Genomic DNA, 229671 nt, shown 5'->3' with positions numbered 1-229671 from the left:
GAAGGGCTGAAGGCCGAGGTCGAGGGCTTGCTGGAGCAACGCGCCGCCGCCCGCACGGCCAAGAACTGGGCCGAGGCCGACCGCATCCGCGACCGGCTGAACGAGCTGAACGTCGTCGTCATGGACGGCCCGCAAGGCGCGACCTGGCGCATGAAGGGCTGAGGCCACCTTCTCCCCTTGTGGGAGAAGGTGGCAGGCGTAGCCTGACGGATGAGGGGTTGCGGGACGTTAGCCTTGCCGCCCTTCATTCGATTTCGGAGAGACCCCTCATCCGGCCCTGACGGGCCACCTTCTCCCACAAGGGGAGAAGGAAGCGGTCAACGCGCCCGCCTGATCAGCTCATCCGCCAGCACGTCTGTCAGATAACCGTCGGCCGTGCGCCCGTTCGCCTGTTGCCAGCGGCGAAGGGCGGCGCGGGTGTTGGCGCCGATGACGCCGTCGACGCCTTGCGTGTCGAAGCCCATGCGGGTCAGGGCCTGCTGGGCGCCGACGCGCTGATCCCGCGTCAGGGGGCCGTCGTTGGGCCAGGAGGCCTTCAGCGCCGGCTTGCCCGCCACGCCGTCGGCGATCATGCCGATGGCGAGCGCATAGCTGACCGAGTTGTTGTAGCGGCGGATGACGTAGTGGTTGGGCAGGGCCAGGAAGGCCGGCCCCTTGGCGCCCTGCGGCAGCAGGATGGCCGCGCCCTCGGCCGCCTCGGCGCTGTTGGGCGAGGAGCCGTCGGCCAGGCGCACGCCGCGCGCGACCCAATAGGCCCAGGGGTGCTTCGGCCCCTCCGCTTCGGCGTAGTCGAAGTTGGAGGGCAGGACGACCTCATAGGCCCAGCCCTGACCGCGCTTCCAGCCCGCCTGGGCCAGCAGATTCGCGGCCGAAGCGAGGGCGTCGGCGTCCGAGCCCCAGATGTCGACCTTGCCGTCGCCGTTCTGATCGACGCCCAGCTTCAGATAGTTGTCCGGCATGAACTGGGTCTGGCCCATGGCTCCGGCCCAGCTGCCCTTAAGCCCTGCGCGGTCGCGCTTGCCCGTGACCACGATGTCGAGGGCGTGCTTCAACTGCTCCTCGGCCCAGGCGCGGCGGCGGCCGTCATAGGCCAGGGTCGCCAGGGAGCGGATGACGTCGAAATCGCCCTGAACCTGGCCGAAGGCGCTTTCCTGGGCCCAGACGCCCAACAGGATCTCGGTCGGAACGCCGTATTTCTGGGTCACGTCCCACGGCACGCGGTCGACGCGCTGGCGGGCCATGGCGATCTGCGCCGGGGTGGTGGCGTTCTGGATGTAGACCCCGGCGGGGCGGGAGAATTCGGGCTGGTTGCGGTCCAGGCGCACGACGCTGGGGTTGGGCGTCACGCTCTCCAGTTCGCGGGCGTAGTCCCATTTGCGGGCGCCGCCGTGGCGCTCCAGGAAGCTCTGCTTCCAGGCGTCGAAGCTGGCGTGGTCATAGGCGTCGCTGAGATCCGTCTGGGCGGGCGGAGGCGCGGGGACGGGCGTGGCGGGCGCTGGCTCGACCACGGGCGGCGGCGCAGGCTGGGGCTGCGGCGGCGTGGGAACCATGGGTGTGCAGGCGGCGACCGACCCCAGCAACAGAAGGCGATAAGCGATACGCATAAACATAGGCTAACGCCCCCGAATTCCACGACCAATCACAAGCGCGCGAAGGCTCGATCAGTTTCCGTGATAAGGATGAAGGCGCCGTTAACCCTTTTCGGCAGTAGGCGGTTAAGGGGCGACAATTTACATTGCGCCGTTCCCTGAGCACGGCCTGGTGGCGGAGGGGCGACGCGTCGGACGTGCATGTCCGAAGACCCTCCGTTCGACTCGGAGGCCAGGCCTCCAGCGGATTCCCCGCGCGGAATGTTGACGAAAGGCCATGGCCTCTCTATACGACCGCCTCCGCCGCAGGTTCGCCCGCGGCTCTTTTGTTTTACCCGCCCTCACGGGCCTCCAAATCCGGGACGTCCGACCATGAAGGTCCGTAGCTCGCTGAAGTCGCTGAAGGGTCGCCACCGCGACTGCAAGATCGTTCGCCGCAAGGGCGTTCTGTACGTCATCAACAAGACCGACCCGCGCTTCAAGGCCAAGCAAGGCTGATCAGGCGCGCCCGGCGCGCCCTGCCTCTTGCAGGCGAGGCGCGCGCCGACCGTCGGTGGATGGGATGACTATCCACAGGGCCGCGGGCGTTGTCCGCGGCTTTTTCGCGTCCGGCGTTGAGCGCAGGCTCGCGCCTGACTAGTGATTCTTTTTTAGTCGCCCTAACGGCCTTCGGCCTGCTTGAGGGCGTGGTTCTTTCCTGCCCTGACGGCCGTCCGGCCTGATTGAGGGCGCAGCCTGATTTGAGTTCTGGAGTTCAGTCATGGACGACGCTTCCTTCGACGCCAGCCCCGACGTCCTGACCGCCACGGCCCAGGGCCGCCTGCGCTCCATCATCGAACGCCTGGAGCGCCTCGAAGAGGACAAGCAGGCGGTGATGGCCGACATGAAGGAGGTCTTCGCCGAGGCCAAGGGCGAAGGCTATGACGTCAAGGTGCTGCGCAAGGTCATCCGCATTCGCAAGCAGGACAAGGCCAAGCGCCAGGAGGAGGAGGCGATTCTCGACCTCTATCTCTCGGCCCTCGGCGAGGTCTGAGGCGGCCGGCTTGAAGCGCACGCCCTTCAAGCCTCCCAGCGACGGCCCTTCAGGCTCCAGCAGCGTGAAGGGCGGCGGCGCGAAGCTGCGCTCCAGCGGTTTCAAGCCGAAGGGCGATAGCGCCGCTAAAAACAAGCTGTTGAGCCCCTGGGAGCAACAGCGCGAGGCGGCCAGGCGCTCTGCGCTCAACGCCCTGAAACGCGCCCGCCGCTCGGCAGAGAAGGCGGGCGTTTCCCTGTCCGACTGGGAGGGCGAGTTCCTCGATTCGGTCGGGGAGCGGGTTCGTGAACACGGACGCGCCTTCGCCGATCCGGAAAAGGGCGCGCCGGGCCAAGCCCTGTCGGCCATGCAGGGCCGCAAGCTGAAAGAGATCACGGCCAAGGCCAAGGGCGAGCCGCGTCGATTCGGCCGACGGCCGGGGAGGGCGCCGGAGCGCGAGGGGGACGAATGAGGCAACCGCCTTGCTGGGCCGGACGTTGCGCCTGCGGATTTCCGCCCCTTGAGAGGGAAGACCGATGAAACGCTTCGTTCCCGCCGCCCTGACCGGCGGCCTTATGAGTCTGAGCCTGGCGCTGGCGGCCTGCGGGGAACGGCCGGGCGCCGCGCCCGAGGCCGCATCCGAGGCGACGCCGGATCTCAGCGGCGGCCCGGCGACCGCGCCCCAGGCGGTCGCTCCGGCGTCCGGGACGACCCAGGCCCTGCCCGCCGTCGACGAGGCGGCGGCGCGCGCCTTCGTCCGCGAGGAAGGCTCCACGCTGGAGACGCTGACCTTCGAGCGGGTCGGGTCGGTGACGAAGGAAGGGATGGTGAAGGGCTATGCGGCGCCGGTCTACGCCGTGCCCGTCGCGTCCGGCCAGACGTTGAAGGTCGCCTTCAAGCCGTCGAACGCCAACCTGTATTTCAACATCAGCGATGCGGCGGATCAGAGCGGCGCCGCCGTGTTCCGGGGCGAGGTCGATGGGGAAACCGCCGAGTTGAAAGCCTCGAAGGACACGACCTACGTCATCACCCCCTATCAGCCTCGCGCCATGGCGCGGCGTGATGAGACGGGCTCCTATACCCTGACGGTCAGCCGAAGCTGATGAGGAGGGGCGGCGAGCGAGATCGCCGCCCTTTCCTTCCTTATGGCAGGGCGTTCAGGCGCATGGCCGACAGGTAGGGCTGATAGGCCGTGCGGGCGGCGGCGGCGCCGGACAACTCATCCTGTTCGATGTGGATGGTCAGGCCGTAGCGGCCCTTGAGCGCGCTCATCAGCGAGCCGACGCGGCCGCCTGAATCCTTGGGTTCGACGCCGATGACGACGGTCTCGCCGGTCGGGCTGTCCATGACCACGGCCAGGTAGTCCTCGCCGCCGATCGAGGCCAGGGCGGGGGGAGACGACAAGGCCATCTCACGCACGCCCTTGGTAATTTCCACGCCTGCGACGACGCTCTTGAACGCGGTCTCCTGCGCTCCGGCGAGCAGGCGGGACAGGGGGCCGCTTTCCTCCGGAACGGGCGCCTTGGAATCGATCAGCAGGATTTCGGCGCTGGTTCCCGGCTCTCCATAGGTCATGGAGACGGAAAAGGCCTGGCACTCGATTTCCGTCAGGGGTTTGCCGGCAATGGTCCGGGCCGCGGGCATGGCGGCCAGCAGGGGATGATTCTCGCATTCGGGCGGCAGGGCGACCCTGGACGCGGCGGAGGCGGCGGCCTCGGCCTTCGCCGGCGCTTCCGCATTGGAGCAGGCGGCGGTCAGGACGGCGACGGACGCCAGGCTCAAGGCGATGGCGGCAGGACGAAACAAGATGGCACGCTCCCCTACGTGAACAGGACGACGAGGTGTGGCCTGTAAAGCTCGCCGTTAAAACCCCGGAAGGGGATCGGTCAGTCCAATTCCTGAACGCCGCCGCCGGAAACGGTCAGTATCTGGCCGCTGATCCATGACGCGGCGGGGGGAACACAGGAACAGCGCCGCGCGGGCGATGTCGTCGGGTTGGCCCAGACGGCCCAGAGGCGTGTGTTTCAGCATGGCCTCTTCGATCCCGGGCGTCAGGACGCTGGCCAGGGCGTCGGTCTTGATGGCGCCCGGCGCGACGGCGTTGACGCGAATGCCCCTGGGGCCCAGGTCGAACGCGACGTTGCGGGTCAGATGACTGACCGCCGCCTTGGACGATCCGTAGGACGCCATGCGGGCGTTCTTGTTGTCGCCGGCCATCGAGGTGATGTTGAGGATCGCCCCGCCGCCCGCGTCCTGCATGTGCGGCGCGGCCAACTGCATGAAGCGGAAGGGCGCGAAGACGTTGAGCTGATAGGCGCGCTCGAAATCGCTCATCGGCATGTCGAACGGCTTGGGCCCGCCGCCGCCCGCATTGTTCACCAGCAGGGTCAGCTTGCCGAAGGCCGCGACGACGGCCTCGACGGCGGCGATGCGCTGGGCTTCATCGGTGACGTCGCAGGCCAGGCCGACGGCGTGTCCGCCCGCGCGGACCACGCCGTCCGACACGGCCAGGGCCCTGGCTGCGTCCAGATCGGTGACGGCCACCGCGGCGCCCGCCGCGGCGAAGGTCTCAGCGATGGCGCGGCCGATGCCCGCCCCTGAGCCCGTCACCAGGGCGACCTGTCCGTCCAGTCGAAAATGCGCGTCCATCGTCTGCGTCGCCTGTTGCTGTTCGTTGCGTTCAGCCAGCAAGCGTGGATCGGCTGCGCACGGTTCCATTCTCAGGGGAATGGCATGACCTTCGCCCCTGGCTGACGTACCCCTGTGCGTCGAGTTGATTCTGGCAAAGAAGGGGGCGCGCGTGTCGACGATACTGGACGGCTTCAGGCGATTGACGGATTTCAGCGGGCGCGACCGGCGCGGGCGTTTCTGGCCCTATGCCCTGGTGGTCCTGGCGTTGGCCTATGTCGGAATGGCGGCGGTGATGATTCCGCTGATGGCCGGCGTCTTCGCCGAGGCGACAGCCTATGCCGCTGCAAACCCTGACCAGGCCACGGTGGTGAGCGGGCCGGGCTATTACTCGGTGCAGATTCACGACCCCGAGGCGATCGCCATGCCGGATTTCGGCCTGGTCTTCACGGCGGTCGGCATCGCTGCGGCGCTGACGGTGATCCTGCTGGCGGCGGCGGTGACGCGGCGGCTGCATGACACCAGCCGGGCTGGATGGTGGGGGCTGCCGCCGGTGGTCTTTCTGACGACGGGACTGCTGCTGTTCCCGCGCATGATGGATCAGATGATGCAGTCGGAAGCGGAGGCCCCGTCGATGGACCTCTTCTTCCTGCTGTTCGCCAACAATCTGATCTACATCATCTGCCTGCTGGGGCTGATCATCCTGTTGGTGCTGGACGGGACGAAGGGGCCGAACCGCTATGGCCCTCCGTCCGACTGACCCGTCTGACCGAGGACGACGTCCTCAGCCCGCTTCCTTGACCTGCTCTTCCAGCCCCTGTTCGCGGACCTTGCGGTAGAGGGTGGAGCGACCGATGCCCAGGCGGCGGGCGATCTCGGACATGTGGCCGGAATAGACCTCGATCGCGTGCTGGATCAGGTCGCGTTCGATCTGCTCTAGGGTGCGGACGTGGCCGCGATCATCGGTGATGCGGACCGGGCTGTCGTGCAGGCCGTCATCGTCGGCGGAGGCGGAATGCGACGCCGCGGCCGAGGCGCTGTCGCCGGCCGGCGCTGCGGCCATGTCGTCCAGCGGCACGGCGACGCCCGAGATGGCCGGGAAGTCGTGCGGCTGAAGCAGGGGCGAGTCGGCCAGGACCAGGGCGCGATAGACGGCGTTCTCCAACTGGCGGACGTTGCCGGGCCAGTCGTGGCCCTGCAGCAGGGCCAGGGTCTCGGGCGAGCAGCCCGCGACGCGCTTGCCTTCCTCGACGTTGAAGCGGGCGATGAAATGCTCGACCAGGGCCGGGATGTCCTCGCGCCGTTCGCGCAGGGCCGGGGCCTCGATCGGGAAGACGTTCAGGCGATAGAAGAGGTCCTCGCGGAAGGCGCCTTCCTTCACCTGCTGGGCGGGGTCGCGGTTGGTGGCCGAGACGATGCGGACGTCGACCTTGACCGGACGCTTGCCGCCGACCGGATCGACCTCGCCCTCCTGAAGGGCGCGCAGCAGCTTGACCTGCATGTCCAGCGGCAGTTCGCCGATCTCGTCCAGGAACAGGGTGCCGCCGTTCGCCTCGACAAACTTGCCGGCATGTTTCTCATGTGCGCCGGTGAAGGCGCCTTTCTCGTGGCCGAACAGGATGGATTCGACCAGATTGGCGGGCAGGGCGCCGCAGTTGACCGCGACGAAGGGCTTGCCCGCCCGGTCCGAGGCGCCGTGCAGGGCGCGGGCGATGACTTCCTTGCCGACGCCGCTTTCGCCGGTGATCAGCACGGGGATGGAGGACTTGGCCGCGCGCTGGCCCAGCGCCTTGACCATGCGCATGGGCTCGCTGTCGCCGACCATGTCGTCGAACGAGGAGCGGCCCGTGGCCCGCTTCTTCAGACGGCCGATCTCGGCGGTCAGCTGGGTCATCTGCAGGGCGTTGCGCACGCCGACCAGCAGGCGTTCGGGGCCGACCGGCTTGACGAAGAAGTCCTGGGCCCCGGCCTGCATGGCCCGGACCACCGTCTCGATGCCGCCGTTGGCCGTCAGCACGATGACCGGCGTCGCGACGCCCGCCGTGCGCATCTCGGCCAGGGCCTCCATGCCCGACAGGCCCGGCATGACCAGGTCCAGCAGAACCACGTCGGCGCCGCCGCCCTTGGTCAGGCGGTCGATGGCCTCGCCCCCGCTTTCGGCGTGGACGACCGCATAGCCTTCGCGGTCCAGCACCGCCTGGATCAGGCGGCGCTGCGTGGGATCATCGTCGACGACCAGAACGGTCTTGGCCATAGGAACACACCCTTCAACATCACCATCGAACGGCCGTCCTCGTTAGGTCGGGACTGGCTCGTTTCGACACAAACCTAGAACGGAGGGAATGAAGATGGAGTTTCGGAGACCTGAGTCAGGGGTTAACGGCGACAGGCTTTGGACAGACGGTTTCCGGCTGCAGCCGCCCGGTCACGGCGCCCATGTTCAGATCGGGCCAGGGTGAGGCGGCGGCCTTGAGGTCGGGATGCTTGAGCGCCTCGCGCAGGTCGCGACGGCCGGGGCCGGGGCAGTGGGGAACCTGATAGTCGCCCTGATGGACCCAGCGGCCTTCGGCGTCCTGTGCGAACAGGGCGATGTTGTAGGCGGTGGCCAGCAGGATCTCGTCGCGACCGTCGCCGTTCAGGTCGCGCTGCGCGGCGAGGCAGTTGTCTTCGCTGTTGCAGACGTAGCGCGGATCAGGGGGCACCGTCGGGGCCAGGAAGGCGGCGGGCAGGGGCTTGTCCGCCGGCCAGGGGGCGATGTTCGGCGCGCGCGGGGGCAGGGCGGCTTCCTCGACGTCATAGCGCGAGGTCGAGGCCTGGGCCGCCTTGGCGCGGCGGGCGATCTCTGCGTCGGAGGATTTCGCCAGATCGGCCAGGGCGGCGCGCCCCGCCTTGCCTGCGCCGAAGCGCAGGAAGGCGTAGTCGAACTGGACCGCGCTGACGGCGCCGCGCTTCAGCCGGGCCATCTGGTCGTTGACGGATAGGCGGGCTGGGTCGGCCAGGGGGCTGAACAGGGCCAGGATGACCAACACCGTCAGCACGGCGGCCAGGACGTTGGTGCGCTCCAGCGGCTTCATCCAGGCGCTCTTGCGCCACAGGGGCGACAGGGCGGCCCATCCGTATCCGGCGGCGTAGAGGACGCCGACCAGGGCGCAGGCCGAAGCGATGATGCGGTCGGGCGTCAGGCCGTGCTGGCCGATGCGCAAGGACAGACCCCAGAGCGCGATCAGGATCAGCGGCGTCAGCAGCACCGCTGCGATCCGCACCGCCACGCGCAGGGCGGCGGGCGGCAGATTGTCCTCGCGTCCGTCCTGGTAGGCCGTGTTGATCAGCACGATCAGGGCGGCGGCGGCCGACAGCACCAGGGCCGTGGCGCTGCCCGTCTTCCACAGCCCGTCCAGGCCGGTGAAGGGCAGGGCGGACAGGAAGCCCGCCACCAGAACGATGATGACCAGCAGCAGCCAGGACAGCAACATCAGAGCTACCGTCCGCACGCCCCGGATCAGGCCGCCGCGCACGTCGGTCAACTGCACCGCCACGGCGAACACCAGGCAGGTGACGGGGATGGAGAACCACGCCTCGCCCATCAGATCGGACAGGAAGCTGAGACCGATGACGCGGAACAGGGCCGCGCCCAGGAACAGCAACAGCCAGAAGGCGCCGGTAAAGCCCAGCGACAGGACCAATTGCACCCCGGCTTTCCACGCCGTGTCGAAATAGTCGTCGTAGTCGGCGATCCAGCGCCGCCCCTCGATCGCCGGAACGATCAGGTGATGGGCGATGAACAGGGCCGCCGCCGCGAAGGCGACGACCGGGAAGCGCAGATAGGGCGGGCGGAAATAGTCGCTCGCCTGCTGGGCCGCGTCGTGCCAGCCCAATAGCGCCAGCACCGCCGCCGCGATCGCGCCCCACAGCGCCAGCGTCTTCCATCCCATCCGCCCGACGCCCGCCAGCAGCATGATCGGAGCGAATGTCGCCGCCAGCACCAGGGCGGCGAACAGCGAAGGCTGGGTGGCAGGCCAGGCCAGGGCCGCGTTGTTCGACGCCGAGCGATACAGGAGATAAAGGATCAGCCCCTGGATCAGGCCGATCCCGATACGGACGGCTGCGAGCCCGCGCGCGCCCTCGAGCGAGGCGCGGCCGGTGGGGGCGAAATGATCGGGGCCGTTCAAGGTCATGCGCCTTCCTGAGCTTCGCCGGCATCTGACGACGGATCGGCCCCGATGGAAAGCCTGCCGTTACAGCGCCTGGAAACGGAAGTTGCGGAACCGCGCTTCGCCCTGGCCCGCGGCGTAGAGGCCGGGCCGAAGCATCATGAAGCCGCCGCGCACATTGTGATGGTAGCCCGAGACCTCCATCTGGCGGTCGAACTTCGTCCATGTCCGACCGTCGGGGCTGTGGTGGAAGGTGATGATATGCCGGTCGTTGGTGAGGCGCAGGTGCATCCGTCGTCCGTGGGGATTGGCGGGGCGACCGCGCTCCAGTCCATACTGGTGGGTGACGAAGCGGTCGGGATCGAAGCCCAGACCGGCGTAGAGGGCGTGGTCATAGAAGACGACCAGGCCGGCCGTGCAGCCCGGATCGATCTCGATCTCGCATTCGATGCGATAGGCCTGTTCGCCCTGGGAGAAGGTCAGGGGCGAGCAATCGCGGGGAGATCGGCCCTTGGCGCGCAGGTGCAGAACCCCGTCGCGGCGCTGGAAGCGGTCGGCCTCGTTCGGTTCGGCGGCGTAGAAGCTCCACTGAAGACCGAAGCGGTCCTGTGAGAAGTCGTCCGACAACGCCATGCCGTGCGGCGGGCGCGCGACGCCGGGCGCGCGGGGGGCGGGCAGGGGCAGGGGCGCGGACAGGTCGCCGCCCCTGGCGTGGAACCAGCCGTCCTCGCTCCATTCGACCGGATCCAGCAGGGTCTGGCGGCCCAGGGTCCAGAAGGCGTTCTCATAGCCGTGGTAGACCATCCACCAGCCGCCTTGCGGGCCTTCGACCAGGGTGGCGTGGCCGCGCGACCACCATTTTTCAGCCGCTGAGGCGGTGCGGACCAGCGGATTGCCGGGGTGATCCTCCCATGGGCCGTGAACAGAGCGCGACCGCGCCGCGATGACCATATGGCCGGTGGGCGGCCCCGCCGTGCCGCCCACGGCGGTGATCATGTAGAACCAGTCGCCGCGCCGGATCAGCTTGGGCCCTTCGGGCGAGAAGCTTTCGGCCGTCCAGTCGTCGGGATAGCGCCAGGGGTCATAGACGTGTCGGACTGGTCCCGCTGTCGACAGGCCGTCGGGGGCCAGGGGGACCATGTCGCCGTTGTTCAGGAACAGATAGCGCCCGTCGTCCTCGCCGACGATGTGGCCGGGGTCGATGTGGTCCGGCAGATGAAGGTCGATCGGTTCGCTCCACGGACCGGCGATATCATCGGCCCACAGCACATAGTTGGAGCGATATTCCTCGGTGCGCGCCGGGACATAGAGATAGTAGCGGCCCTCGTGGCGGCACAGTTCGGGCGCCCAGACCGAGCCGATGTAGCGTTGCAGCGCCGCTGTGACCGGGGTCCAGTTCACCAGATCTGTCGAGCACCAGATCACCAGGCCGGGAACGGATTCGAACGAGGAGAACGTCATGTAGTAGACGTCGCCGTCCTTCAGGATCGTCGGGTCGGGCCGGTCGCCCGCCATGATGGGGTTGAGGAAGCGGCCGTCGTCCAGGTCCGCGCGACGCTGGCCTTCAAGACCGCGGCTCCAGTTCTGGCCCGACCATTCCTGGCCGAAGGGCGCCAGTTGATCACGGGCCTGGCCGGCGGCCAGGGTCGATGCGGGCAGGCTGGCCGCAGCCGCGCCGGCGGCCAGTCCTCCGAACAGCCCCCGCCTATTGATCGCATCCGCCATTTCGCGCGCCTCCCCGTGACGATGAATGAATGACACCGGTGACAATCCCCAGTCCCGCGCCTGCCGTCCAGAAGAAAAACCGGCCTGCGAAGATGTGGAGGGCGGCGAGACGTTGCATCGCGCCGCCCGCCTCCCCACAACCAAGGGCATGAACGCCCCTGTCAAACCGACCGAATTCGCCGACGCCCCGCTGTGGGATCTGTCCGACCTCTACGCCTCGCGCGAGGATGCGCGTATCGCCGCCGACCTGGAGCGGGCCAGGGGGCTGGTGGAGCGGATGAACGGGTTTCAGGGGCGGTTGGCTGCCCTGTCGGGCGCCGAGCTGGGCCGAGCGCTGGATGAGGCTATCGGGCTTTATGAGCAGGCGGCGGATGTGATGGGGGCCTTGGGCGCCTACGCCTTCCTGGCCGCCTCGACCAAGCGCGAGGATGCGGCGGCGCAGGGGTTCGAGGCCGATGTGCGCGAGAAGCTGACGGTCATCGCCACCCCGACCGTCTGGCTGACGCTGGAGATCAATGCGCTGGACGAGACGGCGGTGGAGGCGGCGCTGACGGCCCATGCGCCCGCCGCGCGCTGGGCGCCGTGGCTGCGCCGGGTGCGGGCGATGAAGCCGCATGAGCTGTCGGCCGAGCTTGAGACCTTCATCGCCGAGCGCGGGCCGATTCAGGCGCAGTGGCCGCGTCTGTTCGACGAGACCTTGGCCGTGTTGCGCGCATCCGTAGGGGATGAGGAACTGACCCTGGCCGAAGGCCTGAACCGTCTCAGCGACGCGGACGGCGCCAAGCGTCAGGCGGCGGGCGAGGGGCTGTCTACGGCGTTTTCCGGCATCGCCCGGACCATGGCCATGGTGCTGAACACCGTCGCCGCCGAAAAGGCGCTGGAGGACCGCAAGCGCGGCTTCAAACGCCCCGCCGACAGCCGCCATCTGGGCAATGAAGTCGACGGCGAAAGCGTGGACGCCATGGCCGATGCGGTGGCCGAAGCCTATCCGCGTCTGGCGCATCGCTACTATGCGCTGAAGGCCCGGGCGATGGGCAAGGAACGGCTGGCTCATTGGGACCGCAATGCGCCGATCGAGGCGGCGGCGTCGCGCGCCTATGACTGGGCGGGCGGGCGCGAGGTGGTGTTGTCCAGCTTCGCCGATCTGGGCGGCGACTTCGCCGAGCGGGCGGGCTGGTTCTTCGACCGGCCGTGGATCGATGCGCGGGCGCGGGCAGGCAAGCAGTCCGGCGCCTATGCTCACCCGGTGACGGCGGATCGGCACCCCTATGTCTTCCTGAACTGGATGGGCGAGCGGCGCGACGTGCTGACGCTGGCGCATGAACTGGGCCACGGCGTGCATCAGACGCTGGCGGCGGGGCAAGGGTCGCTGCTGGCCGATACGCCGCTGACGCTGGCCGAGACGGCGTCGATCTTCGCCGAGGGGCTGACCTTCGACCGCCTGCTGGCCGAGGCGACGCCGGACGAACAGCGCGCCCTGTTGGCGGGGCGGATCGAGGACGGGCTGAATACGGTGGTGCGTCAGATCGCCTTCCACCGCTTCGAGACGCGCTTCCACGACGAGCGGGCGGCAGGCGAGGTTCCGGTCGAGCGCATCCGTGAAATCTGGATGGAGGAACTGGGCGCCAGCCTCGGCCCGTCTGTCGACCTGACCGGCTATGAAGACTGGTGGGCCTATGTCAGCCACTTCGTCCACGCGCCCTTCTATGTCTACGCCTATGCGTTCGGCGACCTGCTGGTCGCGGCGCTGATGGAGACGCGGGCCAAGGATCCGGCGGCATTTACGCCGCTGTATCGCGAGCTGCTGTCCGGCGGCGGGGCGCGGACCTATGTCGAGGCGCTGAAGCCGTTCGGCCTGAACCCGCGCGATCCGGCCTTCTGGACCATTGGGACCAAGCGGCTGGAAGGTCTGATCGATCGGTTCGAGGCGCTGGGCTGACGACTATGCGTTGACAGGGGCGCGTGCGGCGTTGAAGCGTGGCCGCATGAAAATCGCGTCCCGTGTTCTTGTTCTCGCCGCCGTTCTCGCCCTGCCGACGACGGTTCTCGCCCAGACCGAGGCCTCGGCCAACCACCGCGCCCTGGCGGCGGGCTACAAGGCGCTGACGGTGTGCAGCGCCCTGCATACGGCGCGCGCGGCGGGGGCCGAGCGGACGGTCGCCAGCGTCGAGGCGAACGAACTGGTCGGCATCTACCCCGAACTTCAGTCGCTGGTCGGCGCCATGAAGGTCGAGATGGCGGGCGACCTCGTCACCGTCGCCTGGGATCAGGCAGCCGCGCCTCGCGTCGCGACCTGGACCGATGGGCGCGGCTGCGTCATCGAGCCGATGGGCTATGTGCCGGGCGCTGCGCCTGAACGGGCGCCGCTGGCGCGCCGGGCCTCGGCGCCGGATCTGCCGACGGCGCGGCCCAAGGGGAACGCCCGCGCGCTGGAGGCCGCCGTCGCGCGCGCCTTCGATCAGGGATTCGGCGAAGGAACCAACACCACCGGCGTGGTGGTGATGCAGGGCGGCAAGCGGGTGGCGGAACGCTATGCCCCCGACTTCGGGCCGAACACGCCCCAGCGCACATGGTCTGTGGCCAAGAGCCTGGCCGGAACCGTCATCGGCGCGGCGGTCGAGCGCGGCGAACTGGACGTGAAGGCGCCAGCCGCCATCGCCAACTGGCGCACGCCCGGCGATCCGCGCGCAGCCATCACGGTCGACGCCCTGATGCGGATGTCTTCGGGCCTGACCAGCGACACGGCGGGCAATCGCACCGACGCCCTCTATTTCGGCGGCACGGCGGCGGACGAGCAGGCGCCGGGCTGGCCGCTGCTGGCGCCGGTCGGGACGGTCTATCGCTACGCCAACAACGACACCCTGCTGGCGGTCATGGCGGCGGCGTCGACGTTCGAGGCCCATCCGCCCGCCGAACTGTTCGACACGCTGGGCATGACGCACACCTGGGCCGAGACCGACTGGCGCGGCAACTACATCCTGTCGAGCCAGGTCTGGACGACGGCGCGCGATCTGGCCCGCTTCGGCCAACTGTATCTGCAGGACGGGGTGTGGGAGGGCGAGCGCCTCCTGCCGCAGGGCTGGCGCGACTACGTCACGGCTCCTGCCGGGCCTCAGCCGCCGACGGGCGACTTCGGCTATGGCGCGACCTTCTGGCTGCTGAACCGATCCGAGGGCGTGCCGGCGGATACCTTCGCCGCCTTCGGCAATCGCGGGCAGTATGTGGTGATCGTGCCCAGCCGCCAGGTGGTCATCGTGCGGCGCGGCGAAGACCCTGCGGGCAAGCCGTTCGACGTCGCCGCCTTCGCTCGCTCGGTTCTGGAAAGCCTGGACTGAGGCGCTTGTGGCCGCGACGGGCTTGAGCCGCGCGCAGGCCTCGCTATAAGAGCCGTCGAAATCCCGACTCTTTTTGGAAGACCCCATGGCCGACCAGCACGCTGAAGCGACCGCCCCCCACGTCCACGGGGAAATGAACATCTCGGAACAGGCCTGGACCTGGAGCCTGTTCATGGGCCTGACCAAGTGGCTGTCGCTGGCCATGGCCGTGCTGATCCTGTTCCTGACGGTGTGGTTCGGCGTGGGCGCGGGCTTCGTTCCGGCCTTCATCAGCTCCGCCGTGATGGCGGTGGTCGGCTTCTTTGTTCTGAAGAACAAGGTTTCGGCCTAGGGAGCGCTTTTCTCCCAGATCGGTTTGCACGAGGCCCGTCGGCAGGTTCGACGGGCCTTTGCTTGCGCGGATTGCGGCGAAGTGAGCAAGAACCTTGCGACGGCGGGCGGTGAAGCGGCGAAGGTCGCGAAAAAATCGCCTTATCGAGATGACTTGGCTTTGACGCCTGCTCCGGCTTCGGCCTAACGTCGGTCCGACCCTGGGGAGTGGGAGGGATTCGCTTGGCTGTCGCCATCGCCGTCACCCGTGAACGCCGTGAAGGCGAGACGCGTTGCGCTGTAACGCCCGAAACGGTGAAGAAGCTGGTCGCCCTCGGGGCGACGGTGAGCGTCGAGGCCGGGACGGGCCTAGGCTCCTCCCTGCCGGACGCCGACTACGCCGACGCGGGGGCCAGCGTGAAGCCCGACCTGTCGGCGGCGCTGGCTGGTGCGGACGTCCTTCTGAAGGTGCGCGGCCCGACGGCGTCGGAAATCAGCGCCCTGAAGCCCGGCGCGGTCGTCGTCGGCCTGCTGGACGCCTGGCGCGACAAGGCCACGGTCGAGGCGTTGAGGGGCGCGAACGCCACCGCCTTCGCCATGGAGTTCGTGCCGCGCATCACCCGCGCCCAGGTGATGGACGCCCTGTCGTCCCAGGCCAATCTGGCCGGATATCGGGCGGTGATCGAGGCGGCCTACGCCTATGGCAAGGGCTTCCCCATGATGATGACGGCCGCCGGGACGGTGGCCGCCGCCAAGGTCTTTGTCATGGGCGCGGGCGTCGCGGGGCTTCAGGCCATCGCCACCGCGCGGCGTCTGGGCGCGGTCGTCACCGCCACCGACGTGCGCCCCGCCGCCAAGGAGCAGGTCGAGAGCCTGGGCGCCAAATTCGTCGCCGTCGAGGACGAGGAGTTCAAGGCGGCAGAGACGGCGGGGGGCTACGCCAAGGCCATGTCGGCCGAGTATCAGGCCAAGCAGGCCGAACTGACCGCCGCCCACATCATCAAGCAGGACGTGGTCATCACCACGGCCCTGATCCCCGGCCGTCCGGCGCCCAAGCTGGTGACGGCGGCGCACGTCGCCTCGATGAAGCCCGGCTCGGTCATTGTCGATCTGGCGGTCGAGGCAGGCGGCAATGTCGAGGGCTCCAAGCCGAACGAGGTCGTGACCACGGCCAATGGGGTGAAGATCGTCGGCTGGAGCAACATGCCCGGCCGCATCGCCGCGGACGCCAGCGCCCTTTACGCCCGCAACCTGGTCGCCTTCCTGGGGTTGATGATCAAGGACGACGCCCTGTCGGTCGACCTGGAGGAGGAGATCCTCAAGGCCGCCGTCGTCACCCACGGCGGCGCCGTGGTGCATGAAGGAGTGAGAGGCTGATGGAACACGTCGATCCCACCGTCTTTCGCTTGGCGATCTTCGTCCTGTCGATCTTCGTCGGCTACTATGTCGTCTGGAGCGTGACGCCGGCGCTGCACACGCCGCTGATGGCCGTCACCAACGCCATTTCCAGCGTCATCATCGTCGGCGGCCTGATCGCAGCGGCGGCGATGAGCGCCCAGGCGGGCGGGCCGAACGCCTGGATCGCCAAGGGGGCGGGCGTGGCCGCCGTCACCCTGGCCAGCGTCAACATCTTCGGCGGCTTCATGGTCACGCGACGGATGCTGGCCATGTACAAGAAGAAGGAAAGGCCCAAGGCCTCGTGATCCTGTCTCCCGTATCGCTGGCCTTCTACCTGTCCTGGGGCGTCACCGTTCTGGGCGTGGCGCTGTGGGTGTGGAGTTGGGTGCGGGTTCGCGACCCGATCGACCGGCTGCGCTTCCAGGATTGCGGTATCGTGCTGGTTTTCGCCGCGATCCTGACCCGGGTCATCATTCAGGATCGCGAGATGACGGTCTTCGACTGGGCGATGATCCTGCTCGGGCCGTTGTTCATCGCGGCGGCGCTGTGGCGTCTGTCGCGCACCCAATCCGTCAAACGCTAACCCTGAAGAGTATCGCGTGATGAAAGCTTCCCTGATTTCCGTCCTGGCCCTGTCGGCCGCCGCCGTCGTCGCGGGCGCCGCCTCGGCGCAGTCCGCCCGCGAGGTGGGCCAGGACCCCTATAGCGGCCTGCACTGGTCGGTGGTCGCGCCGCAGGGCGCCAGCTGGGCGCTGGAATGCGGGTTCCGGCCGGTGACCATTCGCGGCGTGCACATGAACCGCATCAGCCACACGGGCGCCGGTCGGATGGCGGGCCGCCTGCCGGGCGACAACGCGCGTTGCAAGGTGACCAAGACCGGGGGCGACGGCGCGGTCGGGCTGGCCGTGGTCAAGAACGGCGTGGCCACGGCATCCGGCGCCAACGGCGAGGCGCCCGCCGTCGTGAACGTATTCTGATCTGAGACTGAAAAGAGGGGGAGGGGATGAACGCATCGATCGCGGCGCTGGCCTATCTGGCGGCGGGGGTTCTGTTCATCCTCTCGCTCAGGGGACTGTCCAGTCCCGAGACCAGCCGCAGGGGCAATACGCTGGGCATGGTCGGCATGGCCCTGGCCGTCGGCGTCACCCTGCTGACGCTGGGGACCAGCGGGGCGCTGGATCCTCTGACCCTGGCCCTGATCGCGGGCGGGGTCGTGGTCGGCGGCGGCGCGGGCGCGGTGATCGCCAACCGCGTGCCGATGACCGCCATGCCGCAGCTGGTCGCGGCGTTCCACTCCCTGGTCGGGCTGGCCGCCTGTCTGGTGGCGGTGGGGGCGGTCTATGCGCCCGACGCCTTCGGCATCATGACGGCGACGGGCGGGATAAAGACCCTGTCCATCGTCGAACTGAGCCTGGGCGTCGCCATCGGGGCCATCACCTTCACAGGTTCGGTCATCGCCTTCGCCAAGCTGGACGGGCGGATGAGCGGGGCGCCGATCCTTTTGCCCGCGCGGCACCTGATCAACATCGCCCTGGCCCTGGCCCTGGTCTTCCTGATCGGCGTCCTGATCGGGACGGGCGGGACGGCGGTCTGGGCCTTCTGGGGCGTGTTCGCGATCGCCCTGATCCTGGGCGCGACCCTGATCATCCCCATCGGCGGGGCGGACATGCCGGTGGTGGTGTCCATGCTGAACTCCTATTCCGGCTGGGCGGCGGCGGCCTTGGGCTTCACCCTGGAGAACATCGCCCTGATCATCACCGGCGCCCTGGTCGGATCGTCGGGCGCGATCCTCAGCTACATCATGTGCAAGGGGATGAACCGCAGCTTCATCAGCGTCATCCTGGGCGGCTTCGGCGCCGAGGCGGGCGCGGCGGCGGGCGGCGGGGCGGTCGAGACGCGGCCGGTCAAGCAGGGCTCGGCCGAGGACGCCGCCTTCATCATGAAGAACGCCTCCAAGGTCATCATCGTGCCCGGCTACGGCATGGCGGTGGCCCAGGCGCAGCACGCCCTTCGCGAAATGGCCGACACGCTGAAGGAGGAGGGCGTCGAGGTGAAATACGCCATCCACCCCGTCGCGGGCCGGATGCCGGGCCACATGAACGTCCTGCTGGCCGAGGCCAACGTCCCCTATGACGAGGTGTTCGAGCTGGAGGACATCAACAGCGAATTCGCCTCGGCCGACGTGGCCTTCGTCATCGGCGCCAACGACGTGACCAATCCGGCCGCCAAGACCGATCCGCAGTCGCCCATCTACGGCATGCCGGTTCTGGACGTGGAGAAGGCCGGCACCGTCCTGTTCATCAAGCGGTCGATGGGCAGCGGCTACGCCGGGGTCGAGAACGAGCTCTTCTTCCGCGACAACACCATGATGCTGTTCGCCGACGCCAAGAAGATGGTCGAGGGGATCGTGAAGGCCCTTTGAGTTCGCGCACGAGAACCCATCGCGCCGTGGTGCGTTGGTTGCGACGCTCAACCTGAGCCGTGGAGAGATGATGACTGCATTCCAGGGACTGAAAACGGTCGTCCTGCTGGGCGCCCTTGCGGGACTGTCGGCCTGCGGCCGGGCGGACAAGGCGGCTGAAAAGGCCGATGCCGCCCCGGCTGAGGCGACCCAGGCGGCGGCGCCCGAGGCCGCGCCTGTGGCGGGCGGCGCGCCGACGATCGACCAGATGATGGGGGTGCAGGTCGCCTATCTGGAATCCAAGCTGGGCCCGGCCCGCACGGTTCAGGACAAGGAACGCACCTATGAGATCGGCGACTGCACGGTCCGCGTCAGCGCTGACGGCGGCGAGGTCGTCGGCTACGCCGTGCCGATGACGCCGGCCTGTTCGACCCAGGCCCTGGCGGCGCTGAAGGACTATGACCTGCCGCAGAAGATCGACCTGACCATGGGCGAGTTCGCGGCGGCGCGCGGCAACGTCGACTTCAAGGCCGACTGCCTGACCCTGTGCGGCAATGCGGCCGATCCCTGGGTCCATCTGGAGAGCCCCGGCCCACGCGCCTTTCCAGGCATTCGCGCCTCGGCCGTGATGGTCAGCGACGCCACCATCGACGCCTCCTTCCGCATCCGAGACGCCATCAAGGCGGCCAAGGGCGAGGACTACGTCATCGACACGACCTTCAACTGCAGCGCCGACTTCGACCAACTGGCGATCCGCGAACTGAAGACCGTCCGCATCGACGAGATCGAGGTCGGCTACGTCCCCTACGGCGGGTGCTGAGGTCGAGCCAGTGAAGCACGGCGCGGTTCTGCGCGTCGGGGCGGCGCTGGCGGCGGCCGCCGCCGCCCTGGCCGCCTGTTCGGCGATGATCCCGGTGAACATCAGCGGCGACCTGGAGCAGCCGATCGCGACCTTCGGCGTCGATCCCGCAAGGCCCGAGAAGGCCTGTCTGGGCGGCCTGGCCGTGCATGAGCGGTCGGACGCCATGATGCGTCCGGTCTGGTTGATCGAGGCGCGCGGTCGCAACTGCCGGGGTCTGAGACAGGTCGTCTACGGCCAGGCGCCCGAGGGGTTCGAGACGACGGTGGAGGCTGCGCCGCTGAAGCCCGGCGTGCGCTACGCCGTGGTCGGCTACGGCTTGACCGGCGGGCCGCTGAGCCGCGTGCCCTGGCGTGGAGGAGACGAAGTGATGTTCGAGGGCGGACGCTGGCGCCTCGTCCCGCCGCAGCAGCGCGGCCCGCACATGGACGCCGAGGGCGAAGCAGCCCACTAGCGGCCGGATGGAAAGCGCGGATTTCACGCTCGAAGAGGTTGTCGAGAGCCTGGGGTTGCGGCCGCTGGGCGACGGCGGCTGGGGCCGCCTCATGGGCGCCGGGTCGAGCGAGCCGGGCGAGACGGTCGGGGCCTATCGCCTGCTGACCCCCGATGCGCCGTCCGACTGGCGCGCGATCGAGGTCGAGGAATTGTGGACCGCCTATATGGGCGCGCCGCTGGAGGTCGAACTGGCCACCGAGACGGGCGTGCGGCGCGAAACCCTGGCGGCCGGATCGGGTCTGTGGATCACCATTCCGCCGGGCGGCTGGCTGCGAACGCGGTCGGTCGGCGGGTGGTGTCTGGCGGGACGGATCGGGACGGAGCAGAGCCGCCGCGGATGAGGCTTTCCCGTCGGCGGGACATGAAACGCCGCTATTCCTGATAGGCTTGCTGACGGCGGCGAAGAGACTATAGCGGATTCATGCGCACCTTCCTGATCGCCGCCTCCGCCCTGCTGTCCGCCTGCGCCCTGGCGCAGCTGGCCGCCGCCCAGACGCCCGTCCAGCCGGTCGACCTGCTGCTGACCTCGGCCACGGTGGTCGACGTCGAGAAGGGGACGACGACGCCGGATCAACTGGTCGCCGTGCGCGGCGGCGACATCGTGGCCGTAGGCCCCGAGGGCGAGGCGAGCCTCTATCAGGCCGCGCGCACCCAGGATCTGGGAGACCGCTACGTCATGCCGGGCCTGTGGGACATGCACGTCCACTTCGGCGGCGGCGAGGCCCTGATCGAGGAGAACGCCGAGCTGATGCCGCTGTTCATCATCAACGGCGTGGTCGCGGTGCGCGACGCGGCGGGCGATCTGGCGCAGCAGGTGCTGGACTGGCGCGCGTCGCCGCCGACCGCCGATGCGCCGCGCATCTTCACCTCCGGCCCCAAGATCGAGGGCATCGCCCCCGTCTGGAAGGGCGTGATCGAGACCGGCAGCGAGGCGGACGTGGACGCCGCCCTGGACCGGCTGCAGGCCCTGCGCGTCGACTTCGTCAAGATCACCGACAACACGCTGAAGCCCGAGCTTTTCCTCTACGCCGTGCGTGAGGCGAAGAAGCGGGGCATGAAGACCTCGGCCCACATCCCGGCCAGCATCACGGTGCTGGAGGCCGCCGAGGCGGGCCTGTCGTCGATCGAACACCTCGACTACGCCATGAAGGCCGGGTCGCGCGACGAGGCCGCCATCGCCGCCGACTATCTGGCGGGCAAATACACCTACGCCCAGACCATGCGCCGCTATGCCGACACCTTCGACGTGGAGACGGCGCGCCGGGTCTATGCGCGTCTGGCGGAACTGGGCACGGCGGTGTCGCCGACGCTCTACGGTTCGACCACTCTGGCCAATCTGGATCTGGACGACCATTCGCATGACGAGGGCCTGGCCTATGTCGGTCCGGGCATCCGGGCGACCTATGATTGGCGCATCCAGCGCGCCGCCCAGGCCACGCCGCAGCAGGTCGAGGACCGTCATTTCGTCAAGGACGTCACCGCGCGCACCCTGCCCATGCTGCGCGATGCGGGGGTGACCATCCTGACCGGGACGGACGCGGGCTTCCTGAACTCGTTCAACTATCCGGGCTTCTCGCTGCACGATGAGTTGGAGCTCTATGTGAAGCTGGGCCTGACGCCGCGTGAAGCGCTGATGGGGTCGGTCGTGGACGGGCCGCGCTTCCTGAACCAGGGCGAACGTTACGGCGCCGTGGCGGCGGGCAAGTCGGCTGACCTGCTGGTGCTGGAGGCCGACCCCCTGACGGACGTCAGCGCCACGCGCGACGCCGAGGCGGTGGTGCTGCGCGGCCGCCTGATCGATGCGGCGGAACTGGAGCGGATGCGCGCCGAAATCCGCGCTCGGGTCGCGGCGCGCAATGCGGTTTTTAAGCCTTCGCCAGCGTCCTGACCTTGAAGGCGACCCAGATCAGCAGCAGGCCGAACAGCACGGCCCACGCCGCGATCAGCCACAGCAGGCCCAGGGCGCCCGCCCCCGGCATGAAGACCAGGATCAGGCCGAAGATCACGGACAGGGCGCCGGCGGCGCCCAGGCTCCACTCATTGGCGATCTCGTTGCGCAGGCGAATGGCGCCGACGATTTCGAGCACGCCGCGCAGGATCGACCAGAAGCCGATCAGATAGACCAGGACCAGGGCCGTCAGTCCCGGCCAGGCGAAGGCGACTCCGGCGGCCAGGATGCTGATCACGCCGCCCAGCGCCAACCACCAGCGCGGGGCGAAGCCGCCGCCCCGGATCGCCGCGATCAGGGCCAGAACCCCGTCGACCAGGGCGTAGATCCCATAGACCAGGATCAGGGACACAAGGCTGATCTGCGGCCAGATGAAGGTCAGGACGCCGAAGGCCACGGCGGCGATCCCGCGCAACAGCAGCAGCCACCAGGATCGATGCAGGGCGGATTTCACGAGGCCTTCCAGCGAAGGCGCGGCGGTGTTGGACGAGGACATGTTTGCAGCTCCCCTTTGGCGTGGCGGCGTACGGCCACGCTGGGCCAACGCGGCCGCGCGGGGGAGGGTTCCCTGATCCGCCCTCCTGCCCAGCCCTGGTCTCAGGCCGCCGCGCGCCAGTCGGAACGGGCGTTGAACGGCGGGGTGTGGAACTCGTCCCACAGGGCGTCTTCGTTGGTGTAGCGGCTGGTCGAGGCGCTGATCACGTCCACCACCTGCTCCTCCTGACGGTCCCAGATGACGGCCAGGTCGCTCTCGGTTTCGCACGGCACGATCATGTAGCGATCGGCGAAGGTCTTGCGGGCGGGCTTCTGGACGGTGGGGGTGCGGACGAAGGCCATGGTGAAAACTCCTGGTGCGAAAGGCGTCGCCTCTTGCTGACAGGATGAATATGAGACAGCATTACGCCAATTTCGGACGCATCTCTGTGGAGAAGACATCTTGCGGCACGACAAGGCGGCCATGGTCATCGATCTGGCGCGGGGCATGGCGGCCAGCGCCGAGGGGCTGACGCTGAATGAGATGGCTGCTCAGCTGAACGTCGGCCGCCGCACGGCCGAGCGGATGCGCGACGCCGTGCTGATGCTGTTTCCGCAGGTGGAGGAGGTGTCCGACCCGCCGACCAAGCGCTGGCGTATCCGGGGCGGGCTGTCGGCCTTTGAACAGGCGCCGACGGCGACCGAGATGCTGGAACTGACCAAGGCGGCGGCGGCCCTGCGCGCTGCGGGCGAACCGGCGCGGGCGGCGGCGCTGGAAAGCCTTGAGCGCAAGGTGAAGGCGGCGATGCGCTCGACCACACTGAACCGTATGGCGCCGGATCTGGAGGCTCTGGTTCGGGCCGAGACCATCGCCGTCCAGGCCGGGCCGCGCCCCAGCGCCGACGAGACAGTGCTGGCTGAAATTCGCGGGGCGGTGCTGGCGGAGCGGCCGCTGAACTTCATCTACGCCCGGCCCGGCGCCGAGGCTCGGACCCGCACCATGACGCCGTGCGGCCTGATGTTCGGCCGGGCCAACTATCTGGTGGCGGCGGATCGCGAGAGCGGGCGCATCCAGACCTTCCGCCTGGACCGGATGAGCGCGGTCGAGGCGGGCGAAGGCACGGCGCGCCCGCCCGAAGACTTCGACCTCGCCGCCTTCGCCAGCCAGTCCTTCGGCATCTATCAGGACGAGATCGAAGAGGTCGCCCTGCGCATTGCGCCCGAAGGCGCGGACGAGGCGCGCGGCTGGCGTTGGCACCCGACCCAGACGATCGAGGATCAGGCCGACGGCTCGGTCGTGGTGCGGTTCCGCGCCTCGGGGATGCGCGAACTGGCCTGGCACCTGTTCACCTGGGGCGAGCAGGCGACCATCCTGGGACCGGACCGGCTGAAGGCCGTGATGGCCGAGGCGCTCGCGGCGGCGGGCCGCGCCCTCGAATGGGCGTAAAGCTGAGCAAACCGTAAGGTGACGGGCCGGGTTCGGCCCCCTTAAGCTGCGCCGTTCACTGTGGGAGACTGCTCTTCGTGCGTCTGAAAGTCCTGTCCACGGCGGCCGTTGCAGCCGCCATCCTGCTGACCGCCTGCGCCGCGACGCCGGCGCCCGGCCCCTGGAACGTCGAGGCGGCGCCGCAGGTGACGGTGACGCGTGAGGACGGGCGGCTGACGGTCGACTATGTCTTCAACCGCGACGCCGTGGTCTGGGCCTTCATGGATTCGGCGCTGATCTCCGACGTGCGCGAGCCGTGGCGGCCGCGTCAGTGGACGGTCGAGACGCCCGGCGTGGTGATGGAGCGACGCGGCCACTACGACATCATCCGCAGCACGGACGGCGGTCCCGTGCCGCGCCATGTCCGCTTCAGCGTGACGCCCCAGGCGGTCGAGCTGGAGGCGGAATACAAGACCCTGGTCTTCTCGGACGGGGCGGTAGCCCTGCCGACGCGGCAGATGGACGTCTTCGCCCTGGGCTCGCCCGAGGCGGCGGAGGCGATGCCGGCGGACCTGAACGGGGTCGATCTGGACGGCGGGGCCTCGCGCGTGACCTGGCGCGACCTAGACGGTCCGGTGCTGTTCAACGGCGAGCGCCACGCCGAACTGACGACGACGGGCGAGCGGTCCTATGTCCTTCTGGGACAGGCGCGGGTGACGCCCGGCGAGGGGCTGACCACCGTCATGGACCCCAATCTGCCGCCGTGGATCGGCGAGAAGATCCGCGATTTCGCCCCGCGCGTGGGGGAGTTCTACCTGCAACGCCTGGGACGCCCCGGCTCGGGCGGCGACAATCCGGTCGTCATGGTGTCGTGGAACGGCCCGACCGAGCGGATGACCAGCATGGGCGGCAGCGTCCTGCCCGGCCTGATCGTCATGTCGTTCGAGGGGACCGGCGTGACCCGGCCGACGGCGGAGATGGAGCGGGTGTCGCGGTGGTTCATCGGCCATGAGAGCGCGCACTTCTGGCTGGGCCAGACGGTGCGTTACGAGTTCGCGCGCGACGCCTGGATCACCGAGGGCGGGGCCGACCTGATGGCGGTGCGCGCGCTGAAGGCGTTGGACCCGACCTATGACGACCGCAAGGCCCTGCAGGAAGAGGTCGACGACTGCGTGATCCTGAGCCAGGGGCGCCGCGTGGCCGAGGCGGGCGGACGCGGCGAGCACCGCGCCTATTACGCCTGCGGCGCCGTCTTCGCCATGACGGCCGAGGGCGCGCAGAAGCGGCGCGACGGCGGCGACTGGTTCGGCTTCCTGCGGCCCCTGCTGGACGCCAACCGCAGGGACGGGGTGCTGACCCGCGCCGAATGGCTGAACGCCCTGACGCGCGTGTCGGGCGATCCGACGCTGGCGGCCGACATCGGGCGGATGCTGGATCAGGGAGCGGCCGATCCCGCCGCCGAGATCGCCAGTCTGTTCCGGCGGACGGGCGTGCCGCATCGAGTCGAAGGCGGAAGCGTCATCCTGATGAATTGATCCGGCTCAAGGCGCCGAACGGCGGTTTGTGCGTTGATGGCGCATAGTCTCAAGCAGGAGGCGCGCCATGCCCTGGACCAGTCTGATCGTCTATGTCGATGACGAAGTCGACAACCCCGCCCGCCTGACCGAGGCTTGCGCCCTGGCGAAGGCGCACGGGGCGCGGCTGATCGGAGTGTCGGGCTGCGCGCCCGAGACGCCGATGGCCGACGCCTATGGGGCGGGCATACTGCTGGGCGAGGTGATCGCGGCCCAGCAGGCGCGCAACGAAGCCATGCTGAAGACCGCCAGGCAACGGTTCGCCGCCGCCGTCGATACGGCGCAGGTGGCGGGCGAGTGGCGCGGGGACATCGGCGATCCGACGGGGCTGACCTTGCGGCATATGAGGGCGGCGGACGCGGCCCTGGTCGGGCGTGACGCAGGCGGGGCCAGCGCCTGGCGGGCGCCGCACCCGGCGGATCTGGCCATGCGCTCGGGGCGGCCGGTGGTGTTGCTGCCGCCCGATCCGATCCGTTCGATGGTTGATGCGCCGGCGCTGCTGGCCTGGACCGATACGCGTGAGAGCCGCCTGGCGGCGCAGGCGGCCCTGCCTCTGCTGAAGCGCGCCTCTGGCGTCCGCGTGGTCGAGATGTGCCATCCTGAAGACACGGACGGGGCCGGGCTGCGGACGCAGGACGTCGTGCGCTGGCTGGCGGGGCACGGCGTGGCGGCCGAACCGGACGTGCGCGCCCATGATGACCGTATGCATGGCCTGCGCCTCATCGACTGCGCCGAGGAGATGCAGGCGGGGCTGATCGTGGCCGGCGCCTGGGGCCACGCGCGGATGCGACAGTGGATTTTCGGCGGCGTGACGCAGACCCTGCTGACCGAGACGCCCGTGGCCGTGATGCTGGCTCATTAATTCTCTTCTCCCCTTGCGGGAGAAGGTGGCCGAGCGAAGCGAGGTCGGATGAGGGGCTCTCAGCCGACAGCGCAACCCCTCATCCGTCGGCCTGCGGCCGCCACCTTCTCCCATAAGGGGAGAAGGAAGAGCTACGCGAACGGATAGGGGCTGACGGACTTGGACCAGTCGTCGACCGTCAGCGCTCGCCCGACCGGCGGAGCGGCGCGTTCGGCGCAGGGGTGGCGCTCGCACAATCGGCAGGCCGGGCCGATCGGCGTGACCTCCGGCTTCTGAAGGTCCAGGCCGCGCGCGTAGATCAGGCGGTGGGCGTGGCGCAGTTCGCAGCCCAGGCCGATGGCCAGGTCGTGCCCCTCGGTGAAGGCGTCCTGACCCTGGCGATCGACGGTGCGGGCCAGGGTGAACCAGCGGCCGCCATCGGGAGTCTCGATGATCTGGGTGACGATACGGCCCGGCGTGCGGAAGGCCGAGTGCAGCCGCCAGCGCGGACAGGCGCCGCCGAAGCGCGAGAAGGGGAAGGCGCCCGAGGCGTATCGCTTGGATACATTGCCCGCCTGGTCCACCCGCATCAGGAAGAAGGACACGCCCCGCGCCGTCGGCCGCGACAGGGTGGTCAGCCGGTGCGCGACCTGTTCGAAGCCGACGCCGAAGCGAGCCTGAAGCCGGGCCAGGTCATAGCCGGTCTCCTCCGCCGTGCGCTGGAAGGCGGCGTAGGGCATCAGCACGGCGGCGGCCAGGGTGTTGGTCAGGGACGCCTTCAGCAGATTGCGCGTGGGGGCGTCGGGCGCGTTCGCCGCCTCGGTCAGGGCCTGAAGCTCCGACCCATGCTCCATCAGAACCAGCTGGTTGGCGACGGCGAAGGCGCGCGACGACGGCCCCAGCGCATCGGACAATAGCAGTCGCCCCCGGTGCGGGTCGAAGCGACGGGTCCACTCGACCATGACCTCGGCGGGCAGGGTGCGGACCGTCAGGCCGTGGCGGGCGAACAGGCGCGCGCGGGCCAGGGCCTCGAAGCCTTCGTCGGGGGCGGGGGCTTCGGCGCGCAGGGCGTCATGCAGGGCCTCGGCGAGCGCATCGAGGTCGGGGAAGTGGTTGTGGCGCGCCTGGACGTATTCGCGCACCCACTCCGACGGGCTGTCGGTCGGGGCCGCGCCGCCGCCCGCCTCGACCTCGGCGCGGTCACGCACGCGGCGGTCGGTGAAGGCGCGATAGAGGCGCAGCACGGCGTCGGCGGCGGCGGGCTGATCCTCGGTCAGTTGCATGATTTCATGGCGCGGCACAGTCAGGCCCTGGAACAGGGGATCGGCGAAGACCTCGGACAGTTCGGCCTCTGACGCCGGGCCGCCGGACTGGCCGAGGTTGCGAAGGTCGACGTCATAGGTCTCGGCCAGGCGCAACAGGAGCTGGGCCGAGACGGGGCGCTGGTTGCGCTCGATATGGTTCAGATAGGAGGGCGAGACGCCCAGGTCCGCCGCCATCGCCGTCTGCGACAGGTCGAGGTCGCGCCGCAGCCGCTTGAGGCGGCCGCCCAGGAACAGCTTGCGATCAGCGGCGGCGTTCATGGCGCGATCATGTCACATCATGACTTCATGGCAAGTGTCATGATGTGACTGTTTGACTTAAATGATATGGCTATGGATGTGTCAATCGTGACGATGGCGTGTTCAGGTTTTCGGGACAGCGGCTGCGGCCGCGCCTTATCGAGACCGAGACGAACATGACGACCTTCGCCGATCTGGTTCCTTCGCCCGCAGGCCGTTTCGACGGCATCGAGCGCCCTTACTCGCCTGAAGACGTCCTGCGTCTGCGCGGGTCGGTGCCGGTTACACACACGCTGGCCGAGCGCGGCGCCAACCGCCTGTGGGAACTGCTGCATTCAGAGCCCTACATCAACGCCCTGGGCGCCGTGACCGGCAATCAGGCGATGCAGATGGTCCGCGCGGGTCTGAAAGCCATCTATCTGTCGGGCTGGCAGGTCGCGGCCGACGCCAATACGGCCGGGGCCATGTACCCGGACCAGTCGCTGTATCCGGCCAACGCCGCGCCGGAACTGTGCCGCCGCATAAACCGCACTCTGCAGCGCGCCGACCAGATCGAGCACGCCGAGGGCGGCGCCAAGCGCGACTGGTTCGCTCCCATCGTCGCCGATGCCGAGGCCGGTTTCGGCGGGCCGCTGAACAGCTTCGAGATCATGAAGGCTTTCATCGAGGCGGGCGCCGCGGGCGTCCACTTCGAGGACCAGCTGGCTTCGGAGAAGAAATGCGGCCACCTGGGCGGCAAGGTGCTGATTCCGACCCAGGCGCATGAGCGCAACCTGATTGCGGCGCGTCTGGCCGCCGACGTTTGCGGCACGCCGACCCTGACCGTGGCGCGCACCGATGCGGAATCGGCCCAGCTGATCACCTCGGACATCGACGAGCGGGACCACCCCTTCATCGACCGCGAGAACCGCACGCCGGAGGGCTTCTATCGCCTGAAGGCGGGCACGGGTCTGGACCACTGCATCGCGCGGGGCCTGTCCTACGCCAAATACGCCGACCTGCTGTGGTGGGAGACGTCGCACCCCGATCTGGACGATGCCAAGAAGTTCGCCGAGGCCGTTCAGAAAGAGCACCCGGGCAAGCTGATGGCCTACAACTGCTCGCCCTCGTTCAACTGGGAAGCCAAGCTGGACAAGGACACCATCGCCAAGTTCCAGCGCGAGCTGGGGGCCATGGGCTACAAGTTCCAGTTCGTGACCCTGGCGGGCTTCCACAGCCTGAACAACGGCATGTTCGAGCTGGCCTCGGGCTATCGCGATCGCGGCATGGCGGCCTATTCGGAGCTGCAACAGCGCGAGTTCGCCAATGAGGCGGCCGGCTACACCGCCACGCGCCACCAGCGCGAAGTCGGCACTGGCTATTTCGACGATGTCGCCACGGTCATCTCTTCGGGCCAGTCCTCGACCACGGCCCTGAAGGACTCGACCGAAACCGCCCAGTTCAACGCAGCCTGATCACAGGAGATGAACTCATGGAGCCTTTGACCCGACCGCAGGCCATCATCGACTTCTGTCTGGCCCCGCTGGGGCTCGACGGATCGGGCGAGGCCGAACGCGAGACCCGCCGTCGTCTGGAGCATGTCATCAAGACCTTCCAGACTAAGGCCGCCCGGCCGGTGAGCGTGGACTTCTCGTCCATGCCCAGCCAGGTCATCAATGAAGCGGCGCACGGCTACGAATAGGCGGCGCGCCTTCACAAGGACGAAATCTCAGGCCGCGGCTTCCGCGGCCTGAGGCGTTTGCGCAGTCAGGTCGGCGACCATGGCCAGAAGATCCTCGACGCTGAAGGGCTTGGCCATGTGGCGGTCGGCGCCGGCGGCCAGAGCCTCGTCCAGATGCTGGGTCAGGGCGTTGGCGGTCAGCATGACGATGGGAACGCGCGGCAGGCCCAGGACCGCTTCGTGCAGACGGATTTCACGCACGGCGGTCAGGCCGTCCATGACCGGCATCTGCATATCCATCAACACCAGGTCGAAGGTCTGGGCGCGGTAGGTCTCGACCGCCTGGGCGCCGTTCTCGACCGACATGAGATCGAAGGCGGCCCCGTCCAGGATCAGCTCGACCACGCGGCGGTTGGTCGGGTGATCGTCGGCGGCCAGGATACGCAGACGGCGCGGCGCAGCCTCGGCATCGGCCTCGACCGGAGCGGCCACGGCCGGGCGGGTGGGGCGAAGGGGGTGGCCGGCGCCTGGGCCGGTCTGAGCGGCAGGCTGAGGATGAAGGCGGCGCCCGCGCCGGGCTCGCTTTCGCAACCCAGGTCGCCGCCCATCATGGCCGCCAGTTCGCGGCAGATCGCCAGGCCCAGGCCCGAGCCGCCGTAGTGGCGCGTGATATCGCCGTCGGCCTGTTCGAAGCGGTTGAACAGCCGGGCCTGCGTCTGGGCGTCGAAGCCGATGCCGGTGTCCTGGACGACGAAGCGCAGGGTCTGGGGCGCTTCGGCCGGGACCGCGTCGACGGTCAGGCTGACGAAGCCCGAGGCGGTGAACTTCACCGCATTGGAGACCAGGTTGGTCAGCACCTGTTTCAGGCGGACGACGTCGCCCTGAATCCAGACCTGAGCCTCGGGAGCGACCTCGACCAGGAACTGCAGCCCCTTGTCCCGCGCGGCGGCGGCGTAGAGCAGGGCGGCTTCTTCCACCGTGCGCGCCAGGTCCAGAGGCTCGTCGTTCAGCTCCAGCCGCCCGGACTCGACGCGCGCCAGATCCAGGATGTCGCTGAGCAGGGTCTGGAGGGTGCGGCTGGAGGAGTGGATCAACTCCAGCATGTCCTGCTGCTGCGGAGACAGTTCGGTGCGGGCCAGGGCCTGGGCCACCCCGATGACGCCGTTGAGCGGAGTGCGGATCTCGTGGCTCATATTGGCCAGGAAGCGGCTCTTGGCGCGGTTGGCGGCGTTGGCGGCGTCGCGCGCCTCGGCCAAGGCGTCGGCATTGCGTTTCAGGTCGCTGATGTCCGAACAGACGGTGACGGCGCCGCCGCCGACGGTGGGGCGGTCCTGGACGCGCAGCCAGCGGCCGGCCACCTGTAGTTCTCGCGGTTCTATGGGCGTGCGATGGCTGGCCAGTCGCTGCGTGATCCACGCTTCTTCGCGACCGACGGCGTCCTGATAGACGCCAGCCTTCAGGCCGACCTGCAGGATTTCGCGGAAGGTGACGCCAGGGCGCAGCACCGGGGCGAGGTGGGGGTGAATTTCGCCGTACTGCCTGTTCCACAGGATCAGGCGGTCATCGGCGTCATAGACGCCGACGCCGTCGGGCATGGCCTGGACCGCTTCCAGCAACTGACCCAGGACGCTGCGACGCGACCACCAGATCATGCCGGTGAAGAAGGCGCCCACGCTCAGGGTCAGGGCCACGCCCAGGGCGACCCACAGCGTGACGGCGGCGACGCCGGCGCCCTGGGCTAGGAGCACGCCCGGCGCGGGAGTCAGGCTGACGGCGGTCATGGCGATGAAGTGAAGCCAGGCGACGGCGCCGGCCGACAGGGCCGTGGCGACGACCAGGCTCAGCCGCTTGTTCATCTCCGGCAGCAGGGCGACCGCACCGAACAGGACGAAGGCGCCCGTCACGGCCATGGCGACGCGTGGCGCGTTCCAGGTCAGGAACGCCCCGGACAGGCGCATGGCGTCCATGCCGACGAAGTGCATGGCCGCGACACCGGCCGTCACCACGGCGGCGGCGGCCAATCCCGAGCGGCGGCGCCAGCGGCCTTCGGTCGCCCCGGCCAGGTGCAACTGCATGGCGACCCAGAAGGCGGCCGTGACGATCACCAGCGACAGGAAGGTCTGCAGCGGGTCGTAGCGGATATCCGTTCCGGCGTCGTAGGCCAGCATGGCGATGAAGTGGGTGATCCAGACGCCCAGTCCGCCCACCAGCGGCGCCGACAGGGTGTAGGTCCGGCGCGCTCGCGGCGACAGGTGGCGCGCGCGTTCGGACAGAAGCAGGGCGATGCCGATGCTGAAGACGCAGGCCAGCAGGGCGAAGGAGGCGATCCGCCAATCGTGGCGTTCGACCAGGCAGCTCAGGACGCCCCCCATCATGATGCTCCGCCCGCCTCCTGAATTGTTCCGCCGTAAATCCGTGAAGAAACCAAGCTACACATCCCCTGGCGTCGAACCGGCCGACTCAGCGGGCTGTCGACGGACCAGACTAGGTCGCGCTGCTGAACAATGAGATAACGCCGGTCGAAATGCCTTACGATCACTCTCCGTCTCCCGTCGCTCCCACCGCTTCGTCCCGGCTGTGGACGGCCGGCGCCAGCGGCGGCGTGGCCATCCTGGTGATGGCCGTCCTGGCGGTGATGAAGCCGGAGCTGGCCGGGTGGCTGGCGGCCGGGGCGGTTGCGGTCGCGCTGGCGACCTGGCTGGTGAACCGAAATCCGCCCGCGGCCGCCGATGAGACGGAGTTCGATCAGGGGGCGGTCGATCTGGGGCCTGACGCCGCCCTGCTGGGCGATGTGTTCGAGGCGCTGGACGATCCGCTGCTGATCGTCAGCGGCGGGGAGGCGGACGACATCGCCGGGCGCCGCATCGCCCTGGCCAATGCGGCGGCGCGCGATCTGTTCAAGCTGAACGGGGCGGGCGGGGGGCTGCTGGTCTCGGTGCTGCGTGAGCCGCGCGTGCTGGAGGCGGTGGACGAAGCCCTGTTCGGCGCCGTCGGGACCGAGGTCGACTATGTCGGGGGCGGCGTTCAGGAGCGGCATTGGCGGGCCTTCGTCCGGCCCTTGCCCGCGCGGGAGAATTCGAACTGGGGCGGCGGGGCGCTGGCCCTGCTGGCCCTGCGCGACGAGACGGACGTGCGTCGCATGGAGAAGATGCGGGTCGACTTCCTGGCCAACGCCAGCCACGAGCTGCGCACGCCGCTGGCCTCCCTGTCGGGCTTCATCGAGACGCTGAAGGGGCACGCCAAGGACGATCCCAAGGCGCGCGACAAATTCCTCGACATCATGGCGGTTCAGGCGGATCGAATGCGGCGTCTGGTGGCCGATCTGCTGTCGCTGAGCCGGATCGAGCTGAATGAACACATCGCGCCCCTGGGTCGGGTCAATCTGGCGCGGGCGACGGCGGATGTGGTCGATGCGGTCAGCGTCATCTCGCGCGAGCGGCAGGTGACGATCCATGCTGAGCTGCCGCACGGCGGCGCGGCTGTGACGGGCGACCGGGACGAGATCGCCCAGGTGGTGCAGAACCTGATCGACAACGCGCTGAAATACTCCAGCGCGGGCGGGACCATCGAGGTCGGCATCGAGATCGACCGCACGCTGGACGAGGCCATGGCGGCGCGGATGGCCGAGGGCAACCGTCTGTCCCTGGCCACGCCGGATCGCGAGACGGGCCAGCGCTACGCCGTCGTCACCGTGCGCGACCACGGACCAGGTATGGCGCGCGAGCACCTGCCGCGCCTGACCGAGCGCTTCTATCGCGTCGAGGGCCAGAAGAGCGGCGAGCGTCAGGGCACGGGCCTGGGGCTCGCCATCGTCCGTCACATCATCATCCGTCACCGGGGCGGCCTGTCGGTGGACAGCGCGCCGGGTTGCGGGGCGATCTTCGCGGCCTGCTTTCCCCTGGCCCCGGCGTCGGACGCCTGAACTCCGGGTTCTGAACGATCGTCATGGGGCTGCGACATTGCGGACGGGCGTCGTAACAGAACTGTCATCCAGCCGTCTTAATCCGCTGACGTATCGCAGGCAGTTTCCCGGCCGGAACGCACCGAGCCTGGCGCGTTGCTGATTCCTGCGCTGATCGGACCGGATGATCTGGATTTTCCTGCTGCTGCTGATCGCCTTCGCCGTCCTGGCCTATGTGGCCGGGCGGGCCTTGGCCGTTCGTCGGAGCCGAGGCGCGAAGTCGCATTCGCGTCCCGGCCAACACGGGCTCTACGCCCTCATCTGGGTCGGAGCGCCGGCCCTGGCCATGCTGATCGCCGCCTCGGTCTTCTCGACTTCGATCGAGCAGCAGATGATGCGGGCGGGGGCGCCTGACAGCGTCGCCCAGCTGGAGCCGTTCCGCCGCGAGGCCTTCTTCGCCGACGCCCGCCTGGTCGGGGCGGGGCAGGAGGCGCGTCAGATCTGGCCCGCCCCCTACGCCGAGGAACTGCCGGCCGAGGGCCGCCGCGCTCACCGCATCGCCTCGACCCTGAACTGGGGCGGGGGCGTCGCCGCCCTGATCGCCGCCGTGCTGGGCGGCCTGTTCGTCTTCACCCGCATCCGTCCCGACCTGCGCGCGCGCAACAAGGTCGAGGGTTGGATCACCGGCGTGCTGTTCGCCTGTTCAGCGGTGGCGGTGCTGACCACGCTCGGCATCATCTTCTCCCTGGTGATCGACTCCTTGCGCTTCTTCAGCATGGTGCCGATCACCGAGTTCCTGTTCGGCACCAAGTGGAGCCCGCAGATCGCCATCCGCGCCGACCAGGTCGGGTCGTCGGGCGCCTTCGGGGCCGTGCCCCTGTTCGCGGGCACCTTCCTGATCATGGCCATCGCCATGGCGGTGGCGGCGCCCATCGGCCTGTTCTCGGCCGTCTATCTGTCGGAGTATTCGGGCAAGAAGACCCGCGCCATGGTCAAGCCGGCGCTGGAGGTCCTGGCCGGGGTGCCGACCGTGGTCTACGGCTTCTTCGCCGCCCTGACGGTGGGGCCGGCGCTGCGCGTCTTCTTCAACGGCATCGGCGACATGCTGATCGGCGGGCCGCTGAACGGCCTGGGGATTTACCTGTCCCTGGTGCAGAATCAGATGGCCCTGGTGGCGGGCGCGGTCATGGGGATCATGCTGATCCCCTTCGTCAGCTCCCTGTCGGACGACATTCTGAACGCCGTGCCGCAATCGCTGCGCGACGGCTCCTACGCCATGGGCGCCACCAAGTCCGAGACGATCAAGAAGGTGCTGCTGCCGGCCGCTCTGCCGGGCGTCGCCGGGGCGCTGCTGCTGGCCGTGTCGCGCGCCATCGGGGAGACCATGATCGTGACCATGGCGGCCGGCCTGGCCGCCAAGCTGACCCTGAACCCGCTGGAGACGGTCACGACCGTCACCGTCCAGATCGTCACTCTGCTGACCGGCGACCAGGAGTTCAACAGCCCCAAGACCCTGGCCGCCTTCGGCCTGGGCCTGACGTTGTTCGTCGTCACCCTGCTGCTCAACATCGTCGCCATGCGCATCGTGCAAGCCTATCGGGAACAGTATGACTGACGCCGCCTCTCCCTCGACCGGCGTCAGCCCGCGCACCCAGCGTCTGAAGGCCCGCCTGCGCGCCCGCTATGCGCGCGAGACCCGCTTCCGCTGGTACGGCCGCGCGGCCATCGGCGTGGCCCTGGCCTTCCTGGTGATCCTGCTCGGCAGCATCATCACCCAGGGCTACACCGCCTTCTACGCCCATACCGTGACCCTGCCGGTCTATATGGACCCGGCGCGGATCGACCGTTCCTATCCGCAGGGCGCCAATTTCGAGCAGATCGTCGCCGAACAGCAAATCCGCCGCCTGGGCGTCCAGGATGATGAGCAGGGGAGCAAGGCCTCGGCCATGAAGGCCCTGCTGTCCTCGGAGCTGAAGTTCCAGGCCGCCAAGATGATCGCGCGCCAGCCCAGCCTGCTGGGCCAGACCGTGCCGGTCGCCGCGCCGCTGTCGGATGACGCCGAGATGTATCTGAAGGGCAAGATCACCCGCGATCAACCCGAGGACCAGCGCCGCGTCTCCGATGCGCAGATGGACTGGCTGGACCGGATGAAGGCCTCGGGCGCGGTGCGGGCCCACTTCAACTCGGCCCTGTTCACCAAGGGCGACTCGACCCAGCCGGAACTGGCGGGCCTGCTGGGCGCCGTGGTCGGTTCGGCCCTGATGCTGATGGTGACGGCCCTGATCGCCATTCCGGTCGGCGTCGGCGCCGCCGTGTGGCTGGAGGAATACTCCCCGCGCAACCGCATCACGGCGATCATCGAGGTCAACATCAACAACCTGGCCGCCGTGCCGTCCATCGTCTACGGCCTTCTGGGCTTGGCGCTGTTCATCAACTTCATGCACCTGCCGCGCGCCAGTCCGCTGGTCGGGGGCCTGGTGCTGGCGCTGATGGCCCTGCCGACCATCATCATCGCCACCCGTTCGTCGTTGAAGGCGGTGCCGCCGTCAATCCGCGAGGCGGCCCTGGCCATGGGCGCCAGCCGCACCCAGACGGTGTTCGGCCACGTCCTGCCGCTGGCCATGCCCGGCGTGATGACCGGCGCCATCATCTCCATGGCTCACGCGCTTGGCGAGACGGCCCCGCTGCTGCTGATCGGCATGATCAGCTTCGTGCCGGGCGTCCCGCACGCGATCGACGAACCCGTCGGCGCCCTGCCGTCGCTGATCTATATCTGGGAGAACGCGTCCGAGCGCGCCTTCCACGAGCGGACGGCGGCCGCCATTCTTGTCCTTCTCGCCTTCATGATCGTCATGAACGCCGCCGCAGTCCTGCTGCGCCGTCGCTTCGAACGCCGGTGGTAAATCTTATGAAGTCCCGCATCTTCCGCGCTCCCGAAGGCTCGTCGACCGGCGGCGCCTCCGAGGCCGCCACCCTGTCGACCGCCCCGGCCGTCGGCGCCCACGCCTCGGCGCCGCTGGGTCCGATCAAGATCGCCGCGCGCGACGTCAGCGTCTTCTACGGCGAGAAGCAGGCCCTGTTCGACGTCTCGCTGGAGATTCCGGACAAGACGGTGACGGCGCTGATCGGCCCGTCGGGCTGCGGCAAGTCGACCTTCCTGCGGACGATGAACCGCATGAACGACACCATCCCCGGCACCCGCGTGACGGGCCGGATCGAGATGGACGGCGAGGACATCAACGATCGCAAGATCGACCCGGTGCTGCTGCGCGCCCAGGTCGGCATGGTGTTCCAGAAGCCGAACCCCTTCCCCAAGTCCATCTATGAGAACGTGGCCTATGGGCCCAAGATCCACGGCCTGGCCTCGACCAAGGGCGAGATGGACGAGATCGTCCAGAAGTCGCTGAAGCGCGCCGGTCTGTGGGACGAGGTCGCCGACCGCCTGCACTCGCCGGGCACCGGCCTGTCGGGCGGCCAGCAACAGCGTCTGGTCATCGCCCGCGCCATCGCGGTCGAGCCGGAAGTCATCCTGATGGACGAGCCCTGCTCGGCGCTGGACCCGATCGCCACGGCCAAGATCGAAGAACTGATCGACGAACTGCGCGAGCGCTACTGCATCGTCATCGTCACCCACTCGATGGCCCAGGCGGCCCGCGTGTCGCAGCGCACGGCCTTCTTCCACATGGGCAAGCTGGTCGAGACCGGCGACACCGAAGAGATCTTCACCAATCCGCGCGAACGGCGCACCCTCGACTACATCACCGGCCGCTTCGGCTGAGGACGCGACGATGAACCAGCATACGGTCAAGGCTTACGGCGACGAACTGAACCAGTTGACGGCCGAGGTGGTCCGCATGGGCGGCCTGGCCGAGGCCCAGGTGGCGGACGCCATCGAATCCGTCGCCCGCCGCGATGTGGCTCTGGCCAAGGCGGTGGTCGAGCGCGACAACCGCCTGGACGCCCTGCATCGCGACATCGAGAAAAAGGCGATCCGCCTGATCGCCCTGCGCCAGCCGGTCGCCAGCGACCTGCGCCGGACGCTGGGGGCCATGAAGCTGGCCTCGGACCTGGAACGGACCGGCGACCTGGCCAAGAACATCGCCAAGCGGGCGCTGATCCTGGCTGAGGCCGAGCCGATGCAGCCGCTGACCCGCTCGATCGAGCGGATGGGGCGGCTGGTGTCGAACCGCCTGCGCGACGTGCTGGACGCCTATACGGCCTCGGAGATCGAGCGCGCCCTGTCGGTCTGGCAGACCGACGACGAGGTGGACGAGCACTACAACGCCCTGTTCCGCGAACTGCTCACCTATATGATGGGCGACCCGCGCACGATCACGGCCTGCACCCACCTGCTGTTCATGGCCAAGAACCTGGAGCGGATCGGCGACCACGCGACCAATATCGCCGAGACGGTCCATTATGAGATCACCGGCGAGGAAATGCTGGGCGAGCGGCCGAAGGCCGTGCCCGGTCCCGGCGAAGAGCCGACGCCGACCCCCCATCTGTCTGCGTCGCCCGACGCGGCGGACGACTGACACCCCTTACATCGCTGACGACTTCGACGGACCGGAGAGGCTGACGTGCAACCCTATATCCTGGTGATGGAAGACGAGGACGCCCTGGCCACCCTGCTTCAGTATAATCTGGAGAAGGAAGGCTATGACGTGGCCGTCGCCTCTGACGGCGAGGAAGGGATGCTGCAGGTCGACGAGCGCACGCCCGACCTGATCCTGCTGGACTGGATGCTGCCCAAGCTGTCGGGCATCGAGGTCTGCCGCCGCATCCGCGGTCGGGCCGAGACGCGCAATCTGCCGATCATCATGCTGACCGCGCGCGGCGAGGAGACGGACCGCGTGCGCGGCCTGGACACCGGCGCCGACGACTACATGACCAAGCCCTTCTCGATGACGGAGCTGACCGCGCGCATCCGCGCCGTGCTGCGCCGCATCCGCCCGGGTCTAGCCGACGACCGGGTCAACCACGCCGACATCATCATGGACCGCGTCGCCCACCGCGTCAGCCGCGCGGGCAAGGAGGTGCACCTGGGCCCGACCGAGTTCCGCCTGCTGGACCACTTCCTGAAGCATCCAGGCCGGGTGTTCAGCCGTGAGCAGCTTCTGGACGCGGTCTGGGGCTCGGACGTCTATGTCGAGGCCCGCACCGTGGACGTCCACGTCGGCCGCCTGCGCAAGGCGTTGAACGTCGAAGGCACGGTCAACCCGATCCGCACCGTGCGCTCGGCAGGTTATTCGCTGGACCTGAATAACTGAGCCGATGACCCCTGCGGCGTGGGCTACGGCGCTCTACGACGCTCCACGGCGTCCCACTCCCCGCCGTCATCCTCGGGCTTGACCCGAGGACCCAGCCGTCCGCCTGCACGGCGTTGAACGGGTTAGCGCGCCCTCGCCCTGGATCCTCGAGTCAAGCCCGAGGATGACGGCCTGTATGGGGGCGGTGAGCAGGGAAGCTTAACTTTTCTTCATCTGCATCCGCAAACCCCTCCGGCCGCCTCTGAACGACGACGTCGCATCGGGGGAGGGAAGTCATGCCGGACGCCATTATCGCCATGTCGGGCTGGGTCGGGGCGGTCGCGCTGGCGGGCGGGGCGGCCGCCGTCCTGTCGCGCGGCAAGGTGCGCTGGGGCTGGCTGGCGGCGGCTCTGCTGCTGATGGCCGTCTATGACGCCGTGCTGACCCGCGGCTATGGCCACATCCCGCTGGATTTCGGGCCCTCGCGCTGGAACTGGGAGGGCAAGACGCTGGCCGTGCTGCTGTCCCTTGCCGTCGCCAGCCTGCCCATCGTCGGATGGCGGCGCAGCGGGCTGACCCTGCATCAGGACCGGCAGGGGCTGAAGGGGGCGCTGATCCTGTCGGGTCTTCTGGTCCTGCTGTTCCTCGGCCTGGCGATCTGGGCGCCGGGCGAAGGGTTCGACGCCGACAGCCTGACCTTCCAACTGACCATGCCGGGGCTGGACGAGGAGATCTTCTATCGTGGCGTGCTGCTGCTGATGTTGAACGAGGCGTTCGGGCGGCCGGTCCGCGTGCTGGGCGCGCCGATGGGCTGGGGCGCGGTGCTGACCGCGCTGGCGTTCGGCCTGGCCCACGCCCTGGGCTATCAGGACGGCGGCTTCACCTTCGACTGGACGCCGATGGCGACGACGGGGCTGGCGGGCCTGTTGCTGGCGTGGTTGCGCGAAAAGACCGGCAGCGTGCTGCTGCCGGTCCTGTTGCACAACTACGGCAACGCCGTCTTCATGCTGATCTGAGGGATCAGGCCTCGGTCGTCTCCAGCTCGGCCGGGTCGATCTCATAGGCGGTCGAACAGTATTCGCACGTCACGCGGATCTTGCCGTCGTCCTCGACCATCTCGGCGCGCTCCTCGGCCGGGAAGGACTGCAGCACGGTGGCGATGCGGTCCTTCGAGCAGCGGCAGACGGCGGCCAGGGCCTTGGCGCCTTCCAGCCGCACGCCGTCCTCGTGGAACAGGCGATACAGCAGGGTCTCGGCGCTGATGGTCGGGTCGATCAGCTCGTCGTCGCCCAGGGTGGCGAACAGGGCGCGGGTGCGCTCCCACACCTCCTCGGTCGAGCCGCGCGACTCGTCGCCGGCGATGACCTGGATCATCGCCCCGCCCGCGCGCCAGGCGCGGCCCGCGTCGGTTTCGACCTCGCCGACGGCCAGGCGCACCTTGGTCGGCACCTGTTCGGACTGGGAGAAGTAGTGTTCGGCGCACAGCGACAGGCTCTCGCCCTCGATGGGGGTCACGCCCTGGGTGCGCTCGAAGTCGGCGCCGCGATCCACCGTCATGATGAAGACGCCGCCGCCCAGCAGGGTCTTGGCGCCCGGACGGGCGAAGCCTTCCGACGCCTTGGCCACTTCTTCCGGGTCGAAGCGGCAGAAGCCGCGCAGATGGCCGTCCGTGCCGTAGTCGGCGACGACATAGCGCACCGGGCCGTCGCCCTGGGCCTGGACGATCAGGCGGCCGTCGAACTTCAGCGCCGAACCGACGATGGCGGCCAGGACGCAGGCCTCGCCCAGCAGGGCGGCGACCGGCTCGGGATAGGCGTGGGCCGACAGGATCTTGTCGACCGCCTCGCCCAGGCGGACCAGGCGGCCGCGCACCGGCCAGCCTTCGATCTGGAAGGCGGCGGCGAAGTCGTCCGTCGGGGCGTCGATGGGGGCGTCGGGCGCGTGATCGGTCACGGCGTGAAATCCTGAAAACTGTCGGAAGCGGCGCAACATAGGGAGGCGAAGGCCGCTTGGTAAGGGGAGGGCGTGTCGCCCGCGCCACGAGCGAGCGCGGTTCGACAGGCTTGACCGGGACAAGGGAACTCTTTGTGCTGAATCTCGCTCCCTTAGCTGAAAATCCGCTTCCTTCCCTATCCGCTTACAAGAGGTCTGACATGATGGATCGTGAGTTCAGCGTCGTGGACGAGGTCCGCAAGCACCCCGGAATCACGGCGGGCGTCGTGGCCGTCCTGGCGGGCGTGGGTCTGGCGACGATCCTGCTGAACCAGCGCAGCGGCCCGACCCGCTATGAGCGGATCAAGACGCGCATCGACCCGCGCGGCTGGTTCGACGCCGAGGCCTTGCGTCACCGCTTTGACGACATTGCGCGCGGCGTGCGTCATGGGGCGGACGACCTGACCCATCGCGCGGCCGACCTTGGCGACTACGCTCATGAACGGGCCGGACGTTTCGGCGCCGACGCCCGCGATCGGGCCGACCAATGGTATCGCCGGGCCAGGAAGAAATCGCGCCGTCCGATGCGCCGCTACACCAAGCAGGCGCGCCGCTGCGCCGAGGACGCCGGAGACTTCGCTCGCGATCACGCCAAGGAAGGGGGCGCCCTTCTGGCCGTGGCCACCATCGCCGCCGCCATCGGGGCCGCGGCTCTGGAAAGCCGTCGTCGCGCTGGAAACAGCGGCCGCTGAGCCTGTTTCCGGGCTTAACTGGAAAAATCGTGCGGAAAGGGGCGCTGCAGCGCCCCTTTTTATTGCTGCGGATGCGAAGAGGGGCTAGAGGCCGCGCATGATCTCGCCCGTCTTCATCTTCGACTTCGATTCCACCCTGGTTCGCATCGAGACGCTGGAGGCTCTGGCCGACCTCGCGCTCAAGGATGCGCCTGACGCCGCCGAGCGCAAGGCCCGGATCGCGGCCCTGACCGACGACGCCATGAACGGCCGCATCGGCTTCGGCGAGGCGCTGAAGCAGCGCCTGGAGTTGCTGGCCCTGCGCCGCGAACACGTCGAGGCCCTGACCGACCGGATTCTGGACGAGGCGACCGTCTCCATCCGCCGCAACGTCGATTTCTTCCAGCGCCACGCCGAGCGCATCTACATCCTGTCCGGCGGCTTCCGCGAAGTGATCGCGCCCCTGGCCGAGCGGCTGGGCGTGCCGGTGGATCATGTGCTGGCCAACGACCTGATCTATGACGACGAAGGCCGGGTGACGGGCGCCGACGTGGCCAACCCCCTGTCGCGCGAAAACGGCAAGCCGGAAGTCATTCGCGCTCTGAATCTTGAAGGCCCCGTGGTCATGGTCGGCGACGGCTGGACCGACGCCGAGGTCAAGCTCCAGGGCGCGGCCGATCGCTTCTACGCCTTCACCGAGATCGTCCGTCGCGACAAGGTGGTCGACGCCGCCGACGCCGTCGCCTCTTCTCTGGATGAGGTGCTGTATGCCGAGGGCGTGGCCGGTCGCTGGTCCTATCCGCGCAACCGCATCCGTATGCTGCTGCTGGAGAACGTCCACCCCGCCGCCGTCGAGCGGCTGGAGGAGGCGGGCTATTCCGTCGAGACGATGAAGGGCGCGCTGGACGAGGACGACCTGATCGAGGCGATCAAGGGCGTGCACGTTCTGGGCATTCGCTCCAAGACCAACGTCAGCCGCAGGGTGCTGGACGCGGCGGACCGGCTGATGGCCGTGGCGGCCTTCTGCATCGGCACTAACCAGATTGATCTGGACGCGGCGGCGGACAAGGGCGTGGCCGTGTTCAACGCCCCCTATTCCAACACCCGCTCGGTGGTCGAACTGGCCATCGGCATGATGATCGTCCTGATGCGCGACGTGGCCGACAAGTCGCGCGAGATGCACAAGGGCAAGTGGAACAAGTCGGCGACCGGATCGCGCGAAGTGCGCGGCAAGACGCTGGGCATCGTCGGCTACGGCGCCATCGGCAGCCAGCTGTCGGTGCTGGCCGAGAACCTGGGCATGAGGGTGCTGTTCTACGACCTGTCGGAACGCTTGGCGCTGGGCAATGCGCGGCGGGTGCGCTCGCTGGACGCCCTGCTGGCCGAGGCCGACGTGGTGACGATGCACGTCGACGGCCGCAAGGAGAACACCGCCATCATCGGCGCCGACCAGTTCGCCAGGATGAAGCCGGGCGCCCTGTTCCTGAACCTGTCGCGCGGCCATGTGGTCGACGTGGAGGCCATGGCCGAGGCGCTGAAGTCGGGCCGTCTGGGCGGGGCGGCGGTCGATGTCTTCCCCGAGGAGCCGCGCACCAACGCCGACCCGTTCGACAGCCCTCTGGTCGGCCTGGACAAGACCATCCTGACCCCGCACATCGGCGGCTCGACCGAAGAGGCGCAGGAAGCCATCGCCGAGTTCGCGGCCGAGCGCCTGCTGGGCTATCTGAACCGGGGCGACACCACCTTCTGCGTCAACCTGCCGAACGTGCAACTGGCCGAGGTGACGCGCGCGCACCGTCTGCTGCACATCCACCGCAACCAGCCGGGCGTGCTGGCCGAGCTGAACCGCGCCCTGTCGGACGCGGGCCTGAACATCCTGGGCCAGCACCTGAAGACGGACGAGCGGACGGGCTATGTCATCACCGACGTGGATCGCGATTATGACCGCGAGGCGCTGACTGCGCTGAAGCAGCTTCCGGGTACGATCCGCTTCCGGCGGTTGCACTGATCGTCGATCACCTTCCCTGACGTCATCTTTGCGTCCTGACAAAAGCGGCGCAGAGTGGCGGATAACGACCGCATACGGACGGTCGATGGGAGGGAAATCGATGTCTCATCTTCTTCGCAGTGCGGCGCTGGCCGCCCTGACGTTCGCCGCCGCGTCTGTCGCCGGGGCCGCCTCGGCCCAGACCTATGATCGGCTGGTGGTGTTCGGCGACAGCCTGTCGGACAACGGCAACCTTTATCTGGCGACGGGCGGGTCGACGCCGCCCTCGCCGCCCTTTGGCGCGGGTCGATTCTCCAACGGGCCGGTGTTCACCGAGCGGCTGGGCTTCGACGCCGCCAACTTCATGGGGCCGGTGACAGGCAGCATCAACTACGCCTTCGGCGGGGCGCGTACGGACAGTCAGGCCTCGCCCCCGGGAATGCGCGTGCAACTGGGGCAGTATCTGCAACGCGGCGGGACCTTCGGATCGAATGATCTGGTCAGCGTGCTGGGCGGGGCGAACAACATCTTCCAGGGGCTGCCTGTGGCGGGGGCGTCGGCCAATCCGACGGCCGCCATCGCGCCGGTGGCGCAGAGCGCGGCGGCGGACATCAACTTCATCGTCAACGGCATCGCCCAGGCCGGGGCGGGAACGGTGCTGGTCACCAACCTGCCCAAGCTGAGCATCACGCCCCAGTTTCGAGGTACGCCGGCCGCGCCGCTGGCCGATTACGCCGTCACCACCTTCAACGGCGCCCTTCTGACCGGACTGACCGCGACGGCGGCCGCCCAGCAGGGGGCCAACATCATCCTGATGGATCTGTTCAAGGTAGGGGACGTGGTGGCCGCCAATCCCAGCGCCTTCGGGGTGTCGAACGTGACCCAGGCCTGCTTCGACGGCGCCAGCCTGTGCTCGAACCCGGACGACTACTTCTACTTCGACGGGGTGCATCCGACGGCCAAGGGTCATGCGGTGATCGCGCAACTGGCCAATGACTACCTCTACTACGGCGATCTGGGCAGCCAGACGGCGGTGCTGGGCGAGACCGCCTGGCGTCACCGCGAGGACGCGCTGGACGGCTCGACCGCGGCCCTGTCAGGGCGCGAGGCGTGGACCGGTGGAACTTCGATCTCGGTCGAGGGTCTGGCCGACAAGACCGAGACGGACGCGCGCGGCGCCATCGGCAAGGCGACCTCCGACGGCTACGGCGTGCGCATCGCCCTGGAGTCGGGAACGGAGAGCCTGCGCTTCGGCCTAGCCGGATCCTATCGCAACGCCGACGTGGATGCGGGCGCCCTGCGCGCCGACGTCGACAGCTTCGGGCTGGACATCTACGGCGGCTGGCGCTCGGGCGACGTCTTCGTCAATGCGGCGGCGGGCGTGGCGCAGGACGACTTCAACGACGTCAACCGCCTGACCAGCCTGGCGCCGATCGTCCACAGCGGCTCGACGCGCGGCGTCTCCACGGGCGCGCGGCTGCAAGGCGGGATGTGGTTCGACCTGGGCGGCTTCGCCCTGTCGCCTCGCGCGGCGGTGGCCTGGATCAACGCCGACGTGGACGGCTTCCATGAGCAGGGGCCGGCGGCGCAATACGCCTATGCCGACCGCTCGGTGCAGGCGACGACGGCCGAGATCGCCCTGCGCGCCGAGGGCGGGACCGAGCGGGTGCGTTTCTATGCCGAGGGCGGTTATCGCGACAGCCTGAGCGACGACAGCGACGCGGTGCGCACCGGCATCCTGGGCAATCCGGCCCAGGTCCTGGCCCGCGACGTCGACCTGCCGTTCGGCGGGCAGGTGCTGGCCGCCGCCGGGATCGAGGGCGTGGTCATGGAGCGTCTGAAGGTGTCGATCGGCTACAAGGGCCGCTTCGGCGACCATGCCGACAGCCATATGGCGGCGGTGAAGCTCAGCCTGCCGCTGTAGGCCGAGAAACGAAGGTTCCCGAGGTGCGACGCCGTGTCGCCCTCGGGGCGCCCCATTCATGTCCCGGTGAAATTGCAAAAGACGGTCAAGTCCGGCCGTCGGCGAACCCTGTTTTCGCCATCTGCGAGCGTATGCGCGCCTTCCTGACGGCTCTCCCGCGCTGACGAAGCGCTCAGAATGAGTCGTTAGAGTATGCGTTTAGTTCCCCCGGCCGTGCGGCCGCATGTGATCCGCTTCGGCCAGACGGGCGCCTTGGCCGGCCTGGCGGTCCTGGCCATGGCGGCTGCGCCCGTCGGCATGATCTCCGCCGCGCCCGAAAAGGTCGCAGAGGTCTCGGTCCCCATCGCCCCGCCGGTGAAGGCGGTGGCCGAGCCCGCCGGTCCCGTCACCCGCAAGATCGTCTTCGAGGCGCCGCTGAAGGGCTATCGCATCAACTCGCCCTTCGGCCTGCGCAAGCTGGCGATTGAGGCCAAGGCGCGGGCGCACAAGGGCGTGGACATCGCCGCCCCCACCGGCACCAGCGTCTTCGCCACGACCGAGGGCAAGGTGTTGCGCGCGGGCTATCAGGCGGGCGGCTACGGCAACTTCATCGAGGTGCAGCACCCCAACGGCATGACCAGCCTGTACGGCCATCTCAGCCGCATCGACGTCCACTCGGGCAAGGCGGTGGCGGCGGGCGAGCGCATCGGTCTGGTCGGTTCGACCGGCTATTCGACCGGCCCGCACCTGCATTTCGAGGTGCGCCGCAACGGCGGCCAGGTCGACCCCGCCAAGATCGTCGGCCAGAGCTTCGACATCCGGGTGAAGGCCCCGGCCTGACCGCATCAGGCGATGCGAGATCATGACCAAACCGTAATGTAAAATACCCTTTCCACAAGGCGCGCCCTGCCGTTAGATTCGATCCTTGGATTATCGCAGGGGGACCGAATGGTCGCGGCGCTGACGCTGGACGGAATCAGCAAGAGATACGGAAGCTTCCAGGCGGTCTCCGACCTGAGCTTTCAGGTCGAGAAGGGCTCGATCTGCGGCTTTCTGGGGCCGAACGGGGCGGGCAAGACCTCGACCCTGCGGATGATCCTGGGCCTGCAGCCGGCCACCAGCGGCCGCATCGACATCCTGGGCGCGGACGACGGGCGCAAGGTGCGCGACCGGATCGGCTTCCTGCCCGAGGAGCGGGGTCTCTACAAGAAGATGACGCCGGTGGACGCCATCGCCTTCTTCGGCGCCCTGAAGGGCCTGCCGCTGCCCGAAGGCCGCCGTCGCGGCCGCGAGATGCTGGAGCAGATGGGTCTGGGCGAGGCCAGCCGAAAGAAGATGAAGGACCTGTCCAAGGGGATGGCGCAGAAGGTCCAGTTGATCGCCTCGGTGGTGCATCAGCCGGAGTTCGTCATTCTGGACGAGCCGTTCTCGGGGCTGGACCCGATGAACCAGCAGGGGCTGGAGGCCATGATCCGCGCCCTGGCCGAGAGCGGGGCGACGGTGCTGTTCTCGACCCATGTGATGCAGCACGCCGAGCGCCTGTGCGACAAGGTGGTGCTGCTGGCGCGTGGGCGTAAGGCGTTCGAGGGCACGGTGGACGAGGCGCGTGCCACCTCGCCGCGCTTTCTGGAGCTTGAGGGGGCGCTGGACCGCAACGCGGTCGCGGCCCTGCCGGGCGTGAGCGGCATCGAGACCCTGGCTGAGGACGGAGCCGTCAGCACCCTGCGCGTCGGCCTGACGCCGGGGGCGGAGGCGCAATCCGCCCTGCGCGCCGCCTTCCTGGGCGGGCTGGACGTGCGGCGCTTCCAGATGAAGGAGCCGACCCTGCATGACGCCTTCATCGCCCTGACCGGCGACCACCCGGATGAGGACCAGTCCGTCGACAAGGCTGACACGATGGAGGCCGCCCGATGAGCAGGATTCTTCTGATCGCGCGACGCGAGTTCCTAGCCTACGCCAAGACGGTCGGCTTCTGGCTGTCGCTGCTGGCCTTTCCGCTGTTCGCCGTCCTGGGCGGCGCCATTCCGGTCCTGATGAAGCACGCCGAGCCGGTGCGTGAGGCGGTCATAATCGATGAAACCCCGGCCGGGTCCGGTCTGGCGGCCGCCGTGCGCCAGGCGCTGGAGACCGAGCGCGGGCGCGCCGATATCGCCGCCCTGCGCATGGCCGCCGTGCCCGAGGCCGGGACGGCGGGCGGCGACCGCGTGCGCGAGGCCGCCGAGAAGGGCGGTTTCGACGCCGGACTGGAGGCGCTGAAGAAGGAGGCGCCGCGCGCCGGGGCAAGCTTCAAGACGCCCAAGCGCGCGTTCGAACTGGTCGAGGCGCCCGCCGCCCTAACGGCTGCCGCGCCGGGCGAGGCGCGCGACGCCTTGGCCCGCCGCTACGTCGACAAGGACGCGCCCGAGGGCGAGAAGCTGAACGCCGTGGTCTTCCTGACCGAGGCTGAAGGCAAGCCCGGCGCCCGCGTCTGGACCGGCCGCGCCACCGACGACGTGGTCGAGGACGCTATCCGCGACGCACTGAAATCCGCCAACCGCAGCCGCGTCTTCGTCGCCAGCGGCATCGACCCGGCGGTGGTGTCCGAGACTGAGACGTTCCGGCCGGAGGTCTCGGTCTTCTCGCCGCGCGCGGCGTCGGGGGGCGAGGTGTCGTTCCGTGACAAGCTGCCGGTCATCGTCGGCCTGGCCGTCGGCTTCATCCTGTGGTCGCTGATCATCACCGGCGCCTCCATCCTGCTGAACAGCGTGATGGAGGAGAAATCGAACAAGATCCTGGAGGTGCTGCTGTCCTCGGCCTCGGCGACCGAGATTCTGGCGGGCAAGGTGCTGGGCGTGGCCTTGCTGACGCTGGCCGTTCTGGGCGCCTGGGGCGGCATCGGCGCCGTCGGCCTGATCGCGACGATGCCCGACGTGGCGCGGGATATCGGCTCGGTGCTGCTGACGGACGGCCTGTTCGTCTACTTCCTGCTGTTCCTGGTCGGCGGCTATCTGATGTATGCGGTGCTGTTCGCCGCCATCGGCGCCTTCTGCGACACGCCGCGTGACGCCCAGACCCTGATGGGGCCGATCATGATGGTGCTGGTCGTGCCGATCCTGGTCATGCAGATGGCCATCCGCACCCCGGACGCCATGGTGGTGAAGGTCATCAGCCTGATCCCGCCCTTCACCCCCTTCGTCATGGCCGCGCGCGCGCCCAGCGGGCCGCCCCTGATCGAGATCATCGGCGGCCTGGTCGGGATGTTCCTGTTCGCGGCCCTGATGATTTGGGCGGCGGGCCGCGCCTTCCGCGCGGGCGCCCTGTCGGACGTGAAGCTGAGCTGGAAGAGCTTCATGGGCGCCGTGACCGGACGGTGAGGTTCGGGGGAGGGAGGTCTTGCCCCTCTCCCGCTCATCCCGGCGGTTGCGGGGAGCGTAGAGACAACAGACAAAGAAAAAGGCCGCCCCGGCGATCCGGGGCGGCCTTTGATCTTTCAGGCGTCAGCGGGTCTTAGCGACCGCGACCCTTCGGAGCCGGCAGCAGGCCTTCGCGCTGGGCGCGCTTGCGGGCCAGCTTGCGGGCGCGACGGACGGCTTCAGCCTTCTGGCGAGCGCGCTTTTCCGACGGCTTTTCAAAGTGCACGTGACGCTTCATTTCGCGGAAGCTGCCTTCGCGCTGCATCTTCTTCTTCAGGGCTTTCAGCGCCTGATCGACATTGTTGTCGCGGACAAAAATCTGAACCAGGGGTCTCTCTCCTTTGGCCGCCCGCCGCGTCCTTTCCAAGGGAGACGGGCAGACAAAACAAAACCACGCTCGAGAGGAGGGCCTCTCAAGTGAAGGCGCGCTGATACATGATCGGGGGGGCATGTCCAGATCGTCGCGCCCAATCGTGATGGCTCGAAACGCCCGCCGGATGGGCGTATCGTGCCGCCCATGACCGAGACAGCCGAGACCGCTCCCAAAGGCGATTGGGCCCACCGCACAGAACAGGCCGTTCTGGATGCGGCCATTGAACGCGCGCCCGCGCTGGGCTGGAACGCGCGCCTGACGCGCGCCGCGTGCGAGGCCTGCGGCCTGTCGCTGGGCGACCAGGAACTGCTGCTGCCCAACGGCCCGCGCGATCTGGCGGTCCTGCTGTCGCGTCGTCACGACGCCCGCGCCCTGAAGGCGCTGGAGGCGACGCCCGCCGCCACGATGAAGATTCGCGAACGAATCGCCGCCGCCGTCTCGGCGCGGATGGAGGCGGGGGCGCAGGACATCGAGGCGGCCAAGCGCTGCGCGGGCTTCCTCAGCCTGCCGACCAACGTCGACCTGGGCTTCAAGCTGGCGTGGGAGACGGCGGACCATCTGTGGCGCTGGGCGGGCGACACGGCGACGGACCAGAATCACTACTCCAAGCGGGCGATTCTCGGCGGCGTCCTGATTCCCGCCCTGACCATGCGCTGGTTCGACGGGCGCGAGGCGGCGGAAGCCTTCGTCGCCCGCCGCATCGAAAACGTCATGGCCTTCGAGAAGTGGAAGGCGGGCAAGGATTTCGACGCGCCGATCAATGCGATCACCGATGTGCTGGGTCGGCTGAGATACGGCGCCAAGGCCTAACACCCTCTGCCGATGGGAGAGGGCTTGAGCGCGCGGCGGCGCAGCCGTCGCTCTTGCGCGAAAGGGTGAGGGTTCCCGGCTTGCCGTTATCCCTCGCCGATCGCACCATCTTCATATGACAACTCTGCGAACCGACCGTGCGCGTGCGTTGCGCCAGTCTTCCGGACGCGCGGAGGAGCGTGTCTGGGCGGTTCTTCGTGGTGGAAAGGTCGACGGACATAAGTTCCGCCGTCAGCATCCTGTGGGGCCGTATTTTGCGGACTTCGCCTGCGACCGGTTGCGTTTGATTATCGAGATCGACGGCGGGGTGCATCGTCTGGATGATGTGGCGGTGCGCGATCTCGAACGGCAACAGGCGCTGGAGGCGTTGGGCTGGACCGTGATCCGTGTGACCAATGATCAGGTCTACGAAGCGCCGGAGTTACTGATCGAAGCGGTGAGGTTGCATGCGCGGCGTCTGAACGGCTGACCGCCGACCCTCACCCTTTCGCCTTAGCCAATCGCCTCTGGCTCTTGGAGGCTCAAGCCCTCTCCCATCGGGAGAGGGTTTAGAGGATGCGGTTGATGTGCGCCATCTTCCGCCCCGGCCGGGCGTCGTGCTTGCCATAGAGGTGCAGGCGGGCGTGGGGCTCGGCGGCCAGCGTCCGCCACTGTTCAACCTCATCGCCCAGCAGATTGGTCATCTCGATGCGGGCGTGGGCGTTGCTCGGGCCCAGAGGCCAGCCGACGACGGCGCGGACGTGCTGCTCGAACTGGTCGCAGACGCAGCCGTCCTGGGTCCAGTGGCCGGTGTTGTGGACGCGCGGGGCGACCTCGTTCACCAGCAGTTCGCCCTCTCCCATGTCGAACAGTTCGATGCCCATGACGCCGATGTAGTCGAGGCCGTCCAGAACGGCGGCGGCGATCGCTTCGGCGCGTTCCTGCGTGGCCGGGTCGACGGCGGCGGGGGCGGTCGTGGTCTTCAGCACGCCGTTCTGGTGGACGTTCTCGCCCAGGGGGTAGACGGCGACGGCGCCGTCGCGGCCGCGCGCGGCGATGACCGACAGCTCGCGCTGGAAGACGGCGGCGGCCTCCAGCACGGCGGGGCGGCGGCCGATGGCGTCGAAGGCGGCAGCCGCATCGGCGGCGTCGCGGATCCAGACCTGGCCTTTGCCGTCATAGCCCTCGCGCCGGGTCTTCAGCAGGGCGGGCAGGCCTAAGCGCTCGATGGCGGCGGTCAGGTCGTCCAGCGTGGTCACGGCGGCGAAGGCCACGGTCGGGGCGCCGACGGCGTTGAGATAGGTCTTCTCGTCCACCCGGTCCTGGGCCACGGCCAGAGCCGTCGGTCCCGGCGCGACCAGGGCGCCCGCTTCGGCCAGGGTCTCGACCGAGGCGGCGGGGACGTTCTCGAACTCGAAGGTGACGACGTCGCACAGACGGCCCAGAGCCTGAAGCGCGTCGGGGTCGTCATAGGGGGCGGTGATCTGGGCGCGCGAGACGCGGGCGGCCGGGCTGTCGGGCTGGGGATCGAGGATCACCACGTCGAAGCCCAGGCGCGAGGCGGCCTGACTCAACATCCGTCCCAACTGGCCCCCGCCGAGAATGCCGAGGGTCGAACCGGGAGGCAGGGGAAGATCGGGCATCAGTCCTCGACGCTTTCGGCGACGGATTCGGTCTGGGCGGCGCGGAAGGCCGACAGGCGCTCGGCCAGGGCGGGATCGGACAGGGCCAGGATCTGCGCCGCCAGAATCCCGGCGTTGGCGGCGCCCGCCTCGCCGATGGCCAGGGTGGCGACCGGCACGCCGCCGGGCATCTGGACGATCGACAGCAGGGAATCGAGGCCCTTCAGCGCCTTGGACTGGACCGGCACGCCCAGCACCGGCAGATCGGTCATCGATGCGGCCATGCCGGGCAGGTGGGCCGCGCCGCCTGCGCCCGCGATGACGACCTTGAAGCCGTTCGCCTTAGCCGTCGCAGCGAAGTCATAGAGGCGCTGGGGCGTGCGGTGGGCGCTGACGACCTTGGCCTCCCAGGCGACGCCCAGCTGATCCAGACGGTCGGCGGCCAGCTTCATCGTGGGCCAGTCGGAGCGGCTGCCCATGATGATGGCGACAGGTGGCGTCGTGGCCGGCGGCGTGGAGGCGGTCATGCGCAAAGGCTCCCCAAGCGGAAAGCGGCCCGTTACAGCACCCGCGTTGCGCCCGCAACCGAGGACGCTAGACTCAGCTGCGTCGCGGGGGCTTGAGTCGGCCGGAAATGCGACGCCGGAGCCCGCCTTGAACCACCTGGCCGAACAGACGACCGCTGCGGGCGCCGATGCGGAATCGCAGGCCGAGATCGCGCGCCTGCGCGCCGAGGTGGCGGCCCTGACCGAACGGGCGGAGCGGGCCGAGGCCTTGGCGGACCACGATGTGCTGACGCCGGCGCTGAACCGGCGGGGCTTCATGGCGGTTCTGGCGCGCAACCTGGCCTATTGCCGACGCCACGGAGTCGAGGCGGCGTTGCTGTATCTCGACCTGGACGGGTTCAAGGGGGTTAACGACGACTTGGGCCATGCGGCGGGGGACGCCGCCCTGATCGCCGTGGCCGAGCTGCTGCTGGCGAACGTGCGCGAATCCGACGCCGTGGGCCGAATGGGCGGCGACGAGTTCACCGTGGTGCTGATGAACGCAGGGGCCGAGGAAGGTCGGGAGAAGGCGCGGCGGTTGAGCGAGGCCCTGAACAGCGACGGCTTTGTCTGGGAAGGCGAGCGTCTGCCCCTGGGCGGCTCGTTCGGCGTGCGCGCATTCGCCGGACAGGCGGACGCCGAGGTCTGGCTGTCCGAGGCGGACGCGGCCATGTGGCTGAGGAAGAAGGCGCGGCCGGAAGCGACCCGATGACGAATTGAAAAGGGCGCCGAGGTCAGCCTCGGCGCCCTTTTTCCTTATCCGTTCAGCAGGCTGTTGCGACGGCTGTAGAGCAGATAGACGACCACCCCGATCACATTCCAGATGACGAAGTTGATCTGGGTCGAAGCGGGCAGGCTGAAGAACAGATAGACGCAACCGGCGATGGCCACCGGCCCGACCAGCCACCAGACCGGCGCGCGGAAGACGCGCGGACGACCAGGTTCGCGACGGCGCAGCACGATCAGGCACAGACCCACCGACGCGAAGGCGACCAGGGTCCCCGCATTGGCCAGGGCGGCCAGATCGCCCAGGGGGATGAAGCCGGCGATGATCGCCATCAGCACGGCGGTGCCGGCGGTGACGCGGACCGGCCCGCCCGAGCGCTTGGAGACATGGGCCAGGCTGCGGGGCAGCAGCCCGTCGCGGGCCATGACGAAGAAGATGCGGCTCTGGCCGAACATGAAGGCCAGGATGACGGTGGGCAGGGCGACGACCGCCGCGCCCGCGATCAGGGTGGCCCACAGGTCCGAGCCGACCGTGCGCGCGATGTGCGACAGGGGTTCGGGCGACTTCATGAACTCGGTGAAGGGCATGGCGCCCAGGGCGGCGATGGCCACGGCCATGTAGATGGCGACGCAGGCCACCATCGAACCGATGATGCCGATGGTCAGGTCGCGGGCGGGATTGCGGGTTTCTTCCGCCGCCGTGGCCACGGCGTCGAAGCCGTAGAAGGCGAAGAAGATGATGGCCGCCGCCGCCATGACGCCCATCTGGCCCCCGACCCCGTGCGAGAAGCCGTAGGGCATGAAGGGCTTGAGGTTGTCCGGGTTGAAGTGGGGCAGGGCGATCGCCACGAAGGCGATCAGGGCCGCGATCTTGACCACCACCAGCACGGCGTTGATCGAGGCGCTCTCACGCGTGCCGGCGACCAGCAGGCCCGCCACGGCGGCGACGATGATCACGGCGGGCAGGTTGACGATGCCGCCCTGCGACGGCGCCGAGGTCAGCACGGCGGGCAGGCCCATGCCGATCCCCTCCATCATGCCGGAGAAGTAGCCCGCCCAGCCCACGGCCACTGCGGAGCAGACCACGGTGTATTCCAGGATCAGGCTCCACCCGACCATCCAGGCCGCCCCCTCGCCCAGGGTGGTGTAGGAATAGGTGTAGGCCGAACCCGATTCCGGGATCATGGTCGCCAGTTCGGCGTAGGCTAGGGCGGCGCAGACGCAGACGATCCCCGCAATGACGAAGGCCAGCATGACCGCCGGCCCCGCCCGTTCGGCCCCGACGCCGATCAGGGTGTAGATGCCGGTCCCCACGATGGCGCCGACGCCCAAGGCCACCAGGTGGGGCCAGGACAGGGTCGGCTTGAGCCCGTGGGCTTTGGGCGCTGCGCCCCCCAGCGCAGGCAGAGCCTTGCGGCGTGTCATGAAACTCATGCGTCTCCCCCGGACGATCCTTGGCGGCGATTGTAAAAATATTCGGAATAACGGCGTTTTTCCGTAGCATTATTGGCGATAACCTGGGGGCGCCAAGCTATGCCGCAACAGAAAAAACGACCCTGAAAGGCCGCTTTATATCCTGATCATTGGATCATAAATTCAGATTTACCGCAGAAACAACGCCTCTATCCCGCATTGCGCCTGAAATTGCGCATTTCGAAGATGGCTCAGTTTTTCGAAGCTCTTGTGAATTTTATTTCGTCATAACTGCAATATCCGAAGCTCATGCTTCCCTCGGAATGGTAGCGATTCAAGGAGCCGGCCAAGCGCCGGACAGACGCTTGCAGGGGCTGCGGCCCCCGATCTTGGGAGGGATTGCGGCTTGCGGACCACGACAGGGGCGAAGGCTGTCTTCAAGAGGGCGGGGGCTGTCTGCGCGGCTGCGCTGCTGCTGGCGGGTGCGCCGGGCGCGGTGCTGGCCCAGACCCAAATCCAGGCGGCGCCGGCGCGCGCTACGCTCAATCCGGCCCCGCCGCGGCGCGCCGACGAGGGCTTCGGTCCCTATCCGCTGATGGTGGTGCGCGGCGCCATGTTGATCGACGGCACGGGCGCGCCGCCGATGGGGCCGGTCGATATCGTCATCGAGAACGACAAGATCACCGACATCATCCAGGCGGGCTGGCCGGGCCTGCCGGAGCGCGAGGGGCGACCGCCGCTGAACGCGGCGCACGAGATCGACGCGCGCGGCATGTATGTCATGCCGGGCTTCGTCGACGCCCACGCCCATGGCGGCAGCCCGCAGAAGGCGCCGGACCTGGAGTATGTCTACAAGCTGTGGCTGGCCCACGGGGTGACGACGGTGCGCGGCGTCAGCCTGGCGCCGCAGGACATCGCCGTATCGGAAAAGACCCGCTCGGCGCGCGGCGAGATCGTCGCGCCGCGCATCTTCAACTATCAGACCCTGGGTTCGGGCTGGTCGCGCGGCCGCATCCGCAATGAGCAGATGGCGCGCGAATGGGTGCGCTGGGGCGCGGCCAACGGCATCGACGGGATCAAATTCTTCCTGCGCGGCGATGAAACGCCCGAGGTGGTCCTGGCCGCCATCGACGAGGCCAAGAAGAACGGCATGGGCACGGTGGCCCACATCGCCCAGCCGGGCGTGGCCCAGTTGAACGCGCGCGATCTGGCCGAGGCGGGCCTCGGCACGGTGACCCACTTCTACGGCCACTTCGAAGCCTTGCTGGGCGGCCGCAGCATCCAGAACTATCCGACCGACTACAACTTCTACGATGAGCAGATGCGCTTCGGCGAGGCGGCGGAAATCTGGAAGGAGGTCGAGCCCGGCACGCCGCAGTGGTTCGAATACCTGGAGGAGCAGAAGGCGACCGGCGTCGTCTTCGACCCGACGATGACCATCTATGCGGCGTCGCGCGACCTGATGCGGGCGCGCAATGCGCCGTGGCATCAGATCTACACCCTGCCGACGCTGGCGGACTATTTCCAGTCCACGCGCGATAACCACGGCAGCTACTTCTTCGACTGGACGACCTCGAACGAGGTGGCGTGGCGCCGCTTCTATGAGCGGTTCATGCGTCTGGTGAACGACTACAAGAAGATCGGCGGCCGGGTGACGGTGGGGTCGGATTCCGGCTTCATCTGGAAGCTCTACGGCTTCGGCTACATTGAAGAGTTGGAGCTGCTGCAGGAGGCGGGCTTCAACCCGCTGGAGATCGTGCGCGCCGCGACGATGGACGGGGCGACGACCCTGACCGAGCCGACGGGCAAGGCGCCGACCTTCGGCGTCGTGCGGCCCGGCATGAGCGCGGATCTGGTCATCACGACCGAGAATCCGCTGGCCAACTTCAAGACCCTTTACGGCACCGGACATGAGCGCCTGAGCCCCGAAAACCGCATCGAGACGGTGGGCGGGGTGCGTTGGACGGTGGCGCGCGGGGTCGCCTACGACGCTCCGGCCCTGCTGGCCGACGTCCGGGCCATGGTCGATCGGCAAAAAGCCGAACGGGGAGAGGCGTCCGCCGGGCGCTGATCCAAAAAGAGCGACGCAGGCGACGCCGAAATGGGGACGGCGCGCCTGGGTTCAGATCAAAAAACGAGGGGTGATCCAATGAGACTGTCTGCGTATCTGAAGACCGGGACGATAATCGCCGGTCTGGCCGTCACGGCCGCCGCCGCCGCCCAGCCTGCCTGGGCTCAATCCGAAGCGCCGGCCGCCGAGCCGGAAGCCAGCGCCGTCGCCGATATCGTGGTGACCGGCTCGCGTATCCGGCGTCCGAACGTCGAGGCCGCGACCCCGGTCAACGTCGTCGACGCCCAGGAAATCGAGAACACCGGCGTCACCAACCTGATCGACGCCATGACGCGCCAGCCGCAGGTCGGCCTGGGCTCCTCGGCCTCCAGCACGACCAACTCGGTGTCGGGCCAGGGCCTGGCCACCCTGAACCTGCGTAACCTGGGGTCGAGCCGCACCCTGGTGCTGGTCAACGGCCGCCGCCACGTCGCCGGTTCGGCGGGCACCAGCGCGGTGGACGTCAACTCCATCTCGAAGACCACGATCGCACGCATCGACACGGTGACGGGCGGCTCCTCGGCCGTCTACGGCGCCGACGCCGTGGCCGGGGTGGTCAACTTCATCACCAAGCAGGACTTCGACGGCGTCGCCTTCCAGTCGCAGTATGGTTCGGCCGACGGCCCGAACACCTACTACGGCTCGGTCGCGGTGGGGCGGAACTTCAACGACGACCGGACCAACATCATGGGCGCCCTGACCTATGACAAGTCCGAGGGCCTGTTCCGCCACGAGCGCGACTACGCCATGAGCGCCCTGGCCGAAATCCCGAACCCGAACAAGAAGAGCCCGGACGACGGCCTGCCGTCCTTCATCCAGGCGCGGGACGTCTACACCAACACCCAGAACAACTTCTTCACCCCGGTCATCGTCGATGCGATCGGCTCCAACAAGGCCTTCGCCCTGACCTTCACGCCGGACGGCAAGCTGGTTCCGTTCGACCGCGGCCAGATCCTGTATGACGGCGCCGGGCGCGAGCAGAAGCAATCGATCGGCGGCGACGGGTTCCAGCTGCGCGACGACATGCTGCGCACGCCGGTCGAGCGTTTCGGCGGCGAACTGCAACTGCGTCACCAGTTCCAGCCTTCGGTCGACTTCATCAGCGAACTGAACCTGTTCGCCGAAGCCAAGTATTTCCACATGGAGGCCAGCAGCCAGGCGCGGAACGGCACCTTCGCCGACAGCTCGCCGGGCATGTCCACGGGCAACGCCTATCGCATCCAGGCGGACAACGCCTTCCTGCCCGATGAACTGAAGACCATGCTGGCGCAGGCCAATATGAAGTTCTTCGACATCACCCGCATCGATACCGACTTCGGCATCCGCACCTCGCGCAGCGTGTACGACACCACGCGCTTCGTGACCGGCGTGGACGGCGCCTTCAGCAACGGCTGGCGGTTCGAGGCCTACGTCAACTACGGCCAGACCGAGTCGGAGTTCACCAACTTCGACCGCCTGCAGAAGGAGTTCTATGAGTCGATCGACGCCATCACGGAGAACGGGCAGATCGTCTGCCGCAGCGTGGATGCGCGGGCGCGGGGCTGTCAGCCGCTGAACCTGTTCGGGGCCTATCAGGGCTCACCGGAGGCGATCGACTACTCCTACATCTACACCGTCCGCAACGACCGCATCCGCCAGTGGAACGCGGTGGCCAGCGTCAACGGCGAGCTGTTCTCCTATCCCTCGCTGTTCAGCGGAACCAGCCTGCCGGTCGCCTTCGCGGCGGGCGTGGAGTGGCGCAAGGAAGCCAGCAGCGCGATCCCGGACATCCGCTCGCAGCAGGGGCTGATCTTCCAGAACAAACAGGCCCGGACCGAGGGCGCCTATGAGTCCAAGGAAGTCTTCGGCGAGGTCAATCTGCCCCTGCTGGCCGATGTGCCGTTCATCCAATACCTGGATCTGACGGCGGCCTATCGCTACCAGGACTACACCACCACGGGCGGCGACAGCAGCTACGGCCTGGGCATGGAGTGGACGGTCGACCGCAACATCCGGTTCCGCGCCAACTACGCCAAGGCTGTGCGGGCGCCGAACATCAGCGAATTGTTCGACGGCGGCGGCGAAGGCTATAACCTGTTCGATGACCCTTGCGACGCGACGCGCCTGAACATCGGGAACTTCCCTGACAACCGCAAGGCGAACTGCGCGGCCCTGGGCCTCGATCCGGGCTTCACCCAATCGATCGCGACCAAGCCCGCCATCAGCAAGGGCAACCCCGACCTGCGTCCGGAAGAGGGGGAAACCCTGACCCTGGGCGTCGTCCTGACGCCGTCCTTCCTGCCGGGCCTGGCGGTCACCGTCGATCACTACGACATCAAGATCAGCGACGTGATCGCCTCGCTGGGCGCGCGCACCATCATCAACAACTGCGTCGACAGCCCGACCCTGGACAACCCGTTCTGTCCCAACGTCACGCGTGGCCCTGACGGCAATATCGCCAGCGTGGTCAACCAGGTCATGAACGTCGCCGAGTACACCAACTCGGGCTGGGACGTGACCGCGTCCTACCGCACGGATCTGGCGAAGCTGGGTCTGCCGGACTACGGTTCGCTGTCGCTCAGCGCGGCCGCCGGCTTCCTGGACGAGCTGACCTATGACCCGGTTCCGGGCGACGCCAGCGTGCGCGACGAGCAAGCGGGCGAGGCGCCCAATCCCAAGCGCCGGATCAACTTCCGCGTGTCCTGGGACTATGATCGCCTGTCGCTCTCCTACGCCAATCAGTATCTGAGCAGCGTGCTGCGGAGCAACCAGGACAAGGTGGGCGCGTATGAAGTGTGGAAGGCCCCGTCGTGGCTGACGCACGACATCCGGGCTGAATACCGCTTCGACCGCTACTCGGTCTTCGCCGGTGTGAACAACTTCACCAATGAAGCGCCGCCGCAGACCGCATTCACCTGGACCGGGACGGGTCTGTACAATGGCTTCAACGCCAGCATTTACAACAACCTGGGTCGTTACGTTTACGTTGGCGTGAACGCCCGATTCTGATCCAGAGTAGTGAAGCCGCCCGGTGACGGGCGGCTTCTTGCCTTATTGGACGCCGCCCGGCGTCCCTGTGTTTTTCGGGGGGAAAGACGATGAAGTCTCTCACTGCTTTCGGGGCCCTGGCGGTCGCTGTCGGGATTCTGGCCGTAGGGGGCGTAGCCGCTCCGCAACAGGCCCGGGCCGCTTCGGCTTCGGCCGCCGCCGCCGCGCCCTCGGCCCTGGACGCCCAGTTCGAGGCCATCGCCGCCGAGGAGTGGGCCTGGCGTCAGAAAGAGATTCCGTCGCGGGCGTCCAAACCCAGCACCCTGCCGGACGTCAGCGCCGCCACCCAGCAGCGTCGTCTGGAATACTGGACGGCCGTGCAGCGCCGTCTCGAGGCCATCTCGCCCGAGCAGCTGTCGCCGAACCAGCGCACCAACTACGCCGTCTACAAGCATCAGATCGACAACTTCGTCGATGACGGCCGCCACCGGCTGTATGAGATGCCTTTCAACTCGGACAGCTCGTTCTGGTCGTCGCTGACGGGGATGGGCAATGCGACCTTCACCTCGGTCGAGGACTATGAGCGCTATCTGTCCCAGATGCGGGACACGCCGCGCTATTTCGATCAGCAGATCACCAATATGCGCGCCGGACTGGCGCGCGGCTTCACACAGCCGAAGGCCTCCCTGGTGGGCCGCGACGTGTCGATCCTGGCGGTCACGGAACCGACGGACGTCACGCAGAATCCTTTCTACAAGCCCTTCCTGACCATGCCCGCGACCATGGCCGAGGCGGACAAGGCGCGTCTGCGCGCCGCTGCTGTCCAGGTGATCCAGCAGCAGGTCGTGCCGGCGCACCGCACCCTGCTGAGCTTCATTCGAGACGAATATGTGCCGGGCGCGCGCGACACCCTGGGCGCCAACCGTCTGCCGGATGGGGATGACTTCTATCAGACGCAGATTCGCCAATACACCAGCGTCAACCTGACGCCGGATCAGATCCATCAGATCGGCCTTGCCGAGGTCGCTCGCATCCGGGCCGAGATGGAGACGGTGATGCGCAGCACCGGCTGGACCGGCAACTTCGCCGACTTCATCACCTTCCTGAAGACCGACCCGCAGTTCCACTATGACAAGCCGGAGCACCTGCTGTGGCACGGCGCCTGGGTCATCAAGAAGGTTGACGGCAAGATCGGCCAGTATTTCAACCTGAAGCCGCGCGACACCTTCAGCCTGATCCCCGTGCCGGACGCCATCGCGCCCTATTACACGGCCGGTCGGGGCGGCAACGGCGTCTGCCTGCTGAACACCTATGACCTGCCGTCGCGGCCGCGCTACAACATCCCGGCGCTGACGGTGCACGAGTGCAACCCCGGCCACGCCTGGCAGGGCAATCTGCGCCGCGAGCATGAGCCCATGCCCGACTACCGCGCCCAGACCTACATCTCGGCGTTCGGCGAGGGCTGGGCCCTCTATACCGAGAAGCTGGCGGTGGAGATGGGAATCTATGAAGACGCCTATGAGGACTTCGGCCGCTTGACCTATGAGATGTGGCGCGCGGCGCGTCTGGTCATCGATACCGGCGTCCACTCCAAGGGCTGGACCCGCGAACAGGCGGTGGCCTTCCTGAGCGAGAACACCGCCCTGTCCGACCATGAGGTCGGCACCGAGATCGACCGCTACATCACCTGGCCGGGTCAGGCTCTGTCCTACAAGCTGGGCGAGATCGAGATCGTGCGCTTGCGCCGTCTGGCCGAGGCGGAACTGGGGGCCGACTTCGACATCCGCGCCTTCCACGACCATCTGCTGGCCATCGGCGTCGCCACCATCCCGGCCATGACCGCCGAGATGGAGGCCTTCATCGCCCAGAGCAAGCAGGCTGCGGCGGCGACCCGTTCTGGACAATAATCGAGACCGGGCCGACGTCGACAGACGTCGACCTTCCGACACTGACAGACGCGTTGCGGATCACGCGCGGCTTTGTCAGTGTCGGGATTCTGTAAAGCGTAGAGGGGGAGAGCGCATGAGCGCTGGGGAATACAAGCTGGACGACGCCGACCGCCGCATCCTGCGGGTGCTGCAGCAGGATGGACGGATCACCAATCAGGATCTGGCCGCCGCCTGCAACATGTCGGCGTCATCCTGTTTCGAGCGGGTGCGCCGCCTGCGCGAGCGCGGCGTCATCACCGGCTATACGGCCCTGATCGACCCGAAGTTCGCCGAGCGCGAACTGCTGATCTTCATCGAGGTGCTGCTGGATCGCACGACCTCGGACATCTTCGACCAGTTCGCCGAGCGCATCCGCCGCTCGCCTGAGGTGCTGGAATGCCACATGGTGGCGGGGGGCTTCGACTATCTGGTCAAGGTTCGGATGAGGGACATGGCCGCCTACCGCGTCTTCCTGGCCGACACCCTCATCGTCATGCCGGGCGTGCGCGAGACCCGCACCTATGCGGTGATGGAAGAGGTCAAGGACACCTCGGTCCTGCCGCTCTAGGGCAAGGGCGCGCCTCAGAGCGTCGCGCGAATTCTCTGCGCCAGTTCCAGGGCGGCGGTCTGGACCTCGGCGGATCGGTTGCTCCAGTCGACCGACCGCGCGCCAAGGTATTCCTCACGAGCCAGGGCGAGCGCGTCAGAGGCGGTGCGCGACAACTGAAGCCGAGCCCACTCTGCCGCCCTTGCCTTGGAGACGAAGGCCCCGTCTTTCGCGGTCCGCCACATGCGCGCGAGCGTCAGCAGCACGTTGCGTTCATCCTCAGCCAGGGCGGCGAGCAAGATCGGCAGGCTGTCGTGGATGGCGCGCCTTATGTCCTGTCGAGTTATAGCAGGCAGCAGGTCGGCGGCCGGCGGTCCGAAAAGCGGGCGGGCCTCCAGACGGGCCTGGGCCAGCATGAGGGTGAACTCAGGATCCGCCCCGCCTTCGGGCAAACGGCCGGCCTCGAAGGCTTCGCGGAGCCATTCTCCGAAGACGAGCTCGGCGCGGGCGGGGTAGGCGGGGAGATCCAGCTCTCGAAGCAGGAATGCGATGACTTCCAGAGGTCGAAGTCGGGAATCGCCGGGCGGCGCCGAGACGGCGCTCAGATCTTGCAGCAGCTCGCGCCGGGTCTCGTTTGCAATGGGCGCGTTGACGACGACAAGCAGATCGATGTCGCTATGGGCGTGCAGGCCCTGGCTCACCGCCGAGCCATGCAGATAGACAGCCTTGAGAGAGACGCCGAGGCGTTCGCGCAGGAGGGTCAGGGCTTGATGGGCCTGTTCCGGGGCGTCGACGACAATCACGCGATGATGTCGGGCAGGATCTGATCCTGAAGTTTCACGATGTCGTCGCGCAGGGCGAGCTTCTTGCGCTTCAGACGGGCGATCATCAGTTGATCCGGGGCGGGCATGTGGCCGAGCGCCTCGATGGAGGCGTCCAGGTCGGCGTGCTCTTGGAGCAGGCGGGCCAGTTCGGCGCGCAGCGCCTCGTCTTCTTCGGACAGGTAAGGTTCGTCGTCGTTCATCGTCAGGCCCCGGACCGGGGGATTATAGCTGAGCTGGCGTCAGGTCGGAAGCAGGTCGGACAGGGTTCTGAGCGCCGGACGCGGCACGACGCGATCCCACAGGCGCGCCGTTTCGGCCATGGCGTCGACGGGCGGGCGAGGCGCGCCGGTCGGAGCGGGCGACAGGGCTTCGAGCCCGTTCAGCAGATGGCGCTCGGCGGCCAGTTCGATGGCCTTCACCTGTTCGCGCACGGCCAGGCGAGCGTCGGTCTCCAGGTCCGGCACGGGCGTCTTCAGCGTGCGGCGCACGGCGCGCAGGGGGGCGATGGTCGTGGTCTGCCAGGCGCGGGCGGCGTCGCAGGCGGCCTCGATGGTCTCCTCGTCGGGGCGACGCCCTGTGACGGCGGTCCAGGCGGCCCACAGCAGCAGGGGCACGTTCTGCTCGTGATAATCCTGAAGCGACAGGCAGGCCTCGGCCGCGCCCGGCGCGGCGTAGGCGGCGCAGGCCCAGGTCCACAGATCGTCGCTCATGCCTCGCTCCCGCCTTTCAGGCCTTCCCAGCGGCGCACGGCCGACCAGTCCAGGCCGAAGACGTCCAGCGCTCGCCCGACCGACTGGTCGACCATCTGCTCCAGACTGTCGGGACGGGCGTAGAAGGCGGGCAGGGGCGGGGCGATGACGGCGCCCATCTCGGCCAGGGCCGTCATGGTGCGCAGATGACCCAGGTGCAGCGGCGTCTCGCGCACCATCAGCACCAGGGGGCGGCGCTCCTTCAGCGTCACATCGGCGGCGCGGGTCAAAAGGGTCGAGGTCACGCCGGTGGCGATCTCGCTCATGGTCCGCACCGAACAGGGCGCGACGATCATGCCCAGGGTGCGGAAGGAGCCGGAGGAGATGGTCGCCCCCACGTCGTTCAGTCGATGAACCACGTCCGCCTTGGCCGTCAGCTCGTCGGGGGTGAGATCCGTCTCCTGCGACAAGGTGAGCAGGGCGGCGCGGGTGACGACCAGATGGCTCTCGACGCCCAGTTCGCGCAGGGCGTCCAGCACGCGCGCGCCATAGACGACGCCTGAAGCGCCAGAGATTCCAACGACTAGCCGAGAGGGCGCCGGCGCCCGAACGGTCGTGTTCACAACATCGGCCAATTTCGTCTCCAACCTGTCCGTGTTCGGAGCGGCGAGGGTCACTGCAATGTGATTCCACACCTCGTCGAACCGGGCGCTCAGTGTAGTGGTCCCTTAGACATGGAGGCGCAAGCCATGACCATCGAGGCTCGTATTCGCGAATTGGGTAATCGCCATCGGTCGCTGGATGAGACCATCCAGCAGGAGATGCGCCGGCCCACCGCGGACCCGACACACCTCAGGGAGCTGAAGCAGCGAAAACTGCGACTTAAGGAAGAGATCAACAGCCTGGAATCCCGAACCCACTAGCGGGCTTCCCACCTGAAATGACGACGGCCCCGGAAGATCGCTCTTCCGGGGCCGTTTTGTATCCGTCGATCGACAGGAGATCAGTCGCGCGAACCGAACACCGACTCGGCCGTGGGCTCGGCGCCCGAGCCATAGTCCGGCTCGGCCTCTTCCTCAGCGACGACTTCCGGCTCGACCTCGGGCTCGACGGGCTGGAGGACGCCGTTCTTGGCGTCGTCCTTGGCCTTCTTGTCGGCGGCCTTGCGGACCACTTCGTCCAGCTGCAGCTGACCGGTCAGGCCCAGGGTCACAGGATCGACCGGCTTGATGTTGGCGGAGTTCCAGTGGGTGCGGTTGCGCACGCTTTCGATCGTGGCCTTGGTGGTGCCCAGCAGCTTGGCGATCTGGGCGTCGGTCACTTCCGGGTGGTTGCGGACGAACCACATGATGGCGTCCGGACGGTCCTGACGGCGCGAGACCGGCGTGTATTTCGGACCGGACTTGGCGGGCTTCAGCAGTTCGGCGTGGCGGCTGACCACGGCCTTCATGCGGTAGTTCTCGTCGTTCTGGGCCTTGTCCAGCTCTTCGCGGGTCAGCTGGCCGTTGACGATGGGGTCGGCGCCGCGGATGTCGCGCGCCACGTCGCCGTCGGCGATGCCGCGCACCTCGAGCGGGTGCAGGCCGCAGAAGTCGGCGATCTGCTCGAACGAGAGCGAGGTGTTGTCCACCAGCCAGACCGCGGTGGCCTTGGGCATCAGGATGTCGGTCATGGGCATGGATCCCGGCGGTTGCGGCCCAAAAAACGGGCGTTTGAATCGACGGCGCCCGACCTTTTCGGCCGGGCGCGAGAAGACCTTTATAGGTGATTTCAGTTGAAATGAAAACGTCGTCTGTCGCCCTCATACAGCGAAGGTTCATCTGGCATGATGAACATTCAGGGCCAGGGCGCGTTGTGCGCCGGGAGAGATCTCGAAGGAGACCGTGTCATGAAGAAGTTCGTGGTTGCAGCGGCAGGTTTGGTCATGGCGGCGGGCGGTTTCTCCGTCGTGAACGTGAGTTCGGCGGAAGCCCAGGTTCAGGCGCGCGGCGCGCCGCGCGGCTCCTACGCCCAGAGCTGCTCGGGGGCCTATGTGAATCGCGGCCGCCTCTATGCGGATTGCCGCGACATGCGGGGCAATATGCGCGAAACCTCGATCGAACTGGCGCGCTGCTCCAGCGAAGAGATCGTCAACCGCGACGGGCGTCTGGCCTGCGGCCGCTTTCAGGGCGACTTCGAGAACGGCGGCCGTCCGGGGCGTCCGGGCGGCGGGTGGAACGACGGCCGGCCTGGCAACGGCGGTTGGGGCCAGTCCTCGATCACCGTCTATCGCGACGCCGACTATCGCGGCCAGTCGATGAGCTTCCGCAACGAGGTCCCGAACCTGCGCAACCTGGGCATGAACGATGCGATCAGCTCGATCCGCCTGTCGCGGGGAAGCTGGGAGGTCTGCGAGGACGCCAACTATCGCGGTCGCTGCGAGATCGTGCGCGGCGATATGCGCGACCTGCGCAATACGGGGATGAACGACAAGATCTCGTCCCTGCGCCCGGCCCGCAGCGGCGGCCGCTGGTAGGCTGTAGAGACGGTTGACGGATAGGGCGGGAGGCTTCGGCTTCCCGCCTTTTTCCTTTTTAGGGCAGCAGCACGACCTTGCCGACGTGGGCGCCGGCTTCCAGATGGGCGTGGGCGGCGGCGGCCTCGGCCAGGGGGAAGGTCGCCTCGACCTGGGCCCGCACGGCGCCGGACGCGATCCAGGGCCAGACCGTCGCCTCGACGGCGGCGGCCAGGCGGGCCTTTTCGTCGGCCGGGCGGCTGCGCAGGGTCGAGCCGGTCAGGACGATCCGCTTCAACATGATCCGCATCAGGTCGACCTCGGCCCGCGCGCCCGTCAGGGTCGCGATCACCACCCAGCGTCCGCCGGGCTTCAGGGCGTTGAGGTTCAGTTCGGCGTAGGCGGCCCCAACCATGTCCAGCACCACGTCGGCGCCGCCTGCCTCCTGGATGGTGGCGGCCAGGTCGTCCTGGGTGGCGTCCAGGCTGACGTCGGCGCCCAGGGCGCGGGCGGCTTCGGCCTTGGCGCCGCCGCGTGAGGTGGCGATGACGCGGGCGCCCGCCGCCTTGGCCATCTGGATGGCCATGACGCCGATGCCGCTGGTGGCGCCGTGGATCAGCAGGGTCTCGCCCGCCTTCAGCCCGCCGCCCTCGAAGACGTTGGCGAAGACGGTGAAGGCGGTCTCGGGCAGGGCCGCTGCCTGGATGAAGTCCAGACCCTCGGGGATCGGCAGGGCGTGGCGGGCGTCGACCACGGCGTATTCGGCGTATCCGCCGCCGCCCAGCAGAGCGCAGACGCGGTCGCCGACAGCACAGCGCGTCACGCCTGCGCCTACGGCGTCGACCTCGCCCGCGACTTCAAGCCCCAGGATGTCCGAAGCGCCCGGCGGCGGCGGATAGCGCCCCTCGCGCTGGACGATGTCCGGGCGGTTCACCCCGCTGCGCGCACGCGGATGCGGATTTCGCCAGGGCCCGGAACGGGCAGGGGACGCGTCGTCAGGCGCAGGGCGTCGGCGGGGCCGCGTCCGTTTTCGATCTCTATGGCCTGCATGGTGCAGCCTCCCTTGCTTGCATTCCGGTTCAATGCGGCGTTCACATAGGAGGTCGTGCCCGTAATGGCCAAGGAGGCGAGGATGAGTTTCGAAGATCTGGAGCCCCGGCCGCAGCGCGGCGAGGCCATCGCCGCCCTGGGGCGCGAAGACCTGGACCTCTACGCCGTGGATGAACTTCAGGAGCGGATCGCGGCCCTTGAGGCCGAGATCGCCCGCGCGCGCGCCGCCATTCAGGGCAAGTCTTCACAGCGCAGCGCCGCCGATGCGCTGTTCAACTTCCGCTGAGGCGCGCGGGTTGGGGACGGTTTCGGCCGCCCCCTCCCGTCGGATCAGCTTCCGTGGCATGACGATTGCAGCGAGCGAATGCATGAGATTCGTGGATAGACGCCTGTGACCGCCATCGAAGCTGAACCGAGCCCGGCGCGCCTTGTCGGCGCCGAAGTGCTGGACTTCGCGCGCTCCGAGCTGTTCGAGCGCACCTTCCGCGAAGGCATGGAACTGGTCGAGGAGACCGCCGCCTATCTGGATGGCGACGGACGCCAGGATCTCGCGCCTGCTGTCGCGGGCGGCGGCCCTGTCCTATGCGGGCGAGAGCATGAAGCTGACCACGCGGCTGATGCAGATCGCCTCGTGGCTGCTGGTCCAGCGCGCCGTGCGGGAACAGGATATGAGCGCCGAGGCGGCGGGCGACCCCCGCTACCGCCTGGCCGATCGCCGCATGGAGACGGAGCCGCGTCGCGGCGACCTGCCGATCGCCCTGATCGAATACGCCGTGCGGGCCGAGAAGCTCTACGACCGCGTGCTGCACCTGGACCGGCAGATGTATGTGGAGCCGGCGACGGCGCCCGCCAATCCGGTGCAGAGTCAGATGGATCGTCTGCGCGCCGCCTTCGGCTGAGCGCCTCGCTTACGGCGTCACTTCGTCCGGATCGATCGGGGCGTCGGCCACCACCTGCGGCAGGTTGACGGCGATGCCCAGGGCGTCGGCCAGCTTGGCGTCGCGCTTGTAGACGTCCTCGCGGAAGGCGACGCGGCCCTGACCGTCGACGAAGGCGGTCCAGTAGAGCAGGCGCACGCCGATGTTGCGGCCGGTGGTCACGCGCTTGGTCTCGCCGCTGGCCTGGGCCGCGTCGAACACGGCCAGGCGTTCGGGGTCGGGCGACAGCAGCAGGCGGGCGAAGCCGATGGCGTCCTGCACCCGCACGCAGCCGTGGCTGCGCTGGCGCACCGACAGGTTGAAGGCCCCCCCGCCGGGGTGTCGTGCAGGAAGATGGCGTAGCTGTCCTGGAGCTCGAACTTCACATTGCCCAGGGACGATTTCGGCCCGGCGCGCTGCACCACCCAGCCGTCGGCATTGACGTACATGTCGTTGGCGGCGAGGTAGCCGGGGCCCTTGGGCAGGATCTCGCGCCGGGCGATGCCCATCGGCACCGTCCACGGCGGATTGGCCACGACCGAGGCGAAGGGCTTCTCAAGGCTGGGGGTCTGGTTGGCGGCGGTGCCGACGATGACGCGGTTGGAGTGAACCGGCTTGCCGTCCTTCCAGTAGACCATGATGGCGGCGGCGGTGTTGACCTCGATCCGCTCGGGGTTGAGTTCGCGCTTCAGCCAGCGGCGACGCTCCAGGTTCAGGGCGATCTGGCGGGCGCGGTCCTCGGCCGTGGCGGTCAGGGAACGCTGAGTCGCAGGGCCGACGCGGCCGTCGGAGCCCAGGCCGTGACGCGTCTGGAAGCTGCGAACCGCCTGCTGAAGCTCGGAACCATAGGCCAGGTTGCCCTTCAGCCGCTCGGCGGCGGCGGCGCTCAGGTCGCCCTCGGCGGCGAGGCGCGCGGTCAGGGCGGGGATGCGCGGGTCGCTGCTCCCCGGCTCGATCGTGCCGCTGCTCAGGCGGAAGGCGGGCCAGCCGCCCTGACGGGCGATGCGGCGATAGCGGGCGTAGCCGGCCGACAGATTGGTGTAGCCCAGGTCCGTGGGGGGCAGGGCGTCGAACCACTGGCTCAGCGTGTTGGCGGCCACGGCGTCGACCAGGCCGCGCGGCAGGTCGACGCTGTTCTTCTGCATCTCCCACAGCTCTTCGACCGTCTCGGGCCGGATGCGGCCCTCGGCCAGGACACGGGCGTAGGCCAAGGCGGCGGCGGTGGTGCGGATCTCGGCCGTCTCGCGGTCGGCGGCCAGGCCGACGAAGTCGAAGAAGTCTCCCGCCGGCAGGCCGTGGCGCTCGGCGCCGGCGGCGACTTCCTGCAGCACGCGCAGGCGATCGGCCGTCCAGATCGGCTTGCCCTGGGTCAGTTGGTAGACGGCGCGGACCTCGGCCTGCTGGGCGGCGGGCAGGCGCCCGGCCTGGGCGTCGAAGCCGGCGATGAAGATCTGCGGATCGGTGGTGCGCGTCTGGGCCAGCGCTCCGCTCGCCGCCGCCAGCGTCAGGCTCGTCGTGGCGACGCCAAGGCCCAGTTCCCGTCGGTTCATCGTCTGCAACTCATGTGGTCCGATCAGGCCCGGACCCAGCGTCCACGCCCCAAATGATCGAACGCGTTCATATTATCGGCGTTCCGGGCAACAAAAAAGCGCCGGCCCTCGGACCGGCGCTTTTGTGGCGAACTTGTCGCACCAAGCGTGGCTTACTTCTTGATGAAGCCGCCGAACTTGTTGTTGAAGCGCGACACGCGGCCGCCGCGGTCCATCAGGTGCTGGTTGCCGCCGGTCCAGGCCGGGTGAGACGTCGGGTCGATGTCCAGGTTCAGCGTGGCGCCTTCCTTCCCGTAGGTCGAACGGGTCTGGTAGGTGGTGCCGTCGGTCATCACAACAGTGATGAAGTGGTAGTCGGGGTGCGTGTCCGCTTTCATCGATCTTGTCCGTCTCTGCGCGACGACGATGCCGACCGTCACTGCGCGTAAATAGAGAACCCGCCGCAGGGCGCGACGGGAGCGAGGGGCGGCGTTTACACCGGGGGGCGTTCCGGGGCAAGAGCGCGGCCATGACCCACGCAGAACCCCAACGCCACGCTCAACCGACAGGCCGCCCCGGCGCCGGGGCCGTTCTGGCCGAGCAGATGGAAGAGGCGGGCGGCAAGCGCGCCAAGAGCCGCAACATTCGTCCCCTCGGGCGGCTGCTGCCCTTCCTGGGGCGGCACAGGATGGATGCAGGCATTTCGGCGATCTGGCTGATCGGTTCGACCGTCGCCTCCCTGGCTCTGACGGCGACGGCGCGCGGGGCCATCGACCAGGGGTTCGAGAGCGGCGGCGCCCATATCGACAAGTGGTTCCTGATCCTGGGCCTCAACGCCGTGATCCTGGGGCTGGCGACGGCGCTGCGCTATTTCTACGTCACCAAGACGGGCGAGCGGATCATCGCCGATCTGCGTCAGGCGCTGTTCCAGCGCATCCTGACCCTGGACCCCGTCTTCTTCGCCCATATGCGCACGGGCGAGGTGCTGTCGCGCCTGACCACGGACATCCAGCTGGTCGACACCCTGCTGACCACCTCGATCAGCTATGCGCTGCGTAACCTGCTGACCCTGATCGGCGGGGTGATCCTGCTGTTCTTCGTCAGTCCGAAGCTGACGGCCTTCGTCCTGCTGATCGTGCCGCTTCTGATCGTGCCGCTGTTCCTGTTCGGTCGGGTCGTGCGACGTCTGACGGTGAAGTCGCAGGACACCTTCGCCGGGGCCGTGGGCTTCGCCGGGGAAAGCGTGGACGCCATCGAGACGGTTCAGGCCTTCGGTCGTGAAAGGAGCGCCATCGGCCGCTTCGGCGCGGCGGTGGAGGAGGCGTTCGGCGTCTCGCTGAAGCGGATGCGGGCGCGGGCGGTGATGACGGCCATGATCATCGTCGTCATGTTCGGCGGCGTGACCCTGGTGCTGTGGCTGGGCGCGCAGGATGTGATCGCCGGGACCATGACGCCGGGCGCCCTGCTGCAATTCGTGCTGCTGTCGGTGTTCGCGGCGGGCGCCGTGGGGGCCTTGGGCGAAAGCTGGGGCGACGTGCAGAAGGCCGCCGGCGCGATGGAGCGCATCGACGAGCTGATGCGGGCGACGCCCGCCATCGCCCCGCCGGCCAGCCCCGTCGCCCTGCCGCAGCCGGCGCGCGGCGAGGTGTCGATGTCGGCGGTGGACTTCGCCTATCCGGGCCGCCCCGACCTGCCGGCGCTGAAGGGCTTCAGCCTGACCGTGCGGCCGGGCGAGACCGTGGCTCTGGTCGGGCCGTCGGGGGCGGGCAAGTCGACGGTCTTCCGCCTGTTGCTGCGTTTCTATGATCCGCAGTCGGGCCTGGTGTCGGTGGACGGCGTGGACGTGCGCGCGGCCGATCCGGTCGATGTGCGCAACCGCTTCGCCTGGGTGTCGCAGGAGGCGCCGCTGTTCTCGGGCTCGGCGCTGGAGAACATCCGCTTCGGCCGCGAAGCGGCCACGCTGGAGGAAGCCCGCGCCGTCGCCGCCGAGGCTCAGGCGCTCGGCTTCATCGACGCCCTGCCGGAAGGCTTCGACACGCCGCTGGGCGAGCGCGGCAAGAGCCTGTCGGGCGGCCAGCGCCAGCGTCTGGCCATTGCGCGCGCCCTTGTGCGCGAGGCGCCGATCCTGCTGCTGGACGAGGCGACCAGCGCGCTCGACGCCGAGAACGAGCGCCTGGTGCAGGCCGCGCTGGATCAGGCGATGTCCGAACGCACCACCCTGGTCATAGCCCACCGTCTGGCGACCGTGCTGCGCGCCGACCGCATCGTGGTGATGGACGGCGGTCAGGTGGTCGAAGAGGGCACGCACGCTGAGCTGACAGCTAAGGGCGGGCTGTATGCCCGGTTGGCGAAGCTGCAGTTTCAGGGAACCTGATCGTAAACCCTCTCCCGGCGGGAGAGGGCTTGAGCGCACGAGAGCGTAGCGATCGTTCTTGCGCGAAAGGGTGAGGGGCTTGTCCTGTCAGTCGGCGGCAGCCGTCGCGCCACGCCCTTCGGCCGACTTCACCCGCGAACCCTCACCCTTTCGCCTTCGCCAATCGCCTTCGGCTCTTGGAGGCTCAAGCCCTCTTCCATCGGGAGAGGGACGTCAGCGTGCGTCTACAGCCGCAGCGGGAAAATCGCTGAACACGGCGTCGACGCCCAGCGCGTAGATCGCCTTCAGCCAGCGCGCCATATCGCCGTGGTCGGCCGGCGCTTCGCCGATGCGGTATTGGGCGGGCAGGAACAGGTTCTCCGCCCGGAAGGTCCAGACCACGACCTTCAGTCCCGCCGCATGGGCGTCAGCCGTGAGGGACGAGGCGTCCAGCGCCCGGCCCGCGTCGTCACGCGGCACGACCATCAGATCCTGCACTCCGATCGCGGCGGCATAGCGGGCGATCTCTGCCAGACCCTCTGACGTCGCCATCTCGGCGTAGGTCACGCCGGGCCGGTCGGCGGGAACGCCGCCCGCCTGCATCAGTTGCAGCAGGGGGGCGTCGATGCGCGCGGCCAGCCGCTCCAGAGTCCCGACCTCGAAGCATTGGATCAGGATGGGGGCGTCGGCGCCAGTCAGGTTGTGGCGCTCCAGCGCGGCGACGAAGGCGTCCTCCATCGGCAGGCCCAGAGCGGCGAAGTGGGACGGGTGCTTCAGTTCGGGCGCAACGCCGATGACGCGGCCGGTGCGGGCGCTGGCGTCACGGGCGATCTCGACCACTTCGTCGAAGGTCAAAATCGGCTCCTGGCCGTCGAAGGCGGCCGAGGCGGGGCGCAGGGCGGGCAGGCGCTCGCGGGCGCGAAGGGTCTTCAGTTCAGCCAGGGTGAAGTCTTCGGTGAACCAGCCGGTGATGGGAACGCCGTCCACGTCGCGGGTGGTGCGGCGCGCAGCGAACTCCGGACGGTCGGCGACGTCGGTGGTCTCGCTGATCTCGTTCTCGTGGCGGACGACCAGACGGCCGTCGCGGGTCATGACCAGATCCGGTTCGATGAAGTCCGCGCCCTGTTCGATGGCCAGATCATAGGCGGCGCGGGTGTGCTCAGGGCGCTCGCCCGAGGCGCCGCGATGGGCGATGACGGTCGGCTTGGCGGGGGGAGCGGACATGGCCGGTTGGCTCGACGACAGGAGGACGGCGGTCAGGATGGCGGCGATCATGCGCGAAGGGTAGGGGGCGGACGTGACAGGCGCGTGATCACGTGACCCTCTCCCGGCGGGAGAGGGCTTGAGCGCACGAGAGCGAAGCGATCGTTCTTGCGCGAAAGGGTGAGGGGCTTGTCCTGTCAGTCGGCGTGAGCCGCGGCGCGACGGCTTACGCCGACTTTCGCCGTGAACCCTCACCCTTTCGCCTTGCCAATCGCGTCGCTCTTGGAGGCTCAAGCCCTCTCCCATCGGGAGAGGGTTGTATGCCTTACGCCTCGCGCAGGATCTTGCGCAGCTTGGCCTGGATTTCCGGGTTGCCGGCGACGATCTGCTTGCCGCTCATGGGGTCGCCGTCCTGGTCGATGGTGGTGACGACGCCGCCGGCCTCGGTGACCAGCAGGATGCCCGCCGCCACGTCCCACGGCTGCAGGTTGCGCTCGAAATAGGCGTCGTAGCGGCCTGCGGCGACCCAGGCGAAGTCCAGCGAGGCCGCGCCCAGGCGACGGATCCCCGCGACCCGCTGGCCGACGGCGTGGATGTCCTTGATGGCCTGTCCGTGGCCAGTCTTGCCGATGAAGGGCAGGCCCGTGGCGATCAGGCACTCGGCCATGTCGGCGCGTCCGGCGATGCGGATGCGGGTGTCGTTCAGATAGCAGCCCTTGCCCTTTTCAGCCCAGAACATCTCGTTCATGACCGGGTTGTAGGTGACGCAGGCCACGATCTCGGACGTGCCGTCGGGATGCTTGCGCTCCAGGCCCACCGTGATGGCGAAGTGGGGCATGGCGTGCATGAAGTTGGTGGTGCCGTCGATCGGGTCGACGATCCAGGTGTGGGTCTTGTCGGTGCCCTCGACCATGCCGCGTTCCTCGCCCAGGAAGCCGTAGCCGGGGCGGGCCTTCAGCAGCAGCTCGAACAGGGTCTGTTCGGCCTTGACGTCGGCGGCGGTGACGAAGTCGCCGGGGCCCTTGCGGGACACCTGGAGCTGGGACACCTCGCCGAAATCCCGGAGCATCGGGCGGGCGGTCTTGCGGACGGCGTCCATCATGACCTGGAGCAGGGCGGAAGCGAGGGCCATAGGCGGTTCTCCTGATCCGTCGATCCTCGAAAGGCCTGCGGCCCGGATGGACGGAGAAGCAAAAGGGGCGCGGACCATCCGCGCCCCTGTAGTCTTTACAGCGCCCGGCCTTGGCCGGGAATGACGGCGTTTGTTAGTCCGCGCGGCGGACGTATTCGCCGGTCGAGGTATCGACGATGATCTTCTCGCCCGTCGACATGAAGGGCGGGATCATGACGCGGATGCCGTTCGAGGCCTTGGCGGGCTTGTAAGACGACGAGGCGGTCTGGCCCTTCACGGTCGGCTCGGTCTCGACGACTTCCAGAACGACCTGTTCCGGCAGTTCCAGGCCGATCGGACGCTCTTCGTGCGACTCGATGATGACCTTCATCCCTTCCTGCAGGTAGGGGATGCGGTCTTCGCCGACCCAGCCCTTTTGCAGTTCGATCTGCTCATAGGACTCGTCGTCCATGAAGACGAGGGTTTCGCCGTTGTCGAACAGATAGGAGTAGTCGCGCTGTTCCAGCGTGACGCGCTCGACTTTGTCTTCCGAGCGGAAGCGTTCGTTCAGCTTGTTGCCGGTTTCGAGGTTCTTGGCCTCGACGTTGGCGAAGGCGCCGCCCTTGCCGGGCTTGACGTGGCTGGCCTTGGTGACGACCCACAGGCCGCCGTTGTGTTGCAGGACCATGCCGGGCTTGATGGTGTTGGCGTTGATTTTCATGAGAACCGTAGGGCTCGTTGCTGGGGGGCGGCAGGCGCCGACCGCCAGGGCGTGGCGCGCCAAATCGCCGGGAGCCCTAGAGGATAAGCCGAAAAAGGGCAATGGCGCTGCTCGGCGACTCGCGGATTCAGGCCGCGTCGTTCAGACTGCGTTCCGCCTGATTGGCCAGGCGCACGCCCATGCCGGTCGGGGCGGCCAGCTTGCCCGCGCCGGGGTCAAGTTTGCGCGCCTCATGGGCGAAGGCGGCGGCCAGACCCGCCGAGGACATGGCGGCCAGAATCTGGGTCCAACGTCCTGTGGGCCGCGCGGCCAGCCAGACGGCGTTGACCGTCTGGGCGACGGCCCACAGGCCCATGGCGGCGTTGCGTCCGGGCCTTGCGGGCGCGTTCCACACGCGCAGGGCCGACAGGGTGGTGGCGGAGAAGACGGCGGGGAGGATTAGGCTGAACGGTCCGCGCGGCCGCTCGGTGATCGGACCCTCGCGTTTTCGGGCGCCGGTCAGGCCGCGTGTCTGCGGGGGAACGGCGCGGGTCGCCACGGCCGTCGCCGCCAGGGCGAAGCCGACGGTCAGCGCCGCGCCCAGGGCGACGTGGCGCCAGTCGCGGCCTTCGGCGTTGAGGAAGTCCGCCGCGTGGTCGCGGGCGGCGTCGAGGGCGTCGTCCATGCTGCTCATGCAGCCAAGAACAACCGGGCGCGGCGGACGTTCCCGCCTTCTGAGGCCGCGCCCGGCCTTGGATCAGTTCCCCGTGGCGGCGCCGTCGGTGACGATTTCCTTCATCGCCGACTGCAGATAATTCTGCGCGCCCATCAGTTGGATCAGGCTGTGCTGGTTCTCGAGGAAGTCGACGTGCTCCTCGGTGTCGGCCAGGATCTTCATCAGTAGGTCGCGGCTGACGTAGTCGCGGGCTTCCTCGCATTGGGTGACGGCGTCGCGGGTCGTGGCGCGGCTGTCGATCTCCAGTTGCAGGTCGGCGCCCAGGCATTCGATCGGGTCCTCGCCGACCTTCAGCTTGTGCAGATCCTGCAGATTGGGCAGGCCGTCCAGGAACAGGATGCGCTTGATCAGCATGTCGGCGTGCTTCATCTCGCCGATCGATTCCTCGTAGATGACGTTGCCGAGGTGGGCCAGGCCCCAGCTCTCGAACATGCGGGCGTGCAGGAAATACTGGTTCACCGCCGTCAGTTCGTTGGTCAGCACCGCATTGAGGGTGCGGATGATCGCGGGATCGCCCTTCATGGTCGTCGTCCTTCAAAAAGCGGCGGCGGAGACGGCCTCGACGCAAGGCCGAGCCTCCTGACCGCCCGTGACGACCTTCATATCACGGCTTTGCAGCCGCTGATTATTTGCGAGTTTTTATCACTGCATTGATAATGCGAGTGAAATCCGCTTTCAAAACCGTCTATTCGGCGGCGATGGCGAAGGCGGTCTGGGTTTCCTGGATCATCTGGCGCATCTCGCACACGCATTTGGCGCACTGGGGCGCGCATTGGTGGCTGGCGAAGATGTCCTTCGGGCGGCTGGCGCCCGCCTCGATGGCGAGGGCGACGTCACGCTGGCGAAGACCGTTACAGTTGCAGACGTACAAGGCGAGGCACCCGGAACACTGAGAATGGCTCGCTATAGCACTTCTTAAGGCGGGTGCAAATCATTCGCATGCACGTGCGACATTGACGGCGCCGACACCGACGGGCAGGGCTCGGCCATGGCTCGTCAACCGCAAATCCCCGCCCGTCCCCCTTGCCGGCTGTACCTGATCACCCCGGCCGCCATCCCGAATCTGGACGCTTTCGCCGCCGATCTGGAGACCGCCCTGGCGTCTGGCGACTGCGCCGCCCTGCAGATCCGCCTGAAGGAGGCCTCGGACGAGGAGATCCGCGCCGCCGTCGCCCGGTTGAAGCCGATCTGCCAGACGCACGACGTGGCTCTGATCCTGAACGACCGCCCGGATCTGGCGCGCGCCACGGGTTGCGACGGGGTGCATGTGGGCCAGGAGGACGCCTCCCTGGCCGAGGCGCGTCGCATCATGGGCGAGGACGCCATGATCGGGGTCACCTGCCACGACAGCCGCCACCTGGCGATGGAGGCGGCCGAGGGCGGGGCGGACTATGTCGCCTTCGGCGCCTTCTTCCCGACGGCGACCAAGGAGGTGGTCCATCACGCCGAGCCCGAGATCCTGACCATCTGGCAGGAGACGATGGAGGTTCCCTGCGTCGCCATCGGCGGCGTCACGGCCGAGAATGCGGGCGGACTGGCCGCGGCGGGCGCGGACTTCGTGGCCGTCAGCGCCGGGGTCTGGGCGCATCCGCAGGGGCCGGCGGCCGCCATGCGGGCCTTCGACGCGGCCCTCGCGGCGGCTTCGGCGACCGTCGCCTGACTTCAGAGGATGTTTAGGAAGCTGGGGCAGGGTGCGAGGCCAGTGTCGCATCGTGGACCCGATCATGACGATGAGCCGCGCGCTCGAAAGGACTGAAGCCGTCGTAGAGCCGTCGGGCCTGGCGCCCGTCGCGCCCCCGTCGTCGCAGGCGAACGCCGCCTTCTTTCGACAGCCTCTGCTGCCGATCCTGACCGCCGTGGGGGTGACGATCCTCGTGGTTCTGGCGATCAGCTTCGCCCGGGCCAATGGCGTGGTCGCGGCCCTCTGGGGCGCCGGCGGCCTGGCGATGGCCCTGTGGCTGCGCGGCGGTCGGGGAGCCGCCTATGATTGCGGCTTCGCCGTGCTGATCGCCGCGGGCGTCCTGGCGGGCGAGTTCCTGAGCGGCAATGGGCCGACCCTGGCTCTGCTTTTCACCGTGGCCAACCTGTTGGAGATCGCCCTGGCGGTGGTCCTGACACGACGGCTGGTGACGGGACTGCACGTCGACAGCGTCGAAGGATTGGCGCGGTTCCTGATGGTTTGCGCCATAGCGCCGCTGCCGTCCGCCGTGTTCAGCGCCGTCGCTCTGCACATGATGATCGGCGTGGATCTGCTGGATTCGCTGCGGATCTGGTGGAGCGGGCACGCCCTGGGTTTCGCTGTCCTGGGCGTGTTCGGCCTGACCCTGCGCCGAAAGCATCTGGATATTCTGCGCCAGCCCGCGCGTCTGGCCGAGGGCGTGGCGCTCAGCGCTCTGATCCTCGGGGCCTGCTACGCCATCTTCTCGCAGTTGAGCCTGCCCTATGGGTTTCTGCTGCTGCCGCTGCTGGTGCTGATGGCGGTGCGCTTCCGCGTGGTCGGCATCGCCTGGGCCCTGGTGATCGTTTCGATCATGGCCATCGGCGGCACCATGGCCGGGAACGGCCCCTATCACGCCTTCGCACCCGAGCAGCGGGCGATGCTGGGCCAGCTTCTGGTGCTGCTGGGCTATATGCCCATCGTCATGGTCGCCGCCCTGCTGGAGGAGCGCGACCGCCTGACCGAGCGGGCTCGCGAGGGCCGGCTGCGGGCCGAACGCGCCTCGGCGGCCAAGTCGCGCCTGCTGGCCAATGTGGCTCATGAGATCAAGAGCCCGATCGGCGGCGTCATCGGCATCGGCGAACTGTGGGCCGGAGGGCACCTGGGCGCGACGACGCCCAACCAGGTCGAGATGGCGCAGATGCTGGTCAAGACGGCCCGCCAGGTCGAGGCCCTGACCCATGATCTGCTCGACGTGGCGCGGGCCGAGGCGGGGGCGGTCAAGGTCGATCTGAGGCCCACCGACGTCACCGGGGTGCTGGAGGACGTGCGCCGCAGCCTGCTGCTGAATCCTGAGGCGGCGGCGGTGAAGATCGACGTCGTGGCCGCCGGCGATCACCTGGTGGCGCGGGCCGATTCCCAGCGCCTGACCCAGGTGGTGGGCAATCTGGCGAACAACGCCGTCAAGTATGGAGCGGCGGGCGGTCTGGTCGTCCTGCGCGCTGCCTGGAGCGGCGACCGCGTGCGCATCGAGGTCGTCGATCGCGGGCCGGGGCTCTCGGCCGAGAAGCAGGCCCAGTTGTTCGAGCCCTTCAATCGCCTGGGGCTGGAGCGTTCGGCCATCGAGGGGCACGGCGTCGGCCTGACCCTGGCCAAGCGGCTGGTGGAGCTGCAAGGCGGCGAGATCGGCGTGACCTCGGCGCCGGGCCAGGGCGCGACCTTCTGGGTGGAGCTGCCCGGCGCCTGATCGTGAAGGGCGAGATGGCCGCTTGACCCGGCGCGGCCCTCGCCGCCAATGTCGACGCCATGAAAACCCTGATCGTCGCCCTGTCGCTTGTCGCTCCGCTGGCTGCGGCGGCGACGCCCGCATCCGCCCAGCAGGACCCGGAGGAGCGCGCCCGCATCGAGGATCTGACGCGTCGGTTGAACGGCGCGCCGCCCGCGCCCCAGAGAGCGGCACCCGAGAGAGCCGCGCCGCCGACAGCTCAGGCCGCGTCTCAGGCTTCGCCGTCAAGACCGACGCCGGCGCCTGCCGCATCCCCGCCTGCGGCTGCGCGCCAGGACCCGGCCGAACGGGCGCGGATCGACGACTTGACCCGCCGCCTGAACGGCGCGCCCGCTTCGCCGACGCCGGCCTCGCCGACGCCGTCATCCGCAGTTCCCCCGCCGGCCCCCCAGCCTCAATCGCCGAGGCCGACGACGCAGCCGCAGGCCGCCCCGCGCACGCCGTCCGCTCCGCCCTCTGCGGCGCCGGTGCGCTCGCCGCAGCCCGCCCCCGCGCCCGCGCCTCAGGGCCTGAGCGCGGCCGAGCGGGCGGCCCTGCCGTTCCGCATCGACCTGCCGCCGGGCTTCCAGCTGGTCGAGGGACGGGCGGCGCCGGGCGCTCACGTCTATTCGGCGCGCAAGGCGGGCAAGACCTATCTGATGATCTACGCCGGGCCTTCCTCGCAATTTCCGATCTATGACGGGGAACAGGTGACGGTCGGCGGCCGCGTCTCGGTGGTGACGACCGAAGGTCAGCGTCGCATCGCCATGGAGCACCTGTTCCAGCGTTCGGCCGAGCCGGCCGAGATCCACGTCTGGTTGATGGCCCAGGACGGCGCCGACCGCGACGAGGCCGAGCGCATCGCCCAGAGCGTGGACCCGAAATAGGGCCTTACTTTTCGGACCAGACGGCCAGTTCGTTGCCGGACGGGTCGCGGAAGTGGAAGCGTCGCCCGCCGGGGAAGGCGAAGATGGCGTGGGTGATCGCGCCGCCCGCCGCCTCTACCCTGGCTTGCATGGCCTCCAGATCGTGGGCGTAGAGAATGGGCAGGGGCTTGGGCGTCATGGCGTCGGGGGTGAAGCCGCCGTCCAGCCCTTCGCTGAACGCCGCATAGGCGGGTCCGTAGTCCTGGAAGCTCCAGCCGAACGCCTGGGCGTAGAAGGCCTTGTGCGCCGCCAGATCCGTCGCGGGCAGTTCGAGATAATCCAGCTTGCCGTCTTCGCGCATGGCGACTCTCCGAGAGAAATGGAGACGGACGCTTGCACGACGGCCGACTCTGCGCAAACCTGCAAATGGTTCGCAAATGCAGGAGTCGGCCCATGATCGTCCTGAGCGCCGGATGCGCCTCCCTGGCCTCGCTGATGCAGCGGGATGCGGATGGAAGACGTGGGCCTGATACAGAACGGGCGCCGATCGAATCCGACCGACGCCCGCGTCTGATTTCAATGAACGGCGGCGATCAGCGCGCCGTCTGGGTTTCGCCCGCACGCCACACGCGATAGCGCACCTCGACGTCCGACGGCGTGTAGACCACCACCGGCAGGCGCGAGTTGTAGCGGATCAGCGGCTGTTCCTGCGTCGTCACGAAGGCTTCGCGCTCCGAGCCCGGAGGGCAGCCCATCAGGGTGCTGGCCGCGTTCCCCAGGGCGGGCAGGACATAGTAGTCGTAGCCCCAGCCCTCGGCGGTGCGGGTTTCAAGGCGGCCGCCGAAGAACTGGCGGTTGCAGTCGACCGTCTGGGTCTTGCCCAGAATCAGCTCGACCTTCAGCGCGTCCTCGTCCGACTGGGCCGGCAGGTTGATGACGTGGCGGGTCTGGCCCGCCGTCGCGGCCGGGAAGGCCTTGAGGTCAGCGGAACCGGCCTGGCCGGTCACGGAGTCAGCCTGGGTCATGGCGCCTTCGGCTTGGGCGGTGGCGCAGGCGGTCAGGCTGAGGGCGGCGACGCCGGCGGTGAGCAGGGCGGGGAGTTTCAAGGGGGAGGTCTCCGTAGTCAGTAAGCTAGGCCGCCGACAACGCCGCAGGCTCAGACGAGTTCCACCGCCATGGCCACGGCCTCGCCGCCGCCGATGCACAGCGAGGCCACGCCCTTCTTGCCGCCGCGCGCCTGAAGCGCCGCCAGCAGGGTCGACAGGATGCGCGCGCCCGAGGCGCCGATGGGGTGGCCCAGCGCCGTGGCGCCGCCGTTGACGTTCAACTTGGCGCGGTCGATGCCCAGTTCCTGCTGGGCGATCATGGCGACGACGGCGAACGCCTCGTTGACCTCCCACAGGTCGACGTCCTCGACCGACCAGCCCGCCTTCTTCAGCGCCTTCTGCATGGCCGGAACCGGGGCGGTGGTGAACAGGCCCGGCTCATGGGCGTGGGCGGCGTGGCTGACCACGCGGGCGACGATGGGCAGGCCCAGGGCCTTGGCCGTGCTTTCGCGCGTCATGACCATGGCGGCCGCGCCGTCGGAAATGGAGCTGGAGTTGGCGGCGGTGATCGCGCCGTCCTTGACGAAGGCGGGCTTCAGCGTCGGGATCTTGGCCGGATCGGCCTTGCCGGGCTGTTCGTCCTCGCTGACCGTCACCGGACCCTTGCGGGTGGCGACCTCGACCGGGACGATCTCGGCCTTGAAGGCGCCCGAGGCGATGGCGTTCTTGGCGCGGGTCAGGCTTTCGATGGCGTATTCGTCCATCGCTTCGCGGGTGAACTGATACTGGGCGGCCGCGTCTTCGGCGAAGACGCCCATGGCCTTGCCGGGGGAATAGGCGTCTTCAAGGCCGTCCATCATCATGGAATCGACGATGACGTCGTGGCCGATGCGGGCGCCGCCGCGGTGCTTGTTCATCAGATAGGGGGCGCCGGTCATCGACTCCATGCCGCCCGCGACGATGACGTCAGCCGTGCCCGCCAGCAGGGCATCGTGCGCCATCATGGCCGATTGCAGGCCCGAGCCGCACATCTTGTTCACCGTCGTCGCCTCGACGTGCTTGCCGAGGCCCGCGCCGATGGCGGCCTGACGCGCCGGGGCCTGGCCCAGACCGGCGGGCAGGACGCAGCCCATGAAGATCTGCTCGACCTTTTCAGGCGCGACGCCCGCGCGCTCGACAGCGGCCTTGACGGCGGCGGCGCCCAGATCGGTGGCCTTGACCGGCGACAGCGCGCCCTGGAAGCCGCCCATCGGGGTACGGGCGAAGGAGCAGATGACGACGGGATCAGCAGCGGCGGTCATGACAGGCGTTTCCGTAATTGAATCGTTTCGAGGGGGATTAGGGGAGGCGAAGGCCCGCTGGCAAGCGGCGCCTCACAACAGCTTGCGGCGCTGGCGGGCCAGGGCGAGCGGGCGGCCGTCCGCGCCCCAGGCGATCGCCTCGTCCACCGACCATCCCAGACCGTGGTCCAGCAGCCGGTATTCGAAGAAGGCCCAGCCGTCGGGCGCGCTGTCCGGCGTCGGATCGGCCAGGAAATCGCAGCGCAGGTCCACCGTCGTCATCATCGGCGGCGCCTTGAAGGCCGTCCAGGCGGGCGGATACAGGGCGTCGAGCAGGTAGCACATCCGCAGTTCGTCCAGCGGCGCGCCGTCCTTCACCCGCATCCAGACCCGCTCGACGACAGGCTTGCCCTCATTGCCGCCCAGGATGTTGGGGCCGCCGTCGAAGCGATAGTCGACGTGCTGAGAGAAGCGCGGGGCCATCGGACCGCTGATGCCCGGCGCGTCCTTCAGGCTGTCCAGCGAGGGCGGCGGCGCCAGCAGGGGCGTCAGCGGCGTGGGCGTCGCGCCGTCGGCGCCGTAGGTGGCGCTGGCGTGGTGGGTCAGCTTCGAGCCTTGGCCGCCTTCGACCACGGCATAGGCGACGTTGCGGCCGCCGCGCAGCATCCGGGGCCGGAAATGCAGGGACTGACCGTAGTGGGCGGCGGCCAGATACTGGACCGTCAGACTGCGCAGCGGCGCCTCGATCCCCAGGCCCTGGCGCATGGCCCCGGCGCACAGAGCCGCCAGCAGGCCGCCGAAGGGGAATCCCGCCTCGGGCGGGGCGCTGATCGGGCCGTTCGAGAACTCGCCCGACAGATGGGCGGCCAAGGTCCCATCGTCCTCGGGCGTCAGGCGGAAGGCGGCGTGGATCAACTCGGGTTCGGTCATGGCTCTCATCGAAAAGCGGAGGCGGAACCTGCGACGGCGCCGCCTCCGAGTCGAGGGAAGGAAACGGCCGGGGAGCGGCCATGTCCGTTGCAAATAGAAACTGACTTACTCCGTCGCGATTGGCAACCCTTGTCAAAAGCCTGACGCGAGGTCACTTTCCGGTCATGGGACGCACCGCCGACTATTCGCGCCAGAGCTGCTCGGTCGCCGCCACCCTCGAGGTGATCGGTGATCCGTGGACCATGCTGGTCATCCGCGACGCCTTCAACGGCGTCCGTCGCTTCGAGCAGTGGCAGGAGCGGCTGGGCGTCGCGCGCAACGTCCTGGCCGCGCGCCTGAAATCCCTGGTGCATCACGGCGTGCTGGAGCCGCGCCCCTATTCCGAACGCCCGCCGCGCAACGAATATGTGCTGACCGCCAAGGGCAAGGATCTGTACGGCGTCCTCGTCACCCTGCACGCCTGGGGCGAGAAGCACGTCTATGGCGACGAGGCGTCGGGCATCGTCCTGCGCCACAAGACCTGCGGCCATGACCTGAAGCCGCGTATCGCCTGCGGCTGCTGCAATGAGATGGTTCGCCCGCGCGAGGTGGAGGTGGTCTTCACCGAGAACCGACCGACCGTCGGCGAGGTCATGCCGGCCAAGGACGAAGCGGCCTGAGAGTCTGCCGCCGGGGGAGGCTGGCGGAATGCCGATCAGCCTGTCTTGTGCTGCGAGACGTCGTCCGAGCCGCCCATGCCCATCCCCATGCCCATGCCGCCCCCTCCGCCGCCGGAGCCGCCGCCCTTGGCGTCATCGCGGCCGCTCTTGCTTCCTGACGGGCGGGCCGGGCCTTGCGGCGGAATGTCGAGGCCGCGCGGGACGGGGGTGAGGTCCAGAGCCTTGCGGATGAAGTCGCGCAGGGAGACGACCAGGGCGTGGGTGCGCACCGGCCGTCCGGCGACGAGGTCGCGCGCGGCCTGTTCGGCCAGGCGCACCTGGTCTTCCGTCCCCAGCAGGATGATGTCGGATAGGGCCGATTCAACCGCATCGCGGATGCGGCGGGCGCGGTCCGAGCGTGCGTGAGCGGCGGCGTCGTCGTCGCCGGCGCCGCCGCGCCGGATGTCGCGCATGTGGCGAGGGTCGACGCTCAGATCGCCAGTGAACGATCCGCCCAGCACCTTATAGGCGGCGATCAGGGTGCGCAGGCGCTCGTTGATCTGGCGGTTCATCCGTTCGCGGCGCTGCTGGATGGCGAACATCATCATCAGCCGTATGCCCATCCCGATCAGCGTGACCAGGGCCAGGCCCAGCAAGGTGGCGAACAGGCTCTGCCATGAGCTGAAGTCGATGCCGCGCAAGGGCGTTCTCCCGTTGGAAATCCATCATGTCCGCTCAGGCTGGGCGGGAGCAAGAGCGTCTCTGTCCGACCCATGCTGCCGCTTTCTGACAGCAAGTCTGTTAAGCTTGCAGAGTGTCGCGCTCCGAACGTCTTCTTGATCTTCTCAACACCCTGCGGCGCCATCGTCGGCCGGTCAGCGGCCGCGCGCTGGCGGAGGAGACGGGCGTTTCCCTGCGCACCCTCTATCGCGACATCGCCAGCCTGCAGGCGCAGGGCGCGACGATCGAGGGCGAACCGGGCGTGGGCTATGTGCTGAAGCCCGGCTATCTGCTGCCGCCGCTGATGTTCACGCCGGAAGAGATCGAGGCCCTGGCCCTGGGCTCGCGCTGGGTGGCCGAGCGGGCGGATGCGCGCTTGCGCGATGCGGCGCTGAGCGCCCAGGCGCGGATCGCGGCGGTGCTGCCGCCGGATCTGCGCGACGAGATGGAGGCCTCGGCCCTGTTCATCGGGCCGGGCGCGCCGATTCCCGCCGATGCGGTCGATCCGGCCCATTTGCGCAAGGCGATCCGCATCGAGCGCAAGCTGAGGCTGAACTATCGCGACGAGGCGGGCGCGGCGTCGGACCGGGTCGTCTGGCCCTTCGCCCTGGCCTTCTTCGACCGGGTGCGGCTGCTGATCGGCTGGTGCGAGCTGCGCGGCGACTTCCGCAGCTTCCGCACCGACCGCATCGTCGAGGCCGAGGTGCTGGAGACCCGCTATCCCACGCGAAAGGCCGTGCTGCTGAAGCGCTGGCACGAGGCCTGCGACCGTCAGGGGCCGCTGCGATGATGCTGACAGAAACTGGCGGCAGATCCGGCTAAGTTCTCCTTCTGTTCAGGCGGAGGGACCTTGACCATGAGCGACGACATTGTGCTGAACGTGGCCGATCCGGACGCCAGCGCGCGTTTCTACGCCGGGCTGCTGGGCCGACGACCGGTCGAGGCGGGGCCGGACCATGCCGTTTTCCTGCTGGCGCCGGGGCGGACGCTCAGCCTGTGGCGCGGGCGAGGCGGAGCGCAGGCGGACCTGCGCATGGAGGCGCCCGGCGTGGTGGATGAACTGCACATCGACTGGTGGGACCGGGGCGCGCGCATCGTCCTGCCGCCGACGGACATGGACGGCGGCCGCGGCTTCGTGGCGCGCGACCCGGACGGCAACTGCCTGCGGGTCTATGCGGCCCATCGGAACCGTCACCCTCGGGCTTGTCCCGAGGGCCCATGGCGGACGTGTGCGTGACCTGAGCGGCTGTCCGCGTGGCTTGCAAATTCAACGAAAAGCGTGTCGCCGCGCTGGGCCCTCGGGACAGCCCCCGAGGGTGACGATGGGGGTTAGACCGCCACGGCTTCGGTCGACTGGATGAAGCCGCCGCCCAGGACCCGTTCGTCGTCGGCCGGATCGTAAAGGACGCAGGCCTGACCGGGTGCGACGCCTTCCTCGCCCTGATCGAAGACCACCTGAACGGCGTCATCGATGAAAGCGAGGCGGGCGGGGGAGGGCTGGCGAGTCGAGCGGACGCGGGCCAGGACCGGAGCGCCGTCGCGGGCGGCTTCCTCGATCGTGGCCTGATCGCCCAGCCAGTTGGTTTCCTCCAGCGTCAGGCGCGCGGTCAGCAGGGCTTCGCGCGGGCCGACGATGACGCGGCGATGGTCGGGGTCCAGCTTGACCACGAACAGGGGCTCGCCCACGGCGACGTTCAGCCCCCGGCGCTGGCCGATGGTGTAGTCGGTGATGCCCGAATGGCGGCCCAGCACCCGGCCGTCCATGTGGACGATGTCGCCCGCTTCGCGCCCCTGCGGCCGCAGGCGGTCGATCAGGGTGCGATAGTCGCCGGTCGGCACGAAACAGATGTCCTGGCTGTCCGGCTTGGCGGCGATGCGCAGGCCCAGCGATGCGGCGACGCCCCGCACCTGCGGCTTTTCCAGGTCGGCGAGCGGGAAGCGCAGATAATCCAGCTGATCCTGCGTCGTGGCGAACAGGAAGTAGGACTGGTCGCGCGAATGATCGACCGCCTTGCGCATCTGCGAGCGGTTGCCGTGCGTGGCGCGGCGGACGTAGTGGCCGGTGGCCATCGCCTCGGCGCCGAGGTCGCGGGCGACGTCCAGCAGGTCGCGGAACTTCACCGTCTGATTGCAGCGGATGCAGGGGACCGGCGTCTGGCCCTTCAGATAGGAATCCGCGAACTGGTCGATCACCGCGTCCTTGAAGCGGTTCTCATAGTCGAGGACGTAGTGCGGAATGCCGATCAGGTCGGCGGCCAGGCGGGCGTCGTGAATGTCCTGACCCGCGCAGCAGGCGCCCTTCTTCTTCAGCGCTTCGCCGTGGTCATAGAGCTGCAGCGTCACGCCCACGACGTCATAGCCCGCCTTGTGCAGCAGGGCGGCGACGACGGTGGAATCCACCCCGCCCGACATGGCGGCGACCACGCGCGCGCCCTGCGGCAGGCCGACGGCCTGTCGCACGCTCTCGATCGCGGCGTCCAGGTCGGCTTGCGACATGGGGGCGATGTCGGGAACGGGGCAGAGGATGTCGTCGGTCAGGGCGTCCATGGTCATCGCCGCCATTTAGGCCCTGATGCGCGCGATTTCGAGGCCTGGCTCGAAACGAAGGCGGGTCCAATGAAAAAGACCGCCCCGTTCTGGAGCGGCCGTGATCATGCGTTCAGGCGAAAAGCCTAGTCGCGGTAGCTCTGGATGCGCGTGGTGCGCAGACCCTGCATGCCCCATTTGTCGATGGCCTTCTGCCAGGCCATGAACTCCTCGGCCGTTAGACGGTACTTCTCCAGGGCGTCCTCCAGGCTGATCAGCCCGCCGCGCACGGCGGCCACGACCTCGGCCTTGCGGCGGATGACCCAGCGGTTCGTGTCCGAGGGCGGAAGATCCCGCAGGGTCAGGGGCGTACCGGTCGGGCCGACCACGTACTGTTCGCCGTTACTGTTAAGGCGTCGCTCTTGCAGCATGGGCTTAAGCCTCTCTCACCACCACCATAGACGCGCAGGCTAGGCCCCCGCCCGCTAAAAGGCTTTTAAGCGTCGTGGTGAAGGAATGGCTAAGACGCATCCGGCCGGTCCGGCGCCTTCTGCGCCGGCTAAAGGAAGGATTCATCGAGTCTAACGAGACCTTGCTCATGGAGTCCTGTTGGCCGATCAGCGCTTGATGTTGATCAGCTCCGCCAGCATCTCGTCGGCGGTGGTGATGATCTTGGACGAGGCCGAATAGGCGCGCTGGGTGGTGATCAGGCCGGTGAACTCGGTCGAAAGGTCGACGGTCGAGGCTTCCAGCTGCTGGGCGCCCAGCAGGCCCGCGCCGCCGGTGCCGGGGGCCTTCAGGTTGAAGGTGCCGGAGTTCTGGCTGACACGGAAGGCGTTGCCCGACACCTCGGTCAGGCTGTCGGCGCTGGGGAAGGTGGCCAGGGCGACCTGGGCGATCTTGCGCATGACGCCGTTGTCGAAGATGGCGGTGACGAAGCCCGCCTCATCGATCTTCACCTCGGTCAGGTTTCCGAAGGCGGTGCCGTTCGTATAGGTGGCCTGGACGATGGAGGTGCTGTCGTACTGCGTCAGGCCGCCCGCCGAGGCGTTCAGGTCGAAGGCGATGGTCTGGGCCGCAATGCCCAGGTCGGCGGCCCAGGCGCCGTCAGCGCCCGCGGTCGCGCCGTCCGACGAGCCCAGCGACAGGCTGGCGTTGGTCGGGTCGTCGAACAGGCCGGTTCCGGCGGCCCAACCCTGCATCTTGGCCACGTCGAGGCGACCGTCCTGGGTGAAGGCGATGCGTCCCGACTTCAGCAGGCCGTCGGTGTTGGTGACCATGTCGGCGGGCGCGCGGATCTCGGCGTACCACTCGTTGGCGTCGGCGCTCTTCAGGAAGGAGACGGTGATGTTGCGCTGCCCGCCCTTGGAGTCGGACACCGGAATGGTGATCTCGAAGTCCGGCTTCACGCCCGTCGCCGGGTCGTTGGCGTACATGGACATGGAGTTGGCGGCGGGGTCATAGGCCGTGACGCCGGCCGGCGGGGGCGTCTGGGCGGCTTCATTGACCGGCTGGCTGGACTTCAGGTTGGCGTTCAGGCCGACGCGGGTCGTGGGTTCGGCCGCGCCGCCGACCGAGCCGACGTTGATGGTGCGCAGGCGGCTCATGTCCGACGGGTCGCTGTTGACCACGCCGTCGGCGTCGACCGGCCAGCCCTGCAGATACAGGCCCGAGGTGTTCTGCAGGTAGCCCAGATCGTCGATCTTGAACGCCCCGGCGCGGGTGAACAGGCGCGCGTCCGAAAGGGTCAGGTTCTCGGACTTCTCGGTGACGACGAAGAAGCCCTGGCCGGCGATGGCCAGGTCGGTGCCCGAGGTGGTGCGCTGAAGCTGGCCCGCCTGGCTGATGAAGTGGCGGGCGGCGGCTTGGACGCCGCCGGCGGAGTAGCTTGCGCCGGCCGTCTGGGCGTTGACGACGGTCGAGAACTCGGTCGACGCGCGCTTGTAGCCGACGGTGTTCACGTTGGCGATGTTCTGCGAGATCGTCGAAAGGGCCGCGGCGTTGGCGGTCAGACCGGACACGCCGGCCATCATGGCGCCGTTGATGCTCATGACTGGGGTTCCTTACGAAAGAAGATTGAGAGGATTGAGTTTCGAGGCGAGGGCGCTGAGCGCGCCGGCGTCCTCTTCGGGATCGGGCTGGGCGGCGGCCTTCTGCTCTTCCAGCGCGATCAGGCTGGACACCGGCATGATCGACTTGCCGATGATGACGAAGGGGGTGTTGTCGTACATCTCGACGCCGGTGACGCGGCCGCGGATCAGCACCTGGCTGTCGACGTCCTTGCCCGCGCCGTCCTTGGCGAGGACCTTCAGCGTATAGACGCCGCCGTCGTCCACCTGACCGCCGCCGGTCGTGGCTCCGTCCCACTTGAAGTCGTGCATGCCGTTGGTCTTGTCGGGAGCCGGGCCGCTCCAGACCACCTTGCCCGAGGCGTCCAGCACCTGAAGCGTGACGTCGGTCGCGTCGGCGGCCAGTTCATAGCTCCAGCTGGCCTCGCCGTCCTCGAAGCGGGTGGCGGACCAGACGGCGGTGGCGTCCTTGCCGATATACTGCGAGGCGCCGGTCAGGCCGTCGCCCTGCTGGGCCCTCAGCAGGCTGGTCAGCAGATCGTTGGTCAGAAGCTGCTGCTCGACGCCCGCCATCTGGGTCAGCTGGGCGGTGAATTCGTTGGGATCGACCGGCGACAGCGGGTCCTGGTTCCTCAGCTGGGTGGTCAGCAGCGACAGGAAGGTCTGGAAGTTGGAGGCCAGCATCTGGCCCCCGGCGTTCACCCGGCCTGCAGCGTTGTTGGTGGAGACGGCGTCAACCATCGTCAGACCTTCAGATCGACGCGATCAGGCGTCAGGGAAAGGGATGTCCATGCGCCCGGCGGCGGAACGGCGGCGTCGGCCTCGGCGGCCAGGCGGGCCGCGCCGGCGAAGGCGCGACGGTCAGGCTGGCGTTCAAAGGCGCCCTCGCCGAAGCCGGAGGACGGGTCGCGCTCGGCGAACTCCAGATCGTCGGGCGACACCTGCAGGCCAGCATCCAGGAGCTGGCGGCGCAGTTCGTCAGCGCGGGCGCGCAGGTCGGCCGCCGCCGCCGGATTGTCGAAGGCCAGGCGGGCCGTGACCTGGCCGTCGGATTCGATCTCCAGGCTGACGTCGACCCGGCCGAGGCCCTCGGGCGTCAGGGCCATGTCGAAGCGGGTCGAGCGGCCGTCCAGTTTTCGGATGATCTGGGCGGCGATCTGGGCCGTGGTCTCGACCGTGGCGCGCGACAGCTGGGACAGGCCCAGGTCGCGGTGCGCGCCCGGCGCCTGGGGCGCGGGGGCCTCCGCAGGGGGCGGGGGCGCGGCGGCGGGATCGGCCTCAGGAGACGGAGCCGCCGGCGAAGACGCGGAAACCGCCACGACGGGCGCCGGAGCGACGGCCGGGCGGGCGGCGGACGCGGTTGCGCCGTCGGCATCCGTGGGTGCGTCGGATGGAGCGAGGCGGGCGGAGGCGGAGGTTTCGGCTTCATCCGTCGCCGTCATCGCCGCCTGAAGCGCGTCCCTGGCCGAGGCCAGGCGCTCGCCCGCGCCCGATCGGACGCCGGTCAGGGTCTGCAGGGCGGCCGTCTGAGCCGGAAGGGCGGGCGGCGTCGGTCGCGGGGGCGCCGGGGCGTCGCCCTCGTTCTCGCCTTCAGCGGCCGAGGCCTCAGGCGGAGCGTCGGTCTGCGCAGAGGCGGCTGGAATCGCCGCCTTGAGGGGGACGACGGGCGCCGGGGCGGCGGCCTTGGCCGCATCTGCGGCCGTGACGAGGGTTGCGGAAGGCGCGGGCGGAGCGACGGCCTCGGCCGAGGGAGCGGTTCCGGAGAGATCGGTCGGGGCGCCGGCTTGTGCGAGACGGTCGAAGGTCGGGACCGGTTCCGCAGCCTCATGATCGGCCTGCGGGGCGGGCGTCGTCGCGCCGACGGCGGGAGGCTCCGCCGCCAATTCGGCGACGGCCGGGGCGGCGTTCGTCTCAGGCGCGGGCGAAGAGGGGGCGGCGGCGGGCTCGAGCGGCTCCGGTTGCGGCGTCGGCGGAGGCGCAAACCAGACGGGCGGGGCCGGGGCGACGGCGGCGTCGTCCCTGGCGGGCTCGGCGGCGACGATGATCTCGAGACCTTCAGCCGTTCGAGCGGTCGGGGCGGCCGTCGGCGCGTCCTCCTTGAGCATCAGGCCTGCGAAGACGGCGCTGTCCGTCGCCGCCACGGCGGAGGCGTCGAGGCTCGCGCCGGCGGGGGCGGCGGGCGTCAGAACGGACAGGAGGCTGACGGCGGACATGCGGACGGCAGGCGCTTTCGGTCGGTGAGGGCGGCGCCTGCTGCGCCTGGGTCATTCGGCAGAGCCTCCGCAAACGCCGGGCCAAGCGCAGGCGTTCAATTCAAGGTATTGGATTGTATAGATATTTATGGATTTCTCGTCACTGACGCCGACGTGTGAAGCCGGGCGCTTCTTGCCGCGCCTGTCGCTTTTTGCCGGGCGCGGGCGGCGCCTGCGGATTTGGCCCGCCGCTTGCCTCCTCTGTCTTCGAATGCACAGGGGCTGAACGCCGATGTCGAGGAAAATCAAAGAGATGGTCAGAAGACCTGCTCAATTCGCCGGGCAAGATCTGCACGCTCGCCTGCAAGGCTTGCCGAGCGGGCGCATACGTCTGGGCGTGGGAGACGTCTGATGTCCCTCAACTCGATCATGAACATCGCCACCTCGGGCATGAATGCGGCCCAGACGCAGCTGCGGGTGGTCTCGGACAACGTCTCCAACGTCAACACGCCCGGCTATGTCCGCAAGATCGCCGACCAGCAGTCCTGGGCCAGCCAGGGCGTCGGGGCGGGGGTGGAGATCGCCCGCATCCGCCTGGCCACCGATCGCTTCCTGCAGGCCGCCAGCCTGAACGCCAGCGCCGACGCCGGGCGCCAGACGGTACGCTATGAGCTGTATGACCGCATCCAGTCGATGTTCGGCGATCCCGGCGCGAACAGCGGCTTCTTCTCGCAAATCGACAGTGTCTTCGCCGCCTTCGCGGCCTCGGCTCAGGACGCGACGTCCGGTCCCGCGCGCCAGGAGGCCATCTGGAAGACGCAGGGCCTGTTTGACGAAGCCGCCCGCATCAACGCCCAGATCCAGTCTGTGCGCGAAGACGCCGACGCCCGCATCAAGAGCGCGGTGGAAACGGCCAACAGCCTGCTGGAGCAGATCGAGAAGCTGAACGTCGAGATCGCCAAGGCCACGGTGGTCAACGCCGACTCCTCGGGCGCCCAGACGGCCCAGGCGGCCTTGATTGACCAGTTGTCCACCCTGATGGATGTGCGGATCACCGGCCGGGCCGTCGGCGGGGTGGAGATCCGCACCGGCGCCGGCATCCTGCTGGCGGGGCAGGGGGCGGCCAAGCTGGACTATGTGCGCGCCGGCGCCGTCTCGGCCGAGACGGTGTTCAATGAGGTCATGGTCATCGAACCGCCCGCCGGAAAGGCGCGCTCCCTGGCCGAGGGGCTGAGCTCGGGCGAGATCAAGGGCCTGCTGGAACTGCGCGACGGCGAGGCCCCGGCGACGGCGGAGCGTTTGGCCGAACTGATGTCGCGCCTGGCCGACGAACTGAACCGGGCGCACAACGCCTCCTCGGCCGCGCCGCCGCCGAACAGTTTGACCGGCCGCAACGTGGGGCAGTCGCTGGAGACCGCCTTGCAGGGCTTCACCGGCCGGACCTCCATCGTCATCACCGACGACCAGGGCGTCGTCGTGCAGAAAGTCGATCTGGATCTGGCGACGTTGAACCCGGCGACCTTCCTGGCCGATCTGAACGCCCAACTGGGCGCCAACGGCAGCGCCAGCTTCGTCGACGGACGGCTGAAGATCGAAGGCGCGGCCGGCACGGGCGTGGTGGTGGTCGACGATCCGGCCGCGTCTTCGAACAAGGGCGGACGGGGCTTCTCGCACTTCTTCGGCCTGAACGACCTGATCGCCAGCGAGCAGCCGACGATCTATGAAACCGGCATGACGGGGGCGTCGCAGCACGGCTTCACGCCGGGCGACGCCATCACCTTCCGCTTCAGCGACGCGGCGGGCGCCAAGCTGCGGGACATCGAGGTGGCGGTCCCGGCCGGCGGCGACATGACCAGCCTGCTGGCCGCGCTCAACGATCCGATGACGGGCGCCGGGCGGATGGGGACGTTCAGCCTCAGTGCGGCGGGCGAGATGACGTTCACGCCGCGCCCCGGATCGGGCGCGACCCTGTCGGTGCTGCAGGACCGCACGACCCAGGTTCCGTCGGGCGTGTCGATGAGCGAGCTGTTCGGCCTGGGCGGCGCGCGCGCCTCGCGGGCGGACGCCTTCTCGGTCAGGGCCGATATCGCGCGCGACCCGGCCCTCATGGCCTTCGCCCAGGCCGATTCTGCGGCCGGGGTCGGCGCGGCCGTGGTCAGCAAGAACGACGCGCGCGGGGCGCGGCTGTTGGCGAGCGCCGGCGAGAATGCGGCCTCCTTCTCGGCGGCCGGCGGGGCGGCGGGCGGCTCCATGTCGCTGTCGCGCTATGCGTCGGAAATGTCAGGCGAGATCGGCAGCCGGGCCGCCATGGCCAAGAATAACGCCGCCAGCGCCACGGCCCTGGCCAAGGAGGCGACGGCGCGCCGCGTCTCCGTCGAAGGCGTCAACCTGGACGAGGAGCTGGTGCTGATGACCACCTATCAGCAAGCCTTTAACGCTTCCGCCCGCATGGTCCAGGCCGCCAAGGACATGTACGACATCCTGCTGGGAATGGTGCGATGACCCGCGTTTCGACCTACGGAAACTATCAGTCGGCCCTGCTGGATCTGATGTCGGCCCAGTCGCGGGCCGACGCCGCCCAGAAGAAGGTCAACACGCAGAAGAACGCCACCGATCTGGTGGGCTTCGGGCGCGGTTCGGAGACGGTCAGCGCGCTGAAGTCCAGCCAGACCCGCATTCAGACCTTCATCGACACCAACAAGGCCGTGGCCGCCCGGCTGGAGACCCAGGACCTGGCCATGGAGCGTGTCGCCGACGCCGCGACCGCCGCGCGCCAGGCGATCGCCGACGCCATCGCCGCCGGGCGGATGGATGCGCTGATGGGCTCGCTGGAAAGCCTGTTCGCCGAGGCCCAGGACGGGCTGAACATGAAGCATCAGGGCAAATATCTGTTCGGCGGCGGCGTCATCGACCGCGCGCCGGTGGACTTGCCCGAGATTCCCGGCCAGCCGGGCGCGACCATGATGGCCAAGCTGGCGGCCCTGCCTGACGAAGGCGCGGCCTTCCGCAACGATCAGCTGAAGCAGTCGTCCTGGCTGGACGAGAACGTATCGATGGACACGGGCTTCCTGGCGGACGCCATGGGAACGGAGCTGTTCGCCATCTTCCGCGACATCCAGCTGGCGCATGAGGCGGCGCCGCTGGAGGGGCAGATGACGGACGCCCAGAAGGCTTTCCTGACCACGCAGATGGGCCGCTTCGAAGCGGCGGCCAAGGGCATGGTGGAGCTGCAAGCCGCCAACGGCGGGATGCAGAACCGCGTGGATCGCCTGCTGGAATCCCAGGAGACGCGGAAGATCTCCGTGGACACCATTTTGGCCGGCAAGACCGACGCCAACCTGGCTGAGGCGGTGGTCGAACTGGAGATGGCCCAGATCGCCCTGCAGGCGTCGGCCCAGGTGATCAGCCAGCTGCGGCAGGTCTCCCTTCTGGACTATCTGAGATAGGTCTTTCGCCTTCCGGCGGCGCTGAACGAAAATCGCCCGACGACGTTCACAAAGCTGCGCCGTGACGGGAGGGCTTGGCTTGCGCCCAGCAAAGCCGGAAGAGATCGAGGTTTGTCATCCGTCGTTGACGCGGCGCGAAAAGCATAGCTTTAACCGCCGTATGCGTGCAGGCGGGCCTGTGTCAGTGTCGGACTCATGAATCGGGCGGACTTCCAGATTGACGAGCATCAGGACGGCCAGGCGCGACTGCGGCTGGCCGGCGACTGGTCGACGGTGTCCGTGGGCCGCCTGGGCGATCGGCTGAAGGCCGAGCTGGACGGCCGGCCGGTGACGGCGCTTGATCTGGAGGACCTGGGCCGCTTCGACACCGCCGGCGCCCTGGCCGTGGCTCAGGCGATGAGCCGTCCCATTCCCGAAACCGCCTGGTCGGCCCGGCCCGAGGCGGGGCGTCTTTACCGCATGGTGGCCAAGCTCGACTGCATGACGGCCGAGCCGCCGCGCCGTTCGGCCTCGATGACGCGCGGCTTCGCCAAGGTCGGGCGCGGGGTCTATGACTTCGGCGCCGAGGCCATGCTGTCCCTGGCTTTCCTGGGCCGGTTGATGGCCGCCGTGGTGACGGCCCTGAGGAACCCCGGCCGCATCCGTTGGGCCGCCTGGTTCAGCCAGGCCGAGCGCACCGGCCTGGACGCCATCCCGATCGTGGTGGTGACCAACTTTTTCATCGGCGCGGTGGTGGCCTTCATCGGCGTGGACCTGCTGACCCAGTTCGGGGCGGGGGTGTTCTCCGTGCAGTTGATCGGCGTGGCCGTCTTCCGCGAGTTCGCGGTGGTGATCACCGCCGTTCTGCTGGCGGGCCGCTCGGCCTCGTCCTTCGCCGCCGAGATCGGCTCCATGCGCATGACGCAGGAGGTGGACGCCATGCGGGTGATGGGCGTCGATCCGTTCCAGGCCCTGGTGATCCCGCGTCTGGCGGCGCTTCTGGTCATGCTGCCCCTGCTGACCTTCCTGGCCATGGTGGGCGGGTTGCTGGGCGGGGTCATGGTGTCGTGGAGTCAGCTGAACCTGGGCCCCGTCTTCTTCTTCCAGCGGCTGGTCGAGGACGGCTACATGCCGACCCACATGATGGTGGGCCTGATCAAGGCGCCGGTCTTCGCCCTGGTGGTCGCGGCCATCGGCTGTCGTCAGGGCATGGCCGTGGCGGGCGACGTCGAGAGCCTGGGCCGTCGGGTGACGGCGGCGGTGGTGCAGGCCATCTTCGCCATCATCCTGCTGGACGCCGTCTTCGCCCTGATCTTCATCGAGTTGAACATATGACGGGCGAGACGCGCAAACCCGACGACGGCGAGGCCCTGATCCAGGTGCGGGGCCTGCTCAGCCAGTTCGGCGCCCGGGTCATCCATCAGGACCTCGACCTGGACGTGATGCGCGGCGAGGTGCTGGGCGTCGTCGGCGGCTCCGGTACCGGCAAGACGGTGCTGTTGAACTCCATCATCGGCCTGAAGGAGCCGGAGGGCGGGGAGGTGCGCCTGTTCGGCCAGGACCGCAGCGCCATGACCAAGGAAGAGGCGGCCGCCGTCGAGCGCCGCACCGGGGTGCTGTTCCAGCAGGGAGCCCTGTTCTCCGCCCTGACGGTGCTGGACAATGTCGCCTCGCCCCTGGTCGAGCACACGAAACTGCCCAAGAGCACGATCCGCGAACTGGCGGAGATGAAGGTGGCCATGGTCGGTCTGAAGCCAGAGGCCCTCTATCTGAAGCCTGCGGAGCTGTCGGGCGGGATGCGCAAGCGCGTCGGCCTGGCCCGCGCCCTGGCGCTGGACCCCGAACTGGTTTTCCTGGACGAGCCGACGGCGGGGCTGGACCCCATCGGGGCGGCGGCGTTCGACGATCTGATCCGTCAGCTTTCGGATGACCTGGGGCTGACCGTCTTCATGATCACCCACGACCTCGACAGCCTTTACGCCATCTGTGACGAAGTGGCCGTTCTGGCGGACAAGCATGTGGTGGCCAAGGCGCCGGTCGCTGAGCTGGAACGCTCGGACCACCCCTGGATCAAGGAATACTTCCTGGGGCCGCGCGGACGCGCCGCCCACAAGACCGCGGCCTGAGGAGGGCGCGAAACGATGGAAAGAGACGCTCATTACGCCGCCGTCGGCATCGCCACCGTCGCCCTTCTGGTGGCCTTGGCCGTGTTCACGATCTGGCTGGCGCGGCTGCAGTTCAACAAGGACTACGATGTCTATGACATCGTCTTCTACGGACCCGTGCGCGGCCTGTCCGAAGGCGGGGAAGTCCATTTCAACGGCATTCGCGTCGGCGAGGTCACTGACCTGAACCTGGATCCCAAGAAGGCGGATCAGGTCATCGCCCGCGTGCGCCTGAACGGCACGACGCCGGTGCGGGTGACGTCGCGGGCGCAGTTGGAGCCGCAGGGCATCACGGGCCTGAACTACATCCAGATCACGGCGGGCGACCCCAATAGCGCTCTGCTGAAGACGCAGTATCCCGAAAACGTCGTGCCGGTGATCCAGAGCCAGCCCAGCCCCATCGCCGAGCTTCTGAGCGGGTCGGGCACGGTGCTGGCCCAGACGGTGGACGCGCTGAACCGCATCAACCGCGTCATGTCGGACGACAACATCCGCAGCTTCTCGACCAGCGTGAAGAACGTCGAGGCCCTGACCGCCGAACTGGAAGCCCGCAAGGGCATGTTCCAGCAGCTGGAAGAGACGATCACCAAGGCCAACGCCGCTGTCGGCGAATATCAGGCTCTGGGCGCCAGCGCCCGGCAGATGGTCGATACTGACGGCAGGCAGGCCATCGCCAATATCAACAAGGCGACTGAGGAGGCCCAGGCGGCCATCGCCTCGATCAACCGCTCGGCCAGCGGCCTAGAAGGTCCGCTGGGCGACTTCGGCACGCAGACGGTGCCGCAGTTGAACGACACCATCCGCCAGCTGGATCGGGCGACGCGCTCGCTGCAGTCGCTGATCGACAATGTCCGCGAAAGCCCGCGCGACTTCATCGCCAAGGCGCCGTCCAAGGAAATCGAGGTGCAGCCGTGATCCGTTCCACACTGATGATTGCGGCGGCGTCGGTCGCCCTGTCTGGCGCCCTGTCCGGTTGCGCCCTGCTGTCGTCGCCGGACCCGGTCCAGCTGTATCGCTTCGGCGGGGCCTCGGCCTTCGCCGGGACGGGGGCGACCTCGGCCTGCCCGGACGTCCATGTCTCCATGCGCAGGGTGGACTTCCCCGAGGCGGCGCGCGGCGATCGCCTGCTGGCCGTGACCGGGGCGGAGGCGGCCTACATCAAGGGCGCGCGCTGGGTGTCGCCGGCCGAGACCCTGTTCGAGGAAGCTCTGCGCAATGCCTTCCTGGACGGCGGAACCTGCACGGTGCTGAGCAGCGGCCCTCTGACACGCGACGGCCTGCTGCTGAGCGTGGACGTGCGGCGGTTCGAGGCCGCCTACGCCGCGCCGGGCGCCGTGCCGGACGTCAACATCGTGGTGCTGCTGCGCCTGGTCCGGCCGGGCGACCGCTCGATCGTGGCCGAGGATCGCATCTCGGTCAGCGAGGGCGCGGGCGAGAACCGCCAGTCGGCCATCGTCGCCGCCTTCGATCGCGCCACCGCCGAGGCCAGCCGCCAGATCGTCCTGTGGACGGACCAACAGGGCTTCCAGGCGATGCGGGACTAAATACCCTTCTCCCGCAAGAGGAGAAGGACGACATGAAAAACCCCGGCGGCCTCGCGGTCGCCGGGGTTTTGCGTTTCAGGCAGGGCGGGCGGTTCAGCCCAGGTTCGCCGCCACCGTGTAGTCGGCCTCGGTCTTGGCCGCGACCTCGTCCAGCGTGACGCCGTCGGCCAGTTCGATCAGTTCGAGGCCCGAGCCGTCCGGCTTGACGTCGAAGGTCGCCAGGTCGGTGATGATGCGGCTGACCACGCCCGTACCGGTCAGCGGCAGACTACATTCCTTCAAAACCTTGGACTGGCCGTGCTTGTTGGCGTGCTCCATGACCACGACCACGCGCTTGACGCCCGCGACCAGGTCCATCGCGCCGCCCATGCCCTTCACCAGCTTGCCGGGGATCATCCAGTTGGCGATGTCGCCGTTCTGGGCCACTTCCATGGCGCCCAGGATGGACAGGTTGATGTGGCCGCCGCGGATCATGGCGAAGCTGTCCGAGGAGCTGAAATAGGCGCTCTCGGGGATTTCGGTGATCGTCTGCTTGCCGGCGTTGATCAGGTCGGGATCTTCCTCGCCCTCATAGGGGAAGGGGCCCATGCCCAGCATGCCGTTCTCCGACTGCAGGGTCACGACCATGCCGTCGGGGATGTAGTTGGCCACCAGGGTCGGGATGCCGATGCCCAGGTTCACATAGAAGCCGTCCTGCAGCTCCTTGGCGGCGCGTTCGGCCAGTTGTTCGCGAGTGCGGGCCATTATGCGGCGCTCCTTTGACGAACGGTGCGCTGTTCGATGCGCTTTTCGGACACGGTCTGGATCAGGCGGTCGACATAGACGCCCGGCGTGTGGATGTGGTCGGGGTCCAGCGAGCCGACGGGGACGATCTCTTCCACCTCGACGACCGTCACCTTGCCGGCGGTCGCCATCATCGGGTTGAAGTTGCGGGCCGTCTTGCGGAAGACGAGGTTGCCGCGCTCATCGGCCTTCCACGCCTTGACGATGGACAGGTCGGCGATCAGGCCGGTCTCCATGATGTAGCGGCGGCCGTCGAACGCGCGCTCTTCCTTGCCCTCGGCGACCAGCGTGCCGACGCCGGTGGCGGTGAAGAAGGCCGGGATGCCGGCGCCGCCGGCACGGATGCGCTCGGCCAGGGTGCCCTGCGGGTTGAACTCCAGCTGCAGTTCGCCGGCCAGATACTGGCGCTCGAACTCCTTGTTCTCGCCGACGTAGGACGAGATCATCTTGGCGATCTGACGCGTCTCCAGCAGTTGGCCCAGGCCGAAGCCGTCCACGCCTGCGTTGTTGGAGATGACGGTCAGACCCTTCACGCCTGTGTCGCGCAGACCCGCGATCAGGTTTTCGGGGATGCCGCACAGGCCGAAGCCGCCGGACATGACGGTCATGCCGTCGAATGTCAGCCCCTCCAGCGCGGACTTCACGTCAGCGTAAATCTTGCCCATCGGACTCCCTTTTTCACCGTCTGATGAATATCGCGGTCTCTTCCGTCCTTAAAGCGGGCCGGGAAGAGGGGCAAGCGGCAAGCGCGACGCAGGGGAAGGCAGGATGACAAGCCTGACGGTTGACCGCGGATCACGGGGGTTCCACACCTAGGGCCGCTTAAGACTCGTCTCAGTGGGGAAACTCCATGCGCCATCGACTGTTGCGGGCGGCCTTGCCCGCCCTTGTGCTCGCCGCCGCCGTTCCGGCCCTGGCCATGCCGGTCGTCGCGGTCGCCCAGGACGCCGCGCCGACCTATCAGCAGCCGCCGGCGCCGATCGCCCAGATTCTGGACGCCAAGCCCAATCCGGGCGTCAGCATTAGCCCGGACCGCAAGACCCTGCTGCTGACCGATCGCGCCAATCTGCCGGCCATCGCCGAACTGGCCGAGCCGATGCTCCGGCTGGCGGGCTATCGCATCAATCCCAAGAACAACGGTCCGGCCAACAGCCGCGTCTCCTGGCTGACGGGCCTCAGCTTCCAGGCGGTCGACGGCGGCGCGGCGCGGCCGGTGACGGGCCTGCCCGCCAATGCGCGCCTGACCAACGTCAGCTGGGCGCCGAACGGTCAGACCGTGGCCTTCCTGGTCAATGCGCCCAACGGGCTGGAGCTGTGGACGGCCGACGTGGCCCAGGCCAGGGCGCGCAAGCTGAACGGGCCGATGGTCAACGCCGCGGCGGGGTCGGGCTTCTCCTGGCTGTCGGACTCCTCGGGCCTGCTGGTTCTGGCGGTGCCGGCCGGGCGGGGCGTGGTCCCGAACGTGGATCATCCGCCGGAAGGCCCGATCATCACCGAGACCGGCGGGCGCGCCGCCCCGGTGCGGACCTATCAGGACCTGCTGTCCAACGTCGGCGACGAGGCTCTGTTCGACTATTATTTCACCAGTCAGCCGACGGTGGTGTCGCTGAACGGCCGCGCCCGCTCGGTGGGGCAGCCGGGCGTCATTCTGGGGGTCTCGACCTCGCCGGACGGGCGCTACATCCTGCAGACGCGGGTGAAGAAGCCCTATTCCTACGTCGTGCCGGCCAGCCTCTTCCCGTCGGACGTCATCGTCACCGACATGAACGGCCGCGAGGTGCACCGCGTGGCCGACCTGCCGCTGCGCGACAACGTGCCGACGCCGTTCGACGCCGTGGCGCCCGGTCCGCGTGCGGTCCAGTGGCGGGCCGACGCTGACGCCACCCTGGTCTGGGCTGAGGCCCAGGACGGCGGAGATCCGCGCAACGCCGCCGAGGTGCGCGATCGTGTCTTCATGCTGCGCGCGCCCTTCAACGACCGGGTGCAGACCTTGGCCGACCTGAAGGAACGCTACGCGGGAACGACGTGGGGCCGCGACGACGCCGCCATCGTCAACAGCCGCTGGTTCAACACCCGGCACGAGACCCGCACCCTGGTCGATCCGTCGAACCCCGGCGCGGGCCGCGTTCTGGTCGATCGCAACTATCAGGACCGCTACAACGATCCGGGCTCGGTGGTGACCGAGCCGAACGCGCGCGGCCGTTCGGTCATGCGCTTCAGCGCCGACGGCTCCAGGGTCTTCGTTGAGGGGAATGGGGCGACACGCGAAGGCGCCTACCCCTTCCTCGACCTTCTCGACCTGGAAAACGGCGAGACCGAGCGCGTCTGGCGCTCGGCCCAGGGTGAATATGAGACGGTCGTCGGCGTTCTGGACGAGGCGGGCCGCAAGCTGGTCACCTATCGCGAGAGCCGGGTCGATCCGGCCAATCTGCGCATCCGCGACCTGGACGGCGGCGTCACCCAACTGACCAACTTCCCCGATCCGGCGCCGCAACTGGCCGAGGCCACGCGCCAGCTGATCACCTACACCCGCGACGACGGGGTGGAGCTGTCGGGGACGCTGTATCTGCCCGCGGGTTACGACAAGGACCGCGACGGTCCGCTGCCGCTGCTGATGTGGGCCTATCCGGCCGAGTTCACCGACGCGGCCGTCGCCGGCCAGGTGGTGGACACCGACAACCGCTTCGTGCGTCCGTCGGGATCAAGCCATCTGTTCCTGCTGACCCAGGGCTACGCCATCCTGGACAACCCGACGATGCCGATCATCGGTCGCGACGGGGCCGAGCCGAACGACACCTATATCGAGCAGCTGTCGGCCAGCGCCAAGGCGGCAGTCGACGCCGTGGTGGCTCTGGGCGTGGCGGACCGTGAGCGGATCGCCGTCGGCGGTCACTCCTACGGCGCCTTCATGACGGCGAACCTGTTGGCCCACACCGACCTGTTCAAGACCGGCATCGCGCGTTCGGGCGCCTATAACCGCACCCTGACGCCGTTCGGCTTCCAGGCGGAGCAGCGCTCCTATTGGGAGGCGACCGAGACCTATACGGAGATGTCGCCCTTCACCTACGCCAACAGGGTGAACGAGCCGATCCTGCTGATCCACGGCGAGGCGGACGACAACTCGGGCACCTTCCCGGTGCAGACTGAACGCTTCTATGCGGCGCTGAAGGGCAATGGCGCGACGGCGCGTTATGTCGTCCTGCCGCTGGAAGCCCACGGTTACCGCGCGCGGGAGTCGGTGGGGCACGCCCTGTATGAGATGTCGTCGTGGCTGGATCGGTGGCTGAAGCCGTAAGGCGGCCTACCTGTCCCATTCTGGCACATCGCCATACAGGCCGGACAGGAAGTCGATAAAGGCGCGGACGCGGGTTTCGGCCCGCGCCCGCCCGGCCGTCAGGGCGAAGATCGCCACGTCCGACGACCCCGCATATTGCGGCAATACGACCTGCAGACGCCCGTCGCGCAGTTCGTCCCCGACATCCCATGTCGAGCGCAGGGCGATGCCAACGCCCGCCAGCGCCAGTTCGCGCGCCACTTCGCTTGAGTTGGTCCGCACCCGGCTGCGGGCGCGGAAGACGACGGCGCCTTCGGGACCTTCCAGCCGCCAGGTCGACTGGTTCTCGGCCGCCAGCTGGGCGTGACGGCGCAGGTCGTCCAGACTCTCCGGCGCGCCGTGCTCGGCCAGATAGGCGGGGGAGGCGCACAGCACCCGCCGGTTCGGCGCGAGGCGGTGCATCAGCGGGTCAGCCGCCTCATAGCTTCCGATCCGCACCGCCACGTCCACGTCCTCGGCCATCAGGTCCACGAAGGCGTCGGTCAGGTTCAGCTCCAGCGTCAGGCGGGGCTGCGCGGCCAGGAAGGGCTGCAGCAGCGGCGCCAGCCGTCGCCGCCCGAACGAGGTCGGCGCCGAGACGCGCAGCAGGCCGCGCGCCTGCGTCGTGCGGCGCGACACCACAGCCTCCAGATCCTCGACCCCTTCCAGCAGTTGCGCCGCGCGGTCATAGACCAGCCGTCCCGCCTCGGTCGGGGCCAGGCGGCGCGAGGTGCGCTCGATCAGCCGCACCCCCAGCCGGTCCTCCAACCGCGCCAGCCTGCGCGAGGCCACGGCGGGCGACAGGTCCAGCCGACGGGCGGCGGCGGAAAGGCTGCCTTCCTCCAGCGCACGGACGAAGATTTCATACTCGGCCAGCATGGCGGGCTCTCATCATTGCAGATTTTGCAAAGATAAGCCGCTTTCTTCGCCGTGGATAGCGGCAGCCATTAGGGCGTAGTCTTCAGGCTGAAGGAGACCGCCATGTTCGACGCCCCCACGACTCCCGCCGACGCCTATGTCCGCCACGGCAGCCTGAAGGTCGCCGCCGAGCTTGACGCTTTCGTGCGCGATCAGGCGACGCCGGACACGGGCGTGAGCGCCGAGGCCTTCTGGGCCGGGGTTGAGGGGCTGCTGGCCCAGTTCAGCCGTCGCAACCGCGACCTGCTGGAGCGCCGCGATGAACTGCAGGGCAAGTTGGACGACTGGCACCGGGCGTATCCGGGCCAGCCGGATCAGACGGCCTATCAGGCCTATCTGCGTGAGATCGGTTATATTGAGTCCGAGCGCGACGGCGTGCAGGCCGAGACGGCGAACGTCGACCCCGAGATCGCGACCCTGGCCGGGCCGCAGCTGGTCGTGCCGCTGACCAACGCCCGCTATCTGCTGAACGCGGCCAATGCACGCTGGGGCAGCCTGTATGACGCGCTTTACGGCACGGATGCGCTGGGCGAGGCGCCCAGGGCGGGCGGCTATGACGTCGAACGCGGCGCTCGCGTCATCGCCCGCGCCCGCGCCTTCCTGGATCTGGTCGCGCCGCTGGCTGAGGGCGGTCATGCCGAGGCGGTCGGCTATCGCGTCGAGGACGGGCGGTTGGTCGTCGACCTGTCCGGCGGGCGTGAGACGGGCCTGGCCGATCCGGCCGTCTTCGCCGGTCATGCGGGCGAGGCGGCGGCGCCGTCGGGCGTCCTGCTGCGCCACAACGGCCTGCATCTGGAGATCGTCATCGACCGCGCGCACCGCATCGGCAAGGGCGACCCGGCGGGCGTCGCCGATGTCGCCGTCGAGGCGGCCCTGTCGGCCATCGCCGACGCCGAGGACAGCGTCGCCGCCGTCGATGCGGCGGACAAGCGGCTGGTCTACGCCAACTGGCTGGGTCTGATGCGCGGCGATCTTCAGGCCGATTTCGAGAAGGACGGCCGCACGGTCGAGCGGCGGCTGAACCCGGACCGCCTCTATACGGCGCCCGACGGATCGACGCTGGCGCTGAAGGGGCGCAGCCTGATGCTGGTGCGCAACGTCGGTCTGCACCTGACGACCGACGCCGTGCTGGACGCCCACGGGCGCGAGACGCCCGAGCATCTGCTGGACATCGCCATGACGGGCCTGATCGGCCTGCATGACCTGCGCCGTCCGGCTGAGGCGCGCAACAGTCCGGCGGGCTCGGTCTATGTGGTGCGGCCCAAGATGCACGGCTCGGACGAGGTGGCCTTCGCCGACGACCTGTTCGGCGCGGTGGAGACCATGCTGGGCCTGCCCGCCCTGACGCTGAAGATGGGCATCATGGATGAGGAGCGTCGCACCAGCGTCAACCTGATGAACTGCATCGCGGCGGCGAAGGGCCGGGTGGTCTTCATCAACACCGGCTTCCTGGATCGCACGGGCGACGAGATCCACACGGTGATGGAAGGCGGTCCCGTCGTGCGCAAGGAGGCGGTGCGTGAGACCGGCTGGATCAAGGCCTATGAGGATCGCAACGTCGACATCGGCCTGAAGGCGGGCCTGTCGGGCCGGGCGCAGATCGGCAAGGGGATGTGGGCCGCGCCCGACCGCATGGGCGACATGCTGGCGGCCAAGGCGGGCCACCCGCGCGCGGGCGCCTCGACGGCCTGGGTTCCGTCGCCGACCGCGGCGACCCTGCACGCCCTGCATTATCACGAGGTCGACGTCTGGGCGCGTCAGGTTGAGATCGCCAAGCGCGCGCCGACCGGCCTGACGCCCCTGCTGACCCCGCCGTTCGCGATCGCGACGCCGGGCGCCGACGAAATCCGGCAGGAACTGGACAACAACGCCCAGGGCATCCTCGGCTACGTCGTGCGCTGGGTGGATCAGGGCGTGGGCTGCTCCAAGGTGCCGGACATCCACGACGTGGGCCTGATGGAGGACCGGGCGACGCTGCGCATCTCCAGCCAGCATCTGGCCAACTGGCTGCGCCACGGCGTCACGACCGAGGACGAGGTCCTGGAGGCGTTGAAGCGCATGGCCGTGGTGGTGGATCGTCAGAACGCGGGCGATCCGGCCTATCGTCCTCTGGCGCCCGCCTATGACGGCCCGGCGTGGCAGGCGGCCTGCGATCTGGTGTTCAGGGGGCGGGAGCAGCCCAACGGCTATACCGAACACCTGCTGACCCACTGGCGGCGCAAGGCCAAGGCGGGCTGACACGAGGAAATATCCTCACAATCCCAAAATGAAACATTTACTTGCCCGCGCCAGAGCTTCGCACTAGAGAGCTTGGCGTTAACGTTTCATTAACCTTTACTGGCGGGGCGCGTTTGTCGCTCGTCCGGTTGGTTGTGTGCCAAAATGGGATGGCACGCCTCTTGGAACGCTGACCAGCGAACCCTGTCTGTGTGGACGGGGCGGCCGCAGGGGCGGCCACGGGAGGCGAACGTTGGGTGGGACCGCAAGGACAAGAAGTGCGCGCCGGGCGACGGCCGGTCGGCGTCTGATGCGTATCGGCGCCTTGGCGGGCGGCATGCTCGTCGCTCTTTCGGCGGCGGCCGCCCAGGCGGATTCCATCGAGAGCGCGACGGGATTCGACGTCCTGGTAACCGGGCGGATCGTCGCCGACTGCCGCCTCTCCGGCGGGGGCGTCATCGACTTCGGGGAACTGACCGGCAATGAGGTCGTGACGGCGGACCTGGGTCTCCGTTGCAACGTGCCCTTCGATCTGAGTTTCGAATCCGCCAGCGGCGGGTTGGCTCATGTGGCCAAGCCTCGGGGCGAGGGGCCTTTCGCCGGGACCCTCCGCTACACCCTGAATGTCGCCGTTCCGACCCTTGCGCCGCAAGACGGCATGATGAGCGCGGCCTATTCAAGCGCCGAGCTGACGGCCCGCAAGACCTTGAGCAGCGGCGACGCGATCGCTGCGGGCGGCGGTCGACTGCAGATCCGAACTCAGCCGCCCGAAGGGGCCGGGCTGCTGGCTGGTGATTACGCTGAGACTCTCAGCGTTACAATTCAGCCTAGAGTTTAGTAAAAAGCCTAAGTTAACGTCAGTAATATTCGGCCTATTTGGTCGTATAATGCGGCAATTTGCTTTCGCCTTAGAAGAGAAATTCAAAAATCGACTATAGAACGTCGATTTTTTTCTTGACCTAGTCTTTTACAGTTCGTTACCATCCAAGGCAGATCGAGGGCGCTTTCAGTCTCGGTCGCTGGGATTTCAAAAACCTCGCTTGGAGAAATCATCATGAAGATCGCTACCCTGCTGGCCGGCGTCGCTGCCGTCGCCCTGACCGCCTCGGCCGCTTCGGCCGACACCATCAACCGCGGCCAGACCACCCTGCCGATCGTCGGCACGCAAAACGTGTCCGGCGGCAACTTCCTGGAAAACATCGCTGCCGGTCTGAACCGCGCGAACGCTCAGAATGGCGACTCGGCCATTTCGTCGTGGCACGCCTTCGGCGGCGCGCAGGGCGACAACGGCACGGCCGCCGGCGACGACGGCGCGACCTTCACCCTGAAGGGCATGGTGTCGACCGACTGCGCCTACTACTCGGGCAGCAGCACCTCGCAGACGATCGATTTCGGCACGATCGGCATCTACGCCTCGGACAACACGGGTCCTGCGGCGGCCTTTGACATGACCGCCCCGGCCAATGTCACGATCGATAGCAACCTGGCGGGCTGCAACACCTCGAACACCGTCACCCTGTCGAAGTCGGACATCCGCGGCCTGGTGAACAACAGCTCCGCCGGCTACGACACCAACGTGTTCCAGGCGAACCTGCCCTTCTCGGTGACCGCCAACTACACCGCCGGCGACGTCGGCGTGGCGGGCTCGGCTTCGGCGACCTCGCTGGTTCTGCCGACCGGCTCGAACTCGGTCAGCAAGCAGCACGGCGCCTGGAAGTCCGCCATGGCTCTGAACGTCAACATCCCGGTCCCGTCCAAGTCGTTGCTCGCCGGCAGCTATGAAGGCGATCTGACCGTCAACATCGCCGCCTTCTAAGCGACGACGTTCATACCGATTGCGCGCGGCGCGGCCTGGCCGCTCCGCGCGTTTTCTTTTCAGTGATCAACGGTTGTTAGACTGCCTCGATGTCGCCCCAAGGCGCGGCATGGCGGGCGGTTTTGCCTGGGCGGCCGAAAGCGGACGCCTTTGGATGGGGTTTGGGGAGCGTCGGTGATGGTGCGATTGAGCATACGTATGCCGCGGCTGGGACGGTTGCTCCGGGGCGCTGCGGTCGTGATCGCGGGGTTCCTGGTCGTGACGTCGGCCTGGGCCATGCGGGTGTCGCCGATGGTGTCGGAGCTGACGACGTCGGGCGCAGGATCCGCCGCGCGCATCGAAGTGGGCAATGTCGGCTCGGCCGCCCTGCCGTTCGAAACCCGCATCACGCGCATGGACATCGACGCCGACGGCAATATCGTCGAGACGCCGGCGGATGAGGACTTTCTGGTCTTTCCGCCTCAGGGCGTGGTGCCCGTCAGCGGTCGGCAGGTCGTTCGCGTCCAATGGATCGGCGATCCGGCGATCGACGTATCGCGCGCCTATTATCTGTGGGTGAAGCAACTGCCCGTCGCCACCGACCCGGACGTGGCCGAGGGGGGCGGCGCGGTGGCCGTCCAGGTGCTCTACACCATGAAGGCCCTCATCGTGGTGGCGCCCCCGGGCGCCCAGCCCAAGGTCGAGATCGTTTCGGTCAGGCCCGCGATGGTCACGCCTCCCGCGCCTGAGATAGATCCTTCGCTCACGGGCGGCCAGCCCGTCGCGGCGCCTCCGGCGGAGCCGGGCGTCGAGATCGTCGTCGCCAACAGCGGCAAACGCTACGCCCTGATGAGCGGCGCCACCTGGATCGTCGAAGGGACGGACAAGGCCGGTCAGCCGTTCCGTCGCGAATACAACAGCGATGAAGTCTCCCAGACCGTCGGCGTCGGATATCTGGCGCCCGGCGGGGGCCGTCGCACGTTCAAGCTGCCGACGGGCGTTGAACTGGACCCGGCGAAGCCCGTGACCCTTCGGTTCGGGCGCTGACCATGAGGGGGGCGAGGATCAGGGGGACGGCGTCGCGCCTGGCGCTGATCGCAGCCATGCTGGCGGCGTCGACGGCTGCGGCCCAGGAAGGGCAAGCCGAGGACGGGCAGGCCGTCGCTGCAAGCCAGACGACCGGTGCTGCGCAGCCGCGGCCCAACATCAACCCCTACGACCGCGACATCGCCATGACGGTGCCGCTGAACTTCAACAGCCGGGTGCTGGGCGAGATGCCGGTTCTGCTGACGCGCGACGACCGCTTCATCGTCGAGAGCGCGGGGTTCCAGCGTCTGATCAACCCCTTGCTGACGCCTGAGGCCCAGGCGGAACTGGCGGCGCGGCTGGAAGGCGTGGAGTCTTTCGCGCCCGAGGAAATCAACACGACAGGCATTCGCCTGGAATACGACCCCGATCAGTTGGCGGTGCTGGTGCTGCGCATCGATCCGACGAAGCGCTCGGTGGAGTCGCTGTTCCAGGGCGGTCGACCCGACGATCCCGGCGTCGCGCCCGAGGACTTCTCGGCCTATCTGAACACCAACATGTTGGTGCAGCGGCGCAATCTCGACCGGCGAGGTCGGAACGCCCAGTCTTTATCTGAATGGCGCGATGCGCTTCCGGAACTTGGTCTTCGAAACCGACGTCCAGGGACGAGAGGACCTGCTCACCGGCGATTACGAGGTCGACCGGCGCTACGCGCGCTTCGTCTACGATCAGCCCGAAGCCTTCCGTCGCTGGTACCTCGGCGACCTGGATCCCGAGACGCGGGGCCGACAGGGCTACGTCCAGATGGGCGGCGTCGGCGTGGCGCGCCAGCGGCAGCGCTTCGAGAGTTTCCGCAACAACGTCCTGGCGGGCGGGCGACAGCTGGTCCTGCAGGAAGCCTCCACGGTCCGGGTCCTGCGCAACGGCGTCTTCGTCCGCGAGTTTCGCCTAGATCCGGGCCAGTACGACCTCTCCAACCTGCCGCTCGAAACCGGCTCGAACGACGTCCAGCTGGAGATCCAGAATGAATCGGGGCGGATGGAGACCGTCTCCTACAGCGCCTATCTGGACGCCATCGACCTGGAGCCGGGCGACTATGAATACGGCGCCTATCTGGGGGTGACCAACTCCGGACTGTTCGGCACGCCGGACTACAGCGACGGGGAGCTGGCCTTCACCGGCTACTGGCGCAAGGCGTTCGAGAACCGCCCGGCGCTGGGCATAGGGCTGCAGGCTTCGGAAGAGGTGCAGAACCTGACCGGCCAGACGCAGGTGATCCTGAAGAACGGCGCGCGGGCGCGTCTCGACCTGTCGGTCAGCAACAGCGACTACGGCCAGGGCTACGCCTATGCCCTGAGCTATGACCTGGCCGTCGACCGGGGCGACACCTACGACAGCTGGACCTTCGTGGCGGACTATACCTCCGAGGACTATTCGAGCCTGGGCAACGCCTCGGGCCAGAACCCGATTTCGTGGATCTTCACGGGGGCCTATTCGCACCGCTTCTCGGCGGATTGGCTGGCGAACGCGACGGCCTCCTACCGCATGAGCCGCAGCACCTTCATGGACGATTCCTACACGCTGTCGGCCACGACCACCTATCGGGTGACGCCCGCCTGGGGGCTGCAGTTCGGGACGGAGTATACGGACTACGGCAACCGCTTCGGGACGACGCGCGACGGCTTCGGCTTCACCATCGCCCTGATCTGGTCGCCGCGATACGATCGGCGCGGCGAGGCGCGTTATAATCCGGCGCGCAATCCCGGCAGCATGCGCTTCCAGCAGTCGAGCGAGAACCGCGTGGGATCGTGGGGCTACTCGGTCCAGTCCACCTATGACGACGGTCCCGGCACCGTCTCGGGCCAGCTGGACTATGTGGGCAACCGTTTCGACGCCAGCCTGTCGCACACGGCGTTCGGCGAGAGCTTCAGCAGCATCTCGGACGAGCAGGTCACCACCCTGCGCATCGGCAGTTCGATCGCCACGACCGGGGGTCGGGCGGCGATCGGGCGGAACATCTACGACAGCTTCGCCATCGTCTACCCGCACGACACGCTCGGGGATCACCCGGTGATCGTCGGCGAGTCCTTCCAGGGCGGGGCCTATACGTCGCGCAGCGGCGCCCTGGGGCCGGCGCTGTCCAACACCCTGACCTCCTATGTGAACCAGTCGGTGCGCTACGACGTGCTGGACGTCCCGCTGGGCTATGATGTCGGCGACGGCGTGCTGCGCGTTCGGCCCGCCTACAAGAGCGGCTATTCCATCCAGGTCGGCAGCGACGCCTTCGTCTCCGCCCTGGGACGGATCGTGGGCAACGGCGGCCGGCCGGCGGCCCTGCTCTCGGGCCGCGTGCGTCCCGCGGACGAGCCGAACGCCGAGCCCGAACTGTTCTTCACCAACTCGGTCGGCCGTTTCGCCGTCCAGAAGCTGAAGCCGGGCAAGACCTATCGCGTTGAACTCTTCACCAGCCCGGCGGCGGGTTTCGAGTTCACCGTGCCGGCCGACAACGAGGGCTTGCTCGACATGCAGACCGTAACCCTGCCGATCGACGTGCCGGAAGAATAACGGGAAGGAAGAAGAACATGATCGCCGGAGATGCTCGTAAACTGGCTGTCGCCGCCGTGGGCGCCCTGGGCGTCCTGGGGCTGGCCGGCCAGGCTTCCGCCCAGGCCAAGTGCAACCTGAGCCTGGACCCCGCAGTCGACCAGTGGGTCATTCGCTATAACCCGCTCGAGGACGACGCCGCGTACCGCACCTTCGACATGGCGCTGGTCAACACGGGTCAGACGCCGTGCAACGGGCGCTTCAGCGTCTCACTGCGCGGTGAGCCGTTCGGCCTGGGAAGTCCCGGCAGCAGGGTGCGCGTGCCCTACGCCATGCGCGATGAGCAGAGCACCGCCGATATCACGCCCCGTTCGGGGGTGAGCGGCATCGTCACGGGGGCCCAGATTCATGTGCCCAAGGAAGGGCGCGAACTGGCCCGGATCGGCGTGGCCGTCCGCCCGCCCGCCAATCTGCCTTACGGGCGCTACAGCCAGGTCGCCTATATCGCCCTGCAAGCGGCCAACGGCGAGGTCCATGCCGAACGGCCCGTGACCATCGTTCTGGAAATGGCGGCGGCCGCCATGATCGGCCTCAAGGGCGAGTTCACCCGACAGAACGGCGTGCCGACGATCAATCTGGGCGAACTGAATGAGGGGACGCGGGCGCTCAACACCTCGGTCTACGTCCACAGCACGGGCGGATATCGCGTGTCCGTCACGTCTCAGAATCTGGGCAAGCTGCGTCAGGCGGGCACCGCCTGGGCCATCGACTATGGGCTGCAGATGGGCTCCCGGCAGGTCAATCTGACGGCGCCGTACAGTTTCGACGTGGCCTCGGCTCAGGCGCGTAACGACGACTATCCCCTGACCGTCCGCATCGGCGATACCTCCGGCAAGCGGGCGGGGGACTACAGCGACACCCTGACCTTCACCGTCGCGGCGATCTGATCAGCGGGGGCGAGGCCGTTCGCCCCTGAGCGGCAAATGAAAACGCCCCGCAGAGCGATCTGCGGGGCGTTATCGTTTGAGGACTATGAGCCTGTCAGATCGGCTGGATCGTCAGGGCGAGGATCAACGGCTCGTCCAGTTGAACGTCGTCGAAGCGGTAGTCGACGGTCCGAATGGTCGCCATGCTGGAGCGGCGCAACTCCAGAAGGCCGGTTTTGGTCAGATCCAGCGAGCGGTCGCCGTAGATGATGCGGGCCTTTTCGGTCTCCGCCAGGGGGCGGTACTGGGCCGAAACGGTGAAGCCGCCGGGGCTGTTGCAGGCCTCGATCACCGAGCCCATGCGGCCGGTTTCGACCATGACGGTTCGATCGGGGCGCACCCAGCAAGCGACCGGCACGGTGGCGCGCAGCTTGTAGGAATGTCCCGCTGTCGGACCTGCGGCCGCGATCTGGGGCGCCGCCGCCATTGTAAGGCCGGCGGCTATCGCCAGAAGCGCACGGCGTTTTGCCTGCATCAGCTTGGTCATGACGTCCTCATCACCCTTGATTTCCAGGTGACGATACTCGGCCGCTGTTAACGTCAGGCGATCAGACAGACTTAGCGGGCGCTTAAGTCCTATCGTAAACGGCCGATAACCTTATCGAGGCGAAGAGACCCGCAGATGTCACAAGGGCGGCGCGCTCCTCCGAACGCGCCGCCCTTGATCATGAGGCGACGTCCGATCCGGCGGTCAGGCCTTGGCGCTCGCGCGCTCCTTGGCCAGTTCGCGATTCAGCCACAGGGCCAGAAGGGTGCAGATCGCGCCCGACAGCAGATAGGCGCCGCCCGCCACCAGGCCGAACCGGCCCGACAGGGCCAGGGCCGCCAGCGGGGCGAAGCCCGCGCCGAACAGCCAGGCCAGGTCCGAGGTCAGCGCCGAGGCGGTATAGCGGTTGGCCAGGCTGAAGCTGGAGGCGATGGCGCCCGAGGCCTGGCCGAACGACAGGCCCAGCAGGATGAAGCCCAGGATCATATAGGTCAGCTCGCCCGCCGGGCCGCCGTCCAGAAGCTGGGGCGCGAAACCCGAGAAGGCGGCGATGCCCGCAGCCGTGACCGCCAGCAGGGCGCGGCGGCCGTAGCGATCGGCCAGCCAGCCCGAGGCCAGAATGGCGAACAGGCCGAAGACGGCGCCGATCAGCTCGATCATCAGGAAGCGGCTGGGCGCCTCATCGGTGTAGAGAAAGACCCACGACAGCGGGAACACCGTCACCATGTGGAACATGGCGAAGCTGGCCAGGGGGGCGAAGGCGCCGATGATGATGTCGCCGCCTTCCTCGCGCACGGCCTTGGTCACGGGCGCGGGGTGCAGCTCCAGAGTCTCGAAGGCCGCCTGGAAGGTCGGCGTCACCACGATGCGCAGGCGCGCGAACAGGGCCACGACGTTGATGGCGAAGGCCACGAAGAAGGGATAGCGCCAGCCCCAGTCCATGAAGTCGGCCGCCGACAGCTTGCTGAGGAAATAGGCGAACAGGGCGCTGGCGACCATCAGGCCGATCGGGGCGCCCAGCTGCGGCACCATGGCGTACCAGCCGCGTCGCTTCTCGGGCGCGCTGACGGACAGCAGGGAGGCCATGCCGTCCCAGGCGCCGCCCAGGGCCACGCCCTGACCGATCCGCAGGGCGATCAGCATGGCGGCCGACCAGTGGCCGACCTGCTCATGTCCCGGCAGGAAGCCCAGGCAGACGGTCGACAGGCCCAGCAGGAACAGGGCGATGGTCAGCTTGGTCCCGCGCCCGAAGCGCCGGTCGATGGCGATGAACAGGGCCGTGCCGAACGGCCGGGCGATGAAGGCCACGGCGAAGACGGCGAAGGACAGCAGCGTCCCGACCAGCGGTCCCGCATAGGGAAACACCAGCTGTGGAAACACCACGACCGAGGCGATGGCGTAGACGAAGAAGTCGAAGAACTCCGACGTCCGGCCGATGATGACGCCGATGGCGATTTCGCCCGCGTCGATTTTGCCGTCTCGCGCGTTGATCCGGCTGGCGTCCCGCTCGAGGGGCTCTGAAGAAGGCGCGCCGCTGGCTGCGTTCATGACCGATGAGGCTCCAGGAACCGGGGCGCACGCGCGCCCGCGACAATAGAATGTTGGAACGGCCCCTTTGCTCCCGATGGTCGGCGCAAGGGATAGGGCAGATTGTCCAATGTCGCCTGTTCGGGGGCGGGGTTACGGGGCCTGCACGATGACCGCGACCTCGCCTCGAACCTCGACTGGAGCCGCCGTGCGCCGACTGCGCCCCCTGTTGCTGTTGCCTCTTCTGGCCTTGCTGCCCGGCTGCGAGGCCGTGGTGCTGTCGCCTGCCGGCGACATCGCCGCCCAGCAGCGCGACCTGCTGGTCATGTCCGTCATATTGATGCTGATCATCATCATTCCGGTGATGATCCTGACCGTCTTCTTCGCCTGGAAATACCGGGAATCGAACAAGGAGGCCCGTTACGAACCGGACTGGGACCACTCGACCCATCTGGAACTCGTGATCTGGGCCGCGCCGTTGCTGATCATCATCTGCCTGGGCGCCATCACCTGGGCCGGGACGCACCTGCTGGACCCCTATCGCCCGCTGGACCGCGTGGCGGCGGGACAGGCCGTGGCCGAGGATCACCGCCCGTTGCAGGTCGAGGTGGTGGCCATGGACTGGAAGTGGCTGTTCATCTACCCCGAATACGGCATCGCCACGGTGAATGAGCTGGCTGCGCCGGTCGATCGGCCGATCCGCTTCCACATCACCTCGACCGGGGTGATGAACTCCTTCTACATCCCCGCCCTGGCCGGTCAGATCTACGCCATGCCGGGCATGGAGACGAAGCTGCACGCCGTCATCAACCGTCCGGGCGAATACGTCGGCTTCTCGGCCAACTATTCCGGCGACGGCTTCTCGAACATGCGCTTCGCCTTCCACGGCCTGGACGAGGCCGGCTTCGACCAATGGGTCGCGGGCGTGCGCGCGGCCGGCCAGGGGCTGGACCGCGAAACCTATCTGGAGCTGGAAAAGCCCAGCGAGAAGGTGCCCGTCATCCACTACGCCTCGGTCGACGATCGCCTGTTCAACGCCGTGGTCAATATGTGCGTCGAGCCGGGCAAGATGTGCATGGGCGAGATGATGGACATCGACCGCAAGGGCGGCCTGGGCCTGACGGCGGTCAAGAACACCCTGCCGCTTGTCTATGACAAATACGCCCGTCGCGGCGACGCCGTCTTCGGCGCCGGCGAGTCCTATGTGCTGACGATCTGCACCCCGCTGGAGGCCGAGGCCGCCGCCGTCGAGGCCGCCCGTCGCCGTCAGGCCTTCGGCGAGGACGTCGCCCGCGACACGCCTCTGAACCGCGTCATGGGGCAGGGGCTTGAGCGCCCCGGCCGCGCCGGTGCTTCGTCCGGCGAGCGGTTCGCCTCCCTTTTCACCGCGCCTTCCACGGCGTCCGCGCCCGCCGCGTCGCAATCCTGAGCGCCTGAACGATCATGACCGTCGAACATTCCACATCGCCGCTTCTGGGTCGGTTGAACTGGGAGTCGCTTCCGTTCCACGAGCCCATCCTGGTCGCCACCTTCGCCGTCGTCGTCATCGGCGGTCTGGGGGTGCTGGGCCTGGTCTCCCGCTACAAGCTGTGGGGCTATCTCTGGACGGTGTGGTTCACCACCGTGGACCACAAGAAGATCGGGATCATGTACATGATCCTGGGCCTGATCATGTTCCTGCGCGGCTTCGCCGATGCGGTGATGATGCGTCTGCAGCAGGCGATGGCCTTCGGCGGGTCAGAGGGCTACCTCAACGCCCACCACTATGATCAGATCTTCACCGCCCACGGCGTGATCATGATCTTCTTCGTGGCCATGCCCATGATCACCGGCCTGATGAACTATCTGGTGCCGCTGCAGATCGGGGCGCGGGACGTCTCCTTCCCCTTCCTCAACAACTTCAGCTTCTGGATGACCACCATGGGGGCCGTGCTGGTCATGGCCTCACTGTTCATCGGCGAGTTCGCGCGCACGGGGTGGCTGGCCTATCCGCCGCTGTCGGGCATCGGCTACAGTCCGGGCGTCGGCGTCGACTACTACATCTGGGCGCTGCAGATCGCGGGGGTAGGGACCACCCTGTCCGGCATCAACCTGATCGCCACCATCGTGAAGATGCGCGCGCCGGGCATGGGCCTGATGAAGATGCCGGTCTTCACCTGGACCTCGCTGTGCGCCAACATCCTGATCGTGGCGTCCTTCCCGATCCTGACGGCGACGCTGGTCCTGCTGTCGGCGGACCGCTACATCGGCACCAACTTCTTCACGAACGACTTCGGCGGCAACCCGATGATGTACGTGAACCTGATCTGGATCTGGGGCCACCCCGAGGTCTACATCCTGATCCTGCCGCTGTTCGGCGTGTTTTCCGAAGTCACCTCGACCTTCTCGGGCAAGAAGCTCTTCGGCTACACCTCCATGGTCTATGCGACGGTGGTCATCACCATCCTGTCCTACCTGGTGTGGCTGCACCACTTCTTCACCATGGGCTCGGGCGCGTCCGTGGATTCCTTCTTCGGGATCACGACGATGATCATCTCGATCCCGACAGGGGCCAAGTTGTTCAACTGGCTGTTCACCATGTACCGCGGCCGCATCCGGTTCGAGCTGCCGATGATGTGGACGGTCGCCTTCATGCTGACCTTCGTGATCGGCGGGATGACGGGCGTCATGCTGGCGGTGCCGCCGGCGGACTTCGTGCTGCACAACTCCCTGTTCCTGATCGCCCACTTCCACAACGTCATCATCGGCGGGGTGCTGTTCGGCCTGTTCGCCGCCATCAACTTCTGGTGGCCCAAGGCCTTCGGCTTCCGGCTGGAGAAGAAGTGGGGCCTGGTCAGCTTCTGGTGCTGGGTGGTCGGCTTCTGGATGGCCTTCATGCCGCTGTACGTCCTGGGCTTCATGGGGGTGACGCGGCGGATGCGGGTCTTCGACGACCCGGCCTATCAGATCTGGTTCGTCATCGCGGGCGTCGGCGTGGCCGTCATCGCCGTCGGCATCCTGGCCATGCTGATCCAGTTCGCCGTCAGCATCATCCATCGCGACAAGCTGCGCGACGAGACCGGCGACCCCTGGCTGGGCCGCACGCTGGAGTGGGCCACCTCGTCGCCGCCGCCGGACTATAACTTCGCCAAGACGCCGATCATCCACGACAGCGACGCCTGGTGGGACATGAAGACGCGCGGCTATGAGCGTCCGACCGAAGGCTTCAAGCCGATCCACATGCCTGCCAACACCGGGGCCGGCTTCATCCTGTCGGCGCTGTCGCTGATCGTCGGCTTCGCCCTGATCTGGTACATCTGGTGGCTGGCGGCGGCGGGCTTCGCCGCCCTGATCGCCTACGCCATCTTCCACACCTTCAACTACAAGCGCGACTACTACATCCCGGCCGAGACGGTTCAGGCGACCGAGGACGCGCGCACCCAGGCCCTGACGGCCGCAGCAGCGACGCAGGGGTGATCCGATGAGCCACGCACCAACCCTCAACCCCGACTATGTCGACGAGGCCGGGCGGCCGATCTTCCACCCGGTCGAGGAGCCGCACCACCCGGAAGGCCACAGCACCATGCTGGGCTTCTGGATGTATCTGATGAGCGACTGCCTCATCTTTGCGATCCTGTTCGCCGTCTACGCCGTGCTGGGCGGCAACTATGCGGCCGGTCCGGCGCCCAAGGATCTGTTCGACCTGCCGCTGGTGGCGCTGAACACCTCCATGCTGCTGTTCTCGTCGATCACCTACGGCTTCGCCATGCTGGCGATGTACCGCAACAAGGTCGCGCAGACGCAGGTCTGGCTGGCGGTCACCGGCCTGTTCGGCCTGTGCTTCCTGGGGATCGAGCTCTATGAGTTCGCCCACATGATCCACCTGGGCGCGACGCCCCAGCGCAGCGGCTTCCTGTCGGCCTTCTTCATCCTGGTGGGCACGCACGGCCTGCATGTCACCTTCGGATGCATCTGGCTGGTTACCCTGATGGTGCAGGTGGCGCAGAAGGGCCTGATCCAGGCCAACCGGCGCCGCCTCATGTGCTTGAGCCTGTTCTGGCACTTCCTGGACGTCATCTGGATCGGCGTCTTCACCTTCGTCTATCTGTTCGGGATGCTGCGATGAGCGCCGAAGCCCACAACGAGCACGCCGTGGCTCACGACGATCACCACGGCGATCATCATGCCGATGGGCATGATCACGGCGCCTACAGAAGCTATCTGATCGGCTTCGGCCTGTCGGTCGTGCTGACCGCCATTCCCTTCTGGCTGGTCATGGCCGGGGTGCTGGCGCCGCAGCTGACGGGCCTGATCATCACCGCCTTCGCCGTGGTGCAGATCGTGGTCCACATGATCTTCTTCCTGCACATGAACCACAGGTCTGAGGGCGGGTGGAACATGCTGGCGCTGATCTTCACCCTGGTGATCGTGGTCATCGCCGTCGCCGGGTCGGTCTGGGTCATGTATCACCTGAACACCAACATGATGCCCGTCCACGACATGCAGGGGATGGGCTGAGCCCTCTCGCACGCGGAGACGCCGCTTGACGTCATCTTCGGCCCCTGAACCCGCCGCCCGTCCGGCGTCACGCCGTCGAACGGTCGCGGGACTGGCGGCCTTCGCCGTGCTGATCGCGGGCTTTTCGGCGTTGGGCGTCTGGCAGGTGCAGCGCCTGGCGTGGAAGCAGGACCTGATCCGTCAGGTCGACACCCGCATCCATGCCGACCCCGTTCCGGCGCCGGGGCCTGCAGGCTTCGACGCCGTGACGCGCGAGGCGGACCAGTACCGCCGCGTCACGGCCAGCGGCCGGTTCCTGCATGACCGCGAGGCGCGGGTGAAGGCGGTGACGGACCTGGGGCCGGGCTTCTGGGTCGTCACGCCGCTGGCGGATGCGCGGGGCTTCACCGTCCTGATCAACCGGGGCTTCGTCCCCGCCGAGCGAACGGCCCCTGAAACCCGCGCCGAAGGTCAGGTCGACGGCCCGGTCTCCATCACCGGCCTGTTGCGGATCACCGAGCCCAAGGGCGGCTTCCTGCGCGACAACGATCCGGCGTTTGATCGCTGGTTCTCGCGCGATGTGGCGGCGATCGCCGAGGCCAAGCGGCTGGAGGGAGCCGTCGCGCCCTACTTCATCGACGCGGACGCGACGCCCAATCCCGGCGGCTGGCCCCGCGGCGGGCTGACGGTGGTGCGGTTCGCCAACAGTCATCTGGTCTACGCCCTGACCTGGTTCGGGCTGGCGCTGATGTCGGCGGGCGGCGCCGTTCTGTGGCTGCGCGACGAGCGGCGCCGCAGAAGGGGAGGGCGATAGTGCAGACCCAGACTCTCAGCCGCTTCGCCCGCACGGTTCTGGGCATGGACGCCAACGCCGAGACGCCGGTGTCGCCGGGCGCGGCCGGACGGCGCAACATGCTGCTGCTGATCCAGCTGAGGTGGCTGGCGGTGATCGGCCAGGTGGCGACCATCGTCATCGTCCATTGGGGACTGGGGATCAGCCTGCCGCTGGGGCCGCTGCTGCTGGCGCCGACGGCTCTGGCGGTGATGAACCTGGTCAGCGCGCCCGTCACCCTTCGGCGCAAGGTGGTCACCGACCCCGAGATCCTGCTGGCCCTGTGCGTCGATGTGGCGGCGCTGAGCTGGCTGCTCTACTTCAGCGGCGGGGCGACCAATCCGTTCGCCGCCCTTTACTTGATGCAGGTGGTGCTGGCGGCGGTGCTGCTGCGGCCGGTCTACGCCTGGGGCTTCGTGCTGGCGACCGGCGCCTGCCTGGCCTTCCTGGCGATCTGGCGTCAGCCGCTGGACCTGCCCGCAGGGGCCGATGCGCGGCTGGGCCTGATCCAGCAGGGCGCCCTGATCAACTTCATCCTGATCGCCGTGCTGCTGGTGGCCTTCGTCACCCGCACCAGCCGGAACGTGCGCGCCCGCGACGCCTATCTGGCCGAGGCGCGGCAGCAGGCGGCGGAACAGGACCACATCGTGCGCATGGGGCTGCTGGCTTCGGGCGCGGCGCATGAGCTCGGCACGCCCCTGGCCTCGCTTTCGGTCATTCTCAGCGACTGGCGGCGGATGCCCGCGCTGAACCGCGACGAGGATCTGGCGCATGACATCGAGCAGATGCAGGCCGAGGTCGAGCGCTGCAAATCCATCGTCACCAACATTCTGATGTCGGCGGGCGAGGCGCGCGGCGAGGCGCCGACCGTCACCACCCTGAAGGCCTTCCTGCAAGAGATCATCGCCGAATGGTCCGACAAGGCGGGCGACGCCCTGGGCGTGACCCTGGACGGCCCGGCGCCCGGCAACCCCAGCATCATCGCCGATCCGGCCCTGAAGCAGGTGTTCAGCGCGCTGCTGGACAACGCCCATGAGGCCGGGGCGCGAAATCTGGAGGTGCGGGCCGCCGCCGACGCGGGCGGGCTGTTCATCGCCTTCGAGGATGACGGCCCCGGCTTCCCTGCGGCCATTCTGGAGAAGCTGGGCCAGCCCTATCAATCGACCAAGGCGCGCGCCGGCGCGGGATTGGGGCTGTTCCTGCTGGTGAACGTGGTGCGCAAGCTGGGCGGCACGGTCGTGGCCGCGAACCGACCGAGGGGGCAGGGCGGCGCTGCCGGCGCCGTGGTGCGTCTGACCTTGCCGATCGACGCCCTGGCCCCGAGATAAGGGGTCTGGAAAGAGGGAATGAGATGACCGACGACCCCCGCCAGCTTCTGATCGTCGAGGATGACGAGTCCTTCTCCCGCACCCTGCGTCGGTCGTTCGAGCGGCGCGGTTATCAGGTCGTGTCCGCCCACAGCCACGACCAGATGGTCGAACTGCTGAAGACGCATCATCCCGACTACGCCGTGGTGGACCTGAAGTTGGGAACGGCGTCGGGCCTGACCTGCGTGCAGACGCTGCACGCCTTCGATCCCGACCTGGTGATCGTGGTGCTGACCGGCTTCGCCAGCATCGCCACGGCGGTCGAGGCCATCAAGCTGGGCGCGCGCCACTACCTCGCCAAACCGGCGGGCACGGACGACATCGAGGCGGCCTTCGGTCGCGAGGCGGGCGATCCCGATGCGCCCCTGACCGCTCGCCCGACCTCGATCAAGACGCTGGAATGGGAGCGCATCCACGAAGTCCTGGCCGAGACCGACTTCAACATCTCCGAGACGGCGCGCCGCCTGGGGATGCACCGCCGCACCCTGGCGCGGAAGCTGGAGAAGCGGCAGGTGAGCTGACTTTTCGGTTTCCGCTCATCCTTTTTCTCTTACGCCGTCATTCTCGGGCTTGACCCGAGAATCCAGCCCCGCAACGGCTGAACAGGCATGGGGTTGAGGCGGTCGCCGTCATGCTTGCTGGATTCTCGGGTCAAGCCCGAGAATGACGGCGTGAGAGAGAGAACGGACGTCAGTCCTTTGGCGCCAACGCCCCCAACACCGCCTCCGTATCCTGCCCGAGCCTCGGCGGCGGGGCGTCGTATCGCACGAGCGTCTTCGACAGGCGGATAGGCGAGGCGACGGTGCGGACGGGATCAGCCAGGTCGGGCCGGGTCTGCTCGACCGTCAGGCCGCGATGGATCGCCTGAGGCTCGGCGAACACCTGGTCGATGGTGTTGACCGGACCGCAGGGCACGCCCGCCGCCTCCAGCGCCTGCATCAGACCCTGCATGGTGAAGCCTTCCGTCTTCGCGGCGATCAGAGTCCCCAGCGCCTCGCGCTCGGCGACCCGCAGGGCGTTGCTGGCGAAGCGGTCCTCGATCTCCAACCCCAGGGCGCCGCACAGGGCGCGGAACTGGCCGTCATTGCCGACGGCGATGATCACCATGCCGTCCGAGCACGAGAAGGGCTGATAGGGGGCCAGATTGGGGTGGGCGTTGCCCATCCGCGTCGGCGCGGTCCCTGAGACGAACCAGTTGGTCGCCTGATTGGCCAGCATGGCCGCCTGGACGTCGAACAGGGCGATGTCGACGTGCTGCCCCTCGCCGATCGCCCGCGCGTGCCACAGCGCCGCCAGGATGGCGTTGGAGGCGTAAAGGCCGGTGAACAGGTCCACGACCGCCACCCCGACCTTCATCGGCTCGGCGCCCGGCGCGCCGTCGGGCTGGCCTGTGATCGACATCAGCCCGCCCATGGCCTGGATCATGTAGTCGTAGCCGGCCCGGTGCGCGTCCGGCCCATCCTGGCCGAAGCCGGTGATGGAGCAATAGACCAGCTTCGGATTGACCGCCGCCAGCGCGGCGTAGTCGAGGCCGTACTTCTTCAGCCCGCCGGTCTTGAAGTTCTCGACCACCACGTCGCAGGTCGCAGCCAGGCGACGCACGGCCTCGGCGCCGTCTGGGCTGGCGATGTCCAGCTCGACCGACTTCTTGCCTCGGTTGGCGCACAGGAAATAGGCGGCGTCGCCGGGCGCGCCGTCGGCCGTCGTGGTGAAGGGCGGGCCCCAATGGCGGGTGTCGTCGCCGGCGCCCGGCCGTTCGATCTTGATGACCTCGGCCCCCAGGTCGGCCAGCGTCTGCGTCGCCCACGGCCCGGCCAGAACCCGCGACAGGTCCAGCACGCGCACCCCGTGAAGCGGGCCATAAGAGGAAGGGGCGGCGGGAATCGAGGCGGCGTCAGACATGCCCGCCTTCTAGCAGAAAGCGGGCGCAGCCGGATGGCCTCGCGCCGAGGCGCGACGATCATTCAATGCATGAAAAGAAGGAGACGATGGTGGGTGATCACAGGTTCGAACTGTGGACCCGCTGATTAAGAGTCAGCTGCTCTACCAACTGAGCTAATCACCCGTACCGTCGTCTGCGCCCTTGGTGTGGCGCCGGTCCTTCGCTGCGGCGCTGATGGCCTCGGCGAAGGGCGCTCCTATTACTCGCACCCGGGGGGAGGCGCAAGCGTCAAATGCGTCTTTTATCGTGATTGCATCGCGCGCTAAGGTCGCGCCTTGAATCAGCCGCCGGAAAGACGCGGCGAGGGGGAGTAAAAGATTATGGCGTTCTGGAACCGTCGTCGCTCGATCGACGCGATGCTGGCCCCGCATTCGGGGCCGGGGCTCAAGAAAACCCTGAGCTGGCCGCACCTTATGGCGCTGGGCGTCGGCGCCATCGTCGGCACCGGCATCCTGACCCTGATCGGGGTCGGGGCGGGTCTGGCGGGTCCGGCGGTGCTGATCAGCTTCGCCCTGGCCGGTCTTGTGTGCGCCTGCGCCGCCCTGGCTTACGCCGAGCTTTCGACGATCATGCCCGCTTCGGGCAGCGCCTACACCTATTCCTACGCCGCGCTGGGCGAGATTTTCGCCTGGGTCGTAGGGTGGAGCCTGATCCTGGAATATTCGCTGGTCGTGTCGACGGTGGCCGTCGGCTGGTCCGGCTATGCCGTGCCCTTCCTGGCCGGACTGGGTATCGACCTGCCGTTCGCCCTGACCGTGGGACCGCACGTCGAGGGCGGGCTGATCAACCTGCCGGCCATCTTCATCATCGCCATTGTGACCGGCCTGCTGCTGCTGGGCACGAAGGAAAGCGCCACGCTGAACGCCGTGCTGGTGTTCGTGAAGATCGCCGCCCTGGTGGTGTTCGTGGCCATCGCCATGCCGCACTTCGATACGGCCAACTTCACCCCCTTCATGCCGCACGGCTTCGGCGCGCCCTTCGTGCAGACAGGGGTCATGGCCGCGGCCGCCATCATCTTCTTCGCCTTCTACGGCTTCGACGCCATCGCCACGGCGGCCGAAGAAACCAAGAAGCCCGAGCGCGACCTGGCCATCGGCATCGTCGGCTCGATGGTGATCTGCACCGTCCTCTATATCGCCGTCGCCGCCGCCGCGATCGGCGCCGCCCCGGTCGCCAGCTTCGCCGACAGCCCCGAGCCTCTGGCGCACATCATGCGCGGCCTGGGCCAGGGCGTCGCCGCCCAGTGGATCGCCGCCGCCGCCGTGATCGCCCTGCCGACCGTGCTGCTGGCCTTCCTGTTCGGTCAGAGCCGCATCTTCCTGGGCATGTCGCGCGACGGACTGCTGCCCAACCGCCTGGCCAAGATCTCCAAGCGCGGCGTTCCGGCCGTGGTGACGATCTTCACCGCCATCGTCGTGGCCTTCCTGGCCGGCATCATGCGCCTGGACGAGCTGGCCTCGCTGGCCAATGCGGGCACCCTGATGGCCTTCATGGCCGTGGGGGTCAGCCTGATCGTGCTGCGCGTGCGTGAACCGAACCGCGAGCGCAAGTTCAAGGCGCCGCTGTGGTGGCTGGTCGGCGGCATCGCCATCATCGGCTGCATCGTCTTCTTCTTCAGCCTGAAGAGCTCGACGCAGCTCTACTTCCTGCTGTGGAACCTGTTCGGTCTGGCCGTCTATCTGATCTGGTCGTCGCGCAACTCGCGCCTGGCCAAGGGCGAGGAGTCCGAGGCCTGATGGCGAGACGCGACCTGTCGGGGGCGGTGGATTTCACCGTCCTCGAAGCCATGACGGCGGGCATGGATGATGTGACGGAAGAAGTGCTGGGCCTGTTCGCCGAACAGGCCCGCATGTGGTCGGCCATGCTGGACGCCTCCAGCGAGGGTTGGCGCGACGCCGTTCACACCATCCGCGGCGCCGGGGCTGGCATCGGGGCCAAGGCTCTGGCCCAGGTCTGCGAAGAGGTCGAGTTCGGCGAACACGCTGCCGCGGACGCCGGGCTGGAGCGGGTGAAGACGGCGCTGGACGCGGCCCTGGCCGATGTGGCGGCCTATCGCCATGAACTGGCGTTGAAGAGCCTCAAGGGCTGAGGCCCTTCTCCCGCAAGGGGAGAAGGAAGTTCAGACCCGCGTCTTGTCCCAGGTTCCGAACTCGTGGGCGATGCAGCGGTCGATGAGCAGGCGCCAGACCGGCTCGGCGATGTCGGGCGACAGGCCGGCGGGTTCGGCGGCCTTGAGCACCTTGGCCACCACGTCGTCGATGCGAGCCTGATCGAAGACGGCGTCGCGGTTCGGCTTGATGCGGGCGGCGGCGTCCATGTAGCGCTGGCGCTCGGCCAGCAGGGTCACCAGGGCGCGGTCCAGGGCGTCCACGCCCTGACGCACGTCGAGCATGGTGGCGCAGTCTTCCGGGGCCTTGCGGTCGTCGATGGCGACGGTGCGGGGGGCGGTCATCAGGTCAGCCGACAAAGGCGCGCTCCAGAACATAGTCGCCGGGTTCGGCGTTCGAGCCTTCTTTCAGGCCGTAGGATTCCAGCAGTTCGCCGGTCTCCTTGATCATCGCCATCGAGCCGCACAGCATGACGCGGTCGCTGTTGGGCGAGAAGCCGATGGGCAGTTGCAGGTCGGCGAAGGCATCGCCCGACTTGATGCGGTCGGTGATGCGGCCCGGCGTCTCGAAGCGCTCGCGCGTCACGGTCGGATAATAGGTCAGCTGGGCCTTGGCCTCGTCGCCGATCAGCGGATCGTCGTGGATTTCGTGGCTGAAGAAGTCGCGGTAGGCCAGGTCGGCGACGTTGCGGACCGTGTGGCAGACGATGACCTGCTTGAAGCGGGAATAGGTCTCGGGATCGCGCGCAACCGACAGCCACGGCGCCAGGCCCGTGCCGGTGCCGATCAGCCACAGACGCTCGCCGCCGGTCAGGGCGTCCAGAACCAGGGTGCCGGTCGGCTTCTTGCCCATCAGCACGCTGTCGCCCGCGACGATCTTCTGCAGGCGCGAGGTCAGGGGGCCGTCCTCGACCTTGATGGAGAAGAACTCCAGTTCCTCGGCCCAGAAGGGGCTGGCGATCGAATAGGCGCGCAGGATGGGTTTGCCGCCGTCCTCGCCCGGCAGGCCGATCATGACGAACTCGCCCGAGCGGAAGCGGAAATCCTCGGGCCGCTTCACGCCGAAACTGAACAACTGGTCGTTCCAGTGGCGGACCCACAGGACTTCCAACTCATGGAACGGACTGGCCTTGACGGGCGGCGCGGAGAGGGAGGCGTCGGACATGGCGACTACCTAGGCCGTCAGGGGCGGTTGCGAAAGGGCGCCGCGGCGATCCTTCCGCTCCATGGGGAACAAGGGGCCGATCACAATCGGCCAGCCTACCTGTAAGCCTGTGCCATACTGCGCTTCGGCCCAGGAAGATGCGGCCGCAAGCCGCAGGGGATTTCAGACGATTCAGACGAATTGGACTCTCTTTTTCTCCCTTCTCCCACAAGGGGAGAAGGACGAATTGCGGATGACGGCGGAAGATTCCGCCTCTAGCTTCACCGCCATGCGCACTTTTCTTCTCGCCTCGACGATCCTGATGGCTGCGACCCCGGCGTTCGCACAATCGACCCCTCAGCCCGCTACGCCTCCCGCCGCCACGGCGCCCGCGTCCTCGATCCTGACGGTCGAGCGGGTGTTCGCCAATCCGTCGCTGGCCGGGCCGGTGGCCAAGGGCGTCAGCCTGTCGCCCGACGGCGAACTGGTCGCCTTCCTGCGCTCGCGCGAGGACGACGTGGACGTGCTGGACCTGTGGGCCGCGCCGGTGAAGGGGGGCGAGCCGTTCAAGCTCATCGACGCCCGCGCCCTGGTTCCCGACGCGGGCGAACTGTCCGAGGCCGAGAAGGCGCGGCGCGAGCGGATGCGGATTTCGCAGCGCGGCGTGGTCGAATATTCCTGGGACGAACAGGGCCGCTACATCCTGGCGCCGCTGGAGGGCGACGTCTTCCTGGCCAACCGCGCCGACGGCTCGGTGCGGCGCCTGACCGAAACGGCGGCCGATGAGATCGACGCCAAGGTCTCGCCCAAGGGATCGTTCGTCAGCTTCGTGCGCGACCAGAACCTGTTCGTGGTCAATCTGGAGACGGGCGCCGAACAGGCCATCACCACCGACGGCAAGGACCTGATCACCTGGGGCGCCGCCGAGTTCATCGCCCAGGAGGAGCTGGACCGCGACACCGGCTATTGGTGGAGCCCGAACGAGCGCTACATCGCCCTGCAACGCACGGACGAAAGCCCGGTCGACGTGATTCCGCGCCTCGACATCACCGGCGGCGGCGCCTCGGTGGCCCAGCAGCGCTACCCCCGCGCCGGACGGCCCAACGCCGTGGTCGAGCTGTATGTTCAGGACGTGCAGGGCGGCCAGCGGGTCAAGGTCGATCTGGGCGCTGACACGGACATCTATTTGGGCCGGGTCAACTGGGCGGCGGACGGCTCGGTCGCCTATGTCCAGCGTCTGTCGCGCGATCAGAAGCGGCTGGACCTGCTCAGCGTCGATCCGGCCACGGGCGCCAGCCGGGTGATCGCCAGCCAGACCTCGAACGCCTGGGTCAACGTCACCCATGACTTCAAGGCGCTGAAGGACGGCAACTTCATCTGGTCCAGCGAGGAGAGCGGGTGGCGTCACCTGTATCTCTACAACAAGGACGGGCGTCAGCTGCGGGCCGTCACGCGCGGCGACTATCCGGTGAAGTCGCTGGACGGCGTCAATCAGGAGACAGGCGAGGTCTTCTTCACCGCCTCCATGCGCGACGGCAAGGAATATCCGATCGAGCAGCAGCTGTTCCGGACCAGCTACAGGCGGACGCTGAACCCGACCGAAGTCACCCCGCGCGGCGGCTGGTGGAGCGCGTCGGTCAACACCACCGGCACGGCCTATGTCGGCAACTATACCGACGTGAACACCCCGGCGCAGTCGGCGCTGTATTCGATCAACGGCCAGCGCGTGCGCTGGATCGAGGAGAACAAACTCCAGCCGGGCCACCCCTTCTGGCCCTATGCCGAGCGCCAGCAGAAGCCGAGCTTCGGCACGCTGCAGAGCCATGGCGAGACGCTGATGTGGCAGATGACCACGCCGCCGGGCTTTGACCCCTCGAAACGCTATCCGGTCGTCATGCAGGTCTATGGCGGCCCGTCGGGCGGCGGGGTGAAGAACGCCTGGCAGCCGGCGACCAACCAGCTGCTGACCGAGGCGGGCTATATCGTCTTCCGTCTGGACAACCGGGGCGAGGGCGACCGTTCGGCCGCCTTCAAACAGGCCCTCTATCTGAAGATGGGCCAGCCCGAGATCGAGGATCAGGTCATCGGCGCCGACTATCTGCGCTCGCTGCCCTATGTCGACGCCGACCGCATCGCCATCATGGGCTGGTCCTATGGCGGGTTCATGAGCCTGATGGCGCTGACCGAGCCGAAGATGGGGCTGGCGGCGGCTCTGGCAGGGGCCCCGCCGACGGAGTGGAGCCTGTACGACACCGCCTATACCGAGCGCTATATGTCGACGCCGCAGGGCAATGTGGCGGGCTATGCGGCGTCTGACGTGCTGGGGCGTCTCGACAATCTGACCGGGCGGCTGCTGCTGATGCACGGCATGGCCGACGACAACGTCATCTTCGAGAACACGACGCGGGTGCTGAACGCCCTGCAGGAAAAGAGCATTCCGTTCGAGACCATGCTCTATCCGGGCCAGCGCCACGGCATCCGGGGCAATGACCGCCAACTGCACCAGTGGCGGACCTATCTGGACTTCCTGGACCGCACCATCGGGACGCGTGCGCCCGCCGCCAGCGAATGAGTCTGTCCTGATCCGACGGAACCCGGCCCTGCGGCCGCCGTTCCGCCGGAATGGAAAAGCTGTTCAACCATCTGGCGAACACGACGGCCAAGCTGGCGGGACGGCCGTGGACCTTCATCATCTGCCTGGCGGTGGTGCTGCTGTGGGCCGTGACCGGGCCGCTGTTCCACTTTGACCAGACGTGGCAGCTGGTCATCAACACCGGCACCACCATCGTCACCTTCCTGATGGTTTTCCTGATCCAGAACACTCAGAACCGCGACGCCGCCGCCATGCACGCCAAGATGGACGAGCTGATCTATGCCGTGAAAAAGGCCGACGCGGGCTTCATCGGCATCGAACATCTGACGGACAAGGAGCTGGCGGTCATCCTGCGGGAGGTCGAACGCCGCGGGCGCGACATCCATGCCGGACAACCCGCGCGGGCGGTCAGGGGCCGCCCGGCGCCGCGCCTCGAGACCGACGCCAAGACGTGAAGACGCCGGGGCCGACGGGGCGAGACACGGCTGCGCGCCTGGCGGACATTCTCGGCGGCTGAGGATCAAGGGGCCGTCAGCGCAACGGTTTGCGCATAGGCGGATTAATCGTCCATGCGCGGCGAACTGAAGACCTATCAGGCCAAGCGGCGTTTCGAGCAGACGCCGGAACCCAAGGGCGCTCGCCGAACCGGGGCCAAGGGCGCGCTTCGCTTCGTGATCCAGCGCCATGCGGCGACGCGGCTGCATTACGACTTCCGCATCGAGGCGGACGGCGTGTTGAAGTCCTGGGCCGTGACCAAGGCCCCGTCGCGCGACCCCTCGGTCAAGCGCCTGGCGGTCGAGGTCGAGGATCATCCGCTGGACTACGGCGGGTTCGAGGGGACGATCCCGGCGGGCAACTACGGCGCGGGCACGGTGCAGCTGTGGGACGTCGGAACCTGGGAGCCGCATGAGGCGGACCTCACAGCCGCCTGGGCGCGCGGTCAGATCAAGATGATCCTTCACGGCGAGCGGCTGAAGGGCAAATGGGCGCTGATCCGGCTGAAGAGCGACCGCGGCAAGCCGTCCAAGCGCAACAACTGGCTGCTGCTGAAGGAGAAGGACGAGCACGCCGTCGCCGGCGAGGGCGACGCCCTGGCCGAGATCGACGCCTCGGTGACGACCGGCCGCTCCCTGGCCCAGATCGCCGAGGGCGACGCGCAATGGACGTCCTCCAAGCCGACCCGCCGCAAGGCGCCGCCCAAGCCTGCATCGTCGAAGGCGGCGACCAGGCCGAAGCGGCCGCGCGCCTTCGTCCCGATCCAGCTGTGCAAGGCGGTCGATCACCCGCCCTCGGCGGCCGGTTGGGCGCATGAAATCAAGTTCGACGGCTATCGGCTGCAGATCGGGGTCGGCGGCGGCCAGGCGGTGCTGCGGACCCGCAAGGGCCTGGACTGGACCGATCGCTTCCCGGAGCTGGCGGCGGATGCGGCCGGCTGGCCCGATGCGGTGATCGACGGCGAACTATGCGCCCTCGACGACGACCACATGCCGGACTTCAGCGCCCTTCAGGCGGCGATATCCGAGGGGGATACGGGGCGACTGGTCTACTTCGCCTTCGACCTGTTGTTCGAAGGGGCTGAGGACCTGCGCAAGCTGCCCCTGTCGCATCGCAAGGCGCGGTTGCAGGCCTATATCGACCGGATCGGCGCAAAGGGCGGGCGTCTGCGTTACGTCGAGCATTTCGCCTCTACGGGGCAGGCCGTGCTGGAAAGCGCCTGCCGGATGCATCTGGAGGGCGTGATCTCCAAGAAGCTGGACGCGCCCTATCACGCCGGGCGGTCCTCGACCTGGGTCAAGTCCAAGTGCCGGGGGCGCGACGAGGTCATCATCGGCGGCTGGTCGTCGGAGAGCGGCCGTCGGTTTCGGTCGCTGCTGGTCGGGGTGCGCGAGAAGGGCGGGCTGAGATACCTCGGCCGGGTGGGAACGGGATTCGGCGAGACGGCGACGCGGTTGCTCATCCCGGCGCTGAAGGCCGAGGCGGCGGACAAAAGCCCCTTTACCGGCCCCGGCGCGCCCGAAGGCGGCAAGGATATTCACTGGGTGAAGCCGAGGCTGGTCGCGGAGATCGAGCACGGCGGCTACACCGAGTCCGGGTCGCTGCGGCAGGCGGCCTTCAAGGGCCTGCGCGACGACAAGACCGCCGAGGACGTGACGGCGTCGCCCCAGCCGCCCGCGTCGCCGCCGGCTTCGAGGAAGGGCGACAAAGTCACTGTGGCGGGCGTCGTCATCTCCAGTCCCGACAAGGTGTTGTGGCCGGGGAACGACGGCCGACCGCCCATCACCAAGGCCGATCTGGCGCGCTATTTCGAGGCGGCGGCCGAGCGTCTGCTGCCTCATGTGGCGGATCGGCCCGTCTCCATCATCCGGGCGCCGGACGGCATTGAGGGCGAGACCTTCTTCCAGCGCCACGCCATGGCGGGCTCCAATCCCCGATTGAAGCTGATCGACGTTAAGGCGCGCACCCCATACGTCGCCGTGGTCGATGTCGGCGGCCTGGCCGCAGTCGCCCAGTCGGGAGGACTGGAGCTGCACCCCTGGGGCTGCAAGCCGGGCGACCCCGAGACGCCGGACCAGATCACCTTCGATCTGGACCCCGACGTGGGGCTGGAATTCGACGATGTGATCGCCGCATCCGGCGTGGTGAAGGCGAAACTCGAAGGGTTGGGCCTCACCCCCTTCGTCAAGACGACGGGCGGCAAGGGCCTTCATGTTGTCGCGCCGATCCGCGCCGACGGCCGTTCCCGCGTGACTTGGGAGCAGAACAAGGCCTTCGCCAAGGCCGTGTCCGAGGCGATCAAGGCCGAGGCGCCGGACCGCTTCACCACTACCCTGGCCAAGAAGGCGCGCGGCGGAAAGATCTTCATCGACTATCTGCGCAACGGCCGGATGGCGACCGCCGTGGCGCCCTGGTCGCCGCGTGCGCGGCCGGCGGCGGGGATCGCCTTTCCCCTGTCGTGGGATCAGGTGAAGCCGGGACTGAGGCCCGTGGACTACAATCTGTGGGTCTGGCCCGAATTGCTTGAGCGGCCCGATCCCTGGGCCGATTTCCGCGCCGCCGCCGTCAGCCTGAGACCCGCCCTGCGCAAGATGGGCGTGGAGTGACGCTCAGGCCGTCTTCTTGCGCGGCGCCGGCTTCTTCGCCGCCGGCTTGCGGGCCCCGCCTGCAGAACCCTTCAGGCTGTTCTTCAGCGCCGCCATCAGGTCGATGACGTTGGTGTCGTCCGGCTCGGCCACGTCGACCAGGCCCTTGCCGCCCTTGGTCTTGGCCTTGATCATCTCGCGCAGGGCGTCGTCGTAGCGATCCTTGAAGGCGGTCGGGTCGAAGTCGGCCTCCTTCTGGGCGATGATGCGGGCGGCGATCTCGACCATGTCGGCGTCGGCCTTCACCTGGGGGATGTCGTCGAAATAGTCGTCGGCGTCGCGCACCTCGTCATGGGCGCGCAGGGTGTAGGCCAGCAGGCCCTTGCCGCGCACCTCCAGCGCCAGCTGGCGTTCCTTGCCGCGCAGGACAAGCTGGCCCAGCGCCACCTTGCCCTGTTTCTGCATGGCGTCGCGGATCACGGCGAAGGCCTCGACCCCGGCTCCCTTCTCCGGGACGACGAAGAAGGGGTCGTCCCAATACAGGCGGTCGATCTCGGCCTCGTCCACGAACTTGTCGATGGCGATGGTCTTGGTGCTGTCCAGCCGCACCTTGTCGAAATCGGCGTCGTCGAACAGGACGTATTCGTCCTTGGACACCTCATAGCCGCGCACCAGATGGCTGCGCTCCACCGGACCGGCGTCGGGGTCGGTCGGCACCATGCGGATGCGGTTGTGGGTGTCCGGATTGATCAGGTGAAAGCGCACGTCGGCGGCGCTGGTCGTCGCGGTGTAGAGCGCCACCGGGCAGGTGACGAGCGACAGCTTCAGATGTCCTTGCCATGTCGGGCGAGCGGCCATGTAGGTTCTCCTCGACAGGCTAAATGCCCGGCGCGGAGATATGTTCGCGCTCAGGCGGAACGGTCGCGATAGGCCAGCAGGCGCAGGGCGTTGAACACCACCAGCAGGGTCGAACCCTCATGCAGGGCCACCGCCGGGCCGATGCCGAGGCCGAAGATGGTGGCCGGCACCAGGAAGGCGACCACGCCCAGGCTGACGACCAGGTTCTGACGGATGACCGTGCGGGTGCGGCGGCTCAGGCCCACGGTGAACGGCAGGTGCGACAGGTCGTCCGCCATCAGCGCCACATCGGCCGTTTCCAGCGCCACGTCCGAACCGGCCGCGCCCATGGCCACGCCGACGGTGGCCGTGGCCATGGCCGGCGCGTCGTTGACCCCGTCGCCGACCATGGCGACCTTGGACTCGGCGCGCAGGCGCTTGATCGCCTCGACCTTGTCGTCGGGCATCAGGTCGCCCCAGGCCTCGGTCAGGCCGACCTGTCCGGCGATGGCCTCGGCCGCCTTCTGGTGGTCGCCCGAGATCATGATCATGCGCTTGACGCCCAGACGGCGCAGCCGCTCCAGCGCATCGCGCGCGGCGGCTCGCGGCGTGTCCAGCAGGCCGATGACGCCCAGATCGCGGTCGCCCTGCCGCACGACCATCAGCGTGCGTCCCTGATCACGCAGCCGGTCCACGGCCGTCGCCGTCGAAGAGGCGAGGGGAGCCACGCCGTCGGCGTCGAACATCTCGGGCTTGCCGATCAGAATGGTCTGGCCGTCCAGTTGGGCCGAGACGCCCTTGCCGGTCAGACTGTCCAGACTGGAAGCGGTCTGGATCGCGACGGCGCCCAGGCGTTCGGCGCCGTCGCGGGCGATGGCGGCGGCCAACGGGTGGTCGCTGAGGCGCTCGACCGCCACGGCGACCGACAGCAGCGTCGCCTCGTCCACGCCGTCGACCGGGACAACGTCGGTGATGCGCGGGCGGCCCTCGGTCAGGGTGCCGGTCTTGTCGAAGGCGATGGCGTCGACCGAGCCTAGGTTTTCCAGCGGGGCGCCGCCCTTGATCAGCACGCCGGCGCGCGCGGCGCGGGCGACCCCGGACAGGACGGCGCTGGGCGTGGCGATGGCCAGGGCGCAGGGGCTGGCCGCGACCAGCACCGCCATGGCGCGATAGAAGCTGTCGCGGAACGGCTCATCCACCACCACCCAGGCGAACAGCAGGACGACGGCGGTCGCCAGCACCACCGGGACGAAGATGCGCTCGAACCGCTCGGTGAAGCGCTGGGTGGGCGACTTCTGGGCCTCGGCCTCGCTGACCATGCGGACGACCTTGGCCAGGGTGGTGTCGCTGGATTTGCGGGTCGTCTCGACCTCGATGGCCCCGGCGCCGTTGATGGTTCCGGCGAAGACGGCCGAGGCGGCGGCGATGGAGGCCGGACGGGCGCGCGCCTCGGCCGGATCGGCGACCGGCTGTTTGTCGACCGGCATGCTCTCGCCGGTGACGGGGGCCTGATTGATGCTGGTGGCGCCGCTGATGACGAAGCCGTCGGCGGGCAGGCGCTCATTGGGGCGCACCACGACCACATCGCCGATCTGAAGATCTTCGACGGGCAGTTCGACGATGTCCAGACCGCGCCGCACATGGGCCGTGCGCGGCGCCAGTTCGGCCAGGGCCTCGATGGCCTTCTTGGCGCGGCCCATGGCGTAGTGTTCCAGCGCATGGCCCAGGCTGAACAGGAACAGCAGCAGGGCGCCCTCGGCCCAGGCGCCCAGGGCGGCGGCCCCGGCGGCGGCCACCAGCATCAGGGTGTCGATCTCGAACCTCTTGCGCTTCAGGTTGTCGATCGCCTCGCGCACGGTGAAGAAGCCGCCCAGCCCATAGGCGGACAGGTAAAGGGCCAGCGGTATCCAGCCGGGCAGGCCGGTCGCCAGCTTTTCCAGCACGAAGCCGACGCCCAGGGCGCCGCCGGCCATCAAGGCGAAGATCAGCTCCGTATTGGAGCCGAAGACGCCGCCGTGCGCGTGGTCGTGATCGTGTTCGGCGTGATCCTCGCCCTCGACGTGGCGATGGGCCTTCTTCTCCGGGGCGGCCGGGAAGGGCGTGGGGGAAAAGCGCAGGCCGTGCGCGCCCAGCCGCTGGATCAGGTCGTCGCGGTTGATCCGGGACTGGTCGAACTCCAGGCTGACGGCGCCGGAGGCGTCCAGCCCCGCCTCCAGCACGCCGGGCTCATCTTTCAGCGCCGCTTCCAGCGTCAGGGCGTGGCGGGCGTGGCGGACACCCTCGACCCAGCCGACCAGATGGCCGAACTGCTGGCTGATGTCGGCCCCGGCCTGCCGCGCCTTGCGCTTCACTTCGGCTGGGGACAGCAGCGCCGGGTCGTAGTGAAGACACAGCTGGGCGCCCCCGGACGCTTCGATCACGTGGGCGTGGGACAGGCCAGGAACGCCGCTCAACGTCTTGATCAGGCGGTCCACGCAGGCGTCCGCAGCGTCAGGCGCATCGGGCAGCAGGACAGGAATGTCCAACCTGATGGTGTTAGGCATGATGGCAGTCCTCTGACCTGTTCCCGTTCATCAGTTCTCGATTCCTTCAGCCTTGCGATGCCGGACCGCCCTGGCGGCGAAGGTCGGCAGCACCAGAAGCGTCAGGGCGGTGGCGGTCAACAGGCCGCCGATGACCACGGTGGCCAAGGGTTTCTGCACCTCGGCGCCGGCCCCGGTGGCGATGGCCATGGGAATGAAGCCGACGATCGCGACCAGGGCCGTGGTCAGCACCGCCCTCAGACGACTGAAGGCGCCGAGCAGGGCCGCGTCGCGCGGCGTCTGCCCCGCCTGCAACCGCTCGCGGATGGCCTGCATCAGCACCAGACCGTTCAGGGTCGCCACGCCCGACACGGCGATGAAGCCCACCGCCGCCGAGACCGAGAAGGGCATCCCCCTCAGCAACAGCGACAGCGCCCCGCCGACCAGCGCCAGCGGCACGCAGGCGAACACCAGCCCCGCCTCCGCGAATGATCCCAGCGCCATGAACAGCAGGATGCCGATCAGGACGAAGACCACGGGGATGACCAGACCCAGCCGCTGTTCGGCCCGCTTCAGGTTCTCGAACTGGCCGCCCCATTTGAGCGAATAGCCTGCGGGTAGTTGGACCCGCTGATCCACCTGCTTCTGGGCGTCGGCGACGAAGCCGCCCAGATCACGGCCGCGCACATTGGCCTGGACCACCATGCGGCGGCTGCCGTCGTTGCGGCTGATCTGGTTCTGACCCTCCTTCACCTGGATTCGGGCGACCGAGGACAGGGGGATGGTCACACCGCTTGCGGTGGTGACGGGCAGGGCGTTCAGGGCGGCGGGGTCGTTGCGTTCCGCGTCCGACAGGCGGACCACCACGTCGAAGCGGCGGTCGCCCTCGAAGATCTGACCGGCCTCGGCGCCGCCGATGGCGGCCGAGACGGCTTCGGACACGTCGGCCGCCGACAGGCCGTAGTTGGCGGCGGCGAAGCGGTCGACGCTGACCGTCAGGGTCGGCAGACCGGACGCCTGCTCCACCCGCACGTCGGCCGAACCGGGCGTGTCGCGCAGGGCGTTGGCGACCTGATCCGCCGTCTTCTGAAGCTGGGCGAAGTCGTCGCCATAGACCATGACCGCCAGATCGGTGCGGACCCCCGAGATAAGCTCGTTGAAGCGCAGTTCGATCGGCTGGCTGAATTCGAAGGCGTTGCCCAGCTGGGTCGAGGGGGCCTTCTCGATGCGGGCGATCAACTCTTCCTTGGGCAGGCGGGGATCGGGCCATTCCTTGCGGTTCTTCAGCACGATGACGGCGTCGGAGATGTTGGGCGGCATGGGGTCCACCGCCGCCTCGGCCGTGCCGGTGCGCGAGAAGACGGTCTTCACCTCGGGCTGGGCCTTGATGGCCCGCTCCAGCGCCATCTGCATGGCGAGGGACTGCTCCAGCGAGGCCGAGGGCACGCGCAGCGCCTGCATGGCGATGTCGCCTTCATCCAGCGTCGGGATGAACTCGCGCCCCAGCAGGGTGAAGGCCAGGGCGCCGATCAGCAGGGCGCCGAAGGCCGAGGCCAGCACCGTCTTCGGGTGCGAGACGGCGGCGCGTATGGCCGGTTCGATCCAGCGGCGCGCGTGGCGCAGCAGGAAGGTCTCATGCTCTTCCGCCTCGCCGTTTTCGTCGACGTGGACCGTCTTGGGCTCTTTCACCAGCAGGGCGGCCATGGCCGGGACGAAGGTGAAGGAGAAGATGAAGGCGCCGACCAAAGCCAGCATGACCGTGGCGCCCATGGGAACGAAGGTCTTGCCCTCGACCCCTTCCAGCATCAGCAGGGGGGTGAAGACCAGAAGGATGATCAACTGGCCGAAGGCGGCGGGCTTGACCATCTGACGCGCGGCGCCGGCGGCGACGCCAAGGCGTTCGTTGCGGGTCAGGGCGCGGCCCAGATCGGCGCGCTTCTGGCCCAGGCGCAGCAGGGTGTTCTCGACCACCACCACGGCGCCGTCGACCAGCAGGCCGAAGTCCAGAGCGCCGAGGCTCATCAGGTTTCCGCTGATGCCGAAACGGTTCATGCCGATGACGGCGAACAGGAAGCTGATCGGGATCATCAGGGCGGTGATCGTCGCCGCGCGGATGTTCCCCAGCAGCAGGAACAGCACGACGATGACCAGAAGGGCGCCCTCGGTCAGGTTCTTGGCCACCGTCTTGATGGTCGAGTTGACCAGGGCGCTGCGGTTCAGCACCGGCTCGGCCACGATGTCGGGCGGCAGGCTGGCGCTGATCTGTTCCAGCCGTTCGGCGGAGGCCTGGGCCACGGTGCGGCTGTTCTCGCCCGCCAGCATCAGGGCGGTGCCTATGACCGCCTCATGGCCGTCGCGGCTGGCTCCGCCCAGACGCGGCGCCTGGCCGATCTCGACCACGGCCACGTCGGCGACGCGCACGACAAGGCCGTTGCGGTTGACCACGGGCGCCTGGGCCAGATCCTCGACGGTCTGGGCCAGGGCGTCGGTGCGGACGGTCAAGGCCTCGCCCGCGCGCTGGATATAGCCCGCGCCCGCCTGAGTGTTGGCGCGGTCCAGCGCCTGGATCAAGTCGTTCAGACTGAGGCCATAGCCGGCCAGTCGCGCCGGATCGGGGCGGACGGCGTACTCCTTCACATAGCCGCCGTTGACGTCGACGCCGGCCAGACCGGGCGCGGTCCGCATCCGGGGCGCGATGATCCAGTCCTGAACGGTGCGCAGATATGTGGCCCGCGCCTGCGGCGTGTCCAGCCGCTCGCCCTCGGGCGTCAGATAGGCGCCGTCGGGTTGCCAGCCGGGACGACCCGCGCGCGCCGTCCTGGCGTCGAAAGGCTTCAGGTCGACGGTCCACATCAGGACTTCGCCCAGGCCGGTGGTGATCGGCGACAGGGCCGGTTCGACGCCCTCGGGCAGGTTCTCGCGCGCCTGAGCCATCCGCTCGGCCACCTGCTGGCGGGCGAAGTAGATGTCGGTGGCGTCGCTGAAGATGACGGTCACCTGGCTGAAGCCGTTTCGGGTCAGGGAGCGGGTGCTCTGTATCCCCGGAATGCCCGCCATAGCCGTCTCCAGCGGGTAGGTGACCTGACGCTCCATCTGTTCGGGAGCCAGGGCCGGGGCCACGGTGTTGATCTGCACCTGCCGGTTGGTGATGTCCGGCACGGCGTCGATCGGCAGCTTGGTCAGCTGGAACAGACCCCACGCCGCGACCAGGGTCGTGGCCAGGACGATGAACCAGCGGAAGCGGACGGACGCCTCGATGATCGCTTTGAACATGATCGCCCTCCCTTAGTGGCCGTGCTCGGCTTCGCCCTTGGCCAGCTCGGCCTTGAGCAGGAAGGCGTTGGCCGCCGCGACTTTTTCAGCTCCGGTGAGACCTCGCAGGATCTCGGTGGCGCCTCCGGCCTGACGACCGGCCAGCACCGGCCGGGCGCGGAAGCCTTCGCCGGTCTGGACGAAGACCACCGTGGCGCCGTCGACCGTCTGCACCGCCTCGGACGGCACGGTCAGGGCGCCGCCGGACTGGCCCTCGGTGACGACGGCGCCGGTGACGGGCGATCCGGCGGGCGGCAGGCGACCGCCCTCGGGCCGTGCGCGGATCACGGTCGCGCCGCTGTCCTGCAATCCGGCGTCGGCGGCGACGCCCGTGACCAGGGCGTCGAACTCGCCCTGCGGGCCGGTGACGCGCACGTGCGAGCCGAGGCGGACCTGAGCCGCCAGCTGCGGCGGGGCGTTGAAGACCAGCTCCACCCGCGCCGGATTGGTCACTTCGGCCACCACCGCGCCCTGAGCGACGAAGCCGCCGGGACCGACCTGAACATTGGTGACGACGCCGGAGATGGGGCTGACCACGCTCATCCGGCCCGAAGCGTTGGGCGAGCCCGCCGCCGCCGCTCGCGCCCGCGCGGCGCGGGCCATGGCGTCTGCGCTGGCGGCCTGAGCCTGTGAGGCCTCGACCTCCTGACGGGCGACGACGCCCTGATCGGCCAGGTTGCGGTTGCGTTGATGCGCCTGACGCGCGGCGGTGGCGGCGGCCGAGGCTGCGTCGATCTCGGCGCGCAGCGCCGCGCCGTCGCCGCTGATCAGGCTGACCAGCGGCTGGCCCGCGCGAACCGTCTGACCCCGCGCGACCAGCACCCGCTCGACCGTGCCGCCGACCACTGCGCCGACAGCGGCGCGCGCGTCCACCATGGCCTCGACCCGACCGGACAGGCGCGTTTCGCCGCCCCCGCCGCGTGTGACGGCGACGACAGAAATGCCCGCCGCCTGAAGTTGTTCGGCGGTCAGTTCGACCACGCCCTCGGGCGCTTCTGCGGCTTCGCCTTCCGCCTCGGTCTTCTCGGCGGCAGGCGCGGGCGGATCAGACCGTGTGAACGTGAGGGCCAGCGCCCCGCCGCCCAGCAGGACGACGGCGGCGACGCCCGCGATCAGGACTTTCTTGTTCGATGACAGGGTGGACATCAGCGGCTTCCTTCAAAGGGGGCGCGGCCTTCCAGGCGCGCCAGGTCGATCTCGGCGCGGACGCGCGCCATGCGGGCGTCGACGGCGGCGGATCGGGCGTTGATCAGGGCGGCGCGTCCGGTGCGCAGCTCCAGTTGCGAGATGCGTCCCGCCTCGGCGCCGATGCGCGACAGGCGATAGGCCTCCTCGGCCGAGGTCACGCCCGCATCGGCGGCCGAGACCCGGCTGGCCGAAGACGCCAGGCGCGCTCCGGCGGCGGCCCGGTCGGCCCCGGCGTCCTGGCGCGCCTGCATCACCCGCGCCTCGGCGGCCCGGTGCTCGGCGCGCGCGGCGTCGATGCTCCCCCGGTTCCGGTCGAACAGCGGCAGGGGCAGGCTGACGCCGAAGGTGAGGGCCGTCTGGTCTTCGGCGCCGAAACGGGTCACGCCGACGCTGGCGGTGACGTCAGGACGTCCGTTGATGCGCTCGACGTCGATGCGGCGTTCGGCCGCCGCAGCCTCGGCCTTGGCTGTTCGCACCGTCGGCGCGTCGCGATCGGACCGGGCCGAGGGCGTCGTCGGCGCGTCCAGCAGCTCGGCCGCGATCGAGGTGGCGGGCGTCGGCAGCATGGCGACGGCGCTGAGGCGGGCGAAGGCGGCGTCGCGCTCGGCCTTGGCCTCATCCAGGCTGGCGCGGGCGGCGGCGGCCTCGCTCTCGGCCTGAATGCCGCGCAGCAGGGGCTCGCGCCCTTCCTCGACCAGAGCCAGGGCCGCACGGGCGTCGGCCACGGCCAGGGTCAAGGCTTCCTCGGCGAGTGTCGCCCGACGCTGGGCCGCTTCGGCCTCGGCGTAGATCAGCGCCAGTCGCCCGGCGGCGTCGATCACGGCCATGTCGCGGCGCAGGGCGGCGGCGCCCGCCTCGGCGCGGGCGGCGTTCACCCGTGCGGGACGACGGCCCCAAAGCTCCAGATCCTGGCTGAACGACAGGCTGAGGTCGCCGTTGTCGAAACCGGAATAGGGGCCGGAGCCGGCGACGTTCTCAAGGTCGACGGACAGGTTGGGATTGGGGCGGACGCGGGCCTGACGGACGCGCGCTTCGGCGGCGTCGCTCAGAGCCTCGGCTTCGACGGCGACGGGGGTCTGGTCCAGTCGGGCGAGCAGTTCGCCATAGGAGGGCGCGGGATCAGCCCACGCCGGGGCGACGCCGAAAACGGCGGCCACGGCGAGCGCGCAGCCGGCCGCCAGACGCGGCCGACGACGATGTGTCGGGGACATGGTTCATTTCCAGAGATGATCAGAAGAAGGGCGCGCGAAGGCGCAGGCTTCCGATCAGCCTCTGGGGGGCCGCATCAGTCCGTCGGCGACAAAGGACACGGCGCCGTCGTCACGCAGGAGATAGCGGCTGGCGACGGCTGCGGGCTTGGCGATCTGCATATCGCCGCAAGCCTGGGGTTCGCCGGGATGGTGGCAGTGGCCGTGTATGTCTCCGCCCACGTCGCCAGGGACGTGCTCGGCGTCGTCCTGGGCGTGGTCTTCGGTCAGGATCTGATACGCGACGAGGGAGTCTGGGGCGCAGGCCGCCGCGTCGGCTGCAGGCGCGATCACCAGGGCGGCGATGATCAGCGTCAGCGCCGCAAACAGGTTCGCCAATGTCATCACCGACCGAGGCATGGCCGTCTAGGTAGGAGGCGGTCCGATCCAAGGCAATCTGTTATAAGGTTCACGGGATAAGGCGACTTTACGACGGTCTCCGCGGCGCTGGCGCGGGGGAGGACCCGGCGTTTCAAGGCGCAGCCTTGCCGTCTGGCCTCGGCCATGAAAGAAGTCGCCGTATCATATATATTATACGATAAATCCCATGACGTTCCTTCCTCCCGCCGCCGCCCCCATCACCGCAGATGAACGCAGCGCGCGCATCCAGGCTCTGGCGGCGCGTCTGAAGGCCGAAGGTCTGTCCGCCCTGCTGGTGGGGCCGACGACGTCCCTGCGCTACTATACGGGGCTGGACTGGCATCCGTCAGAGCGGCTGACGGGAGCCCTGATCCACGCCGACGGGCGGGTGGAATACATCTGCCCTCGCTTCGAGCTGGACAAGGTGGCGGGTCTGACGGCGGCGCCGAATGCGATCACCGGCGACATCCTGACCTGGGAAGAGGAGGAGAGCCCCTATATCCTGGCGGCGGGGCGTCTGGCCGATGGCGGCGTCCTGGCGGTCGACGACCAAGCGGCGGCCTTCATCTGGCTGGGCCTGAGCCGGGCGTTGGGGGCGGATCGCGTGACGGACGGCGGCCCGCTGATCCTGGCCCAGCGCAGCCTCAAGTCACTCGCCGAGATCGCGCTTCTGACCCGCGCCAAGGCCATCACCCTGGAGGTCCAGCGCCGCACCCGCCGCTGGTTGAAGGTCGGCGTGCGCACGTCCGAGGTCATGGCCTTCATCGACGCCGAGCACCGCGCCCTGGGCGGGGAAGGGGGCTCGTGGTTCTGCCTGGTCTCCTTCGGCGACGACACCTGTCTGCCCCACGGAGGCGAGGGCGACCGCGCCCTGCAGACAGACGACGTGGTGCTGATCGACACCGGCACTCTGGTCGACGGCTATCACTCCGACATCACCCGCACCTATGTCTTCGGAGAACCGACCGAGGACTTCCGCCGCGTCTGGACGCACGAGAAGGAAGCCCAGGCCCGCGCCTTCGCAGCGGCTCGCCTCGGCGCGCCGTGCCACAGCGTCGATGACGCCGCGCGCGACTATCTGACCGGCCTCGGCTATGGCCCGGACTACCGCCTCCCGGGCCTGCCGCACCGCACCGGACACGGCATCGGACTGGACATCCATGAGGCGCCCAATCTGGTGCGCGGGGACATCACGCCGCTGGCCCCCGGCATGTGTTTCTCCAACGAGCCGATGCTGGTCATTCCGGGCCGGTTCGGCGTGCGCCTGGAAGACCATTTCTACATGACCGAGAGCGGACCGGTCTGGTTCACCGAGCCTTCGCACAGCCTGGACGATCCGTTCGGCGAGGGCGCCTCTGCATGAGGACGCCCCGGCGCTGGGCGATCGTCGGCGGCGGCCTGATCGGGACGGCGACGGCCCTCAGGCTTCAGGCGGCGGGTCTTGAGACGACGCTGATCGACCGGGGCGACGCCCGGCGTGGCGCCTCCTTCGGCAACATCGGCCATATCGCGGCCGAGCAGTGCGAGCCCATGCCCTCGCCCGCGACGCTGAAAAGCGCCTTCGGGCGGTTGTTCGCCTTTGGCGGGCCGCTGGACTTCCGCGCACGGGACGTCGCCCTGTGGGGGCCGTGGGCGTTGCGCTTTCTGGCGGCCTCGCGCCCGGTTGCGGCCGCGCATGGGGCCGAGGTTCTGGCGCGGCTGCTGGACGATCCTCTGGGCGCGTGGGGGCGACTGGCGGCGCTGGCCGAGGCGCCCGGCGACCTGATCCGCCCCACGGGCCACGCCGTCGTGTGGTCCACGCCCGAGGCGGCGCGGAAAGGTCTGGAGGCCTGGCGCGGGGCGCGCACGGGGAACGCCGGCTTTCGGCCCATGGAGGGCGAAGAACTGGCCGCCTACGACGCGGTGCTGAAGGCGCGTCCCGCAGGCGGCGTCCGCTTTACCGGCACGGGGCAGGTCAGCGAGCCCCAGCGCGTGCGCGACGCCCTGTCGGCTGCGTTCACAAGACAGGGCGGGACTGTAATTCAGGCCGACGTGCGCCGACTGCGGCCCGTGGCTGACGGCGTCGACATCATTCTGGAGGACGGCGCGGTCGTCGACGCCGAGCGGGTGGTCGTGGCGGCGGGCGCCTGGTCGGCCGAGCTTCTGGCGCCGCTGGGCCTGACGGTTCCGCTGATCGGAGAGCGCGGCTATTCGGTCCAGTCCGCCCGGCATGAATGGCCGGAGGACCTGCCGCTGACGGTGTTCGAGGACCGGGCCCTGGTGGTGGCGCGTTTCAGCGGCGGCCTGCGCGCGTCCAGCCACGTCGAGTTCGGCGCGCCCTCCGCGCCGCCCGACCCGCGCAAATGGCGACGGATCGAGGCCCAGTTGCAGGCGCTCGGCGTCGTCTTCGCGGAAACGCCGGATCGCTGGTGCGGGCCGCGCCCGACCCTTGCGGACTATCTTCCGGCGATCGGCAGGCTGCAGGCGCACCCGGCGATCCATTACGCCTTCGGCCATCAGCACCTGGGCCTGACGCTGGCCGCCTTCACGGCGGAGACGATGGAAGGGCTCGCCCTGGGGCGGCCGGCGCCGGCGTGGCTGGACGCGCTGAGGATCGAGCGCTTCGCGCGCTAGGTCCCCGGCTGGATGTAGGGGATGGCCGAGAAGAATTCGCGCTCGTCTCCGCGCGGATCGTCGGCCTGACGCGACACGACATCGAACAGCATGGTCTGCCGCCTCGGCAGGTCGTAGCGCTCCCAGCGCGTCAGGCCGGCGTGGTTCGGATCTCCATCCCGCGCCAGGGCGATGAAGGCGTCGCTCATCGTATCCGCCACCGTCTGAGCGCCGGGTTCCGAGGCGCCCACGGCCACATTGTCGAACACCAGCGGAATGTCGGCGGTATGGAAGGCGCCCTTGCGCCCCGAAGCCATCGCGCCGGCGAAATCCAGTTGATAGACCCAGGCGGGGGCGCCGGCCTTCGCCCGCTCCTCGGCCTCGATCACAGCTCCGCGCCAGGACCGGCCGGCCGTGGTCGCGGCGATCAGGACCTGATCGGGCGACCAGTCGGGATGCATCCGGCGATAGCCGGCGATCACGGCCTCGGGCGTGATGTCGATCCGCATGACGGCGGGCGTGATGCGATCGACCAGAATGTCCCAGGTCAGGCCGACGTTGGCCGGATCGTCGCCCATGAAACCCAGGGTCTCTTCGCGGGTGTTGCCGATGATCATCGGAATGGTCAGGCCCTGCGGGGCAGCGTCCGGATAGAAGGGATGGCGCGGCAGGTGGCGGAAATCCAGCACAGGGCCGAAGTAGACGCCGCCGAAGCCCAGGACGGGATCCGTCTGCGTCTGCGCCTCGAGCAGTCGCTCGACCGGCAGAGTCGCGGCCTCTCGCGCCCGGTCAGGCGTCAGGCCCAACGCCTTCAGCCAGGCCTCGGCGCGTGCGGTGGCGTTGAGCGGGCCGGATGCGGTGACCTGCTGGCCGCTCATGGTGGCGGCGCGGTGGAACAGGCCTCGGGCCGCCGGCATGGCCATCAGGGTGGCGATCTTGGCGCCGCCGCCCGACTGTCCGAACAGCATGACGCGGTCGGGGTCGCCGCCGAAAGCCGCGATGTTGTCACGAACCCAACGCAGGGCCAGGATCAGATCCAACTGGCCGACGTTGCCTGAATCCTCGAACCCGTCGGCCAGACGCGCCAGGTAGGCGTAGCCTAGGGCGTTCAGCCGATGGTTCAACGTGACGACCACGACGTCGCCGCGCGTGGCCAGGCGCGTTCCGTCGTAGAGCGCCGCCGATCCCGAGCCGCTCGAATAGCCGCCGCCGTGGATATAGACCATCACGGGGCGTCGTCCGGCGTCGACGCCGGGCGTCCACACGTTCAGGAACAGGCAGTCCTCGCTCTGGTTCGGCTCCCGCCCTCGCTGAGGGCTGGCGGCGCCGAAATCGCGAGCCGGCGCCGGATCGCGCCACGGCGTCGGCGGCTGAGGGGCCTGGAACCGGCGCGTCGGGGCGCCATAACGGATGCCCTTGAAGACGTTTACGCCGCTGTGGCGCAGGCCCGTGACGGGTCCGGTGGTCGTATGCACGCGCGGGTCGCCCCGATCGGGCGCCATAGCCAGGCCAGACGTTGGAAACCCGGCAAGCGTCAGGGTTGAGAGGCAGGCCGCTCTTCGTGTGATCATCGTCGCTTCCCCCTAGGAAACCGGTATCATCACCCTATCAGGATAAACTTGACCAGCTCCAGAGTTGCGAAGAGACAAGGCGGCTCATCCATTCGCAGAGCTGGCTGCGAACTATCGAGGAGGCCGAAAGGTGAAGACCAACCGTGTGGCGATCGTGACGGGCGCCGCAGGCGGCATCGGCGAAGGCATCGCCGAGCGGCTCGCCAGGGACGGGTGCGCGGTTGCGCTTATCGATGTCGACGGCGACCGGTGCGCGGAAGCCGCCGCCCGGCTCGGCGCGTTCGGTCAGACGATGGCCGCCCAGGCCGACGTGAGCGATCCGCAAGCGGTGGCGAACGCCGTTGATCGCGTGGTCGAGCAATTCGGCGCGCCCACGATCCTGGTCAACAACGCGGGGTTCGCGCGCGACAAGCCCTTCGACCAGATGAGCCTGGAAGAGTGGGATCTCGTTCAGGGCGTGCATCTGCGCGGCTCCTTCCTGATGTCGCGCGCGGTCGTGCCCTATATGAAGGCGCAGCGCTGGGGACGGATCATCAACATCTCCAGCATCTCGGCGTCCGGCCATCCGGAACGCGCGAACTATTGCGCCGCCAAGGCGGGCGTGGAGGGCTTCGTGCGGTCTCTGGCCGTGGAGCTGGGGCCGCTGGGGATCACGGCCAATGCGGTGGCCCCCGGTCTGGTCGTGACCGCGATGACCCACGCCACCGCAGCCAGGCGCAAGCTTTCCCTGGAAGACCATCTGGCGGACACGGTGAGCCGCATTCCGGTGAAGCGCCCCGGCACGCCTGGAGACATCGCCCATGCCGTGGCCTATTTCGCCAGCGAGGAGGCTGGCTTCGTCACAGGTCAGGTGCTGACGGTGTCCGGAGGGGTGATCGTCTGACGTTTCTTTTGGCGTGAAGGCGCCTCTCAGGCGGTCGGCCCGATCTTGGACCATAGCGCTTCTGCGGAACGATCCATCGGCGAGGCGGGACGGATGACGACGACATCCAGCGGCACGCTCCAGCTTTCGTCGCCGCAACTCACCAGCCGTCCGGCAGCGATGTCCTCGTTCACCAGGGTGCGGGGAAGCCAGGCGATGCCGCGCTGCTCCCGGGCGAGCGAGCTCAGCGTCGCCGCCAGATGCGACGTTACCACGGTCTTGAGCGGGGTCACCCGACGATGGCGCATCACGGTTGTGTCCAGGATGCGCCGCAGGCCCGATTCCGAACTGTAGGCCAGATAGGGCGTCGGCTCCATGTCCTCCTCAAGTCGCCACAGCGGCGCGCCATCGTCGTCGGGCGCGCAATAGGGCTCCAGGCGATCCGCGCCTACGATCTTGGTGAGAAAGCGCGGCGCGGCGAACCGACCGCGGTCGTTATGATGCTGATGGCAGAGCAGGAACTGAGCGTCGCCTTGCATCATCAGGGCTTCGCAGCCGCGCAGGCTGTCGGACGCTAGGCTCAGAGGGCCCAGGGGAGAGTCGCGCTCCAGCTCTCTCATCCAGTTCGGCAGGAAGGTGAAGGACAAGGCGTGGGTGGCGGCGAACAGAAGCGTCGAGCCTTCGTCTCTGGACAGTCGCCGAATGTCGCGTGCGGTCTGACGCATCCGGCGAACGATATCCTCGGCCGTGGGATGCAGCACCCGTCCCGCCGGCGTGAGCGTCGTTCCGCCGCCGCCGCGCTCGAATAACGGCGCGCCCAGTCGATCCTCTAGGCTGCGAATCCGTCGGCTGAATGCAGGCTGGGTGATGTGTCGAGCCTCGGCGGCGCGAGAGAAGTTGCCCAACTCGGCCAGGGCGAGGAAATCTTCCAGCCAGACGATGTCCATGGGCCTTTCTCCTCGGTTCGCGATGTGATCCTCCTATAGGAGGTTGGTCGCAGCTGCTATGCAATATCGGCATGGGTCGGCGATGAAACAGCATTGGCGGCGCGGGCGGTCAGAGACTTAGGTGAAGGGGAGGGAGCGAGGGCGTCATCTAGCAAACGTCGTCGCACCTTGCCGCCAGATCTCCTTAATGCGGCTCTTTGTCGGGCACCTGCCGACTCGCCCGAACGCGAAGGCCCTGTGGGGCCTTCGCGTTTTCTTCACCCGCGCCTTTCGGCTTCATGCTGGTAAGGCATGATCAAAGGGGGCGAGCGATGGGTCGGCTCCGACGTTCTTTGCCGGAAGATTCATGCGCATCATCGACATCCGCGAGAAGACCGCCTCGATCGCCTCGCCCATCGCCAACGCCTATATCGATTTCTCCAAGATGACCTGCTCCGTTGTCGCCGTGGTCACCGACGTGATCCGCGACGGCAAGCCGGTGGTCGGTTTCGGCTTCAATTCCAACGGACGATACGGCCAGGGCGCGCTGATGCGCGAGCGGTTCATACCACGTGTGCTTGAAGCCGATCCTGACGCCCTGATCGACCGCGAACACGACAATCTGGATCCCTTCGCCATCTGGAAGACGCTGATGACGAACGAAAAGCCGGGGGGCATGGCGAGCGTTCGGTGGCCGTCGGCACGCTGGACATGGCGGTGTGGGATGCCGTGGCCAAGATCGCCGGCGTGCCGCTCTATCGGCTGCTGGCGGACCGCTATCGCGGGGGCGTGGCGGACGAGAAGGTCTGGGTCTATGCGGCCGGGGGCTACTACTATCCGGGCAAGGACCACGCCCAACTGAAGGCCGAGATGCAAGGTTACGTCGATCGTGGCTATCGCGTCGTGAAGATGAAGATCGGCGGCGCGTCTCTGGATGAGGATCGGCGCCGGATCGAGTCGGTGCTGGAGGTCGTGGGGGCGGGCGATCGGCTGGCGGTTGACGCCAACGGACGGTTCGATGTTGAGACCGCCATCGCCTATGCCGAAGCGCTGAAGCCTTACGGCCTGTTCTGGTACGAAGAGGCTGGGGATCCGCTGGATTATGCTCTCCAGGCCGAACTGGCCGACCACTACGATCTGCCCATGGCGACAGGCGAGAATCTGTTCTCGCACCAGGACGCCCGCAACCTGCTGCGTTATGGCGGAATGCGGCCGGACCGTGATTTTCTGCAGTTCGACTGCGCCTTGTCCTACGGTCTGGTGGAGTACACGCGGACGCTGGACGTGCTGGCCGAACAAGGCTGGTCTTCGCGAAGGATCGTGCCGCATGGGGGACATCAGATGTCGCTGAACATTGCGGCTGGCCTGCATCTGGGCGGCAATGAATCCTATCCCGACGTGTTCCAGCCTTTCGGCGGCTTCGCCGACGGCGTGGCGGTCCAGGACGGCTATGTCGGCCTGCCTGACGTGCCTGGCGTCGGCTTCGAAGCCAAGGCGGCGCTCTACGCCGTCATGCGCGACCTGGTCGACTGAGCGTGGGGCGGCCCGGCATCCGACCTTGGCGCTGGTTGCGCCCCTGTATATGCAGGTGCTCGTGGGCATGGCGTTGGGCATTGCGCTCGGCGTCATGGCCCCCGACATCGGCGCCGCCATGAAGCCGCTCGCGGACGGCTTCATCAAGCTGATCCGCATGATGCTGGCGCCGGTGATCTTCGGTACCGTGGCCTTGGGCATCGCCCGCATGGGCAGCCTGAAGGAGGTCGGGCGCATTGGCGCCCGCGCCCTGATCTATTTCGAGGTGGTCTCGACCGTGGCGCTGGTGGTCGGCCTGGTTGTCGTCAACCTGGTCAAGCCGGGCGCGGGCATGAACATCGACGTGGCGGCGCTCGACGCGGCTTCGATCGAAACCTACGCCAACGTCGCCAAGTCCGAGAGCGTCACGGGCTTCCTGCTGAACATCATTCCCAACGCCTTCCTGAGCGCCTTCGTCGACGGGCATATGCTGCAGGTGATCCTGCTGGCGCTTCTGGTCGGCATGGCGCTGACCCAGATGGGCGCCAGGGCTGAACCGCTGCTGGACGGTTTCGACCGCGCCATGGAGGTGCTGTTCCGCATCGTCGCGATGATCATGCGTCTGGCGCCGCTCGGGGCGGCGGCGGGCATCGCCTTCACGGTGGGAGCCTATGGCCTGGACAGTCTGTGGTCGCTGGGCCGATTGATCCTAGCCCTTTATCTGACGACGTTCGTTTTCGTGGTGGTGGTTCTGGGCGGCGTCCTGTGGTGGGTCGGCCTGCCTCTACACCGTTTCCTGCTGTATTTCCGCGACGAGATTCTGGTCACCTTTGCGACCTGTTCGACCGAGGCGGTATTGCCGCGGATGATGCAGAAGCTGGAGGCCCTGGGCTGCGAGAAGTCCGTCGTCGGCATGGTGCTTCCCGCCGGTTACACCTTCAACGCCGACGGCACGGCGATCTACCTGACCATGGGCGCGATCTTCGTCGCTCAGGCCACCAACACGACGCTCAGCCTGACGGATCAACTGCTGATCCTCGGCGTGCTGCTGCTGACGTCCAAGGGGTCGGCTGGCGTGGCGGGCGCGGGATTCATCACCCTGGCGGCGACCTTGTCGGTGGTGGGGCATGTGCCGGTCGTGGGGCTGGTCCTGCTGCTCGGCGTCGACCGGTTCCTGAATGAAGCCCGGGCGGTGACCAATCTGATCGGCAACGCGGTGGCCACGGTGGCCGTGGCCAAATGGGATGGGACGCTGGACCTGGTGCAGGCGCGGTCGATGGTGGCCGTTCCTGCGATTTCACAGGACTGACGAGTCTATACCTGAAGAGCGAGGGAGACGACGATGGGGGATGCGAACACGGCTTTGTCGCGACGGGGCGTTCTGGCGGCGGGAGCAGCCAGCCTGGCCCTGGGCCTCGGCCCCCGAGTCGTGCAGGCTGGACAGGGCGAAGGGCCGGCGGTGGATCGCGCCGCAATCCTGGCGACGATGAAGCGGGCGACACGGTTCATGACCGATACGGTGGCGGTCGGCGACGGCTATGTCTGGTCCTATACGCCCGACTTCTCGCGACGCTGGGGCGAACTGGAAGCCTATCCCAGCATGATCTGGGTCCAGCCGCCGGGCACAGCGACGATGGGGCACCTGTTCCTCGACGCCTATCACGCGACAGGAGACGAGGATTACTACGTCGCCGCGACGCGCGTCGCCGACGCCCTTGCGCGGGGGCAGCACCCCTCAGGCGGCTGGCACTATATGATCGACACGGCCGGCGAGGAGTCCCTGAACCGCTGGTATGACACCATCGGCAAGAACGCCTGGCGACTGGAGGAATTCCAGCATCATCATCCGAACGCCACCTTCGATGATGTGACGACCGCAGACGCCGCCATCTTCATGCTGCGCGTTTATTGGGAGAAGAAGGACGCCCGCTATCGGGCGCCGCTGGACAAGGCGATCGCCTTTGTCCTCGACAGCCAGTATCCGATCGGCGGCTGGCCGCAGCGTTATCCGCGGGCGCCGAACGCCGGTCTGCATGGAATGCCCGACTATACCGGTTACATCACCTTCAATGACGATGTGTCGGCCGAGAATATCAAATTCCTGACCTTCTGCCGCCAGACGTTGGGCGGCCCGCGCCTGGATGATGCGATCCGGCGGGCGATGGATTGCTTCATCGCCACCCAGCAGCCGGCGCCCCAGCCCGGCTGGGCCATGCAGTATACGGTTGATGATCTACAGCCCGCAGCCGCCCGGACCTATGAGCCGCGCGCCCTGGCCACCCATGCGACGGCGGGTAACCTCGATCAGATGATGGATTTCTATGTCCTGACCGGCGACCGCAAATACCTGGCGAGGATTCCCGAAGCCATCGATTGGCTAGAGAAGATCGCCCTGCCGCCCGAGCGCCGACGCGACGGGCGCAGTCACACCACCTATGTCGAGATCGGCAGCAACGACCCCCTGTTCATCCACCGACGCGGATCGAACGTCGTCAACGGGCGGTATTATGTGACCAAGAAGGCCGACGACATCGTGGCGCACACGGGCGGGTTCCGCTCCATCGATACGGAGGGCCTGCGCGCTCGCTATGAGGAACTGGCGTCGCGTCCGCCTCAGGAGGTCAGCCGGGGCTCGGCCCTGCTGGCGCGTCCGGGGACCGTGCCCCTGCCGAAATACTATACGACCAGGAACTTTCGCGTATCCGACCTGAACAGCGGCGGTCTGGGGACGCACGCCGAGGCGACGGGAGCCGAACGGGTCGCGCAACTGGTCGGCGGTCTGAACGCCGAAGGCTACTGGTCCTCGCCCCTGGCCTCCATCAGCAATCCGTATGTCGCGGATCTCGACGGACGCCGTGGCGCCGGGCGAGTTCCGCATCACCCGCGTCGGCGACGCCTCCGACACCTCGCCCTATTTTACGGACTTCCCTCAGGAGGGGATTTCGACCGGCGTCTATATTCGCCACATGGGCGAACTGATCTCAGCGCTTGAGTAGGCGGATGAGAGGCCTGCCGGTCGCCGCCTTGGTTGCGGCCCTGACGATGGCGGCCTGCGCTCGTTCCGGCCCTGAGAGAGGGCCGGCCGGCGTCGACGTCTTCTTCGTCGGAGGCGCCTATCGGCCGGACATGACGCGGATGACCGGTCAGGCCCACGTCATGCGTCTGACGCCCGAGGTCGTGAAGTATCGGACGCCGCTGGTCTTCATTCCCGGCCAGGGGCAGACCATCGCCAACTTTCTCGGCGCACCCGATGGGCGTGAAGGCTGGGCGACGCAGTTCGTGCGGCAGGGCTTTGTCGTCTATCTCATGGATCAACCGGGGCGCGGCGCATCGGGCTATGACGCCGACGCCTATGGCCCGTCCTCGCGGCAGGGGCCGGCGGTGCTGGAGCGGCGCTTCACCGCCGCCAGGGATTTCGCGCCTGAACCTGGCGAAGTCCACGGCTGGCCGCAGGCGCGGCGGCATCATCAATGGCCGGGAGCGGGGCGTGCGGGCGATCCGGTCTTCGACCAGTTCTTCGCGTCTCAGGTCGAGTATGCGGCAGGTACGATGTCGGCCGAGCTGGTGGCGGGCGCGGGCGCGGCGCTGCTGGAACGGATCGGACCGGCTGTGCTGGTCACTCATTCCCAAGCGGGCGCCTTCGGCTGGGGCATCGGCGAGCGGCGGCCTGATCTGGTGCGCGGCATCGTGGCGATCGAACCCAGCGGTCCGCCTTTCGTCAGCGCGCCGGCGCCCTGGGGCGATGGATCGCCCGACCGGGTCGCTCGGCCCTGGGGTCTGACGACGACGCCGTTGGCCTATGATCCGCCCCTGACGCCGGGAGAGACTCTGGCGCGGGAGTGGGCGCCCTCCGAGGACCCCGAGCTGGCCGGTTGCTGGCGGCAGACCGAGCCTGCCCGACGTCTGGCCAATCTGGCGCAAATCCCTGTGCTGGTGTTGACGGCCGAGGCCTCCTACCACGCTGGTTATGACCACTGCACCGTCGACTACCTGCGACAGGGCGGTGTTCAGGTCGATTTCGTGCGACTGCAGGACTGGGGCCTGCGCGGCAATGGCCACATGGTGATGCTGGAGCGAAACAGCGCGGAGATCAGCGCGCGCCTCGGGCTCTGGCTGGTCGAGTGGCGGCGCATGGACGGGGCGCAGGTCGTTCGGCGTTGAGCGGTCTGAACGTCTCGTGCGCCCCTCATTCGCGGCGTCCGTCTAGGGCAGCACCACCTCATTGTTGCGACGACTGATCTCGACCGGATCGCCGTCCAGCGTCAGCCTCACCTTGAGGCCGGACGTCGAAACGCCGGCGGGCAACCGCAGACTGACGGCTGAGGTCTTGGGCAACAGGTCGGCAGGCGCAGCCAGGGCCGGGAAAGGCGCGTGAGCGACCTCGCGGCCGTCAGCGTTTTCGATCACGACCCGCCCAGCCGGAGCATCAATCGCACCGAGACTGTGGACCGTGACCTGCACCATGCGACCGCGCACCACGACATCTTCCGGGTCCAGACCCACGTCGGGACGGGAGGCCATCGGCTGACCGGCTTCGGACAAGTCGAATTCCAGCACTGTGGCCTGCTTGGGCGCCAGCGTCAGCGGAACATCGGCGCCGGGTTCGAAGTCGATGATACGCTGTTGCGGCGCGTCGGCCTTGTCGTCGCCGTCCGCATCCAGGCCTTCGCTCATTCGCCACTGTCCCGGCGTGACGCCGGCGCCGGTCAGGGTCGCCTGGACCGGATGGTCCCTGACGTTGAAAACGATGACCTTGAAGCCTGTCGGCGTGGCGTAGGGCGTCAGGACGGCCACGCTGTCTGCGCTTTCGTCGCCGCCGAAGCGCCAGGAGATGACATGGCCGGGGTAGGTCTGGCCGCGTCGGCTCGCTACCCCGCCCAGGCGTGAGCGCTGCAGCATCTCGGTGGGAACCTGAACGCGGTCGGTCCATAGTTCGCCGGTCGTCATGATCTCCATGCGCTGGGCGGCGGACTGGATTTCCTCGGCATAGAGGGGCTCCAGATAGGCTTTGTCGCCTGTCATCTGCCAGGCGCCGAAACGCGACATGGCCAGGGGGGAGGCCACACGTCCGCCGACGGCCGAGCGGCTGTAGCCTTCGACCGCATTCGCTCGTTCGACCATCTCAGGGCCCCAGACCTCCCTCTTGTTCAGACCGGTCAGCATGTCGGGGCCGACCGCGGCCATGCCTGTTGCGCCATCGGGCAGCAGGGGTTGAATGTATTTCTCGTCTCCCGTCCATCGCCAGGCGGCCAGGAAGGATGATGTGGCGCCGGCCAGTCCGGCGCCGCCCGCGCCGACCGCCGTCACGATGTTCTCGTCGCTGGGCCAGTCGATCTGCGCGGGCAAGGTCACGCCCGGCCCCTTCGTCGCCGGACTCTGGTGCGCCAGATAGCCGTCGAGCGTTTGCAGGATGATGTCGCGCACCTGCGGCGCGCCGTTCCATTCCACCAGCAGGATGCCGGGATGGAATATCAGGAAGTTGTTGCCCTTCTGGCGTTGCCACGGTCCCTCGCGGGTCGCCTTGTCGTGAGAGAAGGAGTTGGAGACGAAGTGTCTGTGCCCCGCAGCGTTCACTTCGGTCAGGAAGTCGTAGCGCCGCGCCGTCTCCATCAATCTCTCGACAGCTCGCGGGCTGTCACGATTGAGCTGGGCGTATTGAGCGACGGCGTTGACCCCTTCCTCATAGGAATGAAGCTCGTCAGCGCGGATGGTGTTGAGCCCGTCGGTCATCATGCCCGAGCGGTAGATGGCCTCCATGGCGGCGGCCTGGCTGGCTCTGATCTTATCCGGCTGCGCGCCCATCAGGGCGAGCGGCGGCCATTGATGCAGCAGGTCGGAGTCGTCGGACAGACCACCGCCGAACTCGCCGTTGGCGATCTGGCGGTTGTCGATCCACCAGTTCACGAAATGCTCGGCCTGCTTCAGATCCTCGATCTGCCGATGCGCCCAAAGCGGCACGCCCGCCGCGGGCTCCGTGTGCTGGAACTCGGGATAGGGTTGGCCGGGGTTCTGTTCGTTCCAGTAGAGGCGCGCGGTCGCATGATCGGGGGCGACGCGGAGCAGGTCGCTTATGTCCCGATCGAACCGTTCGTAGACGGGCAGAAGCCGGTTGTTGGGCTGTTCCTCGACCAGGTTGGCGTGGTTGTCCTGGACCTGCTCCAGTCGATCGGCCACGTGCTCGATCAAGGCCGCTTCGCGTGGCTTGAACACCAGACGTACGCCCATCCCGTCGAGGGCGGCGGCGTCGAAGTCCGGACTGGCCGATGCGATCTGAAGATACAGGCTGCTGTCGTTGGGCAGAAGCCGGTCGCGGATATCCAGCCACAGGGTCCGGGCCTCGCCGGGTTTCACCGACACATTGATGTCCAGCATGTCCCGATCGGGCCAGATCGGGTCCTTGATGCGAATGTTCAGGGGGATCAAGCCGTCGTGGGTGCCGGCGGCCTGCAAGGCGGGCAGACGCAACTCAAGCCCATCCAGGCCGTCGCGCATATTGGCCCAACCGTAAGAAAAGCGAGCCGGCGTTCCGCCCGCCTCCACCGCCCTGAAATCCGCAGGGATCAGAACGTGGACAAGCGGCATGGACGGCCCAGTCGCGGCGCTGCGCTGGGTCTGCGGCGCGCCCGCGGGCAGGGCGACGACCGTGGTCCGCTCGTCGGCCACGAAACGGCCGGCGATATAGGCGTTCAAATCGCTCAAGATCGGGTAGGTCGGCGCCGCTGAAGTCCTGACGACATACTCAAGGCTGGCGGATCCCTGCGGCGCCTCGCCCGGTTGAACGTCAAGGAAGCCGATTTCCCGGATCGGGGTCTCCTGCACGCGGTTGTCAAAGCGAACCGCGCCGCCTGTCAACGCGTGCGGCAGTTGCAGGGTGGTGCGTTCCTGTCCCTTGAGGCGATGTCCCAGGACGGTTTCGCCCGAAGCGTCGATCCGGGTCAGGGCGCCGTCGGCCGCGCCCTGGATTTCAATGCGGTTCCAGGAACTGTTCGGCAGACTCAGGGTCAACGTCTTGCCGCCGTCCTCATAGACGTTCCAGTCAGGCAGCGCGAAATAGTCGTGACGGCCCGGCAGCCGAGAGCGGTTGAAGACGCCAGGCCAGGTCGTTTCGCGCAGGCCGTCGTTCCCCTTCCAGAACCGTTGCTTGAGATCGCGCGCCTCGTTGGGGCGAACCACGCTGAACCGCGTCGAGGGCGCCGCCAGATAGGGCGGCGGATCGTTCGGGCGATTGAAGCCGTAGCGCTGGTTCCAGGCGTCGCGCCAGGCGGCCTGGCTCATGTCGCGCACAGGCGGCCCGGCGTCGGCGGGCGTCTGGCCGCGCGCGAGAGCGGCGACCTGGCCGGGATCCAGCATCCGGGCGAAGGTCGTAAGTTCGTCGATGTCGCCGCCGCGTTGATAGTCATAGGCGCTCTGGACCTGATAACCGCTGATGATGCGGCTGTGCGGACCGAAGGCGTAGAGCGCGTTGTCCAGGACCGAGGTCGTCTCGCGCCGAGCGGCGGGCTTTCCATCGACATAGAGGGTCAGGCCAGCGGTCTCGTCCCAGGCGATGGCGAAATGGGTCCAGGCGTCGGCCGCTGGAGCGGGCGCGTCGAAAGACACCCGCACCCGGGCCAGGTTGGCGTCGGTGACGAAGGCGTCGAAACCGTGGCCGTTCCAGTCCAGCCGAAGGAAGGCCATGTCCCAACTGGTGTGATCGGGATAGCCGACGCGGAAGATGACGAACTCCCGCTCGCCGATCGGCTGATGCGACCGCCAGAAGAAGGCGATGGTCCCGCGTTGGGCGTAGAGGTTGCCGGGTGCCGACCACGCCAGCACCTGATTGTCGGCGGCGCGGGCGCCGCCGCCGCGCACGCCGTCGGCGACGATGTCCACGTTGTCGACGAACAAGGGGCGCGGCTCGCCGCCGGCGCGGTCTGCCTTGAACCCCGCGTCCAGCGAAGCGTGGAAAAGCGGTCTGTCGCCTGCGGTCTGGGCGCTGACGTCCGCCGAAAACGTCGTGGCGGCGAGCAGGGCGGTCGACGCCAGCATGGCGGTGCGCGTGTGCATGATCCTTGCCTTTCCTGGAAAGAAGCGGGCGAACCCGTCGCCTGACGCAGAAGGTTAGTTCGGGCGGCCGGTGGCCATGCCCAGACGGTATGGCGGCTGGCCGGCCGTCACGGGCGGGGGCGTGTCGGGCGGGATCAGACGGGCGGCGCCGTCAAGACCACGTCCCGTGACATTGTCGATCGCCAGCCGGGGGCCGCTGAAGACGTTGACTGTGACGTTCTCGATGACGACGTTGGTCATATTGGCCAGGGTGATCCCACGCCCCGCCGTGCCGGTGATGTCGCGCAGCACGAATCCGTCCAGCGGCTTGTCGGGGTGGATGTTCACCGCCTCGACCAGGATGGGCGCCTCCGTCACGCGGATGCGCTCAAAGACGAAATTGCGGACGGTCGGGATGCCCTCCAGCCCCGGCACGGGGAACTGATCCTGCTTGCCGCTGTCCAGGAAGTTCAGGCGCAGGAAGCCATAGCCGGCGCCCGAGACCTCGAGGTCGCGCATGACGACGTCCTCGATGAAGGCGCCGCGTCCGGGACGGGATTTCAGGTAGATGGCGAAGGTGCGCGCCTGCAGGCATCGGCATCGCTCCACCAGAACCCGTCGGATGCCCGCCGAGGTCTCGCTGCCGATGCCGATGCAGGCCCAGTGCTGGTCGCGGAAGACGCAGTCGGTGATGGTTACGTCCTCGGTCGGGCGGGCGATGACATTGCCCTCCATGCCGCGTCCGGACTTCAGCGAGATACAATCGTCCACCGTGTCGAAGTCGCAGCGTTCGATGATGACGCGACGACAGGAATCCACGTCGATGCCGTCGGCGCCGCCATGCACGGTGACGCCCCGGAACACCACGTCCTCGCAATAGACCGGGTGGATCGACCACATGTCGTTCTGCTCGGTGAAGACGTCGGTGACGCTGAGGCCGCGCACCTCGACGAATTCGAGCAGGCATGGGTGACGCAGGCCGGTCGCTTCCTCGATGCGGCGCTTGATCGCCTTGGAGGCCAGGATCTTGCCCTGTCCGGCGATGCCGATGTTGACGGCGTCCTGAGCCCACACCAGGCCGATGTAGCCGGGAACCCAGCGTCCCTCCCAACGCACCTGCATGACGGGATAGTCCGCCAGGTCCGCCGAGCCCTGAAGCGTCGCGCTCTCCTCGATCCGAAGGAGGGTGTTGGAGCCGATGCGGATCGGGCCGGTCAGAAAGACGCCGCCGGCCAGCACCACCTCGCCGCCGCCCAGAACCGCGCATCGGTCCAGGGCCTGCTGGATGGCCCCCGTGTCCTTGGTCGCGCCGTCGGCCTTGGCTCCGAACTCGCGCGGATCGAGCGTCAGGCCAGTCGCAGGCGGAATGAAAGGCGCGGCGGCGGCCGGCATGACCTGGGCCCGGGCGATCGGACCTATCGCAGCCGAGACCGCCCCCATGCTGACGGCGGCGAGAAAGGCGCGACGATTGGCGGGAACGGGCATCAGCAGCTCATTGGCGAGAGGAGGACGGCGGTGCGGCGGGATCCCGCGCGTTTCGGAAGACCACCGTGGCGGCGGGCGCGACCTGGGCTGCCTCAACTGCGCTCAGGGGTTCGCCGATCGCGTTGGCCGGATTGACCAGGATCAGGCTATCGCCCAGCACCTCCATGAGGTCGGGCAAATCGTAACGACGCAGCACGCCGGGCAGATTCACTTCGGCCATGTCACGGCTGATCGGCCGGTCCACGAACTCGCGATAGGCGACGATGGAGCCGATCGTGGTCACCTGGCCGATGCGGTCGTCCAGCACAGCGGCGTGCAGGGCCACGGGGCCCAGCGCGCCAGGGCCATGGACCGCGACGCCGCGTGGATCGACGTCCGGCCGCTCGCTCAGCCAGTTTATCGCCGCGATCGTATCGTCGATGCGCAGTCCGACCGGCGTACGCCCGACCAGCAGCGTCCGTAGAGACAGAAGAGTCCAGTCGCCGGTGAGAGGCGACTTGATCTCCTCGGCGCCGCCGGCGCCGCGCGGCTCCATCGCCAGAACATTCCAGCCCGCGCGAGTCCAGGTGGCGAACAGACTTTCCAGGGTCGTGGATGGTGGAGCGCCGAGCAGCAGGAGCGAGGGTTTGCGTCCCGGCGCGCCATCCGTGGCGAAGGTCGCCATGACATCCATGCCGCCGACCGACAGGGTTACGGGCGTGGACTGAAAGCCGTTGTGGCGGGCGGTCGCGCTCAACGTCGCCTGGACCGTGTCGCCGGGCGCTGTCCTTGTGCGTGTAATGTCGCGGATGGCGACGCGCAGCCGCGCCAGGCGGGCGGAATCGGTTTCTTCGGCTGGGGGATCTCGGCCGCTCGCGGTCTGCCTGGGCGCGGGCCAGGGACTGGAGGGTTTCGCTGCCGATGGAGCTGGAGAGCTGGCCCGTCTCGGTGACGTGCAGGCGAGACGCGTCGCCGACGGCTACGGGCGTGAAGACGGGCGGCGTCACGTCGTCCTTCAACCATCTGGAGAAGAAGGCCAGGATCTGAGGCGCGACGGGGCCCAGATTGCCATGACCTCCTGGCCCCTCGATCATGGTGATGCGGTCGTCGGCGTTCATGGCCGCGTAGAAGCGTCGCGCCTCGGCATAGGCCGCGCGGGCTCCGGCGATGGGGAACATGTCTTCGGTGGTGGAAACGATGGCGTAGGGGCGCGGCGCCGCCAGTTCGATCCAGTCCGGCAGGTCCAGTCCGCGCTCGAGGAAGAAGGGAATGGACTGCTCCGCGTCCTGCGCGCCGGTTTCGCCGGGAGCCAGCAGGTGGTCGAAGTCGTTGACGTAGCAGGCGCTGGCCGTCGCCTTGATGCGGGGGTCCAGCGCGGCCAGATAGGCCGTCATCGTACCGCCGCCGGAACAGCCGAAGGCGCCGATCCGCTGATCATCGACATCGGGCCGAGCCATCAGATAATCCACGCCGCGCATGGCGTCCTGGATGAAGTAGCGCGACACGTGTCCGCCGGTCGGCAGGGACTGGCCGAAGCCCATGCTGTGCTCGCCGGTCGGTCTGCCGACTTTCGAGGCGCCGATCTCAGGATCGAAATGCTGGAGACGTTCCCCTTCGCCTACGATGTCGATGGCCAGGACGATGAAACCGGCGCGAGCGAAATTGGCGGCGAAGCCGTAGTTGCTGACCTTGCCGTCTACGCCATGACCGGGCTGGACGATGATGGCGGGGTAGGGGCCGGCGCCCGTGGTCGGGCGGTACAGGTTCGCCGTCACGCGATAGCCGGGCAGGCTTTCGTACCAGAGGGCCTCGATGTCGAAACCATCTTCATGGAGGACCTTGCTCGTGCCCGAGACGACCGGACCCGAGGCGGTCTCGAACTCGATCATCTCCGAGAGCAGGGCGCGTACGCGCGCCTGACGGGCGCGCGCCTGCTCCTCCGTCGTGATGGCGGCGACCACGTCGCGACGGGCCGCGGTATGGCGCGCGACTTCCTGATTGAGCCAGGCGGTCAGCCGATCCCGACCGGACTGCGGGGCGTCCATTCGAGCGCTCGACTGTGCGAGAACCGAGGACGGCGACGCGGAAACAGAAACTGCAGCAACGACGGCGATCGCCAGAGCCGCCGACAAGCGGGATATCGACATCCGAACCTCCTGACGATCATCCATGTCGGTTGGCTGGCCGCACTACGGCCCCAGGGGTTGGGCCATCGACCGCCTGCCCGTTGCGGCGGACGTTCCGATAGGTCAGGCCTTCGACGTTCGACACGATGTCAGGCTCGGCGGCGCGAGCGAAATCGCAGTCCTTGACGGTGATGTTGCGCAGGGGCGCGTGCGAGAAGCCCTGCAGGTCCAAGACCCGCTCACAGCGTCCGACCAGCACGCGTTCCAGCGTCAGCCCGTCGAAGACCGGGGTGAAGTCGCCGTTCGCCCCCTCGCCGTAGTTGTAGTCCACCGTCACGGCGGCGCGGGCCACCTGGCCGATCGTCACGTCGCGGACATGGATGTCGGTTAGAGCGCCGCCGCGCATGGCGTTGTTCTTGAAGCGGATGGCGGTGGCCAGCCGGGGGCTGTCCATGCGGCAGTTCTCGACAAAGACCTTGCGGACGCCGCCGCTGATCTCGCTGCCCAAGGTCACGCCGCCGTGGCCGTCCATCATCACACAGCCGGCTACGATGATGTTCTCGCTGGGCTTGTTGATGCGCCGGCCATCGGCATTGCGGCCCGATTTGATGGCGATGCAGTCGTCGCCCGTATCGAAGACGCAGTCCTCGATCAGCACGTCCCTGCACGATTCCGGGTTGCATCCGTCATTGTTGGGGCCGTGGCTGGATATGTTCACCCGGCGCACGGTGACGTTCTCGCACTCGACGGGGTGGATCTCCCACATCGGCGAGCGAAGGATGGTAACGCCTTCGATCAGCACGTTGCGGCAGCGATACGGCTGGATGAACTGCGGTCGGATGGTCGCTTTAGGGCCGAAGACGCGTTGCTCGACGGGGGCGCCTTCTTCGGCCAGTCGCCTGAGGCGGGCGGGGTCGCCTTCTTCGCCATCGGCCCCGCGCTTGTGCGCCCACCAGTTGTCGGCGCCGGCGCTGCCGTCTAGGACGCCGTGGCCGGTGATGGCGATGTTCTGTTCGCCATAGGCGTAGATGAAGGGCGACACCCCCATGAACTCCGTCCCTTCATAGCGGGTCAGGACGGCAGGGAAGTAGTCAGCCGGATTGGTCGAGAAGCGCAGGACGCTTTCGCGATCGATGTGCAGTTCGACGTTGGACAGCAGCCGGATGGCGCCGGTCAGGAACACGCCGCCCTCGAACACCACGCGGCCGCCTCCGGGCGCTTTTGAAGCCGCCTGGATGGCCTGGCGAATGGCGGCCGTATTGTCGGTCACGCCATCGGCGGCGCCGCCGAACTGCTGCGGGGTGAAGCGGTTGGCGCGCGGGAAGGACGGTGGCCGAATACGCGTTCTGATCGCGGCGGCCTCGGCCCAGGGATCGGGGAGCGTCTGGGCCGTCGCATCTGTACGCGACCAGCTTGCGGCTGCGCCGCCCGCCAAAAGAGCGATGCCATATCGCGCCAGGTCGCGACGCGCGGGTAGAAGGGGAGAATGAGTCGATTCCGCTGTCTCCGAAACGAAGGCGGCGACCTCGGATGAGGCCGCCGCAACAAGGTTTTCGATCAGAAGGCGTAGCGAACGCCGGCGTAGATCTGCCGACCGCTCTGGAAGTAGTCGGTCAAGCGCTCGGCTTGGGAGTCAGTGTAGGAGACGTTGACCTCATCGGTCAGGTTGATCCCTTCCAAGGTGAAGGTGACGTTGTCGCCCCAGCGGTAAGAGATGGAGGCGTCCACATAGGTTGACGCTCGCACGCCCGCGACGTCGATGCTGTAGGACGCCGGAACCGACGTCAGATAGGGATCGCGATAGGCGGCCGAGACGCGCGCCTGGAACGGTCCATCCTCATAGTAGAGCGTGCCGTTATAGGCGACCTTGGACAGGTTCAGCAGCGGCTGGGTCACGATATTGATGACGCCGCCTGGTCCGCTGACCTGATAGTCGATATCTGATTTCACATAGGTGTAGTTCGCCAGGACGCCGAAGTTCGACCATCTGCCCGGCAGGAAGGTGAAGGCCTGCTGGAAGTTGAGCTCGAAGCCTTTCAGGGGGCCTCCGGGCGTGTTCACCACAGTCGAAACCTGGAAGATATCGCTGCTGTTCACGCCTGTTCCCGCCAGAAGCGAGTCGGGCAGGCCGGTGGAGGCGTACGACGCCGACGTCGTCAGGTTCTGGATGTAGGTCGAGATTTCCTTGTAGAACAAGCCGGCGGACAGGATCGATCCGCGACGCGGATACCACTCGACCGCGAAGTCGTAGGTATTGGCGCGATACGGCTCCAGATAGGGGTTGCCGGTCGAGACCGAACGGCCGCCGCCCGAGACGCTGACGTTGGTCGCGGCGGAGATGCTGCCTAGGCCGGGGCGCGCCATGACCTTGGCGGCGCCGAAACGCAGCAGGAGGTCGTCGCGCGGCTCAACCACCAGGTTCAGCGAGGGCAGGTTGTCTTCGTATTCACGGCCGACCACGGTCCAGAGGAAACCGGAGGGGTCGACTGCCGTCGGAACGGTCGAATAGAAACCCGATTCCTGCTTGGTCTTAACGTAACGATAGCCGATGTCGCCACGAACCGGCATGCCCGCCAGTTCCAGGTTGAAGTCGGCCTGGACATAGGCTCCCAGGTCTTCTTCGGACACTGTGCGGTTGTCTCCGCGCGCGCTGGACACCGTCTCTGACAGTGCGAAACGCCCGCTGTTGCTGAAGACCCCGTAGGCCTCGGCCATCGCGCCCAGGCTGGGAGTGCGCCAGCAATTGGGCGTGCCGCTGGGCAGAGACAGACCCTTGAAACCGCAATAGTCCTCGGTCAGGTCGGCCATGCTGTAGCCGGCTGGAATGCCGGGGATATTGGTCTCTCCCGCAGCGAAGCGCATGCCGCGGCCCATGAATTCATACTTCTTGGCCTGGACCCCGCCGCGGAACGTGAGGACCGGCGTGGCTTCGTAGGTCAGATCGAACTGCGCCGTCTTGTAGGTGTTCTCGTTCCAGTTCGGGCGCAGGCGAATGTCGGGGCCGCTCGCCCCTGTGCCGCCGCCGGGCGCGATCCGCGTCGGGCCGATGTACCACTGGTCGGGGTCTGTGACGTCGAAGCCGTAGTTGATGGCCGGGAAGTCCATCCCATTGGGACGCATGTCATAGGAATAGCCATCAGCATTCTGATGGTCCATCTGGACGATGTATTCCATGAAGTTGTCGAAGTCGTTATTGACGTACCCGCCGAGCAGCCGAACGGAAAGCTTGCCGGTTAGCTGATGATCGATCTTGAGCGTGTACTGCTGGAATACGGTCGAGTATTCGTCGATATAGTTTTCAGATCGAATGTCGACATTGTCCATCGTCATGGCGATGGCGGTGCCGTTGTCGTCCAGCACGATGTCGCGGACGATGGTCTCGGGTTTGCCGCCTTGCGAGGCGCCGCGGCTGAGGCCGATGGCTTCCAGCTGGCGTTCGTTCCTCTGTCCGTCGAACTTGGAATAGAGAACGTCCAGGCTGACCTCGGTCCGGTCGCTGGGACGCCACTGAAAGGAACCCGTTACGCCTAATCTCTGAGTTTCCAGGTTGTAATCTTGGTAGCGCAGGAAACGAGGATAGCGCGTCGTGTTGGCCGAGGCGATGGCGAACAACGCCGGATCAGCGTCGCCGCACAGGCCTGGATTTGTCGCTGGATTGCACCAGCCGTTGTCCTGGGCTCCGAAATTCCACTGACCGGTCGATGCGCCGTTTTGGAGCGTGGTCTTCTCCGAATAGGCCAGCGAAGCGGACAGGCCGATCTCGCCGAGTCCGGTCATCCAGCGGTTGCTGCCCAGAACTGCGAAGCGGGGATCCACCTTGCCGGAAAGGTCATTATAGCCAGCTTGCGCCGAGGCCGCGAAAACCGGGCCGCTGGAGTCGAACGGCTGGCCTGTGCGCAGATCGACCGTAGCGCCCAGCGAGCCTTCTTCGACGTTGGCCGACGGCGTCTTGCGCACGTCGATCTGATTGAACAACTCGGAGGCGAAGACGTTGAAATCGAAGCCGCGGCCTCGATTGCCTCCGGTCGTGGCCTGGGCTTCGATGCCGTTGATGCGCACACGGGTGAAGTCCGGCCCCAGGCCTCGCACCGAGATGGCGCGGCCTTCCCCGCCGTCGCGCGTGATCGTCACGCCGGGGACGCGCTGGATGGATTCGGCCAGGTTATTGTCGGGAAATTTGGCGATGTCTTCAGCGACGATGCTGTCGACGACGGCGTTGCTGTTGCGCTTGTTCTGCAGGGCGCGCTCAAGACTGCCGCGGAAACCGGTGACGACGATCTCGTCGACCTGGGTCGCCTCTTCCTGGGCGATGGGGTTTTGATCCTGCGCGTTCGCCGTAGAGGCCGTGGCGAGAATGGCGGCGGTAGACATCAGCGCGCTCGCACCCAATAGGCGCGAACGACCCTTAGCGGCTTTCACGGTTTTGACCCTCCCCAGGGACTTTTGTGCCTGGTCCTTTAGCGGACTCTTTGATGACACCGGTGTCTAGCAAGGTCAGCTTGCGGCCATATTCTGGCGGTGTCAATCAGGATCGCGTCGACGGAGGAACCGCCCCTTCCAGTAGGGGACGACAGGCGAGCCCGGCGGGACTGTGATGATTCAACCGCTCTAGCGTCTGGCCCCAGTTCCGATTTCCGGCTCAGGGGACAGCTATTTCGACCGGAACGTACTGATCTCGACGCCATGGCGTCTCAGCTTGTCGTAGAAGGTCTTGCGAGGCAGCCCCAGCAGGTCGGTCGTCGCGCGAGCGTCGCCCTCGCAGAGCAGAAGGGCTTCCTCCATGAGGTGCTTTTCGTAGGCGGCGACGCGCCCCGCCAGGTCAGTCGAAGCCGTGGGGTCATGATGTGTTCCGTCCTCCACGCCGAGGACGGCTTTCACGGCCAGATGACGAAGCTCCCGGACGTTCCCGGACCATTCCTCCTGCATCAGGCGATGGCGGACTGCGGCGCCTATCTCGGGGACTGGTCGCTTAAGCCGGGCGCAGGCGTCTTGGATGAAGTGGCTGAACAGCGGAAGGATATCGCCTCGCCGCTCGCGCAGGGCGGGCACGCGGATGCGTCCTACATCCAGCCTGTAGTAGAGGTCCGAGCGAAAGTCTCCGCCGGCCACCCGCGCCGCCAGACCCGCCTTGGCGGACGCGATGATCCGCAGCGACAGGGCGCGAGGCTCATTGGCGCCGATGGGCGTCACCTCTCTCTCCTCGATCACGCGAAGCAGTTTGGCCTGGAGGGAAGGCGTCAGGGCCTCCAACTCGTCCAGGAAGAGCGTTCCGGTGTCGGATGCTTCGATCTGGCCGATGCGGCGGCGCACCGCGCCGGCGAAGGCGCCGGCCTCGTGACCGAAGAGCTCCATGTCGGCGTGTGCGGGATTCAGGGCCGCGCAGTCGACGACGACGAAAGGCTGTCGGCGGCGTGGACTTTCGCGATGCAGGGCGCGGGCCACCAATTCCTTTCCCACGCCTGTTTCACCTTCAAGCAGCACATCCACCTCTGCCGCCGCTAACTGGCGAACCTGTGCGCGCAGGGTCTGGATGGCCGGAGAATCCCCTATCAGGCCCAGATCGTCGGTCGGGGCTTCGGCGACGGTATGAAGCCGACGATTCTCTAGAACCAGCCGACGCTTCTCCAGGGCTCGATTCACCACCGCTACCAGATGCTCGGTGGGAAAGGGTTTGGAGATGAAATCATAGGCCCCGTCCTGCAGCGCCCGCACGGCTTCGGGAATATCCCCGTGTCCGGTGATCAGGATAACGGGCAGGTCCGGATCCAGCGCACGCACATGGCTGTGGAGTTGATGGCCGTCCATTCCGGGCATCCGGATGTCTGAAACGACTACCCCTTCGAAACCTTCATCAAGCGTACGCAGGGCGGTGTCGGCCGAAGCGTGAGCGTGGACTGTCCAGCCGACCAACTCGAGGGTCTGAGCGGCGGCGCGACGGAGGTCAGCGTCATCATCGATGAAAAGAACCAGGCCCGGAGCGTTCACGACGTCCTCCTCAGGGTGACGATGAAGACGGCTCCGCCGCCCGGTTCCGGGTCGGCGAGAGTCAGTTCCCCTCCGAAGCCGCTGACGATGTCGCGCGATATGACCAGTCCCAGTCCCAGGCCGGTCGGCTTGGTGGTGACGAAGGGCGTGAACAACTGGGCGCGAAGCGCCTCGGGCGTTCCCGGGCCATTGTCGGAGATGATCAGGCGGACGACCTCGCTGGAGGTCTCCACACGTAGCGTGATCGATGGACCTGGAGTGGTTTCCACCGCTTCAAGGGCGTTCTGAAGCAGGTTGACGAGCACCTGCTCCAATCGAACGCGCTCGGCGAGCACGCAAAGCCCTGTCGTCGATCCGACGCGTTTCCATGCGATCTTCAGTCGGCGGGCGTGGGGTGCAAGAAGCAGGAGAGCGCCGGCGATCGGCTCTTCCAGCAGGGTCGGCCCAGGCGAACCCGTGCTCTTGCGCGAGAAGGCGCGAAGCTCGTCGGTGATGACGCCGACACGTCGTGTCATGTCGACGACCTGGCTGAGATTGTCCTCAGCGGTTGCGGCCTCGCCCCGTCGCATCAGCGTGCGGGCGTTTTCGGCGTAGGCCCGGATAGCGGCGACGGGCTGGTTGATCTCGTGCGCTACTCCGGCCGCGACCTGGCCGAGGACGGCCAGTTTGCTGGCCTGGACCAGTTCATCGCGCAACAGATCCAGTTTCGTCTCGACCTGCCGGCGTTCCTCCATTTCCACGACCAGTCGCTCGTTGGAGGCGCTTAGCTCGGCCGTACGCGCCTCGACGCGCATTTCCAGTTCGGCTCTGGCGGCTTCACGCTCGACTTCGAGGGCCTCGGCGCGGCGACGCCGATACAGCAGCACACTCAGCCCGGCCAGGATGGCGAGGCAAATCGAGAAGGTCAGCGTCCGTGCGGTCGCCACGCTGTTGGGAATATAGGGATCGGTGGCTTCCAGAAGATGCAGCGTCCACCCGGGAGACGCCGTGTCGGTCACAGCCTCTATGTAACGTCGCGAAGAGGTCGAACCGGGCAAGGTCACCCGAATTTCTCGATCTGCGGCGCCTGAAACGATCGGCAGGGGACGCAAGCCCGTCGCCGCCATCTGCAGATGCGTCGCCAGCCGCTGCCGTCGGGTCGGGGTTAGCGGGCCGGCGACGCTGAAGCGCCATTGCGGCACATCGGTGATGAGCACGACGCCGTCCGTGTTCACGACAAACGCAGGCTCGCCCGACTGGGACCACTCCCGCTCCAGCGCGTCGAACTCGACCTTGACCACGATGACGCCCAAGGTGCGCGACCCGCTCTCCACGCGGCGGGCCAGGAAGAGGCCTGGCCGGCCGCTGACAGCGCCCAGAGCGAAATACTCGGCCACTTCATCGCGCATGGCGTTCTGGAAATACGGGCGGAAGCTGTAGTCGGTGCCGACAAAGCTGGTGGGCAGCCGCCAATTGCTGGCGGCTACGGCGACGCCTTGATCGTCCAGCAGATAGATGACGGCGGCTCGAGTGCGGACGCTGAGACCTTCCAGCTTCATGTTCAACTGGACCAGATCGGCTGGACTGGTTTCAAGCAGGGCTTGGTGGAGCTGCAAGTCTTCGGCCAGGACGAAGGGCAGGGAGCGATGCTTTTCCAGTTCGGACCGTAGAACTGTGGCGTGGAGCTGAGCTGCAGTTTTTGCCCGGCGCGTCACTTCATGTCGGGCGCGAGCGTCTGCGAGTTCGCCGACAGACCAGGCAGCCGCCGCAGACGCCAAGAATCCTGCTGCGATCAAAAACGTCCAGGTCGGGCGACGTCGGGATTTTTGAGCCATTTTCAGCACAGATGAGGGTCGCTGTGGATGGAAAGTCGCATTCCTGACTGAGCGGATTTAGATAAATGCGTTCTAATTCAAGAGATTATGATAGATCTCCAAAAGCTTGGCTAAATCGGAAACCGGTGTCATTAGTTTCACATGCGCCGCCGAAGAGCAAACAGAGCGCACGAGGAAACAACAGCGGTTGGCTAGGATCGCGCCCGAGGGGACCTTTCGTGGCCCAAGATACGAGCGCGGCTGCGCCCAAGCGGGCGTTGCACCGACAACTTTATGTGCAGGTTCTGGCCGCCATCATTCTTGGTGGCTTGATCGGTCATTTCGCACCGGCCACAGGCGAGAGCTTCAAACCGCTGGGCGACGCCTTCATCAAGCTGGTGAAGATGGTCATCGCGCCGGTCATCTTCTTGACCATCGTCACCGGAATCGCGGGCATGCGGGACATCCGCAAGGTCGGCGGCGTGGCGCTTAAGGCGCTCGGCTATTTTCTGGTGGTGTCGACCTTCGCCCTGATCCTTGGGTTGATCGTCGCCAATGTGGTTCGGCCCGGAGCCGGCATGAACATCGACCCGGCCAGTCTGAACGCCGGCGCGGTGCAGCAGTATGTTCAGGCGGCCCACGACAGCACCATCGTCGGCTTTCTGATGCATGTCATTCCGAACACGGTGGCGGGGGCCTTCGCTGACGGCGAGATTCTGCAGGTCCTGTTCTTTTCCATACCGTTCGGCCTGGCCCTGGCCATGATCGGTGATCGGGGACTGCCCGTGCTGACGGTGCTGGAGTCCTTGAGCGAGGCTTTCTTCAAGCTGGTCGCCATGTTCATGAAGGCCGCGCCGATCGGCGCTTTCGGAGCCTTCGCCTTCACCATTGGCCGTTACGGCATCGGCTCGGTCGTCAATCTGGCCGCCCTGGTCGCGACCTTTTACGTCACCGCCATTCTGTTCGTGGTGCTGGTTCTGGGCCTGATCGCCCGCATCCATGGCTTCTCGATCCTGAAGTTGCTTCGGTATCTGCGCCAGGAGCTTCTGCTGGTGCTGGGCACCTCGTCGTCCGAGGCGGCGCTGCCTAGCCTTCTGGAGAAGCTGGAAAGGGCGGGATGCCCCAAGACCATCGTCGGCCTGGTCGTGCCGACGGGCTATTCGTTCAATCTCGACGGCACCAACATCTATATGACGCTGGCGGCGCTTTTCATCGCGCAGGCGGTAGGGGTTCACCTGTCGCTGGAGGAGCAGCTTCTGCTGCTGGCCGTCGCCATGCTCAGCTCCAAGGGCGCGGCCGGCGTAACGGGCGCGGGATTCATCACCTTGGCGGCGACCCTGACGGTCGTGCCCTCGGTCCCGGTCGCCGGGCTCGCTCTGATCCTCGGCATCGACCGCTTCATGAGCGAATGCCGGGCTCTGACCAACTTCATCGGCAACGCCGTGGCCACCATCGTGGTCTCGCGTTGGGAGGGCGTTCTGGACGTGGAGCGCCTGGATCGTGCGCTGGAGACGTCGCCGCAGAGATCGAAGGCCGTCGTGACGGAGGTCGCGGCGGCCGCGAGCGCGCCGATCGACTGAAACGCAGGCGGGACGCGGCCGCGTCACGTCGAGAACTTCGACCGGGTCCGGACCGGTCGCGGACAAGAAGGGGAGGGGACCTATGAAGGCCGAACTGACAAAGAACATTCGTCGATGGGGGTTGCTGGCGGGGTGCGCGGCCCTGGCGCTGGGGACGGCCGTCATGGCCCAGGAAACAACGCCGAACGTCGTCGCCGTGGCGAATCCAGCCAGCACCACAATCATGGTGGACGCTCCAGCGCCGGTTCCGGCCTGGGCGCTTGCGCAACGCGCTGTGATCGCGGCCAACGCCGAGGGGGTGAAGACCTTCCTGGACGCCTTCGTTGACGGGCGCGGCTACCTGCGCGGTTTGGCGCATTACGGCATTACCGACGGCGCCGATGATGCGATGGAGCCTATCCGCAACTGGCCGATCGCTCATGCGGTCGGCGGCGACGAGGCGATCATCGAGGCCTGGAGCCATGTCTGGGAGAACCACCTGGACCAGTACTCGCGTGCGAGGGTTCCTGAGGTCGAGGCTGTATCGGAAGGCGTCTATTATCGCGAATTCATGCCTCAGTTCGACTGGGAGCATATCAGCGAAGGCATGGCCGGCTTCTACTTCTACGGCCTGAGCCGGCCCTATGACCGACGCTATGAGACGCGCCTGCGGCGCTACGCCGGCTTCTACATGAACGAGGACCCCTCGGCGCCGAACTACGATCCCGAGCACAAGATCATCCGCAGCCTGTTCAACGGCAGTCGGGGACCTCGCCTGACGCCTCCCAACGCCACCGACTGGGACGGACCCGAGATCCCCGGCGGCGAACCCGGTCGCCGCACGCGTTTCCTGAAGTCGGAAAACATCTTTGGCGATCACCCCCTGAACCTGAACACGGTTCAACTGGCCTTCCACGCCTATCTGGTGACTGGCGAGGACAAGTACCGGGATTGGGCGCTGGAGTACGTTGACGCCTGGCGCGGCCGGATCGACCAGAACGGCGGCAACATTCCCTCCAACATCGGCCGAGACGGCACGATTGGCGGGGAGTGGGGCGGCAAGTGGTATGGCGGGGTCTTCGGCTGGAACTCGCCGGACGAGGGTGTCCGCAACTATGTCTTCCGCGGCCCGCCGGAAGCTTTTGGCGACGCCCTGCTGCTGACGGGAGACCAGGCGTACACCGGCGTGATCCGCCGTCAGTTGGACAACCTTTACGCCCAGCGTCGCGTCGTCGACGGCAAGGTGCAGGTGCCGCACTACTACGGCGATCAGGGCTGGTACGGCTTCTATGATGTGGACGGCCGTTCGCCCGGGCTGGGCAACCGCCGACGGGTCGAGGCCGACGTCTATATGTGGGGCCTTGAAGCCCGCGATCTCGCCCGCCTGCCGAAGACCGGCTGGATCGGCTTTCTGCAGGGACAGGCCAAGGACTATCCGGTTCAGGCCTTCCAGGCGGCCCTCGAAGAGATCCGCGTGGCGGCTCAGCGTATCCGCGACGACGACACCACCTTGCAGTATCCGGTCGGCATCACCCGCTGGGAGCGCTCGAACCCGGTGGCGACCGAGGCCCTGGTCAACCTGACCATGGGCGGGGCTGATCCAGGCGGTTCGGGACACGGTCCAATGCCGCTGCACACCCAGGTGCGCCACTTTGATCCTGATGCGCGCCGGGCCGGTCTGCCGCCGGACGTCGCGGCCCTGGTCGAGAAGATAGAACCAGGCTCGGTGGTGCTGACGCTGGTCAACACCAGCCCGCTCACCACGCGCACGGTGACGGTGCAACTGGGCGGCTATGGCGAGCACCGCTGCACTTCGATCCGTACGCGCTCGGGGACCGTCGGCTGCGACGGCCGGGCCTTCAGCGTGCGGCTGACGCCGGGATCCAGCGAGACGCTGACGATCGGGATCGATCGCTACGCCTATCGGCCGACGCTCGACTTTCCCTGGGATCAGGGGGCGCCGGCGACGAACTGAGGCAAGGCGGCTACGGCCGCCGCCTCGACGGGGGAGCCGCACACCTAAGAGGCGGCGGGAGGAGAGGATCGATAATGTTCAGGAATCGCATCGAACAGGTGAGAAACGGCGCGTGCGTCGCCGCTCTCGCCCTGGCTGCGGCCACGGCCGCCGCCGCGCAGGAGACGCCACAGGAGCCGACCGAGGTCGGAGAGGTCGTCGTCACCGGCTTCCGCGCCAGCCTGCAGAGCGCCACCAACATCAAGCGTAATGAAACCGGGGTCGTCGACGCCATCGTCGCGGAGGACATCGCGGCCTTCCCCGATATGAACCTGGCGGAGTCGCTGCAACGGATTCCTGGGGTGGCCATCACGCGCGTGGGAGGGGAAGGGCGGCAGATCTCCGTGCGCGGCCTGGGACCCGACTACACTCGCGTTCGCATCAACGGCATGGAGGCCCTGGCCACTTCGGGCGGCACCAGTTCAGGCGGCGCAGTCGGCAACAACCGGGGCCGTGGCTTCGACTTCAACATCTTCGCGTCGGAGCTGTTCAATCGTCTGACGGTGCGTAAGTCCGCTTCGGCCGATGTCGAGGAAGGCTCGCTGGGCGCTACGGTCGACCTGAACACCAGCCAGCCGTTCGATTATCGGGAGCCGACCTTCGTTGCGGCGGCCCAGATCGGCTACAATGACTTCTCCGGCAATTCCGACCCGCGCATTGCCCTTCTGGGGACGCGGACCTGGATGGACGGCAAGATCGGCGCCTTGGTCAGCGTGGCCTTCGGTCAGCGTAACACCTTGGAAGAACTGCACGGCACCACCCGCTGGGGACCGGCCGGGGCCAACAACGGTTTCGCCGACACCAGCGCCCTACCGGGTTATGACTGGACGGCCAATTCGGCCAACGGCGTCTTCCACCCCCGCAATCCCAGCTACAACAGCTACGAGCATTCCGAGGACCGCCTGGGCGTAACCGCTGGTCTCCAGTTCCGGCCCTCCGATCGGACGCTCATTTCGCTAAACGGTCTGTACGGGCGACTGAAGGGCGAGCGTGACGAGCGTCTGCTGCAGGCCATCTCCTTTTCTCGAAGCGGCGTGGCGGGCAAGAAAGGCACCACCATTGTCGATGGCGAGATCGACGAGAACAACAACCTGATCTACGGCCTGTTCGACGGCGTGGACATGCGCAGCCAGGCTTCGCGTCACGAACTGTCGACCACCTTCAAGCAGGCGACTCTCGATTTCCGCCATGATTTGACCGACCGCCTGACCCTGACGGGCATGATCGGTCGAGCGGAGTCTGATTTCGACTCGCCGGTGAACGTTACCGTCACTTTCGAGAATCTGGACGCCAACGGCTATTCCTACGACTATCGCGGCGGTCGCCGTGCGGCGGCCGTGGCCCTGGGATTCGATCCGACTGACCCGGGCAACTGGGCGACGGTGGCGGGGAACTCCGCTCTGAACATCGATCAGAACGAAGTGTCGAACACCTTCGACAACGCCAAGCTGGCGCTGGCCTACGAGGTCAGCCCCCACCTGCGCGTGCATGGCGGCGTCGATTGGAGAAAGTTCGAGTTCGCCTCGCAACAGAGGCTGCGGGTTGCGGGGGAGACCGACATCCCGGTGCTGACGCCGGCGCAGCTAGCGCAACTGTCCACGGTCTTCTCCGGCTTCGGCGACGGCCTGGACCTGCCGAACGGCAGTCCGACGGCCTGGCTTGTTCCCGATGTGAAGGCTTACATCGATGCCTTCGATGTCTTCAGCAACACGGGCCTGTTCGAGATCGGGGACATCGAACAAGCCGAGGCGCGCGGCGGCAACACCTGGGTTACGGAAGAAAATTTCGGAGCCTATCTGCAGGCTGATTTCAACTTCGCCCTGGGACGTTTCCCGGTACGCGGTGATATCGGGATGCGCTATGTGAAGACCGACCAAAACTCCTCCGGCTATGCGGCCGTGGGGTCGGTGATCCAACGCGTCGACGCCGAACGCAGCTACGAAAAATGGCTGCCGTCGATGAACCTGGCCCTGGAGTTGTCAGACACCACCCTGGTTCGTTTCGCGGCCGCCCAAACCATCGCTAGACCGCCGCTCGGCAGCGTCAGTCCTGGCGGCGACATCAGCGTGCAGGGCGGCAACCGCAGCTATTCCAGCGGCAACCCCTATCTTGAGCCGACGGAGTCCAACAATCTGGACCTATCCTTTGAATGGTATCCGCGGGAGGGCGGCCTGCTCTCGCTGGGACTGTTCTACAAGGACATCTCCACCTTTGCGCAGACGCTTCGGACGACGGCGCCCTACAATACCCTGGGCCTGCCGCTGGAGTTGCTGAACGGCACCATCGCCGTCCCGACCGATGATTTCGAGGTGACCCGGCCGGTCAACACCGACGGTGGAGAACTGTCGGGGGTGGAACTCAATGTGCGTCGAGACTTCGATTTCCTGCCAGGTCTGTGGTCGAACCTGGGGGCGATGGCGAACTACACCTATGTGTCGTCGGATATCGAGTATCTGACGTCGTCCACTCCTGGCGCCCCGACCGTGAATTCAACTCTGGTCGGCCTGTCCAAGAACGCCGCCAACGGCACCCTCTACTATGAGGACGACCGGCTGAGCGTAAGGGGATCGGTAGCTTATCGCTCAGGCTATCTGACCCAGGTTCCGGGGCGTAACAGCAACTTTGAGGAAGGCGCCAATGAGACGGTGAACTTCGATATGCGGATCAGCTATCAGCTGAATGACAGTCTCGAGGTTTCCCTTGAGGGCATCAATCTGACAGATGAATTCGAGAGCCGCTATGTCGATGTCAGCAACCGACCGTGGGTCTATTCGCATACCGGGCGTCAATTCTACCTGGGCCTCCGGTACACCTACTAGGCCGCAAGGGGCCTAGGCCCTGATTTCTCCCGTCAGGGTTAATGGGCGCCGCGACCGCGGCGCCCATTTTTGTTGCCCGAATCCTCGGCGTTATCGGCCGCTTTCCTTGGCGATCGGAAGGTGTGGAGCCCGGGACGGCCGGGCTGTGAGCAGGACCATGCCGAAGCCGGCCGCCGCCAGCAGGCCGCCCGCGACGGGCACCGCGGCATAGCCCAGGTTCAGGCTGATGACGGCGGCGCCGACGGCCGCGCCCAGGGCGTTGCCCAGGTTGAACGCCCCCACATTGATGGAGGAGGCCAGGCCCGGCGCCTCGGACGCCGCTTCCATGACGCGCATCTGCACCGGAGGGACGATGGCGAACGCCGCGCCGCCCCAGAGCAGCAGGCCGATCGCGACGCCGACGGGACTGCTGAACACGAACGGCAGGACGAACATGATGAGAGCCAGGGCGCTGAGGAAGATCTTGGTCGCGCCGTCCAGCGACCAGTCGGCCAGTCGTCCGCCCAGCCAGTTGCCGATGGTGAAGCCGACCCCGATCAGGGCGAGGCTGAGCGTGACGAAACCGTTCGAGGCGCCGGTCAGGGTCTGAAGGGCCGGGGCGACATAGGTGTAGAGGGTGAACATGGCGCCGGCTCCCATGACGGTCGTCGCCATGGCCAGAAGCACAGGGCCGCGGGTGAGAACGCGCAGTTCGTGTCGCAGGTCCGGCATGGCGCCGCGTTCGCCCTTGGGCAGGGCGAACCACAGGGCCGCGATGGCGAGGACGCCGATCAGGGCCGTGCCGGCGAAGGCCATGCGCCAGCCGATCTGCTGGCCGATCCATGTCGCGGCGGGCACCCCTCCGATATTGGCGATGGTCAGGCCCATGAACATGGCGGCGACGGCGCTCGCCTGCTTGTCCTTGGGAACGACGCTGGCCGCCACGACGGCGCCCAGGCCGAAGAAGGCTCCGTGGTTGAGGCTTGTCACCAGACGCGCGGCCAGCAGGGTGAAGTAGCCGGGCGCCATGGCCGACATCAGGTTGCCGATGGTGAAGATCGACATCAGCAGGATGAGGGCCGTTCGCTTGCCGAAGCGGGTGAAGGCCAGCGTCATGATCGGGGCGCCGATCATGACGCCCATGGCGTAGGCGCTGATCAGCAGGCCGGCCTTGGGGATCGAGACGTCGACCCCCTGGGCGATCACGGGCAGCAGGCCCATGGGCGAGAACTCGGTGGTGCCGATGCCGAAGGCGCCCACGGCGAGCGCCAGCAGGGCCCAGCGGGCGTGCGCGGGTTGGGCGGCCGGCGTTGCGGTCGCGGAAGCGGTCATGTCCATCTTCATCTTCCTCAGGGCCCGGATTTCCTAGGCGTCCCAGGCGGGGGCGAGGCCGGCGGGGCTGACGAGGCGGCCGTCGGGCCGAGCCAGGGCGGCGATGGCGGCGATGTCGGCGTCGTCCAGGGCGAAGTCGAAGATGGCGATGTTCTCGGCCGCGCGCGCCGGGTTGGCGGTCTTGGACAGGGCGATGTAGCCCTGCTGGATCAGCCAGCGCAGACCGACCTGGGCGGCGCTCTTGCCGTATCTGGCGCCGATCCGCTGCAGGACCTCGTCCTTGGGCACGGCGCCGTCCGCCATGCTGTAGTAGGCGGTGACGGCCACGCCGGCTTCCTTGGCGGCGGCGGTCAGGGCGTGCTGCGGCAGATAGGGATGCAGTTCGACCTGGTTGGTCACGATCGGGGCGGCCGAGCGTTCGATCGATTCCCGCATCTGCGCGATGTTCTGGTTGGAGACGCCGATGAAACGCGTCTTGCCGGCCGCCTGGACGGCGTTCAGCCGTTCGATCTGGTCGGCGATCGGAACCTGATCGGCCGGCCAGTGCAGCAACAGGAGGTCGACCTGATCGACCTTCAGCCTATCCAGGCTCTCGTCGACCGAGGCGGCGAAGGCGTCGGCGCTGTAGTTGTCGACCCAGACCTTGGTGGTCAGGAACAGGTCGTCGCGACGGGCTCCGGCGGCCTGCAGGGCGCGACCGAGCGCGGCTTCGTTCTGATAGATCTGGGCCGTGTCGAAGTGGCGGAAACCGGCTTCGAGCGCGGCGGGAACGACGCGTTCGACCTCCGCGTCGGACATGCGGAAGACGCCGAAACCAAGGGCCGGAACGGCGGCGCCGTGAGCGGTGACGGTCTGCATCTGAAGCTCCTCGCTGTTTCTGAAGGTGCCGCGGAAGTAGGGCTTCGGTTCAAACTTGATAATCGCGCCGAAATTCCCATCATCTGTGAAATAAAATCATGGATGATGCGGCGATGGATAACCGAGCCGGCGAAATGCAGGTCTTCCTGCGCGTGGTGGAGAGCGGCAGCTTTTCGGAAGCGGCCCGTCTTCTGGGTATGACGCCCTCCACCGTCAGCAAGCTGATCTCGCGCGTGGAGGAACGGCTCGGCGTTCGCCTGATCGAGCGCTCGACGCGGCGCCTGTCCCTGACCGCTGAGGGCGAAATCTACTACGAACGCAGCCAGACCTTTTTGCAGGACCTCGATCAGATCGAGCAGGAGTTGTCGCAGGGCGCGGCCGCCACGGGCGGGCGAGTTCGGGTCAACGTCTCGGTGGCGCTGGGCGTCCTGGGTCTGGAGCCGCTGCTGCCGGAGTTCTGGAAGGCCTATCCGAATATCGTCGTCGACCTGTCGCTGTCGGACGAGATCGTTGACCTCTATCTCGACCGCACCGATATCGCCTTTCGGGTCGGCCGACTGCCGGATTCAGGCATGGTCGCGCGTCGGATCGGGACGGCGCATCGCAAGATCGTCGCTTCGCCCGCCTATCTGGCGCGTCATGGCGCGCCCCGGACGGTCGATGATCTATCCAGACACAACTGCCTGGGCTTCAACTTTCGTCGGGCCGTGCCCGTCTGGCCGCTCAAGGAACGAGGCCGTGTGGTCGAACGTGTCGTCCACGGCTCCTTGCTCGGCAACAACGGCGAGACGGTCCGGCGCATGGCCCTGGCCGATGTCGGATTGGCCCGAATGGGCGACTACCACGTCCGGGCCGATCTGGCCGCGGGCCGCCTGGTGGAGGTCCTGGGCGACGTGATCGAGCGGGACGAAGAGGAAATCCACGCCGTCTTCCTGGGCGGACCGCGCATGCCGGAGCGAGTTCGGGTCTTTCTCGACTTCGTCGTGCCGCGACTCCAGCAGTTCCTGAACGGCTGAGGCCGGGACGCCGATCACCAGGCGTCGGGTTCGCGCACCATGTGGACGATGTTGGCGGGATTCATGATCCAGCCGCCGCGAAACGCTTCACCGAGCGGCTCGATCGGATCGCAGCGTACGGCGCCGCCGTCTTCCAGTCGTTTCAAGGCGGAGGCATGGTCCGGCGTGAACAGTTCCAGCCAGACCTCGGCCTGGGTCATGGTCTCGGCTTCGTCGATCCAAAGTTGGTTCGGGCCGAGCTTGAAACCGACCGCCGGCGCCTTTTCCGCGATGGGCTCCAGGCCGACCACGTCCCGATAGAAGGCGATGACGGCCTGATATTGATGGCTCGGCACCTTCATGGCGATGTTGACGCCGCCTTCGATCTTCACACTCATCCGGGAATCCTCGCTTATCGGGTGCTGCGGGTGGAGGGGACGGGGGCTCTGCTTCTGCGGCGGACGGCGCTGCAGACTCAGCATGAGGGCGCACTTCATTGATCAGGGTGAGGAAGGCCTTGCCAGGCTCCTCGACCAGCATCTCGTGCGCTGAATGCTCGAACCAGACGAGTTGTTTGTGCGGCGCGTCGAGTCTGGCGAACCATTCCGCAGCAACTCCCGCCGAGACATTGATGTCGTGCCGACCCAGCAGCAGGAAGGTCGGAACCTCGAGTTCGGCCAGGGATGACATGGAGGTCTCCATGATTGCGGGCATCAAGCGTTCGACTGAAACGTCCTGGGCTTTCCAGACCTGCTTTACATCCTGATCCGTATAGTCGGGAGACAGGGCCATGGCCGCCCCTTCGAAGCTGGCGTCCGGGCGATTGTAGGCGGCGCCGCCGAAGGCGTTGACCCATTTGCGTTGCAGGTACAGCGACGATGTCGGGACCGGGGTTCCGCCCTCAGCGTAGGGCGCGATGGACTGGAGCTCGGATATGGCTGTCTCATTGCCCGTGTCGCGAGCGCGAGCCATCGCCCAGGCCCAGCCCCGGCGTTCGCTCTCACGCATGTCGATGACCTGGCCCGCGCCGATGTAGGCATGGAGCCATTCGGGATGACGACGCGCGACATCAAGACCCAGCCAGCTTCCCCAGCTGTGGCCGAGCAGGAAGATCTTGTCCTGTCGCGTCTCGGAACGCACCCAGCCGATGACGGCGTCGATATCCTGTTTCATCTGATCGATGGTCAGGTCGGCGACGGGATGGTCCGGGTTGTAGGATTTTCCGGCTCCGCGCTGATCCCATTGCACGACGGTGAAGTATTCGTCCCAACCCTGGGCGAAATACCAGGAGGTCGGCATGGCGACCCAGCCGGGACCGCCGTGAACCACCAGCAGGACCGGATTGCCGGGATTGCGGCTCCGCACGGAAATCCACTGATCGACGCCGTTGATATTCACGGCCTCCAGTCGTTCGATCCCGTCCGGCGTCACGATCTGTCTCAGGCCGGCGATGATCCTGACCGCCTCTGCACGGTTGCGCGGCGCCGTGTCGGATTCAGCGTGGGCCGGGAGCGAAGAGAGCAGCAACGATACCGCCGCCAAGATCGGAAATGAGAAACGCAGCACAATATTCTCCCCAAGAAGGCGAAGCGCCAGATCAGTCGGTCGGCCAGGCCAGCATGGCGGCGTCGATGATCATTCGGAGCTTCTCTGCAGAGGCGCCGTCCCGCGCCTGGATCGATAGGCCCTCCAGCACCGTGGTGTAGAAGGCCGCCAGGCGGTCGGGGTCGGCGGAGGGCGCCAGGTCCCCCTGTGCGACGCCCTCGGCGAGGCGAGCTCTGAGAGCGGCCTCGCCGTCCAGTCGATTCTTCGCGAGGAAGTCGCGCACGCCCGCATTTTCCGGGGCGCCGAGCAGGGAGGACAGGACGATCATGCACCCGCGCGGGCCTTCGGTCTCCGTATAGGCGCGGGCGTTCGCCAGCAGCATGGCCTCGACCGCTTCGCGAGCGGTCGCCGCCTCGGCGAGGCTTTGCGTGGTCGCCCGACCCTCAAGGCGGTCGTAAAGCTCGACGGCCTCTCGAAAAACCTCTTCCTTGCAGCCGAAGGTTGCATACAGGCTCGGCTTGTTGATGCCCATGGCGGCGACAAGGTCCTGGATCGACGTCCCTTCATAGCCCTGCGCCCAGAAGGTTCGCATGGCGGCGATCAAGGCGGTTTCCCTGTCAAAGCGTCTCGGTCGCCCGAGCGGCGGGCGCGGGGTCTTCTGCGGTTCGTCGAGAAGCGTCATGTTTCCATCACCCGCAGCCCTGCCACGCCGATCATGATCAGCGCCAGAAAGATCAACTTCGTCCCTGAGAGGGGCTCGCCGAGGAACAGCGCCCCGAACATCGCGACGCCGAAGACGCCTATGCCGACCCAGATAGCATAGGCGATACTCACGGGCAGACTCTTCAGGGCGACGCCAAGCAGAACCAGACTCAGCAAGGCGACGCCGACGCCGATCAGGCTCGGCCATAGCCGCGTAAAGCCGTCCGCCTGTTTCAGCGCGAGGGCCCAGACAATCTCCAGCAGGCCGGCTACGGCCAACAGTCCCCAGGCCATCGGATGTCGTTCTCCCTTGGGCGGCGGCATTGGTGCAGGCGAGCAGGCGCTAGGCCGTAAAGCCCCCGTCGATCGCCAGCGAGCTTCCAGTGATGAACCGGCTTTCCTCCCCCGCGAGGAAGCCGACGGCTGCGGCGATTTCGGCGGGCTGGGCGTAGCGCTTGACCGCCATCAACTCCAGTTCCGCAGCAACGGCGGGGCCGTCGATGGGGTTCATGTCCGTCTCGGTGGAGCCGGGGTCGACAATGTTGACGGTGACGCCGCGTTCTCCGACCTCGCGCGCCAGGCCTTTGGTGAAGCCGATGAGGGCGGATTTGCTCATCGCATAGAGGGTCACGCCGCCATAAGGCACGCGCTGGGCGAAGCAGGACCCGATGGAGATGATCCGTCCGCCGGCCTTCATGTGCGACAGCGCCGCTTGCGAGGTGATGAAGACGGCTCGTGCGTGGATCGCCAGAGTATCGTCAATCTCCTGAAGCGAAACGTCTTCGATCGGCCCTGCGGGGAAAACGCCGGCGTTGTTGACGAGTATGTCGAGGCGTCCGAACGTTTCGGCTGTCTGGTCCACGGCGTGACTGATCGCGGTCGGATCCCGGCTATCCGCCTTGAGGCCGAGAAGCCTGCCGCCGTGAACCGTCAGGGCGTCAATTAACGCCTCGGCCGACTGGTCGGAGGTCGCATAGGTGAAGGCGACGTCAGCGCCTTCGGAAGCCAGGTGTCGAACGATTGCGGCTCCGATGCCGCGCGCGCCCCCGGTAACAAGCGCGGCTTTGCCTTGGAATTTCATGCCTTCACCATTTTGTACCAATAGGTTCATTTGTGGCTGTAGGCGAAGATCCGGCCTCCATCAAGTTTTTTGTACCGAATGGTATAATTGGGTTGAGGCGTCCGGATAGAGGCGTGACGGCGACGACCCTTCAGAGGTCTTCGATCCTGAGCTGTCCGGCCAGGAGGTCGACAAAGGCGCGAACCTTGGCGGGGGGAGCTTGTTCTCGCGCCATAGCGCGTGGATCGGGACAGGCTTGGGTTCGAAGTCCTCGAGAATGACCTGCACCTGTCCCGTTTCGACGAGGCGCCGGATCTGCCACAGGGGCGAATACCCCAGGCCGAGCCCATAACTCACCGCCGCATAAACGCCAGGCATGGTGTTGCATCGAAAGGCGCCGCGAACGCCGATCCGCCTCGTCTTGCCGTCAATCTGGAACGCCCACTGATCCGACCTTTGTGCGGCGGTCCTGACGATGCAGGCGTGCTGGCGCAGATCGGTCGGACGGGCTGGCCGTCCATGTCGCTCGAAGTACGACGGCGCGCCGAAAACCACGCGACGAAGGGCGCCTAATCTTCGCCCCTGAAGACCGGAATCCGGCAGGTCCGCGATACGCACCACGAGATCGAGTTCTTCGGCGGCGAGATCCACGAAGGAATCCGACAACTGAAGATCGATCTCGACCTGCGGATGGGCCGTCATGAAGTCGGCTATGATCGGAACCAGAAAATCGGGGCCGAACAAGGTGGGCGCGCCGATGCGAAGGACGCCTGAAGGCGCGGATTTTCTATCGGCGGCCTCGAGCCGGGCCTCCTGAATATCCAGCAGGGCAGGCTTCACGCGTCGGTAGAAGGCGTGGCCCGCCTCGCTTAGCGCCGATTGTCGCGTGGTGCGATGAACGAGTTGGACGCCGACGTCGTCTTCAAGCGAGGCGAGAGAACGGCTGACCGCCTGCAGCGATCGGCCGAGGCGTCGCGCCGCAGCCGTCAAACTGCCCGTCTCGGCAATGCGAATGAAGGCTTCGAGATCTTCCAGGCGGCTCATTCGGTATCTCGATAAGTGGAAGTCAAATTTCCATTTTAAACAAATAGTCTCGAAGATCGAGAGAATTTATCGTCGCTCCATTGTCATCGAGCCAAGGAGATAGCGATGAAACGCGTGGAATCTTCCGTACTTGTCATTGGGGCCGCAGGACGGGTGGCTGGACTGGTTGTCCCCGAGTTGCAGCGTCGCGGCGTCGTCGTCCGCGCCTTGGTGCGCGATGAGAACGAGGCCGCGCTCGCCCGTTCGAGAGGCGCCGCCGAGATCGCCATTGGAGACCTGCGCGATGCCGGGAGCCTCTCGGAGGCGACACGGGGCGTGGATGGGATTTTCCATATCGGTCCGGCCTTCACCGTCGACGAGGCGGCGATGGGCCTGGCCCTGGTTGAGGCTGCGGAGCGAAGCGGCGTCAGGAAGTTTGTCTTCTCGTCGGTGATCCAGCCGACCAATAGGCGCTTGAGCAACCACGCTAGCAAGATTCCGGTAGAGGAAGCGCTTTATTCCTCCAGACTCGAGTACACGATCCTGCAGCCTGCGAACTTCATGCAAAATATCGCCATGGCTTGGCCGTCGATCCTTTCAGACGGCCGTTTCGGCGAGCCCTTTCCCAAGGACGTCAGGATCGCGCGCGTCGATTACCGGGACGTGGCCGAAGCGGCTGCAGTGGCGCTTACGCAAGATACATTGGCGTTCGCCACGCTGGAGCTATCGGCGGGCATGTTCAGTCGCAACGACATCGCTGCATTGATTTCGAAGGAAATCGGTCGACAGGTCGAGGCCGTCGAGCCGAGCTTCGACGAATGGTCCCGTCGTGTCAGCTTGCCCTATTCGGAAGACCAAATTGATCTGCTTGAAAAAGTGTATGAGCACTATTCGAATTACGGCATGGGCGGCAACAGCCTAGCCTTGACCGCTGCGCTTGGACGGGCGCCGCGATCCATGGGGCAGTATCTCAAGGACCTGGCCGCTCAGCATCCAGCGAACTGACGCGACAGCGAAGGCGACGACGAAGGCCCTCGGGACGAGCCCGAGGGCCATGACGGTCAGTCGCGGTAGTTCAGCGCCGGAGCGCGGTCGCCCAGCAGGGCGCGGTATTCGAAGTTCGGACCGCGACGTTGCTCGAACTCGGCCTTGGCGGCGGCGATGGTGTCCGGGCTCTGGAACAGTTCGGCGGTGGTCAGGGCCAGGGTCTTGGCCGCCAGGTGCGCGCCCTTCAGACCGATGGTCGTGCCGGCGGCCACCACGTTCTGCCACGAGTGGCCGGCTGAACCGGGAACGAAGGTTGCCGTCGACAGACCGACCGTCGGCGTGACCCAGGACACGTCGGAAACGTCGGTCGAGCCGCCGAAGTCGCCGCCGATCACGGCGTCCTCGATCTGACCGACGGAGGCCAGGTCAGGCTGGGTGGTCAGGGTCTTCTGGATCTCGGTCGCCAGGGCGATCTCCTCGGGCGTCCAGGTGATGCCGCCGACGCTGCGCAGGTTACGGTCCATGACATGCATCAGGGCCTCGTTCGGCAGCATGGAATAGACGCCGCCGATGGCTTCGAACTCGACGCGGGTGCCGGTGCCCAGGGCGGCGCCGTCGGCCGCCAGCTTCACCCGCTCCAGCACGTCGCGCACGATCTCCGGATCGTTGTGGCGGACGTAGTAGTAGGCTTCTGCATAGGCCGGGACGACGTTCGGCGCCTTGCCGCCGTCGGTGATGGCGTAGTGGATACGGGTGCGGTCCGGCACGTGCTCGCGCATCATGTTGACCATGTAGTTCAGCGACTCGACGCCATCGAGCGCCGAGCGGCCCTTGTCGGGCGCGGCGGCGGCGTGGGAGGCGGTGCCGTAGAAGCGGAACTTGCCCGAGACGTTGGCCATGGTGTCGCCCTGGCGGGCCGAGTTCACATTGCCGGGGTGCCAGTGCAGCGAGACGTCGACGTCATCGAAGAGGCCGTCGCGCACCATATAGACCTTGCCCGAGCCGCCTTCCTCGGCGGGCGTGCCGTAGACGCGCAGTTCGCCCTTGATGTTGTTGGCCTCCATCCAGGCCTTCACGGCGATGGCGGCGTGGACCGAGGCGGCGCCGAACAGGTTGTGGCCGCAGCCGTGGCCCGCGTGGCCGCCCGCCGATTCCTGGACCGGGCTCAGGGTCTGCGACAGGCCGGGCAGGGCGTCGTATTCGGCCAGGACCGCGATGACCGGGCCCTCGCCGGTCTTGAAGCTGGCGAGGAAGGCGGTCGGCTCATTGGCGATGCCGGGGGTCACGGTGAAACCCGCGTCGCGAAGTTGGCCCTGGAGCAGGGCCGAGCTCTGGGTCTCCTGATAGCCCAACTCGGCGAACTTCCAGATTTCCAGCGCGGCGCTGTCGAGGGCGGCCTGGTTGCGGTCGACGGTCGAGGTGATCTGTGCCTTGGCCTGGGGCGACAGTTCGGCGGCGACGGCAGGCGAGGCCAGCGGCAGGGCCAGGGCGGCGGCGAGCGCCAGGACGCGCATCGAAACGGGCTTCATCGGGAACTCCAAACGAACATCAAAAGTAGAAAGGGCGGGGACGATCATCGCCCCCGCCCGAAAAGGCCTCAAGACCGGATCAGAAGGTCTTGCGGATGCTGCCGTACCAATAGCGACCATAGGGTTGGTGAACCGTGCCCAGGTAGCCGTCGGCGGCCAGCGGCGGCTGCTCGTCGGTCAGGTTGCGCACGCCGAGGCGGATCGCGGCGCCCTCCAGCAGGCCGTTGTCGAACTCATACTCGCCGTAGAGGTTGGCGGTCATCAGCGAGTCCACGACCCAGGCCTGATTGGCGCCGTTCAGCAGGAAGTCCTGATAAACGCTGCCGGTATAGGAGGTGTAGGCGCCGACGGTGACGTTCTGATAGCGCCACGTCGCCGAGGCCGACCATTTCCATTCCGGGCGGCCGTTGTCGCGGATCAGATCGCCCGCCGCGCCGCTGAACGAGATGGTCGGGTCGATATCGCCCTTGGCCTTGGCGTCCATCAGCGCCTGAACGGCGGGAGACGGCTCCAGGTAGTATTTCAGCAGGTGCGAGAGGTTGAAGTTGGCGCTGAAGTCGCCGAACCGCGTGCCGCGCTGGCTCCACATGACGCCCAGGTCGATGCCCTGGACTTCCTGCGGCTGCAGGTTGTCGTAGAGGTCGCGCACATAGAGAATCTCGCCCGCCGGGGTCAGGCCCGTTCCGGCGTAGATGGCGATGTCCTCAGCCGTCGGATCGGCGCGGACGACGTTGGGGTTGGAACTGCCCTGCTTGCGCAGCAGATAGTCCAGCGTCAGGGCGTTCTGGCCGCGGAAGACGCCGACCATGCCTTCCTGCTGAACGTTCCACCAGTCGACCGTGATGGTGAAGTCGCCCAGGTTGGCCGGGGTGAAGTCCGGCTGAAGCACCACGCCGAACGACATGGTTTCCGACTCTTCCGGCTTCAGGTCAGGGTTGCCGGCGCGCTGTTCGGCCACGTTGCGGCGGATGCGGGCGGTGTTGACCGAGGAGGCGTCCGGGAAGGTGTTCGGCACAGTGGCGCCGACACAGCTGTTCAGCCCGGCGATGGCTCCGCGGCGCGACAGGGCCTCGCAGTAGGCCCAGTCGGTGCTGTTGTTCGAGCGGGTCACGACGGTGGCGTTGATCTGCTCCAGGTTCGGGGCGCGGAAGCCCTGGGCCCAGGAGCCGCGAACCCGCACGCCTTCGGCCAGGTCCCAGGCCACGGCGACCTTGGGCTTGGCGACGTCGCCGAAGTCCGAATAGTGCTCGTAGCGGCCGGCGATCTGGGCTTCCAGATTGTGGACGAACGGGATGTTCATCTCAGGCGAGACCAGTGGGATGGCGAACTCGAGGTAGGCCGAATAGACGTCGCGCTTGCCCTCGGTGTCCGGGTTCATCGAGGAGTTGATCAGGTCGCTGTAAACCGCGCCCGACACGTCGGTGAAGGTGGTCGTGCCGTCGATGCGGTGGTCGCGGTCGTCCAGTTGGGTTTCGTGGCGCGCCTCGACGCCCGCCGCCATGCCGACCGGACCGCCGGGCAGGGTGAACAGGTCAGGACGCGAGACCTTGAAGTCCCAAAGGGCCAGGCTGGTCTCGGTATAGCGCCGCATCTTGGTGCGGATGGCGTCCAGGGCGGCCTGGTTGCTGGGCGTGCCGTCGCCGACCCGCGGATTGGACAGGTCGCCGCCGTTGAACGGGTTGTAGGCGTCGGGCGTCGACAGGGCGAGCTGCTTCTGAAGCGCGCTGGTGACGACGTTGTCGCTTAGGTCCTCGGCGTTGGCCTCGGAGTAGAGCAGGGCGGTTTCCCAATTCCAGCCGTTCCAGTCGCCGCGCAGGCCGCCCAGGGCGCGATACTGCTTGTTGGTCACATCCACCTGGATCGGACCCAAGTCGCTGAAGCGATAGCCGCTGAGCAGGAGGTCGACGCCTTCAGCCGGGGCGGTGATGCCGGGCATACGGTTGGGGTTGACCGAGCCATCGGCGAACAGGATCGGGCCGAAGGGGTTGTAGTAGTTAGTCTTGGGGATCGTCAGAACGATGGACGACAGGGTATTGATCGGGGCCTGGCGGGCCGAGGTCTCGGCGTAGTAGCCGCCCAGTTCGCCGAAGGCCTCGACGTTGTCAGTCAGCTTGTAACGGCCGGTCATGAACAGGTTGTAGCGATCAACCTCGGGCATGACGGTAAGGTCCTCCGCGGCCAGATCAGACTGGATGGCGGGATCGACCGAGACGCCGGACTTGACGCACAGGCCGTCGCCCAGGCTGGCGGCGCAGTTGCCGAGGCTGTCGGGCTGGATGCCGAAGGCGGTGAGATTGCCGGTGGCGCCCGGCAGGCGGACGCTGCCGCCTGCGGTGCGGAAATAACCCCAAGGGCTGAGCGACGACAGGCCGTTCAGCGAGGTGCTGGTCTCATAGCCCGTGCCCGCGAACAGGGGCCGACGGTCGGACGAGGCGGTGTAATCCTGATCCAGCGTCGAAAGTTCGTCGCGGTGGTCGTAGTTGAAGAACACCGACAGGTTGCCGCGCCCATCGGCGAAGTCGTGGCCGCCATAGACGGACAGGTTGGTCTCCCACATGTCGGTGCCTTCGGCGACGCCGTACTGGGCCGAGACGGTCCAGTTGTTCATGTCGTCGCGCAGGACGGTGTTGACCACGCCGGCCACCGCGTCGGCGCCGTAGATGGCGGCGGCGCCGTCACGCAGGACTTCCAGACGCTTCAGGCCCGACACCGGGATGGCGTTGGTGTTGTAGGTCAGGACCGGCACCAGGTGCTCGTTCGCCTGCGACGTCGGGTGGCCGACGACGCGGCGGCCGTTCAGCAGCACCAGAGTGTTGCCGATGCCGAGGTTGCGCAGGTTGACCGAACCGGTGTCGCCGCGCGCCGAGTTGGAGGTCGCCGGCAGATAGGCCGAGTTGAAGGTTACATCGCCCATCTGGGGAATGGAGCGCATCAGCTCATCGCCCGAGGTGGCGGCCGACGACAGGATCTGTTCCTCGCCGATGTTGGTGACAGGCAGAGCCGCCGTCACCTTGGCACCGCGGATCTGCGAGCCGACGACGACGATCTCGTCGACCTGGGTGGCTTCCTGCGAGGCGTCCTGGGCGGTCGCCGTCGTAGCGCCCAAGAGGGCGGTGGTGGCCAGCAGGGCCGTTTTCATGCTGTGACGCGCAAAGATTGAACTCATGACATCTGCATCCCCGTTTGCGGTCAGTGCGGCGCCCTTTGATGAGGCGGCCTGTTCCCCGACCAAATTTTTGAAGAGACGAAATCCTTGAGCGCCTCCGGATGGAATCCTGCACGCGCGGCGATTTGCCTCGGTTCGGACTAAAAGCGGCCACAGACGAGGCGTCAACCTCTGCAGAATAAATATTGCCGATATCCGAGATATTGAGCGCGATAATCGCTAAGAATCACCCTTGAGGTGCGCTTTTCAGCAATGCTATCGCTATGGATATTGACAAGGTTGTCCTGTCGTCAGCGCCGAGGCTGTTTTGTCGGCGGCTGCGGGCGGGATTTGCGGCGGGGGAACAGGATGCGTTTTGGTTTCACGAGAGCGGCGACGGCGGTTTCGGCGGCGGCGCTCATGCTGCTGGCCGGGCCCGGCCTGGCGCAGCAGGCGGCCCAGGTTCGTCCGGCGACGGGCAGCGGCGGCGACATCGTCAACTATGGCCAGATCCACAGCCCGGTGATCGGGCGGGGCGGCATGGTGGTCAGCCAGAGCGATCCGGCCACCCGCGTCGGCGTCGAGATCCTGCGCCAGGGCGGCAATGCGGTGGATTCGGCCGTGGCCGTGGCCTTCGCCGAGGCCGTCACCCTGCCGCGCGCGGGCAACATCGGCGGCTCGGGCTATATGATCGTCCACATGGCCGCCACGGCGGACCGGCCGGCGCAGGACATCGCCGTCAACTATTACGGCGCGGCGCCCGCCGCGACGACGCCTGAGCTTCTGCTGGGGCCGGACGGCAGGTTTGACCGTTCCAAGCCGTCGGGCTTCATCAACGTCTCGGTGCCGGGCACGGTGATGGGCCTGTGGGAGGCGCACTCGCGCTTCGGCTCCATGCCCTGGGCCGATCTGGTCGCGCCGGCGATCCGCCTGGCCGAGGAGGGCTATGTCCTGTCGGACGGAGAGGCGGACGCCACGGCGGGCCGGGCGAGGGTGCTGGCGACGGATCCGGGCGCGCGCGAGGCCTATCTGAAGCCGGACGGCTCGGTCTATCGCGCGGGCGAGACCTTCCGTCAGCCCCTGCTGGCCGAAAGCCTGCGCAAGGTGGCGCGCGGCGGGGCGGACGAATTCTACAAGGGCGAACTGGCGCGCCAGATCGTGGCCGGCATCCAGGCCCAGGGCGGCGTGATCACCCTGGAGGACATGGCCGCCTATCGCGCCGACGTGTCCGAGCCGATCTGGGGCAGCTATCGTGGGAATCGCATCTCCTTCATGCCGCCGACGGCCTCGGGCGTCAGCGTCGCCGAGGCGCTGAACCTGCTGGAGCATTTCGACCTGAAGGCCATGGGATGGGGCAGCGTCGACAGCCTGCACCTGATCTCGGAGGCGATGAAGATCACCTCGTCGGACCGTCGCCTGATCGGGGGCGCGCCGCAGTGGACCACTCCGGCCCACGGCCTGGCCAGCAAGGAATTCGCCGCCGAGCGCGTCAAGCTGATCGCCCTGGACCGCACGCTGAAGGCGGCGGACATCCCCGAGGGCAATCCCTATCCCTATGAGAGCCAAGACACGACCCACTATTCGGTGGCGGACGCCTTCGGCAATGCGGTGTCGAACACCTACACCCTGTCCAACTCCTACGGCGCGCACGTCGCTCCGGTCGGGACGGGCATCCTGCTGAACAACCACCTGGACAACTTCTCCTGGGGCACGCGCGGCGAGCCGAACTCGCCCGCACCGGGCAAGCGCCTGGGCTCGACCATCACGCCGATGATCGTGTTCAAGGACGACAAGCCCTGGCTGATCACCGGCACGCCCGGCGGCGGCTACATCATCGCCACCATGGTTCAGTTGATCTCCAACGTCGTGGACCACAACCTGAACGTGGCCGAGGCGGCCATGCGTCCTCGCCTGAACCAGGGTGGGGGCGACAGCCCGCTGGAGCTGGAAGGCGGCTTCTCGCCCGACGTGGAGCGCCTGCTGCGCGAGCGCGGCCATACGGTGCGCCCGTCAATGACCATGGGCAGCACCCAATCCATCATGGTGGACGGGGATCGGTTCCTGGGGGCCGCCGACACCCGGCGTCCGGACGCCCTGGCCTTGGGCGTCCGCTGATCGACCGCTTGCCGTTCGAGGCGTTCGGTGGTCTGAACGTCCGCTGTTGAATCCGTCGGAGGGGGAAGCCGATGTTGCGCAAGGTTCTGCTGGCGGGCGCCGCCGGCCTGGTGTTGGCCGGAGCTGCGGCTCCTGCGGGGGCGCAGTCCGCGCCGACGGCGGCGGCGTCGCCGGCGGCCTGGCAGGACGGCCTCTTCGGCGTCCGCCAGGACAGCCGCAAGGGCAAGGTTTCGGTGCGCCTGCCGGCGCCGGGCGCGGACGGGGTGCTGGGACGGTATCTCTATCAGCCGGGTCTGTCGGCGGGCCTCGGCATGGACGGAGCGGGACTGGACCGCTCGGGCCTGGGGCAGGCTCAGATCGTGGTGTTTCGTCAGGTCGGAGACCGCGTCTTCGCCGCCTTCGAGAACCATCGCTTCCGCGCCGTCGACGCTGATCCCGATCAGGTCAATGCGGTCGCCGCCTCCTTCGTCTCGCCGGTCGTGTGGTCGGGCGAGGTGGCGGAGACCGGAGCCGACGGGTCCGTCACGGTGGATCTGTCCGGTTTCCTGGAGCGGGACGCCGTCAACGCCGTGGGGCGGCTGAAACGGGCCAAGCTGGGCAGTTTCAAGCCGGCGCCCAATCTCGGCTATGTCGACGTCGCCGAGACTCTGGTCTTCCCCGACAACGTCGAGTTCCAGACGGTCCAGACCTTCACCAGCGACGAGCCGGGCGGCGAGCTGTCGCGCGTCTCGCCCGAAACACGCTCGGTCACCCTGGCGGTGCGTCACTCCTTCATCCGCCTGCCGGACGATGGCTTCACCCCGGTCCTGCATGATCCGCGTTCGGGCACCTCGGCTCAGGTGATGGTGACCGACTTCGCCGCCGATCTGGACACGCCGGTGGTCAGCCGTCTGGCCCGCCGCTTCCGGCTGGAGAAGACCGATCCGACGGCCGCCCGTTCGCCGGTGAAGAAGCCCATTGTCTTCTACGTCGATCGCGCCGCCCCGCCGGCCATCCGCGAGGCCCTGATCGAGGGCGGCAATTGGTGGGCGCAGGCCTTCGAACAGGTCGGCTATCTCAACGCCTTCCGGGTCGAACTGCTGCCCGAGGGGGCGCATCCGATGGACGCCCGCTACAACATCATCTCCTGGGTTCACCGCGAGACGCGCGGCTGGTCGACGGGGACCAGCGTCAACGACCCCCGCACCGGCGAGATCGTGCGCGGCGTGGTGCAGCTGGGCTCGCTGCGCGACCGTCAGGACAAGATGATCATCGAGGGACTGGTCGGCGCCGCCCGCGCCGGGACGGGCGGCGAGGACGATCCCGATCGTCTGGCCTACCACCGCCTGCGCCACCTGTCGGCGCACGAGATCGGCCACGCCCTGGGCATTTCCCATAACTTCGCAGCCTCGACGTATGAGGACCGCGCCTCGGTCATGGACTATCCGGCGCCCTGGGTCATCGCGGACGGCGATCGTCTGGACTTCAGCCGCGCCTATACGACGGGCGTCGGCGCCTGGGACCGCTATGTCGTGGACTGGCTCTATGGCGACACGCCGGGCCAGAACCCGGTGTCGCGCCGCGCGGCCCTGGCGGCCGAGGCGCAGGCCAGGGGCTATCGCTTCGTCTCGGACGGCGACACCCGGCCGCTGGGCAGCCTTCAGGCCTATGGCGCCATGTGGGACAACGGCGAGGACCCGACGGCCGAGTTCGTCAATACCCTGGCCGTGCGCCGCATCGCCCTGTCGCGCTTCGGTCTGGACAATCTGCCGGACGGAGCGGCGGCGGCCGACCTGCGCCGCGTGATCGTGCCCATCTATCTGTATCACCGCTATCAGACGACGGCGGTGGGGCGGCTGGTCGGCGGCGTGGACTACGCCTATGCGGTCAAGGGCGACGGTCATGAACGCGCCGATCCCATCAGCGCCGACCGTCAGCGCGGCGCGCTTGAGGCGCTGATGCAGGCCCTGTCGCCTGAGGTGCTGGACATGCCGGACGGGGTCATCGACCTGCTGTCCTCGGTGCAGTCGGGCAGTTCTGACCGGCAGATGCAGATCGAACTGTTCGAGAGCAAGACTGATGCGGTCTTCGATCCGTCCTCGGCCGCCGCCTCGGCGACGGAGGTGGTGTTCGAGACCCTGCTGGCGCCCGAGCGGCTGAACCGTCTGGTCGAGCAGGAGCGTCGTGATCCGGGGCAACTGGGTCTGGTCGAGACGCTGGACCGGGTGGCCGTCGCCGTCGGCCCGGGCGCGGCGCTGAACCCGCGTCAGGCCGAGTTGCGCCGCGTCGCTCGCGCCCGCTACGCCGCCCATCTGGCTGCGCTGATCCAGGGCAAGGACCTGTCCTCGACGGCTCAGGGCGCGGTGCGCGACAGCGCGCGGCGCTTTGGCGAGCAGTTGAAACGCTGCCGCGGCGACCGGCTGGAGACAGCGCAGTGCGCCTATCTGGCGGAAGCTCTGACCGGTCCGGTCGAGGGGCTGAAGACGCTCAGCGAGACGCTGCCAGTGGCGCAGGCGGTCCCGCCCGGCGCGCCGATCTAAGCCGGCCAAAAGTTCAACCCTCTCCCGGCGGGAGAGGGCTTGAGCGCACGAGAGCGCAGCGATCGTTCTTGCGCGAAGGGGTGAGGGGATTGTCCTGTCAGTCGGCGTAAGCCGTCGCGCAATGGCCTTTCGGCTGACTTCGCCCGCGAACCCTCACCCTTTCGCCTTAGCCAATCGCCTCCGGCTCTTGGAGGCTCAAGCCCTCTCCCAACAGGAGAGGGTTACATCTCCCGCCAGGTCTTGCCGGTGACGCCTTCATAGTTGGTGGCGTGATAGACGCCGCGCGCCACGGCGCGAGCCAGCACGTCGGCGGCGACGTTGCCGAGCTGAGCGACCACGACCTGACGCAGGGCCGGGTTGTCGATCACCTTCTTGCCGGTCGACAGGCTGAACAGAGTGTCGCCGTCGAAGGGGGCGTGGGCGGGGCGGATGGCGCGGGCCATGCCGTCCTGCGCCATGATGGCTACGCGCTGAAGCTCCACGCGGGTCAGGGCCACGTCGGTGGCGATGCAGGCGATGGTGGTGTTCTCGCGCGGTCGGGCGCCGAACTTGGACGCGCCCCAGTCCTCTGCCGAGGCGTGCAGGCCGGACGACCCGAGGCCGCCGAACTCGTCGCCGATCTCATAGGGGGCGGCCCAGAAGCTCTTGCCGCCCGGCGCCACGACCGAGCCGACGCTGTTGACCGCCACGATGGCGCCGACGGTCCAACCCGCCTCCATGACCGCCGATGCCGACCCGACGCCGCCCTTCAGCGCGCCCGCTTCTGCGCCATAGCCCGCGCCCGCCGTGCCGAGGTCGAAGCGGTCGCCCGCCGCCTCCAGCGCCTGAACCGACAGGCGGCGATAGGGCGGCTCCATCTCCCACTGCTTGTTCCCGCCATTGGCCAGGTCATAGAGGCAGGCGGTCGGGATGATGGGCGAGGGCGGCACGCCGGGCGCCCCGCCCATGCCGTAGCCGCGCCCGCGCATCCCCATCCAGGCGGCGACGCTGTCGGCCGAGCCGAGGCCATAGACCGACCCGCCCGACAGGATGATGGCGTCCACCTCCTGCACCAGGTTTTCAGGGCGCAGCACGTCGGTCTCGCGCCCGGCGGGGCCGCCGCCGCGCACGTCCACGGCGGCGGTGGCGGGCTTTTCAGCCAGGATGACGGTGACGCCGGTGCGGACGCCCGCGTCGTGCGCCTGACCGACCTTGAGGCCCTCGACGTCGGTGATCAGGTTCAGCGGCCCGGTGCGGCCCGAGGCGCGGGCGGCGGACTGCGCTGCGGGTTTGGCGCTGGCGGCGCCGGCGGCGGAGGCTGCGGCGCCGATCAGGGCCGAGCCGAGGACGGTTCTGCGGTTCATCCGACGGTTTCCTTTTCCAGAGCGTGATTGCGGACCAGGTCCGGCGTCGCCGCCAGAAGTTTCTGCGTATAGGGGTGCGACGGCGCGGCGAAGACGGCGGCTGTCTCTCCCTGTTCGACGATCCTGCCCGCCTGCATGACCAGCAGGCGATCCGTCACCGTGCGCACCACGCTGAGGTCGTGGGTGACGAAGAGGTAGGACAGGCCCAGCCGATCCGACAGGTCGGCCAGCAGGTCCAGCACCTGCGCCCGCACCGACACGTCCAGCGCCGACACCGCCTCGTCCAGACAGATGACCGACGGTTCGGTGATCAGGGCGCGGGCGATGGCGATGCGCTGGCGTTGGCCGCCCGAGAACTCGTGCGGATAGCGGTCGGCGGCCGCGCTGTTCAGGCCGACGCGCTCCAGCATTTCATCGACGCGACGGCGGGCCTCGGCGGGGGAGAGCTTGGCGTCCAGCAGGTGGAAGTTCTCCGCCATCAGATCGCTGACCTTCCAGCGCGGGTCGAAGCTGCCGTACGGATCCTGGAACACCACCTGGATGTCGCGGCGGATGGATTTCAGCGCGCCGCCGCGCGCGGCGGTGATGTCGCGGCCCTTGACCCGGACGCGGCCCGCCTGCGGCGTTTCCAGCGCGAGGATGGCGCGCAGCAGGGTGGACTTGCCGCAGCCGCTTTCGCCGACCAGTCCGACGCTCTCGCCCGGCTGGATCGACAGGCTGACCTGATCGACGGCGCGGAAGGCTTTTGACTTGCCGAACAGGGCGGGCGCGCCGCCGTATTCGCGCACCAGGCCTTCGACCTGAAGCACAGGTGCGGCGTCGGCCTGCGGGCGGCTGCGACGCGTCGGGGCGTGTGTGGCGTTGGCCAGCAGGCGTTGGGAGTAGGGGTGCGCCATGCCGGTGCGAATGCGGTCGACAGGCGCTTCCTCAACCAGTTCGCCGTCCTTCATCACCGCCACGCGGTCGGCGGTTTCGGACACGACGGCGAGGTCGTGGGTGATGAGGATCAGACCCATGCCGTCCTCGCGCACCAACCGCTTCAGCAGGTCCAGCACCTGGGCCTGCGTCGTCACGTCCAGCGCCGTCGTCGCCTCGTCCGCGATCAGCAGCTTGGGCGTCAGGGCGATGGCGATGGCGATGGCGACGCGCTGCCTCTGGCCGCCCGACAGTTCGTGCGGATAACGCGTCAGGGGGAAGCGTTCGGTGGGCAGGCCGACGCGCTCCAGAACGGAACGGGCGACGGCGAGGGCTTCCTTGCGCGAGGCCTTCTTGTGCAGGCGCACCGTCTCGGCGACCTGATCGCCGATGGTCATGACCGGGTTCAGGGCCGTCATCGGCTCCTGAAAGATGATGCCCACGTCGCGGCCGCGCACCTGCCGCATGACGGCGTCGGGGGCGTTCGAGACGAGTTGGCCGTTCAGATGGATCTCGCCCGTCATGGTCGCGCGCGGCGGCGTCAGGCCCAGCACGGCCAGCGAGGTCATGGACTTGCCCGAGCCGCTCTCGCCGACGAGGCCGAGGATTTCGCCGGGGGCGACGGACAGGCTGACGTTCTTCAGGATCGGCGTCGAACCGATCGACAGGCTGAGGTCGCGGATATCGAGGACGGTCATGCTCAACGCTCCCGCCGCACGCGCGGGTCGAACAGGTCGCGCAGGCCGTCGCCGGTCAGGCTGAGGCCCAGCACGGTCACGAAGATGGCGAGGCCGGGCATGATGGCCAGCCACGGCGCGAAGCCGATCATGGTCTGGGCCTCGGCCAGCATCCGGCCCCAGCTGGGCGCAGGCGGCTGGGCGCCCAGGCCGACGTAGGACAGGCCCGCTTCGGCGACGATGCCGACGGCGAACTGGATCGCCGCCTGCACGACCAGCAGGCTCATCAGATTGGGCAGGATGTGCTGGAGCGAGATCAGGGTCTTGGACTTGCCCGCCGTGCGGGCAGCCAGGACGTATTCGCGGGTCCACAGCCCTTGGGCGGCGCCGCGCGCGACGCGGGTGAAGACGGGGATGTTGAAGACGCCGATGGCGATGACGGCGTTGATCGCGCCCGGCCCCGTGACGGCGGTGATCATCACGGCCAGCAGCAGGGCGGGGAAGGCGAAGATCAGGTCGTTGCCGCGCATGACCAGTTCGTCGATCCACCCGCCGCGCGCGGCGGCTGTCAGGCCCAGAGGCGTGCCGATTGCGACGCCGATGCCGACGGCGACGAAGGCGACGACGAGGGAGTTCTGCGCCCCCGCCATGATCATCGACAGCACGTCGCGGCCGAAGTGGTCCGTGCCCATCCAGTGGGCGGCGGAGGGAGCGGTCAGCTTGGCGGCGATGTCGACCGCCTCGACGTCATAGGGCGTCCAGACCAGGGCCAGCAGGGCGGTCGCCAGCACCACGGCGGTTAGGCCTGCGCCGACGATCAGCGACAGGGGCCAGCGCACGCGGGGCTTGGCGGGGGCGGTGATAGCGGGGGCGTCGGTCATGCGCGGCGTCCCCTCAGGCGCGGATCAGCGAACAGATAGGCCAGGTCGATCAGGAAGCTGACCAGAACCACGGCGAAGACCAGCACCACCACCACGCTCTGCACCACGATCAGGTCGCGCTGGGTGATGGCCTGGAAGACCAGTCGGCCCAAGCCGGGCAGGGAGAAGACGTTCTCGATGATGATGCCGCCCGCCAGCAGGAACGGGAACTGAAGGCCCAGAATGGTCAGGACCGGGATCCAGGCGTTCCTGAGCGCGTGCCGCCACAGGGCCTGATTGACCGATAGCCCCTTGGCGCGGGCGGTGCGGACATAGTCCTCGTTCATAGTGTCGAGCAGGGCGGTTCTCAGCACGCGCGCCAGAATGGCGGCCTGCGGCGCGGCCAGCGCGACGGCGGGCAGGATCAGGGCCTTGAAGGCGGGCCAGAAGCCGGCGCTCCAGCCGGGGAAGCCGCCCGCCGAGAACCAGCCCAGGTTCACCGAGAACAGCAGGATCAGCAGCATGGCGATCCAGAAGTTGGGCAGGGCGACGCCGACCTGCGTCACGCCGATCAGGCCGGTGTCGACGGCGGTTCCCCGGCGGCTGGCGGCGGTGACGCCGATGGGCAGGGCGACCAGCAGCGACAGGACGGTGGCCATCAGGGCCAGCGGCGCCGAGACGGCCAGACGTTCGGCGATCAGGCCGCCGACCGGCACCTGATAGGTGTAGCTGGTCCCGAATTTGCCGGTCAGCAGGTCGCCGAGCCAGGCGAAGTAGCGCTCAAGGCCCGAGCCTTCGAGGCCCATCTGCTGGCGCAGGGCGGCGATGCTCTCCGGGCTGGCGTTCAGCCCCATCATATAGCTGGCCGGATCGCCGGGCACGACCTGCAGCAGCAGGAAGATGACGACAGTCGCCGCCAGCAGCGTCAGGGCGTGGCCGCCCAGTTTCTTCAGCAGCCAGGCGGCGCCGAAGCGCCAGGCGACGAATGCGAGGAGCGCCGCGCCCGCAATCAGGCTGATCCAGCCCCAGGGCAGGCCGCCGCCGGTACGTTCGGTGCTGGCGGTCGTCGCGGCGCCCGCGCCGGTCCAGTAGGCGCCGGTCACGTCATTGGCGGCGATGGGGCCGTTGATCCACAGGCCGTTCAGGTCGGCCTTCCACACGCCGATGCGCGAGGACTGGAACAGGAAGCCGTTGACCGCGTCCTCGGCGATGCGGCGTTGCAGATCGCCCAACAGACGGTTGCGCGTCGGCTCGTCAGGGGCGGCGTTTACTTCGGCCAGCAGGGCGTCGAAGGCGGGGCTGTCGTAGCCGAAGTAATAGTCCTTGCGGCCATAGATATCGTAGTCCATCGGCTCGACGTGCTCGACGATGGTCAGGTCGAACTGGCGGCGTTTGAACACCTGGTCCAGCCACTGAGCCCACTCCAGATTCTCGATCTTGGCGCGGATGCCTGCTTCGGCCAGTTGGGAGATCAGCACCTCGCCGCTGCGCCGGGCGTAGGGGCGGGGCGGCAGGCGAAGGGTCACGTCGATGCCGTTGGGATAGCCCGCCTCGGCCAGCAGTTGACGTGCCTTGGCCGGATCGTGCGGATAGAGGCCGGTCAGGTCGACATAGCCCGGCGCCTGTCGCGAATAGTGGCTGCCGATCGGCTGGCCGAAACCGAACATGGCTCCCTGGATCAGGGCGTCGCGGTCGATGGCGTAGGACAGGGCGCGGCGCACCCGCATATCGTTGAACGGCGCCCTGGTGTTGTTGATCCCCAGGATGACCTTGCCCTCGGAAGCGCCGACGACGACGCGGAAGCGCGGGTTGCGCTGGAACTGGGCGACGTTCTCGGGCGCGGGATAGTTGGGGAAGGCGTCGACGTCGCCGGCGCTGACGGCGGCGAAGGCGGCGGTCGGGTCGCTGATGAACCGGAAGACGACGGTGTTCAGGCGGGGCGGTATTCCCCAATAGCCGTCGCGGCGGATCAGGGTCAGCTGGCTGCCCCGCTGCCAGCTCTGCAGCTTGAACGGGCCGGTGCCGACGGGGGTGACGGCGTTGGTCGCGGCGCTGTTCGGCGACACCATCACCGCGTCGCCCCAGGCCAGGACATAGGGCAGGGTCGCCATGGGCCGGGACAGGTGGATGCGCAGGGTCGCCGGATCGACGACCTCGACGTTGCTGATCGGCTCGAACAGGGCCTTCTGGGCGTTGGTTGAGCCTTCGGCGGTGATGCGGTCGAGAGAGTATTTGGCGACCGAGGCGTCGAACGGCGAACCGTCGGAAAAGGTCACGCCGCGCCGCAGGTGGAAGGTCCAGGTCAAGCCATCGGGCGCGGCCTCCCACGACTCGGCCAGAGATGGCGCGACGGCGCCGTTCTGGGTCAGCTTCGTCAGGCCCTCGAAGACGTTGGCGTAGACGACTTCATCCACCGCCGCCGCTGCGCCCGAGGTCGGATCGAGGTTCGGCGGCTCCAGCGGCAGGCCGAGGATCAGGCGGTCACGCGGCGCCTGCGCCTGAACCTGGGGCGCGGTCAGGCCCCAGACGAGGCACAGGGCCAGCGACAGCATAAGCGTAATCAGGCCGGGCCGAAGTCCGCCTTTCCGGCCGCGCCGTCGGGATGCTGTCGCGACGCGTGTCGCCCCTGTCTTCGTCACCTTCCCTCGATCTCCCCCTTGCGACGTGGCCGATCTGCGTCAGCCTACGTCATGGATTTGCACTCACGCCATGGATTAAGCGCGCCTCACCATGGCTGGCGCGCCAGAGAGGCGGGGCAGGCGGCCGTGGTTTCGGTCGCGGCGGCGCGGGCGGCGTCGAACTCCTGCTTCGCGCGGGCGAAGTCGGCCTGGAACGCCGGATCGGCCTTCAGCCGGGTGACGATGGTCGCGCCGACGATGCGGCCCGCCTCGACGTCGCTAACATAGTGGACGCCGCACACCGCGCGACTTTCGCCATAGGCCAGTCCGCGGCGCAGGATGGCGTCGGCGCGGTCGGGCGCCAGTTCGGCCAGCACCAGTGACCAGGCCCAGCCCAGCGCCGAGTGGCCCGACGGGTAGGAGCCGCTGGCCGCGAGCCATGTCTCGGGCGCGATGCAAGTCGGCAGAGGTTCGACCACGAAGGGGCGCTTGCGGAAATAACCCTTCTTGGCGGGGGTCTGGATCATCTCCAGATCGCCCAGCATCTTGCCCATTAGCAAGGTCAGGGTCGGCATCTGTTCCGGCTGGAATTTGAAACCGAGGGCGCAGTCGAAGGCGCGCGGGGCGCCGGGCGTCTCGATCTCATTGTCGGCGCGGGCGATCTCCCAGCGTTCGGTCCCTTCCAGCGCGCGCATCTCACGATAGGCGGCGATGTCGGCCTGTTCGCGCAACGAGCCTTCTTCGGGCGGCGGCGGCAGGAAGTTGGCGGCGTTGGGCGTGTTCTCGGCCGTCAGATAGCCGTGCGGGTGATCGCGGAAGCCCTCCCAGAAGGTCACGGGCGCGTCGCGGGCGACGACTGCCGCCGTCTGCGTCGAAACCGCGCCGGCGCAACCGCCCAGGGCCAGGGCGAAGCCCATGGCGATGAGAGAAGAAGCGAGGCGCGGGGTGGTCATGGCGGAACTCCGGTCGGAAAGGATCATGCGGCGACGGCGCCGGGGCGGCCCGATTCAACGGTCCAGGATTTCAGGGTCGACAGGCTGGCCTTGGGATCGCGCACGTCGCTGATAACCTGATAGTGCGTATCCATGCGGTCGGGGCGCACCTCGATCGACATATAGCCGCGCGGCCGGCTGTCGAAAAATTTCACCTGCGGATTATTGGGCATGACCGCCATCAGGCCTTCATAGCTGGGGCCGGTCGAGGTGATGGAGGTGCCGACGAACTCGGTCGCCACGGTGGTCGACGAAGGGTCGCGGCTGTCCAGCTTCACGTCGTTGGTCCAGAAGGAGTGATAGTCGCCGCTGAGCACCACCGGGTTGGACGGCTTCAACTCGGACAGGGCGCCGGTCAGGCGGTCGCGCGCGGCGGGGAAGCCGTCCCAGGTGTCGGTCCAGTAGCGGTTTTCCTCGGCCGGGCTGCGGGCCAGACGCAGGCCCGCCATGACCAGGTTCTGGCCCAGGATGTTCCAGCGCGCCTCGGCGCGGGCCAGACCGTCATAGAGCCAGCGCTCCTGCTCGAAGCCGAGGAAGGTGCGTGACGGGTCCAGCCGGTCGGTGCAGGTCGCGTCGGTGACGATCTGGCCCTTGCCGCCGTTCTCGCTATCGCTGCACGGCTGTTTCGATCGGTATTGGCGGCCGTCCAGCATGAAGAACTCGGCGAGGTTGCCGTAACGGACGCGACGATAGATCGGCATCTGCAGGGCGGCGCTCAGGCGCGTGCGGCGGATCGGCATGGCCTCATAGAAGGCCTGATAGGCGGCGGCGCGACGTTGCAGGAAGTCGTTGGGCGACTCCCCCGACACCTTGGACCAGACGCCGGAATAGTCGTCCTGAACCTCGTGGTCGTCCCACACCGCGATGCAGGGGGCGACGGCGTGCAGCCGCTGCAGGTTGGCATCCGTCTTGTGCAGGGCGTAGCGGTTGCGATAGCCCGCCAGCGATGTGGCTTCCTCGAGGTTGTAAGGGCGCACCATCTGGTCGGCGCGGTCGGGCCCCAGGCTGTATTCATAGATGTAGTCGCCCAGGAACAGGGTCAGGTCGGGCTGCTCGTCGGCCATATGGCCATAGGCGCTGAAATAGCCGCGCTCCCAGTGCGAGCAGGAGGCGACGGCCAGACGCAGGCGGTCGGCGGCGGCGTTGGGGGTGGGGGTGGTCAGGGCGCGGCCGGTCGGACTCTGCTGGCCCCGGGCGGTAAAGCGATACCAGTAGGGGCGGTGAGGGCTGAGGCCCGCTACCTCGACATGGACGCTGTGCGCCGTGTCGGTCGAGGCGGTCACGTTCCCGGTGGCGACGATGCGGCGGAACTGGTCGTCGGCGGCGACTTCCCAGCGGACGGGGATGGCGCCCGACAAGCCGCCAAGCCCATCGGCGGCCAGGGGATCAGCCGCCAGCCGGGTCCAGATGACGAAGCCGTCGTGAGCCGGGTCGCCGCTGGCGACGCCGAGCGGGAACAGATAGGCGCCGCCCGCCTGCGCCCGGCCGAAACTGAGCACGGCGGGCGCGACGACCAGACCCGTCAACAAGGCGCGGCGATCAAGGCGGAAAGACGGAAAGGACATCAGTTCATCAGTCAAAAGGCGCAGGGCGGGCCAGCCGAAGCCGACCCGCCCTGCTTGGGAGGAAGCCTTAGAAGTCCATCGACAGGCGCACGCCGTAGGTGCGGCCCTGGCTGGGCGAGGTGGTCGGCCGCGACGAGCTGTTGAAGCCGTTGCGGGTCTCTTCGTAGTAGGTGTTGAACATATTGCGCACCCACAGGCCCGCCCGCCAGTTGGCACCGGCCGGTGAAACGCTGAAGTTGGAGTTCCACAGCCAGAAGGGCTCGATGATCGACGAGGCGCTGAGCGAGTAGAGTTCGTCGCGGTAGTTGTAGTTGGTCTCGGCGCGAAGCTCCCAACCCGCCATTTCCCAGTCATAGGAGATGGCGCCGCCGTAGTTCATCTTGGGGAAGGCCAGGCGTTCGCCGGAGCGGTCGTTGGTGATGATGACGTCCCAGGGGCCGTCGACCGGGTTGGCGGCGTCGGTCGCCGGTCCGTCGATGGCGTTGTATTCATCATACTCGCCGGTCTTGTAACCGATGTTCTGGCTGATGGTCAGGCCGTCCATCGGCACCCAGGTCAGCTCGATCTCACCGCCCATGATGTGCGACTTGGGCACGTTGGTGATCTTGCCGAGCCGGCCGGTGTCGCGGTCGTATTCCAGACCCTGAACCTGCTGGTTCTTGTAGTCATAGTAGAACAGGGCGCCGTTCAATCGCAGGCGGCGATCGAACAGGTCGGACTTCAGGCCCGCCTCATAGGCGATGACGATTTCCGGCTTGAACGGGGTCGCAGAGGTGGCGTTGTAAGTGGTGAAGCCGCCGGATTTCACGCCGCGCGCCACGCTGGCGTAGAACAGGGCGTCATCGGTGACCTTATACTCCAGCCCCAGTCGACCCGAGACTTCGTTGAGGTCGGTGTCGTAGGTGATGGCGGGCGGCGGCGGATTGGGCGCGACATAGGTGCCGCCGCTCTTGAGCGTCCGCTCTTCCGTTTCCCAGCGCAGGCCAGCGATCAGGTTCAGCCGCTCGTTCACCTGATAGGAGTTGTGGGTGAAGATGCCGAAGGCCGAGACGCTTTGATCGTAGGCGGTGTCGATCAGGTTCGGGTTGCCCCGGAACTCGGTGTAGAAGCCGCCGTCGATGCTTTCGTCGGCATAGTGGGCCCCGACCATCCAGTTGAACGGGCCGTCGCCGTTCGAACTCAGGCGCAGCTCTTGAGCAAAGACGTCGATGTCATTGTAAAAGAGGACGTTCGACTCGTGGAAGCGGGTGCTGTCCCAGTCGTTGAATTCGCTGCGCGAGAAGGTCTGATAGGCGGTGATCGACGTCAGGTCGGCCCAGCCGAGATCGGCGCGGATGCGGGCGTTGATGTCAAAGCCGTCGTTGTCGCGGAACGGCTTGGCGTTGGTCGAGACGCCGGCCTTGGCGGCCAGTTGCGGTGAAATCCCCCAGCCGGTGATGCGCCAGGCGGTGTCCTTGGGATAGGTCACGCTGCCGTCGGCGACGGTGTAGGGGCCAAGCAGGCGGAAGCCGCGACCGTCCGACTTGTCGATTGAATAGGTGGCGGCCAGATCGACGGTGACGGTCTCGCTGGCGTCCCAGGTCAAGCGGCCGCGGATGGCGGATTTGTCGAGGTCGCCCAGCTTTTCGCCAGTGTCGCGGTGATACTGCCAGGCGCCGCCCTGTTCGGTGACGGCGGCCAGGCGGCCCAGCAGGTTCGGCGCGATCTGGCCCGAGACATAGCCCTCGACCTTGAAGCGGTCGAAGGTGCCGTATTCGGCGTTGAAGCCGGCCTGGAAGTCGGCCGTGGGGGCGTTGGTGATGATGTTGACCGCGCCGCCGGTGGTGTTGCGGCCGTACAGCGTGCCCTGCGGTCCGCGCAGGACCTCCATGCGGGCGATGTCGAACAGAGCGCCCTGCGTGGTCACGGTGTAGGGGTGGGCCACTTCATCGACATAGATGCCGACGGTCGACGCGTTGTTGGATGAATATTCGCGCGCGCCGATGCCGCGGATGCGGAACTGGGGCTGGCCGCCGCCGAACTGGCTGTCGACCTCCATGTTGGGCACAGCGTTTTCCAAGTCATTGACGACCGAGATGCCTTTTTCATCCAGTTGCTCGCCGCCGATGACGCTGAGGGAGACGCCCACGTCCTGGCTGGCCTGCTCACGCCGCTGCGCGGTGACGATGATCTCGTCGACGCGCGTAGCCTGATCCCCCGATCGAGTCTCGCTTTGAGCGTCAGCGTTAGAGAAGGCGGCTATAGTCAGTAAGCTGACAGAAGACGCCAAGATATACTTCTTCATCTCATCCCCCTCAATACCATTGGTATTCTAAGGTGTGTTTTCTATGATGTTGGAAAGTCGATCGATCAACTCGTCGATCTGAGCGTGACTGATAATCAATGGAGGCGACAGCGCGATGACATCTGCCGTCACCCGTACTAAAATTCCGTCGTCAAACGCCTGGTGGAACACCTCAGTCGCGCGGGCGCCGGGCGCGCCGGGGCGCGACTCCAACTCGATGCCCGCGACCAAGCCCAGGTCGCGGATGTCGATGACGTGGGGCAGGTCCTTCAGACTGTGCACTGCGTCCTGCCAGTAAGGCGTCAGTTCGGCCGCGCGCTGGAACAGGCCTTCGCTCTCATAGACGTCCAGCGTGGCCAGCCCCGCCGCCGCCGCCAGTGGGTGGCCGGAATAGGTGTAGCCGTGGAAGAACTCGATGCCCGGCCCCGCTGCGCCCTCGACCACCGCCTGATAGACGGCGCTGCTGACGCCGACGGCGCCCATCGGCACGGCGCCGTTGGTCAGCCCCTTGGCGCAGGTCATCAGGTCGGGCGTGACGCCCAGGGCCTCGGCCGCCGTCAAGGCGCCCAGACGGCCGAAGCCGGTGATGACCTCGTCGAAGATCAGCAGGATGCCGTGCCGCGCCGTGATCTCGCGCAGACGCTCCAGATAGCCGATCGGCGGCACGATCACCCCGGCCGAGCCGGACATGGGCTCGACGATGACGGCGGCGATGGTCTCGGCGCCGTGGGTCTCGATCAGGGCCTCCAGCTCATCGGCCAGATGCAGGCCCCAGACCGGCTGGCCGCGCGTGAAGGCGGCCTCGTCCAGGTTGAGCGTGTGCGACAGATGGTCGACGCCGGGCAGGGTGGGGAAGCCGCGCCGGTTGTTCTCCAGTCCGCCGACGGAAATGCCGCCGAAGCCGACTCCGTGATAGCCCTTCTGGCGGCCGATCAGACGGGTGCGGTTCTCGAAACCCCTGGCGCTCTGACAGGCGAGGGCGATCTTCAGGGCGGTGTCCACGGCCTCTGACCCCGAACCGGCGAAGAAGACGTGGTTCAGGTCGCCGGGCAGCAGCATCCCCAGACGCGACGCCAGCTCGAACGCCAGCGGATGCCCCAGCTGAAAGGTCGGTGCGTAGTCCAGGATCTCCGCCTGGCGCTGGATCGCCTCGACGATCGGCTGGCGGGCGTGCCCGGCGTTGACGCACCACAGACCGGCGGTGCCGTCCAGCACCGCCCGACCGTCCGGCGTGAAGTAGTGCATGTCCCTGGCCGAGGCGAACAGGCGGGGCTGCGCCTTGAAGGCGCGGTTCGCCGTGAACGGCATCCAGAAGGGATCAAGGTCGTTTGCGGCCTTGCCTGCGCTTGCAGCGGTCATGCGGTCATCCTCTGTCTTTCGCCAGTAGCGGCCGAACCGCAACGAAAGGGAAGACTGTTACTTCCGTGATTTAATGTGCGGATAAATATAGATAATTTACCCGCGTGCTCGATTTTTTGAGCGGGCCGAACGCTCAGTAGCGAAGCGTCAGCCGCGCGCCGATCGTGCGGGGACGGCCCGGCTGGGCGATGTCTGCGCTGGTGAAGAAGTTGCGCGTCAGATCGTAATCCTGATCGAACAGGTTGCGAGCCCAGAAGGCGATGGACCAGTCGGCGTCTTCAGGCCCCACGGTGATGCTGGCGTTGGCCAGCCAATAGGCCTCGACATCGTATTTGGCGCCCAGCCAGGACGGGTATTCGTCGCGATAGCTGTAGTTGGCCTCGGCCGTGACGGCGAAGCCGCTGACCGTCCAGTCGTAGCTGACCGATCCGCCGTAGGACCACGCGGGGAAGGGGATGTTCTGGCCCGACTTGTCGATATAGGCGGTGACGGGCGGCGTCTGCTGGCAGGCGCCGATGTTCAGGTCGACGAAGTCGGTGTATTCGCCCTTCTTGTAGCTGAGGTTCTGGCTGATCCGCAGACCGGCTGTGGGGCGGAAAACGCCCTCGAGCTCCGCGCCGTAAATCTTGGAATCGGCGTTGGTGAAGCGGCCGACCGGGCCGTTGGCGCCGCAGACGGCCGACAGCACCTGCTGGCCGTTGTAGTCGTAGTAATAGGCCGCGCCGTTGATCTGGACCGCACGCGACGGGTCGGCCTTGAAGCCGAGCTCATAGGCCCACAGAATTTCCGGATCGAAGGGTTCGATGCCGCTGCTGTCGCCAGTGTTGTAGGTGGTGAAGCCGCCCGACTTGGCGCCCCGGCTGGCCGAACCGTAGAGCAGGACATTGTCAGCGGGTTTGAACTCCAGCGCCGCCTTGCCGGTCAGCGGGGTCATCTTGGTGTCGACGCTGGTCGGGGGCAGGGCGGTGGCGCCGCCGAAGGCCGAGCCGAAGCCTTGAAGCTCGCGGGTTTCTTCCTCGTAGCGCAGGCCCAGGATGGCCTTCCATTGCTCGGAGAAGGCGTATTCGGCCTGACCGAACAGGCTCCAGGACTCGACCTTCTGGTCATAGGTGACTTGGGCGTAGGTGCCGTAGATGTCGATGAAGTCGGAGAAGTAGCGCTCGTTGAGATCCTGTTTGGAGTAGTAGAAGCCGGCCACCCACGTCAGGGGGCTGTCGTTGTCCGAGGCCAGACGCAGTTCCTGCGACAGGACATTCACATCGCTGCCGAAGAAGGTGTCGGCCTCGACCGAGGCGCTGGAATCCCAGTCGCCGTATTCGCTGCGGTCCAGGGTCTCATAGCTGGTGATGCTGGACAGGTTCATGCCCTTGAGCGCCAGATTGGCGTTCAGCGAGGCGCCCCAGGAGGAGTTGTCCCGGCCCGGCTTGGCGTTCACATCGCGGCCGATGGCGTCGGCGAAGCGCTGCGACAGGCCCCAACCGGTCTTGGAGCGGTCCTTATCGGCGGGGATCAGATAGCTGGGGCGGTTGATCGCGCCGGTGTGCAGGTCGCTGATCAGATACAGGCCCTGGTTCTCGGACTTGTCGACGCCGCCGTGGACGTCGAGCAGGGCCGTGAAGGTCTCATTGGGCGTCCATTCCAGCAGGGCGCGGGCGCCCGTGCGGTCGGCGTCGCCCAGACTTTCACCCGTGTCGCGGTTTCGCTGCCAGGCGCCGCCTTGCTCAGTCGAGACGGCCAGACGGCCACGCAGGGTTTCGGCCAGCGGACCGGAGACATAGCCCTCGCCCCGGAACAGGTTGTGACTGCCCCATTCGGTCATCAGCCCGGCGGACAGTTCTTCGGTCGGGCGTTTGGTGACGAAGCTGATGGCGCCGCCGGTGGTGTTGCGGCCGTACAGGGTGCCCTGCGGCCCGCGCAGCACCTCGACCCGGTCGATGTCGAAGATCAGCCCCTGGGTCATGACCGGGACCGGATAGGCGACCTCGTTCACATAGACGCCGACGGTGGGCGAGTTGTTGGAGGCGTAGTCCTGAAAGCCGACGCCGCGCATACGGAACTGGGCCGCGCCGCCGCCGAAGGCCGGTTCGACCTCCAGATTGGGCGTGGCGTTCTGAAGCTGGTTGACGTTGGTGACGCCTTGCTGCGTCAGGCTTTCGCCGCTGAGGACGCTGAGGGCGATGCCGACATCCTGGGCCGCCTGTTCGCGGCGCTGGGCGGTGACGATGACCTCATCGACCGTGGTGGCGGTCGGTTCGTCGGGCGCGCGCTGCGCGGCGACGGAGGTGGCGGACAGGGCGAACAAGGCCCCGGCGGAAACGCTGACCATCAGACGATTCATCGTCTTCCTCCCCATGAGGCCGCCGCAGTCTTTAAAGCCGCGTTCAGCCGTCGCGACCGGCACAACCCGATCGCTGAACTATCTCCGCTGCCGATGTTTTGTGCAACGCAGCATCAACATGCAGTTGCAATGACCGGCTGCGGAAAACCCTCTTCCCTCAGGGATCAGTAGTCGCCTGATGGCGAATTTGGGCAAGGCTGTTTCTTTGTTGGCCTATATCCCTGTCTGATATGGAGAAAATATTCCAATGATCGGAATACTGATCATTCGCAACGGCGCCGTCAGAAGGTGGGCGGCGTGCAGGCGCTGATGACCACGCAGGGGGCGTCGCCGATGTTGCGGAAGCGGTGCGGCAGGACGCTGGGGAACAGATAGCCTTCGCCCGCCTTCAGCACCCGCGACTGGCCGTCGACGGTGACTTCCAGACGGCCCGAGATGATCATGCCGCCCTCTTCGCCCTCGTGGGACAGCATGACCCGGCCGCTGTCTGAGCCGGGCTGATAGGTTTCGTACAGGATCTGCAGGCTGGAATCCTGGCTGGAGCCCAGCTGACGGTAGGAGACGTCCCCGCGCGAGATGTCGGTCAGTTCGTCGTGGCGATAGAAGTATTTGGTCGGGGTCTCGAACTCCGAGCTGAAGAAGTCGCCCAGCGATATGCCCGCCGCGTCCAACAGTCGTTTCAGTGAACCGACGGATGGGCTGGTGCGGCCGCTCTCGACCAGGCTGACGGTGCTGGACGGCACGCCCGCCTTGCGGGCCAGGGCTCGCTGCGACAGGCCGAGGCGGTCCCGAAGGGCGCGCAGGCGCGGGCCGATGATGTTCTCTTCTTCCATATCGCCGCGCGCCATTTCGTCAGCTCCGCTTGCGGGTCAGCAGATCATAGGCCGCCCTTGCCATGACCTTGGCCGAGTTGCTCATGTCGTCGATGCCGACCCATTCGTCCGGCTGGTGCGCCAGATCCAGCACGCCGGGACCATAGGCGATGCAGTCCTTCAGCTTGCCGATGCGGTCGATGTGCTTCTGGTCATAGGTGCCGGGCGAGCAGACGAACTGGGCCTTCTTGCCCAGCACGGTTTCGATGGCGGCGGCCGTCGTGCTGGCGACGGGACCGTCGCGGTCGGCCATGCTGGGCGCCACCTGGAACAGGTCGCGCATCTCATAGCGGAAGCCGTGGCGCTGGGCCGCCAGTCCGTCGAGGATGGCCTTCACCTCGCCCTTCACCTCCTCCAGCGTCTCTTCGATCAGGAAGCGACGGTCGATGACCATGCGGCTGGAATCGGCGACGCAGGGTGCGGGCAGGCCGTCAAAGCCCTCGGCCTGTCCGCCATGGATCGAGTTGATGTTCATGGTCGACTGGCGGGCGCCCTCGGGCACCACCGGCATGTCGGAATGGCGGGCGGCCATGGCGGGGTAGAGCTTGCTCTCGAACTCTTCCATCACCGCGCCCATGTGGCGGATGGCCGAGTCGCCCAGGAAGGGCATGGAGCCGTGGGCGATGCGGCCCTTGGTCTCGATCTCGGCCCACCAGACGCCGCGGTGGCCGATGCAGACCCGATCCACGTTCAGCGGCTCGGGGATGATGACGTGATTGACTCGCGGCTCGGAGAACCAGCCGCGCTCGGCCAGGTAGGCGACGCCGCCGTAGCCGCCGGACTCCTCGTCCACCGTGCCGGAGATTTCCAGCGCGCCGGGCAAGGGCAGGCCGGAATCGATCAGGGCCTCGACGGCGATGATGGAGGCGGCCAGCCCGCCCTTCATGTCGCAGGCGCCCCGGCCATAGACGCGGCCGTTCTTCACCTCGCCGCCGAAGGGATCGACGGTCCAGCCAGACCCGACCTCGACCACGTCGATATGGCTGTTGAAGTGGACGCAAGGACCGGGTTCGGAGCCGGTCCAGCGGGCGATGACATTGGTCCGCGGATATTTGTCGCTGTCGCCCGGCGAGCCTTCGCCGCGCACATATTCGACGGTGAAGCCGCGCTTCTTCAGCCGCTCGCCGATGTATTCGGCGCAGGGGCGATAGGCCTCGCCCGGCGGGTTGATGGTCGGGAAGCGGATCAGGTCCTGCGTCAGGGCGACCAGTTCGTCGGTGCGGCCGTCGATCAGGTCCATGACGGTCTGCAGGGTCGGGGCGCTCATCGGTGGAACCTCACTCGGCGGCCAAGGCGGCCAGAACCGCGTCGGTCATCTCAATGGTGGAAACGGCGGCGACGCCGGGGTGGGCGATATCCGGGGTGCGGACGCCGCTGGACACGACGTGCCGAACGGCGCGCTCAAGCCGGTCGGCCAGATCGGCGCGGTCGAACGACCAGCGCAGGCACAGGGCGAAGGACAAGATGGTCGCGATGGGATTGGCGACGCCCTGTCCCGCGATGTCGGGCGCCGAGCCGTGGATCGGCTCATACAGGCCCCGGCTACGCCCGCCTTGTCCAAGGCCGGATAGGGAGGCCGAGGGCAGCAGGCCCAGAGACCCGGTCAGGGCCGCCGCCGCGTCGGATAGGATGTCGCCGAACAGGTTGTCGGTGACGATGACGTCGAACTGGGCCGGGCGTCGCACCAACTGCATGGCGCAGTTGTCGGCGTACATGTGGCTCAACTCCACGTCGGGATAGTCGGAGGCGACCTCGCTCGCGACGGCCCGCCACAGGGCGCCGGTTTCCATGACGTTGGCCTTGTCCACCGAGCAGACGCGGCGCTGGCGGGTGCGAGCCAGCTCGAAGGCTGTGCGGCACACGCGGGCGATTTCGGCCTCCGTATAGGCCTGGGTGTCATAGGCGCGGCGCTGGCCGTCGGGGCCGACCTCATTGGCGCGGGGCAGGCTGAAATAGACGCCCGCCGTCGCCTCGCGCACGATCAGGATGTCGAGGCCCCGGATCAGCTCGGGCTTGAGCGCCGAGGCGTCCAGCAGTTCGTCGAAACAGACAGCGGGCCGCAGGTTGGCATAGAGGTCCAGCGCCTGGCGCAGCCGCAATATGCCTATCTCGGGCCGCTGGGCGCGGGGCAGGTGGTCCCACCTCGGCCCGCCGACGGCGCCGAACAGGACGGCGTCCGACGCCAGCGCTTGCTGCACCACGTCCTCGGCGATGGGGGCGCCGACGGCGTCGATGCTGGCGCCGCCCGCCAGACCCTCGCTCAGCTCAACTCGCAGCCCGGCGTTCCGGGCCCAGTCGACGACGCGCAGGGTCTCGCGAATGATCTCAGGCCCGATGCCGTCGCCGGGCAGGACCAGCAGCTTGAACACGCGGTCAGATGCAGCGGCCACCGTCGACCTCCAGCGCCACGCCCGTGATCATCGAGGCGTCGTCAGAACAGAGGAAGGCGGCGGCGGCGCCCATGTCCTCGGGCGTCGAGAAGCGGCCGATGGGGATGGAGGCCAGGAACTTGGCCCGCACATCGGGCGTGTCCGCGCCCATGAAGGTCTTTAGCAGGGGGGTGTCGCCCGCGACCGGATTCAGGGCGTTGACGCGGATCTGGAAGGGGGCCAGTTCGACCGCCATGGCCCGCGTCGCCGTGATGACCCAGCCCTTGGAGGCGTTATACCAGGTCAGGTTGGGCCGGGGGCTGACCCCGCCGGTCGAGGCGATATTGAGGACGGCGCCCGAGCCTTGCGCCTTCATGCCCGGCACAAACGTCTTCGACATCAGATAGATGGCGCGCATGTTGACGTTGGTGATGCGGTCGAAGGCCTCGTCCGACAGTTCGTCCAGAGGTTGGGGCGTATGGCCGACGCCGGCGTTGTTGACCACGATGTCGACCCCGCCCAGCAGGCGGTTGGCGGTCTCGGCCAGAATGGCCACGTCGGCGGCGCTGGACACGTCGACCTTCACGCCCAGATCGGCGTCGCCCAGTTGGGCGGCCAGCGTGCGAGCGGCGTCGCCGTTCAGGTCGGCGACGATGACGCGGGCGCCTTCCTCGGCGAAGCGGCGCGCGATTCCGGCGCCGAAGCCGGAGGCTCCGCCCGTGACGATCGCTCGCTTGCCCTCCAGTCGCTTCGATCTGTTCTCCCCCAAGACGCTGCTCCCTTGCGCTATCCGTGATGGGCCGCGACGGTCTTCAGGGTGGTGAAGGCATAGAGCGCCTCGAACCCTTTCTCGCGACCGTGGCCCGATTTCCCGACGCCGCCGAAGGGCAGCTCGACCCCGCCCGCCGCGCCGTAGTTGTTGATGAAGACCTGTCCGGCCCGCAGCCGCTTGGCCAGCCGCATCTGCCGCCCGCCGTCGGCGGTCCAGACGCCCGCGACGAGGCCGTAATCGGTGCCGTTGGCGATGGCGACGGCCTCGTCTTCCGTCTCGAACGGGATGACGACGACGGCGGGGCCGAAGATTTCCTGCTGCGCCAGCGGGTGATCGGGCGCGACGTTTGCGAACAGGGTCGGGGCCACATAGGCGCCGCCCGACGGCAGGTCGCCCAGCGTCGCCTGCGCCACGATCAGGCCGTCGGCGCGGCCCTTGTCGATGAAGCCTTCGACCATGACCTGCTGCTTCTTCGACACCAGCGGGCCGACATCGCGATCGTCCATGGCGGGGCCGACGGTCAGGGCGGCGAAGTGCTCGGCCATGCGGCGCACGACCTCGTCATAGACGCCGCGCTGGACCAGCACGCGCGATCCGGCCGAGCAGGTCTGGCCCGCGTTCTGGACGCCCGCGTTGACCAGGAAGGGCAGGGCCTTGTCCAGATCGGCGTCGTCGAAGACCATCTGGGGCGACTTGCCGCCCAGTTCCAGCGTCACCGGCACGGCGTTGACCGCCGCCGCCTGCTGGATGGCGACGCCCACCCCGGTCGAGCCGGTGAAGGACATGTGGTTGATCCCCGGATGGGCCGCCAGCGCCGCGCCCGCCTCGGCGCCCGTGCCGGTCACGACGTTGAGCGCGCCGTCGGGCAGGCCGCAGTCGGCGGCGATATGGGCGAAGGCCAGCGCGGTCAGCGACGCCTGCTCGGCGGGCTTCAGCACCACGGCGTTGCCGACGCACAGGGCGGCCACGACCGAGCGGCCGATGATCTGCATCGGATAGTTCCAGGGGATGATGTGGCCCGTCACCCCGTGCGGCTCGCGCAGGGTGTAGACGGTGTAGCCGTCCTGGAAGGGAATGGTCTCGCCGTGCAGCTTGTCCGCCGCGCCCGCGTAGAATTCGAGGTAGCGGGCCAGGGCGATCACGTCGTTGCGGGCCTGCTTCAGCGGCTTGCCGACGTCGAGGGCTTCCAGTTCGGCCAGCAGGTCGATGCGAGCTTCGACCTCGCGTCCCATGCGGGCCAGGATGCGGCCGCGCTCGACGGCCGTGGTCCGGCCCCAGTCTCCGTCGAAGGCGGCCCGGGCGGCCTGGACGGCGGCGTCCACGTCGGCGGCGGTCCCGGCGGCCAGAGCGCCCATGACCTCGCCCGTCGACGGGTTCTCGATCGGCAGAGTCACGTCGCCCTCTGCGGGGCGCCAGACGCCGCCGATGAAGACCTTATCCGTGGAGAAGGGGGCGGCCATATCGTCTGCTCACTGTGAAGGCGATCCCCTCTGGTTCGCCGTCCAGGATAGTGGGCACGATAACGGATCAGGCGCCAAGCCCTTTATGGTTTTGGCCTAAGTCACTGATTTTGCGTTCTGGATGCTCAATAAAATGAGCATTTGACGCTGGGGCAAGCAGGCGGTGCGGCTTTTCACGCGGCGGTTGCAGGCTCCAGCAGCAGGGCCATGATCTCGGCGCCCAGCATCATGTCCGAGACGGGGCCGAAGCGGCGCATCCGCATCCGGCCCAGCCGGTCGACCAGCACCAGACTGGGCGTGCCCTGAAGATTGAAGGCGGTCATGGTGCGCGGCGCGGTGGTGTCGGCTGAGGGCGCGTCGACGGCGACCGGGAAACGGCAGCCGTGATCGGCCAGCCATTTGGTCAGGCCCGCGCGGTCCGACTGCTGGTCGTGATGTTCGAACACGCTGTGGACGCCCAGGACGGCGACCTCGCCGGAGGTGAAGGTCTCGGCCACGCGCCGGGCCTGGGGCAGGGCGTAGTGAGAGCAGCCGGGGCAGAGGCGTTGCAGAAAGGCGATGCAGACGACCTTGCCGCGCAGGTCTTCCAGACGCACCGGCTCGGGCGTGTTCAACCACTCCACGGCGTCGATCGAGGGGGCGAGACGGTGCATGGAACGGCTCCTGAACGGCAGGGCGCGCCGATGGAGGCCGGACCTGGAATCGAACCAGGCTGGACGGATATGCACTCCGCCGCGTAACCGCTCCGCCATCCGGCCATCGGGGCGAGGCGTCTGGATAGCAGGCGGCGCCGGGCGCCGCTTGGGCCGGTTGCGGATTAGCGGGGGCGCCGGTCGCAGCGCCCCCGCATGGATCAGTCGGCGGCGGCCTGTTCGGCTTCCCTGGCCTCGCGGCGGGCGACGCTGAAGCGACGGCCATAGAGCAGATAGGCGCCGACGCCGATCACGTTCCAGATCAGGAACCACGCTTGCGTTTTCTGCGGCAGACTGGCCAGCAGATACAGGCAGCCGGCGATGGCGACGGGGCCGATGACCCAGGCCAGCGGCGTACGGAAGCCGCGCGGCAGATCAGGCGAGCGGCGGCGCAGGATCAACATGCACAGGGCCACTGAGCTGAAGGCCACCAGCGTCCCGGCGTTGGCCAGGGCGACAATCTCTCCCAGCGGGAAGAAGAGGGCGATGGTCCCGACGACGGCGACGGTGAAGGCGGTGATGCGCAGCGGCGCGCCCTTGGCCGACAGCTGCGACAGGCTGCGCGGCAGCAGGCCGTCGCGCGCCATGACGAAGAAGATGCGGCTCTGGCCATAGAAGAAGGCCAGGATGACGGTCGGCAGGGTCAGCACCGCCGTGACGGCCAGGAAGTGGGCGGCGCCCGGCTGGCCGACTTCGCGCAGGATCAGGGCCAGCGGCTCGGGGCTGTTGGCGAACAGGGTGAAGGGCGCGGCGCCCAGGGCCGCCGTGGCGATGACGGTATAGATGGCCGCGCAGACCAGCATGGAGCCGACGATGCCGATGGCCAGATCGCGCTTGGGATTGCGGGTTTCCTCGGCCGCCGTGGCGATGGCGTCGAAGCCGTAGAAGGCCGAGAAGATGATGGCGGCGGCGGCCATGATGCCGCGCTCGACCCCGTCCTCGCCCATGGTGCGGCCGAAGCCGTAGGGGCTGAACGGCTCCAGATTGGCGGCGTTGAAATGGGGCAGGGCGAACCAGACGAACAGCACCAGGGCCGACAGCTTGATGACCACCAGGGCCAGGTTCAGCGTGGCGCTCTTGCGGGTGCCGATGATCAGCATTCCGGCGATGACCAGGATGATGAACAGGGCGGGGACGTTGGCGACGCCACCCGCGTGCGGTCCCTGCATCAGGGCCATGGGCAGGCCCAGCCAGTCGTGCAGCAGGGGCGCCGCATAGCCGGACCAGCTGACGGCCACGGCGCTGACCACCAGGCTGTACTCCAGGATCAGGCTCCAGCCGATGATCCAGGCGACGACCTCGCCGATGACGACGTAGTTGTAGGTATAGGCGCTGCCCGAGGCGGGGATGGTCGAGGCCATCTCGGCATAGGCCAGGGCGGCGCAGGCGCAGACGAAGCCCGCGATCAGGAAGGACAGCAGGACGGCCGGTCCTGCCTTGTCCGCGCCGATGCCGATCAAGGTCAGGATGCCGGTGCCGACGATGGCGCCCACGCCCATGGCCACAAGATGCGGCCAGCTGAGGCTGCGGGCCAGGCTGCGTTCCTGCGCGTTGACAGTGATGCGCTTGCGCACGTTCCAGCCGCCCATTCGGGATCTCGTCTTCTTTGCGTGTCGGGGGCCGGCGAGCAGACCGGCGCGTCCTGTTGCGTCAGACGCGTCCGCGACACAAGGGGGCGTGCGCTTCAAGGCGCCGTCCGATGACGGGCGGATGATGGTCATCAATCTCCGTTACCGGACAATTCGTCACTCAAACGGCGAGAAAACGGCAAGAAACCTAAGCCGATCCGTCACCGAAGCGCGCAAGCTTCGGAAACAGCAGCCGCTATCCATGCCGCCGAGGCAGGAGGGAAGCAGGGTCATCCGCGGCGGATGAGCCGCCCACTGTCGCATCTTTTGACCAGACCGGTGGAATGACGATGAACAGCAGCTTCAAGACCCTGCTCGCCGTGGCGGCCAGCGCGCTCGCCCTGGCGGCCTGCGGCGGTTCGGCCGAGGTGGCCTCGCCGGGCGAAGGCGATTTCGGCAACGGCGGCGGCAACAATGGCGGGGGCGGCAACAACGGCGGCGGCAACGGCCAGGCCGCCGCTGACTGCCCGACCGGCTTCGCCAACGTCGGCACCATGGCCAACGGCACGCTGCGCAACTGCCAGCTGCCGCAACAGATCAACGGCTCGCTGACGGTGCCGCTGCGCGCCGGCACCATCTATTCGATCTCTGGCCGCACGGCCGTCGGCACGGACGGCGGCGTCGACGCCTCGGCCAACACGGGCACGCAGGGCATCCTGACGGTCGAGGCGGGGGTGACCATCTTCGCCTCGGGCGGCGGCGACTACCTGCTGGTGAACCGCGGCTCGCAGATCTACGCCGAGGGCACGGCCTCGCAACCGATCATCTTCACCAGCCGCCAGAACGTCGAAGGCACGACGAACGAGAATTCGCACGGTCAGTGGGGCGGGATCGTCCTGGCCGGTCGCGCGCCTCAGGCCAACTGTCAGCTGACCGCGCCGGTCACCTGCACCGGCCAGGTCGAGGGCACCAACGCCTTCTACGGCGGCGGCAACGCCAACGACAACTCGGGCCGTCTGCGTTACGTCCAGATCCGCTACTCGGGCTTTGAGATCTCGACGGGGAACGAACTGCAGGCCCTGACCCTGGCCGGCGTCGGCGCCGGCACCACCATCGAATACGTCCAGTCCTACAACTCGTCGGACGACGGCATCGAAATCTTCGGCGGCAACGTCAATCTGAAGCACATCGTCATCAACGGCGCCGACGATGACGCCTTCGACACCGACACCGGCTGGCGCGGCGGCGCCCAGTTCGGCATCGCGACCCAGCGCGCCCCGAACGCGACCAGCCGCTCGGCCGGTTTCGAGTTCTCGGCCGCCCCGGCCTCGACGCCGCTGGCCCAGCGCTACAACTCCCAGCCCAAGATCGCCAACTGGACCCTGGTGGGCCGCAACTCGCCGACCGACGCCCATACCGTCGCCCACTTCGACACGGGCACGAAGCCGACCGTGATCAACTCGGTCTTCACCAGTGTTTCCGGTTCTCTGGCCGGCTGCCTGGACATCGCCGACGCCGACACGGCCAGCGTGAACCCGGTGTTCAACTCGGTCTTCATGTCCTGCGGCATCTCCTACCGCGCCAGCGGCGCCGCCCGTTCGGAGCCGATCTTCACGGCCGGGACGAACAACACGGCCAAGGGGACCTCGACCCTGACCGCCCCGACTTCGGGCGTGACGATCACCAACCAGGTCCTGACCTTCATCAACGGCGCCAATGAAACCGCCGTGACCCCGGTCAAGGCTTCCAGCGTCCACGCCGCCTTCGTCGACACCGACTACATCGGCGCCGTGAAGAACGCTTCGGACACCTGGTGGCAGGGCTGGACCTGCGGCCTGACCGCCAACGCGAAGTGCTGATGAACTCTCTGGCGAGGCGGCGGTCCGAAAGGGCCGCCGCCGACCCTTTGAGCGTCCAGCCTCTCTCGACCTACGCAAGGCAGCCGAACATGAAGAACAAGACCCTGACCCGTAACGGGGTGCTGCTGGCCAGCAGCGCTCTCGTCGCCGCTTTCGGCGCGCCCAGCCTCGCGCTCGCCCAGGCGTCCGCTCCCGTCGCCGCCGTGGCCCTGAGCAACGAACTGCCCGCCGATCCGGAAAGCCCGGATCAGGTGTCGCAGACCCCAGCCACCCAGTTGGGCGATATCGTCGTCCTGGGCCGCAACATCCCCGAACCGAGCCGTCAGAGCGCCGAGGTGGCCGCTTTCCTGACCTCGGAAGACCTGCAGCGCACCGGCGATTCCACCGCCGCCGCCGCCCTGATGCGCGTGACGGGCCTGTCGATCGTCGAGGGCCGCTTCGTCTATGTGCGCGGCCTGGGCGAGCGCTATTCCTCGGCCCTGTTGAACGGCTCGCCGCTGCCCAGCCCCGAGCCATTGCAACGCGTGGTGCCGCTGGACCTGTTCCCCTCCAGCATCCTGGCGGGCGTGACGGTTCAGAAGTCCTATTCTCCCAACTATCCGGGCGAGTTCGGCGGCGGGGTCATCGACCTGCGCACGGTGGACGCCCCGGCCGAGCCCTTCCTGACCTTCAAAGCGGGCGTCGGCGGCAACACCGAGACGACGGGCCGCGACAACCTGGTCTATTACGGCTCGGACACCGACTGGACCGGCTTCGACGACGAGACGCGCAAGGTTCCGGGCCAGATCGCCCAGGCCTTCCGTCTCGGCAAGCAGATCAACCTGGCCAACTTCTCGGCGTCTGAAGTGCAGGCCATGGGGCGGTCGCTGGTCAATGCGCCGCTGCGCCTGATGCAGCGCCAGCAGACGCCGGTCGACGGCAGCCTGGAACTGGCGGGCGGTTTCCGTACCCCGACCGAGATCGGCGACTTGGGCGTCATCGCCGTCGCCGGTTACGACAACTCCTGGCGCACGCGCCAGGCGATCCAGGAAGAGGGCCAGTTCCAGGGCGACGACCTGGTGCCGGTTTCGACCTTCGACGTCGAGTCCAACCAGAACGACGTGCGCCTGAACTTCCTGGGCGGCCTGTCGCTGACGACCGACGATCATGAGGTGAAGTGGACCAACCTCTACGTCCGCACCACGACCAAGCGCGCCCGCACCTCGGCCGGGCCGGACTTCGACGCCGGCGGCAGCGTGGTCCGCAACGACTACACCGAATGGTTCGTGCGTCAGCTGTTCACCAGCCAACTGGCGGGCGAGCACTACTTCGGCGCCGACGGCGAGTGGAAGCTGGACTGGCGCGCGGCCTACGCCAAGACCTCGCGCGACGCTCCCTATGAATCGCGCTTCCAGTACGGCGTCGACGCCCAGGACCGCTTCATCCACAACGTCCAGGGCAACCAGATCTCGTTCAGCGAACTGGACGACGAAATCTGGTCCGGCGGCGTGGACCTGGCCTACAAGCTGCCGATGGCGGCGGGCCGCGAGGCGACCATCAGCGTCGGCGCCTCGACCTTGGACAACACCCGCTCGGCCGAGCGTCACGACCTTCAGTTCGAGGCCGTCAACGGCCTGACCGACAGTCAGCGCCGCGCGCGGATCGACTACCTGTTCTCGGACTACAACATCAATCCGTGGACCCTGCAGTTGCGCGAGATCGCCGGCTCGAACGGCGCCAACGCCTATGACGCCGACATGAAGGTCAACGCGATCTACGCCATGGTCGACGCCGAGTTCGTGCCGACCATCCGGACCACCTTCGGCGTCCGCTTCGAGGACGGCCAGCAGAGCGTGACCCCGCGCGACCTGTTCGGCGGCGCCTCGTCCTATGAGGCGACGGAGATCGAGGAGCAGTACTGGCTACCGTCGTTCACCGCGACGTGGAACTTCACCGAGGATCAGCAACTGCGCTTCGGCGCGTCCAAGACCATCGGTCGTCCGCAGTTCCGCGAACTGGCGCCCCAGGCCTATACCGACCCGGAAAGCGACCGCGTCTTCATCGGCAACCCCTATCTGACGGACACCGAGATCCTGAACCTGGACGCGCGCTGGGAATGGTATTTCGGCCGCCAGCAGTTCGTAACCGCGGGCGTCTTCTACAAGAAGCTGGACAAGCCGGTCGAAGCGGTGATCGTCGATGTCGGCAACCAGCGCCAGCAGACCTTCCTCAACGCGCCGGAAGCGACCGTCATGGGCGTCGAGGCCGAGGTGAAGAAGTATTTCGAGTTCGCCGATCAGGCGGCCTTCATCTCCAACAAGCGCTGGCTGGTGCAGGCCAACTACACCTGGTCGGACTCTGACGTCTCGGTCGGCGAGGGCGACACCGTCATCACCCTGGGCGGCGGCGGGCGTCCCGAACAGGCGTCGTTCTTCATCCAGGACGGCAGCCGTCTGCAAGGCCAGTCGGAGCACGTCGCCAACCTGCAACTGGGTTGGGAAGACGACACGGCGCGGTCGCAGGCGACCTTCATCCTGAACTACGTCTCGGAGCGGATCACCGCGCGCGGCGCGGGCGTGGGCACGGCGCGCGAGCCGGATTACCTGCAGGAGCCGGGCGCCGTTCTCGACTTCGTCTATCGCAAGGACTTCACCGTGAAGGGCCGCGACCTGGGCTTCGCCCTGGAGCTGCGCAACCTGCTGGGGACGGACTTCGAGGAGTACCAGGAGAAGGGCAACAAGATCCGCATCAACCAGTACGACCTGGGCCAGAGCGCCTCGGTCAGCCTGACGGCGCGTTTCTAAGCGGCGGCAAGGTCGGACAATCGAGCCGGGAGGCCCCAGCGGTCTCCCGGCTTTTTTGCGTCCCCTTTCCTGTTGGGAAGGGTGAATGTTTCGCGTTATTCCGTCCGAACCCGCTGCATCTGTCGTGACAACTTCTCGACGCTGTCATGGTTCGGAGCGAGCCGGGTACGGAGCATCCGCCTAGGGAGGCGTTGCGGCCGCGAGAGGCCGTGGGGGATGTCTTCCTTGCTCGCTGGCCTTCGCAAACTGAGCGCCGTTTCGTTGGGCAAGGGCGGCCTGTCCCTTCGCCGTCCGTCGCTGCGGCGCGTGGTCGAGGCGGCCTTGATCCTGCTTCTTCTCGTGCAGGCCGGGCGGCTGGTCTGGTTGTTCGCGGCGCCGGCGCCGCAGGCCGTGGAGGCGCGGCCTCTATCTGAGATCGACCTGGGCGTGCTGTCGCGCTTCGACGCCTTCTTCCGCAACGGCGGGGGCGGGGCCGAGGCGGCGCCGTCGGACGGCGGGGGCCTGACCCTGTTCGGCGTGCGCGCGGACGGCGCGGGCGGCGGCTCGGCCATCATCGGCCTATCGGATGGACGCCAAGTGTCGACCGGGGCGGGCGAGGAGGTGGAGCCGGGGCTGACCCTGAACGCTGTCGCCCCCGATCACGTCATGCTGTCGCGCGGCGGCGCGCCGTTCCGCCTCGATTTTCCCGACATGGCCTCGGGCGCCGCACCCGTTGCGCCTGTCGCGGCGGCGCAACCCGCCGTGACTGCGCCCGAACCCGTTTCGGCCGAAGGCGTGGTGGTCGATCCTCAACGTCTGATCGCCCAGGCGGGGCTGCGGCCGCGCGTTCAGGGGTTGGGAATCAACGGCCTGACTGTTTCCGCCTCGGGCGACGGGGGCGAGCTGCGAAACGCCGGCCTGCGCTCGGGCGACGTCATCCTGTCGGTCAACGGCGCGGCCCTGAACAGTCCGCAAGCGCTCGCCGCCCTGCGCGGTCAACTGGCCGACGCTCCTTCCGCTCAGATCCAGTTCGAGCGCGACGGTCAGGTCCGCTCCACCACCGTAAGGACGCGCCCATGAAGGCCCGTAACCGCTCTCTGTTGACCGGCGTTCTGGCCGCTGTTCTGGCGGTGCAGCCGCTGGCCGCTGCGCCGGTGATGGCGCAGGAGGCGCGCCAGACGCTGAACGTCCAGAACGCCGACATCCGCGCCTTCGTGCAGGATGTGGCGCGCACGACGGGGCGCACCTTCATCGTCGATCCGGCGGTGACGGGCACGGTGACGGTGTCCAGCCCGCGTCCCCTGACCCGGACCCAGCTGTTCGAGGTCTTTCTGTCGACGCTGCGGGCCAACGGCCTGGTGGTGACGCCGACGTCGTCGGGCGCCTATCGCATCAGTCCGGCGCAGGGCGCGGCGCAGGGTCCGGCCACCGTCGGCGCCGAGCGCTTTTCGACCGAGGTCTTCACCCTTCGCCACATCGACGCCGCCTCGGCCGCCGAGACGATCCGGCCGCTGGTCGGGGCGCAGGGGCAGGTGCTGGCCAATCCCGGCGCCAACAGCGTGGTGGTGGCCGACTTCGCCGACAACCTGTCGCGCATCCGGGCGCTGGTCGGCCGCATCGACGTGGACCGTTCGGCCTATGAGGTGGTCGCGCTGGAGAACGCCTCGGCGCGCGAGATCGCCGGCGTGCTGCAACAGGTGACGGGCGGCCCCGGCGGGCCGGGTCTGGTGACGATCACCCCGGTCGAAAGCTCCAATGCGCTGGTCCTGCGCGGGGACGGTCAGGCGCTGGCGCGGGTGCGCGGCCTGATCGCCGATCTGGACGGCCGAGCGCGGGCCAGTCAGGACGTCAACGTGGTCTTCCTGGAACACGCCGACGCCGAGCAGCTTCTACCGGTTCTGCAACAGATCGTCGGCCAGCCTGCGGATGCGGCGGCGACCTCGTCCCCGCGCCTGCGCACCGCCCGCGCCGGGGCGAACCAGACGACCAGCGGCATGGGGCAGGGCGGCCTGACCACGACGGGCGAGGCCGACAGCGGGCCGATCGGCTCGACCACCGTGACGGCCACCGGCCAGCGCGCGACCATCGCCCGTTTCCCCGGCGCCAACGCCCTGGTCATCTCCGGCCCGGCGGACCTGCAGCGCACCCTGACCGAGGTGATCCGCCAGTTGGACGTGCGCCGTCAGCAGGTGCTGATCGAGGCCATCGTCGTCGAACTGAGCGACAAGGCCGTGCGCGATCTGGGCGTCCAGTGGCTGATGGCGGGCGAGCAGGGCGTCGGTCTGACCAACTATTCCGACCGCGCGGCGCCGCTGGTTCCCATCGCGGGCGGGGCGGCGGCGGGTCAGCTCGACAAGGATGATCCCTTGCGTGAGCGGCTGCAGAACCTGGCCCTGAACAGCCTGCTGGGCGCCAACGGCTTCGTCGGCGGGGCGGGCGGAAAATGGGGCGACGGCCTGTTCGGCTTCATCATCAACGCGGCCAAGACGGACGCGGGCTCGAACCTGTTGCAGACCCCGTCGATCATGACGCTGGATAACGAAGAGGCGACCTTCCTGGTCGGGCAGGAGGTGCCGATCACCACCGGCCAGACCATTCTGGACGGCAACTCAAACCCCTTCACCACGACCGAGCGCAAGGACATCGGCGTGCGCTTGACCGTGCGTCCCCAGATCAATGCGGGGGGCTCGATCACCCTGACGCTGCGGCAGGAGGTGTCGAGCATCAACGGCCTTCTGACCAGCGGCGCCAACGACCTGATCCTGGACAAGCGCGAGCTGGAGACGACCTTGGTCGTCGACGACGGCGACATCGCCGTGGCGGGCGGCCTGCTGGATCAGAACGATCGGCTGGAGACGAGCAAGGTGCCGGGTCTGGGCGACATTCCGGGCGTCGGCGTCCTGTTCCGCTCGACCAGCCGCGAGCGGGGGCGGACCAATCTGATGGTCTTCCTGCGCCCGACCATCCTGCGCACCACGGCCGACGCGCAGGGGCTGGCGGCGGACCGCTGGGGCTATATGCGCGGCGAGCAGCAGAGGGTTCACCCCGATCGCGAGCCGAGCCTCGACGCCCTGCTGCGCGACTATATGCAGGCCCAGCCGCCCGCGGCCCCCGCAGCCGGCGAGCCTCTGGTCATCGCCCCCACAGCGCCGGTCGCGGCCCAGCCGCTGCCGCCGGCATCGGGGGCCGCCCGGTGATCACCGTCGTCGATCCGCGTCTGCCCTACGGCTTCGCCAAGACCCACGGCGTCCTGCTGCTGGCGGCGGGCGAGGTGATGGCGGTCGGGGTGCGCGAGGGCGCCGACCCTCTGGCTCTGGTCGAGGCGCGTCGCGCGCTGGGCCGCCCGCTGGAGGCGACGCCGCTCAGCGCCGTCGCCTTCGATCGCAAGCTGTCGGAAGTCTATGCGGGCGAGCAACTGACGGCCGCCGACGGCGACGACCTGTCCCTGCCGGTCGGGTTGGACAGTCTGGTGGACGACATTCCGGCGGCGGCCGACCTGCTGGACGCCACGGACGACGCGCCGGTCATCCGCCTGATCAACGGAGTGATCGCCGAGGCCGCCCGCATCGGCGCCTCGGACGTGCATCTGGAAAGCTATGAGACGCGCCTGCTGGTGCGGATGCGGGTGGACGGGATGCTGCGCGAGGCGCTGAGCCTGAACCCGCGCGTCGCGCCGCTGCTAGTGTCGCGCATCAAGGTCATGGCGCGGCTCGACATCGCCGAGAAGCGCAAGCCCCAGGACGGGCGCATCCCCCTGACGCTGGGCGGCAAGTCGCTGGACGTGCGCGTCTCGACCCTGCCGTCGCGGACGGGCGAGCGGGTGGTGCTGCGGATTCTGGACAAGGATCAGGCCGGGCTGACGCTGGACCGGCTGGGCATGGACCCGGCGGCGCTGGAGGCCTTCCGCCATGCCCTGGCCGAGCCGAACGGCATCATCCTCGTCACCGGGCCGACCGGCTCGGGCAAGACGACTAGCCTCTACGCCGGGCTGTCGCTGCTGAACGACGGCTCGCGCAACATCCTGACGGTCGAGGATCCGGTCGAATACGCCATCGAGGGTGTCGGCCAGACCCAGGTGAACCCCAAGGTCGGCATGACCTTCGCTGCCGGTCTGCGCGCCATCCTGCGTCAGGATCCCGACGTGGTCATGGTCGGCGAAATCCGCGACACGGAGACGGCGGCCATCGCCGTTCAGGCGTCGCTGACCGGCCATCTGGTGCTGTCGACGGTTCACACCAATGACGCGGCCGGGGCGGTAACGCGCCTGCGCGACATGGGGGTCGAGCCCTTCCTGCTGGCCTCGACCCTGCGGCTGGTGGTGGCCCAGCGGCTGGTGCGCCGCCTGTGCCCGCATTGCCGGATCGAGGAGACGGCGGACAGGGCGACGGCGCGGCTGATCGGGGCTGAGGAAGGCGCGCGCGTCTGGCGGCCGCACGGCTGCGCCGACTGCGGCTCGACCGGCTATGTCGGGCGCATCGGCCTTTATGAAACGCTGACGGTGGACGAGAAGGTGCGTCGCCTGATCGCCTCGGGCGCCGACGAGGACGCGGTGTTCGACGCCGCCTTCGCGCGCGACGGCACGCTGGCCGACCGGGCGCGGGCGCTGGTGCTGGAAGGCGTCACCTCGGTCGAGGAAGCCCTGCGCGTGGCGCGTCAGGAAACCGCCGCCGAAGAGGTCGCGGCCTGATGGCGGCCTTCGACTACATCGCCGCCGACGCGGCCGGGCGGACGGTCAGCGGCTCCGTGACCGCCGCCGACGAGGCCGCCGCGCGCAAGGCGCTGGCGAAGCGTCAGCTGACGCCGTTGCAGTTGTCGCCCGGTCGTGCAGGTGTGGTCGTTGCTTCGTCAAAAGCCGGCAGGACCGGGCGCCTGTCGCCCAAGGCGCTGGCGCTGACGACGCGGCAGCTGGCGACGCTGATCTCCGTCTCTCCGCTGGAAGAGGCGCTGCGCAACCTGATGCTTCAGGCGGACCGGCCCAATGTCCGCCGTGTGCTGGAAGGCGTCCACGCCGGGGTGATAGAGGGGCGGCGCCTGTCCGACGCCATGGGCCAGCAGGGCGCGGCCTTTCCGCCCCTGTATCGCGCCATGACGGCGGCGGGCGAGCAGTCGGGCGCGCTTCAACCCATCCTCGAACGCCTGGCCGACGGGCTGGAGCGCGACGAGGTGGTGCGCGGCAAGGTGCTGACGGCGCTGGTCTATCCGTGCGTGCTGGCGGTGGTGGCGCTGGGCGTCATCGTCGCCATGATGACCTATATCGTGCCCAAGGTGGTCGATCAGTTCGACAGCATGGGCCAGACCCTGCCGCTGCTGACGCGGCTGGTCATCGGCCTGTCGGACCTGATGCGCGACTGGGGCTGGCTGCTGCTTCTGGTCCTCGGCGCCGTGGTCGCGGCGGGCCTGATCGCGCGGCGGCGCGAGGCGGTGCGGCTGAAGCTGGATGCGTGGGTCTTGAGGCTGCCGCTGGTCGGGCGGTTGACGCGCGACCTGCACGGGGCGCGCATGGCCCGCACCCTGTCGACCATGATCGCGGCGGGGCTGCCGGTGCTGGAGGGGCTGACCATCACCGCCCGCACCGTCTCCAACCGCGCCCTGCGCCGCGCCACCGAACAGATGGCCGAGGCCGTGCGCGAGGGCGGAGGCCTGTCGGCCGCCATGCGCCGCGCCGAGGTGTTCCCGCCCATCCTCGTCTACATGACCGCGTCGGGCGAAAGCAGCGGCCGTCTGGAGCCCATGCTGGAGCGCGTGGCCGACTATCTGGAGCGCGAATTCTCCAACTTCACCGCCGTGATGCTCAGCCTGCTGGAGCCGGCGATCATCGTGGTCATGGGCGGGATCGTCGCCGTGATCGTGCTGTCGATCCTGCTTCCCATTCTTCAGATCAACACCCTGGCTCTGGGGTGAGAGAGGCATTGATGTCCGTTCTCAAGACCTGCGCTCGACGTCTGCGCCACATCGCCAAGGCGCGCGCCCGGCGCGCTCAAGCAGCGAGCCGCCTCGCGGCGAGCGGTAGCGCACGACCACTCGCTCAAGCAGCGCGCGGTAGCGAACAAAGAATGGGTTTCACTCTTGTCGAACTCATGGTCGTCATCGTTATCATCGGCCTGTTGGCGACTGTGGTGGCGATCAATGTCCTGCCCAGTCAGGACAAGGCCATGGTCGGCAAGGCGCGGGCCGACATCTCGGTGCTGGAGCAGGCGGTGGAGACCTATCGCCTCGACAACCTGACCTTCCCGACAGACCAGCAGGGCTTGAAGGCCCTGACCGCGCCGCCCGCCGATCTGGCGCGGCCGGAACGCTATCGCCAGGGCGGCTATGTCCGCCGCCTGCCGGAAGACCCGTGGGGCAATCCCTACCAGTACCGCCGCCGCAGCGCCCATGGCGGCCAGTTCGACATCTGGTCCTTCGGCGCCGACGGCCAGGAAGGGGGCGAGGGGAATGACGCTGACATCGGCAACTGGCAGGGCTGACCACGCCCAGTCGATGCGCGCGCTCCACTGCGCTCAAGCCGCGAGCCGCCGCGCGGCGAGCGGTAGCGCACGACCACTCGCTCAAGCAGCGCGCGCCCGAGGCGCGTGCGGTAGCGAACAAAGAATGGGCTTCACCCTCGTCGAGTTAATGGTCGTCATCGCCATCATCGGCGTGGCGGCGGGGGCGGTGGTGCTGTCCATGCCGGACCCGCGCCCGACTCTGGCGGTCGAGGCCGAGCGGTTCGCCGCGCGCCTGACGCTGGCGCGCGAGGAGGCGGTGATGACCAATCGCCCGGTGGCTCTGCGCGCCGATGCGGCGGGCTATGGTTTCGAGAGTTTCGACGGCGCCGCCTGGACGCCTTTGACCGGCGTGCTGGCGCCGACGGCATGGGGCGAGGGCGCCGCCGTCGCTGGAGCCGCGCGCGCCGTGTTGGATCCCACCGGCGGCGCCGACGCCGCCAGCGTGCGGCTGGAACGAGAGGGCCGCTCCGTCACCGTCGCCATCGACGGGGCGGGCGAGGTGACGATCCATGAGTGAGGGAGCGCCCCGCGCGGGCTTCACCCTGATGGAGTGTCTGGTCGCGCTGGCCGTGTTCGGTCTGGCGGCGATGGCGTTGTTGAACCTGTCGGGCGAGAGCACGCGCTCGGCGGCGCGGGTCGAGACGCGGACGCTGGGCGGCATTGTCGCCGATAATGTCGCCGCCGAGGCGATGATCGCGCGCGACCTGCCCAGCGGCAGCACGCAGGGACAAGCGTCGCTGGGCGGGCGCGAGTGGCGCTGGGTGCGGGTGGTCAGCGCGACGGGTATGCCCGGCGTCGGCCGCATCGACGTCCGCGTCTTCGCCGATGAGGAACAGGCCGCCGAGCGCGTGCTGTTCCGGGCGGCGGGCGCATGAGGAAAGATCGCCTCTCCGCTCAAGCAGCGAGCCGCCGCGCGGCGAGCGATAGCGGAAGAAAGAGAGCCGGGTTCACCCTGGTCGAGGTCATGATCGCCCTGCTGATCTTCGCCCTGCTGGCGGGGGCGGGCGCGCGGGTGCTGGGTCAGTCGATCGAGACGCGGTTCGCGGTGAAGGCGAACGCGGACCGGGTGGCGGCGGTGCAACGCACGCGGGCGCTGCTGCGCGCCGATCTGGCGCAGGCGACGGCGCGGCGGGTGCGGGGGCCGACGGGGCGTCCTGCGCCTCAGGCGATCATGGGGCCGCAGTCTCCGGGCGATCCCTTGCTGGTCTTGGCCCGCAGCGGCTGGAGCAACCCGGACGGCGCGCCGCGCGCCTCGGTCCAGCGCGTTGAATACCGGCTGGTCGAGGACCGGCTGGAGCGGCGGGTGGCGCCCTATCTGGACGGGGCGCGGGCCGGGCCGCCGCAGGTGCTGTATCGCGGGGTGAAGGACGCCCGCGTCGCCTTCATCCAGAACGGGTCCGAGGCCCCCGCCTTTTCCGCCAGCAGCGACCGGCCCCTGCCAGATGCGGTGCGGGTGACGCTGACGCTGGACGGTTTCGGCCCGGTCGAGCAGTTGTTTCTGGTCGCCGCCGCATGAGGGAAGGCGCGCGCGATCGTCGGGGCATGGCCTTGCTGACCGTCCTGTTGCTGGTGGCGGTGATGGCGGCGCTGTGCGTGGTGCTGCTGGACGACGTGCGCTTTTCCGTGCGCCGCACCACCAACGCCGAGCGCCAGGCGCAGGCGCAAGGCTTTGCGGCGGGGGCGGAGGCCCTGGCGCGGCGGCGGCTGTCCGATCTGGTCCGCGCCGATCCCGCGCGTACGCCGTTGCAGCCCCAGTGGAACGGTCGCGTCTTCGCCCTCCCGCTGGAAGATGGCGAGGGGCGGGCGGTGATCCGCGACGGCCAGTCCTGTTTCAACCTGAACAGCCTGGTGCTGGGCCAGGGCGAGGACCTGATCGCCCGGCCGGAAGGGGCGGCGCAGTTCATCGCGCTGGGCGCCGCGTTGGGGGTACCCCGCGGGCGGATGGCGGCGGTTGCGGCGGCCCTGACCGACTGGATGGACGGCGACGCTGAAGTCTCGGCTCAGGGAGCGGAGGACGCCGCCTACGCCAGCCGCCCGACGCCCTATCGCACCGGCGGGGTCATGCTGGCCGAGGTCAGCGAACTGCGCGCGGTCGCTGGAGTGGACGAGGCACTCTATCGTCGTCTGAGGCCTTATCTGTGCGCCCTGCCCGAGGCGCGGCTGTCCCCGTTGAACCCCAATACGCTGGAGCCGCAGGACGCCTTTCTGCTGGTCGCGATCAGCCGGGGCGTGGTCGGGCTGAACGCGGCCAAGGCGGCCATCGCCGCGCGTCCGGCAGCGGGCTGGGCCAGCCCTGACGTCTTCTGGGCCCAGCCCGCCCTGTCGGGCGTGGTCGTCGATGAAGAGACCAAGGGCCAGATAACCCTGGCCACTCGCTATTTCGACCTGAGCGTCGAGATCGAGCACGGCGACGCCCGCGCCGTCCGCACCGCCCTGATCCACGTTGCGCCCGATGGCGCGGCGCGCACCGTCATCCGCCGCTGGACGCCTGAAGAATGAGCATGGAAGAATGAGCCACGCCCGAATCCTGTTCATCCCGACCAACGCGACCTTGCCCGCGCGTTTCCTGCTGGTCGATCGCGAGGGCCGCGTCGTCGGGCGCGGCGAGCTGGACCCGCATCAGGCCGACGCTCCGCCGCCGATGCGCACCATCGCCGTGGCGCCGGGCGCCGACGTCATGACGCGCTGGCTGGACCTGCCGCCGGGCAATATGGCCCAGGCGAGAGCCGCCGCGCGCTGGGCGTTGCGTGATCAGGCGGCGGGCGAGGTGGACGGGCTGGACATGGCCCTGGGCGCGGCGCCGGTCGACGGCGGCCCGCGCCTGACGGCGGCGGTGTCGGCTAAGCTGTTGCAGGCCTGGCTGCGCTGGATGGAGACCTTCGACATCCGGCCTGAGGCCGTCGTGCCGGACAATCTGTGCCTGCTCGCGCCGTTGGAGGCTGAGACGTTGACCGCCGCACAGGTGGGGGCGGATACGGCGCTTCGTGGCGCGTCCTTCGCCGTGACGGTTCAGGCCGATCTGGTCGAGACGATCGCGGCTGGACGCGCTCTGGACTGGCTGGAGGGCGAGGCGCTGGACGCGGCTCTGGCCACAGGCGCGATGGCGGCGCCGGTAGACCTGCTGCAGGTCCATGACCGGCGTGAGCGAGGGCAGGCGGCCAAGGGCTGGCGGCTGGCGGCCGGTCTGGCGGCGGCCCTGTTGATCTCGCCTCTGTTGCTGATGGCGGCGGACGGGCTGCGCGACCGGGCGGCGGCTGAGCGCGCTGGAGCGGGCGCCAAGGGCGGAGCGGTGAAGCTCTACCCTGAACTGGCGACGGCTGACGACCCGGCGCCGGAAGCGCTGCGCCGTCTGGACGCCGGGCCGCCGCCGGGGGCGGCGCGCGCCCTCGCCGCTGTCTTCGCCGCCGTCGAGCGCGTGCCGGGCGCCGAACTGGATGACGCGACTCTGGGCGGCGAAGGACTGCGCGTCACCCTGGCCCATCCGACGTTCAACGATCTGGACGCCGTGCGCGTCGATCTGGCGGAGGCCGGGCTGGCGGTGGTCGACGAAGCCTCGGCCGAGGAAGGCGGGCGCATGGTCAGCACGTTCACCATCGGAGGCGCGCGATGACGGCCCCGTTTTCTTCCGTCGCCGCCTGGTGGCACGGGCGGTCGCTGCGCGAGCGGCGGATGCTGGCGGTCATGGGCGCGCTGGTGCTGGGCGTCGTCGGCTGGCTGGGCGTGGTGCGGCCGCTGGACGGCTGGCAGGCGGATCAGGCGCGCGCCCGCGTCGCCGCCGAGCGGCAACTGGTGCAGATCCGGACCGCTGTGGCCCAGCGGGGCGCGCGACCGACCGAGGCGGTCGATCTTCAGGCGCTGGTCGCCTCCACCGCGACGACGGCAGGCGTTGAGCCGACGCTGGGCATGTCCGAGGGCGGGCGGCTGGGCTTCCGGCTGGATCGCGTAACGACGGCGCAGGCCTTCGGCTGGCTGGCGGCGTTGGAGCAGGGCGGGGCGCGTATCGAGGAACTGGGCGTTGTCGAGAACGCAGACGGGACGCTGGGGGTGACGGGGGCGTTGACGTCCGGCGGCTAGATCTCTGCGCTTTTCGCCTCTGCCGGAGTCGTCCGTTGTGGACTTGAAGGGCGCGCCGGGGCAGGTATCGCACCATGATCTCTCGTCTGGCTCTTCTCCTGGTCAGCGCGGCCGTCCTGGCGGGCTGCGCCTCTGCGCCGCTTGTCGAGACGCAGGTGTCCGCCGCCGTACCCGCGAACGTGACCGCCTATCGCCTGCTGGAGACCGAAGAGCCGACCGAGGCCGACCGTGCG

196 protein-coding genes, 2 tRNA genes and 3 pseudogenes (2 of these 201 only partly in view) are annotated in these 229671 nt (G+C 67.8%); 108 read left to right on the top strand and 93 right to left on the bottom strand.

Annotation, left to right across the window (positions count from 1 at the left end):
- Positions 1-162 carry the end of a cysteine--tRNA ligase gene (gene cysS, locus AC52GN_RS10940; protein ID WP_496527059.1) on the top strand. Its footprint begins 1245 nt before the window's first position, so 162 of the gene's 1407 nt are visible here — the last part of the coding sequence; its start codon lies beyond the left edge, outside the window; it ends in the stop codon at positions 160-162.
- A 155-nt stretch (positions 163-317) separates the two neighbouring features.
- On the opposite strand, the gene AC52GN_RS10935 is transcribed toward cysS, so the two are convergent.
- Positions 318-1604 carry a lytic murein transglycosylase gene (locus AC52GN_RS10935; protein WP_496527058.1) on the bottom strand — a complete coding sequence of 429 codons (1287 nt, stop codon included), beginning with the start codon at positions 1602-1604 and terminating at the stop codon, positions 318-320.
- A 357-nt stretch (positions 1605-1961) separates the two neighbouring features.
- Here AC52GN_RS10935 and ykgO point away from each other — a divergent pair, with 357 nt between their 5' ends.
- The 4 genes from ykgO to AC52GN_RS10915 all read left to right on the top strand — a co-directional run bounded on the left by ykgO (position 1962) and on the right by AC52GN_RS10915 (position 3704).
- A complete protein-coding gene (ykgO, locus tag AC52GN_RS10930) occupies positions 1962-2087 on the top strand; it encodes a type B 50S ribosomal protein L36 (protein WP_003165750.1) in 126 nt (41 codons plus the stop codon).
- 262 nt (positions 2088-2349) lie between these two features.
- On the top strand, positions 2350-2622 hold the full coding sequence (gene gapR, locus AC52GN_RS10925; protein ID WP_121482427.1) for a nucleoid-associated protein GapR: 273 nt from the start codon (positions 2350-2352) through the stop codon (positions 2620-2622).
- A 10-nt stretch (positions 2623-2632) separates the two neighbouring features.
- The gene (locus AC52GN_RS10920; RefSeq protein ID WP_496527057.1) at positions 2633-3073 is read left to right on the top strand and encodes a hypothetical protein; all 441 of its coding nucleotides are present in this window, start codon (positions 2633-2635) and stop codon (positions 3071-3073) included.
- Positions 3074-3137: 64 nt separating this feature from the next.
- Entirely contained in the window at positions 3138-3704 is a 567-nt protein-coding gene (locus tag AC52GN_RS10915) for a hypothetical protein (protein ID WP_496527056.1), read from the top strand.
- 40 nt (positions 3705-3744) lie between these two features.
- Here AC52GN_RS10915 and AC52GN_RS10910 read toward each other — a convergent pair whose 3' ends face one another.
- Both AC52GN_RS10910 and hdhA read right to left on the bottom strand, forming a co-directional pair.
- Complete coding sequence (locus AC52GN_RS10910) at positions 3745-4407, bottom strand: hypothetical protein (protein ID WP_496527055.1); 663 nt, start codon at positions 4405-4407, stop codon at positions 3745-3747.
- A gap of 57 nt (positions 4408-4464) precedes the next feature.
- On the bottom strand, positions 4465-5292 hold the full coding sequence (hdhA, locus tag AC52GN_RS10905; RefSeq protein WP_496527054.1) for a 7-alpha-hydroxysteroid dehydrogenase: 828 nt from the start codon (positions 5290-5292) through the stop codon (positions 4465-4467).
- A 109-nt stretch (positions 5293-5401) separates the two neighbouring features.
- Between hdhA and AC52GN_RS10900 the strand changes: the two genes are divergently transcribed.
- Positions 5402-5989, top strand: a complete 588-nt coding sequence (locus AC52GN_RS10900; protein ID WP_496527053.1) for a DUF805 domain-containing protein — start codon at positions 5402-5404, stop codon at positions 5987-5989.
- A 24-nt stretch (positions 5990-6013) separates the two neighbouring features.
- Here the strand turns inward: AC52GN_RS10900 and AC52GN_RS10895 are convergent, their stop codons facing one another.
- The 3 genes from AC52GN_RS10895 to AC52GN_RS10885 form a co-directional block, all read right to left on the bottom strand.
- Positions 6014-7483, bottom strand: coding sequence for a sigma-54-dependent transcriptional regulator (locus AC52GN_RS10895; protein WP_496527052.1), 1470 nt, complete (start codon positions 7481-7483; stop codon positions 6014-6016).
- A 115-nt stretch (positions 7484-7598) separates the two neighbouring features.
- Positions 7599-9404, bottom strand: a complete 1806-nt coding sequence (locus tag AC52GN_RS10890; protein WP_496527051.1) for a DUF4153 domain-containing protein — start codon at positions 9402-9404, stop codon at positions 7599-7601.
- A 60-nt stretch (positions 9405-9464) separates the two neighbouring features.
- Positions 9465-11105 (bottom strand): family 43 glycosylhydrolase, encoded by a 1641-nt coding sequence (locus tag AC52GN_RS10885; protein WP_496527050.1) that lies wholly within the window; start codon positions 11103-11105, stop codon positions 9465-9467.
- Between the two features lie 148 nt (positions 11106-11253).
- Between AC52GN_RS10885 and AC52GN_RS10880 the strand changes: the two genes are divergently transcribed.
- The 12 genes from AC52GN_RS10880 (at position 11254) to AC52GN_RS10825 (ending at position 21790) form a co-directional block, all read left to right on the top strand.
- Positions 11254-13044 (top strand): M3 family oligoendopeptidase, encoded by a 1791-nt coding sequence (locus tag AC52GN_RS10880; protein ID WP_496527049.1) that lies wholly within the window; start codon positions 11254-11256, stop codon positions 13042-13044.
- Positions 13045-13090: 46 nt separating this feature from the next.
- Positions 13091-14440, top strand: a complete 1350-nt coding sequence (locus AC52GN_RS10875; protein WP_496527048.1) for a serine hydrolase domain-containing protein — start codon at positions 13091-13093, stop codon at positions 14438-14440.
- An 85-nt stretch (positions 14441-14525) separates the two neighbouring features.
- Positions 14526-14771, top strand: a complete 246-nt coding sequence (locus AC52GN_RS10870; RefSeq protein WP_291776698.1) for an aa3-type cytochrome c oxidase subunit IV — start codon at positions 14526-14528, stop codon at positions 14769-14771.
- Between the two features lie 221 nt (positions 14772-14992).
- Complete coding sequence (locus tag AC52GN_RS10865; protein ID WP_496527047.1) at positions 14993-16126, top strand: Re/Si-specific NAD(P)(+) transhydrogenase subunit alpha; 1134 nt, start codon at positions 14993-14995, stop codon at positions 16124-16126.
- Positions 16126-16452: an NAD(P) transhydrogenase subunit alpha part 2 gene (locus tag AC52GN_RS10860; RefSeq protein WP_024353336.1), complete on the top strand. Its 327-nt coding sequence runs from the start codon at positions 16126-16128 to the stop codon at positions 16450-16452. The genes AC52GN_RS10865 and AC52GN_RS10860 overlap by 1 nt, the downstream gene beginning before the upstream one ends.
- Entirely contained in the window at positions 16449-16730 is a 282-nt protein-coding gene (locus tag AC52GN_RS10855) for a hypothetical protein (protein WP_291776692.1), read from the top strand. The genes AC52GN_RS10860 and AC52GN_RS10855 overlap by 4 nt, the downstream gene beginning before the upstream one ends.
- 19 nt (positions 16731-16749) lie before the next feature.
- Complete coding sequence (locus tag AC52GN_RS10850; protein ID WP_291777091.1) at positions 16750-17124, top strand: hypothetical protein; 375 nt, start codon at positions 16750-16752, stop codon at positions 17122-17124.
- Between the two features lie 26 nt (positions 17125-17150).
- Entirely contained in the window at positions 17151-18569 is a 1419-nt protein-coding gene (locus AC52GN_RS10845; RefSeq protein ID WP_346487336.1) for an NAD(P)(+) transhydrogenase (Re/Si-specific) subunit beta, read from the top strand.
- 67 nt (positions 18570-18636) lie between these two features.
- On the top strand, positions 18637-19368 hold the full coding sequence (locus AC52GN_RS10840) for a hypothetical protein (protein ID WP_496527046.1): 732 nt from the start codon (positions 18637-18639) through the stop codon (positions 19366-19368).
- A 10-nt stretch (positions 19369-19378) separates the two neighbouring features.
- Positions 19379-19861, top strand: a complete 483-nt coding sequence (locus AC52GN_RS10835) for a hypothetical protein (RefSeq protein WP_496527045.1) — start codon at positions 19379-19381, stop codon at positions 19859-19861.
- Between the two features lie 7 nt (positions 19862-19868).
- Positions 19869-20243, top strand: a complete 375-nt coding sequence (locus AC52GN_RS10830) for a cupin domain-containing protein (protein ID WP_496527044.1) — start codon at positions 19869-19871, stop codon at positions 20241-20243.
- An 80-nt stretch (positions 20244-20323) separates the two neighbouring features.
- Complete coding sequence (locus tag AC52GN_RS10825) at positions 20324-21790, top strand: amidohydrolase family protein (protein ID WP_496527043.1); 1467 nt, start codon at positions 20324-20326, stop codon at positions 21788-21790.
- Here the strand turns inward: AC52GN_RS10825 and AC52GN_RS10820 are convergent.
- On the bottom strand, positions 21768-22346 hold the full coding sequence (locus AC52GN_RS10820; protein WP_312219186.1) for an HdeD family acid-resistance protein: 579 nt from the start codon (positions 22344-22346) through the stop codon (positions 21768-21770). The genes AC52GN_RS10825 and AC52GN_RS10820 overlap by 23 nt on opposite strands.
- Positions 22347-22447: 101 nt before the next feature.
- A complete protein-coding gene (locus AC52GN_RS10815; RefSeq protein WP_123154955.1) occupies positions 22448-22687 on the bottom strand; it encodes a hypothetical protein in 240 nt (79 codons plus the stop codon).
- Positions 22688-22787: 100 nt separating this feature from the next.
- Here AC52GN_RS10815 and AC52GN_RS10810 point away from each other — a divergent pair, with 100 nt between their 5' ends.
- From AC52GN_RS10810 to AC52GN_RS10800, 3 genes are all read left to right on the top strand, one after another.
- On the top strand, positions 22788-23771 hold the full coding sequence (locus AC52GN_RS10810; protein WP_496527042.1) for a helix-turn-helix transcriptional regulator: 984 nt from the start codon (positions 22788-22790) through the stop codon (positions 23769-23771).
- Between the two features lie 77 nt (positions 23772-23848).
- Entirely contained in the window at positions 23849-25285 is a 1437-nt protein-coding gene (locus AC52GN_RS10805) for a hypothetical protein (RefSeq protein WP_496527041.1), read from the top strand.
- Between the two features lie 67 nt (positions 25286-25352).
- Complete coding sequence (locus AC52GN_RS10800) at positions 25353-26186, top strand: universal stress protein (RefSeq protein WP_496527040.1); 834 nt, start codon at positions 25353-25355, stop codon at positions 26184-26186.
- A 131-nt stretch (positions 26187-26317) separates the two neighbouring features.
- Here the strand turns inward: AC52GN_RS10800 and AC52GN_RS10795 are convergent, their stop codons facing one another.
- A complete protein-coding gene (locus AC52GN_RS10795; protein ID WP_496527039.1) occupies positions 26318-27748 on the bottom strand; it encodes a helix-turn-helix domain-containing protein in 1431 nt (476 codons plus the stop codon).
- A gap of 155 nt (positions 27749-27903) precedes the next feature.
- Here AC52GN_RS10795 and aceA point away from each other — a divergent pair, with 155 nt between their 5' ends.
- Both aceA and AC52GN_RS10785 read left to right on the top strand, forming a co-directional pair.
- Complete coding sequence (gene aceA / locus AC52GN_RS10790; protein WP_496527038.1) at positions 27904-29181, top strand: isocitrate lyase; 1278 nt, start codon at positions 27904-27906, stop codon at positions 29179-29181.
- A gap of 17 nt (positions 29182-29198) precedes the next feature.
- A complete protein-coding gene (locus AC52GN_RS10785) occupies positions 29199-29408 on the top strand; it encodes a hypothetical protein (RefSeq protein ID WP_291776671.1) in 210 nt (69 codons plus the stop codon).
- 27 nt (positions 29409-29435) lie between these two features.
- On the opposite strand, the gene AC52GN_RS10780 is transcribed toward AC52GN_RS10785, so the two are convergent.
- On the bottom strand, positions 29436-29879 hold the full coding sequence (locus AC52GN_RS10780) for a response regulator (protein ID WP_496527037.1): 444 nt from the start codon (positions 29877-29879) through the stop codon (positions 29436-29438).
- Entirely contained in the window at positions 29780-31762 is a 1983-nt protein-coding gene (locus AC52GN_RS10775) for a sensor histidine kinase (protein ID WP_496527036.1), read from the bottom strand. Before AC52GN_RS10775 ends, AC52GN_RS10780 begins: the two co-directional genes overlap by 100 nt.
- A gap of 149 nt (positions 31763-31911) precedes the next feature.
- Here AC52GN_RS10775 and AC52GN_RS10770 point away from each other — a divergent pair, with 149 nt between their 5' ends.
- The 7 genes from AC52GN_RS10770 to AC52GN_RS10740 all read left to right on the top strand — a co-directional run bounded on the left by AC52GN_RS10770 (position 31912) and on the right by AC52GN_RS10740 (position 39553).
- Positions 31912-33309 carry a sensor histidine kinase gene (locus tag AC52GN_RS10770; protein WP_291776666.1) on the top strand — a complete coding sequence of 466 codons (1398 nt, stop codon included), beginning with the start codon at positions 31912-31914 and terminating at the stop codon, positions 33307-33309.
- Between the two features lie 163 nt (positions 33310-33472).
- Positions 33473-34903 (top strand): phosphate ABC transporter permease subunit PstC, encoded by a 1431-nt coding sequence (pstC, locus tag AC52GN_RS10765; RefSeq protein WP_346487353.1) that lies wholly within the window; start codon positions 33473-33475, stop codon positions 34901-34903.
- Positions 34896-36191, top strand: coding sequence for a phosphate ABC transporter permease PstA (pstA, locus tag AC52GN_RS10760; RefSeq protein ID WP_496527035.1), 1296 nt, complete (start codon positions 34896-34898; stop codon positions 36189-36191). Before pstC ends, pstA begins: the two co-directional genes overlap by 8 nt.
- 5 nt (positions 36192-36196) lie before the next feature.
- Positions 36197-37066, top strand: a complete 870-nt coding sequence (gene pstB, locus AC52GN_RS10755) for a phosphate ABC transporter ATP-binding protein PstB (protein ID WP_291776659.1) — start codon at positions 36197-36199, stop codon at positions 37064-37066.
- 10 nt (positions 37067-37076) lie between these two features.
- On the top strand, positions 37077-37823 hold the full coding sequence (gene phoU / locus AC52GN_RS10750; RefSeq protein ID WP_003168860.1) for a phosphate signaling complex protein PhoU: 747 nt from the start codon (positions 37077-37079) through the stop codon (positions 37821-37823).
- A 45-nt stretch (positions 37824-37868) separates the two neighbouring features.
- Entirely contained in the window at positions 37869-38558 is a 690-nt protein-coding gene (gene phoB, locus AC52GN_RS10745; RefSeq protein ID WP_291776656.1) for a phosphate regulon transcriptional regulator PhoB, read from the top strand.
- A gap of 275 nt (positions 38559-38833) precedes the next feature.
- A complete protein-coding gene (locus AC52GN_RS10740; protein WP_496527034.1) occupies positions 38834-39553 on the top strand; it encodes a CPBP family intramembrane glutamic endopeptidase, BDIM_20840 family in 720 nt (239 codons plus the stop codon).
- Between the two features lie 4 nt (positions 39554-39557).
- Here AC52GN_RS10740 and AC52GN_RS10735 read toward each other — a convergent pair whose 3' ends face one another.
- Positions 39558-40490, bottom strand: coding sequence for an Hsp33 family molecular chaperone (locus AC52GN_RS10735; protein WP_496527033.1), 933 nt, complete (start codon positions 40488-40490; stop codon positions 39558-39560).
- A 200-nt stretch (positions 40491-40690) separates the two neighbouring features.
- On the opposite strand from AC52GN_RS10735, the gene AC52GN_RS10730 reads away from it, so the two are divergent.
- The 6 genes from AC52GN_RS10730 (at position 40691) to AC52GN_RS10705 (ending at position 48443) form a co-directional block, all read left to right on the top strand.
- Positions 40691-41221, top strand: coding sequence for a hypothetical protein (locus AC52GN_RS10730; RefSeq protein WP_496527032.1), 531 nt, complete (start codon positions 40691-40693; stop codon positions 41219-41221).
- Positions 41222-41318: 97 nt separating this feature from the next.
- Positions 41319-43208 carry a phosphoglycerate dehydrogenase gene (gene serA / locus AC52GN_RS10725; protein WP_496527031.1) on the top strand — a complete coding sequence of 630 codons (1890 nt, stop codon included), beginning with the start codon at positions 41319-41321 and terminating at the stop codon, positions 43206-43208.
- Positions 43209-43308: 100 nt separating this feature from the next.
- Complete coding sequence (locus AC52GN_RS10720) at positions 43309-45111, top strand: autotransporter domain-containing protein (RefSeq protein WP_496527030.1); 1803 nt, start codon at positions 43309-43311, stop codon at positions 45109-45111.
- A 192-nt stretch (positions 45112-45303) separates the two neighbouring features.
- Positions 45304-45930, top strand: coding sequence for a M23 family metallopeptidase (locus AC52GN_RS10715; RefSeq protein WP_346521016.1), 627 nt, complete (start codon positions 45304-45306; stop codon positions 45928-45930).
- 108 nt (positions 45931-46038) lie between these two features.
- Positions 46039-47004 carry an ABC transporter ATP-binding protein gene (locus AC52GN_RS10710; protein ID WP_496527029.1) on the top strand — a complete coding sequence of 322 codons (966 nt, stop codon included), beginning with the start codon at positions 46039-46041 and terminating at the stop codon, positions 47002-47004.
- Positions 47001-48443 carry an ABC transporter permease gene (locus AC52GN_RS10705; RefSeq protein ID WP_496527028.1) on the top strand — a complete coding sequence of 481 codons (1443 nt, stop codon included), beginning with the start codon at positions 47001-47003 and terminating at the stop codon, positions 48441-48443. Before AC52GN_RS10710 ends, AC52GN_RS10705 begins: the two co-directional genes overlap by 4 nt.
- A 133-nt stretch (positions 48444-48576) precedes the next feature.
- Here the strand turns inward: AC52GN_RS10705 and rpsU are convergent, their stop codons facing one another.
- Positions 48577-48810, bottom strand: a complete 234-nt coding sequence (rpsU, locus tag AC52GN_RS10700; protein ID WP_087139870.1) for a 30S ribosomal protein S21 — start codon at positions 48808-48810, stop codon at positions 48577-48579.
- A 189-nt stretch (positions 48811-48999) separates the two neighbouring features.
- Between rpsU and AC52GN_RS10695 the strand changes: the two genes are divergently transcribed.
- Both AC52GN_RS10695 and AC52GN_RS10690 read left to right on the top strand, forming a co-directional pair.
- The gene (locus tag AC52GN_RS10695) at positions 49000-49665 is read left to right on the top strand and encodes a COQ9 family protein (RefSeq protein ID WP_496527027.1); all 666 of its coding nucleotides are present in this window, start codon (positions 49000-49002) and stop codon (positions 49663-49665) included.
- 115 nt (positions 49666-49780) lie between these two features.
- Positions 49781-50134, top strand: a complete 354-nt coding sequence (locus tag AC52GN_RS10690; protein ID WP_496527026.1) for an endonuclease domain-containing protein — start codon at positions 49781-49783, stop codon at positions 50132-50134.
- Between the two features lie 79 nt (positions 50135-50213).
- Here the strand turns inward: AC52GN_RS10690 and AC52GN_RS10685 are convergent, their stop codons facing one another.
- Together AC52GN_RS10685 and purE are read right to left on the bottom strand one after the other, a co-directional pair.
- A complete protein-coding gene (locus tag AC52GN_RS10685; RefSeq protein ID WP_496527025.1) occupies positions 50214-51287 on the bottom strand; it encodes a 5-(carboxyamino)imidazole ribonucleotide synthase in 1074 nt (357 codons plus the stop codon).
- Positions 51287-51793, bottom strand: coding sequence for a 5-(carboxyamino)imidazole ribonucleotide mutase (purE, locus tag AC52GN_RS10680; protein WP_496527024.1), 507 nt, complete (start codon positions 51791-51793; stop codon positions 51287-51289). Before purE ends, AC52GN_RS10685 begins: the two co-directional genes overlap by 1 nt.
- Before the next feature lie 127 nt (positions 51794-51920).
- Here purE and AC52GN_RS10675 point away from each other — a divergent pair, with 127 nt between their 5' ends.
- Entirely contained in the window at positions 51921-52523 is a 603-nt protein-coding gene (locus tag AC52GN_RS10675) for a GGDEF domain-containing protein (protein ID WP_312220880.1), read from the top strand.
- 44 nt (positions 52524-52567) lie between these two features.
- On the opposite strand, the gene AC52GN_RS10670 is transcribed toward AC52GN_RS10675, so the two are convergent.
- Positions 52568-53971: an amino acid permease gene (locus AC52GN_RS10670; RefSeq protein ID WP_346487371.1), complete on the bottom strand. Its 1404-nt coding sequence runs from the start codon at positions 53969-53971 to the stop codon at positions 52568-52570.
- 385 nt (positions 53972-54356) lie between these two features.
- Between AC52GN_RS10670 and AC52GN_RS10665 the strand changes: the two genes are divergently transcribed.
- The 4 genes from AC52GN_RS10665 to AC52GN_RS10650 all read left to right on the top strand — a co-directional run bounded on the left by AC52GN_RS10665 (position 54357) and on the right by AC52GN_RS10650 (position 61523).
- On the top strand, positions 54357-56021 hold the full coding sequence (locus AC52GN_RS10665; RefSeq protein WP_496527023.1) for an amidohydrolase family protein: 1665 nt from the start codon (positions 54357-54359) through the stop codon (positions 56019-56021).
- 78 nt (positions 56022-56099) lie between these two features.
- Complete coding sequence (locus AC52GN_RS10660; protein WP_346487373.1) at positions 56100-59048, top strand: TonB-dependent receptor domain-containing protein; 2949 nt, start codon at positions 56100-56102, stop codon at positions 59046-59048.
- Between the two features lie 89 nt (positions 59049-59137).
- Positions 59138-60934 (top strand): DUF885 domain-containing protein, encoded by a 1797-nt coding sequence (locus tag AC52GN_RS10655; protein ID WP_496527022.1) that lies wholly within the window; start codon positions 59138-59140, stop codon positions 60932-60934.
- A 115-nt stretch (positions 60935-61049) separates the two neighbouring features.
- Positions 61050-61523: an Lrp/AsnC ligand binding domain-containing protein gene (locus AC52GN_RS10650; protein WP_291776619.1), complete on the top strand. Its 474-nt coding sequence runs from the start codon at positions 61050-61052 to the stop codon at positions 61521-61523.
- A 14-nt stretch (positions 61524-61537) separates the two neighbouring features.
- Here AC52GN_RS10650 and AC52GN_RS10645 read toward each other — a convergent pair whose 3' ends face one another.
- From AC52GN_RS10645 to AC52GN_RS10630, 4 genes are read right to left on the bottom strand one after another with little or no spacing between them, the layout of a single operon-like run.
- Complete coding sequence (locus tag AC52GN_RS10645) at positions 61538-62305, bottom strand: aminoglycoside adenylyltransferase domain-containing protein (protein ID WP_496527021.1); 768 nt, start codon at positions 62303-62305, stop codon at positions 61538-61540.
- Positions 62302-62526 carry a YdcH family protein gene (locus AC52GN_RS10640; protein WP_025978184.1) on the bottom strand — a complete coding sequence of 75 codons (225 nt, stop codon included), beginning with the start codon at positions 62524-62526 and terminating at the stop codon, positions 62302-62304. The genes AC52GN_RS10645 and AC52GN_RS10640 overlap by 4 nt, the downstream gene beginning before the upstream one ends.
- A gap of 39 nt (positions 62527-62565) precedes the next feature.
- Positions 62566-63036 carry a TIGR02444 family protein gene (locus tag AC52GN_RS10635; protein WP_496527020.1) on the bottom strand — a complete coding sequence of 157 codons (471 nt, stop codon included), beginning with the start codon at positions 63034-63036 and terminating at the stop codon, positions 62566-62568.
- Positions 63033-63650, bottom strand: a complete 618-nt coding sequence (locus AC52GN_RS10630; RefSeq protein WP_312219875.1) for a UbiX family flavin prenyltransferase — start codon at positions 63648-63650, stop codon at positions 63033-63035. The genes AC52GN_RS10635 and AC52GN_RS10630 overlap by 4 nt, the downstream gene beginning before the upstream one ends.
- Positions 63651-63764: 114 nt before the next feature.
- On the opposite strand from AC52GN_RS10630, the gene AC52GN_RS10625 reads away from it, so the two are divergent.
- Positions 63765-63938 (top strand): YdcH family protein, encoded by a 174-nt coding sequence (locus AC52GN_RS10625; protein WP_291776611.1) that lies wholly within the window; start codon positions 63765-63767, stop codon positions 63936-63938.
- Positions 63939-64018: 80 nt separating this feature from the next.
- Here the strand turns inward: AC52GN_RS10625 and AC52GN_RS10620 are convergent, their stop codons facing one another.
- Positions 64019-64687, bottom strand: a complete 669-nt coding sequence (locus AC52GN_RS10620) for a DUF1013 domain-containing protein (protein WP_343828899.1) — start codon at positions 64685-64687, stop codon at positions 64019-64021.
- A gap of 216 nt (positions 64688-64903) precedes the next feature.
- Here AC52GN_RS10620 and AC52GN_RS10615 point away from each other — a divergent pair, with 216 nt between their 5' ends.
- On the top strand, positions 64904-65530 hold the full coding sequence (locus AC52GN_RS10615; RefSeq protein WP_312219873.1) for a beta/gamma crystallin-related protein: 627 nt from the start codon (positions 64904-64906) through the stop codon (positions 65528-65530).
- Between the two features lie 58 nt (positions 65531-65588).
- Here the strand turns inward: AC52GN_RS10615 and AC52GN_RS10610 are convergent.
- Positions 65589-66559 (bottom strand): annotated as a pseudogene (locus AC52GN_RS10610) (NAD(P)H-quinone oxidoreductase).
- Between the two features lie 82 nt (positions 66560-66641).
- Between AC52GN_RS10610 and AC52GN_RS10605 the strand changes: the two are divergent.
- Positions 66642-66845, top strand: coding sequence for a DUF1192 domain-containing protein (locus AC52GN_RS10605; protein WP_291776601.1), 204 nt, complete (start codon positions 66642-66644; stop codon positions 66843-66845).
- A gap of 207 nt (positions 66846-67052) precedes the next feature.
- A pseudogene (gene rcdA, locus AC52GN_RS10600) lies at positions 67053-67458 on the top strand (protease adaptor protein RcdA).
- A gap of 9 nt (positions 67459-67467) precedes the next feature.
- On the opposite strand, the gene AC52GN_RS10595 reads toward rcdA, so the two are convergent.
- The 3 genes from AC52GN_RS10595 to rpmE all read right to left on the bottom strand — a co-directional run bounded on the left by AC52GN_RS10595 (position 67468) and on the right by rpmE (position 69403).
- Positions 67468-67758 carry a hypothetical protein gene (locus AC52GN_RS10595; RefSeq protein WP_496527019.1) on the bottom strand — a complete coding sequence of 97 codons (291 nt, stop codon included), beginning with the start codon at positions 67756-67758 and terminating at the stop codon, positions 67468-67470.
- Positions 67656-69026 carry a L,D-transpeptidase scaffold domain-containing protein gene (locus tag AC52GN_RS10590; RefSeq protein ID WP_496527018.1) on the bottom strand — a complete coding sequence of 457 codons (1371 nt, stop codon included), beginning with the start codon at positions 69024-69026 and terminating at the stop codon, positions 67656-67658. The genes AC52GN_RS10595 and AC52GN_RS10590 overlap by 103 nt, the downstream gene beginning before the upstream one ends.
- Before the next feature lie 152 nt (positions 69027-69178).
- Positions 69179-69403 carry a 50S ribosomal protein L31 gene (gene rpmE / locus AC52GN_RS10585; RefSeq protein ID WP_003168899.1) on the bottom strand — a complete coding sequence of 75 codons (225 nt, stop codon included), beginning with the start codon at positions 69401-69403 and terminating at the stop codon, positions 69179-69181.
- Between the two features lie 131 nt (positions 69404-69534).
- Here rpmE and AC52GN_RS10580 point away from each other — a divergent pair, with 131 nt between their 5' ends.
- Positions 69535-71379 carry an ABC transporter transmembrane domain-containing protein gene (locus AC52GN_RS10580; RefSeq protein WP_496527017.1) on the top strand — a complete coding sequence of 615 codons (1845 nt, stop codon included), beginning with the start codon at positions 69535-69537 and terminating at the stop codon, positions 71377-71379.
- Between the two features lie 213 nt (positions 71380-71592).
- Here AC52GN_RS10580 and AC52GN_RS10575 read toward each other — a convergent pair whose 3' ends face one another.
- The 6 genes from AC52GN_RS10575 to AC52GN_RS10550 all read right to left on the bottom strand — a co-directional run bounded on the left by AC52GN_RS10575 (position 71593) and on the right by AC52GN_RS10550 (position 75979).
- The gene (locus AC52GN_RS10575; protein ID WP_496527016.1) at positions 71593-72633 is read right to left on the bottom strand and encodes a glycerophosphodiester phosphodiesterase; all 1041 of its coding nucleotides are present in this window, start codon (positions 72631-72633) and stop codon (positions 71593-71595) included.
- Positions 72634-72886: 253 nt separating this feature from the next.
- A complete protein-coding gene (locus AC52GN_RS10570; protein ID WP_125900056.1) occupies positions 72887-73693 on the bottom strand; it encodes an inositol monophosphatase family protein in 807 nt (268 codons plus the stop codon).
- Between the two features lie 133 nt (positions 73694-73826).
- Positions 73827-74393 (bottom strand): elongation factor P, encoded by a 567-nt coding sequence (efp, locus tag AC52GN_RS10565; RefSeq protein WP_200167699.1) that lies wholly within the window; start codon positions 74391-74393, stop codon positions 73827-73829.
- Between the two features lie 127 nt (positions 74394-74520).
- Complete coding sequence (locus tag AC52GN_RS10560; protein ID WP_496527015.1) at positions 74521-75057, bottom strand: tryptophan-rich sensory protein; 537 nt, start codon at positions 75055-75057, stop codon at positions 74521-74523.
- Positions 75058-75129: 72 nt separating this feature from the next.
- Positions 75130-75630 carry a bacterioferritin gene (bfr, locus tag AC52GN_RS10555; RefSeq protein WP_291776578.1) on the bottom strand — a complete coding sequence of 167 codons (501 nt, stop codon included), beginning with the start codon at positions 75628-75630 and terminating at the stop codon, positions 75130-75132.
- 163 nt (positions 75631-75793) lie between these two features.
- Positions 75794-75979, bottom strand: a complete 186-nt coding sequence (locus tag AC52GN_RS10550; RefSeq protein ID WP_291776575.1) for a (2Fe-2S)-binding protein — start codon at positions 75977-75979, stop codon at positions 75794-75796.
- A gap of 117 nt (positions 75980-76096) precedes the next feature.
- Here AC52GN_RS10550 and thiE point away from each other — a divergent pair, with 117 nt between their 5' ends.
- From thiE to AC52GN_RS10535, 3 genes are all read left to right on the top strand, one after another.
- Positions 76097-76768: a thiamine phosphate synthase gene (gene thiE / locus AC52GN_RS10545; RefSeq protein WP_496527014.1), complete on the top strand. Its 672-nt coding sequence runs from the start codon at positions 76097-76099 to the stop codon at positions 76766-76768.
- A gap of 64 nt (positions 76769-76832) precedes the next feature.
- Positions 76833-78512 (top strand): sensor histidine kinase, encoded by a 1680-nt coding sequence (locus AC52GN_RS10540; protein WP_346487383.1) that lies wholly within the window; start codon positions 76833-76835, stop codon positions 78510-78512.
- Between the two features lie 59 nt (positions 78513-78571).
- Positions 78572-79417 carry a hypothetical protein gene (locus AC52GN_RS10535; RefSeq protein ID WP_496527013.1) on the top strand — a complete coding sequence of 282 codons (846 nt, stop codon included), beginning with the start codon at positions 78572-78574 and terminating at the stop codon, positions 79415-79417.
- Positions 79418-79421: 4 nt separating this feature from the next.
- On the opposite strand, the gene AC52GN_RS10530 is transcribed toward AC52GN_RS10535, so the two are convergent.
- The 4 genes from AC52GN_RS10530 to AC52GN_RS10515 all read right to left on the bottom strand — a co-directional run bounded on the left by AC52GN_RS10530 (position 79422) and on the right by AC52GN_RS10515 (position 82652).
- Positions 79422-79757, bottom strand: a complete 336-nt coding sequence (locus AC52GN_RS10530) for a VOC family protein (protein ID WP_291776567.1) — start codon at positions 79755-79757, stop codon at positions 79422-79424.
- A gap of 232 nt (positions 79758-79989) precedes the next feature.
- Complete coding sequence (gene eco / locus AC52GN_RS10525; protein WP_343828909.1) at positions 79990-80502, bottom strand: serine protease inhibitor ecotin; 513 nt, start codon at positions 80500-80502, stop codon at positions 79990-79992.
- A 50-nt stretch (positions 80503-80552) separates the two neighbouring features.
- Positions 80553-81743, bottom strand: coding sequence for a thiolase family protein (locus AC52GN_RS10520; protein WP_496527012.1), 1191 nt, complete (start codon positions 81741-81743; stop codon positions 80553-80555).
- Between the two features lie 72 nt (positions 81744-81815).
- Positions 81816-82652 carry an acyl-CoA thioesterase gene (locus AC52GN_RS10515; protein ID WP_496527011.1) on the bottom strand — a complete coding sequence of 279 codons (837 nt, stop codon included), beginning with the start codon at positions 82650-82652 and terminating at the stop codon, positions 81816-81818.
- A gap of 164 nt (positions 82653-82816) precedes the next feature.
- Between AC52GN_RS10515 and AC52GN_RS10510 the strand changes: the two genes are divergently transcribed.
- On the top strand, positions 82817-83311 hold the full coding sequence (locus AC52GN_RS10510; RefSeq protein WP_496527010.1) for a winged helix-turn-helix transcriptional regulator: 495 nt from the start codon (positions 82817-82819) through the stop codon (positions 83309-83311).
- Between the two features lie 35 nt (positions 83312-83346).
- Here AC52GN_RS10510 and AC52GN_RS10505 read toward each other — a convergent pair whose 3' ends face one another.
- Positions 83347-83991: a hypothetical protein gene (locus AC52GN_RS10505; protein ID WP_496527009.1), complete on the bottom strand. Its 645-nt coding sequence runs from the start codon at positions 83989-83991 to the stop codon at positions 83347-83349.
- A gap of 113 nt (positions 83992-84104) precedes the next feature.
- Here AC52GN_RS10505 and AC52GN_RS10500 point away from each other — a divergent pair, with 113 nt between their 5' ends.
- Together AC52GN_RS10500 and AC52GN_RS10495 are read left to right on the top strand one after the other, a co-directional pair.
- Positions 84105-84800 carry a helix-turn-helix transcriptional regulator gene (locus AC52GN_RS10500; protein ID WP_496527008.1) on the top strand — a complete coding sequence of 232 codons (696 nt, stop codon included), beginning with the start codon at positions 84105-84107 and terminating at the stop codon, positions 84798-84800.
- Positions 84801-84866: 66 nt separating this feature from the next.
- On the top strand, positions 84867-85247 hold the full coding sequence (locus AC52GN_RS10495) for a VOC family protein (RefSeq protein WP_496527007.1): 381 nt from the start codon (positions 84867-84869) through the stop codon (positions 85245-85247).
- Between the two features lie 92 nt (positions 85248-85339).
- Here AC52GN_RS10495 and mnmA read toward each other — a convergent pair whose 3' ends face one another.
- The 5 genes from mnmA to AC52GN_RS10470 form a co-directional block, all read right to left on the bottom strand.
- Complete coding sequence (mnmA, locus tag AC52GN_RS10490; protein WP_496528803.1) at positions 85340-86506, bottom strand: tRNA 2-thiouridine(34) synthase MnmA; 1167 nt, start codon at positions 86504-86506, stop codon at positions 85340-85342.
- Positions 86507-86682: 176 nt separating this feature from the next.
- The gene (sciP, locus tag AC52GN_RS10485; protein WP_024353268.1) at positions 86683-86967 is read right to left on the bottom strand and encodes a CtrA inhibitor SciP; all 285 of its coding nucleotides are present in this window, start codon (positions 86965-86967) and stop codon (positions 86683-86685) included.
- Positions 86968-87153: 186 nt separating this feature from the next.
- Positions 87154-88587, bottom strand: a complete 1434-nt coding sequence (flgE, locus tag AC52GN_RS10480; RefSeq protein ID WP_291776546.1) for a flagellar hook protein FlgE — start codon at positions 88585-88587, stop codon at positions 87154-87156.
- Between the two features lie 12 nt (positions 88588-88599).
- Positions 88600-89346, bottom strand: coding sequence for a flagellar hook assembly protein FlgD (locus AC52GN_RS10475; protein WP_496527006.1), 747 nt, complete (start codon positions 89344-89346; stop codon positions 88600-88602).
- A gap of 2 nt (positions 89347-89348) precedes the next feature.
- Positions 89349-90818 carry a flagellar hook-length control protein FliK gene (locus AC52GN_RS10470; RefSeq protein WP_496527005.1) on the bottom strand — a complete coding sequence of 490 codons (1470 nt, stop codon included), beginning with the start codon at positions 90816-90818 and terminating at the stop codon, positions 89349-89351.
- A 390-nt stretch (positions 90819-91208) separates the two neighbouring features.
- Here AC52GN_RS10470 and flgK point away from each other — a divergent pair, with 390 nt between their 5' ends.
- The 6 genes from flgK to AC52GN_RS10440 all read left to right on the top strand — a co-directional run bounded on the left by flgK (position 91209) and on the right by AC52GN_RS10440 (position 97931).
- Positions 91209-93299: a flagellar hook-associated protein FlgK gene (gene flgK / locus AC52GN_RS10465; RefSeq protein ID WP_496527004.1), complete on the top strand. Its 2091-nt coding sequence runs from the start codon at positions 91209-91211 to the stop codon at positions 93297-93299.
- On the top strand, positions 93296-94243 hold the full coding sequence (locus AC52GN_RS10460; protein ID WP_496527003.1) for a flagellin: 948 nt from the start codon (positions 93296-93298) through the stop codon (positions 94241-94243). Before flgK ends, AC52GN_RS10460 begins: the two co-directional genes overlap by 4 nt.
- A 195-nt stretch (positions 94244-94438) precedes the next feature.
- Positions 94439-95557, top strand: a complete 1119-nt coding sequence (locus tag AC52GN_RS10455; protein WP_291776536.1) for an ABC transporter permease — start codon at positions 94439-94441, stop codon at positions 95555-95557.
- Positions 95554-96348: an ABC transporter ATP-binding protein gene (locus AC52GN_RS10450; protein ID WP_496527002.1), complete on the top strand. Its 795-nt coding sequence runs from the start codon at positions 95554-95556 to the stop codon at positions 96346-96348. The genes AC52GN_RS10455 and AC52GN_RS10450 overlap by 4 nt, the downstream gene beginning before the upstream one ends.
- Positions 96349-96363: 15 nt before the next feature.
- Positions 96364-97302: an MlaD family protein gene (locus tag AC52GN_RS10445; RefSeq protein WP_291776532.1), complete on the top strand. Its 939-nt coding sequence runs from the start codon at positions 96364-96366 to the stop codon at positions 97300-97302.
- Entirely contained in the window at positions 97299-97931 is a 633-nt protein-coding gene (locus AC52GN_RS10440) for an ABC-type transport auxiliary lipoprotein family protein (RefSeq protein ID WP_291776530.1), read from the top strand. The genes AC52GN_RS10445 and AC52GN_RS10440 overlap by 4 nt, the downstream gene beginning before the upstream one ends.
- Positions 97932-98024: 93 nt before the next feature.
- On the opposite strand, the gene AC52GN_RS10435 is transcribed toward AC52GN_RS10440, so the two are convergent.
- Positions 98025-98675, bottom strand: coding sequence for a 3-oxoacid CoA-transferase subunit B (locus tag AC52GN_RS10435; protein WP_346487395.1), 651 nt, complete (start codon positions 98673-98675; stop codon positions 98025-98027).
- A complete protein-coding gene (locus AC52GN_RS10430) occupies positions 98675-99379 on the bottom strand; it encodes a CoA transferase subunit A (RefSeq protein WP_346487396.1) in 705 nt (234 codons plus the stop codon). Before AC52GN_RS10430 ends, AC52GN_RS10435 begins: the two co-directional genes overlap by 1 nt.
- A gap of 185 nt (positions 99380-99564) precedes the next feature.
- On the opposite strand from AC52GN_RS10430, the gene AC52GN_RS10425 reads away from it, so the two are divergent.
- Positions 99565-102009: a S9 family peptidase gene (locus tag AC52GN_RS10425; RefSeq protein WP_425543245.1), complete on the top strand. Its 2445-nt coding sequence runs from the start codon at positions 99565-99567 to the stop codon at positions 102007-102009.
- A gap of 6 nt (positions 102010-102015) precedes the next feature.
- Here the strand turns inward: AC52GN_RS10425 and AC52GN_RS10420 are convergent, their stop codons facing one another.
- A complete protein-coding gene (locus AC52GN_RS10420) occupies positions 102016-102906 on the bottom strand; it encodes a LysR family transcriptional regulator (RefSeq protein WP_496527001.1) in 891 nt (296 codons plus the stop codon).
- 102 nt (positions 102907-103008) lie between these two features.
- On the opposite strand from AC52GN_RS10420, the gene AC52GN_RS10415 reads away from it, so the two are divergent.
- The 6 genes from AC52GN_RS10415 to AC52GN_RS10390 all read left to right on the top strand — a co-directional run bounded on the left by AC52GN_RS10415 (position 103009) and on the right by AC52GN_RS10390 (position 111474).
- A complete protein-coding gene (locus AC52GN_RS10415; RefSeq protein ID WP_496527000.1) occupies positions 103009-105183 on the top strand; it encodes a malate synthase G in 2175 nt (724 codons plus the stop codon).
- A 316-nt stretch (positions 105184-105499) separates the two neighbouring features.
- Positions 105500-106000 (top strand): hypothetical protein, encoded by a 501-nt coding sequence (locus tag AC52GN_RS10410; RefSeq protein ID WP_278070671.1) that lies wholly within the window; start codon positions 105500-105502, stop codon positions 105998-106000.
- Between the two features lie 216 nt (positions 106001-106216).
- Positions 106217-106978 (top strand): hypothetical protein, encoded by a 762-nt coding sequence (locus AC52GN_RS10405; protein WP_452111528.1) that lies wholly within the window; start codon positions 106217-106219, stop codon positions 106976-106978.
- A gap of 237 nt (positions 106979-107215) precedes the next feature.
- Positions 107216-108004 carry a fimbrial biogenesis chaperone gene (locus tag AC52GN_RS10400; RefSeq protein WP_291776519.1) on the top strand — a complete coding sequence of 263 codons (789 nt, stop codon included), beginning with the start codon at positions 107216-107218 and terminating at the stop codon, positions 108002-108004.
- A gap of 603 nt (positions 108005-108607) precedes the next feature.
- Positions 108608-110548: a fimbria/pilus outer membrane usher protein gene (locus AC52GN_RS10395; RefSeq protein WP_496526999.1), complete on the top strand. Its 1941-nt coding sequence runs from the start codon at positions 108608-108610 to the stop codon at positions 110546-110548.
- Between the two features lie 17 nt (positions 110549-110565).
- On the top strand, positions 110566-111474 hold the full coding sequence (locus tag AC52GN_RS10390) for a hypothetical protein (RefSeq protein ID WP_312218181.1): 909 nt from the start codon (positions 110566-110568) through the stop codon (positions 111472-111474).
- A 94-nt stretch (positions 111475-111568) separates the two neighbouring features.
- Here AC52GN_RS10390 and AC52GN_RS10385 read toward each other — a convergent pair whose 3' ends face one another.
- The gene (locus tag AC52GN_RS10385) at positions 111569-112000 is read right to left on the bottom strand and encodes a hypothetical protein (RefSeq protein ID WP_496526998.1); all 432 of its coding nucleotides are present in this window, start codon (positions 111998-112000) and stop codon (positions 111569-111571) included.
- A 204-nt stretch (positions 112001-112204) separates the two neighbouring features.
- Positions 112205-113548 (bottom strand): MFS transporter, encoded by a 1344-nt coding sequence (locus AC52GN_RS10380; protein ID WP_312218178.1) that lies wholly within the window; start codon positions 113546-113548, stop codon positions 112205-112207.
- A 187-nt stretch (positions 113549-113735) separates the two neighbouring features.
- Here AC52GN_RS10380 and cyoA point away from each other — a divergent pair, with 187 nt between their 5' ends.
- From cyoA to AC52GN_RS10345, 7 genes are read left to right on the top strand one after another with little or no spacing between them, the layout of a single operon-like run.
- Positions 113736-114956 (top strand): ubiquinol oxidase subunit II, encoded by a 1221-nt coding sequence (cyoA, locus tag AC52GN_RS10375; protein ID WP_496526997.1) that lies wholly within the window; start codon positions 113736-113738, stop codon positions 114954-114956.
- A 14-nt stretch (positions 114957-114970) separates the two neighbouring features.
- Positions 114971-116983 (top strand): cytochrome o ubiquinol oxidase subunit I, encoded by a 2013-nt coding sequence (cyoB, locus tag AC52GN_RS10370; RefSeq protein ID WP_496526996.1) that lies wholly within the window; start codon positions 114971-114973, stop codon positions 116981-116983.
- A gap of 4 nt (positions 116984-116987) precedes the next feature.
- Complete coding sequence (gene cyoC, locus AC52GN_RS10365; protein WP_453988292.1) at positions 116988-117632, top strand: cytochrome o ubiquinol oxidase subunit III; 645 nt, start codon at positions 116988-116990, stop codon at positions 117630-117632.
- Positions 117629-118024 (top strand): cytochrome o ubiquinol oxidase subunit IV, encoded by a 396-nt coding sequence (gene cyoD, locus AC52GN_RS10360; protein ID WP_496526995.1) that lies wholly within the window; start codon positions 117629-117631, stop codon positions 118022-118024. The genes cyoC and cyoD overlap by 4 nt, the downstream gene beginning before the upstream one ends.
- 25 nt (positions 118025-118049) lie before the next feature.
- The gene (locus AC52GN_RS10355) at positions 118050-118817 is read left to right on the top strand and encodes an SURF1 family protein (protein ID WP_496526994.1); all 768 of its coding nucleotides are present in this window, start codon (positions 118050-118052) and stop codon (positions 118815-118817) included.
- A complete protein-coding gene (locus tag AC52GN_RS10350; RefSeq protein WP_496526993.1) occupies positions 118817-120163 on the top strand; it encodes an ATP-binding protein in 1347 nt (448 codons plus the stop codon). The genes AC52GN_RS10355 and AC52GN_RS10350 overlap by 1 nt, the downstream gene beginning before the upstream one ends.
- A 23-nt stretch (positions 120164-120186) precedes the next feature.
- On the top strand, positions 120187-120723 hold the full coding sequence (locus AC52GN_RS10345; RefSeq protein WP_346487404.1) for a response regulator transcription factor: 537 nt from the start codon (positions 120187-120189) through the stop codon (positions 120721-120723).
- A 169-nt stretch (positions 120724-120892) separates the two neighbouring features.
- On the opposite strand, the gene AC52GN_RS10340 is transcribed toward AC52GN_RS10345, so the two are convergent.
- Both AC52GN_RS10340 and AC52GN_RS10335 read right to left on the bottom strand, forming a co-directional pair.
- Entirely contained in the window at positions 120893-122104 is a 1212-nt protein-coding gene (locus AC52GN_RS10340; RefSeq protein WP_496526992.1) for a CaiB/BaiF CoA transferase family protein, read from the bottom strand.
- Between the two features lie 87 nt (positions 122105-122191).
- Positions 122192-122267: transfer RNA gene (locus AC52GN_RS10335), tRNA-Lys, on the bottom strand.
- 197 nt (positions 122268-122464) lie between these two features.
- On the opposite strand from AC52GN_RS10335, the gene AC52GN_RS10330 reads away from it, so the two are divergent.
- Positions 122465-123880, top strand: a complete 1416-nt coding sequence (locus tag AC52GN_RS10330) for an amino acid permease (RefSeq protein ID WP_496526991.1) — start codon at positions 122465-122467, stop codon at positions 123878-123880.
- A complete protein-coding gene (locus tag AC52GN_RS10325; protein WP_496526990.1) occupies positions 123880-124233 on the top strand; it encodes an Hpt domain-containing protein in 354 nt (117 codons plus the stop codon). Before AC52GN_RS10330 ends, AC52GN_RS10325 begins: the two co-directional genes overlap by 1 nt.
- A gap of 30 nt (positions 124234-124263) precedes the next feature.
- On the opposite strand, the gene AC52GN_RS10320 is transcribed toward AC52GN_RS10325, so the two are convergent.
- Positions 124264-124596, bottom strand: coding sequence for a chorismate mutase (locus AC52GN_RS10320; protein WP_128720399.1), 333 nt, complete (start codon positions 124594-124596; stop codon positions 124264-124266).
- A gap of 4 nt (positions 124597-124600) precedes the next feature.
- Complete coding sequence (locus AC52GN_RS10315) at positions 124601-125416, bottom strand: ferredoxin--NADP reductase (RefSeq protein ID WP_496526989.1); 816 nt, start codon at positions 125414-125416, stop codon at positions 124601-124603.
- A gap of 268 nt (positions 125417-125684) precedes the next feature.
- Between AC52GN_RS10315 and AC52GN_RS10310 the strand changes: the two genes are divergently transcribed.
- The 3 genes from AC52GN_RS10310 (at position 125685) to ligD (ending at position 131089) form a co-directional block, all read left to right on the top strand.
- Positions 125685-127967 carry a S9 family peptidase gene (locus AC52GN_RS10310; RefSeq protein ID WP_496526988.1) on the top strand — a complete coding sequence of 761 codons (2283 nt, stop codon included), beginning with the start codon at positions 125685-125687 and terminating at the stop codon, positions 127965-127967.
- Between the two features lie 50 nt (positions 127968-128017).
- Entirely contained in the window at positions 128018-128443 is a 426-nt protein-coding gene (locus AC52GN_RS10305; protein ID WP_291776478.1) for a low affinity iron permease family protein, read from the top strand.
- A 114-nt stretch (positions 128444-128557) separates the two neighbouring features.
- Entirely contained in the window at positions 128558-131089 is a 2532-nt protein-coding gene (ligD, locus tag AC52GN_RS10300; protein WP_496526987.1) for a DNA ligase D, read from the top strand.
- A 3-nt stretch (positions 131090-131092) separates the two neighbouring features.
- On the opposite strand, the gene ku is transcribed toward ligD, so the two are convergent.
- From ku to AC52GN_RS10270, 6 genes are read right to left on the bottom strand one after another with little or no spacing between them, the layout of a single operon-like run.
- Positions 131093-131926: a non-homologous end joining protein Ku gene (ku, locus tag AC52GN_RS10295; protein WP_346521102.1), complete on the bottom strand. Its 834-nt coding sequence runs from the start codon at positions 131924-131926 to the stop codon at positions 131093-131095.
- A gap of 50 nt (positions 131927-131976) precedes the next feature.
- Positions 131977-134448, bottom strand: coding sequence for a heavy metal translocating P-type ATPase (locus AC52GN_RS10290; RefSeq protein ID WP_496526986.1), 2472 nt, complete (start codon positions 134446-134448; stop codon positions 131977-131979).
- A gap of 30 nt (positions 134449-134478) precedes the next feature.
- Complete coding sequence (locus AC52GN_RS10285; RefSeq protein ID WP_496526985.1) at positions 134479-137700, bottom strand: efflux RND transporter permease subunit; 3222 nt, start codon at positions 137698-137700, stop codon at positions 134479-134481.
- Positions 137701-137712: 12 nt separating this feature from the next.
- A complete protein-coding gene (locus tag AC52GN_RS10280) occupies positions 137713-138885 on the bottom strand; it encodes an efflux RND transporter periplasmic adaptor subunit (protein WP_496526984.1) in 1173 nt (390 codons plus the stop codon).
- The gene (locus AC52GN_RS10275) at positions 138885-140138 is read right to left on the bottom strand and encodes a TolC family protein (RefSeq protein ID WP_496526983.1); all 1254 of its coding nucleotides are present in this window, start codon (positions 140136-140138) and stop codon (positions 138885-138887) included. Before AC52GN_RS10275 ends, AC52GN_RS10280 begins: the two co-directional genes overlap by 1 nt.
- 54 nt (positions 140139-140192) lie before the next feature.
- On the bottom strand, positions 140193-140513 hold the full coding sequence (locus tag AC52GN_RS10270; RefSeq protein WP_496526982.1) for a hypothetical protein: 321 nt from the start codon (positions 140511-140513) through the stop codon (positions 140193-140195).
- A 208-nt stretch (positions 140514-140721) separates the two neighbouring features.
- On the opposite strand from AC52GN_RS10270, the gene AC52GN_RS10265 reads away from it, so the two are divergent.
- Both AC52GN_RS10265 and AC52GN_RS10260 read left to right on the top strand, forming a co-directional pair.
- Complete coding sequence (locus tag AC52GN_RS10265; RefSeq protein WP_496526981.1) at positions 140722-141897, top strand: M24 family metallopeptidase; 1176 nt, start codon at positions 140722-140724, stop codon at positions 141895-141897.
- Positions 141894-143147: an NAD(P)/FAD-dependent oxidoreductase gene (locus tag AC52GN_RS10260; RefSeq protein ID WP_496526980.1), complete on the top strand. Its 1254-nt coding sequence runs from the start codon at positions 141894-141896 to the stop codon at positions 143145-143147. The genes AC52GN_RS10265 and AC52GN_RS10260 overlap by 4 nt, the downstream gene beginning before the upstream one ends.
- On the opposite strand, the gene AC52GN_RS10255 is transcribed toward AC52GN_RS10260, so the two are convergent.
- Positions 143144-144697, bottom strand: a complete 1554-nt coding sequence (locus tag AC52GN_RS10255; RefSeq protein WP_496526979.1) for a carboxylesterase/lipase family protein — start codon at positions 144695-144697, stop codon at positions 143144-143146. The genes AC52GN_RS10260 and AC52GN_RS10255 overlap by 4 nt on opposite strands.
- Before the next feature lie 130 nt (positions 144698-144827).
- On the opposite strand from AC52GN_RS10255, the gene AC52GN_RS10250 reads away from it, so the two are divergent.
- Complete coding sequence (locus AC52GN_RS10250; RefSeq protein WP_312217663.1) at positions 144828-145580, top strand: SDR family NAD(P)-dependent oxidoreductase; 753 nt, start codon at positions 144828-144830, stop codon at positions 145578-145580.
- Between the two features lie 26 nt (positions 145581-145606).
- Here the strand turns inward: AC52GN_RS10250 and AC52GN_RS10245 are convergent, their stop codons facing one another.
- Complete coding sequence (locus AC52GN_RS10245) at positions 145607-146506, bottom strand: LysR family transcriptional regulator (RefSeq protein ID WP_291776454.1); 900 nt, start codon at positions 146504-146506, stop codon at positions 145607-145609.
- Between the two features lie 346 nt (positions 146507-146852).
- Between AC52GN_RS10245 and AC52GN_RS10240 the strand changes: the two genes are divergently transcribed.
- The 5 genes from AC52GN_RS10240 to AC52GN_RS10220 are packed head-to-tail and all read left to right on the top strand — an operon-like array spanning position 146853 to position 152158.
- Positions 146853-147347 carry a hypothetical protein gene (locus AC52GN_RS10240; RefSeq protein WP_496526978.1) on the top strand — a complete coding sequence of 165 codons (495 nt, stop codon included), beginning with the start codon at positions 146853-146855 and terminating at the stop codon, positions 147345-147347.
- An 8-nt stretch (positions 147348-147355) separates the two neighbouring features.
- The gene (locus AC52GN_RS10235; protein WP_496528802.1) at positions 147356-148018 is read left to right on the top strand and encodes an enolase C-terminal domain-like protein; all 663 of its coding nucleotides are present in this window, start codon (positions 147356-147358) and stop codon (positions 148016-148018) included.
- A 25-nt stretch (positions 148019-148043) separates the two neighbouring features.
- A complete protein-coding gene (gene dctA / locus AC52GN_RS10230; protein ID WP_496526977.1) occupies positions 148044-149306 on the top strand; it encodes a C4-dicarboxylate transporter DctA in 1263 nt (420 codons plus the stop codon).
- A 33-nt stretch (positions 149307-149339) separates the two neighbouring features.
- Positions 149340-150989, top strand: coding sequence for a pectate lyase (locus AC52GN_RS10225; protein WP_496526976.1), 1650 nt, complete (start codon positions 149340-149342; stop codon positions 150987-150989).
- A gap of 8 nt (positions 150990-150997) precedes the next feature.
- Positions 150998-152158 carry an alpha/beta hydrolase gene (locus AC52GN_RS10220; RefSeq protein ID WP_496526975.1) on the top strand — a complete coding sequence of 387 codons (1161 nt, stop codon included), beginning with the start codon at positions 150998-151000 and terminating at the stop codon, positions 152156-152158.
- A 42-nt stretch (positions 152159-152200) separates the two neighbouring features.
- On the opposite strand, the gene AC52GN_RS10215 is transcribed toward AC52GN_RS10220, so the two are convergent.
- The 8 genes from AC52GN_RS10215 to AC52GN_RS10180 all read right to left on the bottom strand — a co-directional run bounded on the left by AC52GN_RS10215 (position 152201) and on the right by AC52GN_RS10180 (position 167411).
- Positions 152201-156043 (bottom strand): LamG-like jellyroll fold domain-containing protein, encoded by a 3843-nt coding sequence (locus AC52GN_RS10215; protein ID WP_496526974.1) that lies wholly within the window; start codon positions 156041-156043, stop codon positions 152201-152203.
- A 54-nt stretch (positions 156044-156097) separates the two neighbouring features.
- Complete coding sequence (locus AC52GN_RS10210; RefSeq protein WP_496526973.1) at positions 156098-157507, bottom strand: glycoside hydrolase family 28 protein; 1410 nt, start codon at positions 157505-157507, stop codon at positions 156098-156100.
- Between the two features lie 7 nt (positions 157508-157514).
- Positions 157515-157832, bottom strand: a complete 318-nt coding sequence (locus AC52GN_RS10205) for a hypothetical protein (protein ID WP_496526972.1) — start codon at positions 157830-157832, stop codon at positions 157515-157517.
- Complete coding sequence (locus AC52GN_RS10200; protein WP_496526971.1) at positions 157729-159531, bottom strand: alpha/beta hydrolase; 1803 nt, start codon at positions 159529-159531, stop codon at positions 157729-157731. The genes AC52GN_RS10205 and AC52GN_RS10200 overlap by 104 nt, the downstream gene beginning before the upstream one ends.
- Before the next feature lie 118 nt (positions 159532-159649).
- Positions 159650-161047, bottom strand: a complete 1398-nt coding sequence (locus AC52GN_RS10195; protein WP_496526970.1) for a glycoside hydrolase family 28 protein — start codon at positions 161045-161047, stop codon at positions 159650-159652.
- A gap of 122 nt (positions 161048-161169) precedes the next feature.
- A complete protein-coding gene (locus AC52GN_RS10190) occupies positions 161170-163983 on the bottom strand; it encodes a TonB-dependent receptor (protein WP_496526969.1) in 2814 nt (937 codons plus the stop codon).
- A 279-nt stretch (positions 163984-164262) separates the two neighbouring features.
- A complete protein-coding gene (locus AC52GN_RS10185) occupies positions 164263-165597 on the bottom strand; it encodes a sigma-54-dependent transcriptional regulator (RefSeq protein ID WP_496526968.1) in 1335 nt (444 codons plus the stop codon).
- A complete protein-coding gene (locus AC52GN_RS10180; protein ID WP_496526967.1) occupies positions 165594-167411 on the bottom strand; it encodes a sensor histidine kinase in 1818 nt (605 codons plus the stop codon). Before AC52GN_RS10180 ends, AC52GN_RS10185 begins: the two co-directional genes overlap by 4 nt.
- Positions 167412-167629: 218 nt before the next feature.
- Here AC52GN_RS10180 and AC52GN_RS10175 point away from each other — a divergent pair, with 218 nt between their 5' ends.
- From AC52GN_RS10175 to AC52GN_RS10165, 3 genes are all read left to right on the top strand, one after another.
- Complete coding sequence (locus AC52GN_RS10175) at positions 167630-168970, top strand: dicarboxylate/amino acid:cation symporter (protein ID WP_496526966.1); 1341 nt, start codon at positions 167630-167632, stop codon at positions 168968-168970.
- A gap of 82 nt (positions 168971-169052) precedes the next feature.
- Positions 169053-170924, top strand: a complete 1872-nt coding sequence (locus tag AC52GN_RS10170; RefSeq protein ID WP_496526965.1) for a DUF8034 domain-containing protein — start codon at positions 169053-169055, stop codon at positions 170922-170924.
- A gap of 74 nt (positions 170925-170998) precedes the next feature.
- The gene (locus AC52GN_RS10165) at positions 170999-173782 is read left to right on the top strand and encodes a TonB-dependent receptor (RefSeq protein ID WP_496526964.1); all 2784 of its coding nucleotides are present in this window, start codon (positions 170999-171001) and stop codon (positions 173780-173782) included.
- 90 nt (positions 173783-173872) lie between these two features.
- Here the strand turns inward: AC52GN_RS10165 and AC52GN_RS10160 are convergent, their stop codons facing one another.
- Together AC52GN_RS10160 and AC52GN_RS10155 are read right to left on the bottom strand one after the other, a co-directional pair.
- A complete protein-coding gene (locus AC52GN_RS10160) occupies positions 173873-175093 on the bottom strand; it encodes an MFS transporter (protein ID WP_496526963.1) in 1221 nt (406 codons plus the stop codon).
- A gap of 33 nt (positions 175094-175126) precedes the next feature.
- Positions 175127-175951 carry an aldo/keto reductase gene (locus AC52GN_RS10155; protein ID WP_496526962.1) on the bottom strand — a complete coding sequence of 275 codons (825 nt, stop codon included), beginning with the start codon at positions 175949-175951 and terminating at the stop codon, positions 175127-175129.
- Between the two features lie 113 nt (positions 175952-176064).
- Between AC52GN_RS10155 and AC52GN_RS10150 the strand changes: the two genes are divergently transcribed.
- Positions 176065-176967, top strand: coding sequence for a LysR substrate-binding domain-containing protein (locus AC52GN_RS10150; RefSeq protein WP_496526961.1), 903 nt, complete (start codon positions 176065-176067; stop codon positions 176965-176967).
- 14 nt (positions 176968-176981) lie between these two features.
- Here the strand turns inward: AC52GN_RS10150 and AC52GN_RS10145 are convergent, their stop codons facing one another.
- The 6 genes and pseudogenes from AC52GN_RS10145 to AC52GN_RS10120 all read right to left on the bottom strand — a co-directional run bounded on the left by AC52GN_RS10145 (position 176982) and on the right by AC52GN_RS10120 (position 181297).
- On the bottom strand, positions 176982-177344 hold the full coding sequence (locus AC52GN_RS10145) for a hypothetical protein (protein ID WP_452111492.1): 363 nt from the start codon (positions 177342-177344) through the stop codon (positions 176982-176984).
- Positions 177345-177516: 172 nt separating this feature from the next.
- Positions 177517-178245: pseudogene (locus AC52GN_RS10140) on the bottom strand (alpha/beta fold hydrolase); the annotation flags it as partial.
- A gap of 298 nt (positions 178246-178543) precedes the next feature.
- Positions 178544-179095: a TetR/AcrR family transcriptional regulator gene (locus AC52GN_RS10135; protein ID WP_496526960.1), complete on the bottom strand. Its 552-nt coding sequence runs from the start codon at positions 179093-179095 to the stop codon at positions 178544-178546.
- 74 nt (positions 179096-179169) lie between these two features.
- On the bottom strand, positions 179170-179487 hold the full coding sequence (locus tag AC52GN_RS10130; protein WP_291776412.1) for a DMT family transporter: 318 nt from the start codon (positions 179485-179487) through the stop codon (positions 179170-179172).
- A 49-nt stretch (positions 179488-179536) separates the two neighbouring features.
- Positions 179537-180304 (bottom strand): 3-oxoacyl-ACP reductase family protein, encoded by a 768-nt coding sequence (locus AC52GN_RS10125; protein ID WP_496526959.1) that lies wholly within the window; start codon positions 180302-180304, stop codon positions 179537-179539.
- A gap of 30 nt (positions 180305-180334) precedes the next feature.
- Positions 180335-181297 (bottom strand): LysR family transcriptional regulator, encoded by a 963-nt coding sequence (locus tag AC52GN_RS10120; RefSeq protein ID WP_496526958.1) that lies wholly within the window; start codon positions 181295-181297, stop codon positions 180335-180337.
- 105 nt (positions 181298-181402) lie between these two features.
- Here AC52GN_RS10120 and AC52GN_RS10115 point away from each other — a divergent pair, with 105 nt between their 5' ends.
- Positions 181403-182281 (top strand): NmrA/HSCARG family protein, encoded by an 879-nt coding sequence (locus tag AC52GN_RS10115; protein ID WP_496526957.1) that lies wholly within the window; start codon positions 181403-181405, stop codon positions 182279-182281.
- A 56-nt stretch (positions 182282-182337) separates the two neighbouring features.
- Here AC52GN_RS10115 and AC52GN_RS10110 read toward each other — a convergent pair whose 3' ends face one another.
- Both AC52GN_RS10110 and AC52GN_RS10105 read right to left on the bottom strand, forming a co-directional pair.
- On the bottom strand, positions 182338-183792 hold the full coding sequence (locus AC52GN_RS10110; RefSeq protein ID WP_496526956.1) for an amidohydrolase: 1455 nt from the start codon (positions 183790-183792) through the stop codon (positions 182338-182340).
- 79 nt (positions 183793-183871) lie between these two features.
- Positions 183872-186958, bottom strand: a complete 3087-nt coding sequence (locus AC52GN_RS10105) for a TonB-dependent receptor domain-containing protein (RefSeq protein WP_496526955.1) — start codon at positions 186956-186958, stop codon at positions 183872-183874.
- A gap of 348 nt (positions 186959-187306) precedes the next feature.
- On the opposite strand from AC52GN_RS10105, the gene ggt reads away from it, so the two are divergent.
- Together ggt and AC52GN_RS10095 are read left to right on the top strand one after the other, a co-directional pair.
- Positions 187307-189052 carry a gamma-glutamyltransferase gene (gene ggt, locus AC52GN_RS10100; protein WP_496526954.1) on the top strand — a complete coding sequence of 582 codons (1746 nt, stop codon included), beginning with the start codon at positions 187307-187309 and terminating at the stop codon, positions 189050-189052.
- 71 nt (positions 189053-189123) lie between these two features.
- The gene (locus tag AC52GN_RS10095) at positions 189124-191571 is read left to right on the top strand and encodes a zinc-dependent metalloprotease (protein ID WP_496526953.1); all 2448 of its coding nucleotides are present in this window, start codon (positions 189124-189126) and stop codon (positions 191569-191571) included.
- A 221-nt stretch (positions 191572-191792) separates the two neighbouring features.
- Here the strand turns inward: AC52GN_RS10095 and AC52GN_RS10090 are convergent, their stop codons facing one another.
- From AC52GN_RS10090 to AC52GN_RS10010, 17 genes are all read right to left on the bottom strand, one after another.
- Positions 191793-192914 carry a P1 family peptidase gene (locus tag AC52GN_RS10090; RefSeq protein ID WP_496526952.1) on the bottom strand — a complete coding sequence of 374 codons (1122 nt, stop codon included), beginning with the start codon at positions 192912-192914 and terminating at the stop codon, positions 191793-191795.
- The gene (locus AC52GN_RS10085) at positions 192911-194527 is read right to left on the bottom strand and encodes an ABC transporter ATP-binding protein (RefSeq protein ID WP_496526951.1); all 1617 of its coding nucleotides are present in this window, start codon (positions 194525-194527) and stop codon (positions 192911-192913) included. The genes AC52GN_RS10090 and AC52GN_RS10085 overlap by 4 nt, the downstream gene beginning before the upstream one ends.
- A gap of 2 nt (positions 194528-194529) precedes the next feature.
- Positions 194530-195387, bottom strand: coding sequence for an ABC transporter permease (locus tag AC52GN_RS10080; RefSeq protein WP_496526950.1), 858 nt, complete (start codon positions 195385-195387; stop codon positions 194530-194532).
- Positions 195384-197918, bottom strand: coding sequence for an ABC transporter substrate-binding protein (locus tag AC52GN_RS10075; RefSeq protein WP_496526949.1), 2535 nt, complete (start codon positions 197916-197918; stop codon positions 195384-195386). Before AC52GN_RS10075 ends, AC52GN_RS10080 begins: the two co-directional genes overlap by 4 nt.
- Before the next feature lie 173 nt (positions 197919-198091).
- Positions 198092-198937 carry an acid phosphatase gene (locus tag AC52GN_RS10070; protein ID WP_496526948.1) on the bottom strand — a complete coding sequence of 282 codons (846 nt, stop codon included), beginning with the start codon at positions 198935-198937 and terminating at the stop codon, positions 198092-198094.
- Between the two features lie 23 nt (positions 198938-198960).
- Positions 198961-200541, bottom strand: coding sequence for an alkaline phosphatase D family protein (locus tag AC52GN_RS10065; RefSeq protein WP_496526947.1), 1581 nt, complete (start codon positions 200539-200541; stop codon positions 198961-198963).
- Between the two features lie 67 nt (positions 200542-200608).
- Complete coding sequence (locus AC52GN_RS10060) at positions 200609-202825, bottom strand: TonB-dependent receptor (protein WP_496526946.1); 2217 nt, start codon at positions 202823-202825, stop codon at positions 200609-200611.
- Between the two features lie 27 nt (positions 202826-202852).
- Positions 202853-204184, bottom strand: a complete 1332-nt coding sequence (gene aptA / locus AC52GN_RS10055; protein WP_496526945.1) for an omega-aminotransferase AptA — start codon at positions 204182-204184, stop codon at positions 202853-202855.
- A gap of 133 nt (positions 204185-204317) precedes the next feature.
- On the bottom strand, positions 204318-206522 hold the full coding sequence (locus AC52GN_RS10050; protein ID WP_496526944.1) for a TonB-dependent receptor: 2205 nt from the start codon (positions 206520-206522) through the stop codon (positions 204318-204320).
- Between the two features lie 281 nt (positions 206523-206803).
- Complete coding sequence (locus tag AC52GN_RS10045; RefSeq protein WP_455689527.1) at positions 206804-207370, bottom strand: cupin domain-containing protein; 567 nt, start codon at positions 207368-207370, stop codon at positions 206804-206806.
- Between the two features lie 4 nt (positions 207371-207374).
- Positions 207375-208661 (bottom strand): acetylornithine deacetylase/succinyl-diaminopimelate desuccinylase family protein, encoded by a 1287-nt coding sequence (locus tag AC52GN_RS10040; protein ID WP_496526943.1) that lies wholly within the window; start codon positions 208659-208661, stop codon positions 207375-207377.
- Between the two features lie 10 nt (positions 208662-208671).
- Positions 208672-209763 carry a 3-isopropylmalate dehydrogenase gene (gene leuB, locus AC52GN_RS10035; protein ID WP_496528801.1) on the bottom strand — a complete coding sequence of 364 codons (1092 nt, stop codon included), beginning with the start codon at positions 209761-209763 and terminating at the stop codon, positions 208672-208674.
- Between the two features lie 4 nt (positions 209764-209767).
- Positions 209768-210532: a glucose 1-dehydrogenase gene (locus AC52GN_RS10030; protein WP_496526942.1), complete on the bottom strand. Its 765-nt coding sequence runs from the start codon at positions 210530-210532 to the stop codon at positions 209768-209770.
- A 17-nt stretch (positions 210533-210549) separates the two neighbouring features.
- Positions 210550-211995, bottom strand: coding sequence for an aldehyde dehydrogenase family protein (locus AC52GN_RS10025; RefSeq protein WP_496526941.1), 1446 nt, complete (start codon positions 211993-211995; stop codon positions 210550-210552).
- A gap of 173 nt (positions 211996-212168) precedes the next feature.
- Positions 212169-212648: a redoxin family protein gene (locus tag AC52GN_RS10020; RefSeq protein ID WP_496526940.1), complete on the bottom strand. Its 480-nt coding sequence runs from the start codon at positions 212646-212648 to the stop codon at positions 212169-212171.
- A gap of 31 nt (positions 212649-212679) precedes the next feature.
- A tRNA-Cys gene (locus tag AC52GN_RS10015) sits at positions 212680-212753 on the bottom strand.
- Positions 212754-212848: 95 nt separating this feature from the next.
- A complete protein-coding gene (locus AC52GN_RS10010) occupies positions 212849-214276 on the bottom strand; it encodes an amino acid permease (RefSeq protein WP_496526939.1) in 1428 nt (475 codons plus the stop codon).
- Between the two features lie 329 nt (positions 214277-214605).
- Here AC52GN_RS10010 and AC52GN_RS10005 point away from each other — a divergent pair, with 329 nt between their 5' ends.
- The 14 genes from AC52GN_RS10005 to AC52GN_RS09940 form a co-directional block, all read left to right on the top strand.
- Positions 214606-216114 carry a beta-helix domain-containing protein gene (locus AC52GN_RS10005; protein ID WP_496526938.1) on the top strand — a complete coding sequence of 503 codons (1509 nt, stop codon included), beginning with the start codon at positions 214606-214608 and terminating at the stop codon, positions 216112-216114.
- 89 nt (positions 216115-216203) lie between these two features.
- Positions 216204-218897: a TonB-dependent receptor domain-containing protein gene (locus tag AC52GN_RS10000; RefSeq protein WP_496526937.1), complete on the top strand. Its 2694-nt coding sequence runs from the start codon at positions 216204-216206 to the stop codon at positions 218895-218897.
- Positions 218898-219113: 216 nt separating this feature from the next.
- Complete coding sequence (locus tag AC52GN_RS09995; protein WP_496526936.1) at positions 219114-219956, top strand: type II secretion system protein N; 843 nt, start codon at positions 219114-219116, stop codon at positions 219954-219956.
- Complete coding sequence (gene gspD / locus AC52GN_RS09990) at positions 219953-222073, top strand: type II secretion system secretin GspD (RefSeq protein ID WP_496526935.1); 2121 nt, start codon at positions 219953-219955, stop codon at positions 222071-222073. The genes AC52GN_RS09995 and gspD overlap by 4 nt, the downstream gene beginning before the upstream one ends.
- Positions 222070-223563 carry a type II secretion system ATPase GspE gene (gene gspE, locus AC52GN_RS09985; RefSeq protein WP_496526934.1) on the top strand — a complete coding sequence of 498 codons (1494 nt, stop codon included), beginning with the start codon at positions 222070-222072 and terminating at the stop codon, positions 223561-223563. Before gspD ends, gspE begins: the two co-directional genes overlap by 4 nt.
- Positions 223563-224777, top strand: a complete 1215-nt coding sequence (gene gspF / locus AC52GN_RS09980; protein ID WP_496526933.1) for a type II secretion system inner membrane protein GspF — start codon at positions 223563-223565, stop codon at positions 224775-224777. The genes gspE and gspF overlap by 1 nt, the downstream gene beginning before the upstream one ends.
- Before the next feature lie 152 nt (positions 224778-224929).
- Positions 224930-225343, top strand: a complete 414-nt coding sequence (gspG, locus tag AC52GN_RS09975; RefSeq protein ID WP_303718660.1) for a type II secretion system major pseudopilin GspG — start codon at positions 224930-224932, stop codon at positions 225341-225343.
- A 124-nt stretch (positions 225344-225467) separates the two neighbouring features.
- Positions 225468-225881, top strand: a complete 414-nt coding sequence (locus AC52GN_RS09970) for a GspH/FimT family pseudopilin (protein ID WP_496526932.1) — start codon at positions 225468-225470, stop codon at positions 225879-225881.
- Positions 225874-226239, top strand: coding sequence for a type II secretion system minor pseudopilin GspI (gene gspI / locus AC52GN_RS09965; protein ID WP_496526931.1), 366 nt, complete (start codon positions 225874-225876; stop codon positions 226237-226239). The genes AC52GN_RS09970 and gspI overlap by 8 nt, the downstream gene beginning before the upstream one ends.
- Positions 226236-226880: a type II secretion system minor pseudopilin GspJ gene (gene gspJ, locus AC52GN_RS09960; RefSeq protein ID WP_496526930.1), complete on the top strand. Its 645-nt coding sequence runs from the start codon at positions 226236-226238 to the stop codon at positions 226878-226880. Before gspI ends, gspJ begins: the two co-directional genes overlap by 4 nt.
- Before the next feature lie 26 nt (positions 226881-226906).
- Positions 226907-227863 (top strand): type II secretion system minor pseudopilin GspK, encoded by a 957-nt coding sequence (gene gspK, locus AC52GN_RS09955; protein WP_496526929.1) that lies wholly within the window; start codon positions 226907-226909, stop codon positions 227861-227863.
- A gap of 10 nt (positions 227864-227873) precedes the next feature.
- Complete coding sequence (gene gspL / locus AC52GN_RS09950; RefSeq protein WP_496526928.1) at positions 227874-228974, top strand: type II secretion system protein GspL; 1101 nt, start codon at positions 227874-227876, stop codon at positions 228972-228974.
- A complete protein-coding gene (locus AC52GN_RS09945; RefSeq protein WP_496526927.1) occupies positions 228971-229438 on the top strand; it encodes a type II secretion system protein M in 468 nt (155 codons plus the stop codon). Before gspL ends, AC52GN_RS09945 begins: the two co-directional genes overlap by 4 nt.
- A 74-nt stretch (positions 229439-229512) precedes the next feature.
- Positions 229513-229671 carry the start of a hypothetical protein gene (locus AC52GN_RS09940; RefSeq protein WP_496526926.1) on the top strand. Its footprint extends 342 nt past the window's final position, so 159 of the gene's 501 nt are visible here — the first part of the coding sequence; its start codon is at positions 229513-229515; its stop codon lies off the right edge, out of view.

It is taken from the genome of Brevundimonas sp. SS2672 (assembly GCF_059579685.1).
Note: the sequence above shows the minus strand (reverse complement) of the source record. Positions and strands in the feature narration are given on the sequence as shown.

Bases quoted from the DNA above. Each gene is read 5' to 3' on its own strand.
- AC52GN_RS10935 (WP_496527058.1), bottom strand. From the start codon at position 1,604: ATGCGTATCGCTTATCGCCTTCTGTTGCTGGGGTCGGTCGCCGCCTGC.
- ykgO (WP_003165750.1), top strand. From the start codon at position 1,962: ATGAAGGTCCGTAGCTCGCTGAAGTCGCTGAAGGGTCGCCACCGCGAC.
- gapR (WP_121482427.1), top strand. From the start codon at position 2,350: ATGGACGACGCTTCCTTCGACGCCAGCCCCGACGTCCTGACCGCCACG.
- AC52GN_RS10915 (WP_496527056.1), top strand. From the start codon at position 3,138: ATGAAACGCTTCGTTCCCGCCGCCCTGACCGGCGGCCTTATGAGTCTG.
- AC52GN_RS10895 (WP_496527052.1), bottom strand. From the start codon at position 7,483: ATGGCCAAGACCGTTCTGGTCGTCGACGATGATCCCACGCAGCGCCGC.
- AC52GN_RS10890 (WP_496527051.1), bottom strand. From the start codon at position 9,404: ATGACCTTGAACGGCCCCGATCATTTCGCCCCCACCGGCCGCGCCTCG.
- AC52GN_RS10885 (WP_496527050.1), bottom strand. From the start codon at position 11,105: ATGGCGGATGCGATCAATAGGCGGGGGCTGTTCGGAGGACTGGCCGCC.
- AC52GN_RS10880 (WP_496527049.1), top strand. From the start codon at position 11,254: ATGAACGCCCCTGTCAAACCGACCGAATTCGCCGACGCCCCGCTGTGG.
- AC52GN_RS10875 (WP_496527048.1), top strand. From the start codon at position 13,091: ATGAAAATCGCGTCCCGTGTTCTTGTTCTCGCCGCCGTTCTCGCCCTG.
- AC52GN_RS10870 (WP_291776698.1), top strand. From the start codon at position 14,526: ATGGCCGACCAGCACGCTGAAGCGACCGCCCCCCACGTCCACGGGGAA.
- AC52GN_RS10860 (WP_024353336.1), top strand. From the start codon at position 16,126: ATGGAACACGTCGATCCCACCGTCTTTCGCTTGGCGATCTTCGTCCTG.
- AC52GN_RS10850 (WP_291777091.1), top strand. From the start codon at position 16,750: ATGAAAGCTTCCCTGATTTCCGTCCTGGCCCTGTCGGCCGCCGCCGTC.
- AC52GN_RS10845 (WP_346487336.1), top strand. From the start codon at position 17,151: ATGAACGCATCGATCGCGGCGCTGGCCTATCTGGCGGCGGGGGTTCTG.
- AC52GN_RS10840 (WP_496527046.1), top strand. From the start codon at position 18,637: ATGATGACTGCATTCCAGGGACTGAAAACGGTCGTCCTGCTGGGCGCC.
- AC52GN_RS10830 (WP_496527044.1), top strand. From the start codon at position 19,869: ATGGAAAGCGCGGATTTCACGCTCGAAGAGGTTGTCGAGAGCCTGGGG.
- AC52GN_RS10825 (WP_496527043.1), top strand. From the start codon at position 20,324: ATGCGCACCTTCCTGATCGCCGCCTCCGCCCTGCTGTCCGCCTGCGCC.
- AC52GN_RS10820 (WP_312219186.1), bottom strand. From the start codon at position 22,346: ATGTCCTCGTCCAACACCGCCGCGCCTTCGCTGGAAGGCCTCGTGAAA.
- AC52GN_RS10815 (WP_123154955.1), bottom strand. From the start codon at position 22,687: ATGGCCTTCGTCCGCACCCCCACCGTCCAGAAGCCCGCCCGCAAGACC.
- AC52GN_RS10800 (WP_496527040.1), top strand. From the start codon at position 25,353: ATGCCCTGGACCAGTCTGATCGTCTATGTCGATGACGAAGTCGACAAC.
- AC52GN_RS10795 (WP_496527039.1), bottom strand. From the start codon at position 27,748: ATGAACGCCGCCGCTGATCGCAAGCTGTTCCTGGGCGGCCGCCTCAAG.
- aceA (WP_496527038.1), top strand. From the start codon at position 27,904: ATGACGACCTTCGCCGATCTGGTTCCTTCGCCCGCAGGCCGTTTCGAC.
- AC52GN_RS10785 (WP_291776671.1), top strand. From the start codon at position 29,199: ATGGAGCCTTTGACCCGACCGCAGGCCATCATCGACTTCTGTCTGGCC.
- AC52GN_RS10775 (WP_496527036.1), bottom strand. From the start codon at position 31,762: ATGATGGGGGGCGTCCTGAGCTGCCTGGTCGAACGCCACGATTGGCGG.
- AC52GN_RS10770 (WP_291776666.1), top strand. From the start codon at position 31,912: ATGCCTTACGATCACTCTCCGTCTCCCGTCGCTCCCACCGCTTCGTCC.
- pstC (WP_346487353.1), top strand. From the start codon at position 33,473: ATGATCTGGATTTTCCTGCTGCTGCTGATCGCCTTCGCCGTCCTGGCC.
- pstA (WP_496527035.1), top strand. From the start codon at position 34,896: ATGACTGACGCCGCCTCTCCCTCGACCGGCGTCAGCCCGCGCACCCAG.
- pstB (WP_291776659.1), top strand. From the start codon at position 36,197: ATGAAGTCCCGCATCTTCCGCGCTCCCGAAGGCTCGTCGACCGGCGGC.
- phoU (WP_003168860.1), top strand. From the start codon at position 37,077: ATGAACCAGCATACGGTCAAGGCTTACGGCGACGAACTGAACCAGTTG.
- AC52GN_RS10740 (WP_496527034.1), top strand. From the start codon at position 38,834: ATGCCGGACGCCATTATCGCCATGTCGGGCTGGGTCGGGGCGGTCGCG.
- AC52GN_RS10730 (WP_496527032.1), top strand. From the start codon at position 40,691: ATGATGGATCGTGAGTTCAGCGTCGTGGACGAGGTCCGCAAGCACCCC.
- serA (WP_496527031.1), top strand. From the start codon at position 41,319: ATGATCTCGCCCGTCTTCATCTTCGACTTCGATTCCACCCTGGTTCGC.
- AC52GN_RS10720 (WP_496527030.1), top strand. From the start codon at position 43,309: ATGTCTCATCTTCTTCGCAGTGCGGCGCTGGCCGCCCTGACGTTCGCC.
- AC52GN_RS10715 (WP_346521016.1), top strand. From the start codon at position 45,304: ATGCGTTTAGTTCCCCCGGCCGTGCGGCCGCATGTGATCCGCTTCGGC.
- AC52GN_RS10710 (WP_496527029.1), top strand. From the start codon at position 46,039: ATGGTCGCGGCGCTGACGCTGGACGGAATCAGCAAGAGATACGGAAGC.
- AC52GN_RS10705 (WP_496527028.1), top strand. From the start codon at position 47,001: ATGAGCAGGATTCTTCTGATCGCGCGACGCGAGTTCCTAGCCTACGCC.
- AC52GN_RS10695 (WP_496527027.1), top strand. From the start codon at position 49,000: ATGACCGAGACAGCCGAGACCGCTCCCAAAGGCGATTGGGCCCACCGC.
- AC52GN_RS10690 (WP_496527026.1), top strand. From the start codon at position 49,781: ATGACAACTCTGCGAACCGACCGTGCGCGTGCGTTGCGCCAGTCTTCC.
- AC52GN_RS10685 (WP_496527025.1), bottom strand. From the start codon at position 51,287: ATGCCCGATCTTCCCCTGCCTCCCGGTTCGACCCTCGGCATTCTCGGC.
- purE (WP_496527024.1), bottom strand. From the start codon at position 51,793: ATGACCGCCTCCACGCCGCCGGCCACGACGCCACCTGTCGCCATCATC.
- AC52GN_RS10670 (WP_346487371.1), bottom strand. From the start codon at position 53,971: ATGAGTTTCATGACACGCCGCAAGGCTCTGCCTGCGCTGGGGGGCGCA.
- AC52GN_RS10660 (WP_346487373.1), top strand. From the start codon at position 56,100: ATGAGACTGTCTGCGTATCTGAAGACCGGGACGATAATCGCCGGTCTG.
- AC52GN_RS10655 (WP_496527022.1), top strand. From the start codon at position 59,138: ATGAAGTCTCTCACTGCTTTCGGGGCCCTGGCGGTCGCTGTCGGGATT.
- AC52GN_RS10650 (WP_291776619.1), top strand. From the start codon at position 61,050: ATGAGCGCTGGGGAATACAAGCTGGACGACGCCGACCGCCGCATCCTG.
- AC52GN_RS10640 (WP_025978184.1), bottom strand. From the start codon at position 62,526: ATGAACGACGACGAACCTTACCTGTCCGAAGAAGACGAGGCGCTGCGC.
- AC52GN_RS10635 (WP_496527020.1), bottom strand. From the start codon at position 63,036: ATGAGCGACGATCTGTGGACCTGGGCCTGCGCCGCCTACGCCGCGCCG.
- AC52GN_RS10625 (WP_291776611.1), top strand. From the start codon at position 63,765: ATGACCATCGAGGCTCGTATTCGCGAATTGGGTAATCGCCATCGGTCG.
- AC52GN_RS10620 (WP_343828899.1), bottom strand. From the start codon at position 64,687: ATGACCGACATCCTGATGCCCAAGGCCACCGCGGTCTGGCTGGTGGAC.
- AC52GN_RS10615 (WP_312219873.1), top strand. From the start codon at position 64,904: ATGAAGAAGTTCGTGGTTGCAGCGGCAGGTTTGGTCATGGCGGCGGGC.
- AC52GN_RS10605 (WP_291776601.1), top strand. From the start codon at position 66,642: ATGAGTTTCGAAGATCTGGAGCCCCGGCCGCAGCGCGGCGAGGCCATC.
- AC52GN_RS10590 (WP_496527018.1), bottom strand. From the start codon at position 69,026: ATGAACCGACGGGAACTGGGCCTTGGCGTCGCCACGACGAGCCTGACG.
- rpmE (WP_003168899.1), bottom strand. From the start codon at position 69,403: ATGAAAGCGGACACGCACCCCGACTACCACTTCATCACTGTTGTGATG.
- AC52GN_RS10580 (WP_496527017.1), top strand. From the start codon at position 69,535: ATGACCCACGCAGAACCCCAACGCCACGCTCAACCGACAGGCCGCCCC.
- AC52GN_RS10575 (WP_496527016.1), bottom strand. From the start codon at position 72,633: ATGATCGCCGCCATCCTGACCGCCGTCCTCCTGTCGTCGAGCCAACCG.
- AC52GN_RS10570 (WP_125900056.1), bottom strand. From the start codon at position 73,693: ATGGCCCTCGCTTCCGCCCTGCTCCAGGTCATGATGGACGCCGTCCGC.
- efp (WP_200167699.1), bottom strand. From the start codon at position 74,393: ATGAAAATCAACGCCAACACCATCAAGCCCGGCATGGTCCTGCAACAC.
- AC52GN_RS10560 (WP_496527015.1), bottom strand. From the start codon at position 75,057: ATGGACGACGCCCTCGACGCCGCCCGCGACCACGCGGCGGACTTCCTC.
- bfr (WP_291776578.1), bottom strand. From the start codon at position 75,630: ATGAAGGGCGATCCCGCGATCATCCGCACCCTCAATGCGGTGCTGACC.
- thiE (WP_496527014.1), top strand. From the start codon at position 76,097: ATGGCTCGTCAACCGCAAATCCCCGCCCGTCCCCCTTGCCGGCTGTAC.
- AC52GN_RS10540 (WP_346487383.1), top strand. From the start codon at position 76,833: ATGACGATGAGCCGCGCGCTCGAAAGGACTGAAGCCGTCGTAGAGCCG.
- AC52GN_RS10535 (WP_496527013.1), top strand. From the start codon at position 78,572: ATGAAAACCCTGATCGTCGCCCTGTCGCTTGTCGCTCCGCTGGCTGCG.
- AC52GN_RS10530 (WP_291776567.1), bottom strand. From the start codon at position 79,757: ATGCGCGAAGACGGCAAGCTGGATTATCTCGAACTGCCCGCGACGGAT.
- AC52GN_RS10520 (WP_496527012.1), bottom strand. From the start codon at position 81,743: ATGACCGCCGCTGCTGATCCCGTCGTCATCTGCTCCTTCGCCCGTACC.
- AC52GN_RS10515 (WP_496527011.1), bottom strand. From the start codon at position 82,652: ATGACCGAACCCGAGTTGATCCACGCCGCCTTCCGCCTGACGCCCGAG.
- AC52GN_RS10510 (WP_496527010.1), top strand. From the start codon at position 82,817: ATGGGACGCACCGCCGACTATTCGCGCCAGAGCTGCTCGGTCGCCGCC.
- AC52GN_RS10495 (WP_496527007.1), top strand. From the start codon at position 84,867: ATGAGCGACGACATTGTGCTGAACGTGGCCGATCCGGACGCCAGCGCG.
- mnmA (WP_496528803.1), bottom strand. From the start codon at position 86,506: ATGTCGCAAGCCGACCTGGACGCCGCGATCGAGAGCGTGCGACAGGCC.
- sciP (WP_024353268.1), bottom strand. From the start codon at position 86,967: ATGCTGCAAGAGCGACGCCTTAACAGTAACGGCGAACAGTACGTGGTC.
- flgE (WP_291776546.1), bottom strand. From the start codon at position 88,587: ATGAGCATCAACGGCGCCATGATGGCCGGCGTGTCCGGTCTGACCGCC.
- AC52GN_RS10475 (WP_496527006.1), bottom strand. From the start codon at position 89,346: ATGGTTGACGCCGTCTCCACCAACAACGCTGCAGGCCGGGTGAACGCC.
- AC52GN_RS10470 (WP_496527005.1), bottom strand. From the start codon at position 90,818: ATGTCCGCCGTCAGCCTCCTGTCCGTTCTGACGCCCGCCGCCCCCGCC.
- flgK (WP_496527004.1), top strand. From the start codon at position 91,209: ATGTCCCTCAACTCGATCATGAACATCGCCACCTCGGGCATGAATGCG.
- AC52GN_RS10460 (WP_496527003.1), top strand. From the start codon at position 93,296: ATGACCCGCGTTTCGACCTACGGAAACTATCAGTCGGCCCTGCTGGAT.
- AC52GN_RS10455 (WP_291776536.1), top strand. From the start codon at position 94,439: ATGAATCGGGCGGACTTCCAGATTGACGAGCATCAGGACGGCCAGGCG.
- AC52GN_RS10450 (WP_496527002.1), top strand. From the start codon at position 95,554: ATGACGGGCGAGACGCGCAAACCCGACGACGGCGAGGCCCTGATCCAG.
- AC52GN_RS10445 (WP_291776532.1), top strand. From the start codon at position 96,364: ATGGAAAGAGACGCTCATTACGCCGCCGTCGGCATCGCCACCGTCGCC.
- AC52GN_RS10435 (WP_346487395.1), bottom strand. From the start codon at position 98,675: ATGGCCCGCACTCGCGAACAACTGGCCGAACGCGCCGCCAAGGAGCTG.
- AC52GN_RS10430 (WP_346487396.1), bottom strand. From the start codon at position 99,379: ATGGGCAAGATTTACGCTGACGTGAAGTCCGCGCTGGAGGGGCTGACA.
- AC52GN_RS10425 (WP_425543245.1), top strand. From the start codon at position 99,565: ATGCGCCATCGACTGTTGCGGGCGGCCTTGCCCGCCCTTGTGCTCGCC.
- AC52GN_RS10420 (WP_496527001.1), bottom strand. From the start codon at position 102,906: ATGCTGGCCGAGTATGAAATCTTCGTCCGTGCGCTGGAGGAAGGCAGC.
- AC52GN_RS10415 (WP_496527000.1), top strand. From the start codon at position 103,009: ATGTTCGACGCCCCCACGACTCCCGCCGACGCCTATGTCCGCCACGGC.
- AC52GN_RS10410 (WP_278070671.1), top strand. From the start codon at position 105,500: ATGCTCGTCGCTCTTTCGGCGGCGGCCGCCCAGGCGGATTCCATCGAG.
- AC52GN_RS10405 (WP_452111528.1), top strand. From the start codon at position 106,217: ATGAAGATCGCTACCCTGCTGGCCGGCGTCGCTGCCGTCGCCCTGACC.
- AC52GN_RS10395 (WP_496526999.1), top strand. From the start codon at position 108,608: ATGCGCTTCCGGAACTTGGTCTTCGAAACCGACGTCCAGGGACGAGAG.
- AC52GN_RS10390 (WP_312218181.1), top strand. From the start codon at position 110,566: ATGATCGCCGGAGATGCTCGTAAACTGGCTGTCGCCGCCGTGGGCGCC.
- AC52GN_RS10385 (WP_496526998.1), bottom strand. From the start codon at position 112,000: ATGACCAAGCTGATGCAGGCAAAACGCCGTGCGCTTCTGGCGATAGCC.
- AC52GN_RS10380 (WP_312218178.1), bottom strand. From the start codon at position 113,548: ATGAACGCAGCCAGCGGCGCGCCTTCTTCAGAGCCCCTCGAGCGGGAC.
- cyoB (WP_496526996.1), top strand. From the start codon at position 114,971: ATGACCGTCGAACATTCCACATCGCCGCTTCTGGGTCGGTTGAACTGG.
- cyoC (WP_453988292.1), top strand. From the start codon at position 116,988: ATGAGCCACGCACCAACCCTCAACCCCGACTATGTCGACGAGGCCGGG.
- cyoD (WP_496526995.1), top strand. From the start codon at position 117,629: ATGAGCGCCGAAGCCCACAACGAGCACGCCGTGGCTCACGACGATCAC.
- AC52GN_RS10345 (WP_346487404.1), top strand. From the start codon at position 120,187: ATGACCGACGACCCCCGCCAGCTTCTGATCGTCGAGGATGACGAGTCC.
- AC52GN_RS10340 (WP_496526992.1), bottom strand. From the start codon at position 122,104: ATGTCTGACGCCGCCTCGATTCCCGCCGCCCCTTCCTCTTATGGCCCG.
- AC52GN_RS10330 (WP_496526991.1), top strand. From the start codon at position 122,465: ATGGCGTTCTGGAACCGTCGTCGCTCGATCGACGCGATGCTGGCCCCG.
- AC52GN_RS10325 (WP_496526990.1), top strand. From the start codon at position 123,880: ATGGCGAGACGCGACCTGTCGGGGGCGGTGGATTTCACCGTCCTCGAA.
- AC52GN_RS10320 (WP_128720399.1), bottom strand. From the start codon at position 124,596: ATGACCGCCCCCCGCACCGTCGCCATCGACGACCGCAAGGCCCCGGAA.
- AC52GN_RS10315 (WP_496526989.1), bottom strand. From the start codon at position 125,416: ATGTCCGACGCCTCCCTCTCCGCGCCGCCCGTCAAGGCCAGTCCGTTC.
- AC52GN_RS10310 (WP_496526988.1), top strand. From the start codon at position 125,685: ATGCGCACTTTTCTTCTCGCCTCGACGATCCTGATGGCTGCGACCCCG.
- AC52GN_RS10305 (WP_291776478.1), top strand. From the start codon at position 128,018: ATGGAAAAGCTGTTCAACCATCTGGCGAACACGACGGCCAAGCTGGCG.
- ligD (WP_496526987.1), top strand. From the start codon at position 128,558: ATGCGCGGCGAACTGAAGACCTATCAGGCCAAGCGGCGTTTCGAGCAG.
- ku (WP_346521102.1), bottom strand. From the start codon at position 131,926: ATGGCCGCTCGCCCGACATGGCAAGGACATCTGAAGCTGTCGCTCGTC.
- AC52GN_RS10290 (WP_496526986.1), bottom strand. From the start codon at position 134,448: ATGCCTAACACCATCAGGTTGGACATTCCTGTCCTGCTGCCCGATGCG.
- AC52GN_RS10285 (WP_496526985.1), bottom strand. From the start codon at position 137,700: ATGTTCAAAGCGATCATCGAGGCGTCCGTCCGCTTCCGCTGGTTCATC.
- AC52GN_RS10280 (WP_496526984.1), bottom strand. From the start codon at position 138,885: ATGTCCACCCTGTCATCGAACAAGAAAGTCCTGATCGCGGGCGTCGCC.
- AC52GN_RS10275 (WP_496526983.1), bottom strand. From the start codon at position 140,138: ATGTCCCCGACACATCGTCGTCGGCCGCGTCTGGCGGCCGGCTGCGCG.
- AC52GN_RS10265 (WP_496526981.1), top strand. From the start codon at position 140,722: ATGACGTTCCTTCCTCCCGCCGCCGCCCCCATCACCGCAGATGAACGC.
- AC52GN_RS10260 (WP_496526980.1), top strand. From the start codon at position 141,894: ATGAGGACGCCCCGGCGCTGGGCGATCGTCGGCGGCGGCCTGATCGGG.
- AC52GN_RS10255 (WP_496526979.1), bottom strand. From the start codon at position 144,697: ATGATCACACGAAGAGCGGCCTGCCTCTCAACCCTGACGCTTGCCGGG.
- AC52GN_RS10245 (WP_291776454.1), bottom strand. From the start codon at position 146,506: ATGGACATCGTCTGGCTGGAAGATTTCCTCGCCCTGGCCGAGTTGGGC.
- AC52GN_RS10240 (WP_496526978.1), top strand. From the start codon at position 146,853: ATGCGCATCATCGACATCCGCGAGAAGACCGCCTCGATCGCCTCGCCC.
- AC52GN_RS10235 (WP_496528802.1), top strand. From the start codon at position 147,356: ATGCAAGGTTACGTCGATCGTGGCTATCGCGTCGTGAAGATGAAGATC.
- AC52GN_RS10225 (WP_496526976.1), top strand. From the start codon at position 149,340: ATGGGGGATGCGAACACGGCTTTGTCGCGACGGGGCGTTCTGGCGGCG.
- AC52GN_RS10220 (WP_496526975.1), top strand. From the start codon at position 150,998: ATGAGAGGCCTGCCGGTCGCCGCCTTGGTTGCGGCCCTGACGATGGCG.
- AC52GN_RS10215 (WP_496526974.1), bottom strand. From the start codon at position 156,043: ATGCACACGCGCACCGCCATGCTGGCGTCGACCGCCCTGCTCGCCGCC.
- AC52GN_RS10210 (WP_496526973.1), bottom strand. From the start codon at position 157,507: ATGCCCGTTCCCGCCAATCGTCGCGCCTTTCTCGCCGCCGTCAGCATG.
- AC52GN_RS10200 (WP_496526971.1), bottom strand. From the start codon at position 159,531: ATGGACGCCCCGCAGTCCGGTCGGGATCGGCTGACCGCCTGGCTCAAT.
- AC52GN_RS10190 (WP_496526969.1), bottom strand. From the start codon at position 163,983: ATGTCTACCGCCGCCATTCTCGCCACGGCCTCTACGGCGAACGCGCAG.
- AC52GN_RS10180 (WP_496526967.1), bottom strand. From the start codon at position 167,411: ATGGCTCAAAAATCCCGACGTCGCCCGACCTGGACGTTTTTGATCGCA.
- AC52GN_RS10170 (WP_496526965.1), top strand. From the start codon at position 169,053: ATGAAGGCCGAACTGACAAAGAACATTCGTCGATGGGGGTTGCTGGCG.
- AC52GN_RS10165 (WP_496526964.1), top strand. From the start codon at position 170,999: ATGTTCAGGAATCGCATCGAACAGGTGAGAAACGGCGCGTGCGTCGCC.
- AC52GN_RS10160 (WP_496526963.1), bottom strand. From the start codon at position 175,093: ATGACCGCTTCCGCGACCGCAACGCCGGCCGCCCAACCCGCGCACGCC.
- AC52GN_RS10155 (WP_496526962.1), bottom strand. From the start codon at position 175,951: ATGCAGACCGTCACCGCTCACGGCGCCGCCGTTCCGGCCCTTGGTTTC.
- AC52GN_RS10150 (WP_496526961.1), top strand. From the start codon at position 176,065: ATGGATAACCGAGCCGGCGAAATGCAGGTCTTCCTGCGCGTGGTGGAG.
- AC52GN_RS10145 (WP_452111492.1), bottom strand. From the start codon at position 177,344: ATGAGTGTGAAGATCGAAGGCGGCGTCAACATCGCCATGAAGGTGCCG.
- AC52GN_RS10130 (WP_291776412.1), bottom strand. From the start codon at position 179,487: ATGGCCTGGGGACTGTTGGCCGTAGCCGGCCTGCTGGAGATTGTCTGG.
- AC52GN_RS10125 (WP_496526959.1), bottom strand. From the start codon at position 180,304: ATGAACCTATTGGTACAAAATGGTGAAGGCATGAAATTCCAAGGCAAA.
- AC52GN_RS10120 (WP_496526958.1), bottom strand. From the start codon at position 181,297: ATGAGCCGCCTGGAAGATCTCGAAGCCTTCATTCGCATTGCCGAGACG.
- AC52GN_RS10115 (WP_496526957.1), top strand. From the start codon at position 181,403: ATGAAACGCGTGGAATCTTCCGTACTTGTCATTGGGGCCGCAGGACGG.
- AC52GN_RS10110 (WP_496526956.1), bottom strand. From the start codon at position 183,792: ATGAAGCCCGTTTCGATGCGCGTCCTGGCGCTCGCCGCCGCCCTGGCC.
- AC52GN_RS10105 (WP_496526955.1), bottom strand. From the start codon at position 186,958: ATGAGTTCAATCTTTGCGCGTCACAGCATGAAAACGGCCCTGCTGGCC.
- ggt (WP_496526954.1), top strand. From the start codon at position 187,307: ATGCGTTTTGGTTTCACGAGAGCGGCGACGGCGGTTTCGGCGGCGGCG.
- AC52GN_RS10095 (WP_496526953.1), top strand. From the start codon at position 189,124: ATGTTGCGCAAGGTTCTGCTGGCGGGCGCCGCCGGCCTGGTGTTGGCC.
- AC52GN_RS10090 (WP_496526952.1), bottom strand. From the start codon at position 192,914: ATGAACCGCAGAACCGTCCTCGGCTCGGCCCTGATCGGCGCCGCAGCC.
- AC52GN_RS10085 (WP_496526951.1), bottom strand. From the start codon at position 194,527: ATGACCGTCCTCGATATCCGCGACCTCAGCCTGTCGATCGGTTCGACG.
- AC52GN_RS10080 (WP_496526950.1), bottom strand. From the start codon at position 195,387: ATGACCGACGCCCCCGCTATCACCGCCCCCGCCAAGCCCCGCGTGCGC.
- AC52GN_RS10075 (WP_496526949.1), bottom strand. From the start codon at position 197,918: ATGCTGTCGCTGGCCCTGTGCCTCGTCTGGGGCCTGACCGCGCCCCAG.
- AC52GN_RS10070 (WP_496526948.1), bottom strand. From the start codon at position 198,937: ATGACCACCCCGCGCCTCGCTTCTTCTCTCATCGCCATGGGCTTCGCC.
- AC52GN_RS10065 (WP_496526947.1), bottom strand. From the start codon at position 200,541: ATGTCCTTTCCGTCTTTCCGCCTTGATCGCCGCGCCTTGTTGACGGGT.
- AC52GN_RS10060 (WP_496526946.1), bottom strand. From the start codon at position 202,825: ATGAAGAAGTATATCTTGGCGTCTTCTGTCAGCTTACTGACTATAGCC.
- aptA (WP_496526945.1), bottom strand. From the start codon at position 204,184: ATGACCGCTGCAAGCGCAGGCAAGGCCGCAAACGACCTTGATCCCTTC.
- AC52GN_RS10050 (WP_496526944.1), bottom strand. From the start codon at position 206,522: ATGAATCGTCTGATGGTCAGCGTTTCCGCCGGGGCCTTGTTCGCCCTG.
- AC52GN_RS10045 (WP_455689527.1), bottom strand. From the start codon at position 207,370: ATGGCGCGCGGCGATATGGAAGAAGAGAACATCATCGGCCCGCGCCTG.
- AC52GN_RS10040 (WP_496526943.1), bottom strand. From the start codon at position 208,661: ATGAGCGCCCCGACCCTGCAGACCGTCATGGACCTGATCGACGGCCGC.
- AC52GN_RS10025 (WP_496526941.1), bottom strand. From the start codon at position 211,995: ATGGCCGCCCCCTTCTCCACGGATAAGGTCTTCATCGGCGGCGTCTGG.
- AC52GN_RS10020 (WP_496526940.1), bottom strand. From the start codon at position 212,648: ATGCACCGTCTCGCCCCCTCGATCGACGCCGTGGAGTGGTTGAACACG.
- AC52GN_RS10010 (WP_496526939.1), bottom strand. From the start codon at position 214,276: ATGGGCGGCTGGAACGTGCGCAAGCGCATCACTGTCAACGCGCAGGAA.
- AC52GN_RS10005 (WP_496526938.1), top strand. From the start codon at position 214,606: ATGAACAGCAGCTTCAAGACCCTGCTCGCCGTGGCGGCCAGCGCGCTC.
- AC52GN_RS10000 (WP_496526937.1), top strand. From the start codon at position 216,204: ATGAAGAACAAGACCCTGACCCGTAACGGGGTGCTGCTGGCCAGCAGC.
- AC52GN_RS09995 (WP_496526936.1), top strand. From the start codon at position 219,114: ATGTCTTCCTTGCTCGCTGGCCTTCGCAAACTGAGCGCCGTTTCGTTG.
- gspD (WP_496526935.1), top strand. From the start codon at position 219,953: ATGAAGGCCCGTAACCGCTCTCTGTTGACCGGCGTTCTGGCCGCTGTT.
- gspF (WP_496526933.1), top strand. From the start codon at position 223,563: ATGGCGGCCTTCGACTACATCGCCGCCGACGCGGCCGGGCGGACGGTC.
- gspG (WP_303718660.1), top strand. From the start codon at position 224,930: ATGGGTTTCACTCTTGTCGAACTCATGGTCGTCATCGTTATCATCGGC.
- AC52GN_RS09970 (WP_496526932.1), top strand. From the start codon at position 225,468: ATGGGCTTCACCCTCGTCGAGTTAATGGTCGTCATCGCCATCATCGGC.
- gspI (WP_496526931.1), top strand. From the start codon at position 225,874: ATGAGTGAGGGAGCGCCCCGCGCGGGCTTCACCCTGATGGAGTGTCTG.
- gspJ (WP_496526930.1), top strand. From the start codon at position 226,236: ATGAGGAAAGATCGCCTCTCCGCTCAAGCAGCGAGCCGCCGCGCGGCG.
- gspK (WP_496526929.1), top strand. From the start codon at position 226,907: ATGGCCTTGCTGACCGTCCTGTTGCTGGTGGCGGTGATGGCGGCGCTG.
- gspL (WP_496526928.1), top strand. From the start codon at position 227,874: ATGAGCCACGCCCGAATCCTGTTCATCCCGACCAACGCGACCTTGCCC.
- AC52GN_RS09945 (WP_496526927.1), top strand. From the start codon at position 228,971: ATGACGGCCCCGTTTTCTTCCGTCGCCGCCTGGTGGCACGGGCGGTCG.